This is a genomic window from Mariniflexile maritimum (assembly GCF_009746565.1).
Taxonomy (GTDB): Bacteria; Bacteroidota; Bacteroidia; order Flavobacteriales; family Flavobacteriaceae; genus Mariniflexile; species Mariniflexile maritimum.
The window spans coordinates 57,672-288,357 of sequence record NZ_WRPN01000003.1; the positions used below are offsets into that span (position 1 = coordinate 57,672).

The window sequence follows — 230,686 nt, forward strand, 5'->3', positions numbered from 1 at the left end:
GTCTAAGGCAGATAAAGATATTGCCGATATAGAAGTGGTTTCCGATTATATAGAAGAAGAAAAACAGATAACCCTAACATTCGATTTACCGCTTCCAAAACAAGACAAAAAAGAAGAAGAAATGCTGTCGTTTGAATTTGATGACGACATCAAGGACATTTCGGTAAAAGATTATGTAGAGCTAATTCCTGTTAATGAAACCAATGAAAAAGGCGATGTACGCTATGCTTTGGAAGATTATATTGAAGTGGAATCATCCATGAACAAAAAACAAAAGGAAACCGCAGAATTGATAGAGGAATACGACCAAGAAATCGTTTTTGAAAAAAAGGTGGTAAAGACTCCTGTTCTGGAGCACGACGAAGATGAAGATTTAGACCCCATGAACAGTCCAATCTCAGAGATTCTAAAAGAGCGTGCCGAAGAACGTCGCCGCAAAATGAAGGATTTCAACTATAAATTCAACAACGCCAAAATTGACGATATCGAACGTGTTCCCGCATACAAACGCCAAGGCATCAATTTAGAGGACGCCAAACACTCATCGGAAACAAATATGTCGCGCTCCAGCATTGGTGTAGATGATAATGATGATATTAAAATAAGAAGTAACAACTCGTTTCTACACGATAACGTAGATTAAAATCCACTGACCTAACTTAGTTATTTTTTGAACCCGAACAGCATCCCTCAGCTTTTCGGGTTTTCAATTTCAACGAAAGTGCCAACCTCTGCATTTTTAATAAAAGCTATTAACAAAATTCGCTCAAAATAAGATTCTATTTTTTATCTTCGCAATCAAATTAAAAAACCATGAGTTTACAACAAAATATCATGACGGCCTTAAAAGAAGCCATGAAAGCAAAAGACCAAACGGCTTTAACCGCGTTGCGTGCCGTAAAGTCGGCTATTTTATTGGCTCAAACCGAAAGCGGAGCACAAAGCGAGCTAACCGAGGAACAAGAGCTTAAAATGCTTCAAAAACTGGTAAAACAACGCAAAGACAGTGCTGCCATTTATTTGGCGCAAAATCGTGAAGACTTAGCAGCGCCAGAATTGGCCGAAGCTGAAATTATAAGTCAATTTTTACCAGAAGCGATGAGCGAAGAAGCCATTGCAGATGTTGTAGTTGCAACTATTAAAAAAGTGGGTGCAGAAGGCATGAAAGATATGGGCAAAGTTATGGGTATTGTAAGCCAAGAGTTGGCAGGAAAAGCCGATGGAAAAACCATATCGAATATTGTAAAACAGAAATTATCATAATATAACAAAGAGATTCCTGCTAGGGATTTGGCTGCGTAGTTCAATTGGATAGAATATCAGATTTCGGCTCTGAGGGTTGGGGGTTCGAATCCCTCCGCGGTCACTAGAACACACTTCTAGCATTATTTAAAAAGCCTGAAAACCTTGTGTTTTCGGGCTTTTTTGTATAGTTATATGGTTATAAAAATTTATCATTCACAAAAAAAGCGGCACAAAATAATTTTGCTCCGCTTTAAATATCAAAAACGTTTCTATTAACGAAACCAGTTACTGTATTTGTATTTTCGCCCTATTATCTTCAATTTCAGAAGCTTCTTTTAAAGCGTTATAAAGTCTTGATGACACTACGTTTAGTTTTTGTTGCTCTACCCTATTGGCAACCGCCTGATAACTGTCTAGCTTAACCGCTGGAGTTACCTTGGTTACCTGAACCATGTACACGCCATTTACGCCATCAATTAATTTTGAGGTTTGGCCTTGTTTTAAACCAAATGCAGTACCAACAACCATAGGCTCCCTGCCTACACCTGTAATGCTTGGCGCCTTCATAGTTATATCGGTGGCGGTTCTTACTGTGGTGTTTTCGGCTTTAGCCAATGCTTCCAAATTGGTGGCAGTAGCTCTTTTTCTAATCATTTCTGCTTTTTTCTCCTGGCGAACTATGGGCGTTACACTTGGTGATGCTTCCTCAACAGACATTAAGCCTTTTTTATGTTTTGCAACCAACTGCGCAATAACATAGCCATTTGGAATGTTAAAGCGTTTGATGGCGCCTACATCGGTACCTTCCTCAAAAGCCCAACGCACAATAGGGCGCTGGCTACCAATACCTATTATATTTTCTTCTAAGGCTTTCAGTCCGTTTGAAGGTAAAACGATTAACTTTTTGTTTTTTGCAACGGTTTCAAAATCTTTGTCAACAACCGCAATTTCAAAATTTGAAGCGTCCCTAAATACTTTGTCAACGGTAGCTTCCGATGGCTCTATTTTTCTGGCAATTGTAGCCACTTGAACGGCTTTGTTTTTGCTTTTTTGGCCTTCAATTTCCATCACATGAAACCCAAAAACGGTTTTTACAACACCTAAATCGCCTACATTACCTTCAAATTCAAAATCATTAAATTCGGGCACCATGCTGTTATAAGGGTGCCAATCATAGCGCCCTTCGTTGTTTACACTGCCTTGATCGGATGAAAATTCGGTAACCAACGCGGGGAATTTGCTCTTATCGGCTTTCAAAACCGTTAACAAACTATCGGCAAGGGTTTTGGCTTGGGCCTCAATTCTGGTTACTTCAGGGCCTGCACCTTGAGCACCAATAAACGTAATGAGAATATGACGTACTTTAGCGGAATCGGGTATTTGCTTAACGGCTAAAACTTTGGTTAACTTGAAATATCCATTGTCTTTATATGGCCCATAAACGGCACCAACGCCTAAGTTGAAAATACTATCGGCGGCCACAGCGGGCAAACTGGACTTGAACACAAAACGTTTATCGAATTTTATATCGGAGTGTGAATTAACATAATCTTCATTTTCAGTGGTATTTAAAAACCCAACCACCGTTTCGCTCGCTTTCGTAATATCGTTATATTCTTCTTTGTTATTTAAAAGTGCCTTTAAATCGGTAGTTATAGCTTTTTCGTCCTCAGCAGAGGCGATTTCATCAAACTTTACAAACTTTATATCTCTGGAAGCTTCAACTTGGTACTGTTTTTCGTGTTTTTTTAGGTAGCTTGAAATATCCGATTTTTCAACTTTAACCTTATCATCGGGAATGGAGCTATAAGGAATCTGTACAAACTTAATATCTACTTTGTTGTTTTCCAATTTGTGTTCCAATTCGCCTTCTAAAAGGGTGCTTGTTAAACCGGCTCTCACCATATTAAAATAATTTTGTTGCAGCGCATTGGAAGCGATTGATTTTTCGTAATCAATCCAACTTTGGTACCCTTGTGGCGATGTTTCCTTTAGGTTTGCAATGTACTCGTTAAGCTTGTTTTCATCAAACATGCCTGCAGAATTTAAAAATTCCGGACTGGAGGCCAGTGCCGTTTTTAGCAAATCGCGCATTTGGTCTTTCTCAATGGTAATGCCCAGTTTCTCAAACTGGGTTTCCATTACGGCCTGTCTTACTTCCTGTTCCCAAACTTGGTTCATAATTTGGGTACTGGTAGCACTTGGCCCTGCTTGACGCTGTGCTGCCTCTACTTTTTGCAAAAAGTCTTCACGGTTAATTTCCTTACCGTTAATGGTTGCAACAATGTTTTGTGAGTGCGATACGGAGTTGCCGTCTTTAATCAATCCGCTTAGTACAAAAGAAAATAACGCTAATGCTATAATGATTATTAAAAAAAGTGAGCGTTGTCTAATCTTATTTAAAATTGCCATCTGTAATTATTTTTTTATCCTTTTTTGGGAATTTAGCTTGTTAAGTTGGTTGCCAATTGCTTGTTGACAAAATATCGTGCGCGAAAATACTATTTTCTATTTAATAATAAAAGTAGTTGGATGTTTAATTATTTTAATTAATCGTTGTCTATTATTTTAAGTGCCACAAGATCGATTTTAGTGTTCGATACTTCTAAAATCGTGAATTGAAACGTATCAATTTTAACTACCTCGTTTTTAGCTGGAATTTCTTCGGTATCGTTTACAATCAAGCCTCCCAAGGTTTCGTAATTTTCACTTTCCGGAAGGTTTAGCTTGTAGGTTTCGTTTAGGTAATCAACTTCTAGTCGTGCCGAAAAGGTATAGGTACCATCGTCCTGCTTTTCTTCAATTAAATCGTCGGTATCATGTTCATCCTCAATTTCGCCAAACAATTCTTCTACAATATCTTCAACGGTCATAATACCCGAGGTACCGCCATATTCATCCAAAACAACGGCAATACTTTTTCGTTTTTTTATCAATACGTTGAGCACATCTTTTATAAGAACGGTTTCTGGCACAAACTCAATGGGCAACAACATGGCTTTAATGTTTTTGGGTTTTTTAAACAGTTCAAAGGAATGAACGTAGCCCAAAATATCGTCAATGGTATCTTTATAGACCAAAATTTTGGTAAACCCGGTTTCGGTAAAAAGGGTGTTTAGGGTTTTAATGGAGTCGTTAATTTCTACGGCGGTTATCTCGGTACGTGGTACCATGACTTCGCGGGCTTTTACTTCGGAAAATTCCAGGGCATTTTGGAATATCTGGATTTCAGAATCGACATCGTCGTGGGCTTCCACCGATTCCATTTGTTCGCTAATGTAATTGCCCAATTCCACCTTTGTAAATGCCAATTGTATTTGGTCGCCCTCGGTTTTAAAGAGATGTTTCAAAACAAAATCGGAAATCCATATAACAAAATCGGAAATCCATGAGAACATAACATAAAACACATAAGCAGGTACAGCCAAGGCCTTTATTAAGGTGTTGGCATAAATTTGGAAAAACACTTTGGGCAAAAATTCGGCCGTAATAAGGATGACCAGTGTTGAAATAATGGTTTGGGTTAGCAAACTAAAATCGGTAAACATGAGGTTTAAAAAACCATAAGGTGTTGGCATTAAGGATTGGAACCATGCCACCAACACATCGCCCATAAAAAACCCATAGATTACCAATGCAATATTGTTGCCAATAAGCATACTGGCAATGTACTTTGAGGGTTTTTCGGTGAGCCTAGATAATATTTTTGGCAATAGCCCTTCTTGCTTTTTTTCGATTTCAATGTGTATTTTGTTTGAAGACACATACGCAATTTCCATACCCGAAAAAAAGGCCGAAAGTATTAACGAGGCAAGAATGACGACACCATCAATACCCATTTATCTTGAATTGTTTTTGTCGTTATATTTCTTGGCAAATTTCCTTCTAAAGAAATAGATAAAAATGGCCAAGGCAGCCAACCCAAAGGAAAGATAAGCGCCATGTACCCCATCTTGCCATTTTGAAATGCCGTCGTATAAAAATAATACGGCAAAAACGAGGTAGGCATATTGAAAGATTTTTGAGAAATTCATGTTGAGATATTTATTATTGTAGCGTAAAGATAAATAAAATTGAAGTACAACACTTTTAAATAAAATTGGAAGACACGGAAATTAATCTTCTACGGTAACGTAACCGGTTACCTCAAGCACTTCGGCATTTGTGAATTTGGAGTTTGAATCGAATCCATTGCCGTTAATAATATCCTTTTCGGTGGTAAAGGTTACGGGCCTATTGGTAAACAACCATTCGTTTTTTTGGTCGTAATATAATTGTTCTGCTTTTAAAATATTGTTGTCGCTGGTAGTAATAAGCACGTTTCCCTGCAAATCTATTAGGTTTGTGGTGCTGTAAATGATGGCATAATCGGAAACGACCGTGCTTTTTTTATTGTCATCATCATACAAATATAATGTGATGCCGTCGGGAAATTCATCATAAGGAAAATTTCTGTTGGAAAAATCGAGCCGTTTCGGACTTAATAGATTGGCGGTTACCCTACCCGAATCGGTATATTTTAAATCGATGTTTTCTGCAATGCCAATAGGCTCATTTTCTGAAATGCCCATTTTTTGTACCTGCTTTAAACCATCATTACATGAAAAAAACATAGTCACCAAAATTAAGGTGACTATGTTGGGTATTTTATATATACGTTGTTTTTTCATTAGATTTTTGGCACGGTAACCGAAGCCCCTATCCAACAACCAATTTTAATGGTTTGCCCACCATTGCCGGCAGTGAATATATCTGCTTTTGAAGGTGCTTTAGCCAAATAGTTTTGGGCATTTTGTTCGGAAGCGTTTCTTAAAGTAGGATCGAATTTTCCTGCTTTTCTAGCTTCATCGGCCGCTAACCAATATACTGCCCGCTTGTTAAAGTTGGTATCGCCACAATCGTTCGCACTAGCGGCATACATAGAAGCTATTGCTAAATATGGACGGCCGTTTGAAGGATTGAACTTTAAAGCCTGTTGGTAATAACTTCTGGCCTTACCGTAATTGCCTCTTGATTTTAGTTTGGATGCAATTCTACTATACAAATTAGATTTTTTAAAGCTATCGGTTTCTAAACTAATGGCTTCTTCGTAAAACGAAATCGCTTCATTGGTTTTGCCCTCTTTATCCTTTAATATCCCTAAATAATAAGCTGAATTAGCCGATGGACTTAACGCATGGTACGCGTTTACCAACTTAAAGAACATCGGGTCGTCGGTACAATCTTTTTCAGACATTTTACCTGCAGCCCTTTGTAACCATACGGCATTATCTTTATTGGCATCAAAATTCTTTTTGTACAAAGGAATCAAGATATCACAATTGGCACGTGTACCCATTTTTTCGTCGATGCCCGAAGCAATTAAATCGTAATTGGTTAAATAGCTTTCGTAATAGGCTTTATATTGGGCTTCTTTGCTAGTTAACTCGGTTCCCGCCTCAATTTTCTCGTTCAGCTCGTTAAGACTTTCAGAGTAGTTTTTCACTTCGTTCTCTACTTTTTCAACAATATCGTCGTATTTATCGAACAATTCTTCAGCAGGTTTTTTTCCCGCATCAAACATATCAACCATTAAGGAGAAGTAAGTATATAAACTTTGAGGGTTTGTAAAGGTGTCCTTATCCAAGGTATAGGCGGCGTTAAAGCACTCGTACAGCTCTTCGTCCGTTTTGTTTAAAAGGGCTTTGTTGTCGTACATTAATTGGCACGATTGCGCTGCATACTCCCCTGCTGGTGTTTTATCAGGAAAATTTTCAACCCTTTCACTCCAAAGTTTTACCAAATCGTTAATAAAAGGCACTTTATCAGCACCGTTTGCATTGGCTATTTTGTCCTCTAAAATTTTTTGTCCATCTATATAAATAGCATTGTTAAATTTTGGGCATTTTTTTCTAACGTCCATCCAGGGTTGGTAGGCCGCTTCGTAATTTTTTGCTTTTACATACTCATGGAAAATAGACAGTTTCGTCATGCACTCTTCATCTTGCTGTGCAAATCCCATATTTAACCCAATAAATACCAGTGCTAGTACTAATGTAATTTTTGTTTTCATGATAAAAATAATAATGTTTCGCTGTTAGTCATATTTCCTTTTATTAAACCATCTATCGTTCAAAGATAAACTTATTTGGAAATTTATAAAATTCTCTTGTATTAAATTACTGTTTGTTGTTCCTCTTTTTCCAAATTCAAAACCTAGGTTGGCGTTTGAGAAAAAACTCCCTACGGGTAGTCCCACTCCAAAAGACATGCCAAACTCGTTTATCGATTCATTTTCTATATTTAAACCCGTTTTTTCAAAGTGCAACCCTGCTCTGTAAACCGCTCTTTTAAAGTAGCTTGAAAAGGAATTGTACTGCGGAATGTAGAACCCGCCCAAGGCTATGGTTGAAGCGTCTTCATAGGCTGTGCCGGTTCTTGTGTACAACTTATTGGAAAAATTACTGGTTTTTTGTGAGGTATATTCGGTGCCCACAAACCATTTTCTGGGTTCGCCTATACCAACGCCTACTGAAAATTTTGAAGGCATGACCAAATCGGTTTCCTTCAGGCCCAGGTCTTCCAAATTGGTATCTATTGTTTTCACCGGAAACTCTTGCCCTGTTGATGTGCTAATGGAAATGGTGGAAGTGGACCTTTGGTTTTGTGAGGCCAAATTACTTTCTGGCATGTAGGTAAGGCCAGAGACCAATTCCAGCTTTTCGTTCAACATTTTTTTATAGGAAAGGCCAAAATTGAAGTTAACGCCACTTAAATCGGAACGGTTGTTTTCCCTAGATTGGTATTGCGTTGGAAAACCATCGTCATCATAACGAAAAGCGATGCTGCTGTTTTGTATGTTGCCAAAGTTGTATTGAAAATCGATACCCGCGCTCAAGTCTTTTGTAATTTGGTAACCTAGCCCCAGAAATGCCTTATTTAGTCCGCCTTGGCCTCGAAATTTATAGGAAATGTTGCCATCGCTATCAATGGATTCCAATTTATATCCTACGGAAGTGAAGGGCAACAGCCCAAAGCCAAAACCAAATTTCCCAACGGGAACGGACAATGCCAAATAATCAAACGTAGAAGATGCTGCCTTTTCGCTTCCTGAGTTGCTTTTTAAGTTCAGTTTTGATGAACTTCCGCCAACGGTAAACTTTACGGGCCTGCTTTCATTATTTAAAATCTCTAGGTTGTTTCCTGCATAAGAAGCGGGATTGCGTAAATTAATATGGATGCTATCGGTATAAATACTTAAACCGCCCATACTTCTGTTTTCAACGGTTCCCTTAAATTTAAGGCTTCCAATGCCGTAGAAGGAGTAAGGAGATGCCGTTCCTTCTTGCGCATAACTACTTATTGTAAAAACTGCAATAAAAACTAATACAAGTTTTTTTATCATTCGTTTGAATTAAATTGTAAAATAAAGTTCAGTCCTTCTAAAAGAAAATTTGAAGTCGCAAATATGCTACTTTTTAATTGTTTAGACAAGAAATTACTATCGCCTCCTGTTAAAATAACTGTTAAATGTGGATATTTTTGTTTGTAATCCCCAATAACACCATCAATTTCCTTTAAAACGCCGTACACTACGCCCGAGTGGATTGCCTCTTTTGTTGAGTTTCCAATAATGTTTTTGGGCCGTTCTATATCCAATAACGGTAAATTGGCCGTTAAATTATGAAGCGATTTATAGCGCATTTGCAACCCCGGGGCTATGGCACCTCCCAGATATTCACGAGACTTGTTAACAAAATCGTATGTTATGCAGCTGCCAGCATCGATAACAAGCACATCGTTTTCGGGATAATGTTGCACAGCGGCACTTACAAGCGCCAGCCTATCAGCACCCAGTGTTTTGGGCGTTTCGTAAAGATTCTTGAACGGGAGTTTGGTATTGAAATCTAGGTGTACCACCTCAATAAGACTTTTTAAGGCCTGAACATCGGCTGCATTTAATTTGCCAACCGATGAAAGTATGGCTTTTTTGATGGCCGTAAATTTTTTGAGGATGACTTTAATTTCATCTAAAACAGCATGCAGCGTAACCGCTTTTTTATGTATCATTTGGTCGCCTTCAAATACCGCTAGTTTAACAAAAGTATTTCCAACATCAATTATTAAGTTCATATAACCTACAAAAACCACAAATTTACAAAACACTAAATAATAATAATCGCTATTTAACTTATTATATTGATTACAAATCATATAACACCATTTAATACAATTGCTAAAAAAAATGATGCTATTTTTGTGTTTTTATTTTGGTGAATAACAAAAATGAGTATATATTTGCATCCGCTTTAGCGAGGTACCTTAGCTCAGTTGGTAGAGCAAAGGACTGAAAATCCTTGTGTCCCTGGTTCGATTCCTGGAGGTACCACAAAAAAAAAAAGCAAACCCTTTATAATCAATTGATTGTAAAGGGTTTTTTAATTTGAAGGAATTTTATAGATGACGAATTTAATAATCTTTCCAAATACCTGAACCAAGTCAAGCTTAACCATTTAAACACAAAAGCCCATGTAAATTGACATCTACACGGACCTTTTTATACTCAAAAAAAAAGTTTAACTCACTTTTTGTTTTTCTTTCATTTTTTCTAGCAGCATGAGTTCGTGCTGGATTTGCTCTTTCCTTTCGTTGAATTTGCGAACGCGCTCATCAATAATGGCTTGTTTCTTAATGCTTTCCTCGCGCCTCAAAGCTTCTATTTCAATATCCCTTTTTTTGTTTCTTCGCTCTTTAATTTTTTCAAATGCCACCGAAAAATAGGCATAGCCATACATACTTAAAAACAATAAGGCGATAATACCCAATATAACGTAACCGTTTTCCATATCCTTTAAATTTACAATTAAATTTGCCCTGTTTAGTACTAAAACCTGAACTTAAGTAAAGGTAATGAAAAGGCTTTTTTACTAAAAATAAAAAAGATGAAGTACCAAAAAAAAACTTCCAAACGCAAATTATCGACAAAACACAAAATGCTATTGTCAAATTAAGGTATTTAAGCTGCGTAATTATGCCTATTGCACTGTTTTAAACCCAGCGCCGGTCCACTTCAAAATACCTCCTTCCAAATGGTATAAATGGGTATATCCTGCCTTTAAAAATAAGTCGATGCTCTTACTGCTCCTATTTCCAGATCGGCAATAAATAAGTAAGGGTTTTTGTTTGTCCAAAGCAGTAATGTCATCAGGGAATGAAGCGGACAAAAAATCGATATTTATAGCATGTTCTATATGGCCTTCCCTAAACTCCTTGGGCGTTCTTACATCAATAACTTGAACGGAATCGTTTTGAAGCAGAACATGGGCTTCATTGGGCGTTACAAGCGCTAACTGATGTTGTGCTGTAGTTTGCTTACAACCAAATCCTGATGCGCCCAATACCAAACAACATAGAATAAATAACTTTTTCATGTGTGCGTTTTTTAATCCATATCAACTACATCGCCTTCCCATTCCAACATGCCACCAAGTAAATTATAGGCATTGTTAAAACCCAATTTTTCCATAATGGCGCAGGCTTGCCCGCTTCGGTTGCCCGAGCGGCAGTACACGTAATAGTTTTTTGTTTTGTCCAAAGTTTCTAGCGCATCAATAAACCCTTGACCTTTGTGGATGTCTATATGAATGGCATTTGGTATAATACCGTCGGCAACTTCGGCATCGGTTCTTACGTCTAGTATAACGGCGTTATGGTCGCTTTCCAATTGCGATACCCACTCTTCTTGTGTTAAATCTTCCATTTCAAAATAAGTTAATAACGTGCAAAATTAATACATCTAACACAGATAGTTGAAAAAAAAATCTTAAAGTATTGCGTAATTATATTTTCATTTCTATATTTGAACACTTTAAAAACATAAAAAATGAAATCAATTTTAAACAATACTTGGTGGTGGCACTTGCTTAACTTACGTTTCGTGAAGTAAAACCCTAGTATATTTAAAATTTCAAATATCCAAAAGGCTTGTCGTTCACGACAGGCCTTTTTTTAATACCAAAACACTGAAAACAAAATTAGGATAATGACAACATTCAACCTATACACCCATTACAAAAAAATTCTGGCAGACACCATTACGCCCGTTAGTATTTATTTGAAGGTAAGGGACAAATACCCAAACAGTATTTTGCTGGAAAGTAGCGATTACCATGCCAACGACAATAGTTTTTCATACATCTGTTTTAACCCGATTGCCACCATTAAAGTTGAAAACGAAACCATTTACCAAACCTTTCCCGATGGAAGCGAAACAGCTGAACCCATAAACAAAAGTACCAATGTTGCCGAAGAAATAAACCAATTTACCAAACGTTTTAAGGTGAATTCCGAAGAAGATTTCAAATTTATAAACAACGGTATTTTTGGCTATATCGCTTATGATGCGGTACGGTATTTTGAGGATGTGCACATTTCAAAAAAGGAAAATTCCATACAAATACCCGATGTTAATTACGCGGTTTACCAAAACATCATAGCCATTAACCATTATAAAAACGAAGCCTATATTTTTGCGCATTGCTTTAATACTGAACCTAATATTGATGAAATTGACCATTTGATCAAGGTAAAGAACTTTGCTTCCTATAATTTTGCCGCAAGCGGAAACATTGCCTCCAACTTAACGGATGATGAATACAAACACCATGTGGAATTGGCCAAAAAACACTGTGGCCGTGGCGATGTGTTCCAACTGGTTTTGTCCAAGAGTTTTTCACAGGCATTTAAGGGCGATGAATTTAACGTGTACCGTGCCTTGCGAAGCATCAACCCGTCGCCCTATTTGTTTTATTTCGACTACGGAAATTTTAAAATATTTGGAAGTTCGCCCGAAGCGCAACTTATAGTAAGCAACGGAAAGGCCGAAATACACCCCATAGCCGGCACCTTTAAGCGCACTGGCAACGATATTCAAGATGCCGAATTGGCCAAAAAGTTGGTGGTTGATGCCAAGGAAAACGCCGAACACGTGATGCTGGTAGATTTGGCGCGAAACGATTTAAGCCGCCACGGCAGTAATGTTACCGTAGATACCTACCGGGAAGTGCAGTTTTTTTCGCACGTCATCCACTTGGTAAGCAAGGTTACAGGGCAAAAACACAAAGAAACGGCCACAATGCAAGTAGTGGCCGACACCTTTCCTGCGGGCACCTTGAGCGGCGCGCCCAAACACCGCGCCATGCAATTGATTGAGCAATACGAAAAAACAAGTCGCTCCTTTTACGGTGGTGCCATTGGGTTTATGGATTTTGAAGGCAACTTTAACCACGCCATAATGATTCGTACCTTTTTAAGCAAAAACCACAAACTGCATTGGCAGGCAGGCGCAGGCCTGGTTTCAAAATCGGAGCCTGAAAACGAATTGCAGGAAGTTTACAATAAATTAGGTGCCTTAACAAAGGCAATTGAATTGGCTGAGGACATTTAATGAGGACCTTACCAAGCATATCGCTACAAATGCGGCGTATCCACGATTTCAATTTTTAAAATATAAATGCTTGAATAATCCCTAAAGCAAACAAGACCCACAGCTTTTTAAAACCTGTGAGGCCTCTAAAAAAAGAAAAAAATGACAAAAGTATTAGTAATAGACAATTACGACAGTTTTACCTACAATTTGGTGCATTATTTAGAGGATTTAAACTGCGATGTTACCGTTGTTAGAAACGACAAATTAACCTTGGATGAGGTAGAGCCTTTTGATAAAATCGTGCTCTCGCCAGGCCCCGGCATTCCCGACGAAGCCGGTTTGTTAAAGCCCATAATACAACGTTTTGCACCCACAAAAAGCATTTTAGGCGTGTGCTTGGGGCAACAGGCCATTGGCGAGGTTTTTGGTGGTTCGCTTGTTAATTTAGATGAGGTTTACCATGGCGTGGCCACAAAAGTTATCATTTGTGTGGATGATGAACCTTTATTCAAAGGGATGGACAAGGAAATTGAAGTGGGCCGTTACCATTCGTGGGTGGTTAGTGCTCATTTGCCAGACAGTTTGGAAGCCACCTCTTTTGATGCAAACGGACAAGTAATGTCCCTGCGTCATAAAGTCTATGATGTTAAAGGCGTGCAGTACCATCCAGAATCGGTATTAACGCCCCATGGGAAGCAAATTTTAAAAAACTGGTTACAAATTCTTGCGTAGGCAGGCATCCCATTGTCGGGTAATTAAAAATAAACATTGAAGTTTAATTAATAAGATTCCCTCCTTCGAGGGGATGAAAGCATGAAAAACATATTAAACAGACTTATAAACCACGAAAGCATCACCAGCGAGGAAGCTAAACAGGTTTTGGTAAACATCTCCAAAGGCGCTTATAACCAAAGTCAAATTGCAGCATTTCTAACTGTTTTTATGATGCGAAGCATTACGCTTGAAGAGTTGCGAGGATTCCGCGATGCACTTTTGGAACTTTGTATCCCTATTAATTTAACCGATTTTAACGCCATCGATTTATGCGGCACCGGCGGCGACGGCAAGGACACCTTTAACATTTCAACCTTGGCATCATTTGTTACGGCGGGCGCAGGCGTGAAAGTCGCCAAACATGGCAATTATGGCGTTTCCTCGGCTTGTGGCTCTTCAAACGTTATGGAATATTTGGGCATTAAATTTTCAAGTGATGAAGATTTTCTAAAGCGGTCCATCGATAAAGCTGGTATTTGTGTGTTGCATGCCCCGTTGTTTCATCCAGCCATGAAAAATGTAGCGCCCATTCGCAGGGAGTTGGGCGTAAAAACATTCTTCAATATGTTAGGGCCCATGGTAAATCCGTCGTTTCCCAAAAACCAAATGGTGGGCGTTTTTAATTTGGAATTGTTGCGTTTGTACGGCTATTTATATCAAAATACTAACACAAATTATGCGATTGTGCATGCGCTGGATGGGTACGATGAAATTTCATTGACCGGAAATACCAAAGTTATTTCCAACCATGCCGAAACCATGTTTTCGCCAGAGGATTTAGGGCTTTCTGAAATAACACAGGAATCTATTTTTGGGGGAAGCACCGTAGAATCGTCCGCAAGAATTTTTATGGATGTCATCCAAGGAACAGGCACCGAACAACAAAACAATGTGGTGTGTGCCAATGCTGGATTGGCGATTGCAACGACTAATCAAATTTCACATAAAGAGGGATTCGAACTTGCTAAGGAATCCTTGCTAAGTGGCAAAGCATTAAAAGCATTACAAACCATTCAAGGATTAAGCAAATGAACATTCTAGATAAAATTGTAGCCGATAAACGCGTTGAGGTCGATTTAAGAAAATCGCTTATTCCGGTGAAACAACTGGAACAATCGGTTTTGTTTGAGAGGCAAACCATGTCATTAGCCAATAAATTAAGCAACAGCCAAACAGGCATCATTGCCGAACATAAGCGTCGTTCGCCTTCAAAATCAGTCATCAACCAAAACTTTAATGTGTTTGATGTGGCAAAAGGGTACGAAGATGCTGGTGTTTGCGGCATGTCCGTTTTAACCGATGGCAAATATTTTGGTGGTTCGTTGGACGATTTATTAACGGCGCGCGCCAGTTGCAACTTGCCACTTTTAAGAAAAGAATTTATTATTGATGAGTACCAATTATTGGAAGCAAAGGCCTACGGCGCCGATGTTATTTTACTCATCGCCGCTATTTTAACAAGGGATGAAATCAAAAAGTTTTCAGAATGTGCAAAAGGCTTACATTTGGAGGTGCTGTTGGAAGTCCATAATGAAGCAGAACTCCATAAATCCATCATGCCCAGTTTGGATTTGATTGGGGTAAACAACCGAAACCTAAAAACCTTCGACGTTAGTTTGGATACCAGCAAAGGACTAAGTGAACGCATTCCAAACGACTTTATAAAAGTATCAGAAAGCGGCATCAGCAATATCGAGGCTATCAAGGATTTACAGAATTACGGTTACAAAGGTTTTTTAATTGGTGAAAACTTTATGAAAACCGAGAATGCCGGCGAAAGTGCAAAGGAATTTATTAAAAGCCTCCTCTAACGCCGCCAAAGGAGGAGAATGCTTACTCTTATGAATAAAAAAAGTCAACATATAGCGCAATCCATTCCCTCCCCCTCGGGGAGGGCTGGGGTGGGGCTTAAAGTCTGCGGCATGAAATACCAAGACAATATAAAACAAGTTGCAGCTTTGCAACCCGACTATCTTGGGTTTATATTTTATGAAAAATCCGCACGAAACTTTGATTTAGAATACATTCCCGAAATACCAAAATCCATTAAAAAAACAGGCGTTTTTGTTGATGAGGATTTAGAGGTTGTTATTGAAAAAATAAGGCTCCATGATTTACAGGCAGTTCAACTTCATGGTGAAGAGTCACCTGAATATTGTTTAAGATTGAAACGCCATTACGAGGAGGTAAACGACGACGTAATCTCATCAATAGAAACAGATTACTTCGACTTTGAAAGAAAGTCTCGCAATGACGGAAAACTGGAAATCATTAAAGTTTTCTCCATAAAAGACGCATTCAATTTTGAAACCTTAAAACCTTATGAAGCTGTTTGCGACTATTTTTTATTCGACACCAAAGGAAAATTACCAGGTGGGAATGGGTACACGTTTGATTGGAATGTGTTAAGCAATTACCCATCAACCAAACCTTTCTTTTTAAGTGGTGGTATTGGTTTGGAAGAAGTAGATAAATTAAAAGAATTTATACATAACCCTGTTTCAAAATGCTGTTACGCCATTGATGTGAACAGTAAATTTGAAACGGAACCTGGATTAAAAAACATAGAGTTATTACGAAAATTTAAAGAAAACGTCATTACGAGGAGAAAAACGACGACGTAATCTGCCTAATGATCAGCAGATTGCCACAACTTTTTTCAAAAGTTTCGCAATGACGAAATAATAAAAACAATGAACTACAACGTAAACGAAAAAGGCTATTACGGCGAATTTGGAGGTGCCTACATCCCCGAAATGCTGTATCCCAACGTAGAGGAACTGCACCAAAACTATCTGAAAATCATGGCCGAACCCGATTTTAAAAAGGAATTCGACCAACTTTTAAAGGATTATGTGGGGCGTCCGTCGCCGCTTTATTTTGCAAAACGCCTTTCAGAAAAATACAGCACCAAAATTTATTTAAAGCGCGAGGATTTAAACCATACCGGAGCGCATAAAATAAACAATACCATTGGTCAAATTCTTATGGCAAAACGTTTGGGCAAAACCCGCATTATTGCCGAAACGGGCGCTGGCCAACACGGTGTGGCCACAGCTACGGTTTGCGCCTTAATGGGCTTGGAATGTATTGTGTATATGGGCGAAATTGACATTGCACGTCAGGCACCCAACGTGGCCCGTATGAAAATGTTGGGCACTACCGTGGTGCCTGCGCTTTCAGGAAGTCGTACTTTAAAAGACGCTACCAACGAGGCCATTCGCGACTGGATCAACAACCCCGTAAACACGCATTACATTATCGGTTCTGCCATTGGGCCGCATCCATACCCAGATATGGTAACACGGTTTCAATCGGTCATTTCCGAAGAAATAAAATGGCAGTTAAAAGAACAGGAAGGCCGTGAAAAGCCCCATTATGTGGTCGCTTGTATTGGTGGCGGTAGTAACGCCGCCGGAACGTACTACCACTTTTTACACGAAAACGATGTTAATATTATTGCGGTGGAAGCCGCTGGTTTGGGTGTGGATTCTGGCGAAAGTGCCGCCACTTCGGTTTTAGGTAAAGAAGGCATTATCCATGGTTGCAAAACCTTGTTGATGCAAACCCCGGACGGACAAATTACCGAACCGTATTCCATTTCGGCAGGTTTGGATTATCCGGGCGTTGGCCCCATGCACGCGCATTTGGCAAAAACGGGGCGTGCCGAATTTATGTCCATTACCGATGCCGATGCCATGAAAGCCGGCTTGGCATTGTGCAAATTGGAGGGCATTATTCCGGCCATTGAAAGCTCGCACGCCTTGGCCATTTTCGAGCATAAAACATTCAAGCCAGAAGACATTGTTGTGGTGAGTTTATCGGGGCGTGGCGATAAGGATTTGGAAACTTATATTAATTATTTTAAACTATAGATTTATGGCGTTACCACAAGGGTCGGGCTTTTCGCTATATCTTTTTTGCTTTTAATGGCAAAAAAGGATGCCGCTTCAATCCCTAACGCAAAACAAGACCTCACAGGTTTTTAAAACCTGTGAGGTCTTATAAAAGATTTCAAAATGAACAGAATAAACAAAAAACTACAAGGAGATAAAAAGTTATTATCTATATATTTCACAGCTGGTTACCCAAGTTTAACTGACACCGTTACCATCATTCAAAACCTTGAAAAAAGTGGCGTGGATATGATTGAAATCGGCCTACCGTTCAGCGACCCATTGGCCGATGGTCCCACCATTCAAGCAAGTTCTACACAAGCATTGAAAAATGGGATGACAACCGAAATACTTTTCAAACAATTAAAAGATATTCGGAAAACCGTTTCCATTCCCCTGATTATCATGGGCTATTTTAATCCCATACTTCAATATGGCGTAGAGGCTTTCTGTAAAAAATGTCAGGAAATTGGTATTGATGGCCTGATTATTCCCGACTTACCGGTGGGTGTTTATAACGATGAATACAAAGCCACTTTTGAAACATACGGACTCATCAACATCTTTTTAATTACGCCGCAAACTTCCGAAGCGCGCATCCATTTTATCGATTCCATTTCAAACGGATTTATTTATATGGTAAGCAGTGCCAGCGTTACGGGCAGCCAATCGGGTTTTGGCGACCCACAAACGGCGTATTTTGAACGTATTGCAGCAATGGATTTGAAAAATCCGCAAATAATTGGCTTTGGCATTTCAGATAATAAAACCTTTACACAGGCCACTAAATATGCCAAGGGCGCCATTATTGGAAGTGCCTTTATTAAACATATTACCAACAATGGCATAGAGGACATACCAACGTTTGCAAGGCAGTTTAACAATTAAAGGCCTGATTTTAAGATAACTTTAATAAAATTCCAAAACTTTTTCCTTAATTTTAGTTGAAACCAAAAAAAAAGAAAAACCATGGGAATTATAGAAGACAAAAAAAAGTTTAAAACAACAAAGGAACAAAAAACGCCAACCAACCCAACTGGTAATGTAAACCAAAAAATAAACCAGTTCGACATTGATAATAAAACAATAAAAAAACAGCAAACAAAGAAATAATCTGGTTTTGCGCTTAATTGAAAAAGGCGGTCTAAATAAATAGGCTGCCTTTTTTAATGGTTTCAATTCCCATCCAAAAAGCAACCCTACACTGTTAAACTTTAATTTTTTTTGATACGAACGTTTTCCTTCTTTTATACTTAATTTCTGGTTTTTGATGTCTATCAAAAAAGTTACATCGTTTGGATTGTCCCCTTGAGGGGACTTAAGGGGGTGTCTTTTAATACACTACATTCAAAATAAGTTCTTCCAAAAAAAAATTTAAAAAAAATAAGTTAAACAAACGTTTAATTTAAACAATTGTTTAAATTTGCATCCGAAAATAAACTTGGTCAGATGGACTTAAACGAGAAACAAATTCAAATCTTGGAAACCGCCGAAAAACTGTTTGCCGAAAATGGCTTTGATGGCACCTCGGTACGGCACATTTCCAAAGAGGCCGGCATCAACGTAGCGATGGTTTCCTATTATTTTGGTTCCAAGGAAAAACTTTTGGAAACCCTGTTTGTTTACCGCATGTCCGATTTTAGAATGGAACTGGATTCTGTCATTTCAAAAAACAAACCTTATCTGGAAACCCTGGACGATATTGTGGCCTTAATCATTAGGCGCCTGCATCGCAACCGCCGCACCCACAAAATCATCAATTTTGAATTTTCCAACGAAAACAGGCAAATTGATTTCAACAGTTATTTGGAGCAAAAAAAAGAAAACCTAAGCGTGATCGAGGCTTTTGTGAAGAGCGGACAAAAGGCTGGTGTTTTTATAAAAAATGTGAACATCAAACTTCTAACCGCTACCATTTTAGGTACTTACTTTCATTTTTATTACAACAAAAAATACTATCAAATGTCGCTAAAACTGGATGACAATCCGTCTATTGAAACCTATGTGCATAACGATCTTACCCTTCATATTCAAAATACCATTAAAGCATTGCTTACCTATGAAAAATAAATTCTTCATTTTTTTGCTCGGTTGTTTCATTTATATGCCAACTCTGCAAGCGCAACAAACGCAAACGTTGACCATTGAAGATGCCGTTACCTTGGCACTTAAAAACAGCGACGCCTCTAAAATGGCCGATGCCAAGGTTTTAACTGCCCAAAGCGAATGGAACGTTGCCAAAAACCTGCAGTATCCCGATGCGAAACTCTCGGGGCAATACATGCGTTTGGCAAATGCCGATGTGAAATTAAAAATCGGTGCCGGAAACAGCGATTCTGAAGATACACAAAGCAACAGGTCGCCCAGCGTTCACCAATTGTTGTTGGGTCAGGCCAATGTATCCTTGCCACTTTTTTCTGGTTTTAAGCTTCAAAATACGGTGAAAGCGAGTGAAAACCTTTACCAGGCCGCTACTTTTAATGCGAAAAACGACAAAGAGCAGCTCAGTATCCAGGTGATAATTGGTTTTATAAACCTGTATAAGGCCAAACAGACCAGCCTTTTAATTGCCGAAAATTTAAAAAGTGCGCAGCAACGTGTTACCGATTTTTCGGCCATGGAGCAAAACGGTTTAATGGCGCGAAACGATTTGTTGAAAGCGCAATTACAGGAATCGAACATTCAATTATCGTTGGAAGAAGCCAAAAAGAACGAAAACATCCTGAATTACCGATTGGTAACACTTTTAAAGCTTCCGGAAGGTACCACCATTGAAACCGCAACGCCCAATTTTGGCTTGGTTTCAAACCAAAACACCAACCTTTTAATGAGCAGAAACGATTTGGAAGCCCTTCGCTACCAAAAAAAAGCGACCGAAAACCAAATAAAGGTGGCCAAAAGCAAATATTTTCCGTCGTTGGCCTTAACGGGCGGTTACATTGCCCTGGATTTGCAAAACGCCCTTACCGTTACCAATGCCATGAATGTGGGCGTGGGCATTTCCTATAATCTTTCGGATATATTCAAGGCAAAAAGCGACGTAAAATTGGCTAAAAGCAGGGTCGAGGAACTTAAATATGCCATTGACATGAAGGCGGACGACATTAAAATTGCCATTGAAAATGCCAGACAGGATTATGAACTGGCATTGAAAAAACAAGAGGTTTACACCGCTTCTGAAGCCCAGGCAACGGAAAACTACCGTATTGTTAAGGACAAATACGATAATGGTTTGATGGACACCAACGATTTGCTGGAAGCCGATGTAGAACAGCTTCAGGCAAAACTGAATTTATCGTACGCCAACGCAAACATTTCACAAAAATATTACGAATTACTAACCGCCCAAGGCCAATTGACCAGCGCCTTCAATCAAAATTAATTATTTCATCATCATGGAACAAAAGAAAAAAACCAATAAGAAATTTATCATTATCATTTCTGTATTAGTAACCATAGGCGTGGTATATGGTGGCTACAAAATCATCCATTCGTTATCGCACGAAGAAACCGACGATGCACAAATACAGGCCAACATGAACCCCATAATTCCACACGTGGGCGGCTTCATAGAAAAAGTGTATGTAACCGATAATCAAAACGTTAAAAAGGGCGACACGCTTTTTGTTATAGAAAACAAGGATTATTTGGTGAAATTGGAACAGGCCGAGGCGCAATTGGCGGCTGCCAAAAGTGGCGTTTCAGTATCTGAAGCCAGCATTGGTTCGTACAAGGCCAATACCGCAACGGCGGCGGCACAGGTAAGTTCGGCAACCAGCAATATAGAAGCTGCCAAAACCAAACTATGGCGCGCCACCAACGATTTTGAGCGTTATGCCAATCTTTATAAAAACCATTCCATAACTGCACAGCAGTACGAACAGGCCTTGGCAGCCAAACAAGAGGCGGAGCAACAGGTGAAGATGCTTCAAAGTCAGCAGAAAGCCACCCAAAGTCAGCAAAACGCCGCATCGCAACAAACCGCTATTTCAGAAAAACAAGTATCGGTTGCCGAAGCCAATGTAAAAAGCGCCCAGGCCCAAGTAGATGCCGCCAAATTGAATGTAGCATACACTATTGTAACGGCGCCCATTGATGGGCAATTGTCCAATGTAAGTTTACAGGCAGGCCAATTTGTGCAACCGGGACAATCGTTGTTCTATCTTGTAAATACAGAAAACAAATGGGTAGTTGCCAACTTTAAGGAAACCCAATTAGAAAAAATGAAAGTGGGCCAAAAAGTAACCATTACCGCCGATGCGTATCCGGATGAGGATTTTGAAGCCGTGGTTTCAGCATTTTCACCCGCAACGGGCGCGCGCTTTTCCTTATTGCCGCCTGATAATGCTACCGGAAACTTTGTAAAAACCATTCAGCGTTTGCCCGTAAAAATTGATTTCACCAAGAACAACGATGTTGAAAAACTTCAAAAACTGCGTTCGGGCATGAATGTGCTGGCCGATGTTCATTTGAAATAAATCTTTGAAAAAAGGACGATGGTTATTGGTTATTGAGTTATTAAGGTGTTCTGTACCAATAACTTAATAACCCAATAACCCAATAACCCAATAACTTAATAACCCAACAACCAAACATGCAACCAAACGAAGACGACTTAGTTGAATACGGTTTTAGGCGCGTTATTATTACCATTACCGCCATTTTATGTGCCCTTTTAGAGATTGTGGACACCACCATTGTAAACGTGGCATTGAACGATATGCGCGGTAGTTTGGGCGCCTCGTTAACCGATATCGCCTGGGTGATTACCGCTTATGCCATTGCAAACGTTATTATTATTCCCATGACCAGTTGGCTATCCAAACAATTTGGTAGGCGCAACTATTTTGCAACGTCCATTGTCATATTTACCGTGTCTTCCTTTTTGTGTGGCAATGCCGATAATATCTGGGAATTGGTGGCCTTTAGGTTTGTGCAAGGTTTGGGCGGGGGTGCCCTATTGGTTACGGCACAAACCATTATTACCGAAAGTTACCCCATAGCCAAACGGGGCATGGCACAGGCTATTTACGGCATGGGCGTTATTGTGGGCCCTACCTTGGGGCCACCGTTGGGCGGGTATTTGGTTGACAATTTTTCGTGGCCCTACATATTTTACATCAATATTCCCCTTGGCATTATCGCAACCTTTTTAACGCTTATATATGTAAGAAGCCCTAAATACGGCGAAAAACTAAAGGCCAACCAAGTGGATTGGATTGGTATTATTTTACTGGCCATGTTTATTGGGTCGTTGCAATTTGTATTGGAACACGGCCAACAGGACGATTGGTTCGACAATGCCCTGATAGTGGCCCTAAGCATTACCTCACTGTTTGGTTTGATTCTTTTTATATGGCGTGAAATGACTTACGAGCACCCCATTGTAAACCTCAAAGTGCTGAAGGACGGTAATTTGCGCATTGGCACCATCATGACGTTCATCCTCGGTTTCGGATTGTATGGTTCTACTTTTATTATTCCTATATATACCCAATCGGTTTTGGGCTTTACCGCTACCGATGCGGGTTTAATACTCGTGCCCAGTTCCATCACAACAGCCATCATGATGCCCTTTATCGGGAAGATGCTGCAAAATGGCGTACCACAAAAATATCTGGTTACGGGTGGCTTCGTTATCTTTTTTATTTACAGTTTATGGATGTTCCTGATGATGACCCCCGATACGGGCGTGGAGCACTTTTTTTGGCCCTTGGTGGTTAGGGGCGTTGGTTTGGGCCTCTTGTTTGTGCCCATCACTACTTTATCTTTGTCCACCTTAAAAGGAAAGGATATTGGCGATGGCGCCGCCTTTACCGGCATGACACGCCAATTGGGCGGTTCATTTGGTATTGCCATCATCACGACCTTTATAGCCCGTTGGACGCAACAACACCGTGTGGATTTGCTGCCAAACATCAGCGCCATCAATTTTAAGGTTCAGGAACGCATCCAAGGCTTGCAGCACATGTTTATGAACAAAGGTTTTTCAGCCAATGAAGCGCTGGATAAGGCCCATAAAATACTGGATGTTTCAGTAACCAAGCAGGCCACGGTATTATCGTATATGGACGTGTTTTTATACCTTGGGGTGCTGTTTTTGGCTTGTGTGCCGTTTGTGTTGCTCATTAAAAAAGGTGCGGGTAAGGTAAGTGCCATGTCTGCCCATTAAGCTTTTTTAGGCAACATAAGCAGATGGTGAATTTTTTTGTATATTCGGCTTCAAGAAAACTGGTTAACCAATTTAACTTTTTTAGAATGAAGCTTGCCATCATAGTTTTTGTTTTTTTGATGTTGCCCATTGCTCATGCGGCGGCACAAGTTGTTCTAAACGCCGATGGCCCAGGAAATACTTACGAACGCATCAATGCCGTTTTAGCACCAGGTTTCGATGCGGTTGAAGCGTCCGATTGTAGCCATACTTCCTTCGGAAAACATATCGATGAAATTTTTGATACTGAATTAAACACCTACGTTTTCCGTTTTCAAATTCATGTTTCACCCGATAACGACCGTTGTATCAACTTTGACCGTCAGCGCAACGAAATAAAAACCTACGAAAAATCGCCCGACAATTTAAAAGGCATTGAAGGTGAAACAGTGGTTTACAAATGGACGTTTAAATTAGATGCTGGGTTTCAATCCTCGTCCAGTTTTACGCACATTCACCAATTAAAATCGGTGGGCGGACTTTATGAAGCGATGCCCATGTACACCTTAACTACCCGAAAAGGTACTCCAGACAAATTGGAATTGCGCTATGCGGAAACCAATACACAAGTTACCCTTAAACAAACCGATTTAACACCTTTTAAAGGCACTTGGGTAGAAGCAACCGAAACCATAAAATACGGCAATAATACTAGTGCGGTTTCGGGCACTTATTCCATAAGTATAAAAAGGGTAAGTGATGGTACCGAATTGTTTAGCTACACCAACAACGCCATTAAAAATTGGCAAACCAATGCCGATTTTGTAAGGCCCAAATGGGGCATTTACAGGAGTTTGAACGACGCTTCCAATTTACGCGACGAAACCGTTTTGTTCGCTCATTTCAGCATAGAGGAAATGGCTACTTTATCAGCTTCTCCCTTTGAAAAACATTACAAATCATCCATTAAAATTATCCCAAACCCAGCCAACCATACAAAGCTTATCAAGGTAGAGGCACTTCCCAATAGCTTTGAATCCATTGCTGTTTATGATAATTTAGGAAGATTGCATAAGGTTCTAAAACCGCAACCAAAAACCTTGGATATAAGCGGTTTTAAATCGGGACTTTACTTCCTAATCTTCAAAAAATACAACCGTATTATTGCAACCGAAACATTACTGGTCCCATAATTCGGTTTCTAGAAAATTTAGGTTATTTGTTGACTGGTTTCATTTTGTGCAGTAACCTTCTACACTTCAGTTAATAATATTCAATTTAAAATTGTTGCAAACGATAAAAAAATAATTATATTTGGATAACCAAACTGGTAAACCAGTTTGGTTATCCAAATAAACTTAATATGTCTTACAATGAAAAAAATTACTTTACCAAGTTTTAAAGCTTTATTGGCGAGCCAAGCATGGCTTCAATTTTTCAGTACCTTAACCATGTTGGTTTGTTGTTTTACCATGGGTGCGCAAACGTATGTTACCACTAAAACCGATTTACAAAATGCGGTAACGGCGGCAGCTCCGGGCGATGTTATTATCATTAGAAATGGCACGTACCCCGATTTCAGCCCAACCTTAAAACCTCAAGGGGCTTCTGGAAACCCCATAACCATTAAGGCTGAAACCATTGGCGGCGTTACCTTTACGGGCGGCTCCCGGTTTACCTTTAATAAAGCGGCCTATGCCATTATGGAAGGTTTTATTTTTAATTGCACCGGCAACAGTACCATGGTGAAACTGGAAGGTTGCAACAACATCAGGATCACCAGAAACGTGTTTGAAACAGCCCAGACCAGTTCTTCAAAATGGGTGTATATTGGGGGCGTTTACGATGACATTACCCCGCCGTACCAATTTCTAAGCCACAACAACCGCATAGACCATAATACCTTTCAAAACAAGACCATGCCCGGGCATTACATAACCATAGATGGCACCAACGAAGTGGTACAGTCGCAAAACGATCGTATAGACCACAACTACTTTAAAAACAATGGGCCACGGGCCGTAAACGAACAGGAATCGATTAGGATTGGATGGAGCAATATGTCCATGTCCAGCGGTTACACCACAGTTGAGTTTAATCTATTTGAAGATTGCGATGGCGACCCCGAAATTGTTTCGGTAAAATCGTGCGACAACGTGGTGCGCCACAATACTTTCTTAAGAAGCTATGGTACGCTTTCACTACGCCATGGCAACCGAAACCGTATTGAGGGCAATTACTTTTTTGGTGGCAATAAACCCATTGGGTCGGTGTCTTATGATGGCGGGCTTACCTCTACAACACTTTATACCGGCGGGATTAGGGTGTATGGCACCGACCACGTGATTATCAACAATTACATGGAAGGCCTCAATGGTACCCGATGGGACGCCCCCATTACACTTACCTTAGGGGATGTTATCGACGGGCAAAGCACCAGTTTAAGTTCCCATTTTAGGGCAGAAAGAATCACCATTGCCTACAACACCTTGGTAAACAACACCAACGGCATTGAAATTGGCTTCAACAATAATGGTGCTTACAATAAGGCTTTGAGCAATATCAAGATCATGAACAACCTCATCACCGGGTCTGAAAATGCCTTGGTTGCCATTAAGGACGGTAACGACCAAGGGAACAACATTACATGGACAAATAATTTAATATACCCAACAGGTACGGCCACAACCATTTCTGGGGCCACTTCCACTTCGTTTACTTCGGCTATGGTTGTAAATGAAAACCCAAATTTAACCTATAACGCCGCTGAAGGTGTTTGGAAAACCACCGGCACCACACCGCTTTATAACAACGCGGTAACTTCTGAAACTGTAACAGAAGATATTGAAGGCCAAACCAGACCAACCATGAGCAACCCTGGCGCCGACCATTACAGTTTGGAATCGGTTAGGTACGCGCCCATGACCCCTGCAACCGTTGGCCCCAATGCTTACGAGCTGGACGACACTTCCGAAAACCTGTACCTATCCGTCATCACTGGTTTTACCGATACCGCAGGTTCCCAAACGGTAAGCGTTACCGCCAATGTGGGTTGGAACGTAGCCGCTGATAGCGCTTGGATTACCCTAACGCCCACCTCTGGCACAAACAATGGCTCTTTCGATATTACCGTAAGCCAAAACACCTCAACCACCGAGCGCACAGGAGTAGTTACGGTAACAGGCGGTGCCTTAACCAGAACCATAAACGTTACGCAAACTGCTGCCGACCCCCGCACAGGTTTAAACCTGATAAACAAACTGGCTTCGGATGTAGCCGTCAATTATGTATCTAATGAAGAGGTAAATGGCACTACCAAATTCAACTATGCCATTAACAGTTTAGACAAAAACTTTGGTACGCAATGGGCCGGCAATGGCGCTGCAGACCCTAGCAACAAGGCCATCATTATTTATGATTTGAAAGGCGCTTTCGATTTGGCCTTGGTAGATGTGGCAACTACCAACAACAAAGCCTATTATTTACGGATTTTGGTGTCTTCCGCAGGTACGGCGGATACTGATTTTACCAATCCTTTTCCTGCCGGCGACCTTATAAGCAACACCGATGCGTCCTTTAAAAGCTTTATACTGCCTGCACCCGCTTTGGGCACAAAATACGTGAAACTTATTGGCAATGGGCAAACCACCGGCACCAGTCGGTTTACAACCATACATGAAATAGAATTTTATGGAAATGCCAGTACACTATCGGTGAATGACAAACCATTGGCCAACCCGTTTAAAATGTACCCCAACCCAGTGAAGGATATTTTAACATTGAGCCAAATGAAGAACCGTGCAACCATGGTAGAAGTTTTTGCCATGGACGGTAGAAAGGTTTTGGAAAAACCAATCAAGACGTTGGAAGCCGACATTCAGGTAGATGTTTCAACCTTATCCAACGGTGCCTATATTTTGAATGTTTCAAATGAGGATGCAACCAGACATTCCAAAATGTTTATGGTTTCGCATTAATTTTTTGTTAGTTACTAAGTTATTGGGTTATTAAGTTATTGAGAAAAAAAGTTTTTAGTTTCGACAAAATAACCCAATAACTCTATAACCCTATAACTCTATAACCCTATAACCCTATAACCCTATAACTCTATAACCCTATAACTTAATAACCCAAAATACATTATCTTCGCCCCAAACAAAGCAAACCTTTTCCATGCCCTTAAACATTGTTCTTATCGCGCCCGAAATACCCAACAATACTGGTAATATTGGGCGTTTGGCATTGGCTTCAGGTTCTACACTTCACTTGGTAAAACCTTTTGGTTTCGAGATAAACGATGCCCGACTCAAGCGTGCCGGTTTGGATTATTGGCAACATGTTACCATCATCTATTACGAAAACATGGAAGAATTCTTTACTAAAAATAGTGGCCAAAACATGGTATTCCTTTCCAGCCATGGCACAAAAAACCACTGGGACATCCCTTTTGAGGACAACTTGTTTTTAGTATTTGGAAAAGAATCGGTTGGGTTGCCAAAATCCATTATTTCACAGCATTCAAACAAGCTTTACAAAATTCCATTGTACAGCCCGCACGTTAGAAGTTTAAACTTGGCAAATGCCGTGGCCATTGTGGTTTACGAAGGCTTAAAGCATTTATAGTTAAGATATCCATAAAAATAGGTTGCGCATTAAACCAATTTCCAAATGATGAGTCCAAGTGCCATAACAATTTAAAAAACTTAAATAATGAAATCAACAATTTTAAAATTTGCCTTATTCTCATTTGCTTTACTTACTTTTTCACAAGTAAATGCCCAGGAAAAAAAGAAACCAGACCCAGAAAAAATATTCGCTGCCCTAGACACGAACAAGGACGGTTCGGTTACTTTAGAAGAAATGAAAGCCCGCAAAACCAAAAAGGAACTATCGGCCGAAGCACAGGAAAAAAGATTTGCCAAAATGGATGCCGATGGCAATGGCTCCATTTCATTGGAAGAATTTAAAGGTGCCATGGCAAAAGCCGGCAAAGGAGAAGGCAAGAAAAAACAAGAATAGTAAGGTTATTTTTATCCGAATAAAAAAGGTTCAAGCTAGTGGCTCGAACCTTTTTTCATTTTATTCTGTGTCAGCATCTTCAAATACATGGTTTCAACTTTGGTTCGTGCCCAAGGGGTTTTGCGCAAAAACGTTAAGCTCGACTTTACCGATGGATTATCCGTAAAGCATTTAATTTTAATGGTATAGCCCATATATTCCCATCCATAGTGCGCCACCAAATCGTTGATGATCTGTTCCAGTTTGATGCCGTGCAAGGGGTTATTGGGTTGGGTTTCCAAGGGCTAAGGTTTTTATTTTAATGGCTTTTTCAAAGTGGTTTAACTTGTGTTCCATAATCCACCAAGTGGCCGCCTCCATTAACAACTCTGGGTTGTTATTTTTATTTGAAAAAAACGCATAAAAAGACACGCCTACGCTCTCACCTTTTTCGGCTATTTTTTTGTTACAAACCTCAATAATTTTGGCTTTTAAACTTGCTGTCATCATTAATGGTGTCTATCGGTTCTGCGCCTGTTGTTTGAAGATTTTGGGCGCCGGTTGCTATCGTTTTTATGGGTGCGCGCGTTGGCCTGTTGTTCGTTGTTTCTGGAGCGGTCGCGCGTACCACCACGTTGTTGACGTTTTTCTGGTTCGGTGGAAGCATTGGGGTCGGGTTCAAAACCTTCCAAGATTTCCGTAGGTATTTTAATGCCCACCAATTTTTCTATATCACGTAAAAAAGTTGTTTCATCGGCACTTACCAACGAAATAGCTTCACCACTGGCTCCTGCCCTTCCTGTTCGGCCTATACGGTGCACATAATCTTCAGGAATATTGGGCAATTCAAAATTAATAACATGTGGCAGCAACGGAATATCCAAACCGCGCGCCGCAATATCGGTAGCTACCAACACGCTTACGCCTGTATTTTTAAAACCTTCTAATGCCTTGGTACGTGCACCTTGGCTTTTATTGCCATGTATGGCTGCGGCCTTAATGCCCGCTTTTACCATTTTTTCGCAGAGTTTATTGGCACCGTGTTTGGTACGCGTAAATACCAGCACCTGTTTCCAATTACCATCGGAAATGAGTTTTATAATCAAATCGGTTTTCAAGCCTTTGGCTACGCGATACACTTTTTGTGAAATGGCATCAACGGTAGTGTTTTCGGGGGTTGCCTCAACTTGCACCGGGTTATTTAAAATACCGTGTGCCAGTTTTTTAATGTCGGCCGAAAAGGTTGCCGAAAACATTAAATTCTGCCGCTTTTCGGGCATCAGTTTGATAATACGTTCAATGTCGCGCAAAAAGCCCATATCCAGCATGCGGTCGGCTTCATCCAAAACCAAAATCTCTACCCGTTTTAACGATATGATATTCTGATTGATTAAATCCAACAAACGCCCGGGGGTTGCCACCAGTACATCAATGCCTTGGCGTAGGGTTGCTACCTGCGGATTTTGGTTAACCCCACCAAAAATAACGGCACTTTTAATATCTAAAAACGTACTGTATTCTTTTACGTTGGCATATACTTGTGCTGCCAGTTCGCGCGTTGGCGTTAATATTAACGCACGTATGGGCTTGTATTTTTCTTTGGGGTTTTCTGATAATAAATGGAGTAATGGCAAGGTAAAACCTGCTGTTTTTCCGGTTCCTGTTTGGGCACTTGCCAATACATCTTTGCCTTGTAATATGGGTGGAATGGCTTTTTGTTGAATAGGACTTGGGGTAGTGTATCCCTTTTTGCTAATGGCTTTTAGCAAGGCTTGGGATAAGCCTAATTGATTAAATTGCATATAAAGTATTTTGAGATGCAACGCTACATAACTACATAGTGCACCTCTTTAGTTAAGCCGCAAAGGTACTGTTTATTTATTTAGATTGTTGTATGACAATGCGGAAAAGGGAAATGGCGCAACAAAAGGCGACAGAATAATCACCAATGCTACAAGGCAGAAAAACCCAATAGCGATACCACTTACAAGCTCCCTTCAAAAAATAAGTAGAACTAGGTATTTTTTTTGTGGTTCCTTTTTCTTATCTATGTAGTTGTTTAACACGTAACCACATACAGTAAAAAATCATCAAAAACAAACCACCTTAACCCATAACAGCATGCCCAAACCCTTAAACCCAACAGCCTTTAAAAACGAGCAGTGGATGACATCGGATGAAGCCCGCCTTTATTTTAAAGTAAGCCGTAGCACCCTGTACCGTTGGTGCATAAAAAACCAACTGCCCTATACCAAACTTGGGGGCGTTTTGTATTTTCCTAAAATATTTATCGAGCAGTTTATGACCCATAAATTACAAAACAAGCGTTTTTTATAAGCTACATTGCAAAGGCAGCACTACTTAACAGCTTTATATTTAATATATAAAATAAAACAGATTGTTTCCCCATGTTTGTGAAAGCGGAGAAACAATCTGCAAAAAAGTACAGGGCCTAAGTAAGCGTTACAGCACCTAAGTAGGTACTGGTGGCTGCTTGTTTATGGTCTGCAGTTACAAAAGTAGCCCAAAGCTGTATTTCTTGCCCTGCCCAATACGCGGGCAATGGCAATTGTACCGTTGTTAAATTGCGCGTTCCGGCTGGATTTGCTGTTTCAAACAAGCCCAACGCTTCGCAATAACCCACAACCACAAGTTCATCAGTGGTGGCAGCGTTGCCCTGTCCACTATTATCATCCCAACTTATGGTTACTTCCTGGTTGGTGTCTAGCGTTACCCCACCGTTTGATATACCGCGAAGGTCGCCTTTACCTATTAACACCTTAGGGTAATCAATAACGTAACCACCAAGGCCATCGGGCAAAAGGGCATTTTTAATGTGATAGCCCGTTGCCAAATTAAAACTGCTCTTGTCGCCCTGTGGCTTGCCAAAATACGCCGAAAGCAAGTTTTTAATAGGTGTTAAAAACATAACGGCGGTTTTAAAGCGCTCGCGCTGCTCTATTTGCAGCTGTGTTGCCGTGTACGTGCCGCGGGTAGGTAAACTGCGCATAACGTCTTTACCTCGCCAACGTGCACCCACTACGTTGCCTACTTTTCCGGAGAACCCTCCAAGGATGCCTTTACTAAATGTTCCCATGATTTTTATAAGATTTGGGGTTAATATCCTGTGAAGCTAAAAAGCTTTTTGCTGGTATCAAAACACTTGACACCTATTGACACACATTGACACCTATTGACACACATTGACACATATTGACACACATTGACACATATTGACACACGTACCAAAAAAAGCAGGGGTTTTGTTCGGGTGTTGTTCGGGTGTTGTTCGGCTCTGGTTTGGGTGCATTTTAGCGCGATGGGGCTTGGGCCGAACAAAGCACAGACTAAGGTAGAGGGGCATTGAGACATCGCATAATGATGTACGGTTTCCACTTCATAAAACAATACAGGACGCTCTGGATGTGATGTTTCCTATCGTCAACATGACTAATAAAACGCAGTCATGCCGAAACACGCAGTCATGTCGAAATGAGGCACGATTGAGACATCGCATAACGACAAGCGTTTACACTTCATAAAACAATGCAGTACGCTCTGGATGTGATGTTTCCTATCGTCAACATGACTAATATCAAACCGTAAAGTCATGCCGAAACGCCTAGTCACGTCGAAATGAGGCACGATTGAGACATCACATAACGATAAACGGTTTCCACTTCATACAACAACACAGACGCACTGGATGTGATGTTTCCTATCGTCAACATGACTAACAAACCGCCTAGTCATGCCGAAACGCGCAGTCATGTCGAAAGAGGCACGATTGAGACATCACATAACGATAAACAGTTTTCAATTCATAAAACAATACAGGACGCTCTTGATGCGATGTTTCCTATCGTCAACATGACTAACAAACAGCTTATTGTTATAAACTAAAATATTTGAGTATTTAAGTTCTCCCAAGTAGGGTTAAAATCGGCAATTAGTTTATTCTTCTTTTCGCGTCGCCATCCTTTAAGTTGTTTTTCTCTAGCAATGCCTTCTTTAGGATACTCAAAGGACTCATAATAAACTAAATAAACACAGCCATACTTGCCTGCAAAAGACTTTTTAGCATTTTGACTATCAAAATAATGTTGAGACAACCTTCTCTGGATATTATTAGTAAATCCTATATAAAGCGTTGTTCTATATAAATTGGCAGTTATGTAAACAAAGTATTTATGTAGCATAAATAAACGTAAAAAAATTTATTAAAAATATATATTTTTATTAAAACGCACACGATTCATTAGTTAAAAAGGCTAAACGTTAATAATACATAACCACGCAGTCATGCCAAAAGAGGCACGATTGAGACATCGCATAACGATAAACGGTTTCCATTTCATACAGCAATACAGGACGCTCTGGATGCGATGTTTCCTATCGTCAACATGACTAATATCAAACCGTATAGTCGTGTCGAAACGCCTAGTCATGCCGAAACGTGCAGTCATGTCGAATGAGGCACGATTAAGACATCACATAACGTCGAGCGTTCTAACAAAAAAAATAACTTGAACGCTCTTGATGTGATGTTTCCTATCGTCAACATGACTAATATCAAACCGTAAAGTCATGCCGAAACGCGTAGTCATGTCGAATGAGGCACGATTGAGACATCACATAACGATAAACGGTTTCCACTTCATACAACAACACAAACGCTCTGGATGTGATGTTTCCTATCGTCAACATGACTAACAAAACGTTTAGCCCGGGCTGTTACCTGAAAGCAGCTTAACCGGAATGGCATCTTGGGTGCCATATATTTTAAGTTCCTTAATATCGGCAGGCAGATTGTAGCCTCCTTTTTCCAAAGCCTGTTTTACCTCGCGTATTACTTGGCCTCGCAATACTAACGATGCATGCCTGTAATCAACAGTGTCCACCCAAAAAAACACTTTTAGGTTTACGGTGCTGGTGGCAAGCTCATCTTCAATAACAAAGTTTTCATGGGCCTCATCGTGCACTATCTCTTTATTGCCATCCAAAATACCTTGAATTACCTTTTTTGCGGCTTCAATATCATCCTCGTACCCTATGCCCACCAAAAAATCGACACGGTAAAACCCATCGGCCGTATAATTGGCTACGGGTTTGGTAAGCACATCGCTATTGGGAATAAAAATATCCCTTCCATCAAACGTTTTTATATGTGAGTAGCGAAAGCTTAAAGCTTTTACTTTTCCGAAAATAGCATCAATTTTGATGGTATCGTTAATATTAAAGGGCCTATTAAAAGCTAAAATAATACCTGCCAAAAAATTCTTCCCAATATCTTGAAAGGCAAACCCCAAAATAATGGCACCACCGCCAACAGCGGTTAACAGGCCGGTAGCAATACCATTTAACCCTGCCACCTGCAACGCCACCATTATGGCAATAATAACCAGAATTATTTTTATGGCCTGTGCCAAAAACCGCGCCATTAAAGGGTCGGTTGCCTGTTTTTGGATACGCCGTTTGTAAATATTGGTAAGCAATTGCGCCATTAAAACACCTGCAAGCACCACCAAAATACCTAAAGCAATGCGTGGCAGCACCATAAGAAACTGTTCGTAATAAGTCTCTAGCGAACGAACAATGGTTTGTTGGGGAGATTGGACACGTAAGATCATAATTGCTATTTTACTCTAAAGATACTAATAAATATTAAAAAAACTCGCGATACTGCATCACCCTAAAATCGAAGGTATTGAATGTGGGGTCTTTTGCCTTTAAGTGCTGGTACAAGGGCAGTTTGCTAATGGAAATATTGGCAGCACCCGAAACGGAGGTTAGTGAAACGGTTTTAATGATGCGGTGCGATACGGCAGATGGCTTTGCTTTGCTCGCCATAACGGGCAATATTAATTCGTGTATTCGTGGCACGGTGCTAGAAACAAGGTTCAATTTTAAACCCTGATCCTTAATATGCTTTCTAAAAAAATATTCGGGGCCGTTTTTACTGTTTCCGCCCGTAAACAATAAGGTATCGATATTGGGATAGGCCTTTAGGTAGCCTATTAGGTTGCGCAAGGTTACGTTTTGCATGCCCAAATCGGAGGCATCTATTTTGGCGCGCTCGCAACGTTCAACCATATCGCATACCCCTATTTTATGGGAAATTAAAAAGTGTTTGCGCTCATCGACCGCTGCTTCTGAATTATCGTAACGCCAATTCAACCGGTAAATGGCATCAATATACAACCATAACGAGTTATAATAACTTCCGTAGCAAAAATCGACATCCCTTTCCAAAAGAGTTCCTGTTGAAAACCGCGGCGGCGGCAAGGTGCCAACAATCAGTTTGGTGGTATCGGGTTGTATAAAAGGCGCGTATGGATGATGATGTATAAACATATTTTATTCTGTGAACACAGGGCTTATGGCATTAATAGCAAATTTAAAAAAACAGTTTTTTTTACCGTAATCCTTAAGGTACGGATGAAAGATAAAAAACACCAACTTTAAAAGTTGAATATTTGCTTTCAACGCTCGTTTTTTGTAATTTGACCTTTTTAAAACCTTCCTTCTTTTGAAGGACTAAACAATGTAACATTATGGGAAAAGGAGATAAAAAAACAAAGCGCGGAAAAATCAATCAAGGTTCGTATGGTGTAAGACGCCCACGCATTAAAAAAAAACCGAGCGTTGAAACCAAGATAAGCATCGATAAAAAAGCGCTGGCAAAATAACACCTAAAAATGCTTACCGTATAAAAACCAGTTCAGTTTCGGTTGACATGGGTTCGCTGTAATGGTATCCTTGGTAGTCAAATCCTTTTAAATGGTCAATGGTTTCTGCGTTGGTATCAACAACATACCGCGCCATCAAGCCCCGGGCTTCTTTAGCAAAAAACGAAATCATTTTATATTCGCCATTTTTAAATTCCTTAAAATGTGCGGTAATTACGGGTGCTTTTAAGGCTTTGGCATCAATGACTTTAAAATATTCGTTACTGGCAAGGTTTAAAAACAGCTCGCCATTGGCCAACTCGTCATTAAGGCTCTTGGTAATGGTTTTTTGCCAGAACGCATACAGGTTTTTGTGCTTACCTACGGGAAACTTGGTGCCCATTTCCAAACGGTAGGGCTGAATTAAATCGAAGGGTTTTAGCACCCCATACAACCCCGACAGAATACGCACCGTATTTTGAACGGTCTCAAGCGTTTTTTTAGGCAAGGTGTAAGCATCGAAACCACGGTACACATCGCCATTAAAAGCATACAGGGCTGGTCGTGCGTTTTGGGGCGTAAAGGGCAATTCCCAAGTTTGGTTCCGCTCATAATTCAACTGACCCAAAGCATCGGAAATACCCATTAATTTTGATAGGCTTTTCGCCGATTTCTTCTTTAAGAGTTTATTGATGCGCTCCGATTGTTCCAAGAAAATGGCTTCGGAATGTTTATCGGTGGGCAATTCGCTTTCAAAATCGAGTGACTTTGCTGGAGATATGACTAGTTTCATACTGTATCGTTTTGGGTTGTTTCCTAAAAATAGGTAAAAAATTGGGTAATTAACACGTACCAAAGTTACAACTCCTAAATGACTTTTAAAAATGGTTGCACTTGGGAAAATACCCTATTTGTAATTGTTTGAACGCACTGCTTGAAAGTTTTTAACCAGGTATTCAAATAAACCTTGCCCCAAAAAGTGCCGTAAAATGATTGAGCAGTTTTTCTTTTACCTCTTCTATTGAAACGGATGCCTCCCCCAACTCTACATTTAACGACGTAACGGCTTTACCACGGATGCCGCAGGGTATAATATGGTCAAAATAGCCCAGGTTGGCATTAACGTTAAGCGCAAAACCGTGCATGGTTACCCAGCGACTGGCCCGTACGCCCATGGCGCATATTTTTCGGGCAAAGGGCGTGCCTACATCCAACCATACACCTGTTTCACCGGGGCTTCGTTCGGCTTTTAGGCCATATTCCGCAAGTGTAAGAATGATGGTTTCTTCTAAAAACCGCAGATACTTATGGATGTCGGTAAAAAAGTTTTCCAAATCTAAAATAGGATAGCCAACAAGCTGCCCCGGCCCATGATAGGTTATATCGCCACCCCGGTTAATTTTATAAAAGGCAGCGCCCTTTTCGGCAAGCTGTGGTTCACTTAACAGTAAATTCGACATATCGCCGCTTTTGCCCAAGGTATAAACGTGCGGATGTTCCACAAAAAGAAAATAGTTATTGGTTTTTAAATGGGTGGCCTCTTTTCTGTTCTTGATCTTGGCATCAACAATTGTTTTAAAAAGCTGCTCTTGGTAGTCCCAAGTCGCTTTATAATCCTTTAGCCCTAAATCCTGAAGTTCAATTTGCTTGTTCATAGGTTGCAAAATTACATTTTTTCTGGCGTATGGGCGCATGAGCTTCAAAGTAAAAAAAGGAAGGAAGACGGAATACCATAAACCAGAACCCGCAACAGCATACTGCAACTGAATGCTGCAATTAAAATCTACCTTTTAGGATTGTTCAAAATTACCAAGGCAGCAATAACACCGGGCACCCAACCACAAAGCCACAACAAAAACACAATGATGATTGAACCACAACCTTTATCGATAACGGCTAAGGGTGGACAAATAATAGACAGCAACACTCTCCAGAAACTCATGGTAATTGACGATTTAAGATGTTAGATTAACGATGTTTCATTTAAGACGCTAAAATACGTTTTTTGTTACAACCTACCCTTCTTATAAAACCCAGAAAATCGTAAATCAAAAATGCGTGAATCGTAAATTCAAATGTTTATCTTTGTGCCTTTAAAAATACACCAGAAATTTAGAATATGTCGCAATTATCAGAGCAAGAGCTTGTACGAAGAGAGAAATTAGCAAAATTACGCGCATTGGGCATTAACCCCTATCCTGCGGAGCTATACCCTGTTACACACACATCCAAACAAATTAAAGAGCAATTTGAAGCCGAAAAAAAGGTAGTCGTTGCAGGCCGGTTGATGATGATTAAGGTGCAGGGAAAAGCCAGTTTTGCCGATTTGCAAGATGCCGATGGAAAAATACAAGTGTATTTTAACCGTGATGAAATTTGCCCGGGTGAAGACAAGGATAAATACAACGAGGTTTTTAAAAAACTGTTGGATTTTGGTGATTTTGTGGGTATTGAAGGCGAACTGTTTACCACACAAGTTGGCGAAAAAAGTGTGCGCGTAAAAGATTTTACCCTATTAAGCAAAGCCCTAAAACCGTTGCCATTGCCCAAGGAAAAAGATGGCGTGGTATATGACGCCTTTACCGACCCCGAACAACGTTACAGACAACGCTATGCCGATTTGGTTGTAAACCCCCAGGTTAAAAACGTGTTTGTAAAACGCACCAAATTGTTCAATGCCATGCGCCAGTTTTTTAACGATGCGGGGTATTTTGAGGTAGAAACCCCCGTATTGCAACCCATTCCCGGGGGCGCCGCGGCACGTCCGTTTACAACCCACCACAACGCATTGGATATTCCGTTATACATGCGAATTGCCAATGAACTGTACTTAAAACGCCTAATAGTTGGCGGCTTTGACGGCGTTTACGAATTCTCAAAAAACTTTAGAAACGAGGGCATGGACAGAACCCATAACCCCGAGTTTACCGCCATGGAAATTTATGTAGCCTACAAAGACTACAATTGGATGATGGCTTTTTGCGAACGTTTGCTAGAACACTGTGCCATGGCTGTAAATGGCACCACCAAAGCAACTTTTGGTAAACACGACATCGACTTTAAAGCACCCTATGCCCGAGTAACCATGGCCGATGCCATAAAACAATTTACGGGTTTTGATATTACAGGAAAAACCGAAGAAGAAATTAGAACCGCTGCCAAAAACATGGGCATTGAAGTTGACGATACGATGGGCAAAGGCAAATTGATAGACGAGATTTTTGGCGAAAAATGCGAGGGCAACTACATACAGCCCACCTTTATTATAGACTATCCTAAAGAAATGAGCCCGCTGTGTAAAGAGCACCGAACAAACCCTGAATTAACCGAGCGTTTTGAGCTGATGGTTTGCGGCAAGGAAATTGCCAACGCCTATTCTGAATTAAACGACCCCATTGACCAACGCGAGCGCTTTGAACACCAATTGGAACTGGCCAAAAAAGGCGATGATGAAGCCACCGGCACCATAGATTACGACTTTTTGCGCGCCCTGGAATACGGCATGCCGCCAACATCGGGCATGGGCATAGGCATGGATAGGTTGATCATGTTTTTAACCAACAACCAATCCATACAGGAAGTATTGTTCTTTCCGCAAATGCGACCAGAAAAAAAGGCCATAGAGCTAAGCGATGCCGAAAAAGCCATCTTTGAGATACTTAAAGCAAAAAAAAGCATTTCCCTAAACGATTTAAAATCGCTATCGGGCTTGAGCAACAAAGCTTGGGACAAGGGCATCAAAGGCCTTACAAAACACAAATTGGCAAACGTTACAAAAACAGATGACGATTTGATTGTGGAATTAATTTCGTAACTTATACCACCAACCACTTAAATACATTCATAACCATAATACAAAAAAAATGGCCACAGATTCATGTTTAAAAAAATACAGTTAGATTTAATAATTGCTATTACTACTTTTTTTACACTCGTTTCTCTCATTTTACTAATTTACAATGCTTCTCTAAACAAACATTTTGCTGTTATAGAGAACAACTTGATGCATACCGGAAAATTAATTTCCAAAGAGTTTGGCAACATCGTACACTCTGATATTTCTTGGCTTGAAAACATAAGAAGCAGGTTAGAACATACCGATGGTGCCTATTTTAACAATTGGGAGCATGATGCCAATTTACTTCTGAAACAAAACAACTCATTTAAGTTTATTGAATGGATTGACAGCCTAATGATTATAAGAAAAATAAACCCCCTAAAAGGCAATGAGCAGGCTTTAAACCTTGATATCTCAAAAATTGGATATAGAAAAGACACTTGGCTAAATCATGCCAAAACCGGCAAAACAAACATAACCTCTTGGGTAAACCTAACGCAATCGGGCCAATCATTTCTTGTTGATGTTCCCGTTAATTTTCAAAATAGATTCCAGGGCACCATCACTGCGGGCATGAATTTTAACAGCAATTTTAACCGACTGGTCCATTATTTAGATAAGCAATACACCATTGAAGTATATGATGATAAAAATGTGTTGTTTTACACCATAAACGAAGCCATAAAACAGCCCACAAAGCGAAATCTGCACTATTCCAGCACAATAACCATCGATGCTGCCCAACAAAAAATATGGCGCTTAAACATTTACCCCACCAAAAACCTATTATTAGCCGAAAAAAGGGCTACTATTGATATAGCCCTGGCTTTTGGCTTATTTATGGCCATAATCATAGCCTCACTTATCTACTTTTACTTACAAGCAATAAATGGCAGAAAACGAACCAATAAAATTAACGCCTCCTTAAAAAAACTAAACAAACAATTAAGCAAGGAAAAAAACAAGGCCCATAAGGCATCGAAGGCCAAAACCGATTTTTTATCGAACATGAGCCATGAAATTAGAACACCGTTACACGCTATCATTGGCCTAATTGAGCTTTTAAAAGATGAAGGCCTTAACGATACCAGTAAGGAATATGTAGATTTAATGGACAAATCGTCCAGCAACTTACTGGGTATTGTTAATGATATTTTAGAAATCGAAAAAATAGAATCGGGCATTACAGAATTGGACAAACAGGTGTTCTGCCCCACCAAAAAAATTAAAGAACTCATTGAGGTTAACCACTTCCTGTTCGTTAAAAAAAATCTGTACCTAAAAACCAATTTTGAAAACACAAACAATTTAACGGTTATTGGCGATGCCCATAAGATGCTTCAAGTGGTAAACAACGTTCTTAAAAACGCCTTAAAGTTCACCAAAGAAGGAGGCGTATCCATAACTTGCGAAGAAACCATTATTGAAAACAAGCTTCAACTAATCGTTACCATTGAAGATACAGGCATTGGCATCCCCAAAAACAAAATAAGCACCATATTCAATAGGTTTACCCAAATTGAAAATAGCGTAAAAAAACAGTACGAAGGCAGTGGTTTGGGCTTGGCCATTTGTAAAAACTTGGTCGCCATGATGGATGGTGATATTGTTGTGGAAAGCGAATACCATAAAGGCTCAAAGTTTACGGTTTCTTTCATGTTTGATATTACCTATGAAACCATAAAACACGACGAACACAAAATTAACATTGACAATACCCACATCAATGCGCTGCTTGTGGACGACAACAAGCTGAACATCATCGTTTTAAAAAAATTCCTGCTAGATATAGGCATCCCTTCCGATACCGCAGAAAATGGAAAAATAGCGTTGGAAAAAATACAAGACAACAATTATCAACTTATTTTTATGGATATACACATGCCCGAAATGGATGGTTGGGAAGCAACGCGCATTATAAGGCAAACCAATAAAGATGTTATTATTTTCGGACTTTCAGCAAATGTCACTTCCGAAGCCATTAATAAAGCACTTGAAAGCGGCATGAACAATTATCTTACCAAACCGTTTAAAAAAGAACCTTTATACAAACTTTTACAGTTCCATTTTAACATTGGCGACCAAAACCATAAAAAAACCCAGTAACCATTGCAATTACAGGGTTTTTAAAACTAACCAACTAAACTAAATTATTAACTTAAAACAGTCTTTTTTGCCCAAGCGAGCAAAACTGTTATGATGTGCTAAACTAATGATGGTACAAAGAGACACAATAACCGCGAATTAATAAACGCTATTTAGAAATGTTTAACACCCAACCGTTTAATTTTAAGCCTTTTTTAAGACAAAAACGGCCAAGAGTTAATTTCTTTAACAAGTACCTATGCGTTTAAGCCTTTTATCCATCCGTCAAAACATTTAGTTTACCAATCTCCATTCTGTGGGCTAAAATATGTTTCATCATACTATAAATTTATCTATTTTTATAAATAGAATAGGATGCTATTAAAATCCAAAAAACACTAATTAGCACCGACGGAAAAGCGCCATAAAACCAAGAATTGCAAAGCACCAAGGCACCTCCAACCAAATTTAATACTTGAAAGGTGCTTGACGAACTTTTTAACTTATTAAACGAAATGAGCAAATAAGCTAGAATAATTAAAAAAGAACCCAAATAGCCTATAACATCGATAACCACACCATTTAAAATTTTAAATATATCACTCATGGATCTAAAAGTATTTAATGAACTGTACGTGCCCCTTATTGATTTGTTTATTTCTGGACTGGGCTTAATTTCGCTCATTTTTTTGATAAAACAATACAAGAACGATAATCATTGGAAAAAACTTGAATCTTCATATAATTTTATTGGCATTGGCGATGAACTACACTTGCAGGAAAGGGTTTATGATGCGTACCACCGATTAGGCATTTATTCCTTCCCAGAAGTATGCAAACCCTTAAGCGCTGAAGACATAAACCTTATAAGCTGTGATAGGGAAGCAACCTTGTTAACCAACATGTTTTTAAATCATTTGCAAAATTTATGCACCGCCTATTTGTTCGGATTGGTTAACGAACATGTTTTTAACAGCATCCACGCCAACAGAATTTGCTGGTGGCACACTGTACTAAAACCCTATATCGACAAAAGAAAAGAGGATTATAAAAGCCCTAAAATCTGGAATGATTTTGAAAAAATTGCTTATAAAATACAAGGTGGCCAGACTTAAAAAACGGGCCTTAAATTAAAAAACCCAGTAACTGTTACAGTTACTGGGTTTTTAAAACTAACCAACTAAACTAAATTTATTAACTTAAATAATCACTTTTGCTCTAGCAAGCAAAATTGAATGTAATTATTTGCTAAACTAATTATAGTACAAAGGGACGCAATAAATCTGTATTTTTAAAGGGTATTTAGAAATGTTTAACAGGTAATATCTAATTTTTAATACTTCTTTAAGAAAAAACTAAACAAACCTTAATTTTTTTAACAGAACACTATCCCATACCCAACATCCCAAACGCTATTAATCATCATAAAGTGTTTCAAAAATTTAGCTATTTTTAGCCCATGTTTAAAAATGGGCTATTATTGGTGTTATCGTTTTGTTGGGGCATATTGACGGCGCAACAAAACGATAGCCTATCAATTAAAAACGGCATAGAAAAACCAAGCATTTTAAGTACCCATCATTTTGGTATTTTTAGCAACCGAATCAATACCAACTTCAAGGTTTCGGTTCCAAAAAAGCCAACCATGTCGCTTAGTTCTGCCAGTGGCAACAATTTTCAGCCTTACGTTCAAATATATATACCACAAGATCCGGCAGTGCAGCAAGCGCAAAGTAAGTTTATTTGGTACCAAAGAGATTTTCATTTTGTGGACCAAGAAACCACGCCCGCCGATTATATGAACATTGTTATTGATGCAGTGATCAAAGAATTCAGATGGGCACTTGAAATACCTCTTTCTGAAAAACACGAATTAAACGTATCGTTGCGCTCGTATTTAATTACCAAGGGCAAGCACCCCTTTTCATTCATTACCGGCGATGAAAGCCTAGAGTGGTTCCATAGCAACATTGCCGGTGGCGAAGACCCCTATGGAAGACGCTATTATGGCCTAAACCAAGTAAATTTTAAATATTTGGACAGACATGGGAACACGCTTCAGCTTCACAACAACGATTTCTTTTTAAGTGGAATTGAACTGAACCATTATTACTATCCATCACTTTCAATAAACAAGAGCCAACACCTATTTTTCAATTTCGGAAGCCATTTGGGTATAAACACCTCCAGGTTTAACCCCTCGCTAGACCTTGGAATTTCGGCCAATGCCATAAAAAAAGTACCATTGCAAAACCATTACCAACTCCTTGTTGGAGTAGGCACCAACGTTTTGCGAAAAAATCTTATCAATTTCAAAAAGGAAGTGGTTGACCTAGGAAACAACCCCTATTTGGCAACCGTTGAAAGTGAAATTGAAGTAACCAAGTTCACCAAAAAAGGACATTACAATGCGTTGGGCGTAAACTACCAAATACAATCGAGGTACAACAAATTAAAAGAAGCCGATTACTACCGCCTAATCGGGAAATGGCAAGAAATAAATGGCGGTTGGCAACATGGTTTTGAAACCTTGTACAAAGCATTATCGTTCTGGACCTTTGTTTATACTTACGGAAGGCCCCAATATTCCTTATCGCTCTATTTTAAAGAAGATTTTCTTGTAAACAATGCCCCCGATTTTCAAACGGGCATCAGCTTAAAATTGCCTTTATCAAACTAAAGACCCATTTAAACCATTAAAAACCAACCGGTTTTGTGTTAACTTCCCGTTAAAATATAGAGGGCGTTTAAACCTTTTTAAAATGATTAGGTCTTAGTAGTAATTAAACCTAATATTTTAAATAATGAAAAAATTAATAGTTATTGCAATTGCTTTGATAACCGTTCAAAGTTTTGCTCAGCAACCAGGAAAAGCACGCGCCAACAACCCAGACAAAGGCCAAAGAATGTACAACCTAAGCCCTGAAGAAGCCGCAACGCTTCAAACAAAAAAAATGGTTTTAAGTTTAGATTTAAACGAAAAACAACAAAAAGACATTTATAAAATTAACCTTGAAAATGCCACAAAACGCCAAGAAATGATGGAGGCTTTCAAAACAAAACGGGAAAGTGGGCAAATGCAAAAACCATCAAAAGAAGAACGCCTTTCCATGGCCAATGCTAAGTTAGACCATCAAATTGCCATGAAAGGAAAAATGAAATCCATTTTAAATGCCGACCAATATGCAAAATGGGAAAAAATGCAACAAAGAATGGCCAGCAAAGAAAAAGGGATGAGAAAAGATAATGCCAACAACCACGGCAAAAGACCCCAAAAACAAGGATGATTAAGTTTTGTTAGTTTATTATAGTTTGTTAGTTGAAAACGCATTTCTTTAATTGGAAATGCGTTTTTTTATTGGTTATAATGCTTATATAAACCTTGTTTTCTTCTATAAAAACTACAATGTTTTTGCCACTTTAGCAACTGCAGCAATGGTAAAATCTAAATCTTCATAGGTTAAGGCATCGGTAATGAACCAGGTCTCGAAGGCGCTGGGCGCAATGTAAACACCTTGGTTAAGCAACCCATGAAAAAAGGCTTTAAAAATAGTGTTGTTTCCTTTAGCAGCCGTTTCAAAATTAACAACGGGCGTTTCGTCAAAATGAACAGAAATCATGGAGCCAACGCGGTTTATGGTATGAACAACGTTATTTTCAGTTAAAACTTTTGAGATACCTTTATGCAAATACGCCGTTTTTTCAGCCAAACGCTTAAAAACATCTGCATCGGTATTCAGTTCGGTCAACATCGCTAAACCTGCGGCCATGGCCAATGGGTTTCCGCTTAAGGTACCCGCTTGATAAACAGGGCCTAATGGTGCCAAATGGTTCATAATCTCGTTTCTGGCAGCAAAAGCACCTACGGGCAAACCGCCACCAATCACTTTTCCGAAGCAAACAATATCTGCTTTAATATTATAAAGTTCTTGCGCGCCGCCTTTTGCCAAACGAAAGCCCGTCATAACCTCATCGAAAATCAATAAAATACCATGTTGGGTGCAAAGGGCACTTAATTCTTTTAGGAAATTTTCGCTAGGTGGCACACAGCCCATATTACCCGCAACCGGTTCAATAATAACACAAGCAATTTCGTTTTTATTGGCTTCCATTAACTGCGAAACATTTTCAATATCGTTATAAGTTGCCAACAACGTGTCTTTTGCCGTACCTTGTGTAACGCCGGGGCTGTTGGGCGTACCAAAGGTGCTCGCACCACTACCCGCTTGGATTAAAAAGGAATCGCTATGCCCGTGGTAACAGCCTGCAAACTTGATGATTTTATCTTTTTTTGTAAAGCCTCTTGCCAACCTTACGGCACTCATGCAAGCTTCGGTACCCGAATTTACAAACCTAATTTTATCAATATTGGGCACCATGGAAACTGCCAATTCCGCAATTTGTGTTTCAATTTCAGTAGGCATACCAAAGGACGTGCCTTTTTTGGCTTTTTCAATAATGGCATCCACAACGGGTTTATGGGCATGACCCAAAACCATGGGACCCCACGAGTTTATGTAGTCTATCAATCGGTTTCCATCGGCGTCGTACAAATAGGCGCCCTTGGCTTCTTTTACAAAAATGGGCGTGCCCCCAACCCCTTTAAAAGCGCGAACAGGCGAATTGACCCCGCCCGGAATCACTTTTTCGGCCTGTGCGAATAAAGCGCTGCTTCTTTTATAATCCATAATTTTTTAATTAATTGCTGTAACCTTTACTTGAAGTTCTTGCCCAATGTTCAAAGATGTGTCGCTTAAACGGTTGAGTTGTTTTAGCTCATCAACCGTCATATTGTATTTTTTTGAAATAGAATATAGCGTATCGCCTTTTTCAACAAAGTAGGAACGGTTTCCAACGGCCGTTTTAGCCATGTTTGTTTGATTGGGACTTGACACCGAATCTTTGCGCACCGTTAATTCCTGACCCAATTTTAAATCATTGGTTACCAATCCGTTCAACTCCTGAAGATCGTTTATCGTTATATTGTATTTTTTAGAGAGGGAATACATGGTATCGCCCTTACCAACTATATGCGTTGATGAACTTGACTGTTGTGTAATCGTACTATTAACAAGCGGTTCATCGTATTTTTGGTAAGCATCGCCCAGTACTTCGGCATCATATTCATGCAGGTTATACCGTTCTATCAAACTTATCAATTTATCGGGATAATTTTTATCGGTGGCATATCCTGCGCGTTTTAATTCTTTGGCCCATCCTTTATAATCTTCTTTTTTTAGTTTGAACAAGGCCGCATAGCGTGACCGTTGCGTTAAAAACAAGGAATGGTCTCGGTAGGAATATTTGGAGTCGCTGTACTTTCGGAAACATTCCTGGGAAGCATCGTCATCATGAAAAATTCTATCGCCCGTCCAGTCGTGGCATTTAATACCAAAATGGTTATTGGCTTCCACCGCAAGGCGTCCTTTTCCAGAATTCGATTCCAAAACACCTTGTGCCAAGGTAATGCTGGCAGGAATACCATAAAAGTGCATTTCTTCTTGGGCAATTGTTTTAAACAGTGCAATGTATTCTTCAGTAGAAGCTATTTTTACGGCAACCCCGTTTACAACCTCTGTGGCATCGGCATCATTTTTTGAGGTGTTTTTAGTTACAACACGCTCTGTTTTAGGTTTATGTGTGGCTTTTTTTGTAGCCACCGCTTTTTTGGAGCCACAACTAAAAACCAAACTTGCCAAAATGCAAAACAGCACTAATTTTTTCATTCAACTATTCTATTAATGGTAAATTTTTACTTTTCAAAACCATATTCATGCCGTCAATACCTTGTAAACCGCCCGTATGGATTGCTAATATTTTAGAGCCTTTTGGAAAATAACCCTTCTCCATCAAATCGAAAATCCCAAACATCATCTTGCCTGTATAAATCGGGTCTAAAGGAATGGCGAACCTTTGTTTGAACTGATTTATAAACGCAATCAACTCGGTATTTATTTTTCCGTAGCCCCCAAAATGGTAATCGGTTATAAGTGCCCAATGGTGTTTTGTTGCAAATTTACTAATATCCTTTTGTAAAAAATCACCTTTTAATGCCGGAAATCCTAAAACTTGTTGACCGGGTTTTGAACAATTTATAAGTCCGGAAACCGTGCCGCCCGTACCTACGGCACAACATATATAATCGAAATGCGCATCTTCATCGTGTAAAATCTCTTCGCAACCCTTAATGGCCAAGGTGTTGGTGCCCCCTTCTGGAACTAGGTAAAAATCACCAAACTCCATCTTTAAACTTTCAATAAACGTTGGGGCTGTTTTTGTTCGGTAAACTTCTCTGGTAACAAACTTAAACCGCATACCACAGGCTTTGGCAAAACGCAAGGTAGGATTGTTGTGCACAGCGCTTTCCAATTCATGGCCCCGTATAATGCCAATGGTTTTAAACCCAAGAATATTGCCCGCTGAAGCCACCGCTGCAATGTGGTTGGAATAGGCACCACCAAACGTGAGCAAGGTTTTAAAGCCCTGTTTATCGGCTTCCAGAAGATTGTATTTGAGCTTGCGGTATTTGTTGCCCGAAACGAAGGCGTGTATTTTATCCTCGCGTTTCACATACAGTTCAACACCTAAATTTTTAGGAATAGTTACGGGCTGGTTTATGCTATGTTCCAGATTGAAATCCATCAAGGCAAAGATACTTTAAAAAATGCCAAAACGGACGTTGTTTTAAATAATCTAGATGCTTTTCGTTGGCATAGGCTTCACGTTCAAAAGAAATATTGCGATACGCTAAGTGCCAGTTTTTGTATTGCAGAAGGCGCACAAAAAACTCTAGTACATACAGCAAATAAAATGGCAACACCACTAATTCTAATTGTTGCCTTAAATGGATTTTTTCATGATTCACCAAAACAGCATCTTCTTTTAATGCGCTCGTTTTTAAAAACACAAACGGAAAAATGGTTAAACCCAAATAACCTTTGGGCACTATATATCTTGAAATAAAAATCATGCTTTGTTGCTTTCAAAAACCAATCGAAAATACATTATCTTTGTGTAACCTGCCACCAATACACCAATTATTTATGGATTGGCAACTTGAAAAACCTACTGTGGCTTGAAATTATTGTGCTGATATGTTATTAATCATTAGCTGAAATACCCCAATAACCCAATAACTTAATAACCCAATAACCCAATAACCTAATAACTTAACAACCCAATAACTTAATAATCTAAAACCTATCAAAACTTGAAAAAGATAATCCCTCTTGAAGAAGGCGACTATTATTTAACCCCCGAAGGCTACCGCTGTTTTACAGCACAATACCTATTAAAACGCGGCTATTGTTGCGAAAGTGGATGCAGGCACTGCCCGTATGGTTTTAACCAGAAAACCAACTACCACAAATAAAAAAACCTGCATGCCTTGGTACGATTATTGATAATTATTTAATAGCAAGCCGTTAAAGGCTGTTATTTTTTAGCATTGTTGCTAATAGTTTCTTAAATTTACTATAACCTATTTAAAAAATTTGCACTATGAAAACATTACTTAAACTCCTGCCAGCAATGGCGCTACTACTTGTTATGTCGTCTTGCAGCTCGGTTAGGGTTGCAACCGATTACGACAAAAACGCCAACTTTTCAACCTATAAAACCTTTGCGTTTTTTAAAACCGGCATAGACAAAGCCGAAATTAACGATTTAGATAAACGCCGCATCCTTCGTGCCATTGAAGCAGAATTATTGGCTAAAGGCTTTACAAAATCGGATGAACCCGATTTATTGGTGAGCCTGTTTACAAAATCGCGCGAACAGGTAAACGTTTACAACAACGGGTATGGCCCTTATGGCTATGGTTGGGGATGGAGCCCTTGGTACTGGAACAACTATGGCCCATCGGTTACCACATCGACCGAAGGCGTTTTGTATATTGATTTGATTGATGCCAACAAAAAAGAGCTCGTTTGGCAAGGTATGGGCACTGGCTACATAACACAAAACATGGACAAAAAAGAAGCGCGCATTGCCGAATTTGTTGCCGAAATTATGGCGAAATACCCTCCGGGAATGACGAAATAACACAGAATTTTAAAGAGTCGTTATTGCGAACCCCTTGCAATGAAGCGAAGCAATCTGTTAAACCAAGTCTAGCAACCTGTAATTGCGTAACACCAACTTACAGGTTGCTTTTTTATGAAAAAATGTGGAATATCCACCCCGGACTTCAACCACCCCTGCGGAGGAGGTGCCTTAGAGCGTGCCGTTAAAAGCCTTTTGCAACAGGCTGTTGAACAACAGCTCGCTTTTTTGTAAGGCGCCTTGGGCTTGTTGTTTTTGTTGTTCTATAAGCTGTACGCGCTCTGCAAATTGGGTTTGGAGGTGGATTGGGGGATTTATTATTTTATACTTTTGAATTTCATCAGGGCTAATTCTAGGTAAATTTGCTCCAGAACTTCTTTCGCTTGCAAAAGAAACAAAACCATTCCCCCTCATTATTTGAGCAATAAAAAATCGGTTTGTTTTATTTGGAATTGGTTTCAATGGAATAATATCTGTACTGCAAATCCCTTCAAAATTTGGCAGTGAAACTTTATTCAAATAAGGTCGTAATTTTCCATAAAGAATATGCTCTTTAGTGAAATAAAACTTGTTGCTTTTTATATCGCCAGATTCAACAATTTCATAACCTATGATTTTTCCTGTTTCTTTTTCTATTGCATCTAACGGTATGTACTTTGTGTTTGTTGAAATATTTTCAGGCTTGATAGTTTTCTTTTTAAAATCACAAATTTTTGACATGGCAACTTTCTCCCACCCCATTGGGTTTGTAACAGGGTCGCCAAACATATCCAAAAAGAGGATTTGGGTTAGGGCGTCGTATTTGGCGATAAGTTGTTGGTTTAGTTGGCGCAGGGTGTCGGCTTCATCTAAAATGGCGGCGATACGCTTTTGGGTTTCTAGGTTGGGGAGGGGGATTTTTACACCTTTCAGATATTTAAAATGCCTATTGTAACCCGTTTCTGGTATGTTTAAAGTTTGGAAAAAATAATAAATATATTTTTCAAAACTTTTAACGCCCTTTTTTATCTTCAAAACTTTAGTGCCATCGGCACCCATTGCAAATGGGAAATCAATATATTTAAGGGCTCTAGTGTGGTCGCCAAACACAATATGAGGTACTTCTGTTTTTACGATGGCTTCTTTTTCATTTGTAAATCCAGCAATCAATTCTTTCCCTTGGTCAACTACTTTTATAGAACCTTCATTTAGTAAATCACTGTTTTTGGTTTTTTTGTTTCCTCCAGAAACATCGATTATAACTTTATCAAAATCTAAAACTTCCCACCCTTTTGGTAAATTGCAAAGTGTTTTGAAGTTTTGGACTAAACTATTTTCATTCATTATTATCGCATCATTTTTCCTAATTCAACTAATTCCATACTTTTTTAATTAACAGATTGCTTCGTGCCTCGCCATGACGTCATTACGAGGGAGGCACGACCGAAGTAATCTGTTTCATGTTAGCTCTTTTTCATAAGATTGCTTCGTTCCTCGCAATGACGATTACTCGTGGTATTGCTTCGCTCCTCGCCATGACGGTGGCGTCGTGTGTTTCAATTAACAGATTGCTTCGTTCCTCGCAATGACGTCATTACGAGGGAGGCACGACCGAAGTAATCTGTTTCATGTTAGCTCTTTTTCATAAGATTGCTTCGTTCCTCGCAATGACGGTGGCGTCGTGTGTTTCAATTAACAGATTGCTTCGCTCTTCGCCATGACGACTTCACCTAAACCGCTTCAATGTGTTTTTAGTAAAATCGCTTAATACCAAAGTGCCACTAATTTCGGCACGTTCTAGCAATAAAGTGTCCCAGTGTTGGGTGCCTTCCCAAAAAACAGCTTTCATTTGCTTTAGCGCTTCGGGGTTATAGCTGCTCAATTTTTCGGCCAATACGGTTGTGGCAACATCCAGGGCTTCCTTTGTTTCAAAAACTTCGGCGTACAACCCCTTGCTTTTGGCCCATTCCGCAGAAAAAAACGTTTCGGCATCGATGGTTAGTTGCGACATGGCCGATAATCCAATTTTCCGGGTTACGGCGGGCTCAATAACAAACGGCCCAATACCAATACTTAATTCACTTAAGCGGATGGCGGCATGTTTGCTTGCCAAACAATAATCGGTTGCCGCTGCCAAACCCACACCGCCACCAACGGTTTTTCCTTGTACGCGCCCAATTATGAGTTTCGGACACCTGCGCATGGCGTTTATAACATGGGCAAACCCCGAAAAGAACGCTTTTCCTTCTTCCGACGTTGTAACCGCCATCACTTCATGAAAACTGGCCCCGGCGCAAAAGGTACGATCGCCGCCACTTTGCAAAACCACCACGTTAATAGCGTTGTTTGTACCCGCTGCGGTTATGGTTTCTGCCAATTTAAACAGAATATCACTGGGCATGGAATTTCGGTTTGGATGAAAAAACTCGATGTATCCTACACTATTTTTGATGGTTAGGGTAACGTAAGGCGTATTCATAAAGATGGGTGTTTGGCTTAAATTTTCAAGGGTGGAATATACATAATTTTTTGATGCCGGGTTAAGTAATTGGCAAACACCTTGAAATTGATGTTCTAAATTTTTAACCACAAATTCACCAATTTTATTTAAAGCGAAACCTGAAGGCAGCAGACTATTTACAAAAAAATAGAACGGATACCAAACGAAAATAAACGGGCGAATTGCTTTGAGGCACATTATTTTTTAAGCACTTGGGCCCGATAAGTAACTTATGTTACCCATGTTATAAAAAAATTTAAAGTAATTTGTGCCAAAATTAAAACTATGGGATTTTTGGATTTTTTATTTGGAAACAAACAAGACGCTATTAAAGAGTTTCAATCGCGAGGTGCCGTTATTATTGATGTAAGAACACCGGGCGAATACCAACAAGGCGCCATTCGCGGTTCAAAAAACATACCGCTGCAAAACATTGCCTCAAAAATAAACGAGATTAAAAAGCTTAACAAACCGGTTATTACCTGTTGTGCCAGTGGTATGCGTTCGGGCAGTGCCGCGAGCATTTTAAAAAGCAACGGTATAGAAGCCGTTAACGGCGGTGGCTGGTCGAGCCTAAACGCTAAATTATAGTTGCGTACCTAACAAAAAAATTAAAAAGCGTAACATTGACGAGTGTTTTTAAACCATTTGATTTTTAAATGTTTGAGAGCGCTCCAATTTTTAAAACACCCCTAAAGTCCCCGCAAGGGGGCAATCCAGACTTTGAAATTTTTAGGTAAAGTACCTAGAAATTAAAGTTTTAGGGTTTCTAGCTGGCCGGCACTTTCGATGGTGTTTTGGTTGTATTTAAGCGTCCAGCCCAACGAATTTGTAACTATGTAGAATTTGGATAATTCGCTAATCAATCTGTTTTTGGCGTTGGTTTTGATTTCCGATTTTTCGAGCTTTTTCAATAGCGATTTTTTTATGGTTTCCTTGATGTCATTATAATCTTTAGCTTCAAAAGCATTAAAATAATCGGCTTGAATATCGTAATACTCCAAGTCTGGACTTATTGTTATTTCTTCCTTAGGAATACTTAAAATGGTAAGGGTTTTGGTTTGTTCGTCGATACGGTATTTTATCAAACTTAAATCGTACGACACGAATACATCGGCATTAACCACAACGAGCGCTTTTTTTTCGGAAGTAAAAAACGAACCCAGAATTTCCTTTGAATTTCTGTAGTTGAAAACCTCGCTAAAATGCCCTTCGGTAACAATTAACTTACCAACGTTATTGATTTGTTTTTGAATTAAGGCCGAACTTTCCCGAAGCACAATTTTGTCTTCTTTTTTGGAATCGCAGTATTTAAACGTGAACAGCAAAACCATTGCTATTACCACACCCAGTATAATTTTTCGCATGGCACAAAATTAATTAAAAAAACAGTTTGGTTTATAGATTTGTAACCACCATTGCTTTTATTCTGCAAATCCTTTGTTCGGGCCTGTTGCGTTTAACATGATATGGTTATAAATATGCCTCAATTGAAAACGAGGTGTTCTATATCAAATTATTCCTTTTGGCCTTTTCAACAGCTTCCAACTTATTGTGCACCTGTAGTTTTTTATAGATGTTTTCAATGTGCTTTCTGATGGTTCCTGAAGACAGAAAGAGATTATCGGCAATAAGGTTGTAGCTCAAGCCTTTGCTTAATTGTTCTAAAACCTGAATTTCCCTATCTGAAAGTTTGACATCTTCTTGATTTTCCTTACAATTAAAATCGATGGGGTTTCTTAGTAATTTCAAGGTCTTTAATGCGATGGAAGGGTTCATGGCCGCACCCCCATTTAAGGTTTCAACGATGCCATTGTGCAAATCCTTGGCGTTAATTTCCTTGAGCAAATACCCATCGGCACCCGCTTTTATGGCGTTGAAAATATTTTCGTCGTTATCAAAAACCGTAAGCATGATGATTTTGATGTGCGGGTATTTTTGTTTAACGAACTCGGTTGTTTCGATGCCGTTTAAAACGGGCATTTCTATATCCATTAAAATAACGTCCAGATTGTGGTTTTCCTCAAGTTTAACAAGCAAGTCGGAGCCATTTAGAGCAGAAAACCGCACGTTTAAATCGTCAAAAAAAGACAGTTTTTCTTTTACGGCATTGATTAAAAATGAGTTATCGTCAACAATGGCTATTTTAATATGCATGCTAAATATGTTTAGAGTTTATAAGGTTACAACAATGGCCGTTCCTTTATTTAAAGCACTTTCCAAAGTGCAGGTTGCCCCAATATCGTGTGCCCGTTTTTTTATGTTGTTTAATCCGTTACCGTACTCAACCGTGGTTTCATCAAACCCCTTTCCATCATCAACAACAGCAAACTGCAAGGTGTTTTCTTGCTGTTTTATGGTAACTTTAATGGTATTTGCCTCGGCATATTTCATGGCATTGTTGATGGCTTCTTGAATGATGCGGTATAGGTTCATGCCCTGAACGGAAGTAAAAACGGTATCCATGGGCTGTTTGGGATCTAAGATAAATTCAAAAGAAGTGGTATTTGATGCGTTATTGGCATTTTCAACAAAGTTGGATATTCGCGCCTGCAAATCTTCCAAAGAAATGGCGCTTTTGTTCATGGCCCAAATAGTATCGCGCAGTTCGTAAATGGTTTCTTTGGTAAACTGGCTGATGCTTGTGAGCTTGTTGGTTAACTTGTTGTTGGTAATGTTAAAACCGAATTGTAAATTTTCGATGGACGAGATGATAAAAGTGAGTTGTGCGCCAATATTATCGTGCAAATCGCGGGAAATGGCAAGGCGTTGTTCCTGTAATTTATTTTGGGTCTCGATTTTTACTAAGGCCTCCTTTAGCTCATTTTCCTTTTGAAGCTGGCTATTTTTAAGCTTTTGCTGGTTGAACAACAGATAGCCTAAAACCGCAATTACCAATGCCAAAATGCCCAAGCCTAAAATCTGGGTATTTTTTTGGTTGAGATGAAGTTCCTTTTCGGCAATATTGGCGCGCTGCGACAGGATTTCCTTTTCCTTTTTCTCGGTTTGGTATTTGGTTTCTATCTCTGATATTATTTTTAGTTTTTCGCTGCCCATTATGCTGTCGTTATAGGTAATGAACAGTTTTAAATACTTATTTGACTGCTTGAAATCATTGAGCTTTTCGTAGGTTTTCGCCAATGTTTTTGATGAAGAAGCTATAAATTCGGTCGCTTTGATTTCTTCCGCAAAACGCAGTGCTTCCTCGCCTATTAAAGCGGCGTTTTTATAGTCTTTTAGGTTATAGTTTAAATTTGCCAACGCATTGTTTAGGAATGCCAATTCGTAGGGTTCCTTGTTTATTGTATGAAGCTGTATCGCTTTCAGATAATTTTTTTTTGCTTCAGCGTAATTATGCAAACTATCATAAGAAATGGCAATATTGGTTATTGGATACGCTGTAAAACGCTCATATTGAAGTCTTTTAAAATATAATTTAGAAGTATTTGAAAACTTTAATGACTTTTCGTAATTGCCCAACTCGTTTAAACTTCCTGCTATATTATTGTTTACCATTGCCATGTGCAACGAGTCTTTTAGCTTGGTATAAATATCCAAAGACTTGGTGTTGTAGTCAATGGACTTTGTGTATTCTTGAAGTTTTCTATAATCCCAGGCAATATTTAAGTAAGCTGCTGCCATACCTAAGCTATCGTTAAGCTTTTCATGTATTTTTAGTGTTTTAAAATAATAAGGAATGGATGTGTTAAGCTTGCCTAATTTGCTATAAACAATACCCAAACCATTGTAGGCATCTGCAATCGTTGATGTGTCCTTAATTTTTTCACTAATTGCTAAAGACTTCTTGAAATTTTCGATAGATTCGGTATAATTTCCGCGTTCCCAACTGGTATGCCCCAAAAACATAAAGGCTTTGATCTTTAAAGAATCATTGCCAATTTTTTCTGAAAGCCTATAAGCGCTATCTGCATAATACTTGGAACTATCTAAGTTAATCCTAACATAAATGTTGGAAATATCAATCAATGTATTAAACTGTTTTTTTGGCTTTTGGGTTTTTAAAGCAGTTTTTAAACTATCAATACGATGCTGGGAATTTTGTGAAAAACAATAAAAGCTAAAACTAACGAGTACAATTAAGAGGAAACGTTTTTTCATAAAGTTAGTTACAGTAGGTTTCAAATATAAACTTTTGCACTAAAAGGAGGTCTTGTGTTATCTTAAAAAACCTGTTTAATAACGATTGGTGCAAACCATCCATTAGAATAGTATTTTGGCTGTTTTTATAAAGTATTTTGGTTTCCATTGCTACTTGTCTTTCTAAAATTGAGCAGGTTTGTTTCGCTGTTTTTTTTAAAGTGTGCGTATGAAGCATTGTTTTTATAACCAATAGCGCTAAAAAAAAGATGCTTACGCCTAAACCCCATATAAACAAAAGATTAAATTCCATAATCAATAACATTAATTGTTGGAAAATACATGCTTAAATGCCAAATGGATACATAAAAAAACACCAATTGTACATCGGTTTTAATGATTGATACAATTGATGTTTTTAAGTATGAACTGATTAATAGCATTTTAAATATACTTCAATTTGTTGAACCCAAACTAATTTTTCGATAAACAGTTATTTAAAAAGATTAAGCGCAATAATGTTATTTATCACGCCTAATCGGACAAATCTCAACAACAAGATTTACTTTTGAAGGTTATAAGCATAAATGGTTTTATCGTTGGCCTTATAGTACAATACGCCCGCCAGCTCATCCACTTGGTACTCAGGCTTTTTGTCTTTAAGTACAATTTCTTTATCTACTTTGCCGGTATCCTTATTTACTTTAACGATGCCAACACCGTCATCCAATTTTGTTAATATAAACTGGGCATTTTCGGTTGCGGCCGTCGCTTTATAACGTTTCGCCATAATATCAAAAGCGGCATCGCCAATAGAGGCAAACATATCGGCAGCCCGTTTGTTTTCTTTACCATAGTCGTTATAATTGCTTAAATCGTTTGCGCTTCCGTAGCTATTTGTTCTGTTCATGCCCGCTTTTGCAGCATGCGCCATGGCCAAACCTGTTGAAGCCACGGCAATAGCACCGGCCATTACCTTCATAAAACCACTTTGCGATGGCGACTTAAAATAGGCGTTGTAGGTTTCTTTTCCATTGCTGTCCAACAATGCTACGCTTTGCGACGAACTTAAAAACACGTTGCCGTTTCTCATTTGCATCGTATTGGCAACTTCTTTCTCGCCAAACTTTACCGTTGCAAACTCGCTAACATCGCCCGAATTGGCATCAATAGCAAACACATCGCCATCGGCAGCAATAAGATACCTGTTTTTTGCACTGTCGAACGTGGAAGCTACGGCCGCGGAATTTTTATATTTTAATGGTTTTTTCCATACCTGATCGCCCGTTTTTAAATCTACAATATTGGCATCTTCACCCGTAATGTAAATTAAGCCCTGGGGCGATTGTGCCATAACCATAATATTGGCACCGGTTTTTAAAGGCTTTTTAAACAGTGTTTTCCCATCGAACGAAATTTTATTGATACCGCCCTGTTGGATACCGAATAAAATACCATCGTCCTGTACATAAAAATGCTGTACCCAACCTTTGGTTTTTGGTGCTTTTTCCCATAAATCCTCTCCTGTTGCCGCACTTAAAAATGCGATTTCCGACTCGTCGCTGGTGGCAAATACGCTGGTGCTGCCGCCCGAACTTTTATCACTCACAACGGCAATTCCTTGGGGCAAAATTTGGAAGTTCGATACGTTGCCCTGTACTTTTCTGTCGTCTTTCCAAAGTTCGGCACCATTACTGCCAATTTTGTGGATGCGTGTATTTTTCCCGTTGGTGGTTGTTTCAAAACCATAAATTTCCTTTTCGGTTTCATCGGCAACCATCCAGTTAACCCCTTTTATTTTACATTCCCATAAATCGTCTCCTTTGTGCGATTTTGCAATTAAACCTTGGGCAGTTGGTATAATCAACATGCTTTTTAAAAGCAATGGCACGCCAGTTACGCTAAAATCTTTTGCTATGCCCACTCGTCCTGGTTTATCCAGAAAGAAACTGTAATCGAGCTTTTGGGTAGCCAAATCATAAACCGCCACTTTGGGTGTCATTTTCTCGAATTTGCTCCCTTCCTTTTGGATACCGCTAATTACAAGTTTATTTTGTGGCAATACCACATTACAGGTATAGATTTGGTTCCAGTTATCGGTTTCAGAATTGAAGATTACCTTTCCTGTTATGTAATTTATTACAGCTCTTTTAGTTTTTGCAATACCTGCAAATTTTGAATTGGCCCCTTGCGAAACCACAATATATGGAGAAGCCGGTATAAAATCGGTTTCTTCAGGACTTAACTTCCCGAAGTTATTAAAGGAGAAAATGGGCGTATTTTGCTTGGCATCGATACCAACCAGCCCATTGTTGGTGGCTGCAACCAACACCCCTCCAACGGTTAATGTCATTTCGTTAATAGTGGCACCTAAATCGTAGGTGCTATTGGGTGTTTCTGCTTTTTGGGCCGTAGTTGCGGTTACTGCTAGCATCCCGACTAGCAATAGAACCATTTGGTGTAATTTTCTCATTGTTGAATTTGTTTTATGGTTATACATGGTGGCATCCTATTTATTTTAAAAGACACCTTATTTGAACTTAATAAGTTTGTTTTTTAAGATTGAAAGACCCTTCAATATCTTTGATGGAACCGTCGCCACCCACGTTTTTTCCTTTAAAACTAAAGGTGCCAACAACTTTTGAATCGGTTTCTTCACTAATGGCAATGGAACCTACTTTGGTATTATCAAAAGGAGCTTGCCAAAGCTGGGTAGTGGAGGCTTGCGGATTGCTAAGGTTCACTTTGGTTTCAGAATAGGATGCCACATTGGTTATACCCAGTGTTGCTCCTGTAAAATCGTAGGTTTTGCCTGCGCCCTCATACCCAAAAACCGTCATTGAAAACGCATTGCCATCGCTATTGGTAGCAATAATGATCAAGGTTTTACTTCCTCCGGCAGTTGATACCGTTGCAGTTGATGATTGCTCAAAAGATTTAAACGATTTTCCCGAAACATTGGCAACCAAGAGTCCAGAGGGCGCGTTACCGCCATCGCCCCCATCATCACTGGTTGAGCAAGAGGAAAATGTTACTAATGATAGTGTTAAAACAAATAGTACTAAAAAGTTTAATTTTTTCATTTTTAAATAGTTTTATAATTAATAGCATTACAAAACTGCAACTTTACAAAAATGAAATCAATACGATGAATTGCGTATATTTAGAATGAGATATGTGGAAATTGGGAACAAAGCCTGTTTATTTGGGCTTTTAAATTTTGAAGAAACTGCTGGTGCGCTTCCGAATTTGGGTTAAAAGGTTTATGCTGAAGGCCTTTTTGAATGGCTCCTACCGCTTCCATTGTTTTTGAAGCCGCTTCAGAAAACCACACGTACTGAAATTTTTCCCAAATATATTGAATGGCCGTAGCGTTGGGATGCAGCATATCTTCGGCATAAAAACGGTAATCGCGCAGTTCGTCCATCATCATTTCAAAGGAAGGAAAATAAAGCACCCTAGCCCCCAAAGAGGGAATTACTTGATGGATTGCCGTAATTAAATGGGCTTTACTTAACGTATTTTCAACAAAACCATCCTTGGTATGGCGAACGGGCGAAACCGTAAAAATGATGGATGCCTTGGGGTTTACGCTTTGTATTAATTGAGCCATGGTTTGGAGAGATTGAGCGATTTCCTCAACCGATAACAGCTCTTTTTTAAATTGATTTTGGGGTACTTTATGGCAATTGGCAACGACTTGGTTCGATTCTAAAAACCGATACACCCATGCTGTACCTAATGTAATAATGATGTGTGTTGCTTTGCTGATTTGCTGATTTGTTGATTTGATTTGGTTATTCAATTCTGTTAACAGATGTTCTTTTGACGATGCACTTAACCTGGAATGGGCATCAAAACAATGCCATTGCTCGTTATGGAAAAAAATATCGTTTTCTGAATACGTTTTTTGGCTAATAACGTTTGCAACGAAGGTTTCAATGGCTTTGGGCTGAAATAAAATACCAAACGGGTTTTGAAGGGTTTGAAACTTGAAATACGTTAACTTCTCACCTATATTTTCCACAAAGCACGAGCCCAACAACAGGATGTTAGAGTGATAGTCTATTAAATTTTTAGACTGTTTTTTTAGTGGAATTATCGTTTGAAGTTTCACCTATTTAAAGTTGCAAAGTTGTATAGACACAAAGTAACAAAGCTTGGTTTTTAATACCTTTTAAACTCTGCTACTTTGATTCTTTTAAATTTTTTTGTGCTATCCTAAATAATTTTTTGCTTTTTTTAGAGCTTCATCAATTCCATCGGGATATTTTCCGCCTGCGGTTGCAAAAAATGATTGGCCGCCGCCGCCGCCGTGGATGTATTTACCAAGTTCGCGCACCACTTGCCCTGCATTTAAGCCGTTGCTTGCTACCAATTCTTTTGAAATATAGCATGATAGCAATGCTTTACCATCGCTTTCGGTGGCGAACAATAAAAACAAATTATCGTATTGTTGGCCCAATTCAAAGCTCACGTCCTTAATGCCCGTAGCATCTAAATCCAGTTTTTTAGCCAAAAATTGGATGCCGTTAATTTCGGTAAGTTCGTTTTTTAGGTCGCCTTTAATATTTTTGGCCTTTTCTTTTAACAAGGTTTCAATTTGCTTTTTTAAAGAGGCGTTTTCATCTTGTAAAAACTGTATTGCTTTTACCGGTTCCTGGGCATTATTCAAAAGTGCTTTAATTTCAAAAAAAGCCCGGTCGTGGGCTTGGTAATAATCTTTTACGGCATCGTTTGTAATGGCCTCAATACGGCGGATACCTGCTGCCACGGCACCTTCTGAAACGATTTTAAAAAACCAGATGTCGCCCGTATTTTTAACGTGCGTTCCACCACAAAGCTCGATAGATTGCCCAAAACGGATGGCGCGCACCGTATCGCCATATTTTTCACCAAACAAACTCATGGCGCCCTCGGCAATGGCGACTTCTTTAGGGATGTTTCTTTTTTCAATAAGCGGCAATTTACCTTCAATACGCGCATTTACAAAACTCTCAACATCTTGCAGCTCGTCTTCGGTCATTTTTGAAAAATGCGAAAAGTCAAAACGCAGGTATTTGGAATGTACCGCACTTCCTTTTTGCTCTACATGCGTGCCTAAAACCTCGCGCAATGCTTGGTGCAATAAATGGGTTGCCGTGTGGTTGGACTCGGTTCTTCGGCGCTGTTTTTCATCAACCGAAGCCTTGAAAGTTCCCGTAACATCCTTAGGTAAATTTTTAGTAAAATGGATTACCACATTGTTTTCCTTTTTGGTGTCGAGTATGTAAATAATGTCGCCATGGCTATCTTCCAAATAGCCTTTGTCGCCTACTTGCCCGCCACCTTCAGCATAAAATGGCGTTAAATTGAATACCAATTGGAACATTTCCCCATCCTTTTTGGAAACCACTTTTCGGTAGCGGGTAATCTTTACATTGGTTTCAAGAAAATCATAGCCTATAAATTCCTGTACCGCGTCGTCCACTAAAACAGTCCAATCTTCGGTAGATGTTTCACTGGCTGCACGGGAGCGTGTTTTTTGTTTTTGAAGTTCTTCATGGAAACCTTTTTCGTCGAGTTTCAGTCCTTTTTCATTTAAAATAAGGGCGGTTAAATCGATAGGAAACCCGAAGGTGTCATACAATTCGAAGGCTTTTTCGCCCGAAACGGTATCAGAATCACTATCTTCAACAATGCGATTTAGCAACACCAAACCTTGGTCTAAGGTTCTTAAAAAGGATTGTTCTTCTTCCTTAATCACATTTTCAATGAGTTGTTTTTGCGATTTCAATTCAGGAAAGGCATCGCCCATTTTTTTGCTCAACACATTTACCAATCTGTATATGAAAGGTTCTTTTTGGCCTAAAAACGTAAAGCTGTAACGAATGGCCCTTCTTAAAATACGGCGGATCACATAACCGGCGCCCGTATTGCTTGGTAATTGCCCATCGGCGATTGAAAATGCCACGGCACGCACATGATCGGAAATGACACGAATGGCGACGTCTGTTTTTTCATCTTCGCCATAAGTTTTATTGGCTATGGTTTCAATTTCACGAATAATGGGCGTAAACACATCGGTATCGTAATTCGATTGAACCCCTTGCAGCACCATGCACAAACGTTCAAAGCCCATGCCCGTATCAATATGTTTGTCTGGTAAGCTTTCTAAACTGCCATTGGCTTTTCGGTTGTATTGCATGAACACCAAATTCCATATTTCCACCACTTGCGGGTGGTCGTGGTTGACTAGCTCTTTACCTGAAATTTTTGCTTTTTCTTCCGCAGAACGAATGTCCACGTGTATTTCACTACATGGCCCGCAGGGGCCTTGGTCGCCCATTTCCCAAAAATTATCTTTTTTGTTCCCTTTTAAAATACGGTCTTCAGAAACGAACTGTTTCCATAAATCGTAGGCTTCGGTATCCATGGGCAGTTTATCTTCCTCGCTACCTTCAAAAACGGTAACATATAAAATATCCTTATCGATACCGTAAACCTCGGTTAACAATTCCCAGGCCCAGGCTATGGCCTCTTTTTTAAAATAATCGCCAAAACTCCAGTTTCCAAGCATCTCAAACAAGGTGTGGTGGTAGGTATCGTAACCAACTTCCTCCAAGTCGTTGTGCTTCCCAGAAACACGCAAGCATTTTTGTGTATCGGCAATACGATTGTTTTTTGGCACTGCATTTCCCAAAAAATACTCCTTAAAAGGTGCCATACCCGAATTTACGAACATTAAGGTAGGGTCGTCCTTTAAAACCATGGGGGCCGATGGCACGATGCTGTGCTTTTTATCTTCAAAAAAACTTAAAAATTTAGACCGTATATCTTGTGACTTCATCAATAAAAATAGGTTACTGGATTGTTAAAATGATATTAATTGCAAAACAATTTTTATATTTACTGTTTTCAAAATAAATTAACGTAAACAAAATTGACCATTCGCAATGTTTATTATCAAAACTTTATTCGATACTATTTTGCGGGTTTGGTCGTTTGCTATTAAAAAATTATGAGTTGCATAAAATATAAAGTGCAAAAATAGCATAAATTAGGAAATGAGTAAGGTAAAATATTATTACGATTCAGAATCGCTTTCGTATAAAAAAATACAGCGAAAAAAACGAAATACGGTAAAATATGCCGCGGTATTTTTGTTGGGTTCTGCGTTATTTGGATTTTTGTTTGTGTTTATTGCCAGTCAGTACATAGAATCGCCCAAAGAACGCGCCTTAAAACGGGAGTTACAAAATGCGCAATTACAGTTTGAACTGTTAAATAAAAAAATGAAAGAAGCAGAAACCGTGTTGGCCAATGTTGCCGATAGGGACAATAATATATACCGTGTTTATTTTGAAGCTAACCCCATACCCGATGAACAGCGCAAAGCCGGATTTGGCGGTGTAAACCGTTATAAGGAATTTGAGGGTTTTGACAATTCAAAACTAATTATTGAAACCAATAAACGTTTGGATATTCTTCAAAAACAAATCGTGGTTCAATCAAAATCATTGGATGAAATCGCAAAACTTGCCGAAGAAAAAGAAAAACTACTGGCTGCCATTCCCGCCATTCAACCAGTTAAAAACCAAGACCTTAAACGCATGGCATCAGGATTTGGAATGCGTTCGGACCCTTTTACCAAAGTGCGTAAAATGCATTGGGGCATGGATTTTTCTGCACCACGTGGCACCCCTGTTTACGCCACCGGCGATGGGGTTGTTATAAGGGCAGACAATACCGCAACTGGGTATGGCAACCATATTAGGATAGACCACGGTTATGGCTATGAAAGTTTATATGCCCACTTATTTAAGTACAATGTGAAGAAGAACCAAAAGGTAAATCGGGGCGACCTAATTGGTTTTGTGGGAAGCACCGGGCGCTCTGAAGGGCCGCATTGCCATTATGAGATTTTTAAAGATGGCGAGCGCATTAACCCCATAAACTTTTACTACGGAAGCTTAACTGCCGAAGAATACAATACCATGCTAGAACATGCATCACTCGAAAACCAATCATTAGACTAATGTATATAGATTTGCCCGAAAAACGTTATTACAGCATTGGCGAAGTTGCCAAAGCATTTGATGTAAACACATCCTTGATCCGTTTTTGGGAAAAAGAATTTGATGCACTAAAACCCAAGAAAAACGCAAAGGGCAACCGCAAGTTTACCCCCGATGATATTAAAAACCTTAAATTTATATATCATTTGGTAAAAGAACGGGGCTTCACCCTTGAAGGTGCCAAAATACATTTAAAAGAAGAAAAGAAAGAAACCCTAAATAATTTTGAAATTATCACTAAATTAGAGGATATTAAAAATCAACTCATAAAAATAAAACAACACCTTTAAAACCAACCTGTTATGAAAAAATGGCTTATTCCCGTTATAATTATTGTTGTCATTATATTTGGCATTTACTCTTGGGCCGTAGGTATTAACAACACCGCCGTAGAATTGGAGGCCAACGCAAAAACCGCCTGGGCAAACGTTGAAAGCTCGTACCAAAGAAGAAACGACCTTATTGGAAATTTAGTAAAAACCGTACAAGGAGCTGCCGATTTTGAAAAATCGACCTTAACCGATGTGATAGCAGCTCGCGCCAAAGCCACCTCAACAACCATCGATGCAGGTAGTTTGACTCCAGAAAACATGGCACAGTTCCAACAGGCGCAAACCGGACTGAGCGGTGCCTTGTCAAAATTACTATTGGTTGTTGAAAGATACCCCGACCTAAAAGCCAACCAAAACTTTTTAGAACTGCAATCGCAATTGGAAGGCACCGAAAACAGGATAAACGTTGCCCGCGACCGCTACAATGAAGCTGTAAACACATACGATATTTACACCACCAAGTTCCCTGCAAAAATACTTGCGGGCATGTTTGGCTTCAAGGAAATGGCACGTTACAAAGCCGATGCCGGCAGCGAAAAAGCACCTGATGTGGATTTTAATTTTAAATAATTGAGCGTGGGCAGTAGTTGGCAATATTGAGGAAAACAACTATTACAATTAAAAAACATAGCTTACAGAACCGAACTAAAGAGTATTAATATGAAGAAATTACTTATAATTGGAATTGTCATATTCACTTTAGTTTTAGGTATATTTAGCTATAATAAATATGTTGAATATCAAATTGAGAAAGATTATCCGGTTAAGAATTCTACAACAAACGATTTCGATTATAAAGAACCGAATAAAAATTTGAATAATGATGAGATTGCTTATGTAGCCCAAAAATTTGTGGAAAAATCTTTGAAAGCACCTTCAACTGCGAAATTTCCATCATTAATTAAATCATCAGTTAAAAAAACAAGTTCCGACTCTTATATTGTAATTTCTTACGTTGATTCACAAAATGGATTTGGAGCAATGATTAGAACTAATTACATTGTTGAATTAAAGCAAAAAAGTAACGGAAATCTTTCTCTTGTGAACATTAAAATAACTGAATAACTATTCTGATTAATTAATATTCTAACGAATTGAATAAAATTATAGAAAGAAATTAGAAATTTAGTAAAAACTGCTGTAACAACAATGCATAAACGCAATAGCAGGTAAGTGCAAAAACCGAAAGTAATTTTGTAAATTTAAGGTCTGTTATAAGCTGAAAAGTTAAAGCGCAAATCCCGCTAATGTGCTTATACTTGACCTAAGGCATAAGCCAAGAAAAATCCAGCTAAAAATTAACATCTCGCTAAATTTCGTAAATTTAGGAAATGAAAAAACAGCGAATATATTTAGACACTTCGGTTTTTGGTGGACTTCATGATGAAGAGTTCCAAGAATTTACCAAACCTTTATTTGAAAGAATAAAAAAATCGGAATTTGAAATAATTTTCTCAAATATTACGGAACATGAATTGGAAAACGCACCCGAAAGCATAAAAGCAACAACCGAATTACTTCCAAAAAATTCAACGGATTATGTAAAATCGGACATTGAAACTGCCGAATTAGCAAAAAAATATATTGAAGAAGGAGTCGTAGGACCTACATCATACGCAGATTGTTTGCACATTGCATTAGCAACAATACATAACGCAAACATTTTAGTGAGTTGGAATTTTAAACATATTGTAAACGTAGTTCGAATTGTCGGTTATAATTCCGTAAATATTGCGGAAGGATATAAACCAATCGATATTCGTTCGCCAAGAGAATTGATGACTTATGAAACTGAATAGGTTCACGAATACCAATAAAAAAAGTCAAAACCATGAGTAAAACTAGAGAAAAAAACACGAAAAAAACCTTTGATGCGGTAAAATATATGCGAGAGCAAAGGGACAGAATATCGAAGGACGTGATGAATTTAAGCCCAGAGGAAATAGTCAGATATTTTGAAAAGAAAAAGAGCAAAGCGCAAATAAAGCCCAGTGCCTAAACCGTATATAAGTTATGGCATGGTCTGTACTAACTTGGAAAATCCTGCCGATTTTCCAAAACCAGTTTTAAGTAGAAGGATTCGCAAGCCACCACAGCTCACTTAACTAAAATGAACCCAGAACCAAACAAAATATGTCCAATAAAGTTGAAGCATTTTTAACCGCCAAGGAAGAACAAGACGTTATTGAAGCTATTCGTTTAGCCGAATTGAACACCTCGGGCGAAATTCGGGTTCATTTAGAAAAAACCGCTCATGGCGATGCTACCAATCGTGCGCTAGAGGTTTTTTATCATTTGAAAATGGACAATACCAAACTGCAAAACGCCGTACTTATTTATGTGGCGGTAAAAGACAGAACCTTTGTTATTTATGGCGATAAAGGCATAAATAATGTGGTACCTCCCCATTTTTGGGACAGCACCAAAGATGTGATGCAAGCGCATTTTAAAACGGGCAACTTTAAACAAGGCTTGGTTGAGGGCATCTTAAAATCGGGCGAGCAACTAAAAAAGTATTTCCCTTATACCGACTTGGATGTGAACGAACTAACTAACAACATCTCAAAAGGTTAAAATTAAGTATGCACTATTCAGTTTTCAGTTTTAAGTTGTTAGAAAAAGTAAAAAGAGCCTGTTTTTTATTGGTTTTTGTTCTCGTTCATGTGTTTTCAAATTTTTCTTTTGCCCAATTCAACATTCCAAAAAAACCCGCTTTTCAAACCAGTGTTTACGATTATGTTAACCTGCTCTCTGCTTCCGAAAAAAGTGCCCTAGAACAAAAACTGGTAAAATATTCCGATACGACCTCTACACAAATTGTGGTGGCCATTATTAGTTCTACGGAAGGGGAAAACATCAATTATCTAGGGGCACAATGGGGGCAAGCATGGGGCATAGGGCAAGCCAAAGAAGATAACGGCGTACTGATTTTACTGGCCAAAGACGATAGAAAAATTGCAATAAACAGTGGCTATGGGGTTGAACACTTACTTACCGATGCCCTATCCAAACGCATTATTGAACAGGACATCATTCCCTTTTTTAAACAGAATAATTATTACGATGGCCTTAACAGAGGTGCCGATGCCATTTTTGAGGTACTTACCGGGGAATATCAAGGCACACGGGCTACAGAACCGCAAAACGATTTTCCAATTGGTTTCATCATCATTATTATATTTATCATCATCATTATACTGTCCAAAAACAAGCACGGTGGCAATGGCAAAAACCGGGGCAACAAGGGTGGTTTCAGCCTATTGGATGCCATTATTTTAAGCAATATGGGCCGCTCGTCTGGTGGCAGTTTTGGTGGCGGAAGCTCAGGTGGCGGTTTTGGTGGCGGCGGCTTTGGTGGTGGTTTCGGCGGCGGTGGCTTTGGCGGCGGCGGCGCTTCTGGTGGGTGGTAATACTCTGGTCTTGTAGCGGTTTTAGGTTGCCGTACTTTATCTGGTTTTAAAAACGCGCGTACATTGTGCTAGTTTTATTTTCTAAAACACCAGTCCCTAAATATAATCAACCAATATCAATGCCTATAAAACCTACCGTCTTCGGTTTCACCCGCTTTTCCTAAGCTGTTAAATTTCCAACTAAAACTTAGCATAAAATACTGTTGCAATACGGTACTTTGCGAATCTTGGATGTAGTTTTCGGTCGCTATTCTGCGCGCATTGGTGTTTTGGTTCAATAAATCATAGGCCTTTAGCGTAACGGTTCCTTGATCTTTTAACACCGAATAGGCCAAGGTCGCGTTCCAAAACCAGGCGCTTTTTTGAAAACCCGCAGCAATATTGGGGTTGTAATTAAATTGAATATCGTTACGCCATTCAAACCCTTTGGGCAAAAATGTTGCCGTATTGAAATTAAGCGAATGGTTGATAAATTCTTGGTTCTTAAAATTATCGATATCAAAAGTGCTTTTTGTAAACGACAAGCGGTACCGGGGGCTAAACTCCATAACATCTTTCCAAATTAGCCTAAAACCAAGGTTTGGCGACAACGAGGTGTTGGTGCTTGCATATTGGATACCGTTATTAAAGTTTACGGCCCTACTAACATTTGGCCCAAGCCCAACATACACCGTGGCAGTTCGCAAACTATCCAGTTTAATTTTCTTGTTGGCCGAAATGTAACCATTCAAATTATAGGAACCATTAACATTTACATAGGTTGTTCTTCGTATTAAATTCTCGTCAATTTCCGATTTTGAAACCACTTTATTGTTTTCAAAGTTGGCGCTTATATAGCCATAATATCCCGATCCCTTTTGAAAATCGAAGGCATTGTAGTTTATATACACATCGTGGTTGTTCTCTGCTTCCAAATTAGGGTTTCCAACAATGGTGTTTAAAGGGTTTGAAATGTTTTCGTACTGTTGAAGCTGTGCCAATTGCGGCGAATCGTTGTTTAAGGAATACCCCATACTAAAGGAGGCTTTTTCATTCATTCGGTAGCGCAATCTGGAGCGTAGTTCTATAGCTTCAAAGTTGCGGCTAATGCTGAAAAGTGGCCGTAACCTATCGGTATTTTCCAAAGTTTTAAACACATAGCTTGATTGAAAACTTGCCGACCATGTTTTGTTATTAAAATCGAACCTAAGCGATGGTGTTTTTGTTTCGTTAAGATATTCAAAATCGGTACTCAGGTTGGTATTAAAATTTGAAAAATCGCCCGTAATATCATCTTTATCGAAGGTACTTTTTCTATCTTCCTGCTTATTCCTTCGGTAACGGTACCTAAAATCCAAGAAAAATTTATTGGCTATCAATGGCATTCTATACGTTACATCCGATTCAACATTAGTTATCTTCTTTTCGCCATCGGTAAACTGTTCTCTTTTTTCAAAATTGGCATTATCACCAAAAATAGTTGTTTCAGAATTTAGGAAATCGTCGGTTTCATTCCGGCTTATTTCATTTTCAACGCTGAACTTTAAAAATGCGCCTTTTGAACCGAAACGCTTGGTAATATCAATATCGTTATTAAAATTTTTGCCGATGGTTTCTACATTTGAATCGGTTGTAGATTGGTTGGTTAAGGTTTGAAATTCATCCAGCGACTTTTCGTCCTCATCATAAACAGTTCTATTCTTCGAGTAATTGAATGAAGGTTTTACGTTTATTAAAAGTGTGGAATCGAGTTCAATATCAAACTCCAAATTGGCATTGTGGTTGTCGTTATCGGAAAATGATCTGGATTCCGAACTGGTGAAATAGCGCCTATCGGCCAAGATATTTTCGCGGTTTCGGGATGTTTTGTTTTCAGAAGAACTTCCGGAGTAAAAATAATTGCCCGAAACATCCTTACCCTTTGCGAGTTCATCGGCATAATTGGCCCCTAGGTTTTGCGATTCCGTAATACCTTGTCCGCCACCAAAAGAACGCCCATCAATGGTAAAGGAACCATTACTGCTAAACCGCACGTTGTTGCCACCACCAAACATTTTGCGGATTTCGCCAAAACTAAACCCCGGGGAATTGATGTCGTTGCCACCAGCCAAAACACTGATACGCTGATCGTTATCAAAACGGTTGAACATACCAGCAAACTCATAATGTGCATCGGTGCCAGCACCTGCGGCTACCCTACCAAAAACACCTTTGTTGTTTTCTTCCTTTATAACAAGGTTTACGGTTTTGTTTTCGCCATCGGCCGTTTCGCCGGTAAAGGCTTGGTCTTTGGTTTTGGTGTCTAAAATTTGTATTTTCTCAACAATGTCCTTGGTTAAATTGCGTGTGGTAATGGTGGGGTCGTTGCCAAAAAAAGGCTTGCCGTTAACCAAAATTTTATTAACTTCTTTACCGTTTACCTTAATTTTGCCTTCCTCATCAATTTCAACTCCCGGTAGTTCCTTTAATAAATCTTCAATGTTGGCGTCTTTTTTTGTTTTAAAGGATTTCACGTTAAATTCCATCGTGTCCTTTTTAATCGTTATGGGCGCTTGCGATTTAATAACCACTTCCTGCAATGCATTGGCGTTTACCTTCAAGTTAATGGTGCCCAAAGCCAATAGTTCCTTAGTCATTTTAACCGACTGAAAATGGGTTTGATACCCTACATACGAAATGAATAAATTGGTTTCCGCATCGGTGCTTTTACCTTCAAGCATGAATTTTCCATCCCTGCCAGAAATAGTATAAGTAATTAAAGCACTGTCCTTTACGCGTTGTAAATATACGGTTGCCGATTCCAAAGGGGCGTTATCTGCTTCTGAAAAAATAGTACCGGAAATTTTAAAAGGTTTGTTTTGGGCAAAGGAAAAGGCAGCAACAAAAAGTGCCACACACAAATTTATAGATTTCATTTATTTTTGATTGAAAGTCCCGTGTTTACTTAAAAAAAGCAAATTTAACCCTTAAACCGTGTGAAAATCCTTAAAAAAAACTTAAAATTCAACCTGCAACTGTTATTTTTTCCGCATATAAACACTTACCGGAACGCCCGTAAAATCGAAATGTTCACGTAATTTATTTTCTAAAAAACGTTTATAGGGTTCTTTAACATATTGTGGCAAATTACAGAAAAAAGCAAACTGCGGTTGTGCCGTTGGCAATTGCATCACGTACTTAATTTTCACGTATTTTGCTTTGTTGGCAGGTGGCGGGTAACTTTCAATAATGGGCAGCATAACCTCATTAAGCTTGCTCGTTTTTATTTTTTTGGTGCGGTTATTGTAAACGGCAACGGCAGTTTCAATAGCCTTAAAAATACGTTGTTTGGTTAATGTGGAAATGAATATAATGGGCACATCGGTAAAGGGCTCCATTTGTTTTCTAATCGCTTTTTCAAATTCCAGGGTTGTTTTATGGTCTTTTTCCACCAAATCCCATTTGTTTACCAAAACCACGATGCCTTTGCGGTTGCGTTCGGCCAACCAAAAGATGTTTTGGTCCTGGCCATCAAAACCACGGGTAGCATCCAACACCAACAAACACACATCGCAATGTTCGATGGCACGCACACTGCGCATCACGGAATAGAACTCCAAATCGTCCTTAACCTTGGATTTTCTGCGGATGCCAGCGGTATCCACCAAATTGAATTCAAAACCAAACTGGTTGTATTTGGTGTCGATGGAATCTCTGGTGGTGCCTGCAATATCGGTTACTATATAACGATCTTCACCAATTAAGGCATTTATAAACGATGATTTTCCGGCGTTGGGGCGACCTACCACGGCAAATCGTGGCAACGCTTCGTTAACCACCGTTTCCTTTTCAGGCAATGCTTCAACCAGTGCATCCAATAAATCGCCCGTACCGCTTCCGTTGATACTGGCAACCGAATAGTAATTGCCCAAGCCTAATGCGTAAAATTCTACGGCATCTTCTTCACGTTTGGCATTATCCACTTTATTTACGACCAAAAAAACGGGCTTGTTTACTTTGCGCAGTAACTTTGCTACGTCTTCATCCATACCTGTTACGCCACTTTCCACATCAACCATGAAAATAATGGCATCGGCTTCATCAATGGCCAATTCAACTTGCTTATCTATTTCTGCTTCAAAAATATCGTCGCTTCCCAAAACGTAACCACCGGTATCAATCAATGAAAATTCTTTTCCATTCCAATCACTTTTTCCGTAATGGCGGTCGCGGGTCACACCGCTTACGGCATCCACAATGGCTTCCCTTCGTTGGATCAAACGATTAAAAAACGTTGATTTTCCTACATTGGGGCGACCTACAATAGCAACTATATTACTCATAATCTTTATTTTATAAACAACGGCATCACGCCGTTTGATCTATTTAGCAAGGTTTGCTGAATTTTTTGCAAAAATAGGAAATATACACTAAGCATCGGTTTTTTTAGGCAAGTATTAAATTGTTTTGAATTAAGAAGAAAAATACTATTTTAACATCCTTAAAACACGAAGTCCATGCCAAGTAGCAACACAATTAATTTACGGCCCCGTTTCAAAATTGAAATACCCATGGGCAACGAAACCGTGCTGAGCACATTTCAGGAAGCAAAAAAAACGCAATCCGAATTTATTGTTAGCCGAATTGACGACCACGTTTTTATAAGGTTCCCAAAACACAAACAACATTTCTGGTCGCCACAATTGCATCTGGAAATTAATGAAGTTAGCGCCAATGCCTGTTTGCTTCGCGGATTATTCGGCCCCAACCCTACCGTTTGGACCTTTTTTATGTTTTTGCACTTTATGGTGGCAGGCTTATTTATTGCCTTTGGTATTTGGGCCTACTCCAATTGGGCTCTAAACACACGTTATTCCATTCAATTAACGGGCATGCTACTGATGGTTCTGGTTTGGTTTGTCCTGTATTTTGCCGGCAGTATTGGAAAAGCATCAAGCAAAAAGGAAATGGCCGAACTTTACGATTTTATGAACCGCATACTTGCTTCAACAACTTAGTTATTATAGCCAAAACGTTTTAATTGGTTTTGGTTGCTGCGCCAGTTTTTGTTCACCTTTACATAAGTTTCCAAATGGATTTGTTTGCCAAAAAACGCTTCCAAATCTTTTCTGGCTTCTACACCCACCCGTTTTAGGGCGGTGCCTTTATGCCCAATGATGATGCCTTTTTGGGTTTCGCGCTCAACCATGATGACGGCGCGAATTCTAATGATGGCATCTTCTTCAAAAAACTCTTCGGTCTCTATTTCAACAGCATACGGGATTTCCTTTTTATAATGAAGCAGGATTTTTTCACGGATGGTTTCGTTTATGAAAAAGCGTTCGGGCTTATCGGTCAATTGGTCTTTTGGATAAAAGGCGGGCGATTCGGGCAACAAGTCGATAATTCTGTTGAATACTTCCTTCACGTTAAATCCTTCTAAAGCTGAAATAGGAAAAATTTCGGCATTGGGCACTTTATCTGTCCAAAATTGAACCTGTGCCTCCAATTGTTCCTGGTTGGAAGTATCAATTTTATTCAAAAGCAGCAAAACAGGTATTTTTGAACTGGTAATTTTGTTGAAAAACGCCTCGTCCTTCAAGGCCTGTTCGCCAATTTCAACGATGTACAATAATATATCGGCATCTTCAAAGGCCGATTTCACAAAATCCATCATGGAAGCCTGTAATTGGTAAGCGGGTTTGATGATGCCTGGTGTATCCGAGAGCACCACCTGAAAATCGTCGCCATTTACAATGCCCAAAATGCGGTGGCGCGTGGTTTGGGCCTTTGAGGTAATAATGGATAGCTTTTCGCCAACGAACGCATTCATTAAGGTTGATTTGCCCACGTTGGGGTTTCCAATAATATTTACAAATCCTGCTTTGTGGCCCATAGTTGCTGTTTTAAAATTGAGTACAAATTTACAACCTTGATTTGTTTATTCAATCTTTATTCATTTTTATGCATAAAAAAAAGCAGAAAGTTTCCTTTCTGCTTCTTTGTTCCCATTTTAGAATGGGCTTATTTTTGAATTTCCAATAATTCAACTTCAAAAATCAATGTTGAATATGGTTTGATTTTTTCGCCCGCTTGTCTAGCACCGTAGGCTAGATCTTGAGGGATGAAAAATTTGTATTTTGATCCAACGGACATTAATTGCAAACCTTCAGTCCATCCTTTTATTACTTGGTTTACGCCAAATTCGGCTGGTTCGCCTCTATCAACAGAGCTGTCGAAAACAGTGCCGTCAATAAGTGTTCCGTGGTAATGCACTTTTACTTTAGACTCCTCGGTTGGTTTCTCGCCCGATCCTTCTTTCATAACCATATATTGCAAACCACTTTCGGTTACCTTTACACCACTTTTAGTTTTGTTCTCTTCTAGGAATTTTTCGTTGGCAGCCTTATTTTTTTGACCCTCAGCTTCTTGTTCCTTCATTTTCTCTTCTTGTTTCTTTTGGAAATAAGAGCTTAACACTTGTTGGATGTTTTCCTCTTTAATCAAGATGTTGGTAGAATCTATATAGTTCATGTACCCTTGAATAAAAAGTTCGCTGTCAATTTCAGAAACATTTGTTTTTACATTTTTAGCAACATCCATACCTATGGCATAGCTTACCGAATCCAATTCTGTTTTTAAAGCTTTTTTTGAAACACCTTGTCCACCACAAGACGACAACACGGAAGTTAATAGTACAACCCCTACAAATTTGATTATTTTCATTTTCTGTTTTTTTATTTAAAATTAAAGGTGCTAAAGTAACAAATTTAAACTCACAAATACAGAAGTATTTAATGAATTTTTAAGGAACATGTTTAAAGCCAGACGATGCATCAACTACCAACTACCAAGGGTGTAAACCATCACCTATATTTATAAAACCACCATATATTAGTTTAAACATATAATTGTATAAAATACTAAAAATCAAATAATTAAAAATTTAACGAAAAAATAGTTTGCCAGTTCCAAAAAAAAAGTTATTTTTGGTAAACCAATTTGGTAAACCAATTTGTTAAATTATAAAACTATTAGTGTACCAAATTTGGATTATTACACAATACGTTATTTATAATTTTACTTGATAAACTTAAAAAACAAAACATTATGAAAAAAACATTACTATTATTATCTGCTTTGGCTTTGTCGATTTCCAGCTCTTATGGACAATTGCTCATGTACGAGCCATTCTCTTACACTGATGCCGCTCAAAATGCCACTAACGAACTCATACTTTCAAGCAGTGGAACATGGGTTGCGGGTCCAAGTTTGTCTACTGGAAGCACCACAAACGATGACATTGTAACATCTCCCTTTGACGCTGGGGCTTATGGAATTCCTACTGGCACAGGTGAATCTTACTTTTTTAGAGGTGGTGGTAATGATCCCGTAAGGAGCTTTACGCCACAAACAACAGGAACCGTTTACTGGTCGGCTCTGATAAGAGTAGAGGGATGGATTGGAAATGGAACAACACAATACGCACCAGGTGCAACAGGTAAACAGGTATTCTCATTAACTAATTCTTATACAAGTTCAAGTGATATTAGCTATCCTGGATCATTAATAATAAAGGGGGCTTCAACCACTTTGGGGGAAACTTCTTATCAATTAGGAGTTGGAAATCAACATATTGATGATGCTCTTAAAGGTTCTTACGCTAGTACAATATTTACCTCGTCTTCTACAGATCATTTAGTGGTTTTAAGTTACGACATTGCTACTGCCACTACCAAGTTATGGATAGATCCTGCAATTCCTGCTAATGGCACTATGACCACTGATTTACCTAGTGCAACCATAACTGGACCGGGTACAGTTACAGAAATTTCTAGGTTTTTTATCAGATTAGATTCTAATGCTAACACACCTAACATGACGATTGATGAAATTAGAGTTGCAAAAACATGGCATGAAGTTGTGGGTAAACCTGCTCCTTTAAGCGTTTCAAAAAACAATATCGAAGGCCTTAAAATTTATCCAAACCCAGCAAAAGATTATATCAGTATTGAATCTAAAAACACCAAAATTTCTTCAGTAGAAATGTACAATGTACTAGGCGCAAAAGTGATCTCTGAAAAAGCGTTGGTTAATAATCGCTTAAACGTTTCGCATCTGTCCAAAGGTATTTACATGCTTAAAGTTAATGCCGAAAACGGAAGTGCCACAAAAAAAATATTAATAGATTAACAACCAATAATTAAATAAAAAAAGCCTTCCGTTAAGTAAGGCTTTTTTTATATAGATTTTGTAAATTATGATTAGTAAATAGTGTAAAATTTAGGATGACAACCAGAAGAGCTTTTATTACAAAAACAGCCTGTGTAGCGGGGTTATTGCCTTTTTCATCATTCGCTTATCCAAATTTTATTTTGGAACAACCAGACGATTTGCTCGACGTTAATATATTCTCAAAACATCTTCAGTTTTTAGATTATAAAACCACAAGCGAAATGGTTGCCGAAATGGGTTTTTCGGGTGTTGATTTAACGGTTCGCCCAAATGGGCATGTGCTTCCAGAATTGGTAAAAACCGATCTTCCAAAAGCAGTAAAAGCCTTCACAGCAAATGGCGTGAACTGCAAAATGATTACCACAAATATCGAAAGTGTAAACAATCCGTTAGATGTCGCTATTTTAGAAGCTGCTTCTTCACAAAGTATTGATTATTACCGCGCCAACTGGTTTAAATATAAAGAAGATGCCTCCATGCAGGATGCATTATTGTTTTATCAAGAAGAAATAAAGAAATTAGGCGAACTTAATAAAAAATTAAAACTGGTAGGTTGCTACCAAAACCATGCAGGTGTTAGTGTAGGTGCTTCCTATTGGGAAATTAAAAAAATACTGGAAACCGTAAATCCTGACTATTTTGGCACTCAATACGATATTCGGCATGCCATGGCAGAAGGCGGTTATTCTTGGGAAAATGGTTTGAAACTTCTATATCCAAATATCAAGGTTATAGTGCTAAAAGACTTTAAATGGGGAATTGTTAACGGAAAATGGGAAGCCATCAATGTACCTATTGGCGAAGGTATGGTGGACTTCAACAAATACTTTAAACTATTAAAACAATACAAAATAAAACCACCTGTATCTCTTCATTTAGAATACGATTTAGGAGGTGCGGAAAAAGGAAACAGTGAAATCTCTGTTGATAAAAAAGTGGTATTCGATGCCATGAAAAGCGACTTGAAGAAAGTGCAGAAACTTTGGAAAGATGCTTAAAAATATAAAATCAGAATAAAAAATACAAATGAAAAGAACCGTATTAATTTCGAGTTTGCTAATCTTATTTATAACATGCAAACTAGCTGCACAAACAAATAGCATTAAAGTAACAAACATAAATGAGCTGAACGATGCCATAAAAAACTGTAAAGCTGGAAATGTTATTGTGATGGCCAATGGCGTTTGGAACAATGTTGAAATAGCATTTTACGGCAACGGCACCAAGGAAAACCCCATTACATTAACAGCCGAAGAAAAAGGGAAAGTAACCATTGAAGGTACTTCCAACCTAAAAATTGGCGGGAATTATTTGGAAGTTTCCGGTTTGTATTTTAAAAATGGGCACACACCTTCTGAAAATGTCATCCAATTTAAAATAGACAATACCAAGGTAGCCAACCATTGCAAGGTAATCCAATGTGTAATCGAGGAATTTACCCAACCCAACCGCGATGTAAGCGACCATTGGGTAGAGTTTTGGGGCCGACATAACGCATTGAGCAACAATTATATTACGGGAAAATCGAACTTTGGGCCTACCGTTATGGTGCGTTTAGAGGGCAATGAAAACATTTACACGTACCACCAAATAACAAACAATCATTTTGGGCCGCGACCCCGCAAAGGTGGCCCGCACGGGGAAACCATTCAAATTGGCAATAGCGAAACCTCCATGACGCCCGCACACGTAAACGTGTCCAATAACTTTTTTGACCGTTGCAATGGCGAGGTTGAAATTATTTCGAGCAAATCGAATTTTAATTCGTTTACAAACAATGTTTTTTTTGAAAGCGAAGGCTCTTTGGTGTTGCGCCATGGTAATTATGCCAAAATTGATGGCAATGTTTTTATTGGTAACGACGCTTCAAAGTTTATGGGCGGTATCCGCGTTATCAACACCGGGCATTGGATTACCAATAACTACTTCTACAAAATAAATGGCGAAGCCTTTAGAAGCGCATTGGCGGTAATGAACGGCATCCCAAAAGCGCCACAAAACCGCTACAACCAAGTTACCGATGTGGTAGTGGCATACAATACGTTTATTGATTGTAAGTCGCCTTGGCAGTTAAGTGTGGGTTCCAACGTAAGCCAAAGTGCCGTGTTACCTGCTTCCGAAATCCGTTCGGCGCGACCCGAACGTGTGGTAATTGCCAACAATTTAATTTACAATGAAATGGCAGACACCAACCCTATTGTGAATTACGACAAAGTGGATGGTGTTGCTTTTAAAAACAACCTCATCAATAACGAAAATAAAAGTGAAGTAAAACCAGAAGGTTTAATCACTAAAGATTTTTCAGTGACTAAAAAGACAGCTAATTTATTTGTTTTAAATGAAAACATAAACAATGTATATGCTGGTTTTGATTTTGAAACCATAACTAAAGATTTATTCGGAAACGATAGAAATTCAAATATAAACAGTATCGGTGCCATTGTAAACCCTGTTAAAGAAAACGCTGTTTTAATTGACAAAACAAAATATGGCACCAATTGGTTTTCACCTGAAAACGGAAAAACAAACCCTAAAACATTCAGCGTTTCAACTTCGGAAGCATTAGTTAACGCTTTGAAAGATGCAAATTCCGGCGATGTTATTTCACTTAAAAAAGGCAAATACACTGTAAATTCTAACTTAAAAATAGATAAAGACCTTTCAATTGTTTCAAAAGACAAAAACAATAAACCGGAATTAATTTTTACTTCGGAAAAAACAGCTTTTGAAATGCATCCTAAAGGTAACCTAAAGCTGAAAAACATCGTTCTAACAGGCAATAAATCCCAAAACACCTTTACAACGTTGGATAAAAACATGAGTAAAGCTTATAATTTATTTATTGACCATGTAGAGATTAAAAATTTTAAATCTGTTTTAGAAGTATCAAAAGGGTCGTTTGCCGATAGTGTTTTGGTTACCAATTCCCTCATTAAAAATTGCGACCGTGGTTTTATGCTCAACAAGGAAAAAAATGACGGTGGCGATTACAATGCCGAATTTGTTACCATAACCAACACCACCTTCGATACCATTCAGGAAGTGGTGCTCGATTACTACCGCGGCGGTTACGACGAATCGACCATTGGCGGCAATCTACTCCTTAAAAACAATACGATTACCAATTCTGGAAAAGCTGAAAAAGACCAGATGTTGATTAAAAACAGCGGTATCGTAAATGTGGCGTTTGCAAATAACACATTTAAAAATAACCCTGTTAAAGTGATCGCCATTCTTTGGGGCGAAAAGGGACAAGAACCTGGGGAAAACACAATCAGTAATTCAGGAAAAATTGAAGTCGTTCAAAACTTAGAATTGAAATTAATGTACTAATAGGTTTTAAAATGAAACTGTTTAAAAGTTTTGTAATCATCATCTTTTTTTTAGGGTTCTTAAAGATTGATTCCCAAAATATTCCGTCGAACCACATTATTGAAACCAATAAACTTGCAGGTTTTTTAAAGCCTGAAATTCAACAAGCTTTGGGAGGCGCTTCCATTTCGAATGCAACATTAGCCGCCTATTTTCGCGACAAATTCGCTGAACGCTATTTTTATGATTGGCACGATTTTGAAGCGCGTTATCAAATCTATAACAGCAAATACCCTGAAGCACAAAGCAACCATACGGAACGCGCTTTAGATCATATCTCAAAATTCCCAGCAGTTACGTCATGGAAATTACCGTTTAATTATCAAACCGGAGAACCTGTAAACGCTTATGCCATGCGCCATTTGGCACGTCAGCACAAAATGGTGGACATTGCTTTTTATTACAACTATCAAAATAAAAATCCTGAGTATATAACCTATTTCAAAGACCAATTAAAATCGTTAAACGCGGCATTATTAGCCGAAAAATATGAAACCATTGAAGATGGCAACGGGGTTTATGAGGCGTTTCGGTCGGGGTACCGCATACTGAATTGGCTGCAAATACACACGATGTTTTTGGGTGAAAAAAACTATTCAGATGAAGACCAACTTTTAACAATTGCCACCCTGTTACAACATGCTTCAAACCAATATGAAACGAACGCGGAATTTGTACCAGGCAATCATCAAACCAGGGGTATGTCGGCCTTAGCCATGCTATCTATCTTGTTTCAAGATTTTAAAGATGCAGATCTATGGCGTGAACGGTCGTTGAATTTATTGGAGCAGCATTTAGATAAAGAAATAAACAGTGATGGCTTTCAGTTTGAACGTACGGTACATTACCATATTAGCGATATTGACAACTATTATTTTGTGTATCAACTAGCAAAAAACAGCCATTTAAAAGTGAGCGCTCTATGGGAAAGCAAGTTGAAATCGTTATTCACTACCTTAACAAAAATAGCCTATCCAGACAAATCGGCACCGGTATTTTCAGACGATACCGACACACCTTGGGCTGAAAAAAATGATATTTCCGGCGCCTTAACAGTAGGCTATTTGCTTTTTGAAAATCCTGAATTTGGCTATTTTGCAACCAATAAAGTGGAACCATTTATGTATTGGTATATGAATGATTCCCAATTAAAGCTACTCGAAAACATACAAACAAAAACACCCGATGTTAATTCGGTTGCCTTTACAGAAACGGGCTATTACATCATGCGCGAAGGTTGGAAAGCCCATGATAAGGTCATGGCCATTTCCAACGGACTTGATGATGAAAAACCAGACCACCAACATGGCGATATGTTGGGCATTCAAGCCATGGCAAATGGGCATGTTATTTTACCCAATTACCAGGTGCGGTATTCGTTGAAAGATTACGAGTTTTTCAAAAATAGCCTCGTTAAAAACGTGGCTTTGGTTGATGATGAATTACAAGGAAAGGATTATGCGGGCAACCAAGGCGGTAGCGGATTTGGTAAATTTGCAACCTTGCCAAAACCAAAAACAATAGCTTGGAGCACCAATGATGATTTAGATGTTTACATTGGGAGTCATAATGGTTTTGAAAATATCGGTGTCAATTATTCACGGCAAGTTATCTATTTGAAAGACGATTTCTGGATTGTGAAAGACCATTTTACTTCTGAAAAACCACATACTTACAAACAAATCTGGCAAGGCCATTACACCTTAGAAAATGCCCCAAATTTAGTACGCGCCTCCTTTAATGATGGCTCGGGGAACGACATTTACCAGTTGGTTAAAATTGATACGGTTACCACATCAGGTACGCGCGGAAAACAATGGGCTGTCGCTTCAAAAAACAACAAGAAAAACTTCAACTTCATAACCGTTATTTTTCCATTTGCTAAATTCGACGACCGCATTGATGAAGATAAGCCCAACCCCAATTTAAAAGGCTGGCAAATAAACAACTCAACATGGAAATTTGAAGGTTTTGAAGCAACTTCACTAACCAAAGCAAATCGTTCCGTGTTTTTTTCAGTTAAAACATTAGAATTAAATAAACTTAAAATGGTGTTCTCTGAAGTTGCCGACGTGTTTATAAAACTGGAAAACAACGCATTAATGGTTCAATCTTTACATACAAATCCATTAAAACTGATGATTACCGGCATAAAAGAAAATGGGAACCTTATTTTAAATGCAGGCAAAGAGTATTTTTTTGTGTTAAAATAACAACCTACCTATCAATTAACACAAAGATTGTTGCATAGCTAAAAAAATTATTCTATTTTTGGTAAACCAATTTGGTTAACCAATTTGCAGAAATCTGTTTTGGTTGTGTGCAACGTTTTGCATACTGTACAATCGTTATACCTAAATTGGATTTTTAATCAACAATAGGATGGTAATTTTATGCTGCAATATAGCTCATAAAAAAATGGCATGTTTGTTAGGGTTTATTCAAATGTTAAATCCTAACCGCAAAAGCATTGTACCTTTTAAACTTCTTTAAATGACCAAAATTTTTAGTATGCTTTTTAAATTCAAGATTCAAATTTTGATTATAAATTTGCTTTTAACTATGCCGTTTTGCCTTGCACAACCAAACACAAATTCCAACACAAAAAAAACAAGTACCCCAGCACACCCAAACCTAATATTAACAAAAGTTGGGGTTGAAAAAATAAAAGCACAGTTAGGAAAAGCACCCCTTTTTGATGCCTCCTTGGCAAACGTAAAGGCTGAAGTTGATGCTGAAATTTTAAACGGTATTGAAGTTCCCATCTCAAAAGATTACTCTGGTGGTTACACACACGAGCGGCACAAAAAAAACTTCCTAATTTTACAAAAAGCTGGTGTGCTATATCAGATTTTAGACGATAAAACCTATGCAAACTATGTAAAGGATATGCTAATGGCCTATGCCAAATTATACCCTACCCTGCCCGTACATCCTCAAACACGTTCGTATGCAAGGGGCAAATTGTTTTGGCAATGCCTAAACGATGCCAATTGGCTGGTTTATACAAGTCAAGCTTACGACTGTATCTATAATTATTTATCATTAAAAGAGCGCAACCATCTGGAAAAAAACCTGTTTAAACCATTTGCCCATTTTATTTCGGTTGAAAATCCACAGTTTTTCAATCGCGTGCACAATCACAGTACCTGGGGAAATGTGGCGGTAGGCATGATTGCCTTGGTAATGGACGATGCTAAATTACTCGATACCGCCTTGTATGGGTTGAAAAATGACAACATCGACCCCAATGCTAAAGATAACGATGGAGGCTTCATTAGAAAACCCGGACAAAAAGTAGGTTTTCTGGCCAATTTAGAGGAACCTTTTTCACCCGATGGCTATTATACCGAAGGGCCATATTACCAACGCTATGCCATGTATCCGTTTTTGGTATTTGCCCAAGCCTTGGAACATGTAAAACCAGAACTTAAGATTTTTGAATATAAAGATGGTGTATTGTTAAAATCGATTCACACGTTATTGAATTTAACCGATGCCAACGGCAATTTTTTCCCTTTGAACGATGGGCAAAAAGGCATGTCGTACTATTCAAGAGAATTGGTGTCATCCGTAGATATTGGCTACTTTTTTGGCGGAAAACAAACCGATTTATTAGCCATTGCCAAAGCCCAAAATGCCGTGTTGCTGGACGAAACCGGGTTGGCAGTAGCTATGGGCATTCGCGATGGTTTGGAAACCCCGTTCGTTAAAAAATCAATCAACCTTTCCGACGGAAAAAATGGCGATGAAGGCGGTGTTGCCATACTTAGGGCAAACGGTACTAAAGATGAACTTGCCTTGGTGATGAAATACACTGCGCAAGGGTTAAGCCATGGCCATTACGATAAACTATCATTTTCATATTACGAAGGTGGCAACGAAGTGCTACAAGATTACGGCATGGCGCGTTTTGTAAATATCCAGCAAAAAGGTGGCGGCAATTATTTAAAGGAAAACACCACGTGGGCAAAACAAACCGTGGCACACAATACAATAATCCAAAATGAAACATCGCATTTTAGTGACGATTTTGAAACGGGTAGCGCGCATCATTCTGAAAAATACCTGTTTGATGTTTCAAACCCTAACATCCAACTTATTAGTGCTACAGAAACAAATGCTTATCCCGGTACGGAACTACACCGAACCATGGCACTGATTAAACACGAACGTTTTGAAAATCCCATCCTTTTAGATATTGTTAAAATTAATTCGGAAACAAAAAATCAATATGATTTGCCTTTTTATTATTTCGGACAAATCATGTCGGCAAATTTTAAGTATTCAAAACCTAAAACTTTAAATGCTTTAGGAACCAGCAATGGCTATCAGCATTTATGGAAAGAAGGCGAAGGAAAACCAGAAACTGGAAACGCTAAATTATCTTGGTTTAACAAGGAACGTTTTTATTCGTTAACATCGGTGGTTTCAAATGAAGACGATTTAATTTTCACCAGAATTGGCGCAACCGACCCCAATTTCAACCTTAGAAACGACCCCGGATTCATCATCCGTAAAAACAATGTCAAGGATACCTTTTTTGTTTCTGTTTTGGAAACACATGGGCATTACGACCCCGTTGGCGAAATGGCAAGCAATGCCTTCAGCAACCTAAAAAACCTAGAAATAGCGTATAGCGATGCTTCCTATATAGCCATAAATATAGAAACCGAAAACGGCCATAAAAGCCTGTTCTTGTTTTCGTTTAAAGACAGCTCAAAAAACAGTAAACATCAGCTAAAAATAAACGATAAAACCTACGAGTGGGTAGGCGCTTATCAATTAATCAATAACTTTTAAAATAAAATGACAATGAAAAGCTTTGGAGCTAGTAAAGAATTTTTAATGGGAGACGACATGCAATGGGAAACCGTTGGTGAAGGCGTACAAAGAAAAATAATGGGTTACGATGATAACATCATGCTCGTGGATGTCAACTTTGCCGAAGGCGGCGTGGGCCCCATGCACCAACACTATCATTCACAGGTAACGTATGTGGTAAGTGGCGAATTTGAATTGACTATTGGTAACGAAACCAAGTTAATGAAAGCAGGCGATGCCTTTTACATTCCACCGCACGTATTGCACGGTGCTATTTGTAAAAAAGCGGGAAAACTAATCGATGTATTTAGTCCCATTCGCGAAGATTTTATGGAAAAATAATTTTTTGGGCGAAATATTTTTTTTAACAAAAATTTAAAACTATTTTTGGTAAACCAATTTGGTTAACCAATTTAAAATATTAACAAGGGGTTATTTTAAACGAAGAATATTATTAAACAGATTCTATAAAATCACATCCTATTTAATAAAACTAACAATAAACATTAAACTATTAATTATGAATTTAAAAAACAAGTTGGCCCTTATTGCACTATTGTTGTTCAATTTTGTAGTATTCGCACAAAACAAAACTGTTACCGGTCAAGTGGTTTCTGCAACCGATAACATACCCATTCCTGGTGTGAACGTTATCGTGATGAACACCACCAAAGGAACTACCACCGATTTTGACGGTAGTTACACCATTGAGGTTAAAAACGGAGAAGTATTACAGTTTTCCTATATTGGCTTTGTAACTCAAAAGCAAACCGTTAAAGACCAAAAAACCATCAATGTTTCTCTAGTTGAAGATGTTTCAAAACTAGACGAAGTTGTGGTTGTAGGTTACGGCACCCAAAAACGTTCTAGCGTTACCGGATCGGTTGCTAAATTAAAGAGCGAAAATATTGAAAGTGCCCCAGTATCTAGGCTAGACCAAGCCATTCAAGGTAAAATTGCAGGCGTTAGGGTACAGAATGTATCCTCGGAAGCTGGTTCCGATACGCAAATAAACATTCGAGGTATCAGTTCCATTGGTGCCGGAACAGGCCCGCTGATTGTGGTAGATGGTCAACCAATGCCAGATGGTATGGGTGCCATTAACAATGCCGATGTTGAATCGGTTGAAGTACTAAAAGATGCTGCCTCTGCTGCTATTTATGGGTCTAGGGGCGCAAACGGCGTTATCATGATTACCACCAAAAAAGGTAAAGAAGGCAAAACGCGGTTTAATTTTAGCTCTAGGTCGGGCATGAAAGATGTTTACGAAACCTATAACATCCTCACTTCAAAAGAATATGTTGAACTGCTATATAAAGAATCGGCTTTAAGAATGGCCGATCCATTATGGACGGGCGGTACCGCAGAGACAAGCACCATTCCTTCTCGCGATAAATGGCGCTCACAATACGCTATTGAAAACGAGCTATTAGGCGGTGTGGGTGTTGATTACCAAAATGAAGCCCTAAGAAATGCTTTCTTTCAAGACTACCAATTTAACGTTTCGGGCGGTAGCAAAAAAAATAAATTTTATGCATCGTTAGGCTATCAAAATGATGAAGGTTTGATGCTGAAAAGCAACTTCCAAAAATTAAACTTCAGGTTTAAATTTGAGTCTGAATTAACCGATAAAATAAAACTGAACCTAAATTTAAATCCATCGAATACCAAAACGGAAAGACCAAGGGTTAATTATATCGATTTTACCAGGTTCCCAAGCTTTCTGCCCGTTTATCATACCCAAGCAACTGCCGATTTTATCAATGCGGCAAACCCTAACGCAAACATTATTCCTGGAAGTTATGCAGAAGATGATGATTTTGCCAATATAGCATATACCAGTGTAGATCCCAATGGCATTCCCTACACCACAGGTACGTCGCAAAGACCTTTTACAACTTCAAACACAAACCCCATGCGTGCGCTACTTGAACAGGACGACAATAACAATCAATTCCGTTTTCAAGGAAGTGCTGGTTTAACATTTGAACTAGCCAACGGGTTAGATTTTAAAACCACCCAAAGCATCTATTACCGAAATTCTGACAGGGCACAAACAGGGCAATCGAACGCTACCAGATTTGGAAACCCAAATTATGCCACTTATATCAATACAAATTATTTTGATTTCTTAACGGAAAACACTTTAAATTACAACAAAAATATCGGTGATCACGATTTTACTGTATTGGCCGGTTTTACCTACCAAAACACAAGGGAAAAAACACTGGAAACAGGTGGTACCACCTTCCCAAATGAGCAAACCAAAAACTTAAGCTTTGCCTCAGTTATAACTGCACCCGTTCAATCGGATGTTACAATTGGTTTAATGTCGGTATTAGGAAGAGTAAATTATGCCTATAAAGGCAAGTATTTGCTAACCGCCAGTTACCGTACAGATGGCAGCACCTTATTTGATAAAGGCAGACAATGGGGCGGGTTCCCAGCGGTATCGTTAGGATGGGTAGTATCCAAAGAAAACTTTTTAAATGAAGTAGATGCCATTAACCGATTGGCCTTCAGGGCAAGTTATGGAGCCACGGGCAATAATGCCATTGATCCATTTTTGTTCCAACAAACCTTAAATTCCGCAAATTATATTTCAGGTTCAGGTACTGGCAACATAAGCAATGGTTTGGCAAATCTTAACGATGTGTATTTCAATCCCCTTATTACTTGGGAACGCACGTTTTCAACCAATTTAGGTTTCGATTTGGCCATGTTTAAAAACAAGGTAAACCTGAACATTGATGTATTTGAATCAAAAACCGAAAAATTATTGCTTACAAGTTCAGCATTACTGATTACAGGTTCCAATTCTGTAATTACCAACGCCGGTAGTTTGAAAAACAGAGGTCTGGAGGTAGAACTTTCTACAACAAACATCAAAACCGAAAACTTCTCTTGGAGCACCGATTTCAACATCTCGCATGTTAAAAACGAGATCACAAACTTAGGAGATAAAGACCGCTTGATTTCCACAACCATTGATGGTAGAAATGGCTTAAACAACTACGCTATTGTGGGCGAACCCTTGGTTAGTTTTTATGGTTACAAAACAGACGGCGTTTGGATAAGTAAAGCCGATATTACCGCATCGGGCCTAACAACCACTTTAACCAATGGGCTTACCGAAGGCGGTATTAAAATAGTGGATATTTCTGGTCCAAACGGCGTGCCAGATGGCATCATCGATACCAACGACCGAACTATTTTAGGAAATCCCTATCCAGATTACACTTGGGGCATTACCAATAAATTCAACTACAAAAACGTTGATTTCAATTTCTCTTTTCAAGGTGTACAAGGAGGCGAATTAATAAATGGCGACATCAATTATAACGAAGCCAAAGAGCGTAACTTAAATTACATGGCAAACCGTTGGGTAAGCCCAAGTAATCCTGGTGATGGCAAAACGCCTTATACTACAAATGGTTTCAACTGGTTGTTTACCGATAATGCCGTAGAAGATGCCAGTTATATAGCGCTAAGGGAGGTTTCCTTAGGATATACCTTTAGCAAAGAGGTGCTAGAGAAAATTAAGTTGACCAATTTAAGATTCTCGTTAACCGGCCAAAATATGTTGTTCTTAGCAAACAACAATTACAGGGGCATCAACATTGAAGCGCGATCAACCTCAAGCGATGCATTACATACAGGTTATCAAAGAGGTGGTTTCCCCATTCAAAAAACCATACTGTTTGGTTTAGAAGTAGGGTTCTAATAAAAAACAATCGATAAAATAAACGCATGTTTTAGTGAGGTTTATTAAACTTTTAAAAATATAAAAATGAAAAATTGTATAAAAAAATTAAAACTATTGTTTTTATTCTCTTCCATAGTGTTGGTAGGATGCTCTGACGCTTTAGATGTAGAAAATAAAGATGCCATCAGTTTAGATGGGTTTTATAAAACGGCCGAAAATTTCACAATAGGATTAACAGGGTGTTATAGTACCTTAAGAGCCCCTATTGCTTATGAATGGATGCTTTCTGAAATACGTTCAGACAATACGTTTATGAACAATTACGGCACATCAAACGCACAAAACCTTCAGGTTTTAAGCAATGATGTATTTGAAGCACCGTCATTCGATTTGTTTATTGAACAATATTGGGCTACAACTTATAAAAGCATACGAAGCATCAATGGGTTGAGTGAAGGTTTACAAACTTCATACAACAATGCCACTGGAACCATCGATTATCAAACGGTTCCTGCATCTTTCCCGCTTACTGCTGCAGATAGAAAAAGAATTTCTGGTGAAGCTTCATTTATGAGAGCGTATCATTATTTCAATTTGGTGCGATTGTACGGTGGCGTGTTTTTAATTGATAAAGAGATCAATGCTGAAGAAGCTTTAGAAATTCCCAGATCAAGTGTAGAAGACATTTACAGGTTTATTATTGCCGATTTAAAAAATGCGGTGGCCAATTGTACCACAGCAAAGTTTTCGGCTTCGGCTGGAACAGGAGGTTCTGCAACCAAATGGGCCGCAGAAGCCTTATTGGCCAAAGTATATCTTACGTTAGGTCAAAAATCGGATGCATTGCCCCTACTTACCGATGTTATAACAAACAGTGGTCACAACCTAATTACTGCTGGCACAAACCCCTATTCTGATGTTTTTTCAGCAACCAATGAAATGAACACTGAAATCGTTTTTGCCATTCGTTTTAAATCGGGTGCTCTTGGTTATGGCAGCCAATTGTCTAACCTTTTTTCAAGTCAGGTTGACCTTAAAATACCCGGTTTGGTGTATCCAACAGGAACCCGTGGCGGCTTTAACAACCCTACCCCAGAATTGTACGATTCGTATGCGGCCACAGATAAAAGAAGGGATTTCAACATAAAAGTTTATAAACCCTCAGGAACCGCTGCCGATCCTACAAAATGGACTTATTGGACAGGCAAACACAATATTGCGGTAACCGTTTTAAATGATTCTGAACTAGACTGGCCCGTATTGCGTTTTAGCGATGTGTTACTTATGTACTGCGAAGCCGATGGCACTAATAACGCCACCACTTTGGGCTACTTGAACCGGGTACACACCAGGGCAGGCTTAACGGCTTTAACCAGCACCGATGTTAATACGCCTGCGTTGTACGAAAAAGCGGTTGCCAACGAAAGAAGATGGGAGTTTGCCATAGAGAACCAACGTTGGTTCGATTTGTTGCGTTTCAACAAAACCATGACAACCATCAATGCTAAAGCGGTAATGGATAATCACTTTTTACTTATGGATCCGTTTTATACACAATTTGCTGCACCCTATACCACAGCTGAATTGCAGGCCAAAACCGCCGATCCAAAATTTAATTTATTACCCATTCCAAATGTTGAAATTGTAACCAATACCGTTCAGGTTATCCCGAACAATCCGGGTTACTAATATCAGTTTTGAAATTGAAAAAAAAATGAAAACAGTATCCAATTAAGCAATAGAAAATTTAAAAGAAATGATTAAACCAATAAAAAAACATCTTTTTATAAAAGAATTTCTATTAGCTTTCCTAATGGTATGTGTTTCTGTAAACGCTACTTGCCAAGAAAAGGCAGGTAGCGGTACAGATTCAAATTCCAAAACAGAAAAACAGGATAAAAAGAAAAAGAACAAAAAATACAAATTGCCCAACATCGATTTAAGCCATTGGAGCGTAACAACCCCAGAATTAAACGCCAAAGGTGGTGCTACAAGTGTACAGCCTCCAGCAATTCTGAAGTATGCCACCGATGAAAGGCTTAAAAAATACATGTACAATGATTCTACTGATGGTTCATTGGTATTTTATGCATACCCAAGTGAAGCTACAACGGCAAATACCAAATATTCCCGCTCTGAATTAAGAGAGCAAATGGTTTCGGGTGATAATAAAACAAATTGGACGTTCGCCCAAGGTGCCTACATGAAAGGAAAACTTGCCATGGATGAAGTTTCAAAAGATAAAAATGGTAAGTATCACAAAGTGATCATCATGCAAATTCACGGTGTACTAACAGATGAACAACGCGATTTAATTGGACAAAAAGACAACAACGCACCACCTATCCTAAAAATATATTGGGATAACGGAAAAATACGTGTTAAAACAAAAGTGCTTAAAAATTTAAGTACTCCTAACGAAGGCCTTTTATTTGAAGAAGCATGGGGCGATGATGAAGGCTTTGATTTTGAACAGGTAGTCGGTTTTGAAAAATTCACTTTAGAAGTAAAGGTATCTGCTGGTAAAATGGTAGTCGTTCTAAACAATAATGAATTTAAAGTTTATGAAAACATCCACATGCGAAAATGGGGCATTCTTGAAAACTATTTTAAAGCGGGCAACTATTTTCAGTCAAGAGATGAAGGTGCTTTTGCTAGAGTAAAATATTACGAATTGGAAGTAAAGCATTGATAATCTAAAACTATCAGCTTTTTTGAAACCTTAAGTAAATATTTTTTATAATTTTATGGGCAAAAGCGTGGTTAACCAATTTTAATGAAGAAATATGAATTTAGAGGTATTATCAATAAGCGACAATAAGAAAACACAAAACGTGGTAATTGAAAAAATTCGTGAGCTCATAAATTATAAAAATTTAGAGCCTAACGACAAATTACCGTCGGAACGGATGTTATCAGAAAAATTTGGTGTTAGCCGTGGAATAGTGAGAACCGCAATTCAAAAACTGGAATTTTATGGTTTGTTAAAATCAATTCCGCAAAGTGGCACTTTTGTTGCCGATGTAGGGTGCATTGCCATGAACGGCATTATTGATGATATTTTAGATTTGGAAACCCCAGATTTTAAAGCATTGGTAGAAACACGTATTTTATTGGAGCTTAAAACCGTAAAATTAGCTTCATTACGACGTACGGAAACCGATTTGAACCGAATGAAAAGCGCTCTCAATGCCTATACAAAAAAAGTATTGAACAACGAAAATGCCGTACAGGAAGACCTATTGTTTCATCTAGCCATAGCAAAAGCCAGTAAAAACAGCACCATGAACACGTTTATGCTTTCTATAACGCCAGAAATCATAACCAACTTTGCAAAATACCATGTTTGCGATGACGATTTAGCCATGTCGGGAATAGATGAACACACCGCTATCTATGAAGCCATAAAAGACCAAAACCCCGCCTTGGCAAGAGAAAAAATGAAGATACATTTCAAAACATTATATCAATATTGTTATAACAAACAATAGCAGCCCAACAAAAAATACATAGTCAAACAGAACGGTAACATTATAAATAATGTTCATACCATAAAGCAATAAGGTTGCAACCATATTGTTTGGTAATTTTTTTGCCAAAAAACAATAACTAAATAATAAATAAATATATGAAAATCAAAGGTTTACGCTGGTGGATTATAGGTCTGATCATGATGATCACCATCATAAATTATCTTGATAGAGGTACCCTAAATTATATGTGGGTGGCCAATATTGAGTATAAATTAGTTGATGATGTTACTACTGATATAAAAGAAAATCGAGCTCAGTTTTCAAAAGAAGACAATACTTATATCCTTGTTTCAAAGAGAGGCGAAAAAATCATCCAAAAAGCCGATATGGTCAGCTTCAAAAAGGATGGACAAATTGTAGTAAACCGTCAGGGTATTGCCTACGAGTTAGGTATTGTCGATAAAGATGCCTCGCCCGAAGAAGCTTCAAGACAAGCAAAAGACCAATTGGGCATTATTACCATTTTCTTTATGATTGCTTATGGTTTTAGTCAACTTTTCTCAGGAAAATTGTATGACAAAATAGGAACACGCCGTGGTTTTGTGGTGTCCGTTTTGGTATGGGGCGTTGCCGATGCCCTAACCTCCTTGTCCAAAGGAAAAGTATCCTTAACCGGATTTCGAATGATGCTTGGTTTGGGCGAAGCGGGCCCTTGGCCTGGAGCGACCAAAAGTAATGCAGAGTGGTTCCCTCAAAAGGAACGCGCTTTTGCACAAGGCCTTTTTGGGGCAGCGGCCTCGATAGGCTCCATTCTTGCACCGGTTGTAATCCTGTCGTTATATATGGCCATTGGTTGGAAACTAACCTTTGTTGTAGTGGGTGCTTTAGGCATTGTGTGGATAATTCCTTGGTTGATCATCAATAAAAAAGGTCCAAAAGAGCATAAATGGATAACTGAAACTGAACGTGAGTATATTTTAAGCAACCAACCAGAAGCCAAGGTAACAAATGAAGTAGGCAAATCATGGGGTCAACTTTTAGCTAACAAAAAGAATTACTCGGTAATATTGGGGCGCTTTTTTCTGGACCCTATTTGGTGGATGTTCGTTACGTTTTTACCCATGTACCTAGTGGAAGAATTTAATTTGAACATCAAGGAATTAGCCTTTTCAGCGTGGGTGCCTTACGTGGGTGCCATGGCTGGAAGCGTTGCAGGCGGCTGGTTTTCAGGACATCTAATTCGAAAAGGCGCAACGGTCAACAAAGCAAGAAAAACGGCCATGTTGGTTGGGGGCTGTATCATTATCCCATCGGTTATTGCTTCGGTAATGGTTCCCAATGCAACTTTAGCCGTTATTTTAATGGCGCTTGTTCTGGGCGGTTTTCAGTTTACAATGACCAATATCCAAACCTTACCAAGCGACCTACATGGTGGAAAATCGGTGGGCTCATTAGCCGGTTTAGGTGGTGCTGCGGCCGTTTTGGGTACTATTCTAGCCATACTGTTTGCTGGTCAAATTGCCAGTTGGCCCTTACTTTTTGGACTACTGGCTGCGTTAGTGCCACTGTCATTAATATCAATATTCTTAACTGTTGGAAAAATTGAACAAATTAAATAATCGACTTATATAGTCAGAAATATATCTAAACATTAATAAATCAAAATTTTAAAAAATATGAGTAATTTAAAAGAAAAAGTGGCCATCATTACTGGAGCTACGGGTGGCATAGGTTTTGAAGTCGCTAAAAGATTAGGAAAAGACGGCTACACAGTAATATTAAATGGTATTGAAGATGAAGTAGGTGCCCAAAAGGTTGAGGAACTTAAAGCATTGGGCATCAGCTCTGAATATTACGGATTTGATGTTACAAAAGAAGACGAAGTAACTGAAAACATTACAAAAATCGGGGAAAAATATGGTAAAATAGACCTTCTGGTAAACAATGCCGGCGGTTTGGGAGGACGGTCGCGTTTTGAAGGAATGACTACCGAATTTTACAGATTCGTAATGGCATTAAACCTAGATTCCACATTTTTTGCCTCAAGAGCGGCCATACCTTATCTTAAAAAAGGCACCAATCCTTCCATTATCAATTACACATCCATTGCCGGTTGGAATGCCGGTGGCCCTGGCGCTGGTGTTTACGGCACCGCAAAAGCCGCTGTACATACCTTAACCAGAGCTTTGGCCAAAGACCTAGCTGAATATGGTATTCGTGTAAACGCGGTTTCTCCGGGAACCATCGATACCCCCTTTCATTCTGAAATCAAATCTACAAAACCAGAAGTATTCGCTTCTTGGAAAAACAATATCTTATTGGGCCGCTTAGGTCAGCCACAAGAAGTGGCCTCTGTTATTTCGTTCTTGGCGAGCGATGATGCATCATTTCTAACCGCCGAAACCATACAAGTTGGCGGCGGCCAAGGCTTGGGCATATAATAAACGTTTTTTAGTTTCTATCAACAGCCATTTTGTGAATTATACAAGGTGGCTGTTTTACGTTTGCATCCCATGGAACGGAGCCATTCCATGAAACGTATTCTAAAGTTTATAAATTGAGCCAACAAACAGATGGTTTCATATCTTACGATGACGTAATTTATCCTATTTTTGCTTTATAAAAATTCAGCATGCAACAAACCACAAACACCATTTTGATGATTCGCCCTATAAATTTTAGGATGAACGAACAAACGGCCATAAACAACTACTACCAAAAAAAGTTGGGCACAATGCTGCCACAAGCGCAAAATGCAAAAGCACAACAGGAATTTGACAGGTATGTTGAAAAATTGCAAAGTATTGGCGTACATGTAATTGTTGTGAACGACACCAACGAATTCGACACCCCAGATGCCGTTTTTCCAAACAATTGGATATCGTTTCACGAAAATGGTGATGTAGCCATTTACCCCATGTTTGCTGAAAACAGACGCTTGGAGCGCAGGGACGATATATTTGGAATTTTGGAAGCTGAAGGGTTTGAAATTAACAACATCGTTGATTACACAAGCGCTGAAGATGAGCAACTCTTTCTTGAAGGTACCGGAAGCATCGTGCTGGATCGCGTAAACCAAAAAGCGTATTGCGCCATATCGCCACGTGCCGATGAGGACTTATTTATTGAATTTTGTGAAGATTTTGGGTATATGCCCGTTATTTTTACCGCAAACCAAACTGTAAACGGACAGCGAAAACCCATTTACCATACCAACGTGATGATGTGCATAGGCGAAACTTTTGCAGTTGTTTGTTTAAGCAGCATTGACGATAAGGCTGAACGCAAAAACCTCATCAATCATTTAAAACAGGACGGAAAGGAACTTATTGATATAACCGAATTGCAAGCAAGCCATTTTGCAGGCAATATGTTACAGGTAAAAGGTTTTAATAACGAAAAATATGTGGTTATGAGTTCGGCTGCTTATCATGCCTTAACAAAAAATCAAATTGAAAAACTTGAAGCACACTGCAAATTACTTCATAGCCCGTTGGATACTATTGAAGCTTGTGGCGGTGGAAGTGCGCGTTGTATGATGGCCGAAGTGTTTTTGCCAAAAGTTTAATCCTGTTTAAAAAAGCATCTATAAGTTTAAGGTAATGGATTTCGCGAAGGTTCCAATGCAATAACGAATCTTCTTTTTCCGAAGATAGAATACAGCTTACAAAAATTTATGCTGGCCTTGTTTTTGGCAATTGTACATAAAAGGTACTGCCCACGTTTACGGTACTTTCAACCCAAATTTTTCCGTGGTTAAGCTCTACCAATTCTTTACAAATGGACAAGCCCAAACCTGTACCCTTTTCGTTGTTGGTACCAACCGTTGTAAAGGAACTATTCTTGAAAAGTTTATCGATATTTTGTTTTGAAATTCCAATACCGGTGTCGGCAATACTAATGATGCAGCTACCGTTGCTAATATGGTTCGAAATGGTAATGGTGTCGCCGTTTTTACAGAATTTCAAGGCGTTTGCAAGCAAATTTTGCACCACGATTTCAAACATACTTCGGTCGGCATAGGCAAAGTCGCGCAACGAATGGTCAATAAGTTCAATGCCTTTGTTTTCCATGCGCTGTTCAATCAATCGCACTTTTTCCTCAAAAACTTCCTGAATATCGAATAAAGTGGGTTTTGGTTCTAAAGACTGCATTTGCGACTTAGACCAATTGAGCAAATTAAACAGTAATAAAGAGGCATTGTTGGCATTCTCACTTAGCTCAGGAATTAAGTTATCAAACTCCTCTCTTGATAATGAGCCGTCTTTTAACAAATCAATAAACCCATTGATGGATGAAAGCGAATCCTTTAAATCGTGCGATACAATTGAAAACAACTTGTCCTTTACGTTGTTTACGTTTTCAAGATGCTTGGTCTGTTCAGCAAATGCTTCGTTTTGAAGTTCTATTTTCAGGTTCTTTTCTTCTAATTCCTGGGTATATTTAATATTGCTGTTTCGTTTTAAATAAATCAATATCAAAAAAGTTGAAACAATGGCAAGTGCCGCCAACAATCCGTAAAAAATTAGCTTAAACTTATCAAAGGCAACAGGCTCGGGGTTGCTTAAGTTGGAAACCGGATCTAAAGTGTTCGTGTTGGCCAATTCCTTTTCAAAATCTGGATTGAAATCTAAATTATTTGCATTTGAGTCTGGTGTATGTTTGGCGTTTTGCAAACTGCTTTTTAGGTTATAATATTCGCGTTGCCATGCAAAGGCCTTATCAAATTTTCCTCTGGTAGAATCGAGGGCAATCATCGATTTGTAATACCGCAGCAATTCTGGTTTGTTGTTGATGCTTTTTGCAATTGTACCGGCTTCCAAAAGTTGTTGCTCTGCCAAAACCAAGCGATTGGTTTGCAAATTCAACTCGCCCAAATTGTTTAATGCCATTAAAACGCCTACTTTGTTATCAGATTTCCTGTTAATGTCCAATCCTTCCAATAAATACTTGGCAGCCCTATCAAAATCGTTGAATTTTAAATATTCGCTTCCCAATTTTGGGTAAATACGACCGCGCAAGGAATCGGCAGTAGCTTCGGCCAACACTTTTTCATAGTATTCAATAGCTTTTCTGTTTTCATTTTTACGTGAATAGAGTTCGGCCAACTGAATATTTGAGCGTACCATGCCCTTAACATCGCGCAATTGTTCTTGAATGTCGTTTGCTTTTAAGTTAAATTCAATCGCCTTATCAACTGCGCCCATATTATAGTAGGCATTTGCAACATTGCCATAGGCCAAACTAAGGTCTTTTTGCAAGCGTTTTTTCTCTAATTCCTTTATGGAAGCAAGGGCATACTGCAGCCCGATTGCATAATTGCCGCGTTTAATTTCTATTAAGCCAATACTGTTATTTACGCGGGCAACGTTTAAGGTATCGTTTAATTTTTTGTATAGTGCCTTGGCTTTGTTGTATCCATTTATGGCATTTATATAATCGCTTTTTTCAGCATATATAAGCGCTTTATAATATGTAATTTCAGCAACTCCCGAGGTATAATCAATGTTGGAAGACAACTTTTCGCTTTCAATAACATACTTCATGGCCTTATCATAATCCTTTAGTTCATATAAGGATTTGATAAGTTTTAGCGACGTTTTTACTTTTAGGGAATCTTGGGTCTCAAAAGCCAATTGTATGGACAGGCTATCCAGCTCTTTGGTTTGAGAGAAACCATAGAACACAGATAAAACAATAATGAGAGTAATTATTTTCCTCATACAATATTACATTACTTCCAGTAATAAAGCCATAATTGCTAGTATCTTATTTGAGGGAAATAAGGTTTGCTTTATCAAGCTTAACGTTTAGTCAGTTTTTAAAAAATGTTCCAAAAGTTGGAATTAAATAGCTTTACGCAACAAAAGTTGGAAAAAGCCTTTTTATAATCTAATTTCTGCGTTTTAATACCAATAAATTAGTTAAAATGACAAAGTGAAAATAACTAAAAATCGACCAATAGATTAACGGTAAAAATTACACGACAAGTGCACTTTTATCAATAAAAAACTATCGGGCACAAAACCACATGCTGCATCTTTTTGAACAAAAGTGCCAATGGTCCAATAATAAGCATCGCTTTACCTTTACATTGTACTTAACCCATTTTATTAAAACACATTTTGCCTTCAATGCTTTAATAAAAGTTTTATCTTTGCTCACCTAAAAAACAATCAGCAATGAGCCTTCAAGAAACGTTACAAAACAAAGTTAAGCATGCCGTTTCAACAACTTTTAATGTGAACCTGGAATCGGTTGAATTTCAGGCAACCCGTAAGGAATTTGCGGGCGATATGACCGTTGTTATTTTCCCAATGTTGCGTTTCATTAAAGGAAATCCGGTTCAAATAGGCGAAACCATAGGTAACTATCTGGTGGAAAACGTGCAGGAAGTGAAGGCTTTTAACGTAGTGAAAGGCTTTTTAAACATTGAAATAGACGATGCGTACTACATCCATTTTTTTAATACCATAAAAGATGATGAGACCTATGGTTTTGTGGCGCCTAAAGCCAACGAAAAAGCCATTATGGTTGAATATTCATCACCAAACACCAACAAACCCTTGCATTTAGGGCATGTTCGCAACAATTTATTGGGTTACAGTGTTGCCGAAATATTGAAGGCCTCAGGAAAAAAAGTATATAAAACCCAAATTATTAACGACCGTGGCATTCATATTTGCAAAAGCATGTTGGCCTGGAAACGATTTGGAAATGGTGAAACACCCGAAAGTACAGGTTTAAAGGGCGATAAGTTGGTTGGCAACTATTATGTGAAATTTGACCAGGCATATAAAAAGGAAATCGAGCAATTGGTTGCATCAGGTATTTCAGAAGAAGTATCAAAAAAAACGGCTCCTTTATTAATGGAAGCCCAAAACATGCTACTAAAATGGGAAGCTGGCGATGCAGAAACCGTTGCGCTTTGGAAAATGATGAATGGCTGGGTTTATGAAGGCTTTAATGAATCTTACAAAAATCTAGGTGTCGATTTTGATAAATTATATTATGAAAGCGACACCTATTTATTGGGCAAGGAATTTGTTGCCGAAGGATTAAACAAAGGTGTTTTTACCCAAGAAGCCGATGGTTCGGTTTGGTGCGATTTAACCGAAGATGGCTTGGATAAAAAAATCGTGCAACGAAGCGATGGAACTGCGGTTTATATAACCCAGGACATTGGTACCGCCATACAGCGCATCAAAGATTTTCCAGATGTTGGCGGCTTGGTATATACCGTTGGAAACGAACAGGATTACCATTTTCAAGTATTGTTCCTGATTTTGAAAAAACTAGGTTTTGAATGGGCAAAAAACCTCTACCACTTAAGTTATGGCATGGTTGATTTGCCTAGCGGAAAAATGAAAAGTAGGGAAGGTACCGTGGTTGATGCCGACGATTTAATTGATGAAATGACCAAAACTGCAGGTGAGATTTCAGAAGAATTAGGGAAACTTGATGGCTATTCGGAAGAAGAAAAACAAGCGCTTTACAAAACCATTGGCCTGGGTGCTTTAAAATATTATATTTTGAAGGTTGACCCTAAAAAACGTATTTTGTTCGACCCCAAAGAGTCCATTGATTTTCAAGGAAACACAGGCCCATTCATACAATATACCTATGCCAGGATTCAAGCCATTTTAAGAAAGGCCGATTTTGACTATACCGTTACCCTAAACGCTTCAAATAGCAATGGGAACAAACCGTGCTTGCACCACAAAGAAAAAGAGCTTATAAAACAATTGGAGTTATTCCCGGAGATTATCCAAAATGCCGCGGCACAATACAGTCCTGCATTGGTGGCAAACTACACTTACGAATTGGTAAAGGAATTTAATTCATTTTATCAAAACGTTTCTATTTTGGGCGCCGATAATTTGAATGATAAAACATTTAGGGTACAACTATCCAAAAAAGTAGCGGGAACCATTAAAAAAGCGTTTGGGGTTTTAGGGATTCAGGTGCCGGAACGGATGTAACCCATAACGAACCAAACCCCGGATTTAAAACCCATTACCCCAACAGCATCAGGGTTGAAAGGCAATGAAATGGCATACCGCCATTTCGTAAATACGTTATTTAGCGCAAACGCCTTATTGCCTTACCACCATTAATGCAATGCACAAACTGGAAATCTTGCGATTAAAGTGCATAGCGTTTTCGTATAATTGTCAGTTGCGTGGTTTAGAGCTTAACTTTGCTAGTATGCACAAAACTGAAAATCCTCGCAGATTTTCAGAAGTAGGCAAGAACAGGCAATTACTTACGGACATTAAAGCGTGTCGATTTTATTTTTTAAGCCTCTTTTTTACATCCATACTTTGATGTAAAATTCTACTGATTTCAATTGTGTTGTCATCTATAAGTTCATAAAACACAATATGTTTTCCTGTTTTAAATCCACGTAGTTTTGGTTCTACTCCATCGTAATTCTTACCGCAATTTGGGTCAAGCGTAATTTGATTAAAGGTTTCAATCAATAGGTCATAATACTTGTCGGCTTGTTTTATCGACCATTTATGAAATGTGAATTCCCAAATTTCATTTAAATCTCGATTAGATAAACGTGTCAATCGATACTTAAGCATCAACTCCGTGTTTGGCTTTGAGATTTTTTAGGTTTTGGACTGGGTCAAAATCTTCTACTATTCCGCTTTCTTTTCCTTTTCTAATGGCTTCTCTTAAAGCAACAATTTTACTTTCTTCATCTTCCAACAATCGAAGTCCTGCCCTTATTACTTCGCTAACGTTTTTATATCGTCCAGCTGAAACTTGTGTTTGCACGAATTGGTCGAAATAATCCCCGAGTGATATTGATGTATTTTTCATTTGTAAACTTTTTTCAAAGATACCAAAATTTGGTAAAAAATACAGATTTTGCTCGATTTTAGCAAATTACGCATGACTAAGAAACATAACCAACAAACCTTTTATCTTCCGTACAAGAAGTATTTATTTACCAAATCAATATACAATCGCTTTGCTTCATTTTGCGAAATATCCTTTACCTGAAACAGCGCATTGGTTTTAAAGGCATTGATGATGGCTTTTTTGCTTCCGGGGCGACTGTAATTATTGGTGGCCTTTTTGTAATAGGCATACAAATTTAAGAGCACATCGGCGGGAAATGGCTCGGTGTAAGCGTTAACGCGATTCACGGTTTCTTGGAACTCTATTTCTAATTCTTCATCAGTCATGTAACTCTGCAATAATAGTTTCACCTCCACGAACTTTTTGGTTAAGTGTTACATTTATTTTTGAGTTTAAAGGTAGAAATAAATCAACTCTCGAACCAAATTTTATAAACCCAGAATCGGCACCTTGAAGCACCCGATCGTTAATTTGGGCATAGTTCACGATGCGCTTTGCGAGCGCACCGGCAATTTGTCTATAAAGTACTTTTCCAAAGGTTTTGTTCTCAACAACCACCGTAGTTCGCTCATTTTCCTCACTTGCTTTTGGATGCCATGCAACCAAATATTTTCCGGGGTGGTATTTGCTAAATATTACCGTTCCACTTATTGGATAACGCGTTACGTGCACATTTATTGGCGACATAAACACGCTAACCTGCAAACGCTTTTCATTAAAAAACTCCTTTTCAAAAACTTCTTCAATTACCACAACTTTACCATCTACGGGCGAAACAACATGGCCATCGTTTACAATTGTTTTGCGTTTTGGATTTCTGAAAAATTGAAGAATAAGTGTTAAAAACAACAGCAAAACGAGCAGTACAAAGGTACGAAGCCATCCAATGGGAATAAAGGTATCGGCCAACAACGAGCAACCTATAACAACAAGAAATGTTACCAATATGATTATACGACCTTCTTTATGAAACATAATTCAAAATTCTTAAAAATAAATAGATAAAAGGTGCTGCAAAAATAACACTATCCAACCGATCTAGCAACCCCCCGTGCCCGGGCATGATAACACCGCTATCCTTTACATTGGCCTGCCTTTTAAACTTGGATTCCACCAAATCGCCCAACGTGCCAAAAACGCTTACTATAATGCTTAAAATCAACCAAGCCGTAAAGCCCAACGTGTGCGTAAAGGTAGCAATAAAATAACTTGCAATACACGAAAAAAACAAACCACCCAGAAAGCCTTCTACTGTTTTTTTTGGTGAAATTTTCTCAAATAATTTCTGTTTTCCAAAATTTTTACCAATTAAATAGGCAAATGAATCGTTTACCCAAACCAAAATAAATGCCCCCAAAAGAATGTTCGGATTATAATCATCGTGATAATCGGCTATAAGAATTAAGAAAATAAATGCTGTGGAAATATAAAAAGTGGTCAATAAAAATCGTTTTGTGCCAAAAAGCGGAATGGTTTTTTCTGAAAACAAATCTTTAATCAAGAACAGTTTAACAAATATGGTAAGCACCATCAATATTTGTGTGGCTTTATCAATGCTTCTATCAGAATCCAAAATAAGCTGCCAATATCCAAAAACACCATAAAGCACTATAAAAATGAGATAAGGCACATTGCTTCTTAATTGGATGAGCTTTTTAAATTCGGCCAAACAAACCATACCAAACACAAAAAAAAGGCCAATAAGCAGGTATTCAAAATATACGCACAAAATTAAAAGCATTACATAAAGTAAGCCAGAAAGGGATCGAACAAGCATTTCCTTCATGCTACAAATCTTCTAAAAGAAGTAGGTAAAGATTTTTGGCGCTACTGCCATAACTTAAAAAATCTTTTTCGTCGCCCGACTTAAAGTGTTTTATGGTAGTAATATTTGTTGGGATTTTTTGTCGGTTTTTAGATTTGATACCCCTTAAACCCTCGCCAATAGTTTCAACAATTTGGCTGGTAGTTGCAAAAACTATAAAATTTATGGGGAGTTCGGGTAGTTTTTTTTCAAAAATTTGCTTGGATGAAATGAGCAACGACCCATCGTTGGCTATTAAATTCTCGCAGGTTGTTAAGAAAAACGTTGCGTCGCCAGAATTTTTTGTTGGCTTTAATTGGGCACTTTTAAATTTATCCTTTAGGTTATCGTCATAAATCAACGCCTCTTCGTGTTGCCAATTATTTTCATCAATAATGTGCTGCAAGGTTTGGTAGATCTCGTTCAAATTTTCACAGTACAAAAATTTTCCCCCGTTCGCCTTAAAGTTTATGGTAAACTTTTCGTCAATGGGTAGTTTTATTTCGGGCATGTACTTTCCTCTATCACCAGATTTTATTTCTTCGGTAGATTGATCGGGCTTTAAACCAAAAATTTTTCTAAAAAGGCTCATTTAGTAAGCTGCTATTAATGTCATTCTTTTTAAGATTATCAAATATAAAAAATCTTAAATTAACCATGCGGCTAATTTAAGATTTTTACTTGAAGCTTAACAAAATATATGAAAAACTTAGCTTTCTGGCGTTTCGGTCACTTCTTTTTCAAAAGCGCGCTTCCCAAATATTAATTCCAGGTTGTCTTTAAAAATCACTTCCTTTTCAAGAAGTACCTCTGCCAACTCCGTAAGTTTATCTTTGTGTTCTTCTAAAAGCGCTATGGCCCGTTTGTATTGTGTTTCTATTATATCTGAAATTTCCTTATCAATCAATTCTGCCGTTTGTTCGCTGTATGGTTTTGTAAAGCCATATTCGTTTTGTCCGGATGAATCGTAATAGGTTAAATTACCAACTTTTTCGCTCAATCCGTAAATGGTAACCATGGCTCTTGCCTGTTTTGTTACTTTTTCCAAATCGCTCAAAGCTCCGGTAGAAATTTTATTGAAAATAACCTTTTCGGCAGCCCGCCCGCCTAAAGCAGCGCACATTTCGTCCAACATTTGCTCAGGGTGCACAATTAAGCGCTCTTCAGGCAAATACCATGCAGCGCCCAACGAACGGCCACGGGGCACGATGGTAACCTTAACGAGGGGAGCCGCATGTTCCAGCATCCAACTTACTACGGCATGACCCGCTTCGTGAAAGGCAACGGCTCTTTTTTCACTAGGTGTTACAATTTTATTTTTCTTTTCTAGGCCGCCAATAATCCTATCTACCGCATCAAGAAAATCCTGTTTATCAACCGATTCTTTTCCTTGTCTGGCCGCAATAAGTGCTGCTTCGTTACATACGTTTGCGATGTCGGCACCAGAAAACCCCGGCGTTTGCTTTGAAAGAAAATCAAGATCTAAATCCTCATCTTTTTTTAAGGGCCTTAAATGCACTTCAAAAATCTCTTTTCGTTCGCGCACATCGGGCAAATCGACAAATATTTGTCTATCAAAACGTCCGGCACGCATTAAAGCAGTATCTAAAATATCGGCTCTATTGGTGGCGGCAAGCACAATAACGTTTGTATTGGTGCCAAAACCATCCATTTCCGTCAATAATTGGTTTAGGGTGTTTTCACGCTCATCATTACTTCCAGACATGGCGTTTTTACCTCTGGCACGACCAATGGCATCAATTTCATCAATAAAAATAATGGAAGGCGATTTTTCTTTGGCCTGTTTAAACAAATCGCGAACGCGCGATGCTCCCACGCCAACAAACATTTCTACGAAATCGGAGCCCGATAACGAGAAAAAAGGCACTTTTGCTTCACCTGCAACCGCTCTGGCCAATAAGGTTTTGCCCGTTCCCGGAGGCCCTACAAGCAATGCCCCTTTTGGGATTTTCCCACCAAGTTTGGTATATTTTTCAGGAAATTTAAGAAAATCAACTATTTCCTGAACTTCTTCTTTGGCACCTTCTAAACCTGCAACATCCTTAAAAGTTGTTTTTACTTCGGTATTTTGGTCGAAAAGTTTTGCTTTCGATTTTCCTATGTTAAAAATTTGGCCTCCAGCACCACCTCCGGCACCACCCGCCATACGGCGCATAATATAAATCCAAACACCAATAAGTAAAATAAATGGCAACAAGCCCATTAACAAACTGCCCCAATTATCGGTTTCGGTATCAAATTTCACAACAGGTTTCTTGGGTAAATCCTTCGTGATTTCATTTACTTGGTTTTCAAAGTTTTGAAGATCGCCAAATTCAAATTGATAATTTGGCATTTTTGTTGTCGAGGGCAGAAACGAGGTTGGCTTCGATTTTTTATGAATATCCTTAGCTTCTGCCTCGGCAGTTAAATATACTTTGGCTACCCGTGTGTTTTTTATAATGTCAACCTTTTCAACATCGCCCGCTTCAAGAAACTTAAAGAAATCGGAGGGTGTTGTGGCACTTGCATCTTGTGATGTGCCGTTGTTAAATAATTGAAAACCCAGAAATAAGGCTATCATAATACCATAAATCCAGTAAGGACTGAATTTTGGCTTGTTGTCGTTTATATTTTTCTTGTCGTTTGCCATTGCTTTTTAGTAACTCGTTTCTATAACTGTTGTTTTTGCATCGCCCCAAAGACTTTCAATATCGTAATAGTGCCTGATGTGCTTTTGAAATACATGAACAACCACATTTACATAATCTACAAGTACCCATTCGGCATTGTCCATCCCTTCGGTGTGCCACGGATGGTCTTTAAGTTCTTTGCTAACTTTTTTCTGGATGGAATTAACAATAGCGTTAACCTGCGTGTTTGAAGCGCCTTCGCAAATTATAAAATAATCGCAAACCGTATTTTCAATCTCCCTTAAATCCAGAATATTAATTTCTTTTCCTTTTACGTCTTCTATCCCACTAATTATAACAGATATTAATTGGTCTGCGTTTATATTTTCTTTCGCCATTAATTTTTTTTAATTTTTTGCAAAGTTATTATTTTTTTAGTTCTTTATACTTTAAAATAATCATAAGATTTCCAAAGCCAATAATAACCATTTAATGCGTATAATCAAACTTAATGCCATCGATTCTACCAATAGCTACCTAAGAAAACTTTGTGCGAGTAATTTGGTGACCGATTACACGGCCGTAATGGCAAAAAAGCAAACGCAAGGCAGGGGCCAAATGGGTACGGTTTGGAGCTCGCAAACATCTAAAAACCTAACGTTCAGCGTGTTTAAGAATGTTTCAGCTTACCATTTACAGCATCCTTTTTACATTAGCATTGTTGTTTCGTTGGCAGTTTTAAAAAGCTTACAATTTTTTTCTATCCCTAAATTGAGCATCAAATGGCCTAACGACATTTTGTCAGAAAACAAAAAACTATGTGGCATCTTAATAGAAAATGTCCTGAAACAAAACAAGTTTTCAGAATCCTTTATAGGCATTGGCCTGAATGTGAACCAAACCGATTTTAAAAATTTACCACAGGCATCATCTTTAAGGCTCGTAACTGGAAATATTTTTGATTTGGATGAAGTAGCGAAACAAATCATCAAAAATTTAAAGGTTTATTTCGATGTTTTGGAAGGTGAACATTTCAGTATGTTGAAAACGGAGTATGAGTCGTACCTATTCAGAAAAAACAAACCTTCAACATTTAAGGATGCTGAAGGCACGGTGTTTTCTGGTTTTATAAAGAATGTTTCCGAAACCGGAAGCCTTCAGGTATTGGTTGAAGACGCGGTAATAAAGGAATTCGACTTTAAAACGATTACGCTTTTGTATTAATCGAATACCATCTCTTTTTCCACACCGATTACACGCATTTTCACGGAAGTTTCGTAAAATATTGCTGAATTATTTCTACTAATAAAATTTTAAATTTAAAAAATCGGGCGAAACCAGGTAAAACCGAGTTTTAGTTTATTTGTTCCTAAATAGCCTTTGGGATACTTGTAGCGAGCGTTTCGATAAATTTGCTTATGGGACCTTTAATCATCATGGCCATCATGGGGTTGAAGTCGCCAGAAAACTGCAATTGCACTTCGCTGGAATGTTCATCTTTTTGAACAATGTTGCCAGTAAGCGAAAAGTCGATTTTTCCGCCTGCGGCACCCAGCACAATTTTGTTGGGCGGCACTACTTCTTTCTTTTTAAGGATTATTTCTGGCATCCCTTTTAATGCGAATAAAAAAGTATCGTCGCTTAAAACTTCAAATTTACTAATGTTCTCGGGCATTAAACTTTCAAAGTTTTTTACGTTTGCCAAAAAATCAAATACAGCTTCGGGTGATTTTTCAACATTTATTTTAGGTGATTCTAAATTCATAGTATGTTGTTTTGTTGTTCATGCATTTGTTGTCAAATCGATAGTCGGCTAAACGACTAAACAACTCACAACAAACTTTTCAAATTGCGTTCCATTGGCTCGGGTTCGTATTCCATTCCAATAAGGTCTTCAGCTCTTTATCGGTAATATAATTGGTTTTCAGGGCCTGTTCCAGCAAACTGTTATAATCGCTCAAAGTTTGTAAAGTAATGCCTTCTTTTTTAAAATTTTCTATTGAAACATCAAAGCCATAGGTAAAGATGGCAATCATGCCTTTTACGTTTACGCGTGCTTCTTTTAGGGCTTTTACGGCGTTTAAACTGCTGCCGCCAGTACTTATCAAGTCTTCAACCACTACCACATTTTGACCGTGTTCTATAAAACCTTCAATTTGGTTTTTTCTACCATGGGCTTTTGCATCGGGCCTTACATATATAAAAGGTAAGCCCATATATTCGGCAACCAACATACCAATACCAATAGCGCCCGTTGCGACACCCGCAATTACATCGGGCTTGCCATATTGCTTTTCAATCTGTTTGGCCATGGTTTCACGAATGTAATTCCTAATGGGCGGAAACGACAATACAATACGGTTATCGCAATAAATGGGCGATTTCCATCCAGAAGCCCAAGTAAATGGCTCCTTTGGGCTTAGTTTTATAGCATTTATTTGCAATAAAACCTCAGCAGTTTTTTTAGCGATGTCTTTATTAAAAATCATAGCCACAAAATTAAACATAAATTTAGTTTTACATAACAGGTGTGCATTTATTAAAAAAATATTTTTCAACATTGTAAAGTTTGCAACTAAAAATGATATTTTTACCAAAATTGTAATAATTTAATTAAGGAATGTATAAAGTTTTTGTTGGCGACAAACCTATCATATTAACAACAAGAGTTGAACAGGAAACAAACTTTAAAAATTATTTGCTAGATACCGTTAATATTGGCAAAGTGATTAAAGAACTTAACACAACAAAGTTGCAAGAAGTTAGGCTTATCCACAAAAACGATGAGAAACTCCTTAAAAAGTTCTTGAAAAAACTACCTAACGTTGTTGCGGCGGGCGGTAAAGTTTTTAATGCTGAAAACGACATTCTGTTTATTTACCGAAACGACAAATGGGATTTGCCCAAAGGAAAAATTGAAGGCAATGAAACTATTGAAAAAACGGCTCTACGCGAAGTTATGGAAGAAACCGGCGTTTCTGGTCTGGAAATAACGAAGCCTTTAGAAACTACTTACCACATTTTTAAGCGCAATGGCAACCACAAACTAAAAATTACTTATTGGTTTGAAATGAAAACCACTTTTACGGGTAATTTATATGCCCAAGAAGATGAAGGCATCACCAAGGTTGAATGGCTAAACGAAATAAAAACCCAGGAAGCACTCGAAAATTCGTATGCCAACATAAAATTGCTCATTTAATCATTTAAGTTATCTTCCTAATAGTTAAAATTCTGAAAATCAATATAAATTAATCGTTATCAGAAAATTAATACCATAAAAAATTGGTTTGATGTAATTAAAAAAATAGCGCTTTTTTATTTTTAAAGCTCCGTTCAACATACTTCTGATAGAATCAATTTACAATTAAAATCAAACGTTTTCGTACACAAAAAGCCTTAAAATTCGATTATAGGTTGGCACTCTGCATATTAAACGTAAATTTGCACCTCCAAAAAAAATGCAATGACCGAATTTATACGAAAACGTACCGTTAACGCCAAAAACGATATTTTAAGTGGTGCTACGGTAGCCCTTGCTTTAGTGCCAGAAGCCGTCGCTTTTGCTTTTGTTGCCGGCGTGGACCCATTAGTGGGCTTATATGCTGCTTTTATGGTTGGCATAATTACCGCTATTTTTGGTGGTCGCCCTGGCATGATAAGTGGTGCAACCGGTGCTTTGGCCGTGGTTATGGTAAGTTTGGTTGCTGAAGGCAATACTTTTGGTGCCGAAGGCGATAATTTAGGGTTGTATTATTTATTTGCTACCGTTATTTTAATGGGTTTTATACAAATGTCGGCCGGGGTATTGAAGCTTGGGAAATTTGTGCGACTGATACCGCATCCTGTGATGATGGGTTTTGTGAATGGGCTAGCAATTGTAATATTTCTGTCACAATTAAACATGTTTAAAACCCATGAAAACGGGGAACTTAACTGGATGCAAGGCACACAATTGTTTACCATGATGGGGTTGGTTGCCTTAACCATGGCCATTATGTTTGGCTTGCCTAAACTTACCAAAAAACTACCTGAAGCTTTAATCGCTATTTTGGCGGTTTCGGCCATAGCAATTTTTGGAAATTTAGAAGTTGCCACCGTTGGTAGTTTTATTCGTGATGGTGGGGGCGACGGCCTTAAAGGCGGCTTGCCACAATTTCAAACGGCATTATTTAGTAAGGTGCCATTTACTTGGGAAACGCTCAAGTTTATTGGCCCTTATGCCCTAATTCTAGCGGCCATTGGCTTGATAGAATCGTTAATGACCTTAAACTTGGTTGATGAATTAACCGAAACCAGAGGCAATACCAACCGCGAATGTTTAGCGCAAGGTGGGGCCAATATTGTTACCGGACTTTTTGGGGGCATGGGGGGCTGTGCCATGATTGGCCAATCGCTCATCAATATAAAATCGGGTGGACGCACACGTTTGTCGGGCATTACTGCCGCCGTTTTGTTACTCATATTTATTGTTTTCGCCTCCTCATTTATTGAAAGAATCCCCATTGCAGCTTTAGTAGGCGTTATGTTTATGGTGGTAATTGGCACCTTTGCTTGGAGCAGTTTCAGGATTTTAAATAAAATTCCCTTAAGCGATGTGGTTGTTTTGGTGGCCGTTTCTACATTAACCATAATTTTCGATTTAGCTATTGCCGTTGTTGCAGGCGTGATAATGAGTGCCTTGGTGTTTTCTTGGGAAAATGCCAAACGAATTCGTGCACGCAAGCGTATGAAAGCTGATGGCACCAAGGTTTATGAAATTTGGGGCCCCTTGTTTTTTGGTTCAATCATAGCGTTTAATGACAAATTTGATGTTAAAAATGACCCCGACAAGATTGAAATTGATTTTGTAGAATCGCGCATCAGCGATCATTCTGCCATAGAAGCTATTTTCAACTTGGTGAATAAATATGAAGCTGAAGGAAAAACAATCAAACTGAAGCATTTAAGTGAAGATTGCAAGGAGTTGCTCTATAAATCGAACGCAAAATTTAGAGAAGTTATTGTGGAAGCTATTGACGACCCGCGCTATCATTTGGCCGAAAACCCCGAAGCGTTTACCAAAGGTTTGTCGGAATATCGATTTTAGTTCTGCAATTTTAACTGGATTACTGGAATCAACACGTTTTCGGTTGAAACATCAATTAAGATCCATCCCGAATTAAGGGCATGGTAGTACAGCGCAACAAACCGCCTTGTTTGCTTATTTCGGCATAAGGTACTTCTTCAACTATAAAACCGTGTTTTCGCAACCAGGTGTTTAACCTAGTGAAACTTTTTTCTGAAATAACCACATCTTCAGAAATAGAGAAAATATTACTGTTCATATTGTACATTTCCTCTTTTGAGATTTCAAAAACATGTTCCTTTCCGAAGAAATCAACCAACCACTGGTATTCGCGTTCAATTAAAAACCCATTTTTATGGATAATGGCCTTTCCTTTACCCAACGGTTGAAAGCAACAATCTAAATGCAGGGCGTTCTCTTTGGCATTGGTATTCGATTTACGAAGTTCGAAGGATTTAACGGTTTTATGCGGAAACAGTTCTTGAATGGCAATTACGGCATCCCTATTGGTGCGTGCCGTAATAAGCTGTGGGTAATCTTCACCGGAATAGGTGCCCATAAACACATGGTTGTTCCAAGGCATCACGTCGCCACCTTCCACATGACATTCTGGGGGCAATATGATGCGCTTATCTCTATCCACTTGATTCCAGACGTAGCGTATCGCCTCCACTTCGCTTTCACGATTTGGTAAAATATTGGCCCTAATTAGTTTGTCTTCAATAACAAACGCTATATCGCGCGAAAAAATTTGATTGCAATTTTCTATCACTTGTGGCCTAAAAACCTGCACGTTATACTTATTAAAAACGGCCGCAACGGCATCCATTTCGCGTACCAAATCGGCTTCTTTTGGGTAGGTTCCTGCCAACACATGTTCCATACTTTTAGGGTCGTAACAATCCTGTATGCGTGGTGTTGGCCCGCTACTTTCGGCTGTTCCTAAAATTACAGCCCTTAACCTTGACGTTTCGTTTTCTATATGAAGATGTAACATCCTGTAAATATAAAAAAGCTTCATAAGGTTTAGTTATGAAGCTTCTAAAATTTAACATATAAAACGTTTATCTGTTTTCTAAAGGTATAAATGGCCTAAGTGTTGCACCGGTATAAATTTGTCTAGGTCTGCCAATGGGCTCTTTACGCAAACGCATTTCGCGCCATTGTGCTATCCATCCTGGCAAGCGCCCTAAGGCGAACATAACGGTAAACATATCGGTTGGTATGCCCATACCTCTGTAAATAATTCCTGAATAGAAATCGACATTGGGATATAATTTCCTATCAACAAAGTATTGATCTTCCAAAGCTTCTTTTTCAAGTCCTTTGGCAATATCCAAAATGGGGTCTTGCACGCCCAAACTGGTCAAAACCTCATCGGCCGCTTTTTTAATGATTTTAGCGCGTGGGTCGAAGTTTTTATAAACACGGTGGCCAAAGCCCATTAAACGGAACGGATCTTGTTTGTCTTTGGCTTTTGCCATGTATTTTTTTGTATCGCCCCCATCGGCCTTAATAGCTTCCAGCATTTCCAAAACCGCTTGGTTTGCACCACCATGAAGTGGCCCCCAGAGCGCAGAAATACCCGCCGATAGCGATGCAAATAATCCAGCGTGTGATGAGCCTACAATCCTAACGGTTGATGTGGAACAGTTTTGCTCGTGGTCGGCATGTAAAATCAATAGCTTATCGAGTGCATCCACCAGAATTTGGTTTTGCAAATAACAAGCGTTAGGTTGCCTAAACATCATTTTTAATATGTTTTCAACGTAACCCAAGCTATTATCTCCATAATCTAATGGCAACCCGAGCCTTTTTCGGTAAGTCCAGGCAACCAAAACAGGAAATTTACCCATAATTTTTACGACTGAACGGTACATATCCTCTTCTGAATTCACGTTTACAGAAGACGGGTTAAAGGCCGTTAGCGCACTGGTTAATGAGGATATAACGCCCATAGGATGTGCCGACCTTGGAAAGGCATCTACAATTTTTTTAACATCTTCATCAACTATGGATTGTGCCTTAATATCATCATGGAATTTATCGTTTTGAGCTTTGGTTGGCAATTCCCCAAAAATCAATAGATAGGCTACCTCAAGAAAATCTGCTTTTTCGGCCAACTCTTCAATAGAATACCCTCGGTACCTTAATATGCCTTTTTCACCATCAAGAAATGTAATAGCACTTTCGCAAGAGCCCGTATTTTTATATCCGGGATCAATTGTAATAACACCATCTGATTTATCCCTAAAATCAGAAATATCAATCGCTAATTCATTTTCTGTTCCTTCTATAACCGGAAGTTCTATTTTTTTTCCATTAACTTCAATGGTAGCTGTATTCGCCATAAGTTTGAGTGATTTTTTAGTCTTCAATTGAATTGCTAATTTACGAAATATCTCATTATTAATTGAAGTCTTGAAAATAAAGATTTCATCAATTAACGAATTATCTAAAATCGTTGCAAAAAAAAAAGCGATTATTAAAATAATAACCACTTTTTTTAAAAATTTAATTTTTTACTATTTCACTTTGAAGGCTTTTTCTTGTGGAAAATAAGCCACTTCACCCAATTCTTCCTCAATTCGGAGCAATTGGTTGTATTTTGCCATACGGTCGCTACGTGATGCTGAACCTGTTTTAATCTGTCCACAGTTTAAAGCTACAGCCAAATCGGCAATGGTGTTATCTTCGGTTTCACCCGAACGGTGCGACATTACAGAGGTATAACCTGCGTTTTTTGCCATATTCACTGCAGCAATGGTTTCGGTTAACGACCCAATTTGGTTTACTTTGATAAGGATGGAGTTGGCAATGCCTTTCTCGATACCTGTTGCCAAACGCTCTACGTTGGTTACAAACAAATCATCTCCAACCAGTTGTACTTTATCACCAATTTTTTCGGTTAAAAGCTTCCAACCTTCCCAGTCGTTTTCATCCATGCCATCTTCAATAGAAATGATAGGGTATTTAGCAACCAGTTCCGCCAAATAGTCCGCTTGTTCAGCCGATGTTCTTACTTTACCTTTTTCGCCTTCAAATTTAGTATAATCGTATTTTCCGTTTTCATAAAATTCTGCCGACGCACAATCCAAGGCAATCATCACTTCTTCACCAAATTTATAACCAGCGTTTTCAACCGCCTTTTTAATAGAATCGATGGCATCTTCGGTTCCTCCAGCTAAGTTTGGCGCAAAACCACCCTCATCGCCTACTGCGGTTGAGAGGTTTCTATCGTGCAACACTTTTTTAAGATTATGGAAAATCTCGGTGCCCATTTGCATGGCGTGGGTAAAGTTTTTGGCTTTTACGGGCATGATCATAAACTCTTGGAAAGCAATGGGCGCATCACTATGCGACCCGCCATTGATGATGTTCATCATGGGCACAGGAAGCGTGTTGGCCGACACACCGCCAACGTACCGGTACAATGGCATATTCAGTTCGTTTGCCGCAGCTTTTGCTACTGCCAAAGAAACCCCTAAAATGGCGTTGGCCCCTAATTTCGATTTGTTTTTGGTCCCATCCAAATCAATCATGATCTGGTCGATTAAATTTTGCTCAAAAACCGACACACCCAATAATTCGGGAGCAATAACAGCATTCACGTTATCAACCGCTTTTAAAACGCCTTTGCCCATATAGGCTTTTCCGCCATCGCGTAATTCAACAGCTTCGTGCTCGCCTGTCGATGCTCCCGATGGTACGGCAGCACGCCCTAAAACACTGTTTTCTGTAATCACATCCACTTCAACCGTTGGGTTGCCTCTCGAATCTAGAATTTGTCTAGCATGTATATTAATTATAGCACTCATAATTGGTTATTTTTTTTACTTTTTTTATAGTTCAAATTTACGCTTAAATCTTATCTTTTCGTAGCTAATCACAAAGAAATATTCAAAAACTGCGCTACAACGTTTTAGTAACATTTCACCTAAAAAGAAAGAAAGCTTTTTGGGCGTTACCACAAGGGTCGGGCTATCCGCTATATTTTTTTAAAACGTTTTTTCAAGCACGAAGTGCAAACCATTTTATCAATTTCCAGTTTTCCAAAACACATTGTTGCCATGTTTTAAAAAGGATGCCGCTTCTATCCCTAACGCAAGCAAACAGCTATAAAATAGCCGCTATCCCCGGTTTTTAGTTTTTTTTAAAAGGCCTGTTATATTAAGACCCCCATGGTTTCGATAGGCATCAAAACCATGAGGTCTCATTTCACTAATTTTTCTTTATGTTCTCAATAAACTGATCGAACAGATACGAAGCATCGTGCGGCCCCGGACTTGCCTCAGGGTGGTACTGCACCGAAAAACAGTTTTTGTTTTTCATGGCCAATCCCGCTACCGTATGGTCGTTTAGGTGTACGTGCGTAACCTTTAAATCTGGGTGTGCCTCTGCTTCTTCCCTATTTACGGCAAAACCATGGTTTTGTGAGGTTATCTCGCCCTTACCTGTCATTAAGTTCTTTACAGGATGGTTGATGCCACGGTGGCCATTGTGCATCTTGTAGGTTGAAACCCCATTTGCCAAAGCAATTACTTGGTGCCCCAAGCAAATACCAAATAGTGGCAAATCGCGTTTTATAATTTCTTTTGCCAAAGCCTGCGCTTCAACCAACGGCTCTGGGTCGCCAGGGCCATTCGATAAAAAGTAGCCATCGGGCTTAAAGGCCTCTAAATCTTCAAAAGTTGCGTTATATGGAAATACCTTTATGTAAGCATCTCTTTTTGCTAAGTTGCGAAGGATGTTCTTTTTTATGCCCAAATCCAAAACTGAAATCTTATAGGTAGCGTTCTCATTGCCAACAAAATAAGGCTCCTTTGTTGAAACTTGCGATGCCAACTCCAAACCATCCATATCGGGCACTTCCAGAAGTTGCTTTTTCAAACCTTCAATATTATCAACATCCGTTGAGATTACAGCGTTCATGGCTCCATTATCCCTAATATAGCTTACCAAGGCGCGCGTATCCACATCAGAAATGGCCAGCAGGTTGTTTTTGTCTAAAAAGCTTTCCAACGAACCTTCCGCATCAACTCTGGAGTACACGTAACTAAAATTTTTACATATCAATCCTGCTATTTTAATGGAATCCGATTCTACTTCGTCTGCATTTACGCCATAATTACCAATGTGGGCATTGGTTGCCACCATGAGTTGTCCGTAATACGATGGATCGGTAAATATCTCTTGGTACCCCGTCATGCCTGTGTTGAAACATACTTCACCAAATGCGGTTCCCTGTTTATTTCCTACTGCTTTTCCATAAAAAATGGTACCATCGGCTAAAAGAATGATGGCTTTTTGTCTTTTTTGATATTTCATTCTGATTTTTATGAGATTTCCGCCTACGCGGAAAAAAAGGTTTTGCAAAAATGCTAAAAAAAAAGGATAAACTAAAATAGTTTATCAAAATCTGTTGTTATAATGTTGCATAGAAATGAATTATATCTATAACGTCTTCTTCTTTACTAAAAGATAATCTTTTCTTCTTCACGAAATCCATAATACTTTCTTCATTTTTATGAAGGACGCTGAGAATGTTCTTTTTATTCAATTTAATTTCTTGTAGTGCATTATCAAATAAAATGACAAAGTATTTACTTATTATTTTAAACTCAGAAGGTTTTAAAATGGTATTTGTTGTAGCATGAATTACGGCTTTCTTTTCAACTAGGCTAAAATCTTTCAACATAACAACACTATTTTTATTTTCATATAGTACTTGATAAAATTTACCATCATATCTTTTAAATGATTGATTATTAACATCTACCTTATCGATATTGTAAAACGAAAAAACGGAGTCGGTTGAAATTTTAGCAACAAACATAGAATTTTCAACATCAAAATTTATGTTAGGAACAAGTAACGTTTTTCCGTCTTGAGTGGTCATCATAGAATTATTGTTCCAAGCTTTAAAAAGGTATGGATTGCTGGTCGTAGAACTTTCACCTGGTTTTATATAAGCTTTTACCGTTCCGCCACCTCCACCAGGTCCAAGCGCACCATAATTAACAAAAGTTTGTGCATAAAGTGTTAAGTTAAAAAAAATAGCGCTTAATAATAAATAAATATGATTCATTTTGAATTGGTTTTTAAAACAGTTTCTGCATTTTAAAATTAATTGAGTATTAATATAAACAAAAAAGGTCAACTGAAGTATCAGTTGACCTTTTTTGTTTATGCCTTTATATACATTTATTCTTCTTCGTCTTTGGTTGCTTTTGGCTCAACAGTGGTAGCGGCGGCCGTGGCCCCTGCAACAGTGGCAGCAGCATCAGCCGATTTAGAACCACCTCTTCTGCTTCGTCTTGTTGTTTTCTTCTCTGGTTTACCTGCATTATAAATCTCGTTGTAATCAACAAGTTCTATCATGGCCATATCGGCATTATCACCTAAACGGTTTCCAAGTTTAATGATTCTTGTGTAGCCCCCTGGACGATCGCCCACTTTGGCAGCCACATCTCTAAACAATTCTGCCACAGCATCTTTCTGTCTTAACTTGGCCATAACTAGACGTCTGTTGTGTGTCGTGTCTTCTTTCGACTTGGTAATCATGGGTTCAACAAATTGTTTTAAAGCTTTTGCTTTGGCAACTGTTGTGTTAATACGCTTATGCTCAATTAAAGAACAGGCCATATTAGCTAACATTGATTTTCTGTGAGCAGTTTGCCTGCTTAAGTGATTTATTTTTTTTCCGTGTCTCATGACATTTTTGATTTGACATCATCTTGCTACCATATCCTTTTTGGAGAGCAAATTATGAGTCGTTAATAATTATTTTTTTTGTAAAAAACCCTAAAATCTTCAATCGTTAATCAACAATCGCTAATTCTCTAGTCTTTATCTAATTTATATTTGCTTAAGTCCATTCCGAAGTTTAAGCCTTTAACGTTTACTAGTTCTTCTAGCTCCGTTAACGACTTTTTACCAAAGTTCCTGAATTTCATTAAATCGTTTTTATTGAACGATACTAAATCGCCTAAAGTGTCCACTTCAGCAGCTTTTAAACAGTTAAGCGCACGTACCGATAAATCCATGTCGATTAACTTGGTTTTAAGCAATTGGCGCATGTGAAGCGATTCTTCATCGTAAGTCTCGGTTTGCGCAATTTCATCGGCTTCTAAGGTGATACGCTCATCCGAGAATAACATGAAGTGGTGAATTAAGGTTTTAGCTGCTTCGGTTAAAGCATCTTGCGGTGTAATGGAACCATCGGTGATGATTTCAAAAACCAATTTTTCATAATCGGTTTTTTGTTCAACACGGTAGTTCTCAATACTGTATTTTACGTTTTTTATTGGCGTATAGATAGAATCGGTAAAGATGGTGCCTATGGGTGCAGCCGCCTTTTTGTTTTCTTCCGCAGGCACATACCCCCGGCCTTTCTCAATAGTTATTTCCATATTGAAATTCACTTTGGGGTCTAAGTTACAGATTACTAATTCTGTATTCAACACTTGGAATCCTGAGATGAATTTTTGGAAATCGCCCGCTGTAATTTGATCTTGACCCGATATTGAAATTGAAATGGATTCGTTATCGATATCTTCTATCTGTCTTTTAAAACGTACTTGTTTTAAGTTTAATATGATTTCGGTCACATCTTCAACCACGCCTGCAATTGCCGAGAACTCATGATCTACACCTTCTATTCTAACCGATGTAATGGCGAATCCTTCCAAAGAAGAAAGCAAAACTCTTCTCAATGCGTTGCCTACTGTTAATCCATAACCGGGTTCTAAAGGTCGAAATTCGAATTTGCCTTCAAAATCGGTTGAATCAATCATGATTACCTTATCGGGCTTCTGAAAATTAAATACTGCCATGTTTTTCTTCGTTTTGATTGTTATTTGGTTGCGCGGTTTAAAAGTTTGAAGAAGACGAATAAACCCTTTGGCCAAATACCAATATGATTAATTTATTATTTAGAGTATAATTCGACGATGAATTGCTCGTTAATGTTTTCTGGAATCTGGATTCTTGCAGGAACAGACACATACGTTCCTTGTTTTGTAGCATCATTCCAAGTGATCCATTCGTAAACTTGACTTGAATTGGACAACGACCTGTTGATAGCCTCAATTGATTTCGATTTCTCTCTTACAGCTACAACATCGCCTGCTTTTAATTGGTATGAAGGGATGTTTACCAATTCTCCATTTACAGTAATGTGCCTATGGGAAACCAATTGTCTTGCGCCGTTTCTTGAAGGGGCAATACCCATTCTGTAAACCACGTTATCTAATCTGGACTCGCAAAGTTGCAATAACACTTCACCGGTAATACCTTGTGCTGCTCTTGCGCTTTCAAAGATGTTGCGGAATTGGCGCTCTAATATACCGTAAGTATATTTTGCTTTTTGCTTTTCTTGCAATTGGATTGCATACTCCGATTTTTTTCCACGTTTTCTTGCATTTCCGTGTTGACCTGGAGGGTAGTTTCTTTTTTCAAAAGATTTATCCTCACCATAAATAGCTTCACCGAATTTTCGGGCTATTTTCGTTTTAGGACCAGTATATCTTGCCATTTTAAATTGTTTTTTTAGAGCGATTATGAATTAAGGTCTTAATCTTATCCTTCGATAATCGGTAATCTCTAGTTGATACTTGTTAATTATTTTTTTCAGTTTGCAAATTTACACATAAAAAAATTAATATCAACTGTTTAGAACAACTGATATTAATTTTCTTGAAATGTGTGAAAATTTATACTCTTCTACGTTTTGGAGGGCGACATCCATTGTGAGGAAGTGGCGTAACATCGATGATTTCTGTTACTTCAATTCCTGCGTTGTGAATGGAACGGATAGCAGATTCCCTACCGTTGCCTGGGCCTTTAACGTACACTTTTACTTTCTTTAGGCCAGCTTCCAAAGCTACTGCTGAAGCATCTTCGGCAGCTAATTGTGCAGCGTAAGGGGTGTTCTTTTTAGAACCCCTAAAGCCCATTTTACCTGCTGATGACCAGGATATAACATCGCCTTTTTTGTTGGTTAAGGCGATGATGATGTTGTTGAAAGAAGCGTTTACGTGTGCCTCTCCTACTGAGTCAACTATAACTTTACGTTTTTTAGTGCTCTTTGTATTTGTTTTTGCCATTGTTTCTAGTTTTCAGTTGTTAGTTGATAGTCGCTAGAATCCTAAACCTTTTATAATTTCAAACAGATTCCTTCCAACGTCTAATTACTAAAGACTAATTATTATTTCGTTGCTTTTTTCTTGTTAGCAACCGTTTTTCTTCTACCTTTTCTAGTTCTAGAGTTGTTTTTGGTACGTTGCCCTCTTAAAGGAAGCCCCGATCTGTGGCGAATCCCTCTGTAACAGCCAATGTCCATCAAACGCTTGATGTTCAATTGGGTTTCCGAACGTAATTCACCTTCGATTTTAAAAGTTCCAACGGCTTCACGAATACCAGCAATTTGGTCGTCGTTCCAATCTTGAACTTTAATACTTTCATCAACATTAGCTTCCGCTAATATTTCCTTGGCTCTGCTTTTACCTATTCCGTAGATATAAGTTAAAGCGATAACACCTCTTTTGTTTTTTGGTATGTCTACACCTGCAATTCTTGCCATAATTACCCTTGTCTTTGTTTAAATCTAGGATTCTTTTTGTTTATAACGTAAAGTCTGCCTTTTCTACGCACGATAATACAATCTGCGCTTCTTTTTTTTACTGATGCTCTTACTTTCATTTTTTAACTGCTTAACGCATTATGCCTTAGGTTTTGTGCCTAATGCCTATTGCCTAATTAATATCTGTATGTTATTCGAGCCTTTGATAAATCGTAAGGACTCATTTCCAATTTTACTTTGTCTCCTGGCAATAATTTAATGTAATGCATTCGCATTTTACCAGAAATATGCGCCGTCACAATGTGACCATTTTCTAATTCAACACGAAACATGGCATTTGATAATGCCTCAATAATGGTTCCGTCTTGTTCTATTGCTGCTTGTTTTGCCATTTTTTTGTTATTGTTAGTGGTTATTGGTTGTTTGGTATCGTTCTATTGAAAATTATATTGTTCTAAAAATACACCTTCTAACTTTTAACTTCTAACTTCCATTCTCCTTTAAGCTATTGCTTTTCTATTCTTACCTGTTTTCATCAAGCCATCATAGTGCCTATTCAACAAATAGGAGTTTACTTGTTGCATGGTATCTATGGCAACACCTACTAAAATGATCAATGAAGTGCCTCCAAAAAACAACGCCCAACCTTGTTGTACGCCCATAATTTTAACAATTAGCGCTGGGAATACCGCAATAAATGCTAAAAATATAGAACCTGGCAAGGTTATTTGCGACATAATTTTATCTAAATATTCTGAGGTTTCAGAACCTGGTCGAATACCTGGAATAAAGCCACCGCTACGTTTTAGATCGTCGGCCATTTTATTGGTGGGCACCGTAATCGCGGTATAAAAATAGGTAAATACTATAATTAACAAGGCGAATGTGATGTTGTAGGCCAAACCAAAAATATCGGCATAATTTGTTTGAAGCCAAGTTCCGAAAGCTGTTTCCTTTAGGAAAGCAGACCTGCCAATTAAACCTGGCACAAACATAATGGCTTGAGCAAATATAATGGGCATAACGCCGGAAGCATTCAATTTTAATGGAATGTACTGTCTGGATCCTGCCATTACGTTTTTTTCGTAACTGCCGCTAGCCGTTCTTCTTGCGTACTGAACTGCAATTTTCCGAACCGCCATAACAAGCATGATACATGCTAATATGATGGCGAACCACAGTAATAGTTCAAAAAGAATCAACATGACGTTATTACCTTCTAGTCTTGTAGCCGCATTTTGTATAAACGATGCCGGAAGTCGGGCAATAATGCCAACCATAATCAATAAGGAAATACCGTTTCCAATACCTTTATCGGTAATTTTTTCGCCTAACCACATGGCGAAAATACAGCCGGTTACTAAAATAGTTACAGACGAAAAATAAAACAAAGGCCCTGTGCCCAATAAAAACGCGCTTGATGGAATACCCAACATAGGCAAACTTGCCAAATAACTAGGTGCTTGTAACAAACAGATAGCTATGGTAAGCCAACGCGTGATTTGGTTGATTTTCTTTTGACCACTCGCGCCTTCTTTTTGTAATTTTTGCAAATAAGGGATAGCGATTCCCATTAACTGCACTACAATTGAAGCAGAAATGTAAGGCATGATACCCAATGCAAATACAGATGCTTTAGCAAAAGCACCTCCAGTAAAAGCATTTAATAACCCAAGCAAACCAGAATCGGTACTGTTTTTTAAACCTTCTAATTGTGCGGCATCAATACCCGGTATTACAACCTGAGCACCAAAACGATACACTAACAGTAAGCTTAAAGTTACAATAATCCTGTTTCTTAGCTCTTCAATTTTCCAGACATTCTTTAACGATTCAATAAATTTCATACAAGATGGTCTTATAACGTTACGGCCTCACCTCCAGCAGCTTCAATTGCAGCTTTTGCTGAAGCAGTAAATTTGTGCGCTGTTACTTTTAATTTTGCTTTTAGTTCGCCTCTTCCCAATATTTTTATTAGGTCGTTCTTTCCAGCCAAACGGTTAGAGAACAAGGTTTCGAAATCAACCGTATCGGTTGCTTTTTTATCATCAACCAATTGCTGCAAGGTATCCAAATTTACACCTTGGTACTCTACACGGTTAACGTTTGTAAAACCAAATTTAGGAACGCGTCTTTGAAGTGGCATTTGTCCACCTTCAAAACCTATTTTCTTAGAATAACCTGAACGCGACTTGGCACCTTTATGGCCACGGGCAGCAGTACCGCCTTTGCCGGAACCTTGTCCACGACCTACTCTTTTTCCTTGGTTTTTAACTGAACCTTCTGCAGGTTTTAAATTACTTAAATCCATTTTTCAGTATATTATTATTTAATTTCCTCAACAGAAACTAAGTGATTTACTTTACTTACCATACCAAGTACGCTTGGTGTAGCTTCGTGCTCTTTTACTTGACCAATTTTTCTAAGACCTAAAGATTCTAAGACTCTTTTTTGTCGAAGCGGACAATTGATTGCGCTTTTAACTTTTGTTACTTTTATTTTTGCCATCTCTGTCTGTTTTAAGCTTTAAAAACCTGTTCAAGTGAAATACCTCTATCTCTAGCAATGGCGTTCGCGTCTCTTAATTGCAATAAAGCATCGAACGTTGCTTTTACTACGTTGTGAGGGTTTGATGACCCTTGCGATTTTGATAACACATCGTGCACACCAACTGCCTCAAGCACTGTTCTAACAGCACCACCTGCAATAACCCCGGTACCTGGTGCGGCAGGTATTATGTTTACACGGGCTCCGCCGTATTTACCTTTTTGTTCGTGTGGTAAAGTTCCTTTTAAAATGGGTATTCTAACAAGGTTTTTCTTAGCATCTTCAACCGCTTTTGCAATCGCACTCGCTACATCTTTTGATTTTCCTAAGCCTTGGCCTACCACACCAGCTTCATCACCAACCACTACGATTGCCGAAAAGCCAAATGCTCTACCACCCTTTGTTACTTTTGTAACCCTTTGTACACCAACCAAACGATCTTTAAGATCTAATCCACCTGGTTTTACTAATTCTGCGCTTTTATATTTACGATACATAATTTCTTAGAATTTAAGTCCTGCTTCTCTAGCTCCTTCGGCCAATGATTTTACTCTACCATGGTATAAATACCCACCCCTGTCGAAAGCGATGGTATCGATACCTGCTTTTAAAGCTTTTTCAGCAAGTGCTTTACCTACTAATTTTGCTACTTCAACTTTAGTTGCTTTTGCAGAACTAATATCTTTATCTCTTGAAGAGGCTGCACTGATAGTGTTACCAGTTACGTCATCTACAATTTGAGCATAAATTTCTTTATTACTTCTAAAAACAGATAATCTAGGTCTAGCTTCTGTACCAGAAACGATCTTACGAATTCTGCTTTTAATTCTTATTCTTCTTTCGTATTTTGTTAATGCCATAACTTACTTATTAAGCTGATTTACCTGCTTTTCTTCTTAATACCTCACCAACAAACTTAACGCCTTTACCTTTGTAAGGTTCTGGACTTCTAAATCCACGAATTTTTGCAGCTACTTGACCTACCAATTGTTTATCGTGTGATGTTAGTTTAATGATTGGGTTTTTTCCTTTTTCTGAAACTGTTTCAACTTTAACTTCTGGAGCTAAGTTCATAACGATAGCATGGGAGAACCCTAAAGCTAATTCCAGTTTTTGTCCTTGGTTGGTAGCTCTATATCCTACACCTACCAGTTCCAGTTCTTTGGTCCATCCTTTTGAAACACCGTGAATCATGTTAAGCATCAATGCTCTGTACAAACCGTGTTTTGCTTTTTGATCTTTAGTATCGGAAGAACGTGTTACTAAAACATTCCCGTCTTCAACTTTAATACCTACGGTATCGAAATTTTGGGTTAGTTCCCCTAATTTTCCTTTTACCGTAACTAAGCCGTCTTTTATATCAACTGTAACGCCTTGTGGAATTACTACTGGGTTATTACCTATTCTTGACATATCTTATCTTTTTAGTAAACGTAACACAAAATTTCGCCGCCTACGTTGTCTCTTTTGGCCTGTTTGCCCGTCATAACGCCATGCGACGTTGAAACGATGGCAATACCAAGACCGTTAAGGATTCTAGGTAGTTCTTTTGAACTTGCGTATTTACGTAAACCTGGTTTACTTATTCTTTCAATCTTTTTAATTACAGGCTCTTTGGTTTCTTTGTTGTACTTAAGGGCAATTTTGATGGTGCCCTGTACTGAAGAGTCATCGAACTTGTAACTTAAAATATATCCTTGCTCGAATAATATTTTAGTGATGTCTTTTTTTAGATTAGATGCTGGGATCTCAACCACTCGGTGGTTGGCGCGCACTGCATTTCTAATCCGTGTCAAATAATCCGCTATTGGATCTGTGTACATAATGAATTGATTTTGTGATTTTGGTTTTCATCCCGATGGCTATCGGTAGAACCTTAAACCTGATTATTAAAATAATGTTACCAACTTGCTTTTGTTACGCCCGGAATAAGGCCTTGATTGGCCATTTCCCTAAAGGTTACACGTGAAATTCCGAAAGTTCGCATGTAGCCTCTGGGCCTTCCTGTTAATTTACATCTATTATGTTGACGAATAGGATTTGCATTTCTGGGCAACTTTTGCAATGCTTCGTAATCGCCAGCTTCTTTCAAGGCTTTGCGTTTTTCGGCATATTTAGCTACTGTTTTAGATCTTTTTACCTCGCGGGCTTTCATTGATTCTTTAGCCATATCTTAGTTCTTTTGAAAAGGTAATCCTAATTCGGTTAATAATGATTTTGCTTCTTTATCGGTTTGAGCAGACGTTACAAAAGTAATGTCCATTCCAGAGATTCTGTTTACTTTGTCGATATTTATTTCAGGGAAAATGATTTGCTCGGTAATGCCTAAATTGTAGTTACCGCGCCCGTCAAATCCTGTTGCTTTAACACCGTTAAAATCTCTAACACGTGGAAGTGCCGAAGTTACCAAACGATCTAAAAACTCGTACATTTTTTCGCCACGTAAGGTTACTTTAACGCCAATTGGCATGCCTTTACGCAATTTGAATGATGCAACGTCTTTTTTAGAAATTGTTGAAATGGCTTTTTGTCCAGATATTGTAGTTACTTCTTCTACGGCGTAGTCGATTAACTTTTTGTCGGCCACTGCTGCCCCAACACCTTTAGATATTACTATCTTTAAAAGTTTAGGAACCTGCATGACGTTTTTATATCCAAATTCGTCTGTAAGAGCTGCAATTACTCTGCTTTTATACTCTTCTTTAAGTCTCGGTGAATATGCCATAACTAAATTACTTCATTTGATTTTTTAGAAAATCTCACTTTTTTTCCGCCTTCAACTTTATAACCAACTCGTGTTGTTTCACCTTTTTTGGTTAACAATGATAAGTTGGAAATATGGATAGCAGCTTCTTTCTCTACGATTCCGCCTTGAGGGTTTTTAGCACTTGGTTTTGTGTGTTTCTTAACCAAGTTTACACCTTCTACAATCGCTTTGTTCTTGTCTATTAATACTTTTTGTACTTTGCCTTCGGCACCTTTATGGTCGCCAGCAATTACTTTTACGGTATCTCCAGTTTTTATTTTAAGCTTTGTCATCTTAAATTAATGTATTAAAGCACTTCGGGTGCTAATGATACAATTTTCATGAATTGTTTATCACGAAGTTCTCTAGCAACTGGACCAAATACGCGGGTGCCTCTCATTTCGCCTTGGGCGTTTAGAAGGACGCATGCGTTATCGTCAAATCTTATATAAGATCCGTCTGGTCTTCTTACTTCCTTTGTTGTACGAACAACCACTGCAGTTGAAACAGCGCCTTTTTTAATGTTTCCATTAGGTGTGGCGTCTTTAATTGAAACAACTATTTTGTCTCCCACAGAAGCGTATCGTCGTTTAGTACCACCAAGAACACGGATCGTTAAAACTTCCTTTGCTCCTGTGTTATCTGCTACTTTTAATCTTGATTCTTGCTGTAACATATTATTTAGCTCTTTCTATAATTTCAACTAATCTCCAACATTTAGATTTACTTAAAGGTCGTGTTTCCATGATTCTTACGGTATCTCCAATATTACAATCGTTCGTTTCGTCGTGTGCAACGTATTTTTTCGTTTTTAACACGAACTTTCCATACATAGGGTGTTTTACTTTTTTTACCTCGGCAACGACAATTGATTTCTCCATTTTGTTGCTAGTAACCACGCCTATACGTTCTTTTCTTAAATTTCTTGTTTCCATCTTTTAGCAGAATTATTGTAATTCTCTTTTAGTTAATTCGGTCGCAATTCTAGCAACGCTTCGGCGCACCTTGCGTAACTGGATTGGATTTTCTAAAGGAGATATTGCATGAGCTAACTTTAGGTCAGAATAACTCTTTTTTGTTTCACCAAGTTTCTCTTGTAACTCGGCTACTGATAATTCTTTAATTTCTGATTGTTTCATAATATCAAATAAATTATGCTTCGTAATCGCGAGCAATTATAAACTTAGTTTTAACTGGTAGTTTTTGAGCTGCCAAACGTAACGCTTCTTTTGCGATGTCCAACGATACTCCTCCTACTTCAAAAAGCATTCTTCCTGGTTTCACAACGGCTACCCAATATTCAACGGCACCTTTACCTTTACCCATACGCACTTCAAGAGGCTTTTTTGTAATTGGCTTGTCTGGAAAAATTTTAATCCAAAGTTGCCCTTCTCTTTTCATGTAACGTGTAGCGGCAATACGTGCTGCTTCTATTTGACGTGATGTTAAAAACTCAGATTCGAGTGATTTTATACCAAAAGATCCGTTTGATAGAAGGTGTCCTCTTTGAGAAAGACCCTTCATACGTCCTTTTTGTTGCTTACGAAATTTTGTTCTTTTAGGCTGTAACATTTTTCTTTACTTTATAAAAAATTACTTTCTACGACGTGGTTTGGAATTATTTCCGCCACGTGGTGCTGCTCCAGCACCTGCCTTTCCTTGCTTTTTGGATAAACCAACTAGCGGAGAAAGTTCTCTTTTACCATATACTTCACCTTTCATAATCCACACTTTCACACCTAACCTACCATAGGTTGTGTGTGCCTCAACAAGTGAGTAATCAATATCGGCTCTAAAGGTTGATAAAGGAATACGTCCTTCTTTGTAGTGTTCTGAACGTGCCATTTCAGCACCGTTCAAACGACCAGAGATTTGAACTTTAATTCCTTCTGCGTTCATGCGCATTGTAGCAGCAATAGCCATTTTTATGGCACGACGGTATGAAATTCTGTTTTCAATTTGGCGTGCGATGCTTGTTCCTACTAAAAATGCATCGAGTTCAGGTCTTTTAATTTCAAAAATGTTGATCTGAACTTCTTTTCCAGTAATTTTTTTAAGTTCTTCTTTTAACTTGTCTACCTCTTGGCCACCTTTACCGATAATGATACCGGGTCTTGCAGTAGTGATAGTAACGGTTACAAGTTTTAAAGTTCTTTCAATAATTACTCTGCTTACACTAGCTTTAGATAAACGTACGTGCACGTATTTTCTAATTTTATCGTCTTCGGCAAGCTTATCTCCGTAATCATTACCTCCGTACCAGTTGGATTCCCATCCTCTGATAATACCTAAGCGATTTCCGATTGGATTTGTTTTTTGTCCCATACTTCTATCTTAGCTTTGTGTGTTATTGTTTGCCCCAACTACAATGGTTACGTGGTTTGAGCGTTTTCTTATTCTGTGTGCGCGACCTTGAGGTGCTGGACGCAATCTTTTTAACATGGCGCCTCCATCTACTCTAATCTCTTTAACGATCAACTCTGCATCTTCAATGCTTGCTGCTTCGTTTTTTGATTGCCAGTTAGCAATTGCCGATAAAAGCAATTTTTCTAATTTAGCAGAAGCTTCCTTTTGGTTGAACTTTAAGATATTAAGTGCTTTCTCAACTTTTTCACCTCTTACTAAATCGGCTACTAAACGCATTTTTCTTGGTGAGGTAGGACAATTATTAAGTTTTGCAAAAGCAATGTCTTTTTTTGCTTCCTTAATAGCGTCTGCCATTTGTTTTTTACGACTTCCCATAGCTTACTACTTTTTACCTTTGTTTTTAGCACCTGCATGCCCACGGAATGAACGTGTTGGTGAAAATTCTCCTAATTTATGACCTACCATGTTTTCTGTTACATAAACAGGAACGAACTGGCGGCCATTGTGCACTGCGATGGTTTGTCCAACAAAATCGGGCGTTATCATGCTGGCTCTGGACCAGGTTTTGATGACGGTTTTCTTGTTGGCCTCCACATTTTCAGCCACTTTTTTCTCTAATTTATAATGAACGTAAGGTCCTTTTTTTAATGATCTTGCCATGTCTTATTTCTTTCTACGTTCTACAATGTATTTGTTTGTCGGATTCTTTTTAGAACGGGTTCTGTAACCTTTAGCAGGAATGCCTTTTCTAGAGCGAGGATGCCCACCTGAAGCACGTCCTTCGCCACCTCCCATAGGATGATCGACAGGGTTCATTACTACTGGTCTAGTACGAGGTCTTCTTCCTAGCCATCTTGTTCTACCCGCTTTACCAGATACTAACAATTGGTGGTCTGAATTTGAAACCACCCCAATAGTTGCCATACAGGTTACAAGAATTAAGCGTATTTCGCCAGAAGGCAATTTAATGGTTGCAAATTTACCATCCCTTGCCATTAACTGTGCAAAAGCTCCGGCGCTGCGCGCCATAATAGCACCTTGACCGGGACGTAGCTCTAAACAGGAAATAATGGTTCCTAAAGGAATTTGGCTAAGTGGCATGGCGTTCCCAATTTCTGGAGCTACATTTTCTCCTGAAACCACGGTTTGACCAACCTGTAAACCGTTTTGAGCAACGATATATCTTTTTTCGCCGTCTTGATAGTTCAATAATGCGATAAAGGCGGTTCTGTTTGGATCGTATTCGATAGATTTAACTTCTGCTGGGATTCCAGTTTTGTTACGTTTGAAATCGATGATACGATACTTCTTTTTATGACCACCACCTATATAGCGCATGGTCATTTTTCCTTGACTGTTTCTACCACCAGACTTTTTGTGCGGAGCAATTAAGCTTTTCTCCGGCTTATCAGTAGTAATGGCGTCAAATCCATTAACTACTCTAAAACGCTGTCCTGGTGTGATTGGTTTTAATTTTCTTACTGACATTAGTCTTTAATTACATGTTACTGTATAAATCAATCATTTCACCTTCCGCCAGTTGTACAATTGCTTTTTTAACGGCATTTGTTTTACCATGTTGAATACCCGTTTTTGTAAAACGCGTTCTTCTATCTGGACGGACATTTATAGTACGAACTTTTTTAACAGAAACACCATAAGCAGCTTCTACCGCTTTTTTTATTTCTATCTTGTTCGCCTTGGTATTCACTGCGAATGTATAGCAATTTCTTAGCTCGCTATTAGCAGTCGCTTTTTCAGTGATTATAGGTTTAATTAAGATATCCATGGTTTCTATTTACTTAAATTTGTTTCAATTCCTTCTAAAGCTCCTTCTAAAAGCACTACTTGATTGGCATTTAAAATCTTGTAAGTGTTTAATTCTGAAGCTGTTATAACTTCTGAGCCTTGTAAATTACGTGAGGACAAATATACATTATTATTTGAGCCACCCAACACAAACAGCGATTTTTTGTTTTCAAGGTTTAATGCCTTTAAAACTGCTGTAAAATTCTTTGTTTTTGGCGCATCGAAATTGAAATCTTCCAACACCACGATAGATTGTTCTCCTGCTTTGATACTTAAGGCCGACCTACGCGCTAAACGCTTTAAATTTTTGTTAAGTTTGAAGCTGTAATTTCTTGGTCTTGGACCGAACATACGACCACCACCTTTGAAAACGCCCGACTTAATGCTACCTGCTCTTGCGGTACCAGTTCCTTTTTGCTTTTTAAGCTTACGTGTACTACCAGAGATCTCGGCACGTTCTTTCGATTTGTGGGTTCCCTGTCTTTGGTTTGCCAAATATTGTTTAACATCCAAATATACAGCGTGATTATTAGGCTCAATAGCGAATACATCTTGAGAAAGCTCTGCTTTTCTACCTGTATCTTTTCCGTTTATATCTAAAACTGCTACTTTCATTATTTTCTAATAATTACATAAGCGTTTTTATGTCCAGGTACACAACCTTTAACAACTAGTAGATTTTTATCTGCTACTACTTTTAAAACCCTTAAATTTTCAACTTTTACAGAATCGCCACCCATTCTACCTGCCATACGAATTCCTTTGAAAACGCGTGCAGGGTACGAAGCAGCTCCAACAGAACCAGGGGCTCTTAAACGGTTATGCTGACCGTGGGTAGATTGCCCAACACCACCAAAACCATGACGCTTTACAACGCCTTGGAATCCTTTTCCTTTTGATATTCCAGAAACATCAACAAATTCACCTTCTACAAAGTGCTCTACGGTGATTGCGTCACCTAATTTGTACTCCTTATCAAAACCTTTGAACTCTACGATTTTGCGTTTTACAGAAGTCCCTGCTTTTTTAGCGTGACCTAAGTCCGCTTTAGTAGCGCTTTTTTCTGTCGCGTCATCGAAACCAAGTTGAAGCGCTTTGTAGCCATCAACTTCTTCGGTTCTGACTTGGGTAACGATACATGGTCCAGCTTCGATTACTGTACATGGAATGTTTTTTCCATTTTCATCGAAAATGCTGGTCATACCGATTTTTTTTCCAATTAACCCAGACATAATTATTATTTATTTGTTTTACGGACAAGTCGCGACTTGCCCTTACGTTAAATTTATTATAGACAGTTCGCGAGCCGTCTCTACGCGGGTGTCCCTGCGATATTAAAAATTCAAGGCCGAAAATACATTTCAGCCTTGAATTGTATTTTTCCGTTTTTCCTTAACCATCGTTAAGGACATTTTACTTTCTCTTAATGAGATCCCGAAACAAGTTCGGGATGTAAATTAAAGCTTATCTGCTTAAACTTTAATTTCCACTTCAACGCCACTTGGCAATTCAAGCTTCATCAGCGCATCAATGGTTTTTGATGATGAGGAATAAATATCCAATAGGCGCATGTAAGAGCTTAATTGGAATTGTTCCCTAGCTTTTTTGTTTACGTGTGGAGAACGTAATACAGTGAAAATTTTCTTGTTTGTTGGTAATGGAATTGGCCCTGTTACCACCGCACCTGTACTTTTTACTGTTTTTACAATCTTGTCGGCCGATTTATCTACCAAATTGTGATCGTAAGATTTTAATTTTATTCTGATTTTTTGACTCATTTTCTTAAGTTTTAAGCTTCAACGCCTTTTGCTGCTTTAATGACCTCTGCAGAAATATTTGCAGGTGTTTCAGCATAATGTGAAAATTCCATTGTTGATGTTGCACGACCAGATGATAGGGTTCTTAATGTGGTTACATAACCGAACATTTCTGATAGGGGCACCATGGCTTTGATGGTTTTGGCACCAGCTCTATCGCCCATATCGTTCACTTGTCCGCGACGTCTGTTTAAATCGCCTACAATATCACCCATGTTTTCTTCTGGAGTGATAACTTCCAATTTCATGATTGGCTCCATGATTACCGCTTTTGCAGCTTTTGCAGCAGCTTTAAATCCTAGTTTTGCAGCCAACTCGAATGACAATTGATCCGAATCCACATCGTGGTAAGAACCGTCTAGCAGGGTTACCTTCATGGCATCCACTTCGTAACCTGCCAATGGGCCGTTTACCATGGCTTGCTTAAATCCTTTTTCAATAGCAGGAATAAACTCTTTAGGAACATTACCGCCTTTGATTTCAGAAACGAACTCCAAACCGCTTTTGCCTTCTTCAGCTGGTTCTAAAGTAAATACGATATCGGCAAATTTACCGCGTCCACCAGATTGTTTTTTGTAAACTTCACGGTGCTGTGCTTTTTGGGTAATGGCTTCTTTGTACTCCACTTGAGGTGCACCTTGGTTCACTTCTACCTTAAACTCTCGACGTAAACGATCAACAATAATATCTAAGTGAAGCTCGCCCATTCCGGAAATGATTGTTTGGCCAGAAGCTTCATCGGTTCTAACGGTAAATGTGGGATCTTCTTCGGCTAATTTCGCTAAAGACATTCCTAATTTATCAACATCAGCTTTCGTTTTGGGCTCTACCGCGATACCAATTACGGGATCGGGGAAGTTCATGGATTCCAGAACAATTGGGTGTTTTTCATCAGACATGGTATCGCCAGTCTTAATATCCTTAAACCCTACGGCTGCTCCAATATCGCCTGCTTCAATAAAATCGATCGCATTTTGCTTGTTGGCATGCATTTGGTAGATGCGTGAGATACGCTCTTTTTTTCCTGAACGGTTGTTAAGGATGTAAGAACCCGCTTCTAAACGACCTGAATATGCACGGAAAAATGCCAAACGCCCTACGAAGGGATCGGTTGCTATTTTAAATGCCAATGCTGCAAAAGGTTCGTTAACGCTTGGTTTACGTCTTTCTTCTTTTTCTGTATCTGGGTTAACACCAATCACACTTTCCCTGTCCATTGGAGAAGGCAAGTAGCGACAAACGGCATCCAATAAAAACTGTACACCTTTATTTTTGAATGAAGAACCGCAAACCATCGGGATGATGGCCATATCCATAACGGCAGCTCTTAACGCAGCGTGTACTTCTTCTTCTGTAATAGAATCTTCATCTTCCATGAATTTTTCTAATAAGTTTTCGTCGTAACTAGCTACCTCTTCAATTAATTGGGCTCTGTATTTATGAACTTCATCTTTCATGTCGGCAGGAATTTCTACCACATCAAAGGTTGACCCAAAATTATCTTCATGCCAAATAATGGCTCTGTTTTTTACTAAATCAACAACGCCTTTAAAGTCAATTTCATCACCAATTGGCAATACAATTGGCACCGCGTTGGAGCCCAACATTTCTTTAACTTGTTTGTTAACCTCTAAAAAGTTAGCGCCTTGGCGGTCCATTTTGTTAACGAAACCAATACGTGGCACTTTGTAGTTGTCGGCTAATCTCCAGTTAGTTTCCGATTGAGGTTCCACACCATCAACGGCACTGAACAAGAACACCAAGCCATCCAATACACGTAACGAACGGTTTACCTCAACCGTAAAATCAACGTGGCCAGGGGTATCGATGATGTTAAAGTGGTAACTCATTGCATCTGCGGTAGGTTCGCCATTTTCTCTTGGGAACACCCAGTCGCAAGTTGTTGCTGCCGATGTAATGGTAATACCTCTTTCCGCTTCTTGCTCCATCCAGTCCATGGTTGATGCACCATCGTGCACTTCGCCTAGTTTGTGGTTTACACCAGTATAGAACAAGATACGTTCGGTTGTTGTTGTTTTACCGGCATCAATATGAGCCGCAATTCCTATATTTCTTGTATATCTTAAATCTCTTGCCATTTCGTATTAAAATCTAAAGTGAGAGAACGCTTTGTTAGCTTCTGCCATTTTGTGAGTATCTACACGTTTTTTTACTGCTGCACCTTCTTCTTTAGCTGCTGCTAAAATTTCGGAGGCTAAACGTTGTGCCATCGATTTTTCGTTTCTTTTGCGCGAATAGCTAATAAGCCATTTCATTGCTGTTGAAACCTTACGGTCTGGACGGATTTGCATAGGGATTTGGAAGGTGGCGCCACCAACACGACGGCTACGCACTTCTACGTGAGGCATCACATTTGATAATGCATCTTTCCAAGTATCCAATGCTGTTTTTTCTTCGTTTGTTTTTTTTGATTCTACAATGTCAATGGCATCGTAAAATACTTTAAAAGCCACAGACTTTTTTCCATCCCACATCATCATGTTAACGAAACGCGTAACTAGCTGGTCGTTAAATCGTGGATCTGGTAAAAGCGGTCTCTTTTTTGCTGCTCTTTTTCTCATGTCTTCTGTTAAGTTATTGGTTATTGGTTATTGGTTATTGGTTATTGGCTGTTTCCAACTTTTAACTTTCAACTTTTAACCTTTAACTTTGTTTTACTTTTTCTTGCCTTTTGCTGGTGCTGCCGCTGGTTGCCCTGGTTTAGGACGTTTAGCGCCGTACTTAGATCTGCGTTGTGTTCTACCTGCAACACCTGCGGTGTCCAAAGCGCCACGAACGATATGATACCTAACTCCTGGCAAGTCTTTTACTCTTCCTCCTCTAACCAATACTATCGAGTGCTCTTGTAGATTGTGACCTTCACCTGGGATGTATGCGTTCACCTCGTTACCATTTGTTAACCTTACCCTTGCAACTTTACGCATTGCTGAGTTAGGTTTTTTTGGTGTTGTAGTGTAAACACGCGTACAAACCCCACGACGTTGTGGACACGAATCTAAAGCAACCGATTTACTCTTCTTGATTATTTGGGTTCTTCCTATTCGTACTAATTGTGAAATTGTTGGCATATATATTCTATATAAATTTTAAAATCCTCTTTTAAGAGGGCTGCAAAGGTAGAAATTAAAATGAAAAATTCAAATCCTAAATCATTAATTTTCAATAGATTTTTAAAAATAACTTATGCCGCATATCATAAGTGCTATTTTTCCGTTAGATTTACAAGACCAAAAAGCTTTTTTAACGTGCAAAAAACACTCCTTTTATACCTTATTATATATACCGCTTTTTCAACACTGGTTTTTGGACAGAATTTGTTGTTGAAAGTTGAAGGGAGCACGACCTTGGAAACCTCCATCATCGATTCATTGAATTACAAAAAGTTTCACGGTAATTATGCATCCATCAAACAGGAAATAGATTCGGTACAAAACGCCTTTTATAAATTAGGCTATATAGAAAACGAACTAAAAGCGGTTTACAGGCTTAACGATTCGGTTTTTTCGGCAAAACTAATTCTGAAAAAAAAATACAACACAATACAAATATATTTTGATGAATCGCTGGTTGATTCTAAAACAATAAATATGGTTTCAAATAAAGTCTTTGACCGTTATTTTATACTGGAATTGAACAAGGTTGAAACGGTCCTGAACCTTATAAACAGTAAAATTGCCGAAAAAGGGTTTCCGTTTGCTAAATTACAACTATCAAACATCACCATTAACGAGGCATCGCAACTGTTGGCACACTTAATGGTTCGTGAATCTGAACAAAAAAGAACCATTGACCATATTGTAATAAAGGGTTACGAGCGCTTTCCGCATACCTTTTTAAAGCACTACCTAAAAATTAAACCAGGACAAACCTTTAACTTGAACACCATAAAAAACAAAACCGAGCAATTACAAAATTTGAAATTTGCCAGCGAAACGAAGTCGCCAGAAGTCTTGTTTTCAAAAGATTCGACCACTTTGTATTTATACCTTCAAAAAACAAAGAGCAATGCCTTTGATGGCTTTTTAGGTTTTGGCACCACCGAGGACAACACTAAATTGCAATTTAATGGCTATTTAAACTTAAGCCTTAACAACAACTTAAATTACGGCGAATCGTTTAAACTGCTGTATAGAAACGACGAAAGCGAGCAAAAAACGTTTGAGACCAACCTATCGCTGCCCTATTTGCTTAAAACCCCCGTTGGTTTGGATATGGCACTGCGTATTTTTAAGCGAGATTCCTCGTTTACAACCGTTAACCAATTGGCAAAACTACACTACCAAATAAACCCACAACATAAAATTTATACAGGCATTACCTCAACCCAATCCAATAATTTGCTTTCTGCGGTAAGCGTTTCCAATATTTCCGATTATAAAACAACCTTCTACTCGATTGCCTACGGGTTTTTAAAAACACAATCCAGTAATATGCTTTTTCCTGTTAATTCGCAGGCTTATGTAGAGAGTAACTTTGGAAACCGTTCCCAGGAAAATGAACAAGAAAGCCAATCGTATTTTATTGTTGATGGCTACAAAATTTTTAATTTAGACTTAAAAAATAGCATCTATGTTAGGGCTCATGGCGAAGTTTTAAATTCAAATACTTATTTTGAGAACGAGCTCCTGCGCTTTGGTGGCATCCATTCCATACGGGGTTTTGAGGAAAACAGCATTTATGCATCGCTTTACAGTGTTATAAACACCGAGTATCGCTACCAGTTAAACAATGCCATTTATCTACATTCCATCACAGATATAGGTTATTTTGAAAACAAAACAATAAACACTAAAGAAAAACTGTACGGATTCGGACTTGGTTTTGGTATTTTAACAAAATCGGGGTTATTAAAATTAAATTACGCCAACGGTAATATTGAGAATTCTAAATTTAAACTATCCAATTCTAAAATTCATCTCAGTTTAATGGCAAATTTCTAATCATTAATTGCTATTTTCTTAAATATTAAGCTAAATCTGTAAATTTTAACCATTATTTATTGTTTTATTAACTTTTTATTATGATTTTTGGCATTGACTAATTCAAATAATTATAAAATGAAAACAAAGTTTAGTGGAATTCTAACGCTATTACTAGCGTTTGTCGTGCAGCTAACGTTTGCACAAGAAAAGACTGTTTCAGGTATCGTGTCAGATCCTTCTGGCTTACCGTTACCAGGAGCAACAGTCTTAGTAAAAGGTACTTCTTCAGGTACTTCTACAGATTTCGATGGTAAATACTCAATCAAAACAAATACAGGTGCTACGCTTGTTTTTAGCTTTGTTGGTTATACAACCAAAGAAGTTAAGGTTGGAGCTTCCAACTCATTAAATGTTAATATGCAAGAGGATGCCCAAACCCTAGAAGAGGTAGTTATTACTGCTTTGGGAATTTCCAGAGAGAAAGCATCCATTGGTTCTGCTGTAACAACAGTGAACACAGAAGAGCTTAATGAAGGCTCACAAACAAACATTGCTGATGCTATCAAAGGTAAGGTTGCCGGTGTTGTAATTTCTAATTCATCAACAGATCCTGGTGCTTCTTCTGGTGTTATCATCAGGGGTTTCAGTACATTGGGAGGTAGCAACCAACCACTTTATATTGTAGATGGTGTGCCTATTAATGATGGCTCAAGATTTTCTTCAAGTTTAAATGGTGGATATGACTTTGGTCGTGGTTCTGGAGATATTAATCCAGAAAACATTGAATCGGTTTCTGTTTTAAAAGGCGCTTCAAGTACAGCACTTTATGGTTCAAGGGCGGCTAATGGTGTGGTAATTATTACTACTAAAAAAGGAAAATCGTCAAAAATGGATATAGATTTTTCTACATCCATGATTTTTTCCGATTTATTAAGAGCTCCTAAATACCAAAATGAATTTGGACAAGGTTGGGATGGACAACATTACTTAGGAGAGAATGGTTCTTGGGGTCCTCGTTTTGACAATTCTATCCGTGTTTGGGGAAATGTTGTAAACAACTCTCAAAAACTTAAACCTTTTGCATTTCAAAAAGATCAATTAAGAAACTTTTTTGATGTAGGTGAATCGTATGTTACTAACTTATCGGTTGCAGGTGGTTCGGACAATACAACTGGAAGAATATCTGTAAACAATTCAACAGCAGACGGTATCTATCCAACAGATGCTGATAGTTTTGAGCGAAATACACTAACACTTTCCTTTAATTCTAAATTAGATTTTCTAACTTTTGGTGGTAGCTTAAATTATGTTAATACTTCTGGTAGTGCCGTTGCAACAGGACAAGGACTTTCAGTAATTAACAACTTAATGCAAATCCCCACAGATATAGACATTACTGAATTTAAGGATTATAAAAACGACCCTTTCAATAGCGTTTCAAATTATTATACACCCTATGGAGTTACCAACCCTTATTTTACTTTAAACGAGGATGGAAGTCGTTATCTGAAAGAACGTGTATATGGAGCCTTTGATGTTAGTGCCGAATTAAATTCATGGTCAAGCATTGGATATAGATTTGGTATCGATTCATATACCGACAACACTAAAATATGGAAGGCTATTGTGCAACCTTTACCCGGAACTCCAAACTTTGGAAGCAGCACCAAAGACCCTGGATCCTATTCCGAAGGGACATCAATCGTGAAACAGTTCAATCACGACATATTCTATAACCTAAACCTAGATGTGAGTGAAACTTTCAATATCGAATCTACTTTTGGTTTTAATTATAATGATAGATTTAGTTCTGGAATGAGTGCATCTGTAAGCTCACAGGATATCCCCGGTTATTATGCGCTAACAAATTCAGCAAGTACTCCCATTACTTCTTCTACAATAAATAAGAGAAGACTGTATGGTGTGTTCAATTCTACCACGTTTTCTTATAACGACATGTTATACCTTACTGGAAACATAAGAAATGACTGGTACTCAACACTTCCCGTTGAGAACCGCTCTGTACTTTATGGTGGTGTTAATGCATCATGGGTAGCCACAAATACGTTTCCAGACATTAAGAACATTTTGAGTTATGGTAAACTAAGATTAGGCTATGGTGAAACAGGTGTTGATACAGACCCTTATCAAATTGACCCTGTAATTGTATCCGGATCTATTGACAACCAAGGATTTAGAACTTTGGCTTTCCCCGCAAACGGCTTTAATGCTTATGAAATAGGCAATAGAGCAGGAAACCCAAACTTAAAACCAGAAAGAAGAAAAGAGTTTGAAATTGGAGCGGAACTTTCTTTTATCAAAAATCGCATATCCATTGATTTCACTTATTACGATGCCAAGGTAGAAAACCAAATATTGGATTTACCACTTGCAGCTTCATCTGGTTATACCAACCAAACGGCTAACGTAGGGGTAATATCGAATAAAGGTATTGAAGCCCTGCTTAAATTAAGCATTTTCAATAATACCGATGGTTTCAATTGGGATACATCCTTTAATTTTTCTACAAACGATGCTGTTTTAGAAGAGCTAGATGATCGATTAGACCGTGTTCCGTTAGGAGGCTTAAGTACTATTGCTTTAATTGCAAAAAAAGGACAACCTTTATCTTTATTGGAAGGTAGTGTCCCCAAAACAGATGGCAATGGTAATATAGTTGTTGATGCTAATGGTATCCCCGTAGCTTCTCCTATTAAAGAAATATATGGTAATACTCAATATGATTATACTTTAGGTATCTCAAATGATTTCTCATATAAAGGAGTGTCTTTAGGATTTACCTTTGATATTAGACAAGGTGGTTTAATGTTCTCAAGAACTGCTGATATAACAAGGTTTACAGGAAACTCGATTACCACTACTATAAATGACAGAAACCCTTATATTATACCAAATTCTGTTCAAGAAGTAAGCCCAGGTGTTTTCCAACCCAATACCACTGCCATAGATTTTGAACATTGGAACAGGTATTATAGCGCGGAAGCTACTGACAGGGATAATGTTATTGATAAATCATTTGTTAAATTAAGAGAGGTAATCTTATCATACAGATTCCCTAAGAAAATTACTGAACAAACACCATTTCAAGATTTATCAATAAGTGTTGTAGGAAGAAATCTCTTATTGTTTACTCCAGCATCCAACCAATATATTGACCCAGAGGTTTCTACTTTTGGTACCGATTTATCAAGTCAATTTGGTGAGTTTAGTGCTAATCCAAGCACTAAAAGCCTTGGAGTTACTCTAAAAGCACGGTTTTAATTAATTTTAAAAATAAAAAACATGAAAAACATAATTAAATTTCTTTTTCTAACTATCATGATAACTTCATGTGAAAAAGATTTGAACATAAATACCGATCCCAATACGCCTACCGGTGTTGATAAAAGTTTTATCTTAACAGCGGCACAGGGCTCTATTGCAACCGTTATTGGTGGTGACTTAACAAACTTAGGAGGCTTTCTGGCGCAATACCATACACAGGCACCATCTGCATCACAATATTTGAGCATCGACTCATACAATATGAATACGGATTATGCCAATAGATTATGGTCTGAACTATATGCTGGAGGCTTGAATGACCTAAAATATGTGAAAGAGGTTGCAGAAGACGAAAATGATACTGGATCATACTTAATTGCCACAGTGCTACAAGCTTATACTTACCAAGTTTTAACCGACCTTTTTGGAAGCATACCTTATTCTGAGTCATTGCTGGGTTCACAAAACATTAATCCAGCTCCTGACGCTGGGGAAGTTATTTATCCAGCGTTAATAGCAAGCATTGACGATGCTTTAACTAAATATAAAAATGACCCCGTACCTTCAACTGTTGGTAAACAAGATGTAATTTATAATGCAAACATGGACGATTGGATAAAATTTGCCAACACTTTAAAACTTAAAATGTATTTAAGAATGGCATATACCACTTTGGCCAATCCCGCAGCTGTTAATACTTTAATGGCAGAAAACAACTTTATCACATCTGATGCTAAATTTTCTGTTTATTCAGCGGTTTTGGAAGAAAATAAAAACAACCCTTTTTATGACGTACAAATAGATAGGATTGGTGATGTAAACAATATCGCCAGTTTATCCTTGCTTAATTTTTATGTTGACAACAATGACCCTAGAATTGATGCCGTTTACCGTAAAAATGCAACAAACGCGCACAGAGGTATAGACCAAGGAGACAGAAATAGTTATGGTGGCTCCATATTGGCTACGGCTTTTTCAAGACCAAATATTGTATTTAACACCCCTGTTTATTTTATGACTGTAAGCGAAAGTAACTTTTTACAGGCTGAAGCATTAATTCGCTATGCCGCCGGTGCTGGTGCTAGCGCAAAATATAATGCCGGTGTTTTAAGTTCGTTTTTAACTTATAAGCTTACAGCGGCGCAAGCAAATGCATTAACGGCTCCAGGGGGTGCTTATGCCTATGTTCCTTCTGCAAATGTTGAAACCGCATTGAGGCAAGTAATGGTTCAAAAGTGGGCTTCATTGGCATACATCAATAATATCGAAGCATTTTTTGAAATTAGCAGAACCAAATATCCCGAAATCGTAACTTTTGGAACCCAAAACTACACCATTGGTAACCTAATTGTTTCAAGAAACTCCGTTTTACCAGGTGGACAAACTCCAAAATCTCTTTTTTATCCTGATAATGAAGTTACTAGAAACACCAGTTTGCAACAAAAAGGGTCATTAACCGAAAAAATTTGGTGGGATAAAAAATAAGTTTAAAATTTAATCTAAAAAAATAAAAGATGAAAATAACATATAAATATATAAGTCGTCTATCAATACTGCTCATTGCATTTTTGATGATGTCCTGTACGGAGGAAAACCCCATCGAATCAGCAATAACTAACTTTCCAACATTTGAATACAACAGTATGGTAGTAATAAGTTTAGGGAGTAATTTTACACCAGTAGTAAAAGCTACTGAAAATGGAGTTGAATTGCCCGTAACCAAAACAGGGTCTGTAGATATAAATACCGTTGGAGTTTATACTATGACTTATACAGCAACGAATTCGGATGGATTTGACGGCTCTGTTTCGCAAACGGTAATTGTACATAATCCTTTGATTATAGGAACAGATGTCTCAGGAGATATTGTGGACGCCAATAATTCAACTAGAACTGGTGTTATCACTTTAGTAAAAGGAACAACAAGTATCTTTTATGTAACAGATTTTGCTTTTTCAGGAGCTTTTCCTATGTATTTTCAAATGAATGGAAATACAATATCAGAAATAAAACAAGTTTATCCTTTAGGTCAAACTTCTGTTGACTTAACATATGATCCTGTTACCAAAAGATTTACTACTAAAGTGAATCCTGCTGGTTTTTCCTATACCTTTAAATACAAATAAAAAAACAATTATGAAAAAAATATATAAATATAGTTTTTTACTACTTCTTACCTTGATAGTGTCTTGTAGTAATGAAGAAGGGTTTGCCGATTTAGATATAAATAAATCGGTGGTTTCTGAAATGTCGGGCGAATGGTTTGTTAAACTATTGGTTGATGGTGAAGATATCTATGATATTGGTTATTATAAAATATCTACACATAACACACCTCAGGGAGGTGCTGAAATGTATATAGACGATTTCAAATTATGGCCATCAAGAGTGATTGTACCAGTTAACGTTGAAGATTTAACTTTTGCTGGGTCTGGTCTTGTAAGCGAATATAGCTACACACCAACTGGAAGCACTACAACTGTAACACCAGTTTTAGATATAACAAATGGGCAGATTACAAAAAATGGCGCAACAACCAGTAGCGGAGGGGTTTCTGATAAAATCTCTTTCAAAGTAGAGTTTTCTGATGATCCAGGTACCGTTTACACTATTGAAGGCTATAAGCGTACTGGTTTTCTAGAAGACGAACATTAATTCTTAAACATTTAATTTTAATAGTTAAAACCGAGGAAATAAATGTCCTCGGTTTTTTTATACCTTTACCCCATGGAAAACCACACACAAATTTTTGGCTTGCGCGCCGTAATGGAAGCCGTTAATGCAGGGGAAACCATTGATAAAGTATTTCTGCAAAAAGGACTTAAAGGCGAACTTTTTAGTGAACTGGAATCGTTGTTAAACAGAAATTCCATCAATAAAAGTTATGTACCCGTTGAAAAATTAAATAAACTTACCAACAAAAACCATCAAGGGGTGGTAGCTCAAATATCTCCCATTGCATTTCACGATCTGGAAACACTCGTTTTGAACGTAATGGAATCGGGTAAAACACCTTTGTTTTTGTTGCTCGACCAAATAAGTGATGTGCGTAATTTTGGGGCCATTATCCGAACTGCGGAATGTACGGGGGTAAACGGCATCATCATCCAGAAAAAAGGGGGTGCACCTGTTAACGGCGACACCATTAAAACAAGTGCTGGTGCTGTTTTTAAAGTTCCTATCTGTAAAGTGGACCACATTAAGGATGCCGTATTTTACTTGCAATCATCGGGCATTAAAGTGATTGCCGCTACCGAAAAAACAGATGACACTCTATACGACATTTCATTTATCGAGCCCTGTGCCATTATCATGGGATCGGAGGATAGGGGTATTAATCCTTCCATATTAAAAGTGGTTGATGCTAAAGCAAAACTACCCATATTAGGAGATATTGAATCTCTAAATGTGTCGGTGGCCTGTGGCGCTTTTTTATATGAAGCAGTGAGGCAAAGACTATCTTAGAATGTTAGACTTTTTTAGACTGTTGGACTTTTTAGATTGCTAGAAACAATTATTCCTTTTTTTCTTTGAAAGTATAATTAATTGTAGGTTGTTCCTGCTCAACGTCTGTTTCAACGTACTCAATAAAATTACCGTTGGCGTCAAATTGTTTTAAAAAGGGATCGTTGGTTTCGTTATAATCTGATTGTTCCCAAGCATATTTTTTTGGCTTCGCTATGGTTTTTCTGAAAAACAAGGCAAACAACAATCCTGTTACCAAACCAGATAGATGCCCTTCCCACGAGATACCTTCATCAATGGGCAGCGTGTACCAAATCATGCTTCCGTAAAGAAAAATAACCAATAACGACAAGGCTACCAATCGGTAATATTTGGTGAGAATCCCTTTAAAGAAAATAAAGCTTACCAACACGTAAATCAATCCACTTACGCCAATATGGTACGATGGCCTACCTATGCACCAGGTAAAAAACCCCGATAGCAAAATGCCAAATACCAATACTTTCCAAGCAATGGGTTTGTAAAAATAAAAAAGCGCCATGGACAACACGAACAAAGGCACGGTATTTTGATAAATGTGCTGTATGCTACCATGGATAAACGGACTAAAAACGATACCACGCAATCCTTTAAGTGTTTGCGGATAGATGCCGTAGCTACTAAAATTGACGTTATAGTGAATTTCAAACGAAAAAACCGACCAAATAACCAGCACAATAAACACAGGGTAAATAATGACCCCGTTATAGAATTTGAAATGCTCATGAGTGTTCATAAAACTAAGATAGCAAATAATTGACCATTTTTTGTGCATACGCTAAATTGGCAGATAAGCCCGCGTGAGCGGTTGCAGTGAAAATCCTTTTTTTGAGGCACGAGAAAAAGATTGCAACGAAAAACGCGACCCCGTTTTTACGGGGGCACGCCAAAAAATTGAAACTTAATGGTGTGTAGTTTCCTTTTTGAAAAGGAATTGTTTTAATTTTACAGTATGAATGCACCTTTAGCCGAACGTTTACGACCCAAAACCTTAGCGGATTATGTGAGCCAATTGCACTTGGTTGGAAAAAACGGTGCGTTAACACAGCACATTAAGCAAGGTTTAATACCATCGATGATTTTTTGGGGGCCACCGGGCACGGGAAAAACCACGCTTGCAAATATTATTGCCACAGAATCTGGTCGTCCTTTTTATACTTTAAGTGCGATAAACTCGGGGGTTAAGGACATTCGGGACGTGATTGATAAGGCGAAACAAAGTGGTGGCTTGTTTACAACCAAAAACCCTATTTTGTTTATTGACGAGATTCACAGGTTTAGCAAATCGCAACAGGATTCGCTATTGCAAGCGGTTGAAAAAGGGTGGATAACCTTAATTGGCGCTACGACCGAAAACCCCAGTTTCGAGGTGATTCCCGCCTTGTTATCGCGTTGCCAGGTTTATATTTTAAATGCGTTCAACAAACAGGATTTGGAAGCACTCTTAAAGCGGGCTATTGAAAATGATGCATACATTTCTAAAAAAAAGATTACCCTAAAGGAAACCAATGCGCTTTTAAGGCTTTCGGGCGGTGATGCCCGGAAATTGTTGAACATTTTTGAATTGATAGTGAATTCTGAAGCTTCAAATACTATTGAAATCACAGATGAAAGTGTTTTAAAAAAAATACAAAGCAACACAACGCGCTACGATAAAACGGGCGAACAACATTACGATATTATTTCGGCATTTATAAAATCGATTCGGGGCAGCGACCCTAACGCAGCGGTGTATTGGTTGGCACGCATGATTGAAGGTGGCGAAGACGTAAAGTTTATAGCGCGCCGATTGCTTATTTTGGCCAGTGAAGATATAGGCAACGCCAACCCAACGGCCTTGGTTATTGCCAATAGTACATTTCAGGCGGTAACAACTATTGGATATCCGGAATCCAGGATTTTATTGAGCCAATGTGCTACTTATTTGGCCTGTTCCCCTAAAAGTAACGCTGCCTATTTGGCTATTGGGAAAGCACAACAACTGGTAAGCGAAACGGGCGATTTATCGGTGCCTCTTGAAATTAGGAATGCGCCCACCAAATTAATGAAAGAACTTGGTTATGGCGATAATTACCAATATGCCCATAACTACGAAAACAATTTTGCCAACCAAGAGTTTTTGCCCGATGCCATAAAAAATACCAAACTTTACGACCCTGGCAACAACGCACGCGAAAATGCCCATCGGGAATTTTTAAAACAACGTTGGAAGGAAAAATATGGGTATTAGTTTGTTGTTGAGTTGTATGTTGTTACGTTGTGAAATTAATTTCAGCTTAACAACTCAACGACAAACAACTCAACGCTTATTAAAACTTAATGTTGAGCATTTCTTGTTTTAGCTCGTTGTTTTCGTAGTATTCCAAAATCCAGTTAGCATCTTTTTTGTAAAGTGTTGCGTTTTTGTTTTCAACCATAAACACATCGGCAATACCTGTTTTTTTGATTTTATAAACTACTTTGGGCGTGCTGTCAACCAACTGGAAACCGTTTTCTATGGCTTGGGCATATAAAACGCCTGTTGTTGCTTGTTTTACGGGAGTTTCAGTGGTTTTTTGTTCCATTTCCGGTTGTTTAACTACGGGCACTTCGGGAAGGGTGGCTGTTTTTGGCGCAGCAACTTCCACTACAACTTCTTTTTCTTTTTTAAGATTTTGGATTTCTTCCTTTAATTGCTGAATTTCGGCGGCCACGGCATGGTTTGTAACACTGGTTTCTTGGGGTACGGTGGCAAGGGTTTGTGTGCTTGGTTCGTATTTATAGGCTAACTTTTCTATGGAATTAAAAGCATTTCGTAAGGCTTCGGTAAAGGCTTTTTTAAACTCTTTTTCTCGGCTCTCACCCATTTCGGAAGTATAGACTACGGCATCGTTACAATCTTTTAGTTCTACGGCCAACTTGGTTTTAAACATGCCGGAATCTTTTAATAAATTTGATTTTAAGGCCAAACAGCGGTTTCTTATTAAATCATCCGGATATTTTTCGCCTTCCATTAACGCTTCAAACCCATATTTCTCAAATAAAAATTTGGTCAACGCATTTAACTGGTATTGGTCTTTTTCCTTTAAAAAATCGAATTTATTGGGCACAATTACATATTTATAATTGTTTAAGTTGGCTTGCGAAAACACACTTGCGGTTATAAAAAAGGCGATTAATAGTGCTGAAATTTTTGTCTTCATTTTTTTTTGAATATATAGTTAAACCCTAACTGTAAAGATACACTTTGTGCATTATATACGTTTTTATATTGCAAAAAATTATCTGCCATTACATAAAAATTTATATTTCCTAGGTTTGCCGATAGCCCCAAACCCAGATTGTACAATGAAAATGAATCGATGGTATAGGTTGTTTTTGCCGATAACCCTTTGAAGATGTGCCTAAAATAATACAACGTGAGTGCCGCTTGCGGTTGCTTGGGCCTATTGATGGCGTACAGTTGGGCACCAACAGCATTTTGATACTCACTTTCGCCTTTTATGCAGTTACAATCTTTTTCTTTTTTTTCGCCAAAGGCATAATTTAACGAAGCGTTCCATTTAACGGGGCGCCACGTGGTGAATTTGGTTTTGGTGGTATCGGCTTCAAAAATAGCGCTAAATTCATCTTCAACCTTGCTCCAATAGTCGTCGGCGGTTTGTCCTGCTCCCGCTTCTGAGAAAAAAGGGTTAATGCCTTCAAATGCATAGCGACCCCTTACGGAATAATTTTCGACATCCTTGGTGTGCCTGATAAAGCCAACATCCAAGATACTGGCATCGAAAGTCCATTGTTTATCGAATTGGTAGGTAAAGCCCACATCGAAACCTAGGCCTAAATCGCCACCCAATAGCATCCGTTTTTTTAGGTCTTTATAAATAGCATCTGCTTCACCATCCTTAATATTGGCCAATCCAGAGGTTTTTACTTCCAAATCCAAATCAAAAATATGGGTGTAAATGTTGTTTTGGCCTTGTACCGTTACAAAACTTCCTTGGTTTTTTGTGGAATTTACGTTTATGATACTTGAATATATTTTTCCCCGAACACCATAAGTAAACAGGTTGTTTACCTTTTTGTTGTAGCCCAAATGAAAAACCGAAATAACCTCGCCGCTAGCGTTTAAATGGCCCGCATCAAACACCCTATTGATATTATTTTGGTTTCCTTCTAAGCCCAAAATGGCATAATCCTTGGGTACATAGCCAATAACATCCAATTCCTGATAAATTCCAAAACTTATATACTCATTTTTTTCAAAGGAACTTCCAAAAGCAAACCCTCCGGAAAGCAGCTCCAATTGTTGATTGATGCTTACAAAATTTCTAGCTTTCGATTTATAAACCGCGTTTTGTAGTTTGGTGTTGAAATCGACACCGTTATCGGCAAACACATCATAAACCGTTATGCCCGAGGTGCCGGCGCTTGCATGGATATGGGATAAAAACGGCACGCCCACAAAGCCCGAATTTTTAATTTTAACACCCGGATTGAGCAATAATGATTGTGGAACCTCTGAAAAACCATAAAGCAACTGCTTGTTTTGCCCAAACGAAAAGCAAGTAATGAAAACAAAAGTCATACTTAGGTGCCTCATAGACTTGAACTTTCCAGGTTAAAGTATAATACCGCTTTCGATTTTAGGCTTATCCTACCGCTGGTATTATTAGTAATTGCCGCACCGGGAAGCATGTTTAAGGTAAAAACGATTTTTGTGGTGTTTTTTAAGGCTACTAATGAAGGCCCCTCAAAAAGTTCGGTGAAACGGGAAGTTACCGGAGCACTATTGGTTGAAGGCGGAATTGAAACCGTAAAGGTATGCTGGGTTTGCCCTGAATTGTTTAAAAAAGCGACCCGTACCTGAAACCCTCTATTTATAGCGTTATTGGTTTCAAAAACAAATTCGGCTTTTGCCAAATTATCGGTTATAAATTCGCTTTTAAAAAAATCGACCTGAATAAAATCCTGAATGGTGGCTATTTCGTTGCCATTATCCAAAAAACGGGTTGCAGGTTCATCAAAGAAAATAAGACTGGATTCCACGACGGGCGTGGTTTTAAAATCGTTTATTTGATCGAAATCAACAGGTTCGGTACAAGACAAATAGAAACTATTTATGATGATTGCCAAAAACAGGTATTTTACAAATTGTTTTATCACATTTATGAAACGTTAGAGGAACAGATATCGTTTAAAATTATAAATATTTTTTTATTTCGATTAATTCCGATATTTGATTAACGTTCGTTTTAACAGGCATATTATTGGTATCAAAATAAATAACTTCCATTCCCACGTTTTGGGCGCCCACGATGTCGGCCTCATAGCCGTCGCCAATCATTATGCTTTTGTTTACCGTGGTTTGCGCCTTTTCAAGAGCCAAATGAAAAATTTGAGGGTGTGGTTTTTTTATCCCAATATCCTCACCATTGGTAACGGTTTTAAAATATTTAAGAATATTCGATTTGACCAATTTCTTGGACTGAACCTCTTCAAACCCATTGGAAATAATATGAAGACTATACTTGGGGCTTAAATATTCTAGGATTTCGATGGTATTGGCAAACAAATAATTATTGTCGGTAAGATAAGTGATGTATTCGGTTGATAAAATGGAAATCATATCGGCTTCCACAGGAAAATTGCAGACTGCAAAGGTGTCCTTCAACCTACCAAGCCGCAGTACTTCCTTATCTATTTTGGCATCCCTGTAAAGTTTCCAATACTGAAAATTTATATCTCTGTAATGCAGCAAAAAAATATTGATATCTATTTCAATGTTATGCATTTTGAAAATTTTTTCAAAGGTTAAAGCTGAATTTTTATCAAAATCCCAAAGGGTATGATCTAAATCAAAAAACACATCTGTTATTCCGTTAATTTTCATCGGCCGATTCTAAAATACTGTTAAACAACTCTTTAAATCCTTTCCACCGTTCCATATCGCTGAAGGTATAATTATGGAAAACAGGAATGAACTCGCCATTTACCTGCTTCACTTCGTTAATAATCTCATTCAAAACCTTTTTCTTATCTAACAGTGAATGGGTTTTTAGCAATACATAATCCATAAGGTGATAGGTGTGAATTTTTAGGGGCGTTTGAAGTTCATAATCCAAATCGTAAAACAAAAACGGGGTGCAAGTACCCGCCCTAAACCCTAATTGGTTCACGTAACCCATGGTATAATCTTCAAAAATCTCAAGTTTTATAAGGTTTCTATACGATTCTGGCAGGTTTAGTTTTGAAAACGATTGACGCGAAGCTTTTAAAGTGGTATTCAAAATATCTTCCATTTTTAGTTTTTCCTTTTTTAGGATAGCTAAATTGTCGAGCGCAAAAAAAGATGTCTTCAAGCCTACCTCGCTATAATCGGCCACATGTTTTATAAGCGATACAAATGCCTTGTTATTAGGGTTCACACTTTTGTCGTAGGTGGAATAATCGCCTATTAAAAAGAAAAACATGAACTTAAACTCGCTCTGTTTTTGTTTGTTAATAATGTATGTAAAGGTATCGTAAGGATCGTGTTCTGCACCAAAAATAACCATAAAACGGTTGTACAAGCTCCTAAATTTAAACTTTAGCAAATCCTTAACCGTGCCCCCAACGGTTCGCATAATGCCCTTTAGTTTAAAATGGTAAGGCGTTGGCACATCAATAACCGGTTTAACGCTGTATTTTTTTTGCACAAATCGATACGTTGGAAAATGAAGTTGTAAGGCCTGTTTAAATTTATCCGACCAAATATCAACAACAGGTTGGTGCAAAAACCCGTTTTTATGGGCAATGCTATCCGTTGCCAAAAAGCGTCCGTAATCATCTTTTACGTGTGGTAAATATTCCTCATAGCGAGAAAGCAAATAAAAAGAGGCCGCAAAAATATCGAATGGAATGGCACTTTTATCGCCATTGAAAAAAAAACATTTGGTATGGCCCCATTTTTGAACGTTAATGTCGATATCGTTCAAGCCTTGTTCAAACAAAAGGTCGTGGCTTTTTATAAAAAACTCGTTGCCCAGTTGTTGTTTGGTATAGGATATTTTTAAACTATCGTGCGCTATAAATTCCTCGATTTTAGTGGTAAAGGACACCTCAACACCCAAAATTCGAATGCAGATATGCTTAAAAATGTATGTTAAGCGCGGGGTAATGGTATGGGTATAAACTAAAAGCATAAAATGGGTTTGCAGTTTTCGGTAGCAGTTTTTAGCACTTCAACCAATTTATAAAATCGCTTCATCGGCAAAACTAAAATAGGTACTTTCAGTTATAATTAGGTGGTCCAGCACTTTTATGTCCAAACTTTCTGAAGCTGTTTTTAGTTTTTTGGTTATTTGTTTATCAGCATCACTGGGTTTTAAGGTTCCAGATGGATGGTTGTGCACCAAAATTAATCCGGTTGCCCCTACTTCCAAAGCATTTTTTAAAACCAAACGCACATCAACCAACGTGCCCGTAATGCCGCCTTTGCTTAATTGGTTTTTCTGAATGACCTTATTGGAATTGTTTAAGTAAATAATCCAGAACTCCTCATGTTGCAGCTCGCCAATAAGGGGTTGCATGAGCTCGAAAACCGATGTGCTGGAGGTTATTTTATGTTTCTCCAGGGCTTCCTCGCCCCGTCGTCGTCGTCCCAGTTCCATGGCGGCCACAATGGCAATGGCCTTTGCTTCCCCAATGCCCTTAAATGCCATAAGTTGCTTGATGGATAGCTTGCCCAGTGCATTCAAATTGTTCGCTACGCTTGCCAACATGCGCTTGCTTAAATCTACGGCACTTTCATTTTTGCTGCCCGAAGCAATTAAAATAGCCACCAATTCGGCATCACTTAAAGCCTCTTTGCCTTTACCGAGTAATTTTTCCCGAGGTCTATCGTCTTGATTCCAATTTTTTATTGAAAACGGCACTAGTTTTTCTTGCATAGAGTAAAGATAAATATTGTAAATTTAAAAACGCAATATGAAAATCTAAAAATCGTAAATTCAGTTGAAATATCCACCAAAAATACATCAAGACTCCAACAGAAACCATCTTATTGAAGTTATTAAAACCTATCCGTTGGCCACCATCATTTCAGTAAAAAACAACACTCCCCTTATTACCCATTTGCCGTTAATTTACAATGCCAAAGGCCAATTAATCGGGCATATTGATAAACAAAACCCGCAGGCCGCTTTATTAAAAAACAACACCCCTATTACCGTACTTTTTTCGGGGCCGCAATGCTATATATCGCCCAGTATTTATACCACCACGCAATTGCCCACCTGGAACTACATAAAAGTACATATTCAGGGCACCGTAAACGGCAACCCCAGCAAGAAGGCCTTAAAGGATTCGCTAATTGCAATGACCGAATTTTTAGAGCAACCCCAGCATAAATACGTTTTGGAGCCCAACAACCAACGCATGCTGGCTGCTTTAGATTACATTGATTTGTTTGAAATTACGATTACTGCTTGGGAAGGCAAATTTAAATTGTCGCAAGATAAAACGCCGCAAGATATGGCCAATGCCCGAGCCGAACTTTTACGAGCCAACCAAGTGAGTGTGGAAACTTTTTTGAACAGGATTTTCCCGCGATAACAAAAACATATAAACGGAAACTCAAAGAATTTATAAAAACAAATTAAAGATTAAACAATGAAGCAGTTATTTTTTTTTAGCGTTTTAAATCTCATAACACTTTTTAGCGGATTTTCGCAGCAACAAACCTATACGCCCGTAAGTTTTCCTAATGGCTACCAAAGCCAGATAGATGTTGTTTACACACAGATAAACAAATGGAACGGTCGTATGGATTTATATACAAACCCTGAAGCCAAAACACCCACGCCCATTGTCATCAACATCCATGGAGGAGGTTGGAACCATGGAGAAAAGGAATCGCAGAGTGGTTTTGGCTCTTGGTTTAAAAACGGCTATGCCGTAGCAAATGTGGAATACCGTTTGGTAGATGTAGCCCCCGCTCCTGCTGCCATTGAAGATGTACGATGTGCCTTAATTTATGTGTATAAAAACGCAAAAACCTTAAATATTGATACTAATAAAATTGTTGTTATGGGCGGTTCGTCTGGAGGGCATTTGGCACTAATGACGGGTTTGTTGGGAAACGATAAACGATTTGACAGCAACTGCTATTTTAACGGCAATATTAAAGTGGCGGCCATTATAAACAAATATGGCGTTACCGATTTAGCACCATTGGCAGCATGGAAATCGGCAAAAAACTGGCTGGGAGCAAGGTTTAACAACCAGAAGTTTATAGAATCTGTATCGCCAATTTATTATATAACTAAGGAAAGTCCGCCCATTTTTATAGTGCACGGCGATGCCGATCCTATTGTGCCTTACCAGCAGTCGGTTGTACTATATGAAAAATTAAAGGCCCACAATGTTACTACCGAATTCCTAACCATTCCCGGTGGCAACCATGGTAAATTTACTAAAGAACAAAACGACCTTTTCAGCAACAAAATGTGGGCGTTTTTAAAGGAATTGGGATTATGATTAAAATTCTTGCCCAATTAAAAACAGGCTTCTATCGCTGCACGAATTTTTCACACAATCAACCCTTTCACCTCATCAAAATTAAGTCCGCCATAATTTCCGGAACTCATTAACAGCAACGCTTTGTTATCAAAGTTTTGCGAGAAGAGGAAGTTTTTAAAATCGTCTGGGTTGGTGTAAATAATAAGGTCGTCGCGCTCAAAAGCAGTGGCTATTTGTTCGTGGCTAACTTCTTTAAGTTTTTTAATTTCTACGGCATGGGGCGAGTAAAACACGACGGCAACATCGGCAGCATCTAGCGCACCTTTGTATTCTTTTAAAAATTCGGCATTTAAACTGCTATACGTGTGCAGTTCTAAACAGGCAACCACCGTTCTGTTGGCATATTGTTCTTTTACGGCCTTGGTGGTGGCCTCAACTTTACTGGGCGAGTGTGCAAAATCTTTAAAGGCAACGCTATTTTTGCTTTCGGCTATTTTTTCCAAGCGCTTGCTGGCACCTTTAAATGTGGCTATGGCTTCGTAAAAATCGGTTTCATCAATGCCCATGTGTTGGCAAATCCATTTCGCACCGGTTAAATTATTTAGGTTATGCTTTCCAAATACCTCAATAGGCAATGGGCCTTCGGGAGTTTCCAGAAGCGTTTGCCCGTTTTCAACCGTATATGCTGGCGTATGGTAGGGTAATTTTCGAATAGGGTTTACCGATGCTTCCACCACACGCTTAACCTCGGCATCTTCTTCATTATAGGTTATGCTGCCACCATCTACAATGCTATCTACAAAAATTTGGAACTGCTCCACATAATTTTCATAGGTTGGAAATACGTTAATGTGGTCCCAAGCAATACCGCTCAACAAAGCAATATTGGGTTTATATAAATGGAATTTCGGGCGTCTGTCAATAGGTGAGCTTAAATACTCGTCGCCTTCAAGCACCATAAAATCGTTGGTTTCGGTGAGTTTTACCATCACATCAAACCCTTCTAATTGCGCACCCACCATATAATCAACATCACGGTTATGATAATGCATCACATGTAAAATCATGGATGTAATGGTCGTTTTTCCGTGGCTACCACCAATAACCACGCGGGTTTTGTGTTTAGATTGTTCATACAAAAACTCGGGATAGCTGTAAATTTTAAGTCCTAATTCTTGTGCTTTTATCAACTCGGGGTTATCGGCTTTGGCATGCATCCCTAAAACAATGGCATCCAAAGTTTTGTTGATTTTCCCTGGAAACCAACCATAAGAAGTTGGCAATAAACCTTTAGCGCTTAATCGTGATTTCGAAGGCTCGAAAATCTCATCATCACTTCCAGTTACCTGATAGCCTTTATTGTGTAATGCAATGGCAAGGTTGTGCATGGCAGAACCGCCAATAGCGATAAAATGTACATTCATGGTGTTGCTTTGAAAGATTCAAATATACTTTTTTAGACACAAATTTCACGAATTTCCACGAATTAAAATATACCCATTGAAAACGGATTGTCGCTACAGTAAGCTTAAAATTAAGCTGCCGCTTTTTTGACACGGATTTCACGAATTGCCACGAATTAAAATGCAACTATTGAAAACGGATTGTTGCTACACTATGCTTAAATTTAGACTGTGTCTTTTTTGACACGGATTTCACGAATTGGCACGGATTAAAATGCAACTATTGAAAACGGATTCTTGTAACACTAAGCTTAAATTTAGACTGTGTCTTTTTTGACACGGATTTCACGAATTTCCACGAATTAAAATACAACCATTGAAAACGGATTGTTGCTACACTAAGCTTAAATTTAAACTGCCACTTTTTTTGACACGGATTTCACGAATTGGCACGGATTAAAAAAGCCCCCTAAACTCCTGATAGGGAAATTCAAATTGTCGCGGGGAAATTCGTTATTCAAAATTCGTTATTCGTTACTCGTTAATCATAATTGGTTTCCCTATTTTTGCACTACTTATGGCAACATCAAAAAAAGATATTCGCGCATTATCCAAAGAGCAACTTCGGGAATTCTTTGAAAAGCAAGGAGACAAAGCGTTTCGAGGCAACCAAGTTTATGAATGGTTGTGGCATAAGGCGGCACAACGTTTTGAGGACATGACCAACCTTTCAAAAGAAACCCGCGATATGCTGGAGGCTCACTTCGTAATAAACCACATAAAGGTCGATGCCATGCAACGCAGTAACGACGGCACGGTTAAAAATGCGGTGCGCTTGCACGATGGATTGATTGTGGAATCGGTGCTAATCCCTACTGCCACCCGAACCACCGCCTGTGTTTCCAGTCAAGTTGGTTGTAGTTTAGACTGTAAATTTTGTGCTACGGCACGTTTAAAACGGATGCGCAATTTAAACCCCGACGAGATTTACGACCAAGTGGTTACCATTAACAACGAAAGCAAACTGTATTTCAACAGGCCATTAAGCAATATTGTGTTTATGGGCATGGGCGAACCACTTATGAACTACAACAATGTAATGAAAGCTATTGAAAAGATTACCGCTTCGGAAGGTTTGGGCATGTCGCCAAAACGCATTACGGTTTCTACATCGGGCGTTCCAAAAATGATAAAAAAGATGGCCGACGACGATGTGAAATTCAATTTGGCAGTGTCGTTACATTCGGCTATTGATGAAGTACGCACGTCCATCATGCCTTTTAACGAACATTTTCCGTTGGAAGATTTACGGGAAGCCCTAGAATATTGGTATGCAAAAACCAAACGTAAAATAAGTTATGAGTACGTGGTTTGGAAAGGCATTAACGATTCACAAAAAGACATTGATGCCCTAGTGAAATTCTGCAAATATGTACCCAGTAAAGTAAACATTATTGAGTACAACCCGATAGATGATGGCGACTTTAAACAAGCAAATAATGATGCTTTGGAAAACTACATACAATGTTTAGAAAAAAACAGGATTGTGGTGAATGTGCGCCGAAGCCGGGGCAAAGATATTGATGCCGCTTGTGGGCAGTTGGCCAACAAAAGCTAAAAAAGGAAGCGGTTCACCACTTCCTTTTTTGTTTAAGTGTCTTGCAAAAATTTACTCTTTAATTATTTTGATGGCCTGAGATTTGTTATCAACCTTCACATTCATATAATACATGCCTTTAGCCAAAGAACTCAAATCAACCGTTTTGTTTATAATGCTTGTTTTCTTGATGTCCATAACTCGTTGCCCAAGTTGATTGGAAACTGAAATGGCTTCAATATCCGCAGTTGTTTTTATGTGTACTTGATCTTTTACGGGGTTTGGATATACTGAAAACAGCCCCTTGTTAGGCTCATTGATGGAAAGTGATGGATCGGCCCCGGTAGTGAAAGACCAAATAGAAGAACCTATGGCATTTCCACCTGCATTATATGCAATTATTTGCCAGTAATACGTTGTAGAATAGGACAAACCATACAAGGTAAAACCCGAACTTGGTGCATTAAAAGATAAATCGTTTGGAGGGCTCGACAATCCAAAATTAAATATATAACCACTGGGTGCTTCACCGGTTATGGCATCTTCCCATGTAAATTCGTATGCAGCATCGTTTGAATCGATAACCAAATCACCGTTATAATCGGTATCTACAACCAATGCAACACTAGGGGCTGCGTTAATGGGGTTAGGCGTAATAACAGGATTTGGAGCTGCTACAAAAGGAACAACATTCACATTGTCAATACCCCAACCATCCCCATCATTGTTTTCCATCACAAAAGCAACATATACCGCTTGGTTTAAATAGGATGTTGCCAAATTAACCGAAACCTGCTGAAACTCGCCAGCGGAAAATATATCGGTTTCCAAAATGGTTTTTATGGTTGTAAAATCGGCATGTGTCGTTTGGCTGCTTGTAGAGACCCTAATAGTAATTTTAGAGCCATAATCATCCGGATTGAAATCGCCTACATCAAAAGTTAAAATGCTTTTGCTAGCATCAACAGTAAATTGGGGCGTTACCAACCAATCTTCAGCGTTTTGTCCCGAAGTTACTGCTTCCCATAATACATAGGCGTAATTATCTGCTCCCGTAGAGATTTTCCAATTTTCTGTTGTACCTAAGCCATTAGCGCCCAAATACGAACTCCAACCCGTTGGGATGGTTGCACTACTTTGGAAATTTTCAGGAAATTGAGCAAAACCCTTAAAGGTGAAGCTGGTAACTATTAAGATTAATAATGTAATTTTTTTCATAAGCGTTACTGGGTTTAATGGATTAATAATTTACAATATATAAAAAATATTGGCTCGTTCCCCCAAGAAGCACATCGATTGCAGGCAGTTTTTAATTATTTATGCAATTCAAGTATTTTTTTAGTAGGTTTGTTACTTAAATGTAATTCTTTTAATTTGAAAATTGTAGAGCAAATAAAGCAGCCTATTGCCTTTGAAATGGATCTTTTCGAGCAAAAGTTCCTGTTGTCAATGTCTAGTAAAGTGGCTTTACTTAACCGAATTACAACCTACATTGTAAACCGAAAAGGAAAACAAATGCGCCCCATGTTTGTGTTTTTGGTGGCAAAAATGGTATCCAATGGCGAAGTTTGCGAACGCACCTACCGTGGGGCCTCGGTTATTGAATTGATACATACGGCAACCCTGGTTCATGATGATGTAGTGGATGATAGCAACCGCCGCCGTGGTTTTTTCTCGGTCAATGCCCTGTGGAAAAACAAAATCGCGGTTTTGATAGGCGATTATTTACTGTCGAAAGGCTTGCTTTTAAGCATCGACAACAACGATTTTGATTTATTAAAAATAATCTCGATAGCAGTGCGCGAAATGAGCGAAGGTGAATTGTTGCAAATTGAAAAAGCGCGCAAACTGGATATCACCGAAAGCATCTATTACGAAATTATTCGCCAAAAAACGGCAACCCTTATCGCTGCGTGCTGTAGTTTGGGTGCTGCCTCGGTAAAACCCGAATCGCAACATGTGGAAACGATGCGCAAATTTGGCGAACTTATTGGTATGGCGTTTCAAATTAAGGACGACTTATTTGATTATAGCGACGACCAAATTGGCAAACCCACGGGCATCGACATTAAAGAACAAAAAATGACCCTACCCCTTATTTATGTGCTGAATACCGTAGCTAAAAAAGATAAAAATTGGTTGATAAATTCCATTAAAAACCATAATAAAGACACCAAACGGGTTAAGGAAGTGGTGGCCTTTGTGAAGAACAATGGCGGCTTGGATTATGCGATTACCAAAATGAAACAATTTCAAGAGGAAGCGCTACAATTGCTTAATACCTACCCCGAATCGAACTATAAAAATTCGTTGGCACTCATGGTGAACTATGTTATTGACAGAAAAAAATAAGCCCCGTTTTTTAATTTGACTGTTACCCTAAAAATTTCCCAACCGATTTTTTGGCAACATTAAGTGCCCGTAACTCATTTTTCTTTTTAAATGAATGCCCTTCCATACGGGTTAATATATCTTTAAGAATTTTAATGGCCTCGTTTATATACGGCCCTTTGTTCAGCATCACGCACTCTGCTTGTGCACCCAGTGCCGCATCGCTTATTTCGGCACGCGTTGGGATGCCCGTTTTTGCAAGGTTTTCCAATACTTGAGTTGCCCAAATAACCGGAATATGGGCTGCTTCACAAAGCCATAAAATTTGGTTCTGCACTTCGGAAATACGCTCAAAACCTATCTCAACCGCCAAATCGCCCCGTGCTATCATAACCCCTATTTTGTTGCGTTCCATACCGGCAATCAATATTTCGGGCAGGTTTTCAAAAGCCTCCTTGTTTTCTATTTTAAATACTACCCCTAGGTTTTCAGCATGGTTTTTTTTAAGTTCGTGGTACAAACTTTTAACATCATCGGCAGTTCTCACAAAGGAATACCCCACAATATCGGCATGCTTGCAAACAAAAGGCAGGTGCTCAATATCTTTTTGGGTCAATGCTGGCAAGTTAAGCACCGTATTGGGCAGGTTAATGCCTTTATGCGACGATAGTTTCGATTTGTATGAATCGGTTACGACCAATTCTACCTCATCGGCTTTTTTTGAAATGACCCTGGTTTTAATCATGCCATCATCAAAAAACAACTCGTCGCCTTCTTTTACATCATCAATAATTTCGTGTAGCAAAACACCTATTTCGGCCTTTTCAAGTTGTTGGTTTACCTCGCCGAACAACGATTTCTTGCCCAAGGTTTCGCGTTTAGTAAGGATGATGTGTTCGCCCACCTGTATAGGGATGGCGCTTTTAATATGACCGTTTTTCTCATGGATTTCAATCTTCGAGGTTCGTATTTTTGGCCCCGACAAATCCATGTAAACACTTATTTTTTTGTGGCTCCCTTTATTGATCTCATGGATGGTATCTAGCATTTTTCGCCATATTGCCACATTACCATGACTTAAATTGATGCGGGCTATTTCCATACCGCTTAAAAACAAATCCTTAATAATTTGCTTGTTTTCGGCCGCTTCGTTGGGCAAGGTTACCATTATTTCGGTAAAATGCTTGTTTTTTGTTTCGTTAAACAATTTATTGGCATGCTTTTTCAGCAATTTCTTGCTTCCTTTATACCCAATAATCTCAATATTTGGATTGACATCAAAAGGAAGTCCTTGAATAAGTTTAAGGTTTCGAACCACATTGAACAAGTTGCCAAACACATAACCTTCGGCCGTCCGAATGGAGGAAATACCCATATCCGACAACGTATCGTGGTATTTTCTTAAGTCGAAACTCCTCAAAATCAAATACCTAAACAGGTTTTTGGCACTCAACCTATAATCGGCATGAACATGGGCTATTAAGGCTTCTATTCTACTTTCATTATCAATTATTGTTTGTAAAATATGGGTTAATCCGCTATCGATTCTTTGAATTTTCATTGTTTTAAATAAAACATGGTTCATCCTTCAAAATAACCACAATCTTTTCATATTCCGCCTTAAATTCAAATAAATATTTAATCCTAAAAAGTTTGGGTTTCTTGACAATTCATACAAATTTTTACAGCCATTTCAATTATATTTAAAAAAAATACCAACCTAAGGCAACCATTGGCCTGAAATTGGCGTCTTTAGGTATAGAAGGCTAAATGAACCCATTTTTGAAAGTTATCCAACTCCATAAAAACCAATCGGCACTCATTAAAAGCGCCCTAAAAAACAACCGGGACGCGCAACGTGTGCTATACGAACTGTATGCGCCAAAAATGCTTAGCGTTTGCAGATACTATATTAAAGATGAGCAACATGCCGAGGAAGCTATGCTCAACGGCTTTTTTAAGGTGTTTTCAAAGCTAGGCGATTTTAAGGCTGAAGGCTCTTTTGAAGGTTGGATACGGCGCATAATGGTTAGGGAATCCATTTCGTTTTTAAGGCAACAAAAGCATATTGAGTTTCCTGTTGAAGAGTTTGATATGGAAGCAGAAACCATCAACCCCATAAAAACAGAAATGGACGTTGGCGAAATACAACAAGCCATTGACGCGCTTCCCGAAGGCTATAAAATGGTATTTATAATGTATGCCATTGAAGGCTACAAGCACCATGAAATTGCCAATTTGCTAAAAATTACCGAAGGCACCTCAAAATCGCAATTATTTAAGGCGCGCAAGATGCTTCAGGAAAAATTACAGAATTTAAACACAACAACAAGTTATGGAACCAAATAAATTTGATAACAACATCAAAGAAACCCTTGAAAATAGGCGTTTGCACCCTTCAAAGGAGTCATGGAACAAACTTTCCCAACACTTGGAAAGTCAAAATAAAAAACAAAACAACAAAGCTATTTGGTTTGTAGCTGTTGCTGCAAGTTTGGCAGGGTTGCTGTTTGTAGCCTTTCAGTTTTTTAATACCAAAGAAATTACACCTGTAATTACAGATTTCCCTGTAATCAAGATACAAGAAAATAGGCCCATTGCAAGTGAAAAAGAGACAGTAACAAACGATGGGTTTACGAATGAACATTCCAAAAAGCAACTGCTAAAAGCAACGACCAAAGTTGTCTCTGAAGCAATGGTACTTCCAAAAGAGAACCAGCATTCAATAAAATCTTCTGAAGAAGTTGCTAAAAGCATATCCGTTGAAACACAAAAAATAGAAACCATTGTTGCCCATGTGAACGATTTAAAAAACAACCACCAAACCGTTACCTCCGAATATATAGAAGCCTTGCTTAACCAAGCCGAAAAAGAAATCAGGATGCAAAAATCACAAAATGGAAGCGCCAAAGTGGTTGATGCGTCTTTATTGCTGCAACAGGTGGAAACCGATTTAGACCAATCGTTTAGAAGCAAGGTTTTCGAAGCCATAAAGGCAAGTTACACAACCATGAAAACAGTTGTAGCACAACGTAATAACTAAAAAACATCAGTCAATAATCATCAAAATCAACATCAAAAAACGAACCGTTATGCAAACAATTACCAAGTATTTCGTACTTATCGTGCTAAGTTTAGCCATGCAAATCTTAAATGCACAAGACACCATTAAAAAACCAAGTGACAACGACAAATTAGAGACCTTCCAAAAAGCCAAAGACCAGATTGCGAATGAAGAACGCGAACTTTTAAAAAAAGAAGTGGAAGCCATTAATAACCGGTTGGATAATTTGGAAATCTCGCCCGCAGAAGCCGAAATCCTAAAAAAGGAAGCAGCCAAAAAACGCGCCTTGAACATTGAAAACCGTTTAGCAATTATTGATCATAAAATTGCACTTTATGAGCGGAATGGAAAAGACTACGAATTTGTGGGTGAAAGAGCCATTAACGGTATCATAAGAATTGGCACGGGAGACAACACAAGTGAAAGTTTTGTTTATATTGGAGATAAGGCAAACGATAAACCCAAAAACCAAAAATATGATAAGCGCACCAGCAGCGATTTTGTATTGGCTTTTGGCTTAAACAATACTATTGTTGAAGGCGACAAACTAGATAATTCGCCCTATAAATTTGGCGGTTCCCGCTTTTTTGAAGTTGGTTGGGCATGGAAAACCCGCGTGTTTAGAGAGTCGAATTTTATGCGCTTTAAATATGGTTACTCGCTCCAAATAAATGGGTTAAAACCAACCGATAATCAATATTTTGTCCAACAGGGCAACCAAACGGCTCTTGAAGCGTTTCCTGAAAACCTAAAAAAATCGAAACTCTCCATCAGTAATTTGGTTTTTCCTGTTCATTTTGAATTTGGGCCTTCAAAAAAAATAGAAAAAGACACTTATTTTAGATATTCAACCGCCAATCAATTTAAAATAGGGCTTGGAGGCTATGGTGGCTTTAACGTTGGTACGCGTCAAAAATTAAAATACGAATTGGATGGCGAGCGGGTAAAAGAAAAGCAAAAACGCGGGTTTAACGCCAGTAATTTAGTATATGGCCTAAGTGGTTACGTTGCGATTGACGAAGTAGCACTTTACGTGAAATACGACCTATCGCCCATTTTTAAAGACCAAGCCATAAAACAGAACAATATTTCTTTAGGGCTCAGGTTTGACATAGATTAGTCGTATTCTCAAATTATTCAAAGCACGAAGCAATCTTTCTCTTGATTATGAATCACTTAAAGATTGCTTCGTCGCTCCTTTCTGCCATTAACGTTTTAACAATTTTCTTCACTTTAGCTTGTTTTGGCTTTCTTGTTTTTTATAGGGCACTAAACAAACTTACTTTGGGCGCGATACAAATTCAATTGCGATACTTAAAAGAATTCCATTATTTTTGCAGGTATGCAAAAGCTCCTTCAAGACTACATTCCAGAATCGGCCATGGCACCTGTTTTAAACCTTTTAAAACATGATCACCTAACCATAAAAATAAAAAACGAGCGCAAAACGCGCCATGGCGATTACCAAAAACTCGCCAACAACAAGCATCAAATAACCATTAACGCCAACTTAAACCATTATCGGTTTTTAATAACGCTCATTCACGAAATCGCCCATTTTGAAGCCTATAAAACCTATGGTCGCTTTATAAAACCACATGGCAAGGAATGGAAACGCACTTTTCAGCATCTTATGCTTCCTTTTCTAAATCCAGAAATCTTTCCAGATGCACTTTTACCGCTTTTGGCAAAGCATTTTAAAAATCCCAAAGCATCAAGCGATAGCGACGCTATTTTAGCCCTGGCTTTAAAGCAATATGACCAACCTAACAATAAAACCTTTATTTTTGAAGTGCCTTTGGGGGAAACTTTCAAAATTTATAACGGCAAAGTGTTCAAGAAAGGCGAAAAAAGAACCAAGCGATTTGAATGTATGGAAATAAAAACTGGTCGCACGTACTTATTCAACCCCAATGCAGAGGTTGATTTGATGTGAGTTTACCATTGAATTTTGCAGTTTCAATACGCAGAAAATAGAAATTAAACAGATTCCTGCTTTCACAGGAAAGAGAAAAAAGATGAAAAACAAAAATTACTACGCCATATTGATGGCAGGCGGTGTTGGTTCCAGGTTTTGGCCCGTAAGCACCGAGGCGTTCCCTAAACAGTTTCACGACATGTTGGGAACTGGCGATACCTTACTACAAAAAACCTTCAAACGGTTGGCGCACCTTATTCCTAAAGAAAATATTTTCATACTCACCAACGAGCGGTATAACCATCTGGTTTTTAACCAACTGCCCGAAGTTACCCAACGTCAGGTAGTTTTGGAACCCGCCATGCGCAACACAGCACCTTGTATTTTATATGCTTCGTTGAAAATCCAAAAAGAAAATCCAGATGCCCTTATGATTGTGGCACCCAGCGACCATTGGATTGAGGATGAATTGACCTTCACCAAAAACGTGCAGCAAGCCTTCGATTATTGTTCAAACCATAACGCATTGATGACGCTTGGTATCCAACCTACCTTCCCAAATACGGGATATGGGTATATTGAATTTGACAAAGCTTCCGCGGAAGCGATAAAATCGGTGCGCCAATTTCGTGAAAAACCCGATTATGAAACGGCCAAAGACTTTATTGCACAAGGAAATTTTTTATGGAACGCAGGTATTTTTATGTGGAGCGTAAAAAGCGTGGTCGATGCCTTTAAAAACAACCAACCCACCTTATATGCCCTTTTTCAAACGGGAATGGATGCTTATAATACCCATTTGGAAGCAGGTTTTATAAAAGACCATTACCCAAAGGCAGAAAACATTTCGGTGGATTATGCCATCATGGAAAAATCGGGAAATGTACACGTAATTGCGGCAGAATTTGATTGGAACGACCTAGGAACTTGGGGCAGTTTGTACGACAAATTAGATAAAGACAAGGCAGGAAATGCAGTAGTACACGCCAAAACCCTGGCTGAGGAAGCTTCGGGCAACATGATTCGTACCCAGAATGATAAAATAGTTGTAGTTGATGGTTTACAGGATTACATAATTGTAGATAACGAACAGGTATTGCTTATTTACCCAAAAGCCAAAGAACAGGATATTAAAAAAGTGCTTCAACAAGTTAAGGACCAATTTGGAAAAGAGCACGGATAATCTGGTATTTAATAGAACAAATTCTTATTTTGCTTATATTCACATTCCAAAAGTGGTTGCTATTGGACCTAATTTATAAAAATGGAAGAAAACAAGTTTAATTTCTCGGAAGAAGAAGCCCAATCGGATAAGGAAAAAACCGTTGAGCAGACCAAAGCGGCCATGAAACAGGACGCAATTGGTTTGTTGGCCAACATTAAACGCTTTTTTAAAGAATTATTAGACTTTCGTGAAGACACCGATCGAGATGCCACCATACTTGCCATAAAAGGCGATATTCCCTTTAAAGGTGCCACCGCATGGATTTTGGTATGCTCGATTTTTGTGGCTTCGGTAGGGCTTAATGCCAACTCGACCGCCGTAGTTATTGGTGCCATGTTAATTTCGCCCTTAATGGGCCCTATTTTAGGCATTGGTCTATCGGTTGCCATTAATGATGTGGACACGCTAAAAAAATCGTTGATCAATTTTGGAGTGATGATTTTTTTGAGCGTTTTAACCGCCTTCCTGTTTTTTTGGCTGTTTCCGTTAAGCGAAGAATCTTCAGAATTATTGGCACGAACCCAACCCGACATACGCGATGTGCTAATAGCCTTTTTTGGTGGTTTGGCACTTATAATTGCCCGTACCAAGCGCGGTACCATTGCATCGGTTATTTTTGGGGTTGCCATTGCCACGGCCTTAATGCCTCCATTATGTACCGTTGGCTATGGGCTATCGGTTGCTCTGGAATACGATTTTGCAAAAGGTGTTAAGTTTGCCCTGGGCGCTTTGTATTTGTTTACCATCAACACCATATTCATTGCCTTAGCAACCTTTTTAGTGGTTAAGGTTTTGCATTTCCCCATGCTAAAATATGCCAATTCTGCCAAAAGAAGGCGCATTGGTAGAATTGCCACATTTTTAGCGATTATTGCCATGATACCTGCCATTTGGACCTTTGTGAACGTTTTAAGCGAAAGTAGGTTTGAAAGAGATGCCAGAAATTTTATAAATAGGGAACTTACCGCGTTGCCACATGCCGATTTTATAATCAAAAATGCGTCTTTTAAATATTCTGATAACGAAAAAACACCGTCATCCATTGAACTGAACACGTTTGGTTTGGATGAACTGCCCGAAAGTACCGCAACCTTGCTTAAAGCCCGTTTGAAAAATTACGATGCCTTGAAAAATGCCAAGTTAATACTGAACCAGAACAGAAGCAGAAATCTTGACAATTTAAAATACATGGAGCAAATAAGACTTCGGGATTCATTGGATTTACTATCGCAATCTGAAAAAATCATGTTTCTTGAAAATAAACTGAAAAGTTTATCGAAACTGGAACAGCTTCAAATTCCTTTCGACAAACTAACCAGGGAAGTGAAGATCAATTATGCTGCGGTTTCCAGAATTTCGTATGCCACGGTAATAACGTCTAACTTTTCTAAAATGGATACCCTTTCCGTTTTTACCGTAAAATGGAACAACAACAGCATTGATGAGGCTGGTATTTCAAAACAGCAACCACAACTGGAACGCTGGTTAAAAGAGCGTTTTGACCTAGATAGCTTGGTAGTAAGGCGCGAAAATTAAACAAACCCTAATTTTTTATTGGCGGTTTTAAATTTTTACCAAAACCACATTTCAATCCTAACGAAATTGCTAACAAAAATGTTCTGTTGGAACAATTTTTGATTAACTTTATCATAAAAATTAAAGCAATGAGATTTCTTCCTAGTATAGTTTTAGCAATATGTTTTGTTTCCTGCGCGCCCATTCGTGTCAATTACGATTTTGAGAAAAATACCAACTTTACCCAATACAAAACCTATAATTATTATAGTGAGATGAACACGGGTTTAAGCGAGCTGGATACCAAACGTTTTCTGGATGCGCTGGACCAAAAAATGACCGCAAAAGGGTTTACATTATCAAACACACCCGATTTTTTTATCGATATTAAAAGCAACGAATACCAAGAAGTACAACGCAACAATGTGGGTGTTGGTTTAGGTGGCGGCGGTGGCCATGTGGGTGGTGGTATTTCCATTGGGTTGCCTATTGTTCAAGCTAATGTAAACCGACAAATTACTATTGACTTTGTAGATGAAAACAAAAAACAATTGTTTTGGCAAGCCGTAAGTGAATCGAGTTTTAACCCAAAAGCAACACCCGAAAAGCGTGAAGCACTTTTAAATGCGATTGCAGAGAAAGTATTGATGCAATATCCGCCGAAACAGTAGTATTTATTTCACAACCAATTTTTTAGTGGCAATCAACACGTTTTTGGCATAAAAATTTGCCAAATAAATACCACTGTTTAAATTGCCAACATCTACTTGATGGGTTTGGTAATTAGCAACCACAACGCTTTTCATCAATTTTCCATCTAAACCAACAATATCAACTTTTAAATTTGTTTCGGCATCACTTTCAAATTTAAAATTAATGATTGTATTTGATGGGTTTGGAAACATGGTAATGTTATAATTAGAAGTTTTTGATGTAATAGCTTCAACACCAAGCGTTTTATCGATAGTCCACGTTACGGTGTAAAGATGGAAGGTATCATGATTATTAACTTTAAGTAATGTAGTTTCATCGTTCACTGCAACGGTTAGCGTGTTTATGCCAATATTCAAATCGGTTTCCAAAACCGAAACTGCATCAACATCAGTCGCAAAATCTACCGTATTTAATGTCCACTTACTTTTTAAAGTATTTGGGATGGGCTTTACCAAATTCAACTGAAATTCCAGCGGGAAACTTCGACTTGTAACCGTATTTGAAACTGGCGAGTAAGCATCAATTGGTGAAACCATGCTATGGATTTTTTCAATAATGCCTTCTTTACAAACCGAACAAAAGGGTTTATCAATTTTTTCCATAATACAGTTTTCATGGGGTTTGTACCAATCGGTACAATTGCCAGTTGTGCACGTATATTGGTATATGCCAACGCAATTGGTAGTTAGCCAGTTTTTCCACCTTATTAAATTCGGATTGGTTTCTTTGGTCATGTTAATCGCTTCCGCAGCCAATGCATCACCCGGATAATATTCGTCCTTTAAGTTAAATAAGGAGTGTCCTAGCTCGTGGATTATCACTTTGGCACCCCAAGAACCAGAATAAGCCATTGGGAATTCGCCACCGCTACCACCGTATTCTGCTGAATTTACCAAAATCAGCGCTTGGTCATAGGTTGGGAAATTTGCTGCCAAAACCGCATATATTTTTGCTTGCGTATTATTGGCTGCATTGCCGTCAATTTCATAATAAAGCAATCGGTGCAAACCATAAGCATCAAAAGTGGCATTAAAATAAGTATCAACAGTTTTCAGTGGGATTATTGGAGTTGAAGGTGTTTCTGGTGGTTGGGTACTTGTTCCCGGATGATCTGCGCCACTTTCGTTGGAAGGCACTTTTACAATATGCACATTAAAATAATTGGCATATTCTTTAAAAGGCGGCTCATTAAACATGCCGTTCGTAAAGTTTATGGCATCGGTTTTAAACTTAGCCAATTCGCTTATTGTATAGCCTTCGCTTAAAATAACCAAATTGATTCTTTTATCATTACCACCAGAATTCTTGATGGTTTCTTTATCAAAAATTTGAGCGGAAACATACTGAAAACCGATGATTAAGACGATGAAGAAAAGTTGTTTCATGTTTAATTTATCTTGTTGATAATTAAAGTATGGCTATTTTGCAGCGAATCTGTTAATTCTTTAATAGCTATAAAAACCGTTTTGCTGTGCAATTGCAATCTTATAGAAAAATATGTTTTTTCTAAATCTACTTTTTTGTTTTCAAAGATAAGGGAATCGTTCACAAATTCAATGTTTTTGGATAAGGGGTTTTTGATGATGATTGATGCCACTTCAACCGAATCTTTAGTTAACTGACTGCATTTTAAATCGCCAACACGCCCTGTTTCCATATATTTACTGCTGTTGGTTTTCAACTTGCCATCTGCAACTATTTTACTAACAAATTGAATGTTTTTTTTGTTATTCTCATCTTTTGAAATACTATAATTTAAAAAAATAAGTTTTGGAGGAATGTCATTATCAGCAATTTTTTCAATGTTATTTTTTTTTGAAGCGCAAGAAATTAACACCATTAAAACTAATGAGACTATCCATTTGAAAAAAAAATCACGCTTCATAAATTTGCCTATTGCCTATTGCCTATTGCCTATTGCCTACATTCATCCGAATACCTTCACTATGGCTGCTAAATTCCGGCGCATACATACTTTGAATGGTGGTGATGCCGTTACTCATATTTCCTGCATTATTAACGCGTAAATCATATTCAAAAATATAGATTCCCTTTGGTAAATAATCGAAAAAGAAGTTGGTTGATGCATCTTTGGTGCTTTCATAATAGCCCAAACCGTCTTGCCATTTGTATTCCGAAAGCACATTTACAGGCTCCAATCCGGCAGCACGCATATCTTTCATGTGAATAAATTCCATGGCCCTATCGCTTCGTAACGCGATGCGAACCCTTACCAAATCGCCCACTTTTAAATTGGTTTTTTCTGTGATTTCTGAAATTTTTTCACCCGTATCGGTATTTGTTTTCAAGAACAGTTTTTTGCTCAATTTAAGTGGCGTTTCGGCGGAAGTTATTTTATCCATATTTTCAAAATACTGCCAGTATAATCCTCCCCAAGCAATGCCATCTCCTTTTTTAGTTAAGGTAACGCTTGCCATTTTGGGAGTGATTTCAGATGAACCCCATGAGGTTTTATAATAACCCGTTCCTGCTTCCATTTTTACATTTTCAAGCTTTGAAGGTTCTATGTTGTTGCCGCCAACCAATACTTCAACAGCATCGGTTACGCTTAACCAATCGCTACCTTGAAGCAACAATGCATATACGGCTTCTGTAGTGGCTTTGGTGGTTTTCCATTGGTTGGTTTGCTTGTTTTTAAGCAACCAGATTTTCAAATTATCGATGGTTCTGGTGTCTTTTTCAACTTCTGAAAATGCTTCAATCATCAACGCTTGTGTTTCAATAGGTGCCTGATACCAATACCAAGAACTCGTGTTTTCTTTCCAATACATCCCTAACTCATCACTGGTAATACTTGTTTCTTTCAACGATTTTAAAATTTTTGTTGAAGAGGGCTTGTCTCCCATTCTATCAACCACCAAAGCCATTAAACCTTTTGCGTACAGTGAGCGACCCAACCAATAGTTCTGGATTTGCGTTTGATAGTATTTGGTGATTTCTATAACGTCTTTCGATTTTTTAATTTCAGGAAAGAAGCTTCGCATGTACAAATAATGCAGTTGCATGTAACTTAAGTGGTCTTTGGACAAATCGACTTTGGCATCGTATTTTCTAAGGTCTTTGTATTCTTGAACGAATTCGGCATCTAAATAATTGATGGCTTTTTCTATCATTTCAAACGCTTCTTTTGTTTCAACTTTAAGCTGTTTTAAATGCCCGAAACCAGTAACAATATGTTGGGTAATGTATCGGTTTTCACGTCCGCCATTAAACCACGCCCAAGCGCCATTGCTTAGTTGATTGTGCTCCAATTTACGCCTTGCGGATTGTAATTCGTTAGTCATTTTATTCAAATCGAATAACAACGCGATGCGTTTTTTCTGTTCGGTTTCACTTTGTGCATCGCGCAACCAAGGGGTTTCTTGAATAAGAATGGATTTCAGTTCTTCATTTTTTTCAAGATTGCTTATAAGTGCATCTTGAGACGCCCATTGATTAAAAACTTCCTGAATTCTCGGGTTTGAGTTCGCAATATGGCTGGCCAGTGCATTGGCATAAAAACGCGAGAAGGTTTGTTCGTTACAATCATACGGATATTCCATTAAATACGGCAACGCCTGTACCGCATACCATGCGGGGTTGGAGGTTATTTCCAAGGTTAATTGATGGTTTTTTAGCGTTGTTGAAGTGTTGGTTTTTAGCTTATCCAAAGTGAAGGTTCTGGTTTCGTTACTTCTAATCCACATAGGCAAGGTTTCAGTTACCAACATACGATTGCTTAAAACAGGCAACGCATTTTGTTCGCCATCGCTAAAAGCACCTGCTTTGGCAATGATTTTATATTGAACCGCATCCGCATCATCAGGAATGGTTAGTCTCCATGTTACTTGGGTGTTGCCAGCAGCGGGAACGGTAAATGAAGAACCCCTTAATTCCCCGGAAGTTGGAGAACCGAGCAAGTTTGCTGTGATGTCTTTCCCTGAAATGGCATCGGTTAATACCAAAAGGGCTTGTCCGGAAAGTGGTTTATCCGTTAGGTTGGCTATTTTGGTGCTGATGCTTATTTGGTCGCCCTCACGCAAAAATCGTGGCGCGTTTGGGGTAACCATCAACTCTTTTTGGGTAACCGTAGTTAAGGTTTTCGTAGCACTTTCCAAGGTTTTGGTATGTGCCGCTAGTTGTAGTTTCCATTGGGTTAATGCTTCCGGAGTTGTAAAACTGAAACGCACGTTACCATCGGCATCAGTTTGTAACTGTGGAAAGAAAAACGCCGTTTCTTGCAGGTTTTTCCGAATTTGAACGGTATCGAAATTCGGGTTTTCCTCCTTTGAAGCTTTTTCTTTTTTTTCGCCATAGCCAACGGTAACAACTTCGTTTAACGCAGAAGTATCTGCCATCATTTCAGCTTCCATGGCAGCAATTCCCGGAACGCTACCCTCTAACGATTTTGAAAGGGCTGCACTTCCACGCAACATCATATTTTGCCTTCCAAAATAAAGCCCAAACCAATTGAGTTGATCGTACTGTTGTTGTGGATAAAAAGTGGTATTTGGCTTGTTGTAAACTCTAAAGTTTTGAATTCCAAAACTTTGATGCGCATTGTTACTCCTATTAGAATAATAAATGGGGTTGTTAATGGGGCTGAAATTCCAAACATGCGGTTTAAACTGGTCCAAAGACGCATCGTACATGCTTGCTAATAATTCGGCAGCAACTTTATCGCCTTTTGGCCCTTTTATTTTAAAGCTCCACGTTTCATTGGTTCCCGGTTGTAATTTGTCCCTAAACGTTGTGGTTTCAATATCCAGCTCGGTTTCAGGATACGGCACCGCAATGGTTTCAACACCCGATTTAAAACTATTAAATGCCGCAAAACTGTAACGCACCGCAAACCCACCAACATCTTCATTGGTAACAGGAATGGCCATTGATTTTTTATTGTTATTTAACTGAATGACCTCGGTTTTTACGATTTTATGGTTTTTTTCAATGGAAACCGTAACGTTCAAATTTTCGGCAGCCGAAGCCAAAGTTAAAACAGCAGTTTCGCCAACATTATAAGTGGGTTTGTTGGTGGTGATATTGAATAATTGATTATCTGCCACCGTTTTATCGTCATCGCTATACAAGGTGGTTTTAACTTCATCTTTTACCAATTGCCCAAATTTATCCTTACTTTCTAAAGTAACGATGTAAGCACCCGATTCCCATTTTTTAATAGTGCCCAAAGCCAATTCCTTGGAAGTTTCAGTATCAAACGTTTTTTCAAAAACCAAGGTGCCTTTTTCCCAATTACTCGCGTTATGTTCATCTGTATAAGCATCGTGTGGAAATAGGTTTTTAAACGCTTCCGCGGAAAACTCTTGATAATCGGGTGCAGCCCATGGGCGCTGTCTTAAAACCTCATTCGGTACCTGCAGTTTGTAAATTTTCACGGTGCCTTTCGCGGGTACAGATGCGCCATTCAGGTTTTTTGTATCGATGGTGAGTTTATGGTCTTTGACGGTTTTATCTAATTTATCAGAAACTGCCATCGTAGCAACTAAGGCGTGGTAGCCAACGTTCACAAGGGTTGTTGCGCTTCGGGTCTCACCGTTTAGGTCGGTTACATCGGCAATGATTTCATAATTAAAAACGGGCAAACTGGTTTTATCAACACTTTGGTCGGGTTGCGCCTTGAAAGTAATCTCAAATGTGCCTTTATCATTGGTGGTTGTTTCGCCGTGAGCTATTTCTTGGGGCTCGCTATTAAACCAGGGGCGGTACCAAGAATACCATCGTGGGTACTGCACTTTTCTGTGAACGCGATATACAACTTTGGCGTTGGTAATGTTGCTGCCCGCGTATGCCAAAGCTGTACCTGTTACCGTTACCGAATCGTTTACTTTATAGGTTTCGGTTACGGGTGTGAACTTGGTTTCAAATTTGGGGCGTTTGTATTCTTCAACCGAAACGTACTGCTCGCTATAAAAACGGTTGTCTTCACCATTAAACGAAATGCGGTAGTCGCCATTTAATCCGGTATTTGGTAAGATAAATTCGCCCGAAACCGAACCAAATGCATTGGTTTTAAGCGTTACTGTTTTTAGAGCTTCGTTATTGGTGTTGTACAATATGGCCGTAGCCATTTTATTGGCCAGAACATCCGATTTGCCTTTGCTGGTTTTTATGGCAATTGCCTTAAAGTAAACGATTTGCCCAGGACGGTAGATGCTGCGGTCTGTGAACAAAAACGACGCGTAACGTTCGGTCTCTTTTTCTTGCTCGTAGTACTTACTGTTATAATAATTGTTAAAATAGGCGGCATCGTTGGTGCCTTCTACTTTTACGGAGATGCTTCGGTAGCGGTCGCTTTCTTTTTTTATTTTTACTTCCCCTAAATGGTCTGTCGTCACATTTTCCTTGATTATTTTTTTATTGCCATTTTCAGAATAACTCAGTTCAACCTTTGCGTTTTCAACAGGTTTGCCGTTGTTACGGTTAACGAGCTGAAAAATTTTATGGGTGTCGCTATCACTTTCAACCAAGGCCAAATTGGTTACTTGAATATCAGAGAACGCAAAGGTATTTTCATCATTTTCAACCGAAGCAACGATTAAATAGGTGCCGTTGTTTAACTTCGGAATTAAAACTTCCGTAGTATGCGTTTGGTAGTCGTTTTCGTTCCGTAAGGCCGTTTCCCATTGTTGCACTACATTCAATTTTTTAATGAAGGCCAATTGCTCGTCCTTTTTGTAGGTGTTATTTAATTTTTCTAACTGATTCTGGGAAATGGCATAGATTTTAAATTGAAGCTGCCGCAAGTTTTTATAACCAATCAACAAACGGGCAGGTTGCTGAATGGGCAAAAAACGCTCGGTAGTAATTTGCAATGATTGCATAAGGATTTTGGCCTTTAAAGCTTCGCACTTTTCGGCAGCCTTACTTTTTGGAAAACCCGCCATAACTTGGTCGCAAAGGGCCACGGCTTCTTTTGCTTTCCAACGTTTTTCGTCATTTTTTAATGGTTGATATTCATTGCTTTGTTGCACATATATTGAAGCAATTTCAAATGCATACAAACCAGTAACTTCGTGCATTTTTAACTTATCCCTTTCCGTTTTTAAAGCCTCCAATAATAACGCTTCCTTATCGTTAAAAATGGCATGTTGGCTTACAAATTTCAAGCGTTCAATATTAATAGCTGCCAAAGCAAACGGTTCGTTGTCTTTTAGGTGAAATTGCATTAAATCTTGATAGATTTTTAAAGCATTCCGTTGAAGCGAAGCCGCATCCTTGGATGTTATGTCGAGGTTTGAAAACGTGATGGCATCCGCCAAAAACGCGGGCTTATCAATTTCAAATTTATAGGCAGGTTTGGTGATACTGGTTTCGTTGGTTTTATAGAATTCTAAAGCATTGTGGTTTAAAAAATCGAACAAGGTGGGGCGGTAAATTTTAGAATCTTTTTGAAGGTTTAAAATGGCGTCATACTTACCTAAGGGCTCCAATTGCAGCATCAAACCGTTTTCCAACGACTTTTGGTAATGCAGATGGATGCCCTGGAACAGGGTTTGCAGATCCCATGTTCTAAAATCTTCATCGTTACCATTTTCAGAGGTGTTGGTGCGATTGTAAAACTGCCAGCGGTTTTGGTTGAAATATTGCCAGTATAAATTGGCGAGCATACTTTCAAGGATATTTTTTGTTGGAAACGCACTTCTTTCAATTTCGCTTTTAAAATCATTGATGATTGTTAATTGCGCATCTTCCTCCAAAACCAAGGCAAATTTGCTTTTATAAAGCATGGTTTTTATAAGCTGCGCGTCGTTTTTATCTTTTTTGGCAAGCACGGAAATTTGGTTTACTACCTGTAAAGCCGATTTTGGCAAGCCCGCAAGCTCGTGTTTTTCAACCGTTTTCCACAACGATTCGTATTGTGGTTCCTGCCCGTTGCTCAAACTTGAAAGCAAAAGAATTGTTAAAAAGATTACCGATTGTTTCATATTTTCTAATTTTCAACCAAAATACATTCAAAAGTTATTCCAAAAAAGCCATAAATGAGCGAATAGCTTCTTTGGATGAGTGAAATTAGTTATTTTTTATTAGAAAAGATACGCTGGTATTTGTAAACACACGGCATGTTATGAGAAAAATTATTTGTGCATTACTTTTTCCGTTAGTTTCATTTGGTCAATCTCAGCTTGATAGCATCGATTCTTTATTAAAGAAAAAACAGTTTGACAAAGCTGAAATCCAATTATCTGTTTATTTGGAAAAACACCCAAAAGATTTAAAGGCCATAGAGCTTTTGGGCGACACGTATGGCCATCAACAAAAATGGGATGCCGCCATAGAAAATTACAAAAAACTGGTAGAAGCCAATAAAAAAAATGCCGAGTACCATTACAAATACGGTGGTGCTATGGGCATGAAGGCTCTTTCTGTTAGTAAACTTACCGCACTCGGCATGATTGGCACTATTGAAGAGTCCTTCCTAACGGCTGCAAAATTAGACCCTTCCCATATAAACGTGCGGTGGGCTTTGGTAGAATATTACATGAAATTGCCCGGGGTTTTTGGCGGAAGCAAGAACATGGCCTTAAAATATGCCTACCAACTAAAGCAACTCTCGAAAGTTGATGGGTATTTGGCAAAAGGCTATATTTTTGAGTACAATGATGAACCCGAACTTGCAGAGAAATACTATAAGTTAGCCATAAAAGAAGGTGGTTCGTTATGGACCTATGACAAACTGACCACCTTTTACGAAAAACAGAAACAACCCGAAAAAGCATTGGCCAACATAGCGGTTGCCAAAGAAAAGCACAAACGCAACGCCCTAGAATACCAAATGGGAAAAATAGCCGCCGAATATAACATTGAACTGCAAAAAGGCGTGCAATGTTTGCAAACCTATTTAAAAAATTATTCGCCCGAAGATGGCGTACCCAGAGCATGGGCACATTACAGACTATCGCAAATTTATGCCCATAAAAAAAACAAAGCGGCCGCATTAAAGTATATAGACTTGGCACTTGCCGAAGCACCCGAAACAACTTCCTTTAAACAAGAAAAACAGCGTATTTTACGGTTGTAAAAAAGCAACTACGCCTAAATTTTTTACTCTAGTTAAATTGAACTTTTATTAACGGATGTTCCAAATAAACATTAGAACATCCGTTTTGTGTTTACATCGGTAGCCAATCTTTTTTTTAAATTAAATTTAGCTTTTTTGTTTCTTTAATTAATGTTTATGGTCATCTACCACTTTTTTATCCCTGTACAAACAACAGGGGTTAATGGCGTTGTAAACCTCATCTTTGGCTTTCATGTCCTTGGTATCGTGGCCAACCGCTACCACACTTTTTTGTATGGTTTTTAAATCGGTTTTGCGTTCATCAAAAATTAGTTTTAACTCGTGGGTTTTCACGTCCCAAATGGCGCTTTTTACGCCTTTTGTGCTGTAACATGCCTTTTCGATTCTGTTCTTGCACATGAGGCATACACCATCAACTTCCAAAGAAGCCTTGGCATTTTTATTTTGCGCAAATGTAACTGAGGCGAACAATACGGTTGCTACTATGATAAGTTTTTTCATCATCTTCATTTCTAAAATTTTAGGTTTTTTTTATTAAACATACATTCTATTTTGCCACCAACGCAAAAACAATGTTATTAAAATATTTTGCGTTGTGGCGTATTATTTATTGAATTTTATATCGTAACCCTGCATAATACATGCTTCCAAAAATGGGGCCATAAACAAAGGTGGTGTCAAAATGTGCTCCAAACGGGTCGTTTGCCGCCATAACGGGGTTGTTTTGTTTTACGTTCGTTACATTTTCACCGCCTAAATATACTTCAAATTTTGGAGAAAACACTTTGGTTATTTGCGCATTTAACGTTCCTACCGTTGGGGTATTTAACGGAAGTTGAAACTCCAAAGGGTTGGTTGTTGTTGATGAAAACCGCTGCTCGCCCAACCAATTAAAGGTAGCATCAAATTTCCATTGGCCTGTTTTGTTTTCTTTTAGATGCGTTTCATACGATGCATTGGCAAAAAAACGGTGCTTTGGTGTTAACGGCTTTTCAAGTTTGCCTGCATTGTATTGGGTTTTAACATCGTAAAATTTATAGGCCAATCGCACATCGAAATGGCTGAATACGTTGTAATTTACTTCCGTTTGAAAACTTTTTGCATAGCTTTTGCCTTCTAAATTATAAAAATTGACTTCCAAAGGGTTTTCATAGTCAACCACCACTTGGTTCGTGAAATCGGTGATATAATAATCAAACGTAACATCGGCCTTTTTCCCAAAGAGATTAAAACCTTGCAGATACGACACGCCGTAATTCCACGCGATTTCGGGGTTTAAACCATAAATTTTTCCATTGGTATTTAAAATATTGATGGTTCTTGAACTTGCAAACATGCTTTGGTTTTCAGCAAAAATATTGGCACTTCGCTTACCACGACCCACAGATGCCCTAAAAGCCGATTTTTCCCAAGGCGAATAACGCACATGCACCCGAGGGGTTACAAAAGTTCCTAATAAATTATGATGGTCCACACGGATACCTGCCGTAAAATTAAGCGTTTCCAAATTATCATAGTTGTATTCAAAAAAAGCACCCACCGAGGTTTCGGTTCGTTTATAATCTGAAGCCAAATTTTGGCTGTCTAAAAACTCGTTGTAATGGTCGTAGGTATAGCTTAACCCTGTTTTGATTTTGTTTCTGGAGTCGCTAATTATCGAATTATAAATAGCATTGGTGTACAAACTATTATGAAGAATGTCATACTGTTTCAAGCCAAAATAGGAATCTTGTTTATGGCTGCTAAATGCGGTTTGAATGCCCACACTTTGCCATGGTATTTCGGGATTTACATAGCCTAATTTTGCCGAAACCTCATAACGTCTCGTGTTAATTTCACTTCCCCATACTTCGTCTCCGCTCAGTACAGGCCCATTCGTGGTCAATCTATCGGTTTTCGGGTTAAAGTCTAATTCACCCATCTGCTTTTCATCGTTTAAAAATTTCAAGTCAATAAAGCTAACAAATCCTTTTTCACCATTTGTGTATTGCCAACGGTTCATTATATTAATTTGATTGTAAGTTGGCATATCCATAAATCCGTCCTTATTTACATCGTGTTTAGCTTGCTGAGTACTACCATGCAAATATAAACCTGTATGCCATTTATCGCTTACTTCGGTATTTAGGTGTGTATTTAACTCTAAGCGTTGGTTAGTTGCGCCATATAAATTAACGTACAACTGGTTGTCGGTCGAAGGTTTTACGAGTTCCGCATTTATTTGACCTGCAATACTTTCAAAACCATTAACCACGCTTCCGGCTCCTTTGGTTATTTGAATACTTTCTACCCAGGTTCCGGGAATAAAACTAAGGCCATAAGCTTGTGATGCACCGCGAATGGATGGAATATTTTCAGTAGCAATTAAAATATACGGACTGGTAAGCCCTAGCATTTTTATTTGGCGCGTTCCGGTAACGGCATCGGCAAAATTCACATCAATGGACGGGTTGGTCTCAAAACTTTCCGAGAGGTTGCAACAGGCCGCTTTTAACAATTCGTCGCTGCTTACGGTAAACGTATTGCCCGCTTGGAGGTATGATTTTAGGGTTGTTTGCTTTCTGGACGTTATGGTAACGACATCCAAATCATCAACAGGTTGTAACCAATGATGCACCATTTTGGGCTGTAAAATAGTTAAGGTATCGGTTTTAAAACCCACGTAGCTAATAACAAGTTTTGTGTTTTCCTTTGAAAATGGTATTGAAAACATGCCGTCTTTGTTGGTAACGGTTCCAATGGTGGTTTGAAGCCAGTAAACGTTGGCTCCGGCCAAACCAATATGTTCGTTTTTATCATTGGCCTCCATAATCATTCCCGTAATTTTTTCTTGTGAAAACATGCTTATAGGAAACAGTACCAGCATGAATAATAAGATATTTTTCATTTTTTTTGACTTTTATGATTTTTTTTAAATTGAACCCAAAAAAGGGTGTTCCCGATACTAACCGGGATTATTAAGAACAAAAAATCAATAAATCAAATAAGGAAAACCTGGTCCAAAACATGAATGTCGGCAACCAAATGGGGTGGTGAATAATATTTGTGGGGATAGGTTTCTTTTTCTATACCTTCAAAAAGATGGATATAGGTATTGGCTAAAAAGGTGATAAAAAGCTGTTGCTGAAAATCGAAATCTTCAAAAGAAGAAAATTTCAACTCCTTTTGGCCCTTCACAACAACCACTTCATCTTTGCAACAATCCTTTTTTACCGTAAGGCAATTGGCAGTAGCATCCATGTCCATGCCGCAGGTTTTTGCTTTCTGAAAAATAGCCGCATCAACCAAGGTGTTGCCACAATAATGTTCAACAATAGTAAAAGATACCGTTGAAACCAAAACGAGCAACGCTAGAAGAACCGAAAATGCTTTATGTAAAACTTGTTTTATCATTGCTATTAAATCGATGCAAAAATACAAAATTTATACGTTTTAATAGGTTTTTAGTGAATGATTAACATTTCAGCCTTTAATCTTGTTGTAATAAAAAGCAGGAAGCAGCACCATTAAAATTATAGGTTGAATGATAAACCGGCGCACATTAAAAAACAAATAATAATCTTCTTGACGTGGGTTAACAACAAAATATAAATAAACAGCTATTAAAATTACAAACGCAAAGGCATAAATAAAAACTGAAAATTTGATGATGCTTTTGTCTTTAAAAACCACAAACAGAATACCTAATGAAATAACCGTATTTAAAAAAAAGCGCAAGGATGTAAATACAGTTACCTTGAAAATTTCGCGTCGCGGACTATCAATATACAAATAATCGTTTTGAAAAAAGGTTAAATAAGGGTCGTAAAATAGTTCATTTTCAAAAACACGAATCAAAACCAACAATCCGAAGAGAACAAACAGGAATATGTAGGTGGTAGATTTTTGCATTTTAACGGCTAATTTTAGAAAAACGGTTTACCCAAACCACCCACAACAAAAAAACCATGCCGTAAATAATGGCAGGAAAAACAACGGTATGCAACAAGTGCTCTTGCTCAGGATAATGGTACAGCCCTAAGGTTAACAAAACAATACGCGCCAAATTTACGGTATAAATTAAAACACTTCCTGCCAGCATATAGATAAAAGTGGTTTTAAACCGTGCCGAAAAAGCCGCGATAAACGACACAAACAATACAATTACGCTTATTGCATTACAGCCTTCAATAACCCGTGCCAAATACTTGCCATTTACCAGTAATTTCATGGATGGCTCATCTGGATGCGGAAGCACCTGTGCCCTATAGCCCAAAGCATCCAAAAGCGCTTCGCTTTGTTTGGCTACCAAATGCGTAATGTAATCGGGGTAAAATTTAGAACCGTCGGAAAACTGCAAATAAAATTTGTAAAATACTGACAGCACCATATATACCACCAAAAACGTGAGTATAAATTTTACTACCAATCGATATTTTATAAGGAGATCTTTCAAAAAACCAATATCAAATTACAAGGTTAAAATTATGCAAACCAAACAGATATTTCGATGGTTTTTAAATACTTTTGTCAAAATTTTTGGAGTTATGCCATTTGAAACTTTGAAACCACAGGTAAAATCGATTGTTTTAAACACTAAAAAAACCGTTGATGAACGCCTTTTAGCTATTTGTGAATTGCTGGAAACCCATATAGATTATTACAATTGGGTAGGTTTTTATTTTAGAAACGGCAGTAAAGAAGAGTTAAAACTCGGGCCTTATGTAGGTGCTCCAACCGATCATACCATCATCCCATTTGGGAAAGGTATTTGCGGACAAGTAGCCGTAAGCAATCAAAATTTTGTGGTGCCCGATGTAACCGCTCAAGACAATTATATTGCTTGTAGCATCACCGTAAAAGCGGAAATCGTAATCCCTATTTTTGTGAATGGCGAAAATATAGGGCAGATTGACATCGATTCAAATACGCCCAACCCCTTTACGGAAGCTGATGAACGTTTTTTAGAGTTTGTTTGCAAAGAAGTTGCGACTCTTTTTTAAGAAACTCGCTTTTTTAATTCCAAATTCTACAAATAGGAAATGGAACAAACAATAGAAAAATCTGCTGTATTTTCCAAATAAACAAGACAATGCATTTGTTTTTGTACGAAGCTTAAAATCGGTCTTTATTTTGTCCTTTCTATTTTTATTGGGTTTTGTCGCGTATCAAAAACATCATTTATTTCAATTCTTTTTTCTTCATTATTAATCCAATAAATGATTTTATAATTTTTAAAGATTAAATATCTGAATTCTTGTTTTCTATGCTTTAGAAGTGCTTCGGTTTGCCCAATTGTAGGTTGTGCTTTTAGTTTTAAAGTCTCATTGTAAATCCCTTTAACTAATTTTTTTTTGCAATTCCACTTCCTACTTTATCTCGATAGTATTCATAAATTTTTTGGAGTTCTTTTTGAGAAAAATCAGTCCAAAACAATTTTAATTCCATTTATCAATTTGAGCTTCCAATTCACTCGCATCGATTAGTCTATCGTTTTTTGAATCTTCCATAGATTGGTCTATCCGAGAATTAAATTCATCAATGGTCATTGGTTTAAAATCTTCGTGTCTAAGTTTTTTATTTTCTTTATTTAAGATTTTTTCTAGACGTGAAATAACATCTTCACTTTGAATATTTAAAAACTCTTGAATAAGTTCTAATTTTCTCGTTTGCAAATCCATCATATTAGCTTTTTATCAAAGATACAAAATTATCAATTCCGTTGTCATTTTTATTTAATTGACATATTTCACAGCCTGTTGTAAACTTGTTGATAAACTCCCCTTTTTAGTTAAAAACTCCCCTTTGTTTTTTAATTCGTAACCCTTTGTTTTTTAGTTGAAATAACTACTTTTGCAACTTATAACTACAAACAACCAATGAGCAACGAAAAAACAGTAAAATCAGCATTAATTTCGGTATTTAATAAAGACGGACTAGAACCCATTGTTAGAAAACTAAACGAACAGGGCGTTATCATTTACTCCACGGGCGGCACCCAAACGTTTATAAACGATTTGGGCATTGAAGTAGTGCCTGTTGAAGAGGTTACCTCCTACCCATCTATATTGGGTGGCCGTGTTAAAACCCTGCATCCCAAAGTGTTTGGCGGTATTTTAAACAGGCAAAACCATGCTGGGGATGTTGCGGAAATGGTTGAATACGAAATCCCCCAAATTGATGTGGTTATAGTTGATTTGTACCCTTTTGAAAAAACCGTGGCTTCGGGCGCCAGTGAACAGGACATTATTGAAAAAATTGATATTGGCGGTATTTCATTAATACGAGCCGCCGCCAAAAACTTTGCCGATGTTATTTGTGTAGCATCCGTTGCTGATTATGCCGAATTTTTAGAACTTATTTCTGCCAACAACGGAAGCATTTCCGAAGAAAACAGAAAACGTTTTGCAGCCAAGGCCTTTAATGTGTCGTCGCATTACGACACGGCTATTTTTAATTATTTCAACAAAAACCACGAAGAAACGGTTTTAAAGATTAGCGAAACCAACGGAAACGTTTTGCGCTACGGCGAAAACCCACACCAAAAAGGGTTTTTCTTTGGCGATTTTGATGCCATGTTTACCAAATTAAACGGAAAAGAACTAAGCTACAACAACTTACTGGATGTTGATGCTGCCGTAAACTTAATAAACGAGTTTAAAAACGAAGCGCCAACCTTTGCCATTTTAAAGCACAACAATGCCTGTGGTTTTGCACAAAGCAACACCATACACCAAGCCTACAAAGATGCGTTGGCGGGCGACCCAGTATCTGCTTTTGGGGGCGTTTTAATTAGCAATACTGAAATTGACAAAGCCACCGCCGAAGAAATAAGCAGTTTGTTTTGCGAAGTAATTATCGCGCCTTCATACCATGCGGAAGCTTTGGAAATTTTAAAGGGAAAGAAAAATAGAATTATTTTAATTTTAAACGAGGTTGCCCTACCAAATACCAACCTAAGAAGTTGTTTGAACGGTATTTTGGTACAAGACAGGAACAACGTAACCGACACCATTGAAGGTTTAACTTATGTGACCAACAATAAACCAACAAAAACCGAGTTAGAAGATTTAATATTTGCATCTAAAATTTGCAAGCATACCAAATCGAATACCATCGTTTTGGTAAAAGACAAAAAATTGTTGGCAAGCGGCACGGGGCAAACCAGCCGTGTGGACGCGCTAGAGCAGGCCATTCATAAAGCAAAAACCTTTCATTTTGATTTGAATGGTGCTGCCATGGCCAGTGATGCGTTTTTTCCGTTTCCCGATTGTGTTGAGATTGCAAAAAACGCAGGTATTAGCGCAGTAATTCAACCGGGGGGCTCCATTAAGGACCAGTTGAGCATTGATTATTGCAACGAAAACAACGTAGCGATGGTGATGACAGGAACACGCCACTTTAAACATTAACGAATTGCTGCGAAAGCAGGAATCGCATTGTTTTTTAGCTGATAGCAAAGAACTTTGGCCTTTCCCAAATGTTAGCTGATGGGCTGCGTTAGGGATTGCAGCGAAAAGCCCACAGCGCTCCCGATAGCTATCGGGAGCGCGAGGACTTGAAGCGGAAAGCCCGACCCGAAGGGAACGCCCAAATAATTAAAATCGGTGAAACGCATATAATTAACCGACATGACATTTTAAAAAAATTTGAACACTATCAAATCTCAAAATATTTATCAACTTTTATTACATTTACGGAATCCGTATATTAAACCATTAAAATCACAAATCGCACATGGGCTTTTTTGACTTCCTAACCGAGGAAATTGCAATAGATTTAGGTACTGCAAACACTCTTATTATTCATAACGACAAGGTTGTGGTTGACGCACCTTCTATTGTGGCACGCGACCGGATTTCGGGTAAAATTATTGCCGTGGGTCAGGAAGCCAGCTTAATGCAGGGAAAAACACACGAAAACATCAAAACCATACGGCCGCTAAAAGATGGGGTTATTGCCGATTTTGATGCGTCGGAACAGATGATTAGCATGTTTATCAAGAACATTCCGGCCTTGAAGAAGAAGTTTTTTACCCCTGCACTGCGCATGGTGGTTTGCATCCCTTCGGGCATTACAGAGGTAGAGATGCGCGCGGTAAAGGAAAGTGCCGAACGTGTAAATGGTAAGGAAGTGTATTTGATACATGAACCAATGGCCGCGGCCATTGGTATTGGCGTTGATATTATGCAGCCTAAAGGCAATATGGTGGTTGATATAGGCGGCGGTACCACCGAAATTGCGGTGATTGCTTTGGGCGGTATTGTGTGCGATAAGTCGGTAAAAATTGCAGGCGACGTGTTTACCAACGATATTGTTTACTACATGCGTACGCAACACAACCTTTATGTGGGCGAGCGTACTGCGGAAAAAATTAAAATCCAGATTGGCGCTGCAACCGAAGATTTGGACTTGCCACCAGAAGACATGAGCGTTCAAGGACGTGATTTATTGACCGGAAAACCCAAACAAGTATCCATTTCGTTTAGGGAAATTGCAAAAGCGTTGGATAAATCCATTTTACGCATTGAAGATGCCGTTATGGAAACCCTATCGCAAACCCCGCCAGAGCTGGCTGCCGATATTTACAATACCGGTATTTATTTAGCTGGAGGTGGCTCGATGTTAAGAGGTTTGGACAAACGTTTATCGCAAAAAACCGATCTACCAGTTTATATTGCAGAAGATCCTTTAAGAGCCGTAGTAAGAGGTACTGGCATTACGCTTAAAAATTTGGCCAAGTACAAAAGCGTCTTGATAAAATAGGGGTATAGAACATGCAACAGATTATTAATTTTATAATAAGATACAAAAATTTTTTGTTGTCATTGTTGCTGTTTTCCATAGCGTTTGTGTTTACCATCCAAACACATTCCTACCATAGGAGCAAGTTTTTTAATTCGGCCAATTTTTTAACGGGCGGTATTTACAATTCCATCAACAACTTAACGGGGTACCTTAGCTTAAAATCGCAAAACCAAGTACTTGCAGAAGAAAACAGGCGTTTAAAAATGCTGTTGTTCAATGCTGAAAACAAAAAGGATTCCACCTATTTAGACACGGTTTCATATACAGGCACCTACAAATTTGAACTGGCCAACGTGATAAGAAACACCTATTCGGGCACCAACAACGTGCTTCTTTTAAACAGGGGAAGTGCCGATGGCCTAAAACCAGATTTAGGTGTAATAAGTTCTAAAGGCATTATTGGCATTGTAGATGCTACCAGCAAGCATTACGCAACCGTTATTTCGGTACTGAATACCGTAAATAAAATTAGCGCACAACTAAAAAAGACCAATCATTTTGGCACCTTGTCATGGAACGCAAAATCGCCCTACTTTGTGCAACTTATCGACATTCCTAAAATTGCGCCCATTAAAAAAGGCGATACTATCATTACATCGGGGCGCTCATCCATTTTCCCTAAAGGCATTCCGGTAGGCACCATTGATAGCTATAAGTTGGATGCCGCTGAAAATTATTTTGAGATTAACATTAAATTGTTCAATGATATGACCAATCTTGAACACGTATATACCATTGAAAATGTGGATGCTGCGGAAATAAACAGTTTGTTAAACCCTAAAGAGAATGAATAATTCTGTACTTGAACATACCGGACGCTTTGTTTTGCTAGTACTGTTGCAGGTAATATTGTTTAATTACATCAACTTTTTAGGTTACATAAACCCGTATCCTTACATCATGTTCATTGCTTTGTTTCCTGTAAAAAACAACCGTTTTGCCATTATTTTCTTAAGCTTTTTTTTAGGACTTACCATCGATTTGTTTTCAGATACAGGTGGTATCCATGCCGCAGCCTGCGTGTTTATTGCGTATGTGCGTCCGGTAATATTAAAATTCTCCTTTGGCATGATCTACGACCACCAAACCATAAAATTTAACTCGGTTGAATTTGGCGAAAAACTCACCTACCTTACCATCCTAACCTTCCTTCATCATTTCATCCTGTTTTTCTTAGAACTTTTTAGCGTTTCAAAAATAATTTTAATCCTTCAAAAAACGTTATTCTCAGGTATTTTCACTATTTTATTAATCTTATTGATAACCATTATTTTTAGTAGAAAAACAAAATGAAACGATTTTTACTTGCAGTTATAATAGGACTTGTTGGTATTGTTTTTATTGGCAGGCTTTTTTATTTGCAGATTTACAAAGGCGGCATTCAAAATTTATATGAAGACAACGCCATTAGAAAAGTTTACGATTACCCAAAACGCGGATTTGTTTTCGACAGAAATGGCGAATTGCTGGTTTCAAACCAACCTTCCTACGATGTTATGTTCATACCCCGGGAAGTGAAACCATTAGATACCTTAGAATTTTGCAAGCTGTTACGAATTGATAAAGCAACCTTTATAGACATTTTTGAAAAAGCCTATCACTATTCCCCATGGCTTCCCTCGGTTTTTATCCCACATTTAACCAAAGAAGACTATGCGAGCCTACAAGAAAAAATGCGGAAATTCGAGGGCTTTTATATTCAAAAACGTTCGCTAAGGCATTACGAAACCACCATTGGCGCCAATGTTTTGGGCGATATAGGCGAAGTTAACGATGCCATTATAGAACGCGACCCTTATTATAAAATGGGCGATCTTATAGGAAAACAAGGCATAGAAATATCTTATGAAAAAACCTTACGCGGGGTTAAGGGCATTAAATTCATACAAAAAGACCGGTTCAATAGAGATTTAGGACCTTATAAAGATGGTATTTTTGATACCCTACCCAAACCCGGTAGCGATATTACCATAACCATCGACGCCAAATTACAGGCCTATGGCGAACTGCTCATGGAACACAAGCACGGTGGCATTATTGCCATTGAACCAAGTAGCGGGCAAATTTTGGCCATGGTCTCAACCCCAACCTATAACCCAAATTTATTGGTAGGGCGCCAACGTTCTGTGAATTTTTCAAAATTGTATAACGACAGTATCGCAAAGCCTTTATACGATCGGGGGTTACAGGCCATGTATCCACCGGGGTCGCCCTTTAAAGTTTTAAATGCCCTTATTGGGTTGCAAGAAGGCGTGGTAACTACGGAAGACAGATTTTATTGCAACCATGGGTATAGTTACGGTGGCCGAAAAATGGGTTGCCATGGGCACCCGAGCCCGCTGGCCATGAACGGTGGTATTTCAAATTCCTGTAATGCCTATTTTGCAAATGTTTATCGGCGCATTATCGATAAAACAAGAAAACCTGCTGAAGGTATGGATATATGGAGCAACCATGTAAAGAGCTTCGGGTTGGGCAATTATTTGAATAACGATTTATCGGTTGGGCAGCCAGGTAAAATTCCCAACAGCAAAACCTACGATCAACTGTATGGAAAAGGGCGCTGGGGAAGCACCTTTAACTTGTCCAATGCCATTGGCCAAGGTGAAGTGTTAACCACACCCATTCAATTAGCAAACATGACGGCGGCCATTGCCAATCGTGGTTACTACTATACGCCCCACATCATAAAGCATATTGAAGACCACGTTATTGATCCTAAATACACCACGCCCAATCATACAACCATAAACAAAGAGCATTTTGAGCCCATTGTTCAAGGTATGTTTGATGTGTACAACCACGGTACCGCAGCCAGCTTACAAATTCCAGGGATTGAAATTTGCGGAAAAACAGGAACCGCCGAAAACTTTGTAAAAGTAGATGGCAAGCGAATGCAACTTACCGACCATTCTATTTTTATAGCGTTTGCACCAAAAGACAATCCTAAAATTGCGATTGCCGTTTTTGTTGAAAACGGTTATTGGGGAGCTCGGTTTGCAGGAAAAATAGCCAGTTTAATGATTGAACGTTTTATAAACAAAGAAATGACCGCCAGAAAAGATATGGAAGATTGGCTTTTATGGCATACCTTGGAACATGAATACGCAAAACCCTATTCCGGACAACCTTTTGGAATCAATAAAAACACCACTTTAGAACTCGTTGAAGAGTCTGAATACAAAAGGCTTAAAGAACTATTAAACCAGATGAATATTAATGATAACAGAAGCCAGCAAGTATTATAAATTTGATTGGATTACCATTATTTTGTTCCTATTACTGGTAGGTTTTGGGTGGTTAAATATTGTATCTGCCTCACATACCGGCGATACCATAGATTATTTCGATTTTTCGCAACCCTACGGCAAACAGCTCATGTTTATTTTCATGACCCTTGGGTTAATTGTTCTATTATTGGCTGTTGAATCAAAGTTTTACGAACGTTTTGCCAGTGTAATTTATGTTATTTCCATGCTATCGCTGGTGGGTTTATTTGTGTTCGGAAAAAATGTTAACGGTGCCACTTCCTGGTATGCCATTGGGGGCATGACCTTGCAACCCAGTGAATTTGCTAAAGCCGCCACAGCCTTGGCGGTTGCAAAATACGTGAGCGACTTGAATACCGATATAAAAAAAACCAAGGATTTAATAAGCACTTTTGCCATCATTGCACTTCCAGCTATATTAGTGTTGCTTCAAAAAGATGCCGGAAGCACCTTGGTTTATGGATGTTTTATTTTTGTACTTTACCGCGAGGGCCTATCGCCTTCTTTTTTGATTATTGCGCTCTTGGGCATTGCGTTAAGTTTGTTTTCTTTAAAGTTCGGTGTTATAATTACCGCGGTACTTACCACAATTATCGTACTAACCTATCATTTTACACGCCGGAGAAAGCCGTTGCTTATTCAGCCTATTTCAATTATTATCATAAGTGTTTTAATAGCTTTCAGCGTTCGCTATTTTTACGACAATTTACTTCCTTTTCATCAAAAAGACAGGATTACCATTTGGCTAAGTTTGGAAAAAGACCCCGTAAAATTGGAACGCATGAAAAAAACCATTGCCTACAACTTAAACGAATCTGAAAAAGCCATAAGCTCTGGAGGACTAAAAGGCAAAGGGTTTTTAGAGGGCACGCGAACCACGGGAAAATTTGTGCCCGAGCAGCACACCGACTATATTTTTAGTACGGTAGGTGAAGAATGGGGCTTTATTGGAACCACCATGGTTATTGTTGTTTTTGTGTTACTATTGTTGCGCATTCTTCATTTAGCAGAACTCCAACGCTCACAATTTAGCCGCATGTATGGGTATGCCGTAGCTTCCATCATTTTTATGCACTTTTTTATAAATATTGGAATGGTTATGGGGCTTATCCCTACCATTGGTATTCCATTACCTTTGTTCAGTTATGGAGGCTCAGGGCTTTGGGGCTTTACCATTTTATTGTTTATTTTTATTAAGCTCGATTCGGATAGGATCAATCAGTGGTAAGCAATCAACAAGCATACTCAATTTTGGCAATTTAACCTATCGAAAGCACCTTTAAGTCTGCTATTTTTGCTAATTTCGTTCAATAAAACAGTCCGCCCCAAAAAGGTGTGTTTCTGCGTTTTTTATTAAAATGAAAAAAGAATTTACTCCCAAACTATTCTCTCTTTTAAAAGAAGGTATTTCCAAAGAAACAATCACTAAAGACATGATTTCTGGTGTCATAGTTGGCATAGTGGCGCTACCGCTTGCCATTGCATTTGCTATTGCTTCTGGCGTTTCTCCAGAAAAAGGCATTATTACAGCCATTATTGCAGGCATCACCATTTCTGCTTTTGGCGGAAGTCGTGTGCAAATAGGCGGTCCCACAGGTGCTTTTATTGTGATCGTTTATGGTATTGTTCAGGAATTTGGAATGAACGGATTAACCATTGCAACCTTTATGGCAGGATTCATTATTATCGGATTGGGTTTGGCGCGCATGGGAAACTTGCTCAAGTTTATACCCTACTCTCTTATTGTTGGTTTCACAAGTGGTATTGCCCTGATTATTTTTTCGTCGCAAATCAATGATTTTTTCGGGTTGCACCTCGCCAAAGTTCCTGCCGATTTCATCCAAAAATGGGTGTTATATTTTGAAAATTTCAATAAAGTGAATTGGTATGCCGTTACCATTGCCGCTTCAACCGTTATAATTACTTTATACTTTCAGAAAATTATAAAAAAAATACCAGGTTCCATTATAGCCATTATTTTGGCTACCCTTGCCGTAACATTTTTCGATATTCCGGTTGCAACCATTGAAAGTAATTTTGGCGAAATATCCAATCATTTCAGCACACCTTCCCTACCTCAAGTAAATTTTGATACCATAAAATCGCTTATTCAACCGGCGTTTGCCATTGCTCTGTTGGGAAGCATTGAATCGCTGCTTTCCGCCGTTGTGTCCGATTCTATGATTGGTGGCAAACACCGTTCAAATATGGAATTAATCGCGCAAGGTGCGGCCAACATAGCATCGTCTGTTTTTGGCGGTATTCCTGCTACGGGAGCCATTGCAAGAACCGCCACAAATGTTAAAAATGGTGGCAGAACGCCCATTGCTGGTATAACCCATGCGCTGGCCCTTTTATCCATCATGTTGTTATTTGCACCGTATGCGAAATTAATTCCGTTATCGTGCTTAGCGGGTATTTTAATTGTTGTGGCTTACCACATGAGCGAATGGCGTCAATTCATTTCCATCCTTAAAGGAAACCGAATGGACATTATTATATTATTGACCACTTTTTTCCTAACCGTAATTTTCGATTTAATAATTGCAATTGAAATTGGTATTGTACTTTCTAGTTTTATGTTTATGAAGCGCATGAGCGAATCGGTTCAAATCCAAAATATTTCGACAGAAACCACAAACAGCGAGCATTTATTTGATGAGGAATTTTTAGACTTGCCACCTGGCGTTTTGTTGTATGAAATAAACGGCCCTTTATTCTTTGGTGCAGCACGTCAGTTTCAAGAAACCATAACCAATACGCATTTGCAACCTCACATTATAATAATTAGAATGCGTTATGTGCCATTAATTGATGCTACCGGTTACCAAAGTTTAAAGGAAATAATAAAATCGTTTAAGGCAAAAGGCATTACGGTTATTTTGTCTGGAATAAGCGAATCTTTAAAAAACGATTTTGAAAAGAACCAAATGTTCGAGGTTTTGGAACACGATTTTATTTTTAAAGATATTAAGGAAGCCATTGAAAAAGCGAAATCAAAATTATAGCTTTTGAAAATTGCAACCTGTTTACTTTTTAATATCCAATTTTTCGGCAAAATAATCACAAAAGTCTTTCATGGTGGCCGTCATTTTTTCATCTTGTGTGGCCCTGTTGAAGGTATCGCTCATGGCTACAAGTGTTTGATGAAAAAACACTTTCATTTCATCAACAGGCATGTCTTTGGTCCATAAATCGATGCGCAGCGTTTCTTGTGCCCTCGAATCCCAAACGGCAAGCATCATGGCCTTGGCCTCTTCATTGGTAATGCCCCCGTCTTGTGCTGTCCAATACAGTTTTTCGGGTACGCGGTTGGCATCCAATTCTACATTCAGTTCTATTTTGGAGGTGATTGTTTTCGACATTATTTTCGTGGTTTGAACTTCGATTTGTTAAAAATTTCTTCAGCATCGGCAATAAGCATTTCTTTTAGGGTTACATCATTTTGTGCCATATACGCCCTAACAATTTGCCACCCAATATATTGCCCAACACGCCCAGGGGATTCCGCATCAATAGCTTCCAAATAAAATTTTGAAAAGGGCGCCGGTTTTATAAAACGGGTTAATAGTTTAGCATCTGTACTGTACAACAATTCTCGCTCAACAAAATAGCGCCACATATAGCTTTCGTTGGCAATGGCCCAATCGAGCTGCTGGGGCGTGTAGCCAATACGCTGAGCTTCGGTTTTAAAAGGGATGACCGCATCTTTAAAACACAACAATTTGCCGTAATAAATCATTTCATCCAGAAACTTGCGGCTTTGTTTTTGGTAGGCAAATTTCTTGGCATACTCAGTAGCAACATCAACAACCAACTGTTCCTTTTTTAAATCTTCCCTTAAATAGCGCGGAATGTTTTGGTAAAACTCGTGTTTACTTCCTAAATAAGTATCTAACGCAATAACCATGATGGTATCGGTAACAATCACACGGTTTCTGTAATCTACATCACTTGTTGTGGTGATAATTCTGGGCGGGATAAACTCCGGGAAATAATATTTAATATGGTTGAACAGGGATTCAATTTCCAATTCCGTATCACCAAAATCAGAAAAGGTTTTTTCAACTTCAGCAAATAGTTTTTTTTCCAAGGTATCGGAAGCTTTGGCAATCCAAAAAGAATCCTTGTACTTTTCAGAAAACATAAAAGGGTAGGCCTGTTTTAAAGTTGGCAAATTTTCGTTGTTGATTTTTGAAAACAACAAGTCGAATCGCTCAACATGGGCATCTAAATTAATTTTAGCGATGTCGTCTTCCAAATCAGTATTCTTTTTACAAGAAAACAACACCAGAACCAACATTGAAAAAAATAATATATGACCGTTGCGAAACTTAAACGCCATAAATTTTTATAAATTAAGTGTTTGCTTTATTTTTGTTTGCAAAGGTACAATTCTTGGTTTTAAATTCACACAAAAAATGCAAACAGAAAAAGTTGTAGATTACATAGTTAATTGGTTAAAGGAATACGCTACAAAAGCAGGCGTCAATGGGTTTGTAATTGGTATTTCGGGAGGCATCGATTCTGCGGTAACCTCAACGCTGTGCGCCAAAACAGGCTTGAATGTTTTGTGCATTGAAATGCCCATTCACCAAGCAGAAAGCCATATAATGAGAGCGCATGAACATATTGAACAACTAAAACAACGCTTTGGCAATGTAAGCGATACCCGCACCGACCTTACCCCTGTATTTGATGCCTTTAAGGCAGAAGTGTTTTTTGATGGCGACCAAACCACCATTGATATGGCCTTGGCAAACACAAGGGCGCGCCTTCGTATGACGACCTTGTACTACTATGCAGGGCTTTACAAATTATTGGTTGCAGGTACCGGTAATAAAGTTGAAGATTTTGGCATTGGCTTTTATACAAAATATGGCGATGGCGGCGTGGATATAAGCCCCATTGCCGATTTAATGAAATCTGAAGTTTATGAATTGGGAAAATACTTGAAAGTACCCGAATCGATTATGAAAGCCCAACCTTCCGACGGTTTGTTTGGCGATGCCAGAAGCGATGAAGCCCAAATAGGCGCATCGTACCCCGAACTTGAATGGGCCATGGCCATGGACGAAGCAGGCAAGCGCGCCGAAGATTTTACAGGCCGTGAACAAGCCGTTTTTAACATCTACAAACGCCTGAACGCTGCCAACAAACATAAGATGATTCCCATACCCATTTGCGAAATTCCTAATAATCTATAAAAACCTTTGCAAATTATTTAAAATTAATATACATTTACAGCAGGCTTATTCTCTCAACAAATTATAATAACCTCTCTAACTTAATTATAATCAAAAAAAGCTAAAAAATATGATAAAATTATTAATAGCAGACAACCACCCAATCACAAGAAAAGGACTTGAAGTATTACTTTCAGCAGCTTCTAACATTAAAATTGTTGCTAGCGTTGATAATGGCGAAGCCATATTGGAATACGTCAAAAAACATCCCGTTGACATTATTTTAACTGAAGCCGACCTACCCGTATTAAACGGCCTAACAGTTTTGCGTCATTTAAAACATGACTATCCAGACATTAAAACCATCATTCTTAGTGCACAGCCCGAAGAAGTGTATGCCATAAACGCCTTAAAAGCAGGTGCTTTTGGTTACATCCATAAATCGGTTAACGTGTTAACTATCAGCGAAGCAATTCTAAAGGTTTATAATGGCGGTATTCATTTAAGCAACGATTTAACCCAACAATTAGCTTTTGGAAACCGCATTAACAAAGGCGGAACTTTTTATAAAAAACTTTCAACCAGGGAAGCAGAAGTTTTAAAACTGCTTACAATTGGAAGGAAAAATAAAGAAATTTCCAAAGAATTGGACATTAACGAAAAAACCGTTAGTACCTATAAAGCCCGTTTGATGCGCAAGCTAAAAGTAACCAATTTAATTGATTTGGTTAATCAGGCGAAGCTTAACACCGGCTTATAGTACTCTATTTAGTTTTCTGGAAAGCAGCATTTTTAAACCCGAATAGTCTTTAACTTCTTCAAGGATGTTTTTGTTAACATCTGCAATGTTTGCCATTGCCTCTTGCTGAAAGTCTTTTACTTTTTGGTCTATTAAAAAGCACCGGAGACTTAAAATGGTTTCACTTACTAATTGGGCAACTGTATGGGTTTTTTCCTTTGGAAAAATATTCATACGTTGCCAATTATCTAAGGTGTAGCGCTCATCTTCCATTAAAATATGGGTAATTTCGGTACCCATTTCAGCATCTACGATATTAACGAAATTCTTAAGATTAAAATCCGGGTTTTGGTTCAATGTATCTATGATGGTGTAGTACAAATTTTTAAACTGCGGGTTGGTAAATTGCATCTCATCATCCTGAAGGTCTAAAAACACTTTTTCAAAAACCTTGGCTTCATGAATAACGGGTTCCAGTACCAACTCGCCTTTATCGTTTTCCTTTAGCACCAAATCTTCAAAAGACTCGGTTCGGTTTCCATAAAGCAATAGCACTTCAATAATTTTTCGTTCTAAGGTATATTGTACATCTACCTTTTCAAGGGGCTGTTGGTGCTTGATAACCTCAAACGCTCTTTGTTCGGTTTTAAACTGTTTGTTTTCTTCCTGAAATTCCTTTTTACTAATCTGTGCCAGGGTGCTAAACAGCACCTCTTCGCTAATATCCATGATTCGGGCACATTCTTGAATGTAGATTTCCTTTTTTATCCTATCGGGAATTTTAGCGATGCTATTTACAATATCCCGTACCGTTTCCGCCTTTTTAATGGGGTCGTTTTTTGATTCCTCGAATAGGACAGAGGCTTTAAACTGAATAAAATCCTTGGCGTTTTCGGTTAAATAGGCCGTAAGTTCTTGTAGGGTATTTTGTTTTGCAAAACTATCGGGGTCTTCCCCTTCCGGAAAGGTGCATACCTTAACGTTCATGCCCTGTTCAAGAATTAAATCAATACCCCGAAGTGAAGCGCGCATCCCTGCTGCATCGCCATCAAAAAGCACGGTGATATTTTTGGTAAGTCGGTTTATTAAACGGATTTGTTCGGAGGTAAGGGCTGTTCCCGATGACGCCACAACATTGGTAATACCTGTTTGATGAAACTGTATCACATCGGTATAACCTTCAACCAGGTAACAATTATCTTCTTTGGCAATGCTTTGTTTCGCATGGAAAATACCGTACAGCACATGGCTTTTATGGTAAATATCGCTTTCGGGAGAATTTACATATTTGGCCGCTTTTTTGTCGTTTATTAAAATCCGGCCTCCAAAACCAAGCACACGACCGCTCATGCTTTTTATAGGGAACATCACACGGCCTTTAAACCTATCGAAATGCTTGCCGTCCTTAACAATGGATAACCCTGTTTTTTCTAAATAATCGAGCTTGTAACCTTGTTTTAAAGCTTCGTCGGTAAATGCTTGCCACTCGTTAAGTGAGTAGCCCAGATCGAATTTCTTAATGATGTCATCGGTAAACCCACGTTCTTTAAAATAACTGAGCCCAATGGCTTTTCCCTGATCTGTTTTATGCAGAATTTTTTGAAAGTAGGTATTGGCAAATTCACTTACCAAATACAGGCTTTCCCGTTCGTTTGCCTGGTCTTTCTGTTCGTTGCTCTGCTCGGTTTCCTCTATTTCAATATTATATTTTTTTGCCAGATATTTTATGGCTTCCGGATAGGTAAAATGCTCGTGTTCCATTAAAAAAGACACCACGGTACCGCCTTTTCCTGTTGAAAAATCTTTCCAAATTTGTTTAACGGGCGACACCATGAAACTGGGAGAGCGCTCGTCGCTAAACGGACTCAAGCCCTTAAAGTTGCTACCCGCTTTTTTAAGATTCACAAAATCGCCAATAACCTCCTCAACACGGGCGGTTTCAAACACTAAATCTATGGAAGCTGGTGAAATCAAGGGTTAATGCGTAATTTAAAAGATTAAAGCTTTCTTAAATATTAAATATAAATGTAATACAAACTATTCATTTTGAAAATTTAAAAAAATTAAATCATTCCTAAAAGTTCAGACATGCTGTTAAATGTTTTTGTTGCATCAGCTTCCAATTCATGGTTATAATCGTGTGCCGTAAACCCGAACACATCAAAACCGCCCGCCTTTGCTGCCTTTATACCCGAAAGGCTATCTTCAACAACCAAACAATCCTTGTTATTAAAACCCATAGTTTCCGCAGCCCAAGAAAATACGGCTGGATCGGGTTTCCATTTTTGGATGGCGTAGCAACTAAAAATGTTGTTTTCAAAATAGGGCAATAGTCCGGTAAGCTCTAAATTGAGTTTTATTTTATTTTCAGGACCACTGGAAGCGACACAAAAAGGAATTGTTAGCCGGTCCAAAACCATTTTAATACCTTCAACTGGTTGAACGTACTTTTTAAAAGCCTCAAAACTTAATTTCCTATAATCATCTTGAAAAGAATCGGGCAATGTTTTTTGGGTTAATTGGGCAATGTTGTTTTTGCAGGCATCGAAAAAGCTACCCTTAAAATGTTTCATGCCGTAAGCCAAATCGATGTTGGCCCCGTAAGCATTTGCCAGATCAACCAATATTTGGATGCTTATTGGCTCACTGTCAACCAGCACTCCGTCACAATCGAAAATGATGCATTTGTACTTCTTCATTAATTAAGGCGTAGAATTAGATACCTGCAACAATTTACCGTTATAGTATTTATGGCCGTTAAGTGAAAATTCAAGAATGTACTTTGCCATTTCTAAGGCTGTCGTTGAGGCTTTATAACCGGGAAACGCTTCTTCAAGCATTTCGGTCTGTACCGCGCCCAAAGCAAGCACATTAAATGAGATGCCCGTTTCTTTGTATTCTTCTGCCAATAGTTCGGTTAAGGTTATTACGGCAGCTTTACTGGAACTGTATGCTGCCAATCCGGGAAATTTCATGCTGCCTTGAACGCCTCCCATAGAACTAATGGTGACTACATGCCCGTTTTTTTTCATAAATGGCAACACAGTGCGTATTAATTCGGCAACGCCAAACACGTTGGTTCTGTACACGGTTTCAAAATCTTCCATTGAAATTTCCGAAAAAGGTTTGTTCAACAATATACCGGCATTGTTTATGAGTACGTCCACTTGCTGCCAATTGGCCTTAACATAAGCTTCCACTTGTTTATGTGCATGACTAGCGGTCAAATCTATTGAAAGGGCAGTAACATTGTTTAATTTTAAATTCTGGACAGACTTTTCATTCCGCGAAAGCGCCAACACCTGATGTCCTGCTTTTGCGAACAATTGAACCAATTCAAACCCAATACCACGACTTGTTCCTGTAATGATGACGTTTTTTGACATAAATCTGCTTTAAAAGTTTAAAGATAAAAAAACCTGTTTCTATTCCCAAAGCAATTGGGGGAAACAGGCTTATATAATGAGATTTCTGCTTCCGCAGGAATTGTTTATACCAACATTGTTACTGGGTTTTCAATATATCCTTTTAATGTTTGAAGGAATTGTGCTCCTGTAGCGCCATCAACCGTTCTGTGGTCGCAGGCTAACGACAGCTTCATGGTATTGCCAACCACAATTTGTCCGTTTTTAACCACTGGTTTTTCAACAATATTCCCAACGGAAAGAATGGCAGAATTAGGTTGGTTAATGATAGATGTAAACGTATCGATGCCAAACATACCCAAGTTAGAAACCGTAAACGTGCTGCCTTCCATTTCTTGGGGCGTTAATTTTTTGTTTCTAGCTTTACCTGCAAGATCTTTAACCGCAGCGCCAATTTGTGGTAAAGTTTGCTCGTTTGCAAACTTAACTACTGGTACAACCAAGCCGTCTGGAACCGCCACGGCCACCCCAATATGCACGTGGTTATTTAAACGCATTTTATCGGCAAACCACTGCGAGTTTACTTGTGGGTGCTGTTTTAATGCCAGGGCGCAGGCCTTGACAATCATGTCGTTATAAGATATTTTAGTATCTGGAATGGTATTGAACTGTGCACGGAACGCTATGGCATTTTCCATATCGAACTCCACGGTTAAATAATAATGAGGTGCCGTAAATTTAGAATTTGTTAAGGCTTTGGCAATGGCCTTACGCATTTGCGAGTTTGGCACATCTTCAAAATCTTCTTGCCCTACTGCAACAAATTTCCCAACGGAAGCCCCTGCAATTGGCACAAAATTCTCAACATCGCTTTTTACGATGCGTCCGTTTTCACCAGAGCCTTTAACTTGCGATAAGTTGATGCCTTTCTCATCGGCTATTTTTTTAGCTAAGGGCGATACAAATAAGCGTCCGCTAGAAGCTGTTTGAGTTACAGGTTTAGCTGCTTCGTTTTTAGTGGGCTCTTGTTTTTGGGTTACATTGGAAACCTCCGCTTTAGGAGCTTCTTGCTTTGGTGTTTCTGCCTTTTTAGCTGGTGTACCTGCTAAAAAATTGGCTGCCACACCAGAAACATCGGTTCCTGAAGGACCAATTATTGCCAGTAAAGAATCGACTTTTGCTGATTCGCCTTCTTTCAAACCAATATATAACAAAGTACCCGATTGAAACGATTCAAATTCCATGGTGGCCTTATCGGTTTCAATTTCGGCAAGAATTTCTCCCTCGGCAACGGTGTCGCCCACTTTCTTAAGCCATGTTGCTACGGTACCCTCTTCCATGGTATCGCTTAAACGCGGCATGGTAACTACGGTTACACCTTCGGGAAGCCCCCCCTCGTCTGCGCCTTCCGAAGGGGAAGGAGCTGATTCGTTCTTATTTTTTGATGCTTCAGATTTTGATAAATCTTCGGATTTTGCTTCTTGTGAACCTTCTTTGGTTTCTGCGGATGCTTTTCCGCCGCCCTCAATTAAACCTGAAATATCCTCGCCCTCTTCGCCAATAATGGCCAAAAGTTCATCAACTTTGGTAGTTTCACCTTCTTTTACGCCAATGTACAATAAGGTACCTTCATGAAACGACTCAAATTCCATAGTGGCTTTGTCGGTTTCAATTTCGGCAAGAATATCACCTTCACTTATTTTGTCGCCCACTTTTTTTAACCAAGTAGCAACCGTTCCTTCTTCCATTGTATCGCTTAAACGCGGCATATTTATCACTTCTGCCATAACTTATATTTTGTGTTGAATAAAGGGGTAGTCTTTTTGTTCGTAAACCATGTCGTAAAGTTGTTGCTTATCTGGGAAAGGCGATTCTTCGGCAAATTTCTCGCACTCCTCCACTAAATCTTTCACGCGTTTGTCTATCACTTTAAGATCGTCTTCCGTAGCATATTTCTTTTCTAGAATCACATCCTTTACTTGCGTAATTGGGTCAATTTTCTTGTACTCCTCAACTTCTTCCTTGGTTCTATAATGCTGCGCATCACTCATGGAATGTCCACGGTAACGGTAAGTTTTTAACTCTAAAAACGTGGGGCCGCCGCCTTTTCGTGCACGTTGAATGGCTTCTTCAAAAGCTTCGGCCACCTTAACTGGGTTCATGCCATCAACAGGGCCACAAGGCATTTCATAGCCTTTACCAAGTTTCCAGATTTCGGTATGGTTTGCGGTACGTTCTACCGATGTTCCCATGGCGTACCCATTATTTTCACAAACAAATACTACGGGAAGGTTCCAAAGCATGGCCAAGTTAAAGGTTTCGTGCAGCGAACCTTGTCGTGCAGCACCATCGCCAAAGCAACATAAAGTAACGGCATCACTACCATGGTATTTATCGCCAAAAGCCATGCCTGCGCCCAATGGAATTTGCCCACCCACAATACCGTGGCCACCATAAAAACGAAATTCCTTAGAAAAAATATGCATCGAGCCTCCCATTCCTTTGGAAGTACCGGTTGCTTTTCCATAAAGTTCGGCCATAACACGTCTGGGATCTTCGCCCATACCTATGGGCTGCACGTGGTTTCTATAGGCTGTAATCATTTTGTCCTTTGTCAAGTCCATTGCGTGTAAGGCACCAGCTAAAACAGCTTCTTGACCGTTATATAAATGAAGAAATCCTCTTACTTTTTGCTGAATGTAAACGGCAGCCAGTTTATCTTCAAACTTTCTCCAGAATGACATATCTTCATACCATTTGAGGTACACCTCTTTTGTGATTTTTTGCATCGACTTCTGTTAATTTTAAATTTTGCGAATTACAAAAGTAATACTTTGAAAGGTATTGCAAAAGTAGAACGGGATTAAAGTCGAAAAAATATGAAAAAAAACAGCACTTCACATTTAATTCTGTGTATTTACTATTTTTTTTGAAGAAAAATTATCGTATTTTTAATTCAATCGATTGAACTTAACGTAAAATGAGGCTGTTTAGTGTTAAAATAAACGCTTCATTGGTACTCATTGGTTACTAGTTAAACTTTTTTTTGAATTTTTTGGTTGTGGACAAAATACTTGTTGAAAACAGCTATTATCATCTTTTTATACACCCCTAAAGTCCCCTCAAGGGGACAATCGAAACGCTGTAACAACCATGAAACATCGAAACGCTGTAAAACACTTCTAGGGGCAATCGAAGAGGCAAAAAAAGTGAAAGAATATGGTTATGGAATGATGCTACTATCCTTATTTTACTGAACAACCTAAGTGGTAAACACCCCTAAAGTCCCCTCAAGGGGACAATAGAAATGGGGTAACAACCATGAAGCACTCCAGGGGTCTATGGAAACGCTGTAAAACACTTCTAGGGATAATCGAAGAGGCAAAAAAAGTGAAAGAATATGGTTATGGAATGATGCTACTATCGTTATTTTACTGAACAATCTAAGTGGAAAACACCCCTAAAGTCCCCTCAAGGGGACAATCGAAATGGGGTAACAACCATGGAGGACTCAAGAGGACAATGGAAACGCTGTAAAACAACTCTGAATTCGCATCGAGGGGAAAAGGCAACGTTATAGAATCATGGTGGTTGCTCATTATCAATATCACAACACCGATTTATCAAAAATTAATGGCAGCAAATTTGCTAACGAAGCAGATTTGGTTATGGCGCCTGTTTCACCCATAAAATAGATTTCGATAGGGGTTTCCTGTTTTATTTCATACTCTGCAATGGCTTGCCTGCACGCACCACAAGGCGGAATGGGACTTGTTGTTGGCTTTGTTGCTGATGTTGCAGAAATGGCCATTCTTACAATTTTGGCTGCTGGAAATTGGGAACCTGCATAATAAATAGCGGTTCTCTCGGCGCATAGACCCGATGGATAGGAAGCGTTCTCTTGGTTGCTTCCCGTTATAATTTCACCATTATCCAAAAGTATGGCGGCACCCACATTAAAATTTGAATAGGGCGCATAGGCTTTACCGCGCGCCTCTATGGCTTTCTGCATTAAAAAAGCGACATCTTTTGGAAGTTCTTCTAAGTTTTCAAAAACGAATAACGTGGACTCAATTTTAACTTCTTTCATAAAATTATTTTCAATAAAGTTATAAAACTATTTTAGACAAAAAAACTATTGCGGTTGCAATAGTTTTTGTTATCCAATTCATTTTTTACTGTTAATATTCGTTATAAGTTCCTGCGCCTATGTTGAAGGTTAACGAGAAACGTAAGGTGTTTTCAAGCGGACTCTGTACTTTGGATGCGGAGAACAAATAAGATAAATCGATATTTACCACATTGGCCTTAAAACCAGCACCCAGAGCTAAAAACTTACGGGCCCCTTTCTCTTCGCTTTCGTTAAAATAGCCGGCTCTAAAGGCAAATGAGTCTTGATACACATATTCAGCACCTAATGAATAGGTGAACTCTTTTAACTCTTCACTAAAACCATCGGGCGCATCGCCAAAGGACTGGAACATGCCTGACAAAAAGTTTACGTTGGGATCTTTACCTTTGTAAATACTTACGTTTCGAGCTATTGGGTCTCCTACCAAAGTATCAACTCCTTCATCATAAACCCCGTTGGCATTGGTATCGGTATATCTGTATTCATCGTTATAAATGGGCGGTGTTGGCACCAACAGTTTGGTTACCTCGGCAGTTACCGCAACTTTGTTATAATCGTCGAATATAAAATCGAAACCGGCCCCTAAACGCAAGTTGGTAGGCTGAAAGTTTTCTTCACCACCTTCGTCATATTTGAATTTCGGCCCAATATTTTGAATGGCAAAACCCATGCGCCACCGCCCGTTAAAATCGGAATATGCTTCTTCTTCACTTTGATAATAACCTGAAATATCTACACCAAAGGTACTTGCTGCTTTTGCATCGGCAAATTCTTCAGCTGCTGAAATTTTCAAATCAGACCTTAAATAACGCATGGCTACCGACATGGCGAATTGGTCTGACAAACGCAAGGCATAAGATGCATCGATGGTTAGCTCGTTTGGTCTTTCAATAAGTGGTGTAAAATTACCTTGGTCTGCTTGTGCTTGTGTTATAATTTCTATATCACCTAATGAAAAATATTTAAAACTGGCCGCAAAAGCACTTCTATCGTCCAAACGATTGAAATAGGTAACGTTTCCTAAAAAAATATCGTTAACCAATTTACTTAAATAAGGGGTGTAACTTACCGCTACGCCCGATTTGGTTTCAGAAAACACATATTTTGCTGGGTTCCATTGTTGGGAAAACGCATCAACCGATGTTGCCACACCCATATCGCCCATGCCTGCTGCCCTTGCATCGGGCGCAATCAATACAAATGGCAGCCCTGTTGTAATGACCCTGTTATCTAAGTTTGGTATTAATGTTGTTTGTGCCGTTACATTCAAAATAAATGCAAACGCGAGTAATAGCAATAACTGATTTTTCATAAATTGGTTTTTATTTAACAAATATAAATGTTTATTAGAGTATAACAAGTTTCTCTATTTTTTCTACTTTTTTATTTAAGAAGTCTGATTGCACGGTTAGCTTGTAAATATAAACGCCCTTGCCTATTTTATCGCCAAAATCGTCCCTTCCGTCCCATACTATATCCCTGGACAAAGTGCTTGTTGAAACAACGCCTCCAGAGGTTTGCCCATTTAAGGTACGAACCAACTTACCCGAGACAGTGAATACCTGTACTGAAACGTTTAAAGGTGTGGAACTATTGTGATTGAACCAAAATTCTGTATAATTTACAAACGGATTTGGGTAATTAAGCACATTGTTTATTACCAGGGCTTCATCTTTATCGAACACAACAAACTGAATTTCGGCAATGGATGAATTATTATAAACATCCCAAGCCTTTAGGGTTAAGGTATGCAGCCCTGGAGCTAAATTCCTAAAAGGAAAACTTACCACGCCTTTTTGATAATTATCCACTTCTGTTTGGTAATAATCGTTTAAAACTACGGGGTTTGTTTCGTCGCCATCAATAATAGCCACTATATCGTGCCCAATGCCGCTTGCGGTGTTAATACCATTGGCATCTTCCAACTTTGCCAATAAGGTTGGCGATTCATTTGTTATGCCGCCAGACACAAAGTTTTCATCATTCATATAAAGTGTAATAACAGGGCCTATGTTGTCCTGTTCTGCATTTTCGTTTAGGCCGCCAATTTTAACGGTATTTACGCTGGCCCCGGTTTGGTTTTCCAACAAGGTTTCATCTTTGGCATAAAAACTTACCTTTCCAAAACCTACCGGAATGCCAATATCCTTTGGTACCACAAAATCGAACTCAAACAGACCGTTCTTAACCGAAGCTTGCCCCCTGAAAATAATTTCACCCAAGGTTTTAAAATCCAATTTAACCAATTGGCCGTTTAAATAAATACCATCGTTTCCCAATGTTTGGCGGTCAATATCCTTATCGTAAATAGTGGTTGAAAGTATTCCCGTATAGTTGTTTAACACGTTACCGGCCACATCGGTTACTTCGCCTGCCAATTTAACACGGCTCAAGGCTTTTAGAACATCGGTTGATTGTGCAATGGGCACATCGTTAATTTTTGTTAATACGATGTTTGGTTTTGCAAAGGCCAACTTCATGGCGGGGTCGCCAATAAAAAAGATGAGGCTTTTTTGGCTTTGACCACTAATGGCTGGATCGTTTTTTGTTAGGCGCAACGCCTCGCCCATAGAGGGATATTCATTGGCTTGATAGGGGTCGTTATCGCTGTACGAAAACAGGTATTGCCCTAATACATTATTAAAAACAATGGCAAAACTTACAAAAATTTGTCGGGTGGTAGTAATTAAACCAATAGCGCCCGCTTGTTTGTTCCAATAGGTTAATTCGCCGGCCGTTTCGCGAAAGGGATTATCAAACTTGGTGAACTCGCAGGTAACGGTTACAAAACAATTCAACTTATTATAATTGCGCAAGCTTTCAATATCGGTCTTTAAAAAAATACGTTCTTGTGCCAATCCTTCTTCACCACCATGGCCAAAATAATTTACTACCAAAGCGCCCGTGTTTATGGCATTAACCATCTCGTTATTGACTTGAGGATAGCGATTTCCGCCCGCAGAAGTTTCTTGTTTATACGCATCGGAATGTATCTTGACCACATTCATAAATGGTTTGTTTTGCGTAACCAAGTTGCCCACATTATCGGTTGTTTCCTGTAGGATGCCTTCCCAATCTTGATCCACATCATCGGAAACTACCACAAAATTATTGCGCCAGCTACCTAGGGATTCTTTGGCATAGTACGATTCAATTTTATCGACCAATTCCTTGGCGCGTTGAGGTGTATCGGCTAAAATTCTGCCAACGGCAATATCCAGTTTATCACTAGATGCCATGGTGCCTTCATTGGCATCCATCATGCCATAGAAATCATCGGAAACAAACGAACTTGTTAAATTAAAACTGCTGTATGAGTGCCACGACGGCACAATATTGGTATTGTTGGGAATTCTGTTCTTATAATCAAACGAGCCATCGCCAAACAAGCATAGGTATTTTATTTTTTTATCGGGCGCACTCGCGTTGTCATAAACATATTTCACCAAATTCCTAATGGCGCCAATATCTTGGTTCCCTGTGCTGAATTCATTATAAATTTCATTTAAACCAAACACCTTAACGTTTAGGTTATACTGTGTTCTATTAATTTGTGCCAAACGTTCGGCTTGGTTCAACATGTTGTCTGGTGCTACAATAATATAATCGACATCTTGAAATTGGCCTTGGGCATTTAAAAACACCGTTCCTTTTATATTTTGGTTCGCTACCGTAGTTTTTGAATCGAGTTTAGGCTCGAAATAATCCAAGGGCGTAACGGCAACATAGGTTTTCAAGGTGCCCAAGGTTGCTGTAAAACTAAGGCTGGACGCGGCATCTGTATTGATTACGTTGGAAATATTATAACCATCGGTTACATCCCAAACCTCAGAAATTTGTGAAGCATTACTAATGGTATATTGTCCAATACCAGAAGCCGAGGCCACCGCACCGTTTTTAAACTGAAACTGCTTTTTGTTGAAATTTAACGCCCGGGTAGCTTCAATTGAAATATAATCTAGATATGTTAATGCACTGGGATTGCCCTGATTGTTATAATTTAACCCGACCGAAATCTTAGGGGCATTTACCGTTATACTATTATTGTAGCTTGCTTCACCCGCTAAACTTGGTTTTGAAGCACCGGCAATAGATAACGTAGAAATGGCACTACCGTTAACCGAAAGCTGAATGGAGGTTGCCGTAGTTGCAGCCGATGCCACATATACCTTTAGCTTTATTGGCACGGTGGTTACTAAATCTGGAAAATCGAAATTAAAGGTTTTATTATTATCAATATCAAAACGTTCGCCAAACCAGCGTCGTCCTAACGATGCGATATTATAGAGGTCGGTTTCATGAAACTTATAATCTTCAAAGGTATTGATTGCTAAGTTAATAGGCCCGCTAGGTTGAACAAATGGCTGTATGCGTTTACCAAAACCGCTACTTACGTTTATATAATAATAGGTTTTATCGGTATAACAGTTTATATTGGTATTGCTTTCATTGTTAAATCCTTTAGGGCCTTCGGCGTAAAACAATATGTAGTCGTCGTTATTAAAAACACCATCGCTTTCGCCCACAAACTTAATAGCATTTTCTTGCACATCAAACGGATAGGCCACGGCATTTGAATACGGAATCATGCGTCCTCCATTACCATATAACTTTATCGTTCGTGGGTCCACCTCATTTACCCTAACGCCCAAACGTTGCAAAAAACTTTTCGATAATTTAAAAACACCCGTAGTATCCACATAAAAACGGTACCATTCGCCCGTGTTCAATACCGAATTTGAAACAGCGGCGGCTTTAGCAAATTTATTTAACACCGAGGTTTTGTTGGCAACACTGCTTGTATTGTAACTTATTTGGAAAGAAGTTACCTTTTTAAAATTACCTTGATCATTTATTATAGGCGAAAGCTGGAAAACCGCATATTGCTTATCGCGTGCAATCGCATTTTTTAAACTGAAGGTTAATTTTTTGGGAATGGTGCTAACATCCAAATCTTTCAACTCACTTTTTGGGATGGAGGCGTAATTAACATTATTTACCGTTATGGAAGCTTCATTTATAGAATTTGATAGGGCCCATTGTGATACAAACAGCAAGCCTTCATCGAAATTAAAACTAAAATTTTCTGCATTGAACGATGGAATTTCTATGGTATAGGTATCGGTAGAAATTTTTTGGGCGGAACGCCAATCAATCGTAAATGTGCGCTCTTGCGCAAAAACAACGCTACCAACTACACATAAAATCAGTAATAATTTTTCTTTCATCGCTAAAATAACGCTAATAATAAGCAGTTAGTATTAAAAAACCACATAATATTACAAACTAAAGCAAAAATACAATAATAAATTAGTAAAACACACGTTTATACAACACAAAAACACGATGCAAAACAGCAAAAACATCGTTGTAGTGTATAAAAATTAGGGTGAAATGCACTTTTTTTTGATGAAATTCAAAAAAATCGCTTGCGTTGTTCGGTTTAATTCTTATATTGCACCACCAAAAATATTATTAGCTTACTTAAACGTATGGATATGAAAAAAGTAGTAGCGTTCAAGGTTTTATTAGTTTTAGCTTTAACAGTAGCTACAACTGGTTGTAAAAAATCTTCGAGTACAAAAAATAGTTCTAGAGCTACCGGATGGCAAATAAACTCCCGCGAAGGTGGTTTTCAATACAATTCCGACTTTAAAGAACAGGAAACCTCTCCAGGTTTGGTATTTATTGAAGGAGGCACCTTTACCAAAGGTCGCGTACAGGACGATGTGATGCACGATTGGAACAACACCCCAAACCAACAGCACGTGCAGTCATTTTACATGGACGAAACGGAAGTAACCAATGCTATGTACATGGAGTACCTCGATTGGATTAAACGAGTTTACCCCCCATCCGATGAAAACTTTAGGGCCATTTACGAAGGCGCTTTGCCCGATACTCTTGTTTGGAGAAACCGATTGGGGTACAACGAAGTGATGACCGAAAATTATTTACGTCACCCTGGTTATGGCGAATATCCGGTAGTTGGTGTAAGCTGGATCCAAGCAGTTGAATTTGCAAACTGGAGATCAGACCGTGTTAACGAGTACAACCTAGAAAAGGCAGGTTACCTGAAGCGTGATGCCAAAATTGTAGATGTAAACGCAGAATCTACCTTTAATACAGATACTTACATAAATGCCCCTTCGTTAACTTATGGTGGCAACGAAGAAGTTATAAACCCCGAAAGAGGCAACAAACGCTTTGTTAGAAAAGATGCCGATGGCAACGAAACCAACATTTATGCAACCCGTGAAACAGGGCTTATTACGCCCAAGTACAGGCTACCAACCGAAACCGAATGGGAATATGCCGCTTTAGGATTAAGCGAAATACGAAGCTACAACCTATACCGTGGACGAAAAAAATATCCATGGGACGGACAATACACCCGCAACGGCTCACGTAAATACCGAGGCGACCAATTGGCCAACTTTAAACAAGGAAAAGGCGATTATGGCGGTATAGCAGGTTGGAGCGATGATGGTGCCGATATTACAAACAAAGTAAAATCATACGAACCAAACGATTACGGTTTATATGATATGGCTGGCAACGTTGCCGAATGGGTAGCCGATGTTTACAGACCAATTGTAGATGATGAATACAACGATTTTAACTACTACCGAGGTAACGTTTACACCAAAAACGCCATTAATGAAGACGGTTCGGTGAAAATAGTTACAACCGATAACATTGTTTACGACACGCTATCAAATGGTAAAATAGTGGCTAGAAATTTACCCGGTGAAATATTACAAGTTCCCGTTGATGAAAACGAAACCTATTTACGCACTAATTTCGACAGAAGCAATGCGGTAAACTTTAGGGATGGCGACAGACAATCGTCGCGTCGTTTTGAGAATTTCGATGAAGATGAAGAAACAAACGGAAAAACCGATGAGACCAGAAAAATGTACAACTCGCCAAAAAACATAATCTCAAGAGATTCCACAGGAAAAATATTAAGGGAATACGACAGGTCCAATACCAGAACGTCCTTAATAAATGATGAAGTAAGAGTGTACAAAGGCGGCTCTTGGAAAGATAGAGAATATTGGCTAGACCCCGCACAACGACGCTACTTCCCACAGGATATGGCAACCGATTATATCGGGTTTAGATGTGCCATGTCGCGCGTGGGCTCCAAATCAAAACAGAAAAACAAAACCAAAAATTAAGTTTTTATCCCATAAAAAAAGTCCTAATTAATGTTAGGGCTTTTTTTTATGGAAATTATTTGGGGAATATGGTGATAAAACGTTTTTTTTGAAAGCCTACTACTTAACCATTAAGCATTTTCCAGAGCGTATCCTTTAATTGCGTGATACCTTGTTGCGCTACTGATGATATAAAAAGATAAGGAATTGGCAATTCGTTATCCAACAATTCCTTAAGTTCAGCTTTTAGCTCATCGTCCAGCATATCGCATTTTGAAATGGCAATGATACGGTCTTTGTCAAGCATTTCAGGGTTATAACGTCGCAACTCATCCAACAGAATATCGTATTGTTTCCTAATATCGGGCGCATCGGCAGGAATTAAAAACAATAAGATGGAGTTACGCTCGATATGGCGCAGAAAGTAGTGCCCAAGGCCCCGTCCTTCCGCAGCACCCTCAATAATACCGGGAATATCGGCTACTACAAAAGTTTGAAAATCGCGGTATTGCACGATGCCCAAATTGGGTTTTAGCGTAGTGAACTCGTAATCGGCAATTTTTGGTTTTGCAGAGGTAATAACCGAAAGCAGGGTCGATTTTCCTGCATTGGGAAAGCCTACCAAACCAACATCGGCCAAAACTTTTAATTCGAGGGTAATGTGTTTTTCCTCATGCGGAATACCAGGTTGTGCATATCGTGGGGTTTGGTTGGTTGCTGTTCTAAAATGCCAGTTGCCCAAACCACCTTTACCGCCTTCGGCAATTATTTTTTCTTCACCATGTTCCGTAATTTCAAAAATAATATCGTTGGTTTCGGTATCCCTAACTACCGTTCCTAAAGGCACTTCTACATAAGCGTCTTCCCCATCGGCACCAAAACTTCGGCTACTTCCACCATGCTCGCCATGGCCTGCTCGAATATGTTTTTTAAATTTTAAATGAAGCAGCGTCCATAAATTTGCGTTACCACGAAGGATAACATGGCCACCCCTGCCGCCATCGCCGCCATCGGGACCACCCTTTTCAATAAACTTTTCGCGGTGCAAATGCGACGATCCTTTACCTCCGTTGCCGGAGCTAACATACATTTTCACATAATCAACAAAGTTTCCTTCTGTCATAAATAAGCTAAAAGTTAAAAGTTAAAAATTAAAAGTTTTCGGGCTTTGTGGCTTTTAACTTTTTGGTTCATTCCCGCAAGGGCGGAAATCTTATAAAAGGAAATTGATTTCACAAAAAATCTATCATTTAAGATTTATTGAGATATCAGTTTCCGCTGGAATTTTAAAGGTTGCCAATTACCTTGGCTAAACGCTCTGTTATTTTTTCCACACTTCCAACGCCATCAACACCAAAATATTTATTTTGTGCCGAATAATAGTCTTTTAAAATGGCGGTTTTTTTATAATATTCCTTAATGCGGTTTCTTATAACGGTTTCATCGGCATCATCGGCACGACCACTTGTTTTTCCGCGACTTAGCAAGCGTTTTACCAAAATATCGTCGTCAACTTCAAGAGCTATCATAGCGCTAATTGCCGAATCCTTGCTTTCCATAAGCTTATCGAGTGCTTCGGCCTGAGCGCTGGTACGTGGAAACCCATCAAATATAAACCCGTTGGCATCACTGTTTTTCTCTACTTCAGCTTCCAACATATCGATGGTTATTTGGTCTGGAACCAATTCGCCTTTATCAATATAAGATTTTGCCAACATCCCTAGGGCCGTTTCGTTCTTTATGTTGAACCTAAAAACATCGCCCGTTGAAATATGCACCAAATGGTATTTATCCTTTAAAAATTCGGCTTGCGTTCCTTTGCCTGCACCTGGAGGGCCAAATAGCACTAAATTTGTCATGTGTTGTGTTTCTTTTATTTGATAGACTTCTGGTATGTTGCGCCCTAAACCATCATAGTCCAAGCCGTAGCCCACTATAAATTTGTTGGGTATTTCGATACCTATATAATGTAGTTTAAAATCTTTTTTGTAGGCTTCAGGCTTGTAAAAAAGTGTCGCTATTTTTAACGATTTTACGTTTTCGTTCTTAAAAATACGGTGTACTTCCGCCAAGGTATTGCCCGTGTCAATAATATCTTCCAAGACAACAACCGTTCTTCCTGTTAAATCTTGGGTCAAGCCAATTAAACGCTGAATATCTTCGGTAGATTTCACACCTTCATACGACGCTAACTTTATAAAAGTCACTTCGCACGGTTTTGGGTATTTTTTTACAAAATCGCTTACAACCATAAACGAGCCGTTTAAAATACCAACAAAAACAGGAATGTCGTCGCCCACATCGTTTGCTATTTCTTTCGCCAAACGCGTCATGGCAGCATCTATCTCTTTTGCCGAAATAAATGGTTTAAAATATTTGTCGTGTAGCTTTATCACGGTAATTAATTTTAGAAAGGTGCAAAGATAATCAATAGATTGCCCAATAACGATTTTTGGTTTATGAATTCGAGACTAATTTAAGATTTAAGTGTATTTTTGCGTATCAGTTAACGATTTTTCACAATAGAAACGCATGAACTACTTTTCTTCAAATTTCAAACTTGGAATCCTTGGTGGCGGGCAATTAGGCAAAATGCTGCTTAACGACACCCGAAAATTTGATATTTATACCTGTGTTTTGGATGCCAGTGATGAAGCACCCTGTAAAATAGCCAGTAATGAATTCCATTTGGGCAATTTAATGGATTTTGATGCGGTTTACAACTTTGGAAAACAAGTAGATGTGCTTACCATTGAAATTGAAAACGTAAATGTTGATGCCTTGGAAGCACTAGAGAAATTAGGTAAAAAAGTGTATCCATCATCAAAAACCTTGCGAACCATTCAAAATAAAGCCACCCAAAAATTGTTTTATATTGATCATAATTTGCCCACTGCGCCGTTTTCGCGATTTGCCTATCTTTCTGAAATTGAAGATACCATAAACAATGGCGGTTTAAAGTTTCCGTTTGTTTGGAAGGCTGCACAATTTGGATACGACGGCAATGGCGTAAAAGTGGTTAGAACCCTTTCAGATTTAGAAGGCTTGCCAAAAGGGGAATGCATTGCGGAAACAGTGGTTCCTTTTAAAAACGAACTGGCGGTTATTGTTGCCAGAAATGCATCGGGCGAAACAAAAACTTTCCCTGTGGTTGAAATGGAATTTCACCCCGAGGCCAACCAAGTGGAATACGTTATTTGTCCTGCACGAATTTCAGAAGAAGTTGCCAAAAAAGCAATCGACATTGCCCTAAAAACATCGAAAGCATTTAACCATGTTGGGTTGTTGGCTGTTGAAATGTTTCAAACGGAAAACGACGACATCCTCATTAACGAAGTCGCTCCCCGACCCCATAACTCGGGCCACCAAACCATTGAAGCCAGTTACACCTCGCAATTTGAACAGCATTTAAGAGCTATTTTAAATTTACCTTTAGGAAGAACCGATAGCAAAGTGGGTGGCGTGATGGTAAATTTGGTGGGAGCCGAAGGTTTTTCAGGAAACGTGGTTTACAAAAATATTGAATCCATTATGAAAATGGAAGGCGTAACACCCCATATTTACGGCAAAAAACAAACCCGTGCGTTTCGTAAAATGGGGCACGTAACCATTGTGAACGAAAATTTAAACGAAGCACGACGCATTGCCGAAGAGGTTAAAAAAACGATTAAAGTTATAAGCGAATAATTATGAACAAAGTAGGAATTATCATGGGAAGCAAAAGCGATTTGCCAATAATGCAAGACGCTATTGCTATTTTAAAAGATTTTAATATCGCTGTTGAAGTCGATATCGTTTCGGCACACCGTACTCCAGAAAAATTATTCGATTATGGCAAAAACGCCCACACCAGAGGCTTCGCCGTTATTATTGCGGGTGCTGGAGGTGCAGCGCATTTACCGGGCATGATTGCATCTTTATCGCCCCTGCCCGTTATTGGCGTTCCGGTAAAAAGTAGCAATTCTATTGATGGCTGGGATTCTATACTATCCATTTTACAAATGCCCGGAGGCGTACCGGTTGCTACGGTGGCTTTAAATGGCGCAAAAAATGCTGGCATTTTGGCCGCTCAAATTATTGGCACTTCAAACCCAGATATCTTGAATAAAATTATCGACTATAAAGATGCCTTGAAACAACAGGTGCATGAATCGGCAAAAGACCTAAAATAAAAAAACCTCGAAGGTGTCTTCGAGGTTTTCTAGCTATTAAGAATAATTTTATGAGTTAGTCACTCTTCAAATTGTTGCAGCAAAAATACAAATTTTTTATTATGTATGCATAATAATTTAATTTTTTAATCTATCCCTATTGAAATGACAGAGAACATTTTACTGAAACCGTTCAAAACACCTTATAATACAGCCCCTTTTTCAAAAATAAAAAACGACGATTTTCTTCCTGCGTTTAAACAAAGTATCGCAAATGCCAAAGCTGAAATTGATGCAATTGTTAATAACCCTGATGCGCCAACCTTTGAAAATACAATGGAAGCCCTAGAGTTTTCGGGCGAACAATTAGATAGCATTTCAAGCATCTTTTTTAATTTGAATGCCGCTGAAACCAATGATATCATTCAGAAAATAGCGCAAGAAGTCTCGCCTTTATTATCTGAATTCAGTAACGACATCACATTAAATGAAGCTTTATTCAAACGTATAAAATCGGTTTACAACTCTAAAGAAACCTTAAATCTATCACCCGAACAGCAAACGCTTCTCGACAAAAAATACAAAAGCTTCTCAAGAAACGGTGCCAATTTACCCGATGACAAAAAAGAAAAACTCCGAGAAATCGATAAACAATTAAGCCAATTAAAATTGAAATTCGGCGAAAATGTTTTGTCCGAAACCAATAAATTCGAGATGCTCATTACCGATGAATCGCAACTTTCAGGTTTACCCGAAGGAGCCATGGAAGCAGCCAAACAATTGGCCGAATCCAAAAACAAGGAAGGCTGGTTATTTACCTTAGATTACCCAAGCTACATCGCTTTTGTTACCTATGCCGATAACCGGGAGCTTCGTAAAAAAATCACTCTTGCAGCAGGAAGCAAAGGCTTTAACAACGATGCTCTGGACAACCAAGACATTGTTTTAAAAATAACAAAACTCCGGTTTGAACGCGCCCAATTACTGGGCTATAAAACCCATGCCCATTTTGTTTTAGAGGAACGCATGGCAAAAACGCCCGAAAAAGTTCTGGAATTTTCAAACGACCTATTGGAAAAAGCAAAACCAGCCGCCGAACGCGAGTTTGAAAACCTTCAACGTTTTGCAAAAGAAGTGGATGGTATCGAGCAACTCGAAAAATGGGATGGCGCGTATTATTCCGAAAAATTAAAACAAAAACTTTTTAGTTTAGATGACGAGCTGTTGAAACCCTATTTCAAACTGGAAAATGTCATTCAAGGGGCATTTACGGTTGCCAATAAACTTTTCGATTTGAACTTTGAGGAAATAAATACCATCGACAAATACCACGAAGACGTTATAACCTACAAAGTATCCGACATTAACGGTGATTTAGTAGCCATTTTTTACACCGATTTTTTTCCAAGAGCAGGTAAGCGCAATGGTGCGTGGATGACCTCCTTCAAACCACAATCCAAAAAAAATGGCTTAAACGAAAGGCCCCATGTTTCCATAGTTTGTAACTTCACAAAACCTGTACTGAGCGTAACAAAAGGGTCCACAACACGTAAACCTTCATTATTAACCTTCAATGAAGTAACCACCTTGTTCCACGAATTTGGGCACGCTTTGCACGGAATGTTGGCAAATACTACTTACCCAAGTTTATCGGGCACGTCGGTTTTTTGGGACTTTGTGGAATTGCCAAGTCAGGTTATGGAAAACTGGTGCTACGAGAAAGAGGCTTTATCATTATTTGCCAAACATTATGAAACCGGGGAGTTAATTCCTATGGATTTGGTTGAAAAAATAAAAGCATCGGCCACCTTTCAGGAAGGCATGCAAACCTTGCGGCAACTAAGTTTTGGCTTGTTGGATATGAGTTGGCACGGTCAAGACCCTTCAAAAATAACCAATGTAAAAGCACACGAAGAGGAAGCTTTCAAAAACACAACTTTATACCCGGAAGTTGCAGAAAACTGTATGAGTACGTCGTTTTCGCATATTTTTCAAGGCGGCTATTCATCAGGTTATTACAGTTACAAATGGGCCGAAGTGTTAGATGCCGATGCTTTTGAATATTTTAAGGAAGCAGGTATTTTCAACAAAGAAATCGCCACTAAATTTAAAAACCATGTACTGTCCCAAGGTGGCACCGAAGACCCAATGGTGCTTTATAAACGCTTTCGCGGAAAAGAGCCGCAGCCCGAAGCCTTGTTGAAACGGGCGGGGTTGATTTAGAAATATTGAAAATATCCATTCTTTTCCACTATTTTTGAAAAAGAAAATTGCAAAACCATGCCCAACCACCAAATTAATCCAAATAAATGGATCGATTTATATGCCGATTATCTTTATAATTACACCATTTCGCGTGTAAACGATGGTATTATGGCGCAAGATTTGGTGCAGGATACTTTTTTGGCAGCCCTAAAATCGATGAAAAATTTTAAGGGTGAAGCCAATGAACGTACCTGGTTGATTTCCATTTTAAAGCGGAAAATTATTGACCACTACAGAAAAGTAAATTCCAACAAAGGAAAAGCCGAAGTGCGAATTACTTATAATGATGATTATGAAACCGAAGGCGATTGGCTGGAAGAACGTGTGGCAGACCCGTTTGACAAAACGGCCGAAGACACCATGCAAAACGACGAACTTGGCGACGCAATTTTTAGCTGCCTAAACAAGCTCCCCGAAAAACAAGCTGAGGTTTTTAGGATGAAGTCCATTGAAGGACTGGATACCGACGTAATTTGTAATGAACTTAACATCACAGCGTCTAACCTTTGGGTCATTATCCACAGAGCACGTACTGCCATGGCAGCCTGCTTAAAAGAAAATTGGTTTTAATTATGAGTACCAAAATTAAATTTATGTTAAAGTGCGATGAAGCCAACCATGTGTGCGATAAAGTACAATATAAAAATGCTTCGTTTTGGGAAAAAGTAAAGTTAAGCATTCATTTGGTTTTATGTGAAGCATGCAGAAAATACACGCGGAACAATGTAAAACTTACCAAAATCATCAAAAAATCGCATGTTACCTGTTTAGATAGAAAATGCAAACAAACCATGAAGTTAAAGCTGGACAAAGCCATTAAAGAAACCGGAACCAACCTGCCATAAGCAAAAGTAAAGCCCATAAAATAGGTAAGCCTTCAACCCAAAACGAACTGTAATATTTTCCTTGTTCTATTTTTGAAAACAGCAACAGAATAACGGTTATAATTAATACCATCACTAAAACCAGCGCGTAATTTGGGTTTAATTCATTTTTAAAATATTCCAAAAAACTAAACAATCCCATTAACAAAACCCCAAAAAGTTTTGTCTGTTTCACACCCAATTTTTGTGGGATGGTAGCCAAGGTTGAACTATCGTAACGTAAATCCCTAATTTCAAAAGGCAACATTAAAATGATTATAAAAATAAACCGTTGCAAAGCCGTAAGAAGCACATCAGCATTTATGGCATAGCCATTATTTACCAGCGGAAGAAATACCGTAACACCCGTCCATACCAGCGCAATCATGTACACTTTTAACCCGCCGATATTCCTTAAGGTCATCGAGCCGTCACAAAACTTGTTTTTTGGCAAAAAGGGCATCGCATAAAAAAAAGTTAGAAGTCCGAGTCCCGAAATAAAAATCAACGAATTTAACTTTAATTTAAAGGCACAATAACACATAGCCATAAAACTTAAAAACGAAAAAACCTGGATAGCTTTTAACCAATTTGCCAAACTTTTTCGGTGGAATTTTGCCATGCTATAATACTTAACAAAATTATAACCCGAAACAGATGCGAAAAACACAAAAAACAACAAGAACCAATCCTGTGAAATACCATATTCCGCAAGGGTTATCCATGTTAACGAAACCACGGCTAAAGCCACATGGATACTGCTGTTTATGTAAAAATTGAAGAGTTGTTTTAAAACCTGCATCCTGCAAAATTAAACAAACCCTTTTACACAGTGTTAATAACGCATCCAATTGGTTAAAAACTTTCCGTTTTACGCCATAAAACACGTTGTATATTATGTATTTTTGCCAATTATATAAACAAATACGTTGTAAATGAACACAAACGCTTTTGCATTGCGTCATATTGGCCCAAGAGAAAACGACCAAAAACTTATGTTGGAAACTATTGGAGTTGATTCTTTAGACCAATTAATTTATGAAACCATCCCCAATGATATTCGCTTAAAAAATGGTTTAAAATTGGATACTCCCATGACGGAATATGAATATTTGCTTCATATCCACGAGCTTTCCAAGTTAAACAAAGCCTATAAAACATACATCGGTTTGGGCTACCATCCAACCATCATGCCTGCTGTTATTCAGCGAAATATTCTTGAAAACCCAGGTTGGTACACCGCCTATACGCCCTATCAAGCAGAAATTGCACAAGGCCGATTGGAAGCCCTTTTAAATTTCCAAACCATGGTGATGGATTTAACTGGTATGGAAATTGCCAATGCATCGCTACTTGATGAAAGTACAGCCGCCGCCGAAGCAATGGGCTTGCTTTTCGCCGTGCGCGAACGCGAGCAAAAGAAAAATAATGTCAACAAATTTTTTGTTTCAGAAAACATATTGCCTCAAACATTATCATTGCTTCAAACCCGCGCCAATCCTATTGGTGTTGAACTGGTAGTTGGAGCAGAGGAAACTTTCAATTTCCCATCAGATTTTTTTGGTGCCATTTTACAGTACCCCGGAAAACACGGACAGGTAACTGACATTAAAACATTTATTGAAAAAGCGAACAAAGCCCAAATAAAGGTAGCCGTAGCCGCCGATTTGTTGAGCTTGGTAAAGCTAGAAGCTCCCGGTAAATTTGGTGCCGACGTGGTAGTGGGCACCACCCAGCGCTTTGGCATACCCATGGGCTTTGGTGGTCCGCATGCAGCATATTTTGCCACTAAGGAAGCCTACAAACGCGACCTCCCCGGGCGCATTATTGGCGTTACCAAAGATGCCAACGGCAACAGGGCCTTGCGTATGGCATTGCAAACGCGCGAGCAACATATAAAACGCGATAAAGCCACCTCCAATATTTGTACCGCCCAAGTTTTATTGGCGGTTATGGCAAGCATGTATGCCGTGTACCACGGCCCAAAAGGGTTGAAATTTATTGCAAACCGAGTGCACCACACAGCTTCAACACTAGCAACCATCTTAAAATCATTAGGTTACAATCAAGTAAATACCGAATTTTTTGACACCCTTCAAATTAAAACCGACTCCAAAAAAATAAAACAAGTCGCCAAGACCAAAAAAGTCAATTTATATTATCCCGATAAGGAAACCGTTACCATTTCAATAAACGAAACCACTTCGGTAAGGGATATAAACTATTTAATTTCGGTTTTTGCTGAAGCTGCCGAAAAAGAAACCATCGTTATTTCTACTATTTCAGAAGAAACTACTATTTCAGAAAAATTACAAAGACGGTCTGATTTTTTAACCTTGGATGTGTTCAACCTATACCATTCAGAAACCGAATTGATGCGTTACATAAAATTATTGGAACGTAAGGATTTGGCTTTAAACCATTCCATGATTTCTTTAGGTTCTTGTACCATGAAGCTAAATGCAGCTTCAGAAATGCTACCCTTAAGCATTTTTAAATGGGCAAACATCCATCCGTTTGTGCCTAAAAAACAAGCGCAAGGTTACCTAACTGTTCTAAAAGAATTGGAAGACCAACTTACCGAAATTACAGGTTTTGCTGCCACATCGCTACAACCAAATTCTGGGGCACAAGGTGAATATGCCGGTTTAATGGTGATAAAAGCATACCATGAATCTCGTAATGAGGGCCACCGAAATATTTGCTTAATCCCATCATCTGCACATGGCACAAACCCTGCAAGTGCTGTTATGGCAGGCATGAAAGTGATTGTAACCAAATCGACCGCAGAGGGCAATATCGATGTGGACGATCTACGCGAAAAAGCCATTTTGCACAAAGAGCATTTATCGTGTTTAATGGTTACCTACCCGTCAACCCATGGCGTTTACGAATCGGCCATCAAGGAAATTACTAAAATCATCCACGACAATGGCGGGCAAGTTTATATGGACGGTGCCAACATGAATGCCCAAGTAGGCTTAACAAACCCCGGAAATATTGGGGCCGACGTGTGCCATTTAAACCTGCACAAAACCTTTGCCATTCCACATGGTGGCGGTGGCCCGGGTGTAGGCCCTATTTGCGTAGCCAAACAACTCGTGCCGTTTTTACCCGGAAATCCTATTAAAAAAGTGGGTGGCAGCAAAGCCATTACCGCTATTTCAGCAGCACCTTACGGGTCGGCGTTGGTTTGCTTGATTTCTTATGGCTACATTAAAATGCTTGGCGCTGAAGGCTTAACGGAATCAACCAAAATAGCTATTTTGAACGCCAACTACATCAAGCACCGTTTACAGGGTAGTTTCAACACGCTGTATTCTGGTGAACGCGGTCGTGCAGCACACGAAATGATTGTAGATTGCCGTCCGTTTAAAGACTATGGCATTGAAGTAGTTGATATTGCAAAACGCCTGATGGACTACGGATTTCACGCACCAACGGTATCCTTTCCTGTGGCAGGGACCTTGATGATTGAACCTACCGAAAGTGAAAGTAAAGCTGAAATGGACCGCTTTTGTGATGCCATGATTTCCATAAAAAAGGAAATAGAATCGGTTTCAAAAAACGATGACTCTAATATTTTAAAGAACGCACCACATACCTTGGACATGGTAACTTCAAACGAATGGAATTTTCCATATTCGCGGGAAGCAGCCGCATTTCCGCTTGACTATGTGAGAAATAACAAATTCTGGCCCAGCGTTAGACGGGTTGATGATGCTTATGGCGATAGAAACCTGATATGCTCCTGCGCTCCCATTGAAGCCTATATGGAAGCTTAAAATGGCCGTTGAACATCGTAAATTAATTTCAAACTAAATTTGTCTTTTTAAAAAAACCAGTACTTTTATTGGTGAATTAAAAAGGCAGATTTTTTGTTTTTATAACATCGGCACGAAACATGTTTTTTTCAATGAAAACATTGAAAAATTAAGGCTAGGGCACAAATCAAATCGCCTTTAAAAAACAGATATCATCTACTTATGAATATTAAAATTACCGGTACTGGTAGCTATATTCCAGATACCATTGAAAAAAATGACGCTTTCTACGAACATACATTTTTAAACACCGATGGCTCCATAATCAATTCGCCAAACGAGGTTATCATTGAAAAATTCCAAGCTATTACGGGTATTGCCGAAAGACGTTATGCAAAAGCGCATTTAAACTCTTCCGATTTAGGTTTTTTCGCCGCCGAAAAAGCCATAACAGACGCAAATATCGACCCCGAAACCATCGATTATATAATTGTTGCCCATAATTTTGGCGATGTTCGATATAACAATAACCAAAGTGATATGCTACCCTGTTTGGCCGCTAGGATTAAGCACAGTTTGCGCATTAAAAACCCAAAATGTGTAGCGTTCGATATTCTTTTTGGCTGCCCTGGCTGGATCGAGGGCGTTATCCAAGCGAAAGCCTTTATTCAATCGGGCATGGCAAAACGCTGTTTGGTTATTGGCACCGAAACCCTTTCAAGGGTAGTTGATAAGCACGACAGGGATTCCATGATTTTCTCTGATGGCGCCGGCGCAACCATTATTGAAGCAAGCAACGACGAAGGCGGTATCATGGCACACGAAAATGCCAGTTACACCTATGATGAGGCCTATTATCTCTACTTCGGAAACTCCAACAATCAAGCACTCAGCAAAGACACGCGCTACATAAAAATGGAAGGCCGCAAAATTTATGAATTTGCGCTAACCACCGTGCCAAGTGCTATGAAAGCCTGTTTGGATAACAGTGGCCTCAACATAAAAGATGTGAAAAAAATATTTTTGCACCAAGCCAATGAAAAAATGGATGAAGCTATTTTAAAACGCTTTTACCGCCTTTACAGAACCGAAATCCCACAACATATTATGCCCATGAGCATCCAAAAATTGGGCAATAGCTCGGTGGCAACCGTACCAACACTTTTGGATTTGGTAAGAAACAATAAACTGGAAAACCATAGGCTGAAAAAAGGCGACGTGCTGCTATTTGCCAGTGTGGGCGCGGGCATGCACATTAATGCATTTGCCTATAAATATTAGAGAAGATTAGTTATTGGGTTATTGAGTGAGAATTACCAAATAACCAATTAACTTAATAACTTATTTTTTAAATTTACTGTACATACAAGAACAATGAGTGCATCTGAAATAAAACGAGATGTTTATTTAAAGTTAAATATATTAACTAGTTGTATGCCATTTGACCAAAAATGAGAGATTGGATAAATATTATAGATGAGTGGACTGAAAACAAAAGAGATAAATCCATTAATTCTTATTTAAAAAACTTTTTTGAAAAAACATTCCAAAACACATTAATTCCAGAAAAAAGTTGGTTTGGATTTCCACCTTCCAAAAATAGTCTCGGATTATTTTTTGGTAGAGTAATGTTAGTTGGAATTTTCCAAGACACAATAGAAATTATAATTGATGACGATATTTCCGATAAAATTGGTTTTCCAACGAGAGTTGTTGGAAGTTCCAAATCAAACGGTGAATTACTATTTTGGATAACTACAAGTTCATCAAATCTAAAAAAACTAATCGAAAATGAGCTAATTTGGAAACATTATAAAGTTGCTTCTTTGAAAGTTGACAGTTACTCAAATATAAGTTGGGAAAGAAAAGATTGGCTTAATGGTAAATTTAGACTTTCAGAAATATACAACCCAAACAAAAGAATTGAATTAACAAATGAGGAATATGAATTAACTTTTGAAAATGAGATAAGAAACTCTCAACTTGATTCAAAAGAAAAAAGAATAGAAAGACTTAAAAAAGCAAATAAAACTGCTCAACAAACTATTTCCACATCAAAAATCTATATACGAAATTCAGATGTAGTAGCAGAAGTTTTGGACAGAGCAAACGGAATTTGTGAATATTGTGAAAATCAAGCACCATTTAAGAGAGATTTTGACGGACTTGGATTTTTAGAAGTTCATCACCTAATTCCACTTTCAGAAAACGGATTGGATACAGTAGAGAACTGCGTTGCATTATGTCCAAATTGTCATAGACACGCACATTACGGAAAAAAAACATTTGAACTGAATAAAATAAAAAAAAAACGGCATACAAATGGCTATAAGTAATTGCTTGTTCTCGCCTACTTCTGAAAATCCTCTCGGATTTTCAGTTTGGTGTGTATTTGCAAAGTTAAGTGCTAACCCACGCACTACTCATGGCCGAGACCGTTGAGCAACATTAGGAAAAACGAACAATTTTTCAGATATTTAAAGCTTTAATTCAAGTAAAATGGCAACAGTAGATAACATACGAAACGGATTGATAGACAAAATACTATCCATTACGAATAAAGATTTTTTAGTCGCTCTTGACAAATTAATTACGTCAAGTTCTTCGGAAACTGACATTATTGAATTAACAAAAGAGCAAAAAATTATGCTTGAAATGAGTGAACAGGATATAAAAAGCGGAAAACTTATTTCTCAAGAAGCTATGGACAAGAGAAATCTAGAATGGCTAAACGCAAGGTAATCTGGACTCGGACAGCCGACATTCAATTCGTGGGAATTTTAGAATATTGGGTAAATAGAAATAAGTCGAATACCTACTCAAAGAAACTCGTGAAATTAGTTTCGGAAAGAACAAATCAAATAGCTGAACAACCATTAACTTTCAAAGCAACTGATTTTAAAGACACGAGAGTTGCTTCACTTAGTAATTTCAGCATTTACTATAAATGTCATGGCACAGACATTATAATCACTGCTTTTTGGGATAACAGACAAAATCCAAAAAAATTATTGAAAATTTTGGAAAACAAAAAATTAACGTTGCCCAACAATGGCTAAAGTAATTTCTTGGTCTCGCCACTTTTTTGAAAATCTGAAAGTATTTTCAGTTTAGCGTGTATTTGTAAGGCGCCAAACCCGCAAAACACTTATAAACAAAATGTTATAAATAAGAGTTCCTTAAATTAACCCACCTGAAAAAACATATTTAGTTCATGTACGAAAAAACTTTTCCTAACAAACGTTTTAGGCATACCATCCAATTTTTAGAAAAGCACATTCCAAAAAATGAAACTATTTTGGATTTGGGCGTTGTAAATCCGTTTACGGAAATTATGATGAAACATGGGTACAAGGTTGAAAACACAACAGGTGAAGATTTAGATTTTGACACTTCAACCATTGAAAAATCAAACGCATCGGTAGTAACTGCTTTTGAGATTTTTGAACATTTACTTTCGCCTTTTTCAGTACTTCAAACTATAAAAGCAGATAAGTTGGTAGCCAGTGTGCCGTTAAAGTTATGGTTTTCTTCAGCTTACAGAAGTAAAACCGATATGCTGGATAGGCATTACCACGAATTTGAAGATTGGCAATTCGATTGGTTATTGGAAAAAGCAGGTTGGAACATACTAGACCGTAAAAAATGGACCAACCCAACTAAAAAAATTGGTATTCGCCCCTTATTGCGCTGGTTTACCCCAAGATATTACATTGTTTATGCAGAAAGAATAGTTGAACAATAGTATAAAAAATCGTAAAAATGTTTCCCGTTTTGTACTTTTAAACTTGAAAATTTTAAACTTTGAATTTTTACATCATCATTCCAGCTCATAACGAAGCACGTTCTATTGGGTTAACCCTAGACTCGTTAATCCATCAAACCCTTCAGCCAAAACGGGTGGTGGTTGTAAATGACAATTCAACCGATAACACACAACATATTGTTGAAACTTACGCTAAAAAACATCCTTTCATTTCTCTTGTAAACTCAAAATCATCAAACGTCCATTTACCAGGTTCAAAAATCATCAATGCGTTTTATAAAGGTTATGAAATACTGGATGAAAACTACGATGTGCTGTGTAAGTTTGATGCCGATTTAATTTTTCCTTTAAATTATTTAGAGCAATTGGCCCATCATTTCAATAAAAACAAAAAACTAGGGATGGTTGCTGGTTTTTGTTACATTGAAAAAAATGGGGATTGGATTTTAGAAAACCTAACCCGTAAAGACCACATTCGAGGTGCTTTGAAAGCGTATAGAAAAACGTGTTTTTTACAAATTGGAAAATTAAAACCCTCTATGGGTTGGGACACGGTAGATGAATTGCTCGCTAAATTTTATGGTTGGGATCTTTTAACCGATGAATCGCTTCATGTAAAACATTTAAAACCAACGGGCATAGGTTACAACAAAGCTTCAAGATATTTGCAAGGAGAAGCCATGTACAAAATGCGTTACGGGTTTGTAATTACGTTTATTTCTGCTTTGAAATTGGCCTATAAAAAAGGGAGTTTTAGTTTGTTTAAAGATTATTTGGTGGGTTATTTTAAAGCGAGAAAAAATAAAATACCCTTTTTGGTTTCAAAAGAAGAAGGAAAATTTATTAGGGATTTACGTTGGAAGGGGATGAAAAACAAATTTCTACACTAAAACACTGAATTTCAATTTATTGAAAAACCCTTTCAGCATTTTGAACACTGAACAGGTTATTTTTTTATTAGTTGAAGCTCCAATCCTTATAGCTGCTGGATGCTTCCAATTTATTTTCTAATGCGTCATCCAACTGCGGAAAAAAATCGATACCGGTTAGTTTTTCAACTTCATCAACTGAAACCACAAATTCGTACAGAGGTTTGTTTGAATTTTCATGGGGCATTAAAAACGCAATCATTCTTGGTTTGCCACTATTTACATCAATAAGTACTTTGTAAAACTGGTTGGGCACTGCTACGTTTTCACTACCAATTGTTTTCATAGCACCTTTTAAAACACCGCCCGTAACAACAAAAACGCCATCATATTTACTTGCCCAATAGCGAACTTTCTGCTCTAAGGTATTCCAAATTCCAGAATTGAAGCTGTGCGCTTGTGGGCTAATGTTGCTGGTTAAAAACGTTTCGTTAAAAGCCACTTTGCTATAACTTCTATCGCCTGCAGGACATAAATGCCCACGATCGTAACCCGAATTTTTATAATTTCGCCAATCGGCTGCTCCGGTTTTTACGGTATCGTCCACTTCAAAATACGGCCGCTTAAAATTTGTGTTTACAAGCTGTGTTTTTTTTAGCTCGTAAGCAACCCATTCGGCTTGTTCGTGTGGCTCGCTGTAAGACAAGGAAAAGGCTTCATGATGAATTACTTGTCCTGTGGTGCTTGTTGGCAGAAAGAACTCGTTGGTATTGGTTTTAACTTCTTTTCGTGTGCTAACAATTTCTGCTTTTTCTTCATTCTTTAAAAAATGCTCATAGCCATACACTCCCAAAACAATGAGCAACGCAAGTAAGGTATATCGTGTTTTTTTGTTCAAAACTATTCAAAAACAAATTCAAGCGGCTGTCCAATAGCGCCACTAGGGAAACTGGTTCCTAAAAGTGCCGACATGGTAGGTGCGATATCGGTAATCTCGGTTTTCTGGAAAGTTTGTCCGTGTTTTATACCTTTACCATAAAACAAAAGCGGCACATGGGTATCATAGTTTAGGCTGGACCCATGCGTAGAACCGGTTTTTCCGTAGGAAATAAATGCCGGATCGAAAACATACAGCACGTCGCCAGAACGTTTTTGGTTAAATCCTTTTTGCAATAGCGTTTCAACACCTGTTGTAAACGAGGTAGTGCCCATGCTTGTTGCTGTATAGGCCTTGTCGATATGTTCGTAGTTTATTATTTCGTTTACAAGGGCTTTTTGTACGGTTTCCAAATCAAGATGAAGTTCGTTTAGTTTGGCCCTGTTTAAGAAAATTTGATTATTGCTTACGTTTTCAATAAGATCGGATGTGCCAAATTTAGTTTTCATAAAATCGCTAAACATGGCTTTTTGTGCTTTTGAATCAATATATCCCGCCGGAATTTTAACACTTTGCAAATATGCGGGCACCTCAACGGCCGCATGGTCTGCGGTAAGGAACAGCGTGTAATTTCCTTTGCCTACTTTTTCATCAAGTGCTTTAAGGAAACGTTCCAAATCCAGGTCCAAACGGATATAAGTATCTTCAATTTCTTTGGAGTTTACACCAAAATTATGACCAACGTAATCGGTACTGGAAAAACTTACGGTTAGCACATCGGTTATGTTATCTTGCCCCAATTGTTCGCCGCTTATTGCTGCAATGGCAAAATCGGCTACGATGCTATTGCCATAAGCTGTTGCCTTCAAAATATCGAAACCACCATTTTGGTCTTTTAAAACTTGTAGGTCGTACGGAAATGTTGCTGTTTCCTTACCCTTAAAACCGCCTTCAAAATTGTTTAAATCGCTGCCACTTTCGGTATAAGTTTCAATATTATATAGGGTATTCCATGGTTTTAAATAGAAAGCTGCCCTATTGGATGTATTAAAATCGTTTACCCACTTTGGCAAGGTATTCATATAAAAGGTACTGCTTATAAAATACCCTTTATCTTTGCCATAAAACCAATATGCGGCATTCGCTGTATGGCCAGCAGGTAAAATGGCTCCTCTATCCTTTATTGAGATGCCAATGGTTTTGCCCTGCATTTGGGTAAACAATCTGTTTTCATCTGTAAAAGTGGTTGTTTTCATTCTATGGGGCGACATTTGTCCGTCTTCGGTTTCGGCACCCACTGCTTGCACAGTGTCGTCGCCGGCACAATACACCATTTTTTTAATGTCTTTATCGTACCAATCGTTTCCTATAATACCATGATATTTTGGCGTAGTGCCCGTATATACCGAAGCATGTCCAGGTGCGGTATAAGTAGGCACATAATTAAAATGGTTGTTTTTACAATTAAAGCCTTCATTCATCATGCGTTTAAAACCACCTGCACCATATTTATTGTAAAAACGGGTTAAATAATCGTACCGCATTTGGTCAACTACAATCCCTACAACCAATTTTGGTTTGCCTGTCGTTTCGTTTTTATTTGAAAGAACAGCGTTTTGGGCATTGCACGAAAAAAGCAAAAGGATGACGGATAAAAAGGAAACTAGATTTTTCATTATAATTACACTATTAGATAACCCAAAAATACAGTTTTTATACATCTTAATTTGAAATAAGACTTAAATACCTATAACTTTTTTTTACTTTAGCGGTATTATAATTTTATATGGCTTATCTACACAATATTGGTGCTTATTTTTTGATGGTTGTTGAAATGTTTCGCAAACCAACCAAGTGGTCGGTAATGAAAAAATTAATATTTAAGGATATTGACGACTTGATTATTGGCTCCTTGGGCATCATCGCTTTTATATCGTTTTTTGTTGGTGGCGTTATAACCATCCAAACGGCATTAAATATTAGCAACCCGCTTATCCCAAAATATTTGGTTGGGTTTGCTACCAGACAATCTGTTATTTTAGAGTTTGCACCCACATTCACCTCGGTTATCATGGCAGGAAAAGTAGGCTCATTCATTACATCCAGTATTGGAACCATGCGAGTTACCGAGCAAATCGATGCGCTGGAGGTTATGGGCATTAACTCGTTAAATTATCTGGTATTTCCAAAAACCGTGGCGTTAATGCTCTACCCCTTTGCCATCGCCATAGGTATGTTTTTGGGTATTTTAGGCGGTATGGCCGCTTGCATTTATGGTGGTTTTAGTTCGTTGGACGATTATATTTTAGGCATTCAAACAGATTTTATTCCATTCCATATTACCTATGCCTTTATAAAAACCTTTGTTTTTGCTTTTGTTCTGGCAACCATCCCCTCTTTTTATGGCTACTACATGAAAGGCGGCGCCCTTGAGGTAGGCAAAGCAAGTACCACTGCCTTTGTTTGGACCTCGGTAGTAATTATTTTATTGAATTATGTACTAACCGATATGTTGTTAAGCTAATGATTGAAGTTACAAATTTACATAAATCGTTTAACGGTGTTGAGGTTCTAAAAGGCATCAGCACCACCTTTGAAAAGGGAAAAACCAACCTTATTATTGGGCAAAGTGGTTCGGGCAAAACCGTTTTCATCAAATGTTTGTTAGGCTTGTTTAATTATGAAGAAGGAAGCATTGCATACGATGGCAAGATTTTTTCTAATTTAACCGAAGACCAAAAACGCGATTTACGTGCCGAAATTGGCATGGTTTTTCAAGGAAGTGCCTTATTCGATTCGATGACCATTGAAGAAAACGTGATGTTCCCGTTACGCATGTTCACAAAACAAAGCAAGAGCGAAATGCAAGACCGTGTAGATTTTGTACTAAAAAGGGTAAACCTGGAAAACGCCCATAAAAAAATGCCCAGTGAAGCTTCGGGAGGGATGCAAAAACGCGTTGCCATTGCTCGCGCCATTGTAAACAAACCAAAATATTTGTTCTGCGACGAGCCAAACTCGGGCTTGGACCCCAAAACCGCCATTGTTATTGATAACTTAATTCAGGAAATTACCGATGAATACCAAATCATTACCGTGATAAACTCGCACGATATGAATTCAGTAATGGAAATTGGCGAAAAAATAGTGTTCCTAAAAGATGGCTACAAAGCGTGGGAAGGCTCTAAGGATACCATTTTTAAAACCGACAATCAAGTTGTAACCGATTTTGTATATTCCTCGGAACTAATGAAAAAAGTACGCCAAATGTATATTGAAGAGAAATCTTAAACACATCCTACTTGGCGTTTCCTTATTTTTAAAAACTTCGTTTATAAACAACTTTAATTGCGCATTATAAAGCCCATACTTTGCATGCTAAATTTTTTGCAAGTTTCCTTCTGATAAAAACCTCTAATCCAAAATCACAAATTCTACGCGACGGTTGGTTTGCAAATCGGCTTCAGTACAATTGCCCCCACAATCAATTAAAGGTTTCGTTTCCCCAAACCCTTTAGAAATTAAGCGGTTTTTATTAATTCCGTGACTGATTAAATATTTTACCGCCGAAGCTGCACGTTTATTTGATAGGTTTAAATTGTACGCATCCTTCCCTACGTTATCGGTATGGGCATTAATGGCCAATTTCATGTCTGGGTTTTCGTTAAGTACTTTAATAATTTTATTTAATGAAATATGCGATTCTTCTTTTACGCTGTATTTGGCAAAATCAAAATAGATGTTTTCAATCACAATTCTTAATTCTTCATCAACTTTTGCAATTACAGGTTCGGTGGTTAGCAAGTCTAGGTCTTTGGTATAGGTTGTATTAAAATTTCTATCGGCCAAAAACTCAAAATTACCTTCCTTAAAACCGTCTTTTAAGGTCGTGATAGCATATAATTCAAAAGGCACTACATCAAACGTGTAGGAGGCATCTTCTTTGGTTATTGTTCTAGCAATTTCCACACCTTCTTCATCCTTTAAAATAACCAAGGTATTTGGTAGTTTTATTTTAGTTTCCAAATCGCGTATCTTGCCTTTTATGGTTTGAACAATGGCATCGTTGGTAGCCGTGTAAATATCAAAACCGCCCTTGCCATTTGGCCTGTTTGAAGACACGTAACCATCATTTTTATTTGCCAAAAAATAAGCGACCTCGTCGTAAGATGAATTTATAGAGTTGCCTAAATTACGTGGTGCTTTGTATCCTGAACTTAAAATTTTGCTGACAAATAAATCATATCCCCCTATGTTTTCATGGCCTTGTGAAGAAAAGTAAAGATATTTACCATCTTTTGAAAGTGATGGGTATTTTTCATTCAAAGGGGTATTGATGGCGCTTCCCAAGTTTTCGGGAGTACCCAACGTACCATCGGGATTTATATTGGAAACATACAGGTCGAACCCTCCTAAAGACCCTTTTCTATTAGACGAAAAATAGAGCTTATCGCCTTTTGGGCTTACAAATGGTGTTTCAATGGAAGCCCCGGTTTCGTTAATGCCCAATAAGGTTTGGTTTATCCAATTGCCGTGTGAGCCATCCTCTAAATCGGCTTTATACAATTTATATTCCAGCGAATTGTCTTTACTGCTTCGGGTAAAATAAATGGTTGTTTGGTTTGGTGAAAAAGCCACTTGATCTTCGCTTTCGTTGGTGTTCAAGATTCTCGAAAAAAGCAGCGGCATGCTCAATGCGCCATTTGAAGCGATGTCCAAACAGAATAAATCTTTATAGGCTTCATGGGTGTTTGGGTCTATTTTGGCCAATCCTCCCAATTTTTTTGAGGAAACCATGATGAGCTTATTTCTGAAAAAACCTGAGCCAAATTCGGAATACGGACTGTTAACCCCTGCATCTAAAAGTTCAAAATTAAAACCATTGGCATCGATCGTACTGGGTTTGGAACGCAGGTTTTCATAAGACAGATGGTTTACGGCTACAAAATTTGAAGTGCCTTGTGCGAACAGCACATGCGACAATAGCAAAATGAAAAATGAGAGGATTGGTTTCATCTTTTAGAGGGATTAAGATTAATTAGCTACTAAATATAATATTGAAGTGAACGCCTAAAAAATTTCTTAGACCAACAACATTTATAATCGTTAAGTTATTGTTTTATAGCACTTTCAGCAAACAAAACTTGCTGCGGCAAAAAAACGAATTGATCAAAAAAAGTAAGCTAAAAATCCTTTAAACGTTCAACTTTATCAAATCGTCCATATACAGGCGTGTGTTGGAAAGCCGAGGTACTTTATGTTGGCCGCCTAATTTATTGTTTTGCTTTAACCAGTCGTAAAACAAGTTGTGGCGCGCAATATTAATTTTGGGCTTGTTAAGGGTGATGTTGTTGTAGCGTTTCGCCTCGTAATCTGAATTTAAGGATTTTAGGGCATTATCAAACAGTTCGTTAAAATAATGAATGTCGCTAGGGGGTGTTTTAAATTCTATCAACCACTCGTGCGCGCCCTTTTCTTTGCCTTCCATAAAAATAGGCGCTGCGGTATAATCGACAATTTCGGCCTTGGTACGCTTGCATACTTTTTTAAGGGCCTCTTCGGCATTTTCAATAATAAGTTCTTCGCCAAAAACGTTAATATGGTGCTTTGTTCGGCCGGAAACTTTAATTCTGTATGGGTTCAAGGAGGTGAATTTAACGGTATCGCCAATTTTATAGCGCCATAAACCCGCATTTGTAGTGATGATGACCGCATAATTTTGGTTTAGTTTTACTTCGCTAAGCGGAATGGCTTTTTCGGCCCCTGTTGCATAAACGTCCATAGGAATAAATTCGTAAAATATGCCGTAATCTAGCATCAAAAGCAATTCATTGGAATTATTTTGATCTTGGATAGCAAAAAAACCTTCCGATGCATTGTAAATTTCATAATACCTAAAATCTTTTTTTGGAAGTATCCTTTTGTATTGGTCTTTATAAGGCACGAAGCTTACGCCGCCATGAAAATACACTTCCAAATTGGGCCAAACATCGTGCAGGCTCTGTTTTCCTGTGGTTTCCAATACATTGTTTAACAGTACCAACATCCATGAAGGAACGCCTGCAAGACTGGTAACGTTTTCGTTAATGGTTTCATTTACAATGGCTTGCATTTTGTATTCCCAATCGCTCATCAACGACACTTTGTTACTTGGTGTGCTGCTAAACTCTGCCCAAAACGGCATATTATCAATTAAAATAGCCGACAAATCGCCAAATACCGTTCCGTTTTCCTTATATAATTCCTTGCTTCCGCCCAAGCGCAAACTTTTGCCCGTAAACAGTTGCGAGTTTTCGTTGTTGTTAAGGTACATGCACAATAAATCCTTACTAGCGGCGTAATGGCAATCTTCAAGCGAATGGTCACTTACCGGAATAAACTTACTCTTGGCGCGCGTGGTGCCGCTTGATTTGGCAAACCATCGAATGGGTGTTGGCCAAAACAGGTTGGTTTCACCTTTCATGCTGCGTTCAATTACATCCTGCCAACCATCATAATTTTTTATAGGAATACGTTCCGCAAAGGTTTGGTAATTTTTTATGGAAGCAAAGTCGTATTGTTTGCCAATTTCTGTGTCTTTGGCAATATCCAAAAGCTCTAATAGCAATTCGTTCTGTACTTCATTGGGGTATTTTAAAAACAATTCTATTTGGTGAAACCGCTTTTTCAGGAACCAAGAAGCAATGGAATTTACTATAGTGATTGGCATATTTATATTATCTTTAAGTTTTTAAAAATAATACTTTTTTTTATGACTTACCAAGGTGTTCTAACAAAAATGGAAACAGAATTTTCAAACCCCATCGCCTACTATTTAGTGTTTGAAAACGACTTTTTGAACATGAACCAATTATTGGGAAAAACCCTTAACCTTCAATTTGTTAGGTACCAATGCTTGAACTGCGGATTGGACAAGCCCATTTTTCGCCAAGGATTTTGTAAAAATTGTTTTTTTGAAATACCACAGGCAGCAGATTGGATTATGCGCCCCGAATTAAGCACCGCCCATTTGGATAAAGAAGATCGCGACCTTGAATACGAAAAAAAAGTACAACTGCAACCGCATATTGTATATTTGGCAAATTCCAGCAACGTAAAGGTGGGCGTTACCAGAAAAAGCCAAGTGCCCACACGCTGGATAGACCAAGGCGCACATGAAGCGATTGAAATTGTTGAA

At 38.5% G+C, this 230,686-nt stretch carries 221 protein-coding genes and 2 tRNA genes (2 of these 223 only partly in view); 101 read left to right on the top strand and 122 right to left on the bottom strand.

The window, feature by feature from the left end; translation table 11 throughout:
- The 3 genes from ftsZ to GQO80_RS05510 form a co-directional block, all read left to right on the top strand.
- On the top strand, positions 1–643 hold the 3' portion of the coding sequence (gene ftsZ, locus GQO80_RS05500; protein ID WP_157207342.1) for a cell division protein FtsZ. Its footprint begins 1,334 nt before the window's first position; 643 of the gene's 1,977 nt are visible here — the last part of the coding sequence; its start codon lies off the left edge, out of view; it ends in the stop codon at positions 641–643.
- A 170-nt stretch (positions 644–813) separates the two neighbouring features.
- Positions 814–1,263, top strand: coding sequence for a GatB/YqeY domain-containing protein (locus GQO80_RS05505; RefSeq protein WP_157207343.1), 450 nt, complete (start codon positions 814–816; stop codon positions 1,261–1,263).
- Between the two features lie 29 nt (positions 1,264–1,292).
- Positions 1,293–1,366, top strand: a tRNA-Arg gene (locus GQO80_RS05510).
- Between the two features lie 164 nt (positions 1,367–1,530).
- Here the strand turns inward: GQO80_RS05510 and GQO80_RS05515 are convergent.
- The 7 genes from GQO80_RS05515 to GQO80_RS05545 form a co-directional block, all read right to left on the bottom strand.
- A complete protein-coding gene (locus GQO80_RS05515; RefSeq protein WP_157207344.1) occupies positions 1,531–3,657 on the bottom strand; it encodes a peptidylprolyl isomerase in 2,127 nt (708 codons plus the stop codon).
- A gap of 137 nt (positions 3,658–3,794) precedes the next feature.
- On the bottom strand, positions 3,795–5,084 hold the full coding sequence (locus GQO80_RS05520) for a hemolysin family protein (RefSeq protein ID WP_157207345.1): 1,290 nt from the start codon (positions 5,082–5,084) through the stop codon (positions 3,795–3,797).
- Positions 5,085–5,279, bottom strand: coding sequence for a hypothetical protein (locus tag GQO80_RS05525; protein ID WP_157207346.1), 195 nt, complete (start codon positions 5,277–5,279; stop codon positions 5,085–5,087). It lies immediately after the preceding gene.
- An 81-nt stretch (positions 5,280–5,360) separates the two neighbouring features.
- Complete coding sequence (gene lptC, locus GQO80_RS05530; protein ID WP_157207347.1) at positions 5,361–5,915, bottom strand: LPS export ABC transporter periplasmic protein LptC; 555 nt, start codon at positions 5,913–5,915, stop codon at positions 5,361–5,363.
- Positions 5,915–7,297, bottom strand: coding sequence for a hypothetical protein (locus tag GQO80_RS05535; protein WP_157207348.1), 1,383 nt, complete (start codon positions 7,295–7,297; stop codon positions 5,915–5,917). The genes lptC and GQO80_RS05535 overlap by 1 nt, the downstream gene beginning before the upstream one ends.
- A 24-nt stretch (positions 7,298–7,321) precedes the next feature.
- A complete protein-coding gene (locus GQO80_RS05540) occupies positions 7,322–8,629 on the bottom strand; it encodes a hypothetical protein (protein ID WP_157207349.1) in 1,308 nt (435 codons plus the stop codon).
- Entirely contained in the window at positions 8,626–9,438 is an 813-nt protein-coding gene (locus GQO80_RS05545; protein WP_317163224.1) for a type III pantothenate kinase, read from the bottom strand. Before GQO80_RS05545 ends, GQO80_RS05540 begins: the two co-directional genes overlap by 4 nt.
- A gap of 102 nt (positions 9,439–9,540) precedes the next feature.
- On the opposite strand from GQO80_RS05545, the gene GQO80_RS05550 reads away from it, so the two are divergent.
- Positions 9,541–9,613, top strand: a tRNA-Phe gene (locus tag GQO80_RS05550).
- Positions 9,614–9,800: 187 nt separating this feature from the next.
- On the opposite strand, the gene GQO80_RS05555 is transcribed toward GQO80_RS05550, so the two are convergent.
- From GQO80_RS05555 to GQO80_RS05565, 3 genes are all read right to left on the bottom strand, one after another.
- Positions 9,801–10,070, bottom strand: a complete 270-nt coding sequence (locus GQO80_RS05555; RefSeq protein ID WP_157207350.1) for a hypothetical protein — start codon at positions 10,068–10,070, stop codon at positions 9,801–9,803.
- Positions 10,071–10,259: 189 nt separating this feature from the next.
- A complete protein-coding gene (locus GQO80_RS05560; RefSeq protein WP_157207351.1) occupies positions 10,260–10,655 on the bottom strand; it encodes a rhodanese-like domain-containing protein in 396 nt (131 codons plus the stop codon).
- Between the two features lie 11 nt (positions 10,656–10,666).
- Complete coding sequence (locus tag GQO80_RS05565; protein ID WP_157207352.1) at positions 10,667–10,984, bottom strand: rhodanese-like domain-containing protein; 318 nt, start codon at positions 10,982–10,984, stop codon at positions 10,667–10,669.
- A 282-nt stretch (positions 10,985–11,266) separates the two neighbouring features.
- Between GQO80_RS05565 and GQO80_RS05570 the strand changes: the two genes are divergently transcribed.
- From GQO80_RS05570 to GQO80_RS05640, 16 genes are all read left to right on the top strand, one after another.
- Positions 11,267–12,670: an anthranilate synthase component I family protein gene (locus GQO80_RS05570; protein ID WP_157207353.1), complete on the top strand. Its 1,404-nt coding sequence runs from the start codon at positions 11,267–11,269 to the stop codon at positions 12,668–12,670.
- 141 nt (positions 12,671–12,811) lie between these two features.
- The gene (locus GQO80_RS05575; protein ID WP_157207354.1) at positions 12,812–13,384 is read left to right on the top strand and encodes an anthranilate synthase component II; all 573 of its coding nucleotides are present in this window, start codon (positions 12,812–12,814) and stop codon (positions 13,382–13,384) included.
- An 81-nt stretch (positions 13,385–13,465) separates the two neighbouring features.
- On the top strand, positions 13,466–14,458 hold the full coding sequence (trpD, locus tag GQO80_RS05580) for an anthranilate phosphoribosyltransferase (RefSeq protein WP_157207355.1): 993 nt from the start codon (positions 13,466–13,468) through the stop codon (positions 14,456–14,458).
- Positions 14,455–15,237, top strand: a complete 783-nt coding sequence (trpC, locus tag GQO80_RS05585) for an indole-3-glycerol phosphate synthase TrpC (protein WP_157207356.1) — start codon at positions 14,455–14,457, stop codon at positions 15,235–15,237. Before trpD ends, trpC begins: the two co-directional genes overlap by 4 nt.
- A 90-nt stretch (positions 15,238–15,327) precedes the next feature.
- The gene (locus tag GQO80_RS05590; RefSeq protein ID WP_449405564.1) at positions 15,328–16,050 is read left to right on the top strand and encodes a phosphoribosylanthranilate isomerase; all 723 of its coding nucleotides are present in this window, start codon (positions 15,328–15,330) and stop codon (positions 16,048–16,050) included.
- Between the two features lie 69 nt (positions 16,051–16,119).
- On the top strand, positions 16,120–17,301 hold the full coding sequence (trpB, locus tag GQO80_RS05595) for a tryptophan synthase subunit beta (protein WP_157207358.1): 1,182 nt from the start codon (positions 16,120–16,122) through the stop codon (positions 17,299–17,301).
- 144 nt (positions 17,302–17,445) lie between these two features.
- A complete protein-coding gene (gene trpA / locus GQO80_RS05600; RefSeq protein WP_157207359.1) occupies positions 17,446–18,210 on the top strand; it encodes a tryptophan synthase subunit alpha in 765 nt (254 codons plus the stop codon).
- An 81-nt stretch (positions 18,211–18,291) separates the two neighbouring features.
- Positions 18,292–18,435, top strand: coding sequence for a hypothetical protein (locus tag GQO80_RS15840; RefSeq protein WP_232333117.1), 144 nt, complete (start codon positions 18,292–18,294; stop codon positions 18,433–18,435).
- Between the two features lie 336 nt (positions 18,436–18,771).
- Positions 18,772–19,392, top strand: a complete 621-nt coding sequence (locus tag GQO80_RS05605; RefSeq protein WP_157207360.1) for a TetR/AcrR family transcriptional regulator — start codon at positions 18,772–18,774, stop codon at positions 19,390–19,392.
- Between the two features lie 34 nt (positions 19,393–19,426).
- Positions 19,427–20,704 carry a TolC family protein gene (locus GQO80_RS05610; RefSeq protein ID WP_232333118.1) on the top strand — a complete coding sequence of 426 codons (1,278 nt, stop codon included), beginning with the start codon at positions 19,427–19,429 and terminating at the stop codon, positions 20,702–20,704.
- Between the two features lie 13 nt (positions 20,705–20,717).
- A complete protein-coding gene (locus GQO80_RS05615) occupies positions 20,718–21,800 on the top strand; it encodes an HlyD family secretion protein (protein ID WP_157207362.1) in 1,083 nt (360 codons plus the stop codon).
- Positions 21,801–21,916: 116 nt separating this feature from the next.
- Positions 21,917–23,494: an MDR family MFS transporter gene (locus GQO80_RS05620; protein WP_157207363.1), complete on the top strand. Its 1,578-nt coding sequence runs from the start codon at positions 21,917–21,919 to the stop codon at positions 23,492–23,494.
- Positions 23,495–23,580: 86 nt separating this feature from the next.
- The gene (locus GQO80_RS05625; RefSeq protein ID WP_157207364.1) at positions 23,581–24,666 is read left to right on the top strand and encodes a T9SS type A sorting domain-containing protein; all 1,086 of its coding nucleotides are present in this window, start codon (positions 23,581–23,583) and stop codon (positions 24,664–24,666) included.
- Between the two features lie 180 nt (positions 24,667–24,846).
- Positions 24,847–27,450, top strand: coding sequence for a chondroitinase-B domain-containing protein (locus GQO80_RS05630; RefSeq protein ID WP_157207365.1), 2,604 nt, complete (start codon positions 24,847–24,849; stop codon positions 27,448–27,450).
- Positions 27,451–27,646: 196 nt separating this feature from the next.
- A complete protein-coding gene (locus GQO80_RS05635) occupies positions 27,647–28,096 on the top strand; it encodes a tRNA (cytidine(34)-2'-O)-methyltransferase (protein ID WP_157207366.1) in 450 nt (149 codons plus the stop codon).
- A gap of 87 nt (positions 28,097–28,183) precedes the next feature.
- Positions 28,184–28,492, top strand: a complete 309-nt coding sequence (locus tag GQO80_RS05640) for an EF-hand domain-containing protein (protein WP_157207367.1) — start codon at positions 28,184–28,186, stop codon at positions 28,490–28,492.
- Positions 28,493–28,527: 35 nt separating this feature from the next.
- Here the strand turns inward: GQO80_RS05640 and GQO80_RS05645 are convergent, their stop codons facing one another.
- The 3 genes from GQO80_RS05645 to GQO80_RS05655 are packed head-to-tail and all read right to left on the bottom strand — an operon-like array spanning position 28,528 to position 30,273.
- On the bottom strand, positions 28,528–28,773 hold the full coding sequence (locus tag GQO80_RS05645) for a VF530 family protein (protein WP_157207368.1): 246 nt from the start codon (positions 28,771–28,773) through the stop codon (positions 28,528–28,530).
- The gene (locus GQO80_RS05650) at positions 28,754–28,981 is read right to left on the bottom strand and encodes a DUF6500 family protein (protein WP_394350997.1); all 228 of its coding nucleotides are present in this window, start codon (positions 28,979–28,981) and stop codon (positions 28,754–28,756) included. Before GQO80_RS05650 ends, GQO80_RS05645 begins: the two co-directional genes overlap by 20 nt.
- A complete protein-coding gene (locus GQO80_RS05655) occupies positions 28,981–30,273 on the bottom strand; it encodes a DEAD/DEAH box helicase (protein WP_157207369.1) in 1,293 nt (430 codons plus the stop codon). Before GQO80_RS05655 ends, GQO80_RS05650 begins: the two co-directional genes overlap by 1 nt.
- A 319-nt stretch (positions 30,274–30,592) precedes the next feature.
- Between GQO80_RS05655 and GQO80_RS05660 the strand changes: the two genes are divergently transcribed.
- Complete coding sequence (locus tag GQO80_RS05660) at positions 30,593–30,808, top strand: helix-turn-helix domain-containing protein (protein ID WP_157207370.1); 216 nt, start codon at positions 30,593–30,595, stop codon at positions 30,806–30,808.
- 115 nt (positions 30,809–30,923) lie between these two features.
- On the opposite strand, the gene GQO80_RS05665 is transcribed toward GQO80_RS05660, so the two are convergent.
- The 4 genes from GQO80_RS05665 to GQO80_RS05680 all read right to left on the bottom strand — a co-directional run bounded on the left by GQO80_RS05665 (position 30,924) and on the right by GQO80_RS05680 (position 34,825).
- Complete coding sequence (locus tag GQO80_RS05665; RefSeq protein WP_157207371.1) at positions 30,924–31,568, bottom strand: DUF6266 family protein; 645 nt, start codon at positions 31,566–31,568, stop codon at positions 30,924–30,926.
- A gap of 802 nt (positions 31,569–32,370) precedes the next feature.
- Positions 32,371–32,670: a GIY-YIG nuclease family protein gene (locus GQO80_RS05670; RefSeq protein ID WP_157207372.1), complete on the bottom strand. Its 300-nt coding sequence runs from the start codon at positions 32,668–32,670 to the stop codon at positions 32,371–32,373.
- Positions 32,671–33,192: 522 nt separating this feature from the next.
- Positions 33,193–34,101, bottom strand: coding sequence for a mechanosensitive ion channel family protein (locus tag GQO80_RS05675; RefSeq protein WP_157207373.1), 909 nt, complete (start codon positions 34,099–34,101; stop codon positions 33,193–33,195).
- 34 nt (positions 34,102–34,135) lie between these two features.
- Positions 34,136–34,825, bottom strand: a complete 690-nt coding sequence (locus tag GQO80_RS05680; RefSeq protein WP_157207374.1) for a uracil-DNA glycosylase family protein — start codon at positions 34,823–34,825, stop codon at positions 34,136–34,138.
- A 200-nt stretch (positions 34,826–35,025) separates the two neighbouring features.
- On the opposite strand from GQO80_RS05680, the gene GQO80_RS05685 reads away from it, so the two are divergent.
- Positions 35,026–35,160 carry a 30S ribosomal protein THX gene (locus GQO80_RS05685; RefSeq protein WP_157207375.1) on the top strand — a complete coding sequence of 45 codons (135 nt, stop codon included), beginning with the start codon at positions 35,026–35,028 and terminating at the stop codon, positions 35,158–35,160.
- A gap of 13 nt (positions 35,161–35,173) precedes the next feature.
- Here GQO80_RS05685 and yaaA read toward each other — a convergent pair whose 3' ends face one another.
- The 3 genes from yaaA to GQO80_RS05700 form a co-directional block, all read right to left on the bottom strand.
- Positions 35,174–35,932 (bottom strand): peroxide stress protein YaaA, encoded by a 759-nt coding sequence (gene yaaA, locus GQO80_RS05690; RefSeq protein WP_157207376.1) that lies wholly within the window; start codon positions 35,930–35,932, stop codon positions 35,174–35,176.
- Positions 35,933–36,095: 163 nt separating this feature from the next.
- Entirely contained in the window at positions 36,096–36,794 is a 699-nt protein-coding gene (gene lipB / locus GQO80_RS05695) for a lipoyl(octanoyl) transferase LipB (protein ID WP_157207377.1), read from the bottom strand.
- A 128-nt stretch (positions 36,795–36,922) separates the two neighbouring features.
- A complete protein-coding gene (locus tag GQO80_RS05700) occupies positions 36,923–37,081 on the bottom strand; it encodes a YqaE/Pmp3 family membrane protein (protein WP_157207378.1) in 159 nt (52 codons plus the stop codon).
- A 177-nt stretch (positions 37,082–37,258) separates the two neighbouring features.
- On the opposite strand from GQO80_RS05700, the gene lysS reads away from it, so the two are divergent.
- A complete protein-coding gene (lysS, locus tag GQO80_RS05705; protein WP_157207379.1) occupies positions 37,259–38,953 on the top strand; it encodes a lysine--tRNA ligase in 1,695 nt (564 codons plus the stop codon).
- Between the two features lie 63 nt (positions 38,954–39,016).
- Positions 39,017–41,083 carry an ATP-binding protein gene (locus tag GQO80_RS05710; RefSeq protein ID WP_157207380.1) on the top strand — a complete coding sequence of 689 codons (2,067 nt, stop codon included), beginning with the start codon at positions 39,017–39,019 and terminating at the stop codon, positions 41,081–41,083.
- Between the two features lie 328 nt (positions 41,084–41,411).
- Here GQO80_RS05710 and GQO80_RS05715 read toward each other — a convergent pair whose 3' ends face one another.
- Positions 41,412–41,669, bottom strand: coding sequence for a CBU_0592 family membrane protein (locus GQO80_RS05715; RefSeq protein WP_157207381.1), 258 nt, complete (start codon positions 41,667–41,669; stop codon positions 41,412–41,414).
- Here GQO80_RS05715 and GQO80_RS05720 point away from each other — a divergent pair.
- The 3 genes from GQO80_RS05720 to GQO80_RS05730 all read left to right on the top strand — a co-directional run bounded on the left by GQO80_RS05720 (position 41,668) and on the right by GQO80_RS05730 (position 44,349).
- The gene (locus tag GQO80_RS05720) at positions 41,668–42,177 is read left to right on the top strand and encodes a DUF4760 domain-containing protein (RefSeq protein ID WP_157207382.1); all 510 of its coding nucleotides are present in this window, start codon (positions 41,668–41,670) and stop codon (positions 42,175–42,177) included. The two genes, GQO80_RS05715 and GQO80_RS05720, sit on opposite strands and share 2 nt — an antisense overlap.
- A gap of 344 nt (positions 42,178–42,521) precedes the next feature.
- Positions 42,522–43,742 (top strand): hypothetical protein, encoded by a 1,221-nt coding sequence (locus GQO80_RS05725; protein ID WP_157207383.1) that lies wholly within the window; start codon positions 42,522–42,524, stop codon positions 43,740–43,742.
- Positions 43,743–43,866: 124 nt separating this feature from the next.
- A complete protein-coding gene (locus GQO80_RS05730) occupies positions 43,867–44,349 on the top strand; it encodes a DUF4890 domain-containing protein (RefSeq protein WP_157207384.1) in 483 nt (160 codons plus the stop codon).
- A gap of 114 nt (positions 44,350–44,463) precedes the next feature.
- On the opposite strand, the gene hemL is transcribed toward GQO80_RS05730, so the two are convergent.
- From hemL to GQO80_RS05750, 4 genes are read right to left on the bottom strand one after another with little or no spacing between them, the layout of a single operon-like run.
- The gene (gene hemL, locus GQO80_RS05735) at positions 44,464–45,750 is read right to left on the bottom strand and encodes a glutamate-1-semialdehyde 2,1-aminomutase (protein WP_157207385.1); all 1,287 of its coding nucleotides are present in this window, start codon (positions 45,748–45,750) and stop codon (positions 44,464–44,466) included.
- 6 nt (positions 45,751–45,756) lie between these two features.
- Positions 45,757–46,788, bottom strand: a complete 1,032-nt coding sequence (locus GQO80_RS05740) for a glycoside hydrolase family 73 protein (protein WP_317163226.1) — start codon at positions 46,786–46,788, stop codon at positions 45,757–45,759.
- Between the two features lie 4 nt (positions 46,789–46,792).
- Positions 46,793–47,704 carry a 1-aminocyclopropane-1-carboxylate deaminase/D-cysteine desulfhydrase gene (locus GQO80_RS05745; protein ID WP_157207386.1) on the bottom strand — a complete coding sequence of 304 codons (912 nt, stop codon included), beginning with the start codon at positions 47,702–47,704 and terminating at the stop codon, positions 46,793–46,795.
- Positions 47,682–48,032, bottom strand: coding sequence for a hypothetical protein (locus tag GQO80_RS05750; protein WP_157207387.1), 351 nt, complete (start codon positions 48,030–48,032; stop codon positions 47,682–47,684). The genes GQO80_RS05745 and GQO80_RS05750 overlap by 23 nt, the downstream gene beginning before the upstream one ends.
- 240 nt (positions 48,033–48,272) lie before the next feature.
- Between GQO80_RS05750 and GQO80_RS15755 the strand changes: the two genes are divergently transcribed.
- Together GQO80_RS15755 and GQO80_RS05755 are read left to right on the top strand one after the other, a co-directional pair.
- Positions 48,273–48,434, top strand: a complete 162-nt coding sequence (locus GQO80_RS15755) for a DUF5522 domain-containing protein (protein WP_198037731.1) — start codon at positions 48,273–48,275, stop codon at positions 48,432–48,434.
- Between the two features lie 128 nt (positions 48,435–48,562).
- Positions 48,563–49,105: a DUF4136 domain-containing protein gene (locus tag GQO80_RS05755; RefSeq protein ID WP_157207388.1), complete on the top strand. Its 543-nt coding sequence runs from the start codon at positions 48,563–48,565 to the stop codon at positions 49,103–49,105.
- Positions 49,106–49,276: 171 nt separating this feature from the next.
- Here GQO80_RS05755 and GQO80_RS05760 read toward each other — a convergent pair whose 3' ends face one another.
- Together GQO80_RS05760 and GQO80_RS05765 are read right to left on the bottom strand one after the other, a co-directional pair.
- Entirely contained in the window at positions 49,277–50,428 is a 1,152-nt protein-coding gene (locus GQO80_RS05760; RefSeq protein WP_157207389.1) for a restriction endonuclease subunit S, read from the bottom strand.
- Between the two features lie 382 nt (positions 50,429–50,810).
- Positions 50,811–51,563 carry an enoyl-CoA hydratase/isomerase family protein gene (locus GQO80_RS05765; RefSeq protein WP_157207646.1) on the bottom strand — a complete coding sequence of 251 codons (753 nt, stop codon included), beginning with the start codon at positions 51,561–51,563 and terminating at the stop codon, positions 50,811–50,813.
- Between the two features lie 306 nt (positions 51,564–51,869).
- On the opposite strand from GQO80_RS05765, the gene GQO80_RS05770 reads away from it, so the two are divergent.
- Positions 51,870–52,175 carry a rhodanese-like domain-containing protein gene (locus GQO80_RS05770; protein ID WP_157207390.1) on the top strand — a complete coding sequence of 102 codons (306 nt, stop codon included), beginning with the start codon at positions 51,870–51,872 and terminating at the stop codon, positions 52,173–52,175.
- A 161-nt stretch (positions 52,176–52,336) separates the two neighbouring features.
- Here the strand turns inward: GQO80_RS05770 and GQO80_RS05775 are convergent, their stop codons facing one another.
- From GQO80_RS05775 to alaS, 7 genes are all read right to left on the bottom strand, one after another.
- Complete coding sequence (locus GQO80_RS05775) at positions 52,337–52,951, bottom strand: DUF4230 domain-containing protein (protein ID WP_157207391.1); 615 nt, start codon at positions 52,949–52,951, stop codon at positions 52,337–52,339.
- A gap of 139 nt (positions 52,952–53,090) precedes the next feature.
- On the bottom strand, positions 53,091–53,741 hold the full coding sequence (locus GQO80_RS05780; protein WP_157207392.1) for a response regulator: 651 nt from the start codon (positions 53,739–53,741) through the stop codon (positions 53,091–53,093).
- 18 nt (positions 53,742–53,759) lie between these two features.
- A complete protein-coding gene (locus tag GQO80_RS05785; protein ID WP_157207393.1) occupies positions 53,760–55,703 on the bottom strand; it encodes a tetratricopeptide repeat-containing sensor histidine kinase in 1,944 nt (647 codons plus the stop codon).
- A gap of 541 nt (positions 55,704–56,244) precedes the next feature.
- Positions 56,245–58,155, bottom strand: coding sequence for an outer membrane protein assembly factor BamB family protein (locus GQO80_RS05790; protein ID WP_157207394.1), 1,911 nt, complete (start codon positions 58,153–58,155; stop codon positions 56,245–56,247).
- A gap of 67 nt (positions 58,156–58,222) precedes the next feature.
- Positions 58,223–58,765, bottom strand: a complete 543-nt coding sequence (locus GQO80_RS05795; protein WP_157207395.1) for a DUF6252 family protein — start codon at positions 58,763–58,765, stop codon at positions 58,223–58,225.
- 80 nt (positions 58,766–58,845) lie between these two features.
- On the bottom strand, positions 58,846–59,799 hold the full coding sequence (locus GQO80_RS05800) for a GSCFA domain-containing protein (RefSeq protein WP_157207396.1): 954 nt from the start codon (positions 59,797–59,799) through the stop codon (positions 58,846–58,848).
- Positions 59,800–59,898: 99 nt separating this feature from the next.
- Positions 59,899–62,511, bottom strand: a complete 2,613-nt coding sequence (gene alaS / locus GQO80_RS05805) for an alanine--tRNA ligase (protein WP_157207397.1) — start codon at positions 62,509–62,511, stop codon at positions 59,899–59,901.
- A gap of 217 nt (positions 62,512–62,728) precedes the next feature.
- Here alaS and GQO80_RS05810 point away from each other — a divergent pair, with 217 nt between their 5' ends.
- From GQO80_RS05810 to GQO80_RS05845, 8 genes are all read left to right on the top strand, one after another.
- Positions 62,729–63,700, top strand: a complete 972-nt coding sequence (locus tag GQO80_RS05810; protein ID WP_157207398.1) for a M23 family metallopeptidase — start codon at positions 62,729–62,731, stop codon at positions 63,698–63,700.
- Positions 63,700–64,029: a MerR family transcriptional regulator gene (locus tag GQO80_RS05815; RefSeq protein WP_157207399.1), complete on the top strand. Its 330-nt coding sequence runs from the start codon at positions 63,700–63,702 to the stop codon at positions 64,027–64,029. Before GQO80_RS05810 ends, GQO80_RS05815 begins: the two co-directional genes overlap by 1 nt.
- A gap of 12 nt (positions 64,030–64,041) precedes the next feature.
- The gene (locus GQO80_RS05820) at positions 64,042–64,641 is read left to right on the top strand and encodes a LemA family protein (protein WP_157207400.1); all 600 of its coding nucleotides are present in this window, start codon (positions 64,042–64,044) and stop codon (positions 64,639–64,641) included.
- Between the two features lie 90 nt (positions 64,642–64,731).
- On the top strand, positions 64,732–65,136 hold the full coding sequence (locus GQO80_RS05825; protein WP_157207401.1) for a hypothetical protein: 405 nt from the start codon (positions 64,732–64,734) through the stop codon (positions 65,134–65,136).
- A 266-nt stretch (positions 65,137–65,402) separates the two neighbouring features.
- Positions 65,403–65,870 (top strand): PIN domain-containing protein, encoded by a 468-nt coding sequence (locus GQO80_RS05830; protein WP_157207402.1) that lies wholly within the window; start codon positions 65,403–65,405, stop codon positions 65,868–65,870.
- Positions 65,871–65,902: 32 nt separating this feature from the next.
- The gene (locus GQO80_RS05835) at positions 65,903–66,070 is read left to right on the top strand and encodes a hypothetical protein (protein ID WP_157207403.1); all 168 of its coding nucleotides are present in this window, start codon (positions 65,903–65,905) and stop codon (positions 66,068–66,070) included.
- A 134-nt stretch (positions 66,071–66,204) separates the two neighbouring features.
- Positions 66,205–66,645, top strand: coding sequence for a TPM domain-containing protein (locus GQO80_RS05840; RefSeq protein ID WP_157207404.1), 441 nt, complete (start codon positions 66,205–66,207; stop codon positions 66,643–66,645).
- An 8-nt stretch (positions 66,646–66,653) separates the two neighbouring features.
- A complete protein-coding gene (locus GQO80_RS05845; RefSeq protein WP_157207405.1) occupies positions 66,654–67,481 on the top strand; it encodes a TPM domain-containing protein in 828 nt (275 codons plus the stop codon).
- 116 nt (positions 67,482–67,597) lie between these two features.
- Here the strand turns inward: GQO80_RS05845 and GQO80_RS05850 are convergent, their stop codons facing one another.
- Together GQO80_RS05850 and der are read right to left on the bottom strand one after the other, a co-directional pair.
- Positions 67,598–70,375 (bottom strand): outer membrane beta-barrel protein, encoded by a 2,778-nt coding sequence (locus tag GQO80_RS05850; RefSeq protein WP_157207406.1) that lies wholly within the window; start codon positions 70,373–70,375, stop codon positions 67,598–67,600.
- Between the two features lie 102 nt (positions 70,376–70,477).
- Positions 70,478–71,782 (bottom strand): ribosome biogenesis GTPase Der, encoded by a 1,305-nt coding sequence (gene der, locus GQO80_RS05855; protein WP_157207407.1) that lies wholly within the window; start codon positions 71,780–71,782, stop codon positions 70,478–70,480.
- Positions 71,783–71,956: 174 nt separating this feature from the next.
- On the opposite strand from der, the gene GQO80_RS05860 reads away from it, so the two are divergent.
- Positions 71,957–72,457, top strand: a complete 501-nt coding sequence (locus GQO80_RS05860; protein WP_157207408.1) for a GTP-binding protein — start codon at positions 71,957–71,959, stop codon at positions 72,455–72,457.
- On the opposite strand, the gene era is transcribed toward GQO80_RS05860, so the two are convergent.
- The gene (era, locus tag GQO80_RS05865; RefSeq protein WP_157207409.1) at positions 72,454–73,335 is read right to left on the bottom strand and encodes a GTPase Era; all 882 of its coding nucleotides are present in this window, start codon (positions 73,333–73,335) and stop codon (positions 72,454–72,456) included. The two genes, GQO80_RS05860 and era, sit on opposite strands and share 4 nt — an antisense overlap.
- A gap of 128 nt (positions 73,336–73,463) precedes the next feature.
- The gene (locus GQO80_RS05870; protein ID WP_157207410.1) at positions 73,464–74,165 is read right to left on the bottom strand and encodes an FKBP-type peptidyl-prolyl cis-trans isomerase; all 702 of its coding nucleotides are present in this window, start codon (positions 74,163–74,165) and stop codon (positions 73,464–73,466) included.
- 384 nt (positions 74,166–74,549) lie between these two features.
- On the opposite strand from GQO80_RS05870, the gene GQO80_RS05875 reads away from it, so the two are divergent.
- From GQO80_RS05875 to ctlX, 13 genes are all read left to right on the top strand, one after another.
- Positions 74,550–75,632 (top strand): T9SS type A sorting domain-containing protein, encoded by a 1,083-nt coding sequence (locus tag GQO80_RS05875; RefSeq protein WP_157207411.1) that lies wholly within the window; start codon positions 74,550–74,552, stop codon positions 75,630–75,632.
- 95 nt (positions 75,633–75,727) lie between these two features.
- A complete protein-coding gene (locus GQO80_RS05880) occupies positions 75,728–76,672 on the top strand; it encodes a sugar phosphate isomerase/epimerase family protein (protein WP_157207412.1) in 945 nt (314 codons plus the stop codon).
- Positions 76,673–76,700: 28 nt separating this feature from the next.
- Positions 76,701–79,007, top strand: coding sequence for a chondroitinase-B domain-containing protein (locus GQO80_RS05885; protein WP_157207413.1), 2,307 nt, complete (start codon positions 76,701–76,703; stop codon positions 79,005–79,007).
- An 11-nt stretch (positions 79,008–79,018) separates the two neighbouring features.
- Positions 79,019–81,259, top strand: a complete 2,241-nt coding sequence (locus GQO80_RS05890; RefSeq protein WP_157207414.1) for a heparinase II/III family protein — start codon at positions 79,019–79,021, stop codon at positions 81,257–81,259.
- Between the two features lie 349 nt (positions 81,260–81,608).
- A complete protein-coding gene (locus tag GQO80_RS05895) occupies positions 81,609–83,849 on the top strand; it encodes an alginate lyase family protein (RefSeq protein WP_232333119.1) in 2,241 nt (746 codons plus the stop codon).
- Positions 83,850–83,861: 12 nt separating this feature from the next.
- Positions 83,862–84,212, top strand: a complete 351-nt coding sequence (locus tag GQO80_RS05900; RefSeq protein ID WP_157207415.1) for a cupin domain-containing protein — start codon at positions 83,862–83,864, stop codon at positions 84,210–84,212.
- 178 nt (positions 84,213–84,390) lie between these two features.
- Positions 84,391–87,594, top strand: a complete 3,204-nt coding sequence (locus GQO80_RS05905; protein WP_157207416.1) for a SusC/RagA family TonB-linked outer membrane protein — start codon at positions 84,391–84,393, stop codon at positions 87,592–87,594.
- Between the two features lie 66 nt (positions 87,595–87,660).
- On the top strand, positions 87,661–89,265 hold the full coding sequence (locus GQO80_RS05910; RefSeq protein ID WP_157207417.1) for a RagB/SusD family nutrient uptake outer membrane protein: 1,605 nt from the start codon (positions 87,661–87,663) through the stop codon (positions 89,263–89,265).
- Positions 89,266–89,332: 67 nt separating this feature from the next.
- Entirely contained in the window at positions 89,333–90,268 is a 936-nt protein-coding gene (locus tag GQO80_RS05915) for a polysaccharide lyase family 7 protein (protein WP_232333120.1), read from the top strand.
- Positions 90,269–90,362: 94 nt separating this feature from the next.
- Positions 90,363–91,067, top strand: coding sequence for a FadR/GntR family transcriptional regulator (locus GQO80_RS05920; protein ID WP_157207418.1), 705 nt, complete (start codon positions 90,363–90,365; stop codon positions 91,065–91,067).
- 137 nt (positions 91,068–91,204) lie between these two features.
- Positions 91,205–92,668, top strand: coding sequence for an MFS transporter (locus GQO80_RS05925; RefSeq protein ID WP_157207419.1), 1,464 nt, complete (start codon positions 91,205–91,207; stop codon positions 92,666–92,668).
- Between the two features lie 57 nt (positions 92,669–92,725).
- Positions 92,726–93,490, top strand: a complete 765-nt coding sequence (locus GQO80_RS05930; RefSeq protein WP_157207420.1) for an SDR family NAD(P)-dependent oxidoreductase — start codon at positions 92,726–92,728, stop codon at positions 93,488–93,490.
- A 191-nt stretch (positions 93,491–93,681) separates the two neighbouring features.
- On the top strand, positions 93,682–94,617 hold the full coding sequence (ctlX, locus tag GQO80_RS05935) for a citrulline utilization hydrolase CtlX (protein WP_157207421.1): 936 nt from the start codon (positions 93,682–93,684) through the stop codon (positions 94,615–94,617).
- 106 nt (positions 94,618–94,723) lie between these two features.
- Here the strand turns inward: ctlX and GQO80_RS05940 are convergent, their stop codons facing one another.
- On the bottom strand, positions 94,724–96,772 hold the full coding sequence (locus GQO80_RS05940; protein WP_157207422.1) for a tetratricopeptide repeat-containing sensor histidine kinase: 2,049 nt from the start codon (positions 96,770–96,772) through the stop codon (positions 94,724–94,726).
- A gap of 459 nt (positions 96,773–97,231) precedes the next feature.
- Between GQO80_RS05940 and argS the strand changes: the two genes are divergently transcribed.
- A complete protein-coding gene (argS, locus tag GQO80_RS05945; protein WP_157207423.1) occupies positions 97,232–99,031 on the top strand; it encodes an arginine--tRNA ligase in 1,800 nt (599 codons plus the stop codon).
- 309 nt (positions 99,032–99,340) lie between these two features.
- On the opposite strand, the gene GQO80_RS05950 is transcribed toward argS, so the two are convergent.
- From GQO80_RS05950 to rsfS, 8 genes are all read right to left on the bottom strand, one after another.
- Positions 99,341–99,640 (bottom strand): type II toxin-antitoxin system RelE/ParE family toxin, encoded by a 300-nt coding sequence (locus tag GQO80_RS05950; RefSeq protein WP_157207424.1) that lies wholly within the window; start codon positions 99,638–99,640, stop codon positions 99,341–99,343.
- Positions 99,633–99,881 (bottom strand): type II toxin-antitoxin system ParD family antitoxin, encoded by a 249-nt coding sequence (locus GQO80_RS05955; protein WP_157207425.1) that lies wholly within the window; start codon positions 99,879–99,881, stop codon positions 99,633–99,635. Before GQO80_RS05955 ends, GQO80_RS05950 begins: the two co-directional genes overlap by 8 nt.
- Positions 99,882–99,982: 101 nt before the next feature.
- Positions 99,983–100,249, bottom strand: coding sequence for an acyl-CoA-binding protein (locus tag GQO80_RS05960; protein WP_157207649.1), 267 nt, complete (start codon positions 100,247–100,249; stop codon positions 99,983–99,985).
- Positions 100,242–100,898 (bottom strand): phosphatidylserine decarboxylase family protein, encoded by a 657-nt coding sequence (locus GQO80_RS05965; RefSeq protein ID WP_157207426.1) that lies wholly within the window; start codon positions 100,896–100,898, stop codon positions 100,242–100,244. Before GQO80_RS05965 ends, GQO80_RS05960 begins: the two co-directional genes overlap by 8 nt.
- Positions 100,888–101,709, bottom strand: a complete 822-nt coding sequence (locus GQO80_RS05970; RefSeq protein WP_157207427.1) for a phosphatidate cytidylyltransferase — start codon at positions 101,707–101,709, stop codon at positions 100,888–100,890. The genes GQO80_RS05965 and GQO80_RS05970 overlap by 11 nt, the downstream gene beginning before the upstream one ends.
- A 1-nt stretch (position 101,710) precedes the next feature.
- Positions 101,711–102,319, bottom strand: coding sequence for an LUD domain-containing protein (locus tag GQO80_RS05975; protein ID WP_157207428.1), 609 nt, complete (start codon positions 102,317–102,319; stop codon positions 101,711–101,713).
- Between the two features lie 117 nt (positions 102,320–102,436).
- Entirely contained in the window at positions 102,437–104,380 is a 1,944-nt protein-coding gene (gene ftsH, locus GQO80_RS05980) for an ATP-dependent zinc metalloprotease FtsH (protein ID WP_157207429.1), read from the bottom strand.
- A gap of 6 nt (positions 104,381–104,386) precedes the next feature.
- On the bottom strand, positions 104,387–104,758 hold the full coding sequence (gene rsfS / locus GQO80_RS05985) for a ribosome silencing factor (RefSeq protein WP_157207430.1): 372 nt from the start codon (positions 104,756–104,758) through the stop codon (positions 104,387–104,389).
- Between the two features lie 94 nt (positions 104,759–104,852).
- Here rsfS and GQO80_RS05990 point away from each other — a divergent pair, with 94 nt between their 5' ends.
- Positions 104,853–105,584, top strand: coding sequence for a biotin--[acetyl-CoA-carboxylase] ligase (locus GQO80_RS05990; RefSeq protein ID WP_157207431.1), 732 nt, complete (start codon positions 104,853–104,855; stop codon positions 105,582–105,584).
- A 145-nt stretch (positions 105,585–105,729) separates the two neighbouring features.
- Here GQO80_RS05990 and GQO80_RS05995 read toward each other — a convergent pair whose 3' ends face one another.
- Positions 105,730–106,125 (bottom strand): SRPBCC family protein, encoded by a 396-nt coding sequence (locus GQO80_RS05995; protein WP_157207432.1) that lies wholly within the window; start codon positions 106,123–106,125, stop codon positions 105,730–105,732.
- Positions 106,126–106,204: 79 nt separating this feature from the next.
- On the bottom strand, positions 106,205–106,849 hold the full coding sequence (gene pyrE, locus GQO80_RS06000; RefSeq protein WP_157207433.1) for an orotate phosphoribosyltransferase: 645 nt from the start codon (positions 106,847–106,849) through the stop codon (positions 106,205–106,207).
- Between the two features lie 131 nt (positions 106,850–106,980).
- Between pyrE and GQO80_RS06005 the strand changes: the two genes are divergently transcribed.
- Entirely contained in the window at positions 106,981–107,562 is a 582-nt protein-coding gene (locus GQO80_RS06005; protein WP_157207434.1) for an NUDIX hydrolase, read from the top strand.
- A gap of 264 nt (positions 107,563–107,826) precedes the next feature.
- Positions 107,827–109,449: a SulP family inorganic anion transporter gene (locus GQO80_RS06010; RefSeq protein ID WP_157207435.1), complete on the top strand. Its 1,623-nt coding sequence runs from the start codon at positions 107,827–107,829 to the stop codon at positions 109,447–109,449.
- 55 nt (positions 109,450–109,504) lie between these two features.
- On the opposite strand, the gene GQO80_RS06015 is transcribed toward GQO80_RS06010, so the two are convergent.
- The 37 genes from GQO80_RS06015 to rpsL form a co-directional block, all read right to left on the bottom strand.
- Positions 109,505–110,425 (bottom strand): dimethylarginine dimethylaminohydrolase family protein, encoded by a 921-nt coding sequence (locus GQO80_RS06015; RefSeq protein ID WP_157207650.1) that lies wholly within the window; start codon positions 110,423–110,425, stop codon positions 109,505–109,507.
- 67 nt (positions 110,426–110,492) lie between these two features.
- Positions 110,493–111,779, bottom strand: a complete 1,287-nt coding sequence (locus tag GQO80_RS06020) for a citrate synthase (RefSeq protein WP_157207436.1) — start codon at positions 111,777–111,779, stop codon at positions 110,493–110,495.
- Positions 111,780–111,953: 174 nt separating this feature from the next.
- Complete coding sequence (eno, locus tag GQO80_RS06025) at positions 111,954–113,246, bottom strand: phosphopyruvate hydratase (RefSeq protein ID WP_157207437.1); 1,293 nt, start codon at positions 113,244–113,246, stop codon at positions 111,954–111,956.
- 403 nt (positions 113,247–113,649) lie between these two features.
- A complete protein-coding gene (gene carA / locus GQO80_RS06030) occupies positions 113,650–114,756 on the bottom strand; it encodes a glutamine-hydrolyzing carbamoyl-phosphate synthase small subunit (protein WP_157207438.1) in 1,107 nt (368 codons plus the stop codon).
- Between the two features lie 97 nt (positions 114,757–114,853).
- Positions 114,854–115,516 (bottom strand): hypothetical protein, encoded by a 663-nt coding sequence (locus tag GQO80_RS06035; protein WP_157207439.1) that lies wholly within the window; start codon positions 115,514–115,516, stop codon positions 114,854–114,856.
- A gap of 116 nt (positions 115,517–115,632) precedes the next feature.
- Positions 115,633–116,142: a 50S ribosomal protein L17 gene (rplQ, locus tag GQO80_RS06040; RefSeq protein ID WP_157207440.1), complete on the bottom strand. Its 510-nt coding sequence runs from the start codon at positions 116,140–116,142 to the stop codon at positions 115,633–115,635.
- Between the two features lie 128 nt (positions 116,143–116,270).
- Positions 116,271–117,263: a DNA-directed RNA polymerase subunit alpha gene (locus GQO80_RS06045; RefSeq protein ID WP_157207441.1), complete on the bottom strand. Its 993-nt coding sequence runs from the start codon at positions 117,261–117,263 to the stop codon at positions 116,271–116,273.
- A gap of 95 nt (positions 117,264–117,358) precedes the next feature.
- Complete coding sequence (gene rpsD / locus GQO80_RS06050) at positions 117,359–117,964, bottom strand: 30S ribosomal protein S4 (RefSeq protein WP_157207442.1); 606 nt, start codon at positions 117,962–117,964, stop codon at positions 117,359–117,361.
- Positions 117,965–118,142: 178 nt separating this feature from the next.
- Complete coding sequence (gene rpsK, locus GQO80_RS06055; protein ID WP_157207443.1) at positions 118,143–118,535, bottom strand: 30S ribosomal protein S11; 393 nt, start codon at positions 118,533–118,535, stop codon at positions 118,143–118,145.
- A gap of 101 nt (positions 118,536–118,636) precedes the next feature.
- Positions 118,637–119,011, bottom strand: coding sequence for a 30S ribosomal protein S13 (rpsM, locus tag GQO80_RS06060; RefSeq protein ID WP_157207444.1), 375 nt, complete (start codon positions 119,009–119,011; stop codon positions 118,637–118,639).
- A gap of 2 nt (positions 119,012–119,013) precedes the next feature.
- Positions 119,014–119,130, bottom strand: coding sequence for a type B 50S ribosomal protein L36 (gene ykgO / locus GQO80_RS06065; RefSeq protein ID WP_074961360.1), 117 nt, complete (start codon positions 119,128–119,130; stop codon positions 119,014–119,016).
- A 57-nt stretch (positions 119,131–119,187) separates the two neighbouring features.
- The gene (infA, locus tag GQO80_RS06070) at positions 119,188–119,403 is read right to left on the bottom strand and encodes a translation initiation factor IF-1 (protein WP_028289261.1); all 216 of its coding nucleotides are present in this window, start codon (positions 119,401–119,403) and stop codon (positions 119,188–119,190) included.
- Positions 119,404–119,511: 108 nt separating this feature from the next.
- On the bottom strand, positions 119,512–120,858 hold the full coding sequence (secY, locus tag GQO80_RS06075) for a preprotein translocase subunit SecY (protein WP_157207445.1): 1,347 nt from the start codon (positions 120,856–120,858) through the stop codon (positions 119,512–119,514).
- 11 nt (positions 120,859–120,869) lie between these two features.
- Positions 120,870–121,322, bottom strand: a complete 453-nt coding sequence (rplO, locus tag GQO80_RS06080) for a 50S ribosomal protein L15 (protein WP_157207446.1) — start codon at positions 121,320–121,322, stop codon at positions 120,870–120,872.
- Positions 121,323–121,336: 14 nt separating this feature from the next.
- Complete coding sequence (gene rpmD / locus GQO80_RS06085) at positions 121,337–121,519, bottom strand: 50S ribosomal protein L30 (protein WP_157207447.1); 183 nt, start codon at positions 121,517–121,519, stop codon at positions 121,337–121,339.
- Between the two features lie 11 nt (positions 121,520–121,530).
- Complete coding sequence (gene rpsE / locus GQO80_RS06090; protein WP_157207448.1) at positions 121,531–122,055, bottom strand: 30S ribosomal protein S5; 525 nt, start codon at positions 122,053–122,055, stop codon at positions 121,531–121,533.
- A gap of 6 nt (positions 122,056–122,061) precedes the next feature.
- On the bottom strand, positions 122,062–122,418 hold the full coding sequence (gene rplR, locus GQO80_RS06095) for a 50S ribosomal protein L18 (protein WP_157207449.1): 357 nt from the start codon (positions 122,416–122,418) through the stop codon (positions 122,062–122,064).
- A 10-nt stretch (positions 122,419–122,428) separates the two neighbouring features.
- Positions 122,429–122,971, bottom strand: a complete 543-nt coding sequence (gene rplF, locus GQO80_RS06100; protein WP_157207450.1) for a 50S ribosomal protein L6 — start codon at positions 122,969–122,971, stop codon at positions 122,429–122,431.
- Between the two features lie 11 nt (positions 122,972–122,982).
- Positions 122,983–123,381 carry a 30S ribosomal protein S8 gene (gene rpsH / locus GQO80_RS06105; RefSeq protein ID WP_157207451.1) on the bottom strand — a complete coding sequence of 133 codons (399 nt, stop codon included), beginning with the start codon at positions 123,379–123,381 and terminating at the stop codon, positions 122,983–122,985.
- 77 nt (positions 123,382–123,458) lie between these two features.
- On the bottom strand, positions 123,459–123,728 hold the full coding sequence (gene rpsN, locus GQO80_RS06110) for a 30S ribosomal protein S14 (RefSeq protein WP_157207452.1): 270 nt from the start codon (positions 123,726–123,728) through the stop codon (positions 123,459–123,461).
- Positions 123,729–123,731: 3 nt separating this feature from the next.
- On the bottom strand, positions 123,732–124,283 hold the full coding sequence (gene rplE, locus GQO80_RS06115; RefSeq protein ID WP_157207453.1) for a 50S ribosomal protein L5: 552 nt from the start codon (positions 124,281–124,283) through the stop codon (positions 123,732–123,734).
- Positions 124,284–124,285: 2 nt separating this feature from the next.
- Positions 124,286–124,597, bottom strand: coding sequence for a 50S ribosomal protein L24 (gene rplX / locus GQO80_RS06120; protein ID WP_157207454.1), 312 nt, complete (start codon positions 124,595–124,597; stop codon positions 124,286–124,288).
- Between the two features lie 14 nt (positions 124,598–124,611).
- Entirely contained in the window at positions 124,612–124,980 is a 369-nt protein-coding gene (gene rplN, locus GQO80_RS06125) for a 50S ribosomal protein L14 (RefSeq protein ID WP_132218421.1), read from the bottom strand.
- Position 124,981: 1 nt separating this feature from the next.
- On the bottom strand, positions 124,982–125,239 hold the full coding sequence (gene rpsQ / locus GQO80_RS06130; RefSeq protein ID WP_157207455.1) for a 30S ribosomal protein S17: 258 nt from the start codon (positions 125,237–125,239) through the stop codon (positions 124,982–124,984).
- Positions 125,240–125,251: 12 nt separating this feature from the next.
- Positions 125,252–125,443 carry a 50S ribosomal protein L29 gene (gene rpmC, locus GQO80_RS06135; RefSeq protein WP_157207456.1) on the bottom strand — a complete coding sequence of 64 codons (192 nt, stop codon included), beginning with the start codon at positions 125,441–125,443 and terminating at the stop codon, positions 125,252–125,254.
- A gap of 13 nt (positions 125,444–125,456) precedes the next feature.
- Positions 125,457–125,876 carry a 50S ribosomal protein L16 gene (rplP, locus tag GQO80_RS06140; protein ID WP_157207457.1) on the bottom strand — a complete coding sequence of 140 codons (420 nt, stop codon included), beginning with the start codon at positions 125,874–125,876 and terminating at the stop codon, positions 125,457–125,459.
- A gap of 21 nt (positions 125,877–125,897) precedes the next feature.
- Positions 125,898–126,629 carry a 30S ribosomal protein S3 gene (gene rpsC / locus GQO80_RS06145; RefSeq protein WP_157207458.1) on the bottom strand — a complete coding sequence of 244 codons (732 nt, stop codon included), beginning with the start codon at positions 126,627–126,629 and terminating at the stop codon, positions 125,898–125,900.
- Positions 126,630–126,638: 9 nt separating this feature from the next.
- Positions 126,639–127,046, bottom strand: a complete 408-nt coding sequence (gene rplV / locus GQO80_RS06150; protein WP_157207459.1) for a 50S ribosomal protein L22 — start codon at positions 127,044–127,046, stop codon at positions 126,639–126,641.
- Between the two features lie 6 nt (positions 127,047–127,052).
- Entirely contained in the window at positions 127,053–127,331 is a 279-nt protein-coding gene (gene rpsS, locus GQO80_RS06155) for a 30S ribosomal protein S19 (RefSeq protein WP_157207460.1), read from the bottom strand.
- Positions 127,332–127,334: 3 nt separating this feature from the next.
- Complete coding sequence (rplB, locus tag GQO80_RS06160; RefSeq protein WP_157207461.1) at positions 127,335–128,159, bottom strand: 50S ribosomal protein L2; 825 nt, start codon at positions 128,157–128,159, stop codon at positions 127,335–127,337.
- 10 nt (positions 128,160–128,169) lie between these two features.
- A complete protein-coding gene (gene rplW / locus GQO80_RS06165) occupies positions 128,170–128,460 on the bottom strand; it encodes a 50S ribosomal protein L23 (protein WP_157207462.1) in 291 nt (96 codons plus the stop codon).
- A 5-nt stretch (positions 128,461–128,465) separates the two neighbouring features.
- Positions 128,466–129,095 carry a 50S ribosomal protein L4 gene (gene rplD / locus GQO80_RS06170; RefSeq protein ID WP_157207463.1) on the bottom strand — a complete coding sequence of 210 codons (630 nt, stop codon included), beginning with the start codon at positions 129,093–129,095 and terminating at the stop codon, positions 128,466–128,468.
- Positions 129,095–129,712, bottom strand: coding sequence for a 50S ribosomal protein L3 (rplC, locus tag GQO80_RS06175; RefSeq protein WP_157207464.1), 618 nt, complete (start codon positions 129,710–129,712; stop codon positions 129,095–129,097). The genes rplD and rplC overlap by 1 nt, the downstream gene beginning before the upstream one ends.
- Positions 129,713–129,952: 240 nt before the next feature.
- Complete coding sequence (rpsJ, locus tag GQO80_RS06180) at positions 129,953–130,258, bottom strand: 30S ribosomal protein S10 (RefSeq protein ID WP_157207465.1); 306 nt, start codon at positions 130,256–130,258, stop codon at positions 129,953–129,955.
- A gap of 11 nt (positions 130,259–130,269) precedes the next feature.
- A complete protein-coding gene (gene fusA, locus GQO80_RS06185) occupies positions 130,270–132,396 on the bottom strand; it encodes an elongation factor G (RefSeq protein WP_157207466.1) in 2,127 nt (708 codons plus the stop codon).
- Positions 132,397–132,402: 6 nt separating this feature from the next.
- Entirely contained in the window at positions 132,403–132,879 is a 477-nt protein-coding gene (gene rpsG, locus GQO80_RS06190) for a 30S ribosomal protein S7 (RefSeq protein WP_157207467.1), read from the bottom strand.
- 93 nt (positions 132,880–132,972) lie between these two features.
- Positions 132,973–133,386 (bottom strand): 30S ribosomal protein S12, encoded by a 414-nt coding sequence (rpsL, locus tag GQO80_RS06195; protein WP_157207468.1) that lies wholly within the window; start codon positions 133,384–133,386, stop codon positions 132,973–132,975.
- Positions 133,387–133,563: 177 nt separating this feature from the next.
- Between rpsL and GQO80_RS06200 the strand changes: the two genes are divergently transcribed.
- From GQO80_RS06200 to rlmB, 6 genes are all read left to right on the top strand, one after another.
- A complete protein-coding gene (locus GQO80_RS06200) occupies positions 133,564–135,258 on the top strand; it encodes a POTRA domain-containing protein (protein ID WP_157207469.1) in 1,695 nt (564 codons plus the stop codon).
- 117 nt (positions 135,259–135,375) lie between these two features.
- Positions 135,376–138,522: a SusC/RagA family TonB-linked outer membrane protein gene (locus tag GQO80_RS06205; RefSeq protein WP_232333121.1), complete on the top strand. Its 3,147-nt coding sequence runs from the start codon at positions 135,376–135,378 to the stop codon at positions 138,520–138,522.
- Positions 138,523–138,543: 21 nt separating this feature from the next.
- Complete coding sequence (locus GQO80_RS06210) at positions 138,544–140,010, top strand: SusD/RagB family nutrient-binding outer membrane lipoprotein (RefSeq protein ID WP_157207470.1); 1,467 nt, start codon at positions 138,544–138,546, stop codon at positions 140,008–140,010.
- A 29-nt stretch (positions 140,011–140,039) separates the two neighbouring features.
- Positions 140,040–140,651, top strand: a complete 612-nt coding sequence (locus tag GQO80_RS06215) for an immunoglobulin-like domain-containing protein (protein WP_157207471.1) — start codon at positions 140,040–140,042, stop codon at positions 140,649–140,651.
- 58 nt (positions 140,652–140,709) lie between these two features.
- On the top strand, positions 140,710–141,180 hold the full coding sequence (locus GQO80_RS06220) for a lipid-binding protein (RefSeq protein ID WP_198037732.1): 471 nt from the start codon (positions 140,710–140,712) through the stop codon (positions 141,178–141,180).
- 72 nt (positions 141,181–141,252) lie between these two features.
- Complete coding sequence (gene rlmB / locus GQO80_RS06225; protein WP_157207473.1) at positions 141,253–141,990, top strand: 23S rRNA (guanosine(2251)-2'-O)-methyltransferase RlmB; 738 nt, start codon at positions 141,253–141,255, stop codon at positions 141,988–141,990.
- Between the two features lie 49 nt (positions 141,991–142,039).
- On the opposite strand, the gene GQO80_RS06230 is transcribed toward rlmB, so the two are convergent.
- Positions 142,040–142,765 carry a rhomboid family intramembrane serine protease gene (locus GQO80_RS06230; RefSeq protein ID WP_157207474.1) on the bottom strand — a complete coding sequence of 242 codons (726 nt, stop codon included), beginning with the start codon at positions 142,763–142,765 and terminating at the stop codon, positions 142,040–142,042.
- Positions 142,766–142,981: 216 nt separating this feature from the next.
- On the opposite strand from GQO80_RS06230, the gene GQO80_RS06235 reads away from it, so the two are divergent.
- Complete coding sequence (locus GQO80_RS06235; RefSeq protein ID WP_157207475.1) at positions 142,982–144,259, top strand: replication-associated recombination protein A; 1,278 nt, start codon at positions 142,982–142,984, stop codon at positions 144,257–144,259.
- Between the two features lie 79 nt (positions 144,260–144,338).
- On the opposite strand, the gene GQO80_RS06240 is transcribed toward GQO80_RS06235, so the two are convergent.
- The 6 genes from GQO80_RS06240 to radC are packed head-to-tail and all read right to left on the bottom strand — an operon-like array spanning position 144,339 to position 149,936.
- Complete coding sequence (locus tag GQO80_RS06240; protein ID WP_157207476.1) at positions 144,339–145,211, bottom strand: hypothetical protein; 873 nt, start codon at positions 145,209–145,211, stop codon at positions 144,339–144,341.
- Positions 145,208–146,608: a DUF5723 family protein gene (locus GQO80_RS06245; protein ID WP_157207477.1), complete on the bottom strand. Its 1,401-nt coding sequence runs from the start codon at positions 146,606–146,608 to the stop codon at positions 145,208–145,210. Before GQO80_RS06245 ends, GQO80_RS06240 begins: the two co-directional genes overlap by 4 nt.
- Positions 146,605–147,171, bottom strand: coding sequence for a hypothetical protein (locus GQO80_RS06250; RefSeq protein WP_198037733.1), 567 nt, complete (start codon positions 147,169–147,171; stop codon positions 146,605–146,607). Before GQO80_RS06250 ends, GQO80_RS06245 begins: the two co-directional genes overlap by 4 nt.
- 37 nt (positions 147,172–147,208) lie before the next feature.
- Positions 147,209–147,898, bottom strand: coding sequence for a YjjG family noncanonical pyrimidine nucleotidase (locus tag GQO80_RS06255; RefSeq protein WP_157207479.1), 690 nt, complete (start codon positions 147,896–147,898; stop codon positions 147,209–147,211).
- Positions 147,888–149,189: a polysaccharide deacetylase family protein gene (locus GQO80_RS06260; RefSeq protein WP_157207480.1), complete on the bottom strand. Its 1,302-nt coding sequence runs from the start codon at positions 149,187–149,189 to the stop codon at positions 147,888–147,890. The genes GQO80_RS06255 and GQO80_RS06260 overlap by 11 nt, the downstream gene beginning before the upstream one ends.
- Before the next feature lie 48 nt (positions 149,190–149,237).
- A complete protein-coding gene (gene radC / locus GQO80_RS06265; RefSeq protein WP_157207481.1) occupies positions 149,238–149,936 on the bottom strand; it encodes a RadC family protein in 699 nt (232 codons plus the stop codon).
- A gap of 64 nt (positions 149,937–150,000) precedes the next feature.
- On the opposite strand from radC, the gene GQO80_RS06270 reads away from it, so the two are divergent.
- Positions 150,001–150,600, top strand: a complete 600-nt coding sequence (locus GQO80_RS06270; protein ID WP_157207482.1) for an FMN-binding negative transcriptional regulator — start codon at positions 150,001–150,003, stop codon at positions 150,598–150,600.
- 57 nt (positions 150,601–150,657) lie between these two features.
- A complete protein-coding gene (locus GQO80_RS06275) occupies positions 150,658–151,524 on the top strand; it encodes an alpha/beta hydrolase (RefSeq protein WP_157207483.1) in 867 nt (288 codons plus the stop codon).
- 50 nt (positions 151,525–151,574) lie between these two features.
- Here GQO80_RS06275 and GQO80_RS06280 read toward each other — a convergent pair whose 3' ends face one another.
- The gene (locus GQO80_RS06280; RefSeq protein ID WP_157207484.1) at positions 151,575–152,930 is read right to left on the bottom strand and encodes a UDP-N-acetylmuramate--L-alanine ligase; all 1,356 of its coding nucleotides are present in this window, start codon (positions 152,928–152,930) and stop codon (positions 151,575–151,577) included.
- Positions 152,931–153,486: 556 nt separating this feature from the next.
- Between GQO80_RS06280 and rlmN the strand changes: the two genes are divergently transcribed.
- Positions 153,487–154,527 (top strand): 23S rRNA (adenine(2503)-C(2))-methyltransferase RlmN, encoded by a 1,041-nt coding sequence (rlmN, locus tag GQO80_RS06285; protein WP_157207485.1) that lies wholly within the window; start codon positions 153,487–153,489, stop codon positions 154,525–154,527.
- A 51-nt stretch (positions 154,528–154,578) separates the two neighbouring features.
- Here the strand turns inward: rlmN and GQO80_RS06290 are convergent, their stop codons facing one another.
- Positions 154,579–155,724, bottom strand: a complete 1,146-nt coding sequence (locus GQO80_RS06290) for a T9SS-dependent choice-of-anchor J family protein (protein ID WP_157207486.1) — start codon at positions 155,722–155,724, stop codon at positions 154,579–154,581.
- 156 nt (positions 155,725–155,880) lie between these two features.
- Between GQO80_RS06290 and GQO80_RS06295 the strand changes: the two genes are divergently transcribed.
- Positions 155,881–156,858, top strand: a complete 978-nt coding sequence (locus GQO80_RS06295) for a polyprenyl synthetase family protein (RefSeq protein WP_157207487.1) — start codon at positions 155,881–155,883, stop codon at positions 156,856–156,858.
- A 22-nt stretch (positions 156,859–156,880) separates the two neighbouring features.
- On the opposite strand, the gene GQO80_RS06300 is transcribed toward GQO80_RS06295, so the two are convergent.
- Positions 156,881–158,398 (bottom strand): pyruvate kinase, encoded by a 1,518-nt coding sequence (locus tag GQO80_RS06300; protein WP_198037734.1) that lies wholly within the window; start codon positions 158,396–158,398, stop codon positions 156,881–156,883.
- Positions 158,399–158,619: 221 nt separating this feature from the next.
- Here GQO80_RS06300 and GQO80_RS06305 point away from each other — a divergent pair, with 221 nt between their 5' ends.
- The 7 genes from GQO80_RS06305 to GQO80_RS06335 all read left to right on the top strand — a co-directional run bounded on the left by GQO80_RS06305 (position 158,620) and on the right by GQO80_RS06335 (position 165,230).
- A complete protein-coding gene (locus GQO80_RS06305) occupies positions 158,620–159,186 on the top strand; it encodes an RNA polymerase sigma factor (RefSeq protein ID WP_157207489.1) in 567 nt (188 codons plus the stop codon).
- Positions 159,173–159,880: a hypothetical protein gene (locus GQO80_RS06310; RefSeq protein WP_157207490.1), complete on the top strand. Its 708-nt coding sequence runs from the start codon at positions 159,173–159,175 to the stop codon at positions 159,878–159,880. Before GQO80_RS06305 ends, GQO80_RS06310 begins: the two co-directional genes overlap by 14 nt.
- A gap of 49 nt (positions 159,881–159,929) precedes the next feature.
- Entirely contained in the window at positions 159,930–161,021 is a 1,092-nt protein-coding gene (locus tag GQO80_RS06315) for a hypothetical protein (RefSeq protein ID WP_157207491.1), read from the top strand.
- A 222-nt stretch (positions 161,022–161,243) separates the two neighbouring features.
- Positions 161,244–161,837, top strand: a complete 594-nt coding sequence (locus GQO80_RS06320) for a SprT-like domain-containing protein (RefSeq protein WP_157207492.1) — start codon at positions 161,244–161,246, stop codon at positions 161,835–161,837.
- A gap of 82 nt (positions 161,838–161,919) precedes the next feature.
- Positions 161,920–163,002: a mannose-1-phosphate guanylyltransferase gene (locus GQO80_RS06325; protein WP_157207493.1), complete on the top strand. Its 1,083-nt coding sequence runs from the start codon at positions 161,920–161,922 to the stop codon at positions 163,000–163,002.
- Positions 163,003–163,083: 81 nt separating this feature from the next.
- Positions 163,084–164,580 carry a DUF389 domain-containing protein gene (locus tag GQO80_RS06330; protein ID WP_157207494.1) on the top strand — a complete coding sequence of 499 codons (1,497 nt, stop codon included), beginning with the start codon at positions 163,084–163,086 and terminating at the stop codon, positions 164,578–164,580.
- Between the two features lie 128 nt (positions 164,581–164,708).
- On the top strand, positions 164,709–165,230 hold the full coding sequence (locus GQO80_RS06335; protein ID WP_157207495.1) for a DUF4136 domain-containing protein: 522 nt from the start codon (positions 164,709–164,711) through the stop codon (positions 165,228–165,230).
- 3 nt (positions 165,231–165,233) lie between these two features.
- On the opposite strand, the gene GQO80_RS06340 is transcribed toward GQO80_RS06335, so the two are convergent.
- The 3 genes from GQO80_RS06340 to GQO80_RS06350 are packed head-to-tail and all read right to left on the bottom strand — an operon-like array spanning position 165,234 to position 173,219.
- Positions 165,234–166,658, bottom strand: coding sequence for a M64 family metallopeptidase (locus GQO80_RS06340; RefSeq protein WP_157207496.1), 1,425 nt, complete (start codon positions 166,656–166,658; stop codon positions 165,234–165,236).
- Positions 166,659–166,660: 2 nt separating this feature from the next.
- The gene (locus tag GQO80_RS06345) at positions 166,661–167,158 is read right to left on the bottom strand and encodes a hypothetical protein (RefSeq protein WP_157207497.1); all 498 of its coding nucleotides are present in this window, start codon (positions 167,156–167,158) and stop codon (positions 166,661–166,663) included.
- A gap of 22 nt (positions 167,159–167,180) precedes the next feature.
- The gene (locus GQO80_RS06350; protein WP_157207498.1) at positions 167,181–173,219 is read right to left on the bottom strand and encodes an alpha-2-macroglobulin family protein; all 6,039 of its coding nucleotides are present in this window, start codon (positions 173,217–173,219) and stop codon (positions 167,181–167,183) included.
- A gap of 140 nt (positions 173,220–173,359) precedes the next feature.
- Here GQO80_RS06350 and GQO80_RS06355 point away from each other — a divergent pair, with 140 nt between their 5' ends.
- Positions 173,360–174,313 carry a tetratricopeptide repeat protein gene (locus GQO80_RS06355; RefSeq protein ID WP_157207499.1) on the top strand — a complete coding sequence of 318 codons (954 nt, stop codon included), beginning with the start codon at positions 173,360–173,362 and terminating at the stop codon, positions 174,311–174,313.
- 147 nt (positions 174,314–174,460) lie between these two features.
- On the opposite strand, the gene GQO80_RS06360 is transcribed toward GQO80_RS06355, so the two are convergent.
- From GQO80_RS06360 to xrtF, 5 genes are all read right to left on the bottom strand, one after another.
- Positions 174,461–174,814 carry a heavy-metal-associated domain-containing protein gene (locus GQO80_RS06360; protein ID WP_157207652.1) on the bottom strand — a complete coding sequence of 118 codons (354 nt, stop codon included), beginning with the start codon at positions 174,812–174,814 and terminating at the stop codon, positions 174,461–174,463.
- A 106-nt stretch (positions 174,815–174,920) separates the two neighbouring features.
- Positions 174,921–177,200, bottom strand: a complete 2,280-nt coding sequence (locus GQO80_RS06365; protein WP_157207500.1) for a TonB-dependent receptor — start codon at positions 177,198–177,200, stop codon at positions 174,921–174,923.
- Between the two features lie 92 nt (positions 177,201–177,292).
- Positions 177,293–177,706, bottom strand: a complete 414-nt coding sequence (locus GQO80_RS06370; protein WP_157207501.1) for an HYC_CC_PP family protein — start codon at positions 177,704–177,706, stop codon at positions 177,293–177,295.
- 69 nt (positions 177,707–177,775) lie between these two features.
- Positions 177,776–178,204, bottom strand: coding sequence for an exosortase F system-associated membrane protein (locus tag GQO80_RS06375; RefSeq protein WP_157207502.1), 429 nt, complete (start codon positions 178,202–178,204; stop codon positions 177,776–177,778).
- Between the two features lies 1 nt (position 178,205).
- A complete protein-coding gene (gene xrtF / locus GQO80_RS06380; protein ID WP_157207503.1) occupies positions 178,206–178,748 on the bottom strand; it encodes an exosortase family protein XrtF in 543 nt (180 codons plus the stop codon).
- Positions 178,749–178,839: 91 nt separating this feature from the next.
- Here xrtF and GQO80_RS06385 point away from each other — a divergent pair, with 91 nt between their 5' ends.
- On the top strand, positions 178,840–179,295 hold the full coding sequence (locus GQO80_RS06385) for a GAF domain-containing protein (protein WP_157207504.1): 456 nt from the start codon (positions 178,840–178,842) through the stop codon (positions 179,293–179,295).
- Between the two features lie 435 nt (positions 179,296–179,730).
- Here GQO80_RS06385 and GQO80_RS06390 read toward each other — a convergent pair whose 3' ends face one another.
- Positions 179,731–179,976, bottom strand: a complete 246-nt coding sequence (locus tag GQO80_RS06390; RefSeq protein ID WP_232333122.1) for a hypothetical protein — start codon at positions 179,974–179,976, stop codon at positions 179,731–179,733.
- A 195-nt stretch (positions 179,977–180,171) separates the two neighbouring features.
- Between GQO80_RS06390 and purH the strand changes: the two genes are divergently transcribed.
- The 7 genes from purH (at position 180,172) to GQO80_RS06425 (ending at position 189,377) form a co-directional block, all read left to right on the top strand.
- Positions 180,172–181,704, top strand: a complete 1,533-nt coding sequence (gene purH / locus GQO80_RS06395) for a bifunctional phosphoribosylaminoimidazolecarboxamide formyltransferase/IMP cyclohydrolase (RefSeq protein WP_157207505.1) — start codon at positions 180,172–180,174, stop codon at positions 181,702–181,704.
- Positions 181,705–182,029: 325 nt separating this feature from the next.
- A complete protein-coding gene (locus tag GQO80_RS06400; protein ID WP_132217861.1) occupies positions 182,030–183,058 on the top strand; it encodes a rod shape-determining protein in 1,029 nt (342 codons plus the stop codon).
- Positions 183,059–183,069: 11 nt separating this feature from the next.
- A complete protein-coding gene (gene mreC / locus GQO80_RS06405; protein WP_157207506.1) occupies positions 183,070–183,894 on the top strand; it encodes a rod shape-determining protein MreC in 825 nt (274 codons plus the stop codon).
- Positions 183,887–184,393, top strand: a complete 507-nt coding sequence (locus GQO80_RS06410; protein WP_157207507.1) for a rod shape-determining protein MreD — start codon at positions 183,887–183,889, stop codon at positions 184,391–184,393. The genes mreC and GQO80_RS06410 overlap by 8 nt, the downstream gene beginning before the upstream one ends.
- Positions 184,390–186,348, top strand: coding sequence for a peptidoglycan D,D-transpeptidase FtsI family protein (locus GQO80_RS06415; RefSeq protein ID WP_157207508.1), 1,959 nt, complete (start codon positions 184,390–184,392; stop codon positions 186,346–186,348). The genes GQO80_RS06410 and GQO80_RS06415 overlap by 4 nt, the downstream gene beginning before the upstream one ends.
- Complete coding sequence (gene rodA / locus GQO80_RS06420) at positions 186,320–187,597, top strand: rod shape-determining protein RodA (RefSeq protein WP_157207509.1); 1,278 nt, start codon at positions 186,320–186,322, stop codon at positions 187,595–187,597. Before GQO80_RS06415 ends, rodA begins: the two co-directional genes overlap by 29 nt.
- Positions 187,598–187,727: 130 nt before the next feature.
- Positions 187,728–189,377, top strand: a complete 1,650-nt coding sequence (locus GQO80_RS06425; RefSeq protein WP_157207510.1) for a SulP family inorganic anion transporter — start codon at positions 187,728–187,730, stop codon at positions 189,375–189,377.
- 21 nt (positions 189,378–189,398) lie between these two features.
- Here GQO80_RS06425 and gldC read toward each other — a convergent pair whose 3' ends face one another.
- Positions 189,399–189,734 carry a gliding motility protein GldC gene (gene gldC / locus GQO80_RS06430; protein WP_157207511.1) on the bottom strand — a complete coding sequence of 112 codons (336 nt, stop codon included), beginning with the start codon at positions 189,732–189,734 and terminating at the stop codon, positions 189,399–189,401.
- The gene (gldB, locus tag GQO80_RS06435; RefSeq protein WP_157207512.1) at positions 189,734–190,714 is read right to left on the bottom strand and encodes a gliding motility lipoprotein GldB; all 981 of its coding nucleotides are present in this window, start codon (positions 190,712–190,714) and stop codon (positions 189,734–189,736) included. The genes gldC and gldB overlap by 1 nt, the downstream gene beginning before the upstream one ends.
- A 76-nt stretch (positions 190,715–190,790) precedes the next feature.
- Here gldB and nadE point away from each other — a divergent pair, with 76 nt between their 5' ends.
- Positions 190,791–191,576 (top strand): NAD(+) synthase, encoded by a 786-nt coding sequence (gene nadE / locus GQO80_RS06440; RefSeq protein WP_157207513.1) that lies wholly within the window; start codon positions 190,791–190,793, stop codon positions 191,574–191,576.
- A 109-nt stretch (positions 191,577–191,685) separates the two neighbouring features.
- A complete protein-coding gene (locus tag GQO80_RS06445) occupies positions 191,686–192,315 on the top strand; it encodes a response regulator (protein ID WP_157207514.1) in 630 nt (209 codons plus the stop codon).
- Here GQO80_RS06445 and dnaG read toward each other — a convergent pair.
- The 8 genes from dnaG to porU form a co-directional block, all read right to left on the bottom strand.
- Complete coding sequence (gene dnaG, locus GQO80_RS06450; protein WP_157207515.1) at positions 192,310–194,268, bottom strand: DNA primase; 1,959 nt, start codon at positions 194,266–194,268, stop codon at positions 192,310–192,312. The genes GQO80_RS06445 and dnaG overlap by 6 nt on opposite strands.
- An 89-nt stretch (positions 194,269–194,357) precedes the next feature.
- The gene (locus GQO80_RS06455) at positions 194,358–194,993 is read right to left on the bottom strand and encodes an HAD family hydrolase (RefSeq protein WP_157207516.1); all 636 of its coding nucleotides are present in this window, start codon (positions 194,991–194,993) and stop codon (positions 194,358–194,360) included.
- 3 nt (positions 194,994–194,996) lie between these two features.
- Complete coding sequence (locus tag GQO80_RS06460; protein WP_157207517.1) at positions 194,997–195,680, bottom strand: SDR family NAD(P)-dependent oxidoreductase; 684 nt, start codon at positions 195,678–195,680, stop codon at positions 194,997–194,999.
- 104 nt (positions 195,681–195,784) lie between these two features.
- Positions 195,785–197,446, bottom strand: a complete 1,662-nt coding sequence (locus tag GQO80_RS06465; RefSeq protein WP_157207518.1) for a pyruvate dehydrogenase complex dihydrolipoamide acetyltransferase — start codon at positions 197,444–197,446, stop codon at positions 195,785–195,787.
- Between the two features lie 3 nt (positions 197,447–197,449).
- The gene (gene pdhA, locus GQO80_RS06470) at positions 197,450–198,448 is read right to left on the bottom strand and encodes a pyruvate dehydrogenase (acetyl-transferring) E1 component subunit alpha (RefSeq protein ID WP_157207519.1); all 999 of its coding nucleotides are present in this window, start codon (positions 198,446–198,448) and stop codon (positions 197,450–197,452) included.
- Between the two features lie 818 nt (positions 198,449–199,266).
- The gene (cdd, locus tag GQO80_RS06475; protein WP_157207520.1) at positions 199,267–199,749 is read right to left on the bottom strand and encodes a cytidine deaminase; all 483 of its coding nucleotides are present in this window, start codon (positions 199,747–199,749) and stop codon (positions 199,267–199,269) included.
- A 91-nt stretch (positions 199,750–199,840) separates the two neighbouring features.
- Complete coding sequence (porV, locus tag GQO80_RS06480) at positions 199,841–201,103, bottom strand: type IX secretion system outer membrane channel protein PorV (RefSeq protein WP_157207521.1); 1,263 nt, start codon at positions 201,101–201,103, stop codon at positions 199,841–199,843.
- A gap of 34 nt (positions 201,104–201,137) precedes the next feature.
- Positions 201,138–205,019 carry a type IX secretion system sortase PorU gene (gene porU, locus GQO80_RS06485; RefSeq protein WP_157207522.1) on the bottom strand — a complete coding sequence of 1,294 codons (3,882 nt, stop codon included), beginning with the start codon at positions 205,017–205,019 and terminating at the stop codon, positions 201,138–201,140.
- 264 nt (positions 205,020–205,283) lie between these two features.
- Between porU and gldJ the strand changes: the two genes are divergently transcribed.
- The gene (gene gldJ, locus GQO80_RS06490) at positions 205,284–206,975 is read left to right on the top strand and encodes a gliding motility lipoprotein GldJ (protein ID WP_198037735.1); all 1,692 of its coding nucleotides are present in this window, start codon (positions 205,284–205,286) and stop codon (positions 206,973–206,975) included.
- Between the two features lie 103 nt (positions 206,976–207,078).
- On the opposite strand, the gene obgE is transcribed toward gldJ, so the two are convergent.
- Together obgE and GQO80_RS06500 are read right to left on the bottom strand one after the other, a co-directional pair.
- The gene (gene obgE / locus GQO80_RS06495; RefSeq protein ID WP_157207524.1) at positions 207,079–208,077 is read right to left on the bottom strand and encodes a GTPase ObgE; all 999 of its coding nucleotides are present in this window, start codon (positions 208,075–208,077) and stop codon (positions 207,079–207,081) included.
- A 163-nt stretch (positions 208,078–208,240) separates the two neighbouring features.
- On the bottom strand, positions 208,241–209,350 hold the full coding sequence (locus tag GQO80_RS06500; protein ID WP_157207525.1) for an adenylate kinase: 1,110 nt from the start codon (positions 209,348–209,350) through the stop codon (positions 208,241–208,243).
- Positions 209,351–209,486: 136 nt separating this feature from the next.
- On the opposite strand from GQO80_RS06500, the gene GQO80_RS06505 reads away from it, so the two are divergent.
- The 5 genes from GQO80_RS06505 (at position 209,487) to GQO80_RS06525 (ending at position 214,215) form a co-directional block, all read left to right on the top strand.
- Positions 209,487–210,641, top strand: a complete 1,155-nt coding sequence (locus GQO80_RS06505; protein WP_157207526.1) for a 5-(carboxyamino)imidazole ribonucleotide synthase — start codon at positions 209,487–209,489, stop codon at positions 210,639–210,641.
- Between the two features lie 2 nt (positions 210,642–210,643).
- A complete protein-coding gene (purE, locus tag GQO80_RS06510) occupies positions 210,644–211,126 on the top strand; it encodes a 5-(carboxyamino)imidazole ribonucleotide mutase (protein ID WP_157207527.1) in 483 nt (160 codons plus the stop codon).
- Positions 211,127–211,270: 144 nt separating this feature from the next.
- Complete coding sequence (locus GQO80_RS06515; protein WP_157207528.1) at positions 211,271–213,328, top strand: M3 family metallopeptidase; 2,058 nt, start codon at positions 211,271–211,273, stop codon at positions 213,326–213,328.
- A 57-nt stretch (positions 213,329–213,385) separates the two neighbouring features.
- On the top strand, positions 213,386–213,940 hold the full coding sequence (locus GQO80_RS06520) for a sigma-70 family RNA polymerase sigma factor (RefSeq protein ID WP_157207529.1): 555 nt from the start codon (positions 213,386–213,388) through the stop codon (positions 213,938–213,940).
- A gap of 2 nt (positions 213,941–213,942) precedes the next feature.
- Positions 213,943–214,215 carry a hypothetical protein gene (locus tag GQO80_RS06525; protein ID WP_157207530.1) on the top strand — a complete coding sequence of 91 codons (273 nt, stop codon included), beginning with the start codon at positions 213,943–213,945 and terminating at the stop codon, positions 214,213–214,215.
- Here the strand turns inward: GQO80_RS06525 and GQO80_RS06530 are convergent.
- Positions 214,187–215,035 carry a UbiA prenyltransferase family protein gene (locus GQO80_RS06530; protein WP_157207531.1) on the bottom strand — a complete coding sequence of 283 codons (849 nt, stop codon included), beginning with the start codon at positions 215,033–215,035 and terminating at the stop codon, positions 214,187–214,189. The two genes, GQO80_RS06525 and GQO80_RS06530, sit on opposite strands and share 29 nt — an antisense overlap.
- Positions 215,036–215,168: 133 nt before the next feature.
- On the opposite strand from GQO80_RS06530, the gene gcvP reads away from it, so the two are divergent.
- The 7 genes from gcvP to GQO80_RS06565 all read left to right on the top strand — a co-directional run bounded on the left by gcvP (position 215,169) and on the right by GQO80_RS06565 (position 222,653).
- Entirely contained in the window at positions 215,169–218,018 is a 2,850-nt protein-coding gene (gene gcvP / locus GQO80_RS06535; protein ID WP_157207532.1) for an aminomethyl-transferring glycine dehydrogenase, read from the top strand.
- 201 nt (positions 218,019–218,219) lie between these two features.
- A complete protein-coding gene (locus GQO80_RS06540) occupies positions 218,220–219,278 on the top strand; it encodes a 3-oxoacyl-ACP synthase III family protein (RefSeq protein WP_157207533.1) in 1,059 nt (352 codons plus the stop codon).
- A 170-nt stretch (positions 219,279–219,448) separates the two neighbouring features.
- The gene (locus GQO80_RS06545) at positions 219,449–220,333 is read left to right on the top strand and encodes an HNH endonuclease (protein WP_157207534.1); all 885 of its coding nucleotides are present in this window, start codon (positions 219,449–219,451) and stop codon (positions 220,331–220,333) included.
- Between the two features lie 163 nt (positions 220,334–220,496).
- On the top strand, positions 220,497–220,739 hold the full coding sequence (locus GQO80_RS06550; RefSeq protein WP_157207535.1) for a hypothetical protein: 243 nt from the start codon (positions 220,497–220,499) through the stop codon (positions 220,737–220,739).
- Positions 220,721–221,056 carry a type II toxin-antitoxin system RelE/ParE family toxin gene (locus GQO80_RS06555; RefSeq protein WP_157207536.1) on the top strand — a complete coding sequence of 112 codons (336 nt, stop codon included), beginning with the start codon at positions 220,721–220,723 and terminating at the stop codon, positions 221,054–221,056. Before GQO80_RS06550 ends, GQO80_RS06555 begins: the two co-directional genes overlap by 19 nt.
- Before the next feature lie 155 nt (positions 221,057–221,211).
- The gene (locus GQO80_RS06560) at positions 221,212–221,742 is read left to right on the top strand and encodes a methyltransferase domain-containing protein (protein WP_157207537.1); all 531 of its coding nucleotides are present in this window, start codon (positions 221,212–221,214) and stop codon (positions 221,740–221,742) included.
- Between the two features lie 59 nt (positions 221,743–221,801).
- Complete coding sequence (locus GQO80_RS06565; RefSeq protein WP_157207538.1) at positions 221,802–222,653, top strand: glycosyltransferase family 2 protein; 852 nt, start codon at positions 221,802–221,804, stop codon at positions 222,651–222,653.
- A gap of 67 nt (positions 222,654–222,720) precedes the next feature.
- Here the strand turns inward: GQO80_RS06565 and GQO80_RS06570 are convergent, their stop codons facing one another.
- Positions 222,721–223,530, bottom strand: coding sequence for a DNA/RNA non-specific endonuclease (locus tag GQO80_RS06570; RefSeq protein WP_157207539.1), 810 nt, complete (start codon positions 223,528–223,530; stop codon positions 222,721–222,723).
- Positions 223,531–223,532: 2 nt separating this feature from the next.
- Positions 223,533–225,185, bottom strand: a complete 1,653-nt coding sequence (gene pafA / locus GQO80_RS06575) for an alkaline phosphatase PafA (protein ID WP_157207540.1) — start codon at positions 225,183–225,185, stop codon at positions 223,533–223,535.
- 110 nt (positions 225,186–225,295) lie between these two features.
- Between pafA and GQO80_RS06580 the strand changes: the two genes are divergently transcribed.
- Positions 225,296–226,033 (top strand): MlaE family ABC transporter permease, encoded by a 738-nt coding sequence (locus GQO80_RS06580; RefSeq protein ID WP_157207541.1) that lies wholly within the window; start codon positions 225,296–225,298, stop codon positions 226,031–226,033.
- Positions 226,033–226,800 (top strand): ABC transporter ATP-binding protein, encoded by a 768-nt coding sequence (locus GQO80_RS06585; RefSeq protein ID WP_157207542.1) that lies wholly within the window; start codon positions 226,033–226,035, stop codon positions 226,798–226,800. Before GQO80_RS06580 ends, GQO80_RS06585 begins: the two co-directional genes overlap by 1 nt.
- A gap of 123 nt (positions 226,801–226,923) precedes the next feature.
- Here GQO80_RS06585 and GQO80_RS06590 read toward each other — a convergent pair whose 3' ends face one another.
- Positions 226,924–228,525 (bottom strand): OmpA family protein, encoded by a 1,602-nt coding sequence (locus tag GQO80_RS06590; RefSeq protein ID WP_157207543.1) that lies wholly within the window; start codon positions 228,523–228,525, stop codon positions 226,924–226,926.
- 178 nt (positions 228,526–228,703) lie between these two features.
- A complete protein-coding gene (locus GQO80_RS06595) occupies positions 228,704–230,218 on the bottom strand; it encodes a GH3 auxin-responsive promoter family protein (RefSeq protein ID WP_157207544.1) in 1,515 nt (504 codons plus the stop codon).
- 42 nt (positions 230,219–230,260) lie between these two features.
- On the opposite strand from GQO80_RS06595, the gene GQO80_RS06600 reads away from it, so the two are divergent.
- On the top strand, positions 230,261–230,686 hold the 5' portion of the coding sequence (locus GQO80_RS06600) for a DUF2797 domain-containing protein (protein WP_157207545.1). It continues 369 nt past the right edge of the window; the window shows 426 of its 795 coding nt (coding positions 1–426); the start codon lies at positions 230,261–230,263; its stop codon lies off the right edge, out of view.

Coding starts and splice junctions, on each gene's coding strand:
- GQO80_RS05505 (WP_157207343.1), top strand. CDS start 814: ATGAGTTTACAACAAAATATCATGACGGCCTTAAAAGAAGCCATGAAA.
- GQO80_RS05515 (WP_157207344.1), bottom strand. CDS start 3,657: ATGGCAATTTTAAATAAGATTAGACAACGCTCACTTTTTTTAATAATC.
- GQO80_RS05520 (WP_157207345.1), bottom strand. CDS start 5,084: ATGGGTATTGATGGTGTCGTCATTCTTGCCTCGTTAATACTTTCGGCC.
- GQO80_RS05525 (WP_157207346.1), bottom strand. CDS start 5,279: ATGAATTTCTCAAAAATCTTTCAATATGCCTACCTCGTTTTTGCCGTA.
- lptC (WP_157207347.1), bottom strand. CDS start 5,915: ATGAAAAAACAACGTATATATAAAATACCCAACATAGTCACCTTAATT.
- GQO80_RS05535 (WP_157207348.1), bottom strand. CDS start 7,297: ATGAAAACAAAAATTACATTAGTACTAGCACTGGTATTTATTGGGTTA.
- GQO80_RS05540 (WP_157207349.1), bottom strand. CDS start 8,629: ATGATAAAAAAACTTGTATTAGTTTTTATTGCAGTTTTTACAATAAGT.
- GQO80_RS05545 (WP_317163224.1), bottom strand. CDS start 9,438: ATGATTTGTAATCAATATAATAAGTTAAATAGCGATTATTATTATTTA.
- GQO80_RS05555 (WP_157207350.1), bottom strand. CDS start 10,070: ATGGAAAACGGTTACGTTATATTGGGTATTATCGCCTTATTGTTTTTA.
- GQO80_RS05560 (WP_157207351.1), bottom strand. CDS start 10,655: ATGAAAAAGTTATTTATTCTATGTTGTTTGGTATTGGGCGCATCAGGA.
- GQO80_RS05565 (WP_157207352.1), bottom strand. CDS start 10,984: ATGGAAGATTTAACACAAGAAGAGTGGGTATCGCAATTGGAAAGCGAC.
- GQO80_RS05570 (WP_157207353.1), top strand. CDS start 11,267: ATGACAACATTCAACCTATACACCCATTACAAAAAAATTCTGGCAGAC.
- GQO80_RS05575 (WP_157207354.1), top strand. CDS start 12,812: ATGACAAAAGTATTAGTAATAGACAATTACGACAGTTTTACCTACAAT.
- trpD (WP_157207355.1), top strand. CDS start 13,466: ATGAAAAACATATTAAACAGACTTATAAACCACGAAAGCATCACCAGC.
- trpC (WP_157207356.1), top strand. CDS start 14,455: ATGAACATTCTAGATAAAATTGTAGCCGATAAACGCGTTGAGGTCGAT.
- trpB (WP_157207358.1), top strand. CDS start 16,120: ATGAACTACAACGTAAACGAAAAAGGCTATTACGGCGAATTTGGAGGT.
- trpA (WP_157207359.1), top strand. CDS start 17,446: ATGAACAGAATAAACAAAAAACTACAAGGAGATAAAAAGTTATTATCT.
- GQO80_RS15840 (WP_232333117.1), top strand. CDS start 18,292: ATGGGAATTATAGAAGACAAAAAAAAGTTTAAAACAACAAAGGAACAA.
- GQO80_RS05605 (WP_157207360.1), top strand. CDS start 18,772: ATGGACTTAAACGAGAAACAAATTCAAATCTTGGAAACCGCCGAAAAA.
- GQO80_RS05610 (WP_232333118.1), top strand. CDS start 19,427: ATGCCAACTCTGCAAGCGCAACAAACGCAAACGTTGACCATTGAAGAT.
- GQO80_RS05615 (WP_157207362.1), top strand. CDS start 20,718: ATGGAACAAAAGAAAAAAACCAATAAGAAATTTATCATTATCATTTCT.
- GQO80_RS05620 (WP_157207363.1), top strand. CDS start 21,917: ATGCAACCAAACGAAGACGACTTAGTTGAATACGGTTTTAGGCGCGTT.
- GQO80_RS05625 (WP_157207364.1), top strand. CDS start 23,581: ATGAAGCTTGCCATCATAGTTTTTGTTTTTTTGATGTTGCCCATTGCT.
- GQO80_RS05630 (WP_157207365.1), top strand. CDS start 24,847: ATGAAAAAAATTACTTTACCAAGTTTTAAAGCTTTATTGGCGAGCCAA.
- GQO80_RS05635 (WP_157207366.1), top strand. CDS start 27,647: ATGCCCTTAAACATTGTTCTTATCGCGCCCGAAATACCCAACAATACT.
- GQO80_RS05640 (WP_157207367.1), top strand. CDS start 28,184: ATGAAATCAACAATTTTAAAATTTGCCTTATTCTCATTTGCTTTACTT.
- GQO80_RS05650 (WP_394350997.1), bottom strand. CDS start 28,981: ATGATGACAGCAAGTTTAAAAGCCAAAATTATTGAGGTTTGTAACAAA.
- GQO80_RS05655 (WP_157207369.1), bottom strand. CDS start 30,273: ATGCAATTTAATCAATTAGGCTTATCCCAAGCCTTGCTAAAAGCCATT.
- GQO80_RS05660 (WP_157207370.1), top strand. CDS start 30,593: ATGCCCAAACCCTTAAACCCAACAGCCTTTAAAAACGAGCAGTGGATG.
- GQO80_RS05665 (WP_157207371.1), bottom strand. CDS start 31,568: ATGGGAACATTTAGTAAAGGCATCCTTGGAGGGTTCTCCGGAAAAGTA.
- GQO80_RS05670 (WP_157207372.1), bottom strand. CDS start 32,670: ATGCTACATAAATACTTTGTTTACATAACTGCCAATTTATATAGAACA.
- GQO80_RS05675 (WP_157207373.1), bottom strand. CDS start 34,101: ATGATCTTACGTGTCCAATCTCCCCAACAAACCATTGTTCGTTCGCTA.
- GQO80_RS05680 (WP_157207374.1), bottom strand. CDS start 34,825: ATGTTTATACATCATCATCCATACGCGCCTTTTATACAACCCGATACC.
- GQO80_RS05685 (WP_157207375.1), top strand. CDS start 35,026: ATGGGAAAAGGAGATAAAAAAACAAAGCGCGGAAAAATCAATCAAGGT.
- yaaA (WP_157207376.1), bottom strand. CDS start 35,932: ATGAAACTAGTCATATCTCCAGCAAAGTCACTCGATTTTGAAAGCGAA.
- lipB (WP_157207377.1), bottom strand. CDS start 36,794: ATGAACAAGCAAATTGAACTTCAGGATTTAGGGCTAAAGGATTATAAA.
- GQO80_RS05700 (WP_157207378.1), bottom strand. CDS start 37,081: ATGAGTTTCTGGAGAGTGTTGCTGTCTATTATTTGTCCACCCTTAGCC.
- lysS (WP_157207379.1), top strand. CDS start 37,259: ATGTCGCAATTATCAGAGCAAGAGCTTGTACGAAGAGAGAAATTAGCA.
- GQO80_RS05710 (WP_157207380.1), top strand. CDS start 39,017: ATGTTTAAAAAAATACAGTTAGATTTAATAATTGCTATTACTACTTTT.
- GQO80_RS05720 (WP_157207382.1), top strand. CDS start 41,668: ATGGATCTAAAAGTATTTAATGAACTGTACGTGCCCCTTATTGATTTG.
- GQO80_RS05715 (WP_157207381.1), bottom strand. CDS start 41,669: ATGAGTGATATATTTAAAATTTTAAATGGTGTGGTTATCGATGTTATA.
- GQO80_RS05725 (WP_157207383.1), top strand. CDS start 42,522: ATGTTTAAAAATGGGCTATTATTGGTGTTATCGTTTTGTTGGGGCATA.
- GQO80_RS05730 (WP_157207384.1), top strand. CDS start 43,867: ATGAAAAAATTAATAGTTATTGCAATTGCTTTGATAACCGTTCAAAGT.
- hemL (WP_157207385.1), bottom strand. CDS start 45,750: ATGGATTATAAAAGAAGCAGCGCTTTATTCGCACAGGCCGAAAAAGTG.
- GQO80_RS05740 (WP_317163226.1), bottom strand. CDS start 46,788: ATGAAAAAATTAGTGCTGTTTTGCATTTTGGCAAGTTTGGTTTTTAGT.
- GQO80_RS05745 (WP_157207386.1), bottom strand. CDS start 47,704: ATGGATTTCAATCTGGAACATAGCATAAACCAGCCCGTAACTATTCCT.
- GQO80_RS05750 (WP_157207387.1), bottom strand. CDS start 48,032: ATGATTTTTATTTCAAGATATATAGTGCCCAAAGGTTATTTGGGTTTA.
- GQO80_RS05755 (WP_157207388.1), top strand. CDS start 48,563: ATGAAAACATTACTTAAACTCCTGCCAGCAATGGCGCTACTACTTGTT.
- GQO80_RS05760 (WP_157207389.1), bottom strand. CDS start 50,428: ATGAATGAAAATAGTTTAGTCCAAAACTTCAAAACACTTTGCAATTTA.
- GQO80_RS05765 (WP_157207646.1), bottom strand. CDS start 51,563: ATGAATACGCCTTACGTTACCCTAACCATCAAAAATAGTGTAGGATAC.
- GQO80_RS05770 (WP_157207390.1), top strand. CDS start 51,870: ATGGGATTTTTGGATTTTTTATTTGGAAACAAACAAGACGCTATTAAA.
- GQO80_RS05775 (WP_157207391.1), bottom strand. CDS start 52,951: ATGCGAAAAATTATACTGGGTGTGGTAATAGCAATGGTTTTGCTGTTC.
- GQO80_RS05780 (WP_157207392.1), bottom strand. CDS start 53,741: ATGCATATTAAAATAGCCATTGTTGACGATAACTCATTTTTAATCAAT.
- GQO80_RS05785 (WP_157207393.1), bottom strand. CDS start 55,703: ATGAAAAAACGTTTCCTCTTAATTGTACTCGTTAGTTTTAGCTTTTAT.
- GQO80_RS05790 (WP_157207394.1), bottom strand. CDS start 58,155: ATGAGAAAATTACACCAAATGGTTCTATTGCTAGTCGGGATGCTAGCA.
- GQO80_RS05795 (WP_157207395.1), bottom strand. CDS start 58,765: ATGAAAAAATTAAACTTTTTAGTACTATTTGTTTTAACACTATCATTA.
- alaS (WP_157207397.1), bottom strand. CDS start 62,511: ATGAAGTCACAAGATATACGGTCTAAATTTTTAAGTTTTTTTGAAGAT.
- GQO80_RS05810 (WP_157207398.1), top strand. CDS start 62,729: ATGAGTAAGGTAAAATATTATTACGATTCAGAATCGCTTTCGTATAAA.
- GQO80_RS05815 (WP_157207399.1), top strand. CDS start 63,700: ATGTATATAGATTTGCCCGAAAAACGTTATTACAGCATTGGCGAAGTT.
- GQO80_RS05820 (WP_157207400.1), top strand. CDS start 64,042: ATGAAAAAATGGCTTATTCCCGTTATAATTATTGTTGTCATTATATTT.
- GQO80_RS05825 (WP_157207401.1), top strand. CDS start 64,732: ATGAAGAAATTACTTATAATTGGAATTGTCATATTCACTTTAGTTTTA.
- GQO80_RS05830 (WP_157207402.1), top strand. CDS start 65,403: ATGAAAAAACAGCGAATATATTTAGACACTTCGGTTTTTGGTGGACTT.
- GQO80_RS05835 (WP_157207403.1), top strand. CDS start 65,903: ATGAGTAAAACTAGAGAAAAAAACACGAAAAAAACCTTTGATGCGGTA.
- GQO80_RS05840 (WP_157207404.1), top strand. CDS start 66,205: ATGTCCAATAAAGTTGAAGCATTTTTAACCGCCAAGGAAGAACAAGAC.
- GQO80_RS05845 (WP_157207405.1), top strand. CDS start 66,654: ATGCACTATTCAGTTTTCAGTTTTAAGTTGTTAGAAAAAGTAAAAAGA.
- GQO80_RS05850 (WP_157207406.1), bottom strand. CDS start 70,375: ATGAAATCTATAAATTTGTGTGTGGCACTTTTTGTTGCTGCCTTTTCC.
- der (WP_157207407.1), bottom strand. CDS start 71,782: ATGAGTAATATAGTTGCTATTGTAGGTCGCCCCAATGTAGGAAAATCA.
- GQO80_RS05860 (WP_157207408.1), top strand. CDS start 71,957: ATGCCAAGTAGCAACACAATTAATTTACGGCCCCGTTTCAAAATTGAA.
- era (WP_157207409.1), bottom strand. CDS start 73,335: ATGGGCCACAAAGCAGGATTTGTAAATATTATTGGAAACCCCAACGTG.
- GQO80_RS05870 (WP_157207410.1), bottom strand. CDS start 74,165: ATGAAAATAATCAAATTTGTAGGGGTTGTACTATTAACTTCCGTGTTG.
- GQO80_RS05875 (WP_157207411.1), top strand. CDS start 74,550: ATGAAAAAAACATTACTATTATTATCTGCTTTGGCTTTGTCGATTTCC.
- GQO80_RS05880 (WP_157207412.1), top strand. CDS start 75,728: ATGACAACCAGAAGAGCTTTTATTACAAAAACAGCCTGTGTAGCGGGG.
- GQO80_RS05885 (WP_157207413.1), top strand. CDS start 76,701: ATGAAAAGAACCGTATTAATTTCGAGTTTGCTAATCTTATTTATAACA.
- GQO80_RS05890 (WP_157207414.1), top strand. CDS start 79,019: ATGAAACTGTTTAAAAGTTTTGTAATCATCATCTTTTTTTTAGGGTTC.
- GQO80_RS05895 (WP_232333119.1), top strand. CDS start 81,609: ATGCCGTTTTGCCTTGCACAACCAAACACAAATTCCAACACAAAAAAA.
- GQO80_RS05900 (WP_157207415.1), top strand. CDS start 83,862: ATGAAAAGCTTTGGAGCTAGTAAAGAATTTTTAATGGGAGACGACATG.
- GQO80_RS05905 (WP_157207416.1), top strand. CDS start 84,391: ATGAATTTAAAAAACAAGTTGGCCCTTATTGCACTATTGTTGTTCAAT.
- GQO80_RS05910 (WP_157207417.1), top strand. CDS start 87,661: ATGAAAAATTGTATAAAAAAATTAAAACTATTGTTTTTATTCTCTTCC.
- GQO80_RS05915 (WP_232333120.1), top strand. CDS start 89,333: ATGATTAAACCAATAAAAAAACATCTTTTTATAAAAGAATTTCTATTA.
- GQO80_RS05920 (WP_157207418.1), top strand. CDS start 90,363: ATGAATTTAGAGGTATTATCAATAAGCGACAATAAGAAAACACAAAAC.
- GQO80_RS05925 (WP_157207419.1), top strand. CDS start 91,205: ATGAAAATCAAAGGTTTACGCTGGTGGATTATAGGTCTGATCATGATG.
- GQO80_RS05930 (WP_157207420.1), top strand. CDS start 92,726: ATGAGTAATTTAAAAGAAAAAGTGGCCATCATTACTGGAGCTACGGGT.
- ctlX (WP_157207421.1), top strand. CDS start 93,682: ATGCAACAAACCACAAACACCATTTTGATGATTCGCCCTATAAATTTT.
- GQO80_RS05940 (WP_157207422.1), bottom strand. CDS start 96,772: ATGAGGAAAATAATTACTCTCATTATTGTTTTATCTGTGTTCTATGGT.
- argS (WP_157207423.1), top strand. CDS start 97,232: ATGAGCCTTCAAGAAACGTTACAAAACAAAGTTAAGCATGCCGTTTCA.
- GQO80_RS05950 (WP_157207424.1), bottom strand. CDS start 99,640: ATGCTTAAGTATCGATTGACACGTTTATCTAATCGAGATTTAAATGAA.
- GQO80_RS05955 (WP_157207425.1), bottom strand. CDS start 99,881: ATGAAAAATACATCAATATCACTCGGGGATTATTTCGACCAATTCGTG.
- GQO80_RS05960 (WP_157207649.1), bottom strand. CDS start 100,249: ATGACTGATGAAGAATTAGAAATAGAGTTCCAAGAAACCGTGAATCGC.
- GQO80_RS05965 (WP_157207426.1), bottom strand. CDS start 100,898: ATGTTTCATAAAGAAGGTCGTATAATCATATTGGTAACATTTCTTGTT.
- GQO80_RS05970 (WP_157207427.1), bottom strand. CDS start 101,709: ATGAAGGAAATGCTTGTTCGATCCCTTTCTGGCTTACTTTATGTAATG.
- GQO80_RS05975 (WP_157207428.1), bottom strand. CDS start 102,319: ATGAGCCTTTTTAGAAAAATTTTTGGTTTAAAGCCCGATCAATCTACC.
- ftsH (WP_157207429.1), bottom strand. CDS start 104,380: ATGGCAAACGACAAGAAAAATATAAACGACAACAAGCCAAAATTCAGT.
- rsfS (WP_157207430.1), bottom strand. CDS start 104,758: ATGGCGAAAGAAAATATAAACGCAGACCAATTAATATCTGTTATAATT.
- GQO80_RS05990 (WP_157207431.1), top strand. CDS start 104,853: ATGCGTATAATCAAACTTAATGCCATCGATTCTACCAATAGCTACCTA.
- GQO80_RS05995 (WP_157207432.1), bottom strand. CDS start 106,125: ATGAATTTAGAATCACCTAAAATAAATGTTGAAAAATCACCCGAAGCT.
- pyrE (WP_157207433.1), bottom strand. CDS start 106,849: ATGATTTTTAATAAAGACATCGCTAAAAAAACTGCTGAGGTTTTATTG.
- GQO80_RS06005 (WP_157207434.1), top strand. CDS start 106,981: ATGTATAAAGTTTTTGTTGGCGACAAACCTATCATATTAACAACAAGA.
- GQO80_RS06010 (WP_157207435.1), top strand. CDS start 107,827: ATGACCGAATTTATACGAAAACGTACCGTTAACGCCAAAAACGATATT.
- GQO80_RS06015 (WP_157207650.1), bottom strand. CDS start 110,425: ATGTTACATCTTCATATAGAAAACGAAACGTCAAGGTTAAGGGCTGTA.
- GQO80_RS06020 (WP_157207436.1), bottom strand. CDS start 111,779: ATGGCGAATACAGCTACCATTGAAGTTAATGGAAAAAAAATAGAACTT.
- eno (WP_157207437.1), bottom strand. CDS start 113,246: ATGAGTGCTATAATTAATATACATGCTAGACAAATTCTAGATTCGAGA.
- carA (WP_157207438.1), bottom strand. CDS start 114,756: ATGAAATATCAAAAAAGACAAAAAGCCATCATTCTTTTAGCCGATGGT.
- GQO80_RS06035 (WP_157207439.1), bottom strand. CDS start 115,516: ATGAATCATATTTATTTATTATTAAGCGCTATTTTTTTTAACTTAACA.
- rplQ (WP_157207440.1), bottom strand. CDS start 116,142: ATGAGACACGGAAAAAAAATAAATCACTTAAGCAGGCAAACTGCTCAC.
- GQO80_RS06045 (WP_157207441.1), bottom strand. CDS start 117,263: ATGGCAGTATTTAATTTTCAGAAGCCCGATAAGGTAATCATGATTGAT.
- rpsD (WP_157207442.1), bottom strand. CDS start 117,964: ATGGCAAGATATACTGGTCCTAAAACGAAAATAGCCCGAAAATTCGGT.
- rpsK (WP_157207443.1), bottom strand. CDS start 118,535: ATGGCAAAAACAAATACAAAGAGCACTAAAAAACGTAAAGTTATAGTT.
- rpsM (WP_157207444.1), bottom strand. CDS start 119,011: ATGGCAAGAATTGCAGGTGTAGACATACCAAAAAACAAAAGAGGTGTT.
- ykgO (WP_074961360.1), bottom strand. CDS start 119,130: ATGAAAGTAAGAGCATCAGTAAAAAAAAGAAGCGCAGATTGTATTATC.
- infA (WP_028289261.1), bottom strand. CDS start 119,403: ATGGCAAAACAAGCAGCAATAGAACAAGACGGAACCATTATTGAGGCA.
- secY (WP_157207445.1), bottom strand. CDS start 120,858: ATGAAATTTATTGAATCGTTAAAGAATGTCTGGAAAATTGAAGAGCTA.
- rplO (WP_157207446.1), bottom strand. CDS start 121,322: ATGGATTTAAGTAATTTAAAACCTGCAGAAGGTTCAGTTAAAAACCAA.
- rpmD (WP_157207447.1), bottom strand. CDS start 121,519: ATGGCAAAAATAAAAGTAACAAAAGTTAAAAGCGCAATCAATTGTCCG.
- rpsE (WP_157207448.1), bottom strand. CDS start 122,055: ATGTATCGTAAATATAAAAGCGCAGAATTAGTAAAACCAGGTGGATTA.
- rplR (WP_157207449.1), bottom strand. CDS start 122,418: ATGGCATTAACAAAATACGAAAGAAGAATAAGAATTAAAAGCAGAATT.
- rplF (WP_157207450.1), bottom strand. CDS start 122,971: ATGTCAAGAATAGGTAATAACCCAGTAGTAATTCCACAAGGCGTTACA.
- rpsH (WP_157207451.1), bottom strand. CDS start 123,381: ATGTACACAGATCCAATAGCGGATTATTTGACACGGATTAGAAATGCA.
- rpsN (WP_157207452.1), bottom strand. CDS start 123,728: ATGGCTAAAGAATCAATGAAAGCCCGCGAGGTAAAAAGATCTAAAACA.
- rplE (WP_157207453.1), bottom strand. CDS start 124,283: ATGGCATATTCACCGAGACTTAAAGAAGAGTATAAAAGCAGAGTAATT.
- rplX (WP_157207454.1), bottom strand. CDS start 124,597: ATGACAAAGCTTAAAATAAAAACTGGAGATACCGTAAAAGTAATTGCT.
- rplN (WP_132218421.1), bottom strand. CDS start 124,980: ATGTTACAGCAAGAATCAAGATTAAAAGTAGCAGATAACACAGGAGCA.
- rpsQ (WP_157207455.1), bottom strand. CDS start 125,239: ATGGAAACAAGAAATTTAAGAAAAGAACGTATAGGCGTGGTTACTAGC.
- rpmC (WP_157207456.1), bottom strand. CDS start 125,443: ATGAAACAATCAGAAATTAAAGAATTATCAGTAGCCGAGTTACAAGAG.
- rplP (WP_157207457.1), bottom strand. CDS start 125,876: ATGTTACAGCCTAAAAGAACAAAATTTCGTAAGCAACAAAAAGGACGT.
- rpsC (WP_157207458.1), bottom strand. CDS start 126,629: ATGGGACAAAAAACAAATCCAATCGGAAATCGCTTAGGTATTATCAGA.
- rplV (WP_157207459.1), bottom strand. CDS start 127,046: ATGGGAAGTCGTAAAAAACAAATGGCAGACGCTATTAAGGAAGCAAAA.
- rpsS (WP_157207460.1), bottom strand. CDS start 127,331: ATGGCAAGATCATTAAAAAAAGGACCTTACGTTCATTATAAATTAGAG.
- rplB (WP_157207461.1), bottom strand. CDS start 128,159: ATGTCAGTAAGAAAATTAAAACCAATCACACCAGGACAGCGTTTTAGA.
- rplW (WP_157207462.1), bottom strand. CDS start 128,460: ATGGATATCTTAATTAAACCTATAATCACTGAAAAAGCGACTGCTAAT.
- rplD (WP_157207463.1), bottom strand. CDS start 129,095: ATGAAAGTAGCAGTTTTAGATATAAACGGAAAAGATACAGGTAGAAAA.
- rplC (WP_157207464.1), bottom strand. CDS start 129,712: ATGTCTGGGTTAATTGGAAAAAAAATCGGTATGACCAGCATTTTCGAT.
- rpsJ (WP_157207465.1), bottom strand. CDS start 130,258: ATGAGTCAAAAAATCAGAATAAAATTAAAATCTTACGATCACAATTTG.
- fusA (WP_157207466.1), bottom strand. CDS start 132,396: ATGGCAAGAGATTTAAGATATACAAGAAATATAGGAATTGCGGCTCAT.
- rpsG (WP_157207467.1), bottom strand. CDS start 132,879: ATGAGAAAAAGAGCAGCAAAAAAGAGACCGCTTTTACCAGATCCACGA.
- rpsL (WP_157207468.1), bottom strand. CDS start 133,386: ATGCCAACAATTTCACAATTAGTACGAATAGGAAGAACCCAAATAATC.
- GQO80_RS06205 (WP_232333121.1), top strand. CDS start 135,376: ATGAAAACAAAGTTTAGTGGAATTCTAACGCTATTACTAGCGTTTGTC.
- GQO80_RS06210 (WP_157207470.1), top strand. CDS start 138,544: ATGAAAAACATAATTAAATTTCTTTTTCTAACTATCATGATAACTTCA.
- GQO80_RS06215 (WP_157207471.1), top strand. CDS start 140,040: ATGAAAATAACATATAAATATATAAGTCGTCTATCAATACTGCTCATT.
- rlmB (WP_157207473.1), top strand. CDS start 141,253: ATGGAAAACCACACACAAATTTTTGGCTTGCGCGCCGTAATGGAAGCC.
- GQO80_RS06230 (WP_157207474.1), bottom strand. CDS start 142,765: ATGAACACTCATGAGCATTTCAAATTCTATAACGGGGTCATTATTTAC.
- GQO80_RS06235 (WP_157207475.1), top strand. CDS start 142,982: ATGAATGCACCTTTAGCCGAACGTTTACGACCCAAAACCTTAGCGGAT.
- GQO80_RS06240 (WP_157207476.1), bottom strand. CDS start 145,211: ATGAAGACAAAAATTTCAGCACTATTAATCGCCTTTTTTATAACCGCA.
- GQO80_RS06245 (WP_157207477.1), bottom strand. CDS start 146,608: ATGAGGCACCTAAGTATGACTTTTGTTTTCATTACTTGCTTTTCGTTT.
- GQO80_RS06255 (WP_157207479.1), bottom strand. CDS start 147,898: ATGAAAATTAACGGAATAACAGATGTGTTTTTTGATTTAGATCATACC.
- GQO80_RS06260 (WP_157207480.1), bottom strand. CDS start 149,189: ATGCTTTTAGTTTATACCCATACCATTACCCCGCGCTTAACATACATT.
- radC (WP_157207481.1), bottom strand. CDS start 149,936: ATGCAAGAAAAACTAGTGCCGTTTTCAATAAAAAATTGGAATCAAGAC.
- GQO80_RS06275 (WP_157207483.1), top strand. CDS start 150,658: ATGAAGCAGTTATTTTTTTTTAGCGTTTTAAATCTCATAACACTTTTT.
- GQO80_RS06280 (WP_157207484.1), bottom strand. CDS start 152,930: ATGAATGTACATTTTATCGCTATTGGCGGTTCTGCCATGCACAACCTT.
- rlmN (WP_157207485.1), top strand. CDS start 153,487: ATGGCAACATCAAAAAAAGATATTCGCGCATTATCCAAAGAGCAACTT.
- GQO80_RS06290 (WP_157207486.1), bottom strand. CDS start 155,724: ATGAAAAAAATTACATTATTAATCTTAATAGTTACCAGCTTCACCTTT.
- GQO80_RS06300 (WP_198037734.1), bottom strand. CDS start 158,398: ATGAAAATTCAAAGAATCGATAGCGGATTAACCCATATTTTACAAACA.
- GQO80_RS06310 (WP_157207490.1), top strand. CDS start 159,173: ATGGAACCAAATAAATTTGATAACAACATCAAAGAAACCCTTGAAAAT.
- GQO80_RS06315 (WP_157207491.1), top strand. CDS start 159,930: ATGCAAACAATTACCAAGTATTTCGTACTTATCGTGCTAAGTTTAGCC.
- GQO80_RS06320 (WP_157207492.1), top strand. CDS start 161,244: ATGCAAAAGCTCCTTCAAGACTACATTCCAGAATCGGCCATGGCACCT.
- GQO80_RS06325 (WP_157207493.1), top strand. CDS start 161,920: ATGAAAAACAAAAATTACTACGCCATATTGATGGCAGGCGGTGTTGGT.
- GQO80_RS06330 (WP_157207494.1), top strand. CDS start 163,084: ATGGAAGAAAACAAGTTTAATTTCTCGGAAGAAGAAGCCCAATCGGAT.
- GQO80_RS06335 (WP_157207495.1), top strand. CDS start 164,709: ATGAGATTTCTTCCTAGTATAGTTTTAGCAATATGTTTTGTTTCCTGC.
- GQO80_RS06340 (WP_157207496.1), bottom strand. CDS start 166,658: ATGAAACAACTTTTCTTCATCGTCTTAATCATCGGTTTTCAGTATGTT.
- GQO80_RS06345 (WP_157207497.1), bottom strand. CDS start 167,158: ATGAAGCGTGATTTTTTTTTCAAATGGATAGTCTCATTAGTTTTAATG.
- GQO80_RS06350 (WP_157207498.1), bottom strand. CDS start 173,219: ATGAAACAATCGGTAATCTTTTTAACAATTCTTTTGCTTTCAAGTTTG.
- GQO80_RS06355 (WP_157207499.1), top strand. CDS start 173,360: ATGAGAAAAATTATTTGTGCATTACTTTTTCCGTTAGTTTCATTTGGT.
- GQO80_RS06360 (WP_157207652.1), bottom strand. CDS start 174,814: ATGAAAAAACTTATCATAGTAGCAACCGTATTGTTCGCCTCAGTTACA.
- GQO80_RS06365 (WP_157207500.1), bottom strand. CDS start 177,200: ATGAAAAATATCTTATTATTCATGCTGGTACTGTTTCCTATAAGCATG.
- GQO80_RS06370 (WP_157207501.1), bottom strand. CDS start 177,706: ATGATAAAACAAGTTTTACATAAAGCATTTTCGGTTCTTCTAGCGTTG.
- GQO80_RS06375 (WP_157207502.1), bottom strand. CDS start 178,204: ATGCAAAAATCTACCACCTACATATTCCTGTTTGTTCTCTTCGGATTG.
- GQO80_RS06385 (WP_157207504.1), top strand. CDS start 178,840: ATGCCATTTGAAACTTTGAAACCACAGGTAAAATCGATTGTTTTAAAC.
- GQO80_RS06390 (WP_232333122.1), bottom strand. CDS start 179,976: ATGATGGATTTGCAAACGAGAAAATTAGAACTTATTCAAGAGTTTTTA.
- purH (WP_157207505.1), top strand. CDS start 180,172: ATGAGCAACGAAAAAACAGTAAAATCAGCATTAATTTCGGTATTTAAT.
- GQO80_RS06400 (WP_132217861.1), top strand. CDS start 182,030: ATGGGCTTTTTTGACTTCCTAACCGAGGAAATTGCAATAGATTTAGGT.
- mreC (WP_157207506.1), top strand. CDS start 183,070: ATGCAACAGATTATTAATTTTATAATAAGATACAAAAATTTTTTGTTG.
- GQO80_RS06410 (WP_157207507.1), top strand. CDS start 183,887: ATGAATAATTCTGTACTTGAACATACCGGACGCTTTGTTTTGCTAGTA.
- GQO80_RS06415 (WP_157207508.1), top strand. CDS start 184,390: ATGAAACGATTTTTACTTGCAGTTATAATAGGACTTGTTGGTATTGTT.
- rodA (WP_157207509.1), top strand. CDS start 186,320: ATGATAACAGAAGCCAGCAAGTATTATAAATTTGATTGGATTACCATT.
- GQO80_RS06425 (WP_157207510.1), top strand. CDS start 187,728: ATGAAAAAAGAATTTACTCCCAAACTATTCTCTCTTTTAAAAGAAGGT.
- gldC (WP_157207511.1), bottom strand. CDS start 189,734: ATGTCGAAAACAATCACCTCCAAAATAGAACTGAATGTAGAATTGGAT.
- gldB (WP_157207512.1), bottom strand. CDS start 190,714: ATGGCGTTTAAGTTTCGCAACGGTCATATATTATTTTTTTCAATGTTG.
- nadE (WP_157207513.1), top strand. CDS start 190,791: ATGCAAACAGAAAAAGTTGTAGATTACATAGTTAATTGGTTAAAGGAA.
- GQO80_RS06445 (WP_157207514.1), top strand. CDS start 191,686: ATGATAAAATTATTAATAGCAGACAACCACCCAATCACAAGAAAAGGA.
- GQO80_RS06455 (WP_157207516.1), bottom strand. CDS start 194,993: ATGAAGAAGTACAAATGCATCATTTTCGATTGTGACGGAGTGCTGGTT.
- GQO80_RS06460 (WP_157207517.1), bottom strand. CDS start 195,680: ATGTCAAAAAACGTCATCATTACAGGAACAAGTCGTGGTATTGGGTTT.
- GQO80_RS06465 (WP_157207518.1), bottom strand. CDS start 197,446: ATGGCAGAAGTGATAAATATGCCGCGTTTAAGCGATACAATGGAAGAA.
- pdhA (WP_157207519.1), bottom strand. CDS start 198,448: ATGCAAAAAATCACAAAAGAGGTGTACCTCAAATGGTATGAAGATATG.
- cdd (WP_157207520.1), bottom strand. CDS start 199,749: ATGAAAGAAGTTAAAATTGAGTCCACGTTATTCGTTTTTGAAAACTTA.
- porV (WP_157207521.1), bottom strand. CDS start 201,103: ATGAAAAATCAGTTATTGCTATTACTCGCGTTTGCATTTATTTTGAAT.
- porU (WP_157207522.1), bottom strand. CDS start 205,019: ATGAAAGAAAAATTATTACTGATTTTATGTGTAGTTGGTAGCGTTGTT.
- gldJ (WP_198037735.1), top strand. CDS start 205,284: ATGGATATGAAAAAAGTAGTAGCGTTCAAGGTTTTATTAGTTTTAGCT.
- obgE (WP_157207524.1), bottom strand. CDS start 208,077: ATGACAGAAGGAAACTTTGTTGATTATGTGAAAATGTATGTTAGCTCC.
- GQO80_RS06505 (WP_157207526.1), top strand. CDS start 209,487: ATGAACTACTTTTCTTCAAATTTCAAACTTGGAATCCTTGGTGGCGGG.
- purE (WP_157207527.1), top strand. CDS start 210,644: ATGAACAAAGTAGGAATTATCATGGGAAGCAAAAGCGATTTGCCAATA.
- GQO80_RS06515 (WP_157207528.1), top strand. CDS start 211,271: ATGACAGAGAACATTTTACTGAAACCGTTCAAAACACCTTATAATACA.
- GQO80_RS06520 (WP_157207529.1), top strand. CDS start 213,386: ATGCCCAACCACCAAATTAATCCAAATAAATGGATCGATTTATATGCC.
- GQO80_RS06525 (WP_157207530.1), top strand. CDS start 213,943: ATGAGTACCAAAATTAAATTTATGTTAAAGTGCGATGAAGCCAACCAT.
- GQO80_RS06530 (WP_157207531.1), bottom strand. CDS start 215,035: ATGCAGGTTTTAAAACAACTCTTCAATTTTTACATAAACAGCAGTATC.
- gcvP (WP_157207532.1), top strand. CDS start 215,169: ATGAACACAAACGCTTTTGCATTGCGTCATATTGGCCCAAGAGAAAAC.
- GQO80_RS06540 (WP_157207533.1), top strand. CDS start 218,220: ATGAATATTAAAATTACCGGTACTGGTAGCTATATTCCAGATACCATT.
- GQO80_RS06545 (WP_157207534.1), top strand. CDS start 219,449: ATGAGAGATTGGATAAATATTATAGATGAGTGGACTGAAAACAAAAGA.
- GQO80_RS06550 (WP_157207535.1), top strand. CDS start 220,497: ATGGCAACAGTAGATAACATACGAAACGGATTGATAGACAAAATACTA.
- GQO80_RS06555 (WP_157207536.1), top strand. CDS start 220,721: ATGGCTAAACGCAAGGTAATCTGGACTCGGACAGCCGACATTCAATTC.
- GQO80_RS06560 (WP_157207537.1), top strand. CDS start 221,212: ATGTACGAAAAAACTTTTCCTAACAAACGTTTTAGGCATACCATCCAA.
- pafA (WP_157207540.1), bottom strand. CDS start 225,185: ATGAAAAATCTAGTTTCCTTTTTATCCGTCATCCTTTTGCTTTTTTCG.
- GQO80_RS06580 (WP_157207541.1), top strand. CDS start 225,296: ATGGCTTATCTACACAATATTGGTGCTTATTTTTTGATGGTTGTTGAA.
- GQO80_RS06585 (WP_157207542.1), top strand. CDS start 226,033: ATGATTGAAGTTACAAATTTACATAAATCGTTTAACGGTGTTGAGGTT.
- GQO80_RS06590 (WP_157207543.1), bottom strand. CDS start 228,525: ATGAAACCAATCCTCTCATTTTTCATTTTGCTATTGTCGCATGTGCTG.
- GQO80_RS06595 (WP_157207544.1), bottom strand. CDS start 230,218: ATGCCAATCACTATAGTAAATTCCATTGCTTCTTGGTTCCTGAAAAAG.